We start from the raw sequence: 226,606 nt of genomic DNA, 5'->3' as shown, positions 1-226,606 counted from the left end.
GGCCGGGCGGGTCCTCCTCGTCACCAAGGCACTCCTCGACGACGGGTCGACACGCTGGGCGCAGGGGGGCATCGCCGCGGCCCTGCACCCCGGTGACTCTCCCGAGGACCATCTGAACGACACGCTCACCGCCGGGGTCGGCATCTGCGACCCCGAGGCCGTACGCGTGCTCGTCACCGAGGGCCCGGACGCCGTACGCGGCCTGATCGCGCTCGGCACCGACTTCGACCGCGACGGCGACGGTCACCTGGCGCTCACCCGCGAGGGCGGCCATCTGCGCCGCCGCATCGCCCACGCGGGCGGCGACGCCACCGGCGCCGAGATCAGCCGGGCGCTGCTCGCCGCGACCAAGGACGCCGGCATCGAGGTCATCGAGCACGCGCTCGCGCTCGACCTGGTGGTCGCCGGCGGCCGGGCCGCCGGGGTGACGCTGCACGTCATGGGCGAGGGCCAGCGCGACGGAGTCGGCGCCGTACGCGCACGCGCGGTGATCCTCGCCACCGGCGGGCTCGGCCAGGTCTTCGAGGCCACCACGAACCCGGAGGTCTCCACCGGCGATGGACTGGCGCTCGCGCTGCGTGCCGGCGCCGAGATCGCGGACGTGGAGTTCGTGCAGTTCCATCCCACGGTCATGTGGCTCGGCGCGGACGCGCGTGGCCGCCAGCCGCTGATCTCCGAGGCGGTACGCGGCGAGGGCGCGTTCCTCGTCGACGGCGCGGGCGAGCGGTTCATGACCGGCCGGCATCCTCTCGCCGATCTCGCCCCGCGCGACGTCGTCGCCAAGGAGATCATGAAGCGGATGCGGGAGACCGGCGAGCCGTGCGTCTACCTCGACGGACGTAACCTCGGACCGCGCATCTGGGCGCAGCGGTTCCCCACGATCCTGGCCGCCTGCGAGCGGCACGGCATCGACCCGGTCAACGAGCCGATCCCGGTCTTGCCGGCCGCGCACTACGCGAGCGGCGGCGTCCGCACCGATCTGTGGGGGCGCACGTCCCTGCCGGGCCTGTACGCCTGCGGCGAGGCCGCCTGTACGGGCGTGCACGGCGCCAACCGCCTCGCCTCCAACTCCCTGCTCGAAGGGCTCGTGTTCGCCGAGCGAATCGGGCGGGTGCTGACCGCCGACCTCGACGCGGGGGTCCCGGCGCCATCGGGGGCCGCCGGGGCGCCCGCGTCGGCCCTGCTGGACCCGGACGTACGCACCGAGGTGCAGCGGATCATGACCGCCGACTCCGGCGTGCTGCGAAGCGGCCCTGGCCTCGACCGTGCCGCCGCCGCGCTCGCCGCGCTGGCGGACCGCAGGTCGGACCGGCCGTGCACCGAGGCGTGGGAGGCCACGAACCTGCACGGCGTCGCTTCGCTGATCGTGGCGGCGGCGCGGCGGCGCGAGGAGACGCGCGGCAGCCACTGGCGGTCGGACTTCCCCGACGCGTCCGAGGGCTGGCGCGGGCACCTGGTCTCGGTGCAGGACGGCGAGAGTCTCACCACGACGTTCCGCCATGATGATCGGAGAGACGCATGAGAGCCGAATCGGCGACCTGGCTGACCGAGTCCGGGCTCGATCCACAGGCTGTGGAGAACCTCGTCCGTGTCGCGCTCGCCGAGGACGGGGACAGGGACGTCACCAGCGAACCCATCTTCGACGCGGACGCGTGGGCCGGCGCGGACGTGGTGACGCGGCGGCCGGGTGTGGTCGCCGGACTGCCGGTCGCCGCGCTCGTGTTCGAGACGCTGGGGCTCTCGGTGAAGTCCCTCGCCGCCGACGGTGACCGCGTCGCCCCCGGCGACATCCTGCTGTCGGTGGAGGGCCCTCTCCTCGGGCTGCTGCGCGCCGAACGCACCGCCCTGAACTTCCTCACCCACCTGTCCGGCGTCGCCACGCTCACCCGCCGGTGGGCGGACGCGATCGAGGGCACCGGGGCGAAGGTCCGCGACACGCGCAAGACCCTGCCCGGCCTGCGGGCCCTGCAGAAGTACGCGGTCCGCTGCGGCGGCGGCGTCAACCACCGCCTGTCCCTCCAGGACGCGGCGCTGATCAAGGACAACCATGTCGCGGCGGCGGGTTCGGTGACCGCGGCCTTCACCGCCGTACGCGCTCCTGACCTGCACGTTCAGGTCGAGTGCGACACGCTGGAGCAGGTACGCGAGGCGCTGGCGGCCGGGGCCGTCTCGATCCTGCTGGACAACATGAGCATCGCCGAGCTGACCGAGGCCGTACGCCTGACCGAGGGCCGGGCCACGCTGGAGGCCAGCGGTGGCCTGTCGTTGGACGGGGCCCGAGATGTGGCCGAGACCGGAGTCGACTACCTTGCGGTGGGAGCGCTGACGCATTCCGCGGCGGCGCTCGACATCGGCCTTGACCTCTTGGAGCGGCGAGCCGACGAGCGAGCGTAGTGGGCGGTGAGGAACGAGCCGCCCGCGAAGCGAGTGAGGAGGTGAGCGCGACCAAAAATTGGAGCGGCGAGCCGACGAGCGAGCGTAGTGGACGGTGAGCCGCCGCTACGCCAGTGAGACGGCGAGCGCGACCATCAATCCAGCGGGGACCGGATGCTGCTCACGATCGACGTCGGTAATACCCACACCGTGCTCGGCCTGTTCGAAGGCGAAGAGGTCATCGAGCACTGGCGGATCAACACCGACGCCCGGCGTACCGCGGACGAGATCGCCGTGGTGCTCCAGGGGCTCGTGCAGCAGAGCCCGCTCCTCGCCGAGACCGACATCAGCGGTATCGCGCTCTGCTCGACCGTGCCCTCGGTGCTGCACGAGATGCGAGAGATGTGCCGCCGCTACTACGGCGACGTCTCCGCGGTGATCGTCGAACCCGGCGTCAAGACCGGCGTGCCGGTGCGGATGGACAACCCCAAAGAGGTCGGCTCCGACCGCATCATCAACACGCTGGCCACCACGCACATCTACGGCGGCCCGGCGGTCGTGGTCGACTTCGGCACCGCCACGACGTTCGACGCGATCTCCGCGAAGGGTGAGTACGTCGGTGGCGCGATCGCTCCCGGCATCGAGATCGCCGTCGACGCGCTGTCCAAGCGCGGCGCGCAGCTGCACAAGGTGGAGCTCGTGCGCCCCCGCAACGTCATCGGCAAGAGCACGGTCGAGGCCCTGCAGTCGGGCATCATCTTCGGCTTCGCCGGCCAGGTGGACGGCGTCGTCGAGCGGATGTCGGAGGAGCTGGCCGACAACCCCGAAGAGGTCACCGTCGTGGCCACCGGGGGCCTCGCGCCGCTGGTCCTGGACGAGGCCCGCACCATCGACGCGTACGAGCCGTGGCTCACGCTCATCGGCCTGCGGCTGGTCTACGAACGCAACGTCGGCGTCTCGGGTCCCTAACCAGGCGAATCGGTTCGCACGGTGCGTGGGGTGGTCGGTAGCCTTCGGATCGTGAACGAGTCGCATGAAGATCTTCCGGAGCAGCTGCGGATCCGCCGGGAAAAGGTCGACCGCCTGCGTGAGAGCGGAGTGGATCCGTACCCGCTGGGATTCCCGCGTACGACCACGATCGCGCAGGTCCGCGCGGACCACCCCGACCTGGAGCCGGGCACCTCGACCGGCACGAAGGTCGGCGTCACCGGCCGCGTCATGCTGGCTCGCAACACCGGCAAGCTCTGCTTCGCGACGATCCGTGACGGCAGCGGCGACATCCAGATCATGCTGTCCCTCGCCAACGTCGGTGAGGAAGCGCTGGAGTCGTGGAAGCGCGACATCGACCTGGGCGACCAGGTCGGCGTCGAGGGTGAGGTCATCACCTCCAAGCGCGGCGAGCTGTCGGTCATGGCGGACCGGTTCGCGCTCACCTCGAAGTGCCTCCGTCCCCTCCCGGAGAAGCACGCCGGGCTGACCGACCCCGAGCAGCGCGTACGCCTGCGGTACGTCGACCTGATCGTCAACGACGAGGCCCGGCGCATGGCCCACCTGCGCAGCGACACCATCCGGGCGATCCGGGAGTACATGAACGCCCGGCACTACCTCGAGGTCGAGACCCCGATGCTGCAGCCCATCCACGGTGGGGCCGCGGCACGTCCGTTCGTGACGCACATCAACGCGTACGACATGGACATGTATCTGCGGATCGCGATCGAGCTGTACCTCAAGCGGCTCGTCGTCGGCGGCATCGAGAAGGTCTACGAGATCAACCGCAACTTCCGCAACGAGGGCGCCGACTCCTCCCACAACCCCGAGTTCACCATGCTCGAGGCGTACGAGGCGTACGGCGACTACGACACGATCGCCACGCTGACCCGGGAGATCTACCAGGCCGCGGTCACCGCGGCCCTCGGCTCGACGGTCGTCGTGCACGACGGCCAGGAGATCGACCTGGGCGGCTCGGACTGGCCGAAGGTCACGCTGTACGACGCGGTGTCCGCCGCGGTCGGCGAGGAGCTGACCACCGAGACGCCGATCGAGCAGGTCCGCAAGCTGTTCGACCTGCGCGGCCTGGAGCACAACCCGGCATGGGGGCAGGGCCGCCTCGTGCAGGAACTGTTCGAGGAGCTGGTCGAACACACCCTGGTCCAGCCGACGTTCGTGCGCGACTATCCGCTGGAGACCTCACCACTCGCCCGTACGCATCGCGACAACCCGCTGTTGACCGAAAAGTGGGACCTCATCGGCTTCGGCACCGAGCTCGGCACCGGCTACTCCGAGCTGATCGACCCGATCGAGCAGCGCCGGCGCCTGACCGAGCAGTCCCTGCTGGCGGCAGGCGGCGACCCCGAGGCGATGCAGCTGGACGAGGACTTCCTGCGGGCGCTGGAGTACGCCATGCCCCCGACGGGCGGCGTCGGCATCGGCATCGACCGTATGATCATGGCTTTCACCGGCAAGAACATCCGCGAGACGATCCTGTTCCCGCTGGTCAAGCCTGAGTAAGCGGTCATCGAGCGGGTTCCTCCGGGGGGAGGGAGAAGCCGAGGGCCCTCGCGGCGGCGGAGGGCCTCGGCTGGTTCCACCGCTCGATCACGTGCTCGCTGGTGGACAGGGAGCGCAGCTCGGCGCGGTCGAGGTAGATGGTTCCGTTGAGGTGGTCGGTCTCGTGCTGGACGATCCTGGCCGGCCAACCGGCGAACTCCTCGCTGAGCTCCCGGCCGGTCTCGTCCTGTCCCCACAGCCGTACGCGCTCGGGCCGGGCGACCACGGCATGCCAGCCGGGGACGCTCAGGCATCCCTCGTAGAAGCCGACGCGGGTGCCGTCGACGGGCTCGTAGCGAGGGTTGAGCAGCACCCGGAACGGCTGCGGGACCCGGCCCATGGCCTCGCGTGCCTCTTCCGAGCCCGTGGCGGGGTCCTCGATCACGGCGATGCGCAGCGGGACGCCGACCTGCGGGCCGGCCAGGCCCACGCCGGGCGCCGCGTGCATGGTCTCCTTCATCGCCTCGATCAGGGCTTTCAGCTGGTCTTCGCTCAACTGCCCGTCGTAGGGCTCGGCGGGACGCCGCAAGACGGGATCGCCGGCGGAGACGATCGGCAACGGGTGAGGCCCGGACAGTAGTGAGTCGACGAGGTCCGGAATGGTCGTGATCGGCATAAGCCCACCTTGTCGGGACGGTCACCGCATTTTCAACCCCGCCGGCTGTGCCGCCGAGAAGCGGGCATCGTGTGACGCGTGTCACGCAACAGGTATGCGCGAACGGACAGGTACGCACGTGGAGCAATCATTGCGTGCGAGAGTGCGGGCCGGGGATCGGGCTGCCTTCGAGCAGATCTTCGTTGAGTACTCCAAGGTCGTCTATCGGTATGCCGTTCGATTGACCGGAGACTGGTCCGAAGCCGAGGACGTGGTGTCGCTGACCTTTTTGGAGGCGTGGCGCCTACGGAAGAAAGTCCATCCCGAGGGTGAAAGCCTCCAGCCGTGGCTGCTGGGCATCGCCACGAACGTGTTACGCAACAGGCGGCGGAAGGCCCGTCGGCACCGGGACGCGCTGACGCGCTTGCCGCGTACGGAGTCCGTGCCGGACTTCGCCGACGAGCTTCTGGCCCGGATCGTCGATACCGAGCGGCTGTCCACCACTCGAGCCGCGCTGTTGCGGCTCAGCCCGGCCGAACGCGAGGTGTTCGTCCTGTACGTGTGGGAGGGGCTCTCCCATGCGGCGGTGGCGGAGGCGCTGGGCGTGCGGCCCGGGACGGTACGGGCGCGGCTGTCACGGGCCCGCGGCCGGCTGCGGAAGCTCACCGAAGACGAACGGCAACACGAATCGGGCAGCGGACAGGTACCCGGTAACCGCGGATTCGCGGCCCGGTCGATCGAGGAGAAGAAAAGGTGAACGCCATCCCTTCGCATGAGTCAGACCGCGCGGAGCTTGCCGGGCTGCTGCCGGCACCGGCGTATCCAGACCTTCCCGCCGACCGGCAACTGCTAATGAAGGACGACCTGATGAGCCATCTGCAGGACCGCTCCCCGCTCCTCACCCGCAAGCGCGTCGCCATCGGACTGGCCGCCCCGCTCGCGCTGGCCGCCACCGTGGCCGTCGTCGTATCCGGGACGTCGAACGGATCCCCGGCAGCGCCGCCCGTGGCGTCATCCGGCCGAGCGACGCCCCCTTCACGAATCGTCAACGCGGCCTACACACTCGACGTCCAGTGGGGCGACAAAATCAGGGTCACCATCCATCGAGCCGGAGGCGCCAGAGTCGACGACGCACAGCTCAAGAAGGATCTGACCCGGCTGGGCGTCAACGCACACGTGACCCGGACCCTGCCCCGCTGCAAGGCGAAGGCGAGCACCCTCATGATGGAAACCGCCACTACCGACGGTCACGGCAATTTCGTGCACACGTTCGTGCGTAGCTCTCTCAAGGTCGTATCCCAGACCATCTTCTTCCCCACGACCACCCACGTGATCAAGGAGCACGGCAGGACCGTCATCGTCAACAGCACGAAGGGCGACTACCTCACCGTCTACCTGGGTTCCAGGACCCCGCCCACCTGCCTCATCCACATCCCCGCCAAATAGCGGACCACGGTCTGGGGAGGGTCCCTGCCAGGTCTTCCCCAGACCGCCTGGGCGCCGGTAAATCCGTGGAGGTTCTGCGTGGCGCGGGCCATGATTCTGGCATGAGCGGTGCGGGCAGACGAGCGGACATGTTCCTGGGCTACGAGGACGACCCCCGCGAGGGCGGGCCGTCGCTCGGAGACGAGCGGGCCACGCTCGCGGAGTTCCTCCGCTGCCAGCGGCTCACGCTGGAGCTGAAGTGCTCCGGTCTCGACGCCGAGGCGATGGCCCGGCGGTCCGTGGAACCCTCGACGATGTCGCTGCTGGGGCTGGTACGCCACATGGCCGAGGTGGAGCGCGACTGGTTCCGACGGACCATGGCCGGGCAGGACGTGCCGAGCCTCTACCGTTCCGAGTCCGCACCCGACGGCGACTTCGACGGCGCCGTGCCCGACCCGAAGGCCGTCGCGGAGGCGTGGGAGACGTGGCGGGCCGAGTGCGCGTTCGCGGATCGGTTCGCGGCCGAGGCCCTCGACCTCGACATCACCGGTAACCACCAGGACGAGGCGGAGGTCTCACTCCGCGAGCTGCTGGTGCACATGATCGAGGAGTACGCCCGCCACAACGGCCACGCCGACCTCCTACGCGAACGAATCGACGGCCGAATCGGTCAGTAGCTCACCGGCCCGGCCGGCTGCCTCGGATCGGCCGCTCGAACGCTCACGCCAGGCGTACGGGCAGCTCCGCCAGGCCCCGGAGGATCAGGTTGTCCTTGTACCGGAGTTCTCCGGGTGCCGGGGAGATCCCGCGTCGCACGAGTGCGCTGAGCGCGACCTGGCCCTCGATGCGGGCGAGCGGCGCGCCAAGGCAGAAGTGAATGCCTTGGCCGAACGCCAGATGCCGGGGCGCCTCGGTCACCCAGCGGGTCAGGTCGAGGCGCTCGGGGTCGGTGAAGACGTCGGGGTCCCGGTTCGCCGCGCCGAGCAGCAACATCACTCCTTCGCCCTTACGGATCGACTGCCCGGCGAGCTCGGCGTCCTCCAGCGCGACGCGAGCGCTGAGCTGGACCGGCGGGTCGTACCGCAGGAGCTCCTCCACGGCGGCGGTCGCCGAGTCGAGGTTGCCGCGGAACCACGCGAGCTGGTCCGGGGACCGCAGCAGCGCGAGGGTGCCGTTCGCGATCAGGTTGACGGTCGTCTCGTGGCCGGCGACGAGCAGCAGGATGCAGGTGGCGATCAGGTCGCCCTCGGAGAGTTCGTCGATGGCGACCAGCCCGCTGAGCAGGTCGTCGCCCGGTGACGAGCGGCGCCGGTCGGCCAGCTCACGGAAGTAGGCGCCGAACTCCTCCCGCGCACGGTCGCGCCGAGCGAGCTCCTCGGCCGGGACCAGGAAGTCCGGGTCGAGGCCGCGGGCGAGCGCCTCGGACCACCCCTTGAAGCGCTCCTCGTCCTCCGGGGGCACCCCGAGCAGCTCGCTGATGACGATGACGGGCAGCGGATGGGCCAGCGAGGAGATCAGGTCGACCTCGCCGTGCGTCTGCCCGAGGAGTTCGTCCACGATGGCCGCCACGCGGGGGCGCAGGCGTTCGATCAGGCGTGCGGTGAAGGCGCGGCTGACCAGCCGGCGCAGCCGTGTGTGCTCGGGCGGGTCGAGGACGAGGAAGGACCGTACGCGGCGGGGGAGCCTGCGTGGCCCCGCGTCCTCGCCCAGCGTGCTGTCGCCGTGGCCGAACCTCGGGTCGCGCAGGATCCGCGCGCACATCTCGAAGGACGGCGAGAGCCAGAGGCCGGCCGGCGTACGTTGCAACGGGCCGCCGGACCGCAGCTCGCGGTAGTGGGCGTAAGGGTCGGTATGGAACTCCGGGGCGAAAGGGTCGAAGCCGAGAATGCCGCGTACGTCCACCTGCGAATCAGCCATAGACCCGTCATACCCGCATCAATGCAGCAAATGGTGTGCGGAGTACTCGATCCGCTCGCGTGCCCGCATCAGCAGCGCCGGGATTTCCCGCTCGGAGGATCCGGTCAGCCGCGTGACCGGGATCGACACGCTGAGAGCGTCGCGAGCCGGGCGCTGCAACCGCAACACCACGCCGAAGCAGCAGATGCCGGAACTGTTCTCCTCACGGTCGACGGCGTAGCCGCGTTCGCGCACACCGCGCAGCTCCTCGGCGAGCGAGGCGTGGTCGGTGATGGTGTGCTCGGTCTGCCGCTCGAGCTCGGCGGGCAGCACCGGGTCACTACGGTCGGCCAGGAGCGCCTTGCCCAGGGCGGTGCTGTACACGGGCATCCGGCGCCCGACGCGTACGACCGGCCGCAGATCGTGCCGTGACGGCCGGGAGGACAGGTCGACCACGTCGAAGTCGTCGAGCCGGCCGAAGTGCACGGTCTCGCCGGTGGCCTCGGCGAGCCATTCGAGCGTCTCGTGGGCCATGCCGACGACCGGGTCGCCGTCGATGTAGGAGGCGCCGACGAGCAGAGCCCGCATCCCGATGCGGTAAAGAGTGCCGGTCGGGTCGGTCTCCACCCAGCCGAGCTGCACGAGCGTGCGCAGCAGGGCGTACAAACTGCTCTTGGGGTAGCCCAGCTCCTGCTGGATCGCCGTGAGGCTGTACATGCCGCCTTGGCGGGCGAAGAAATCGAGCAGCGCGACGGTGCGCATCGCGGACTTCACGCCCGGCCCGGTCGTGTCGGATGGATCCATCCCAGCCCTTCTCAAGCATCGGCTCATCGCCGTTGCCCACAGGAGATCCGGCGACCATGCCGGAGCCGGACCACAGCCTAGTCCGATTCAGATCTGTTCAGATATGCGAACAGTGGCTATGGTTGTGGACACTTTGTGGCAACACCCATCGGAGGAACCCCCATGGCCCAGATCTTTCTTGATCAGGTCGACAAGGCGTACGGGAACGACGTCAAGGCGGTGAACAACCTGAGTCTGGAGATCGCGGACGGGGAGTTCATGGTGCTGGTCGGCCCGTCCGGCTGCGGAAAGTCCACCGCCCTGCGCATGATCGCGGGCCTTGAGGACATCACCGGCGGAGAGATCTCCATCGGCGACCGGGTCGTCAACGACCTCGCGCCGAAGGACCGCGACATCGCGATGGTCTTCCAGAACTACGCGCTCTACCCGCACATGACGGTCGAGCAGAACCTCGCCTTCGGCCTCCAGCTCCGCGGCACCTCCAAGGCCGAGATCAAGAAGCGCGTCGGCGACGCCGCCAAGATGCTGGGCCTGGAGCAGTACCTCAAGCGCAAGCCCGCCGCCCTCTCCGGTGGCCAGCGGCAGCGTGTCGCGATGGGCCGCGCGATCGTCCGCGAGCCGCAGGCGTTCCTGATGGACGAGCCGCTGTCGAACCTGGACGCCAAGCTCCGCGTCTCCATGCGCGCCTCGCTCAACCAGCTGCACGAGCGCCTCGGCGTCACGACCGTCTACGTCACGCACGACCAGGTCGAGGCCATGACCCTCGGCGACCGCGTCTGCGTGCTCCGCGAAGGCATCCTGCAGCAGGTCGACACCCCGACGAACCTGTTCGACAACCCGGTGAACCTCTTCGTCGCCGGCTTCATCGGTTCGCCCGCGATGAACTTCGTCAACGCCGAGCTCGTACGCGACGGTGCCGCGACGCGTGTGACGTTCGCGGGCTATGACCTGACGGTGCCCGCCGAGGTGTTCCAGAACAAGCCCGGCCTGGACGACTACGTCGGCCGCCCGGTCATCCTCGGCGTCCGCCCCTCCGACTTCGAGGACGCCGGCCACGGCGGCAAGGACTGGCCGGTCATCTCGGTCAACGCCGATGTCACCGAGCAGCTCGGCAGCGAGATCAACGTCATCTTCGCGATCGACGCGCCGCCGGTGGAGCACAAGGACACCGCCGACCTCGCCCAGGACGCGGACGAGGACGACGCCGCGATCCCGCTGGCCGACAACAAGGCCCTGTGGACCGCCCGCGTCAACGCGCGTTCGGGCGTACGGCCGGGCCAGGCACTGGAGCTCGCCGTCGACACCAGCCGTCTGCACTTCTTCGACCCCGAGAGCGGCCTGGCCATCGGCCACCCCGAGGCCGCCGTGGTCGAGTCCGTCGACGCCTGATCGTTTTTCAACGAGGGGCGGCCCATCGGGCCGCCCCTCAGCCATGTCCGCCCCCCATCGGCTCCGTCACACCTTCGCCACCCGCCCGCACCGGGTCAACTGAGTCCTCGTCGCCGGTACCTCCTGGCAGGGGGGTACGCGACGCGATTCGAGTTGTTCAGGCCGACTCGCGGACGACCAGGGACGGGGTGAGGACGAGCCGTCGATGCTCGTGCTGGGCGCCCGCACCGGCCTCGGCGACCGCCAGCTCGGCGGCGGTCCAGCCGAGCTCGTGCCGCGGCTGACGCACGGTCGTGAGGGGCACCACCGACGTGCCGGCGAGCTCGATGTCGTCGTAGCCGACCACGCGGATCTCGCCGGGCACCTTGACGCCGGCCCGCAACAGCTCGTTGACCAGGCCGATGGCGAGCAGGTCGTTGGTGCAGAAGACGCCCGTCGGCAGCGGGTCGAGCTCGAGCAGCCGCCGCGCCGCCTCCTTGCCCTCGGTGGGCGTCGAGTCGGAGCGGATGAGCGTCGGCATCTCCTGCTCGGACAGTCCCGCACGGCGTCCGGCGGCCATGGCACCCGTGTAGCGGTCCTTGATGGGTTCTTGCAGCAGCGGTCCGGTGACGATCGCGATCCGGGGGTGGTGCCGGTCGAGGAGATGCTGGAGTGCGATCTCACCACCGGTGACGTGGTCCACACGGGTGGAGCAGGCCCCGGCGTATTCGCGCCGGTCGAGCACCACCACGGACAGGCCGCGATCCTGCATTTCCGCGATACGTTCGGAATTGAGGTCGACCGGCGTGATGACCACGCCGGTGACGCGTTGTTCCTCCAGAAAATCGAGGCAACGGCGTTCTTTGGCCGCCGAGCCGTCGCTGGTGCACCACAGCGCGTCGAACCCATCGGTGTTCATCGCCGCCTCGGCACCGCGGGCGAGGTCGGTGAAGTACGGGTTGGCGAGGTTCTCGAGGACGACTCCGAGCGTGCGGCTGCGGCCCTGACGGAGCTGCCGGGCGCTCTCGTTGCGCACGAAACCTAGCTCGCCGATGACCGCGCGTACGCGCTCACGGGTAGCTTCGGCCACCAGGTTTGGCCGGTTTAGGACATTCGAAACTGTCCCAACGGAGACACCTGCACGGTTCGCCACATCGCGGATGCTGATGGGCGGCACGCTGTCTCCCTCTCCGGTGACGCGGTTTTCGCAGGTTAATGGCGGCGAAGAACTGTTTCCGATGTGTTATGTAGCGGCGAGTTCTGACGCGGCTACTCGTCGTAACATTTGAACGCTTGACGGTCCGGATCCGGCCGCCTAGCGTTCCGGATCGAAGCGTAGCTTGAAACGATTCACGATCTCTGCCGGGATCGTTATTCGAAGGGATGGGGGCGTGAGGCGCACCGATGACCCCTCCCGAGTTCGCTGATTCCGGCCCCGGTCGTAGAACCGGGACGTTTCCTCGCGCACTCGGGGTGACGTCCCTCCTCGCATCCTCAACGTACGAATCGTTACTGGAGTTCCCGCGCCGCGCAGCCGAATCAGCACAGGCGGCCACCTCCGGTCAAGCGCGCAAGGCCTACCCGTGCCCATGCGGCTCCCCGCCGCATCCCCGTAGTCATCACCAGGGACGAGGGAGGACGGAGTGGAACAGGCCACACTGACACGCCGTGGCACCGACGATCCGCGACTGAGCGAGGACGAACTCCGGTTGCTCGCGCAGATCGCCACCGGTGTCACCGCAGATGTGGCAGCGCGGAAACTCGAACTCAGCGCGCGGACGCTACGGAGGCGACTGCGATCGATATGTGACCGACTCAACGTGAACACCCCCATCGAGGCCGTCGTGTGGGCGGCACGACGCCAGTTGATCTGACGACGCGGGACCACGGCCGCCCGCGACCCCCTACCAAGCGGGCGGCGGCTAGGGTCACCTGTTTGTGGAGACAGAGATCCGGCGCGCCCGCGCAACGGACGTCAGAGCGATCCGCCGGTTGGTCGACCTGTACGCCGGCCCGGGCCGGCTGCTGGCGAAGCCGACCGTGACCCTGTTCGAGGACGTCCAGGAGTTCTGGGTCGCGGAGGATCGCGAGACCGGTGTCGTGGTGGGGTGTGGCGCGCTGCACGTGATGTGGGAGGACCTGGCCGAGGTCCGTACGGTCGCCGTCGACACCGAGTGCCGTGGCCACGGCGTCGGGCACCACATCGTCACGCGTCTCCTGGACACGGCGCGCGAGCTCGGCGTACGACGCGTCTTCTGCCTCACCTTCGAGGTGACCTTCTTCTCCCGGCACGGCTTCCGTCGTCTGCAGGGCAGCCCGGTGGCCCCCGAGGTGTACGAGGAGCTGCTGCGCTCCTATGACGACGGTGTGGCGGAGTTCCTGGACCTGGACCGGGTGAAGCCGAACACCCTGGGGAACACCCGGATGCTGCTCCATCTGGAAGGTGACCGATGAGTCACGACGACGAGCCGGTCGCCTTTCGCGTCCCCGCCCTGTCCGGAATGCGGGCGGCGGTCCCCGTCCTTCGCGGTGGTGGTGTGGAGTCACCCGACCCGGGCCGGGCGTCACTGCGCGCGGGAGGCGGACGATGAGCCACTACGACGAGCCGGTCGCGGAGCTGCCCCTCGCCTCGATCTCCCGCCGGGCCGGCGCCCGCGTCATCGACGCCGGCCTGCTCGGCATCGTGGGCTTCGCCCTCATCCTGCCCTTCATGATCGCCGCGGTCGGTCTCCCCGAGCCGGGCAGCCACGGCAAGGACACCTCGGTCTGGTCGGGCCCGGCGGTGTTCGGCTGGATCCTGGTGGTGGCGATCCTGCCGTTCGCGTACGAGGCGGTGCAGCTCGCGACGTGGGGGCAGACGCTGGGCAAGCGCATCGTGGGCCTGCGGGTCCTCTCCGAGAGCGGCGCACCGATGACCCCCGTTCAGGCCGTCGGGCGTGCGGCCGTGAACAACGTGCTCTACCTTTTCGGTTGCGGTGTCGGCACGGTCATGGCCTATCTGTGGGCGATCTGGGACGAACCGCTGCACCAGGCCCTCCACGACCGGCTGGCGAGTACGGTCGTGGTCGACGACCGGGAGTATGAGGACCAATGACGGACGAGGCCGTGACCGCACTCGCGGAGCCATCGCAGCGTCTCGTGGCCCGCCTGGTGGACACGCTCATCGTCGGGGTCCCACTGGCGACGGCCGCCACCGCGATCTTCTCCCGTGAGACCGCCCAGACCGTGGTCGCGCCCGTCGCCTTCGCCGCGGTGTACCTGGTGTACGAAGCGGTGCAGCTGGCGATCTGGGGGCGTACGGTCGGCAAGCGCCTGACCGGTCTCCGCGTGGTCTCCGCGGACGGCGGACCGCTGCGTGTCCCACAGGCACTCGTACGCTCGGCGATCTACGCCGTGCCGCCGGCCGCACGGCCGATACCCGTACTGAACGTGCTGGCCGGCATCTTCTGGCTCGCCGAGATCGGCCTGATCTTCGAGGGAGACCTCCACCAGGCCCTGCACGACCGCGCCGCGGGGACCCTGGTGATCGACGTACGCTCCCGCCCGGAGCCGGTCGCCGAGCCGGAGGACATCCCGCTGTCCGACGTATAGGGCCTGTTCATAGGGCGGCCACGGCTCATCCGATCTGGTCATGCGGGCCGAAGGCCATGCCCTTACCGTTCCGGGTCACCGGCCTCCCCGCACGTGACGATCACGACCCCGGAGTTCATGCGGAACGATCCGGTGGGCCGGAGCCACATCGGCCGGGTCAGAGGAGGCGGAGCTGGTGGTCGCGGGGACGGCGGCGGGTGGTGGGTTCGGAGCGGGTGACGTACTTGCCGGGAATGGTGCGCAGGAACGGTGACGGCTCGCGGCGCTTCGACCCGGATAGGTAGAGCGACGACTGGGCCCGTGTCATGCCGACGAAGAAGAGGCGACGTTCCTCGGCCTCGTCGGTGTCCGGGAGACGCAGCGGCAGGAGGCCGTCCTCGCAGCCGACGATGAACACCACGGGGAACTCCAGGCCCTTCGAGGCATGCATCGTCAGCAGGGCGATGCGGTCGGCCCGTGGGTCGAAGGCATCGACCTCCGCGCCCAGCGCGAGTTCGCCGAGGAAGGCTTCCAGGTCCTCATCGCACTGGACGGCCAGCGGGGTCAGGAGCTCGGCCGCCGTACGGAGAACGGTCTCGTCGTGGATCTCGGTGAGCGAGCCGACGGCTGCCTTGAGCCGTACGGTGAGGGGCCCGCCGTGGTGCCGGAGCTCGGCCGCGACCTCACGGACGCCGGGACGTTTCATGAGCCGGTCGTGAGAGCGCTTCTGGTACGGCATGCCGGCGCGGGTCAGGGCGTCCATGACGGGCTCGGCCTGGGCGGAGGAGCGGTAGAGCACGGCGATGTCGGAGAAGTCGAGATGCTCGTCGTGGTGACCGTCGGCCCGCCCGGAGTCCAGCGAATGGAACGACGAACCGCCCAGGAGCCGGTCGATGGTCGAGGTGACGAACTCCGCCTCGGCCTGCGCGTCGACACTCTCGTGCACGCGGATGAGCCGTTCGCCGGACCGCTGCGGGTCGAGGACACGGTCCGGCACGAGACTGGTCGCCTTGATCGCCCCGGCGGCTCCACGCACGATCGCCGGCGCCGACCGGTAGTTGCGGGTGAGGAGCACGGTCGTCGCCGCGCTGAAGTCGTCCTCGAAACGCAGGAAGAACCCGACGTCGGCGCCACGGAACGCGTAGATCGCCTGGTCGGGGTCGCCGATCGCGGTGAGGTTGCCGTCGGTGTCGGCCAGCAGCCTCAGGAGCGCGTACTGGGTCTCGTCGACGTCCTGGTACTCGTCGACGCTGATCCACGGCCAGCGCTCGCGGTAGTGGGCGGTCAGGGCGGCGTCCTGGGCGAGCAACTGGACCGGCAGCCGCAGCAGGTCGGTGAAGTCGGCCAGCCCGCGTTCCCGCAGCCGCTTCTCGAATGAGCCCCGCGCCTCGAGGTCGTACTGACCGACCGCCGCGTCACCGGCATTCGCCGAGCCGGCCGGCGTCGCCGAGACGGTCGACCCTGTGGGGTCGCTCAGCTCGGACGGGTCGGAGAACCCTGCTGGGCCTGCCGACCCGTGCGAGCCCGCCGGGCCGTTCGAGCCATCGCTGTCGTTTTCGCCGGAACGGCCAGCGGGGTAGGCCCCGCCGTTTTCCCCTGCCTTGGGTGTGGTCGATGGGAGGCCGGGGCCTCGCCGGGGTCTGTTCGGGCGGTCGAAGTCGGCGAGGAGTTTCTTTGCCTCCTTGTCGGAGCCGGTCATCTCCCGCGCGATCTCCAGGCGTTCCGTCTCATCCGCGATGCGGAAGTCGGCGGGGAGCCCGGCGAGCTCGTACTGTTCGCGCAGGATCAGCGCGCCGAGGCTGTGGAACGTCGCGACGGTGAGCCGGTCCGCCTTCCCGGGCAGCAGCGCCTGCAGACGCTCGCGCATCTCCTCGGCCGCGCGCCGGGTGAAGGTGATCGCCAGGCAGTGTTCGGGCTCGACGTCACGCTCGGCGACGAGGTGGGCGATCCGATGGGTCAGAGTGCGGGTCTTCCCGGTACCCGGACCGGCGATGATCAGTAGCGGACCGCCCGGATGCGCGGCCGCGGCCCGCTGGTCCGGGTCCAGGCCGCCGAGCACGGAACCCGCCCCCGCCCCGCCCGGGCCCCCGGTTCCGCGATTCTCGGTTCCGCGATTCTCGGTTCCGAGGTCCCCGGTTTCGAGGCCCCCGGCTCCGGCGTCCGCGGAGCGGACACCATCCGGCCCGGCATTTCCAGGCACGGAGACGACACCGTCGCCCGCCGACCGCCCGTCCTGGGCACTTCCCGTTCCAGCGTGGTCGCTTCCGGCGCTGTGGCTTCCATTTCCGGCATTTCCGCGGCGAGAGCCCCGTGTTCCGGCACTTTCCGTCCCGGCACTTGCAGTTCCAGAGGCTTCCGCCCCGGCGCCATTCGCTCCGGTCCCAGGCGTGCCGCCGACATTTCCGGCCACGTCCGCCCCGGCGGCGGCCAAGGCCTCCACCGCCTCCGCCGCCTCGAGAATGTCCTGCTGCCCCTCGATCGGCGGTTCGGCATATCCCGCCGCCTCGGATCCGCCCGAATCGCGCTCGGTTACAGGCGCCGTCACCGCCGCGTGCCCCTCTACGGCCCCGTAGGCGCCCTCTGAGGCCCCGGCAGCCCTCGCCCCCGTACGAGTGGTGGCTCCGGGCAGATCGAACAGACCGGCGTCGTCCGGCGCGCCCGTCAGGCCGACGGCGCGTTTGCCCTCCCGCCGTAGCTCACCGGGCTCGAACAGCCGGATCTCTCCGTACTCCCCGTCGTATCCCGCGTCCCGGATCACCGTGCCGCGCCGCAGGCGGCCCAGGGCCTCCGCCAAGAGTTCGCCGCCCGCGTCGCGTACGTCGTCCAGCGGTACGTCGTCGAGGATCGACAGCTCCGGCCCCAGCGAGGAGACGAGTTCGGCGATATGACCGAGCACCGACTTGGACCGGGGCCCGACCCCGCGGATCTCGCTGACGATCTCCGGCAGCGGGATCAGGTTGCGAAAGTTCGCCGCCCCCTCCGGCCGCCGCCCCTCGGGATGCGCGGCGAGTTCGTCCACCCGGCTGAGCACACCGACCGTCAGCGGGCGTCCGCAGGACGGACAACGCCCGCCATGCGCTTTTGTCTCCGCAGGATCGAGACGTACGCCGCATTTGCGATGTCCGTCGAGATGGTATTTCCCTTCCTCGGGAAAGAACTCGACGCTGCCGCCGTACCCCTGTCCGGTTTCCAGAGCGGCGCGCAGCGCGTAGTAGTCCATCTCCGTCGAGAACATGGACGCTTCACGTGCAAGTGCGGGTGGTGAGTGTGCGTCGGAGTTGCTGACGAGCCGGTAGCCGTCCAGGGAGGGGACCCGCCAGTTCATCAGGGGGTCCGAGGACAGACCGGTCTCGACCGCGAAAATGTGGCCGGCCAGATCGTCGTAGCAGTCGGCGACGGCGTCGAAACCCGACTTCGAACCGAGAACCGAGAACCATGGCGTCCACACGTGTGCGGGAATCAGGTACGAACCCGGGTCGCTCTGCAAGGTGATCTCGAGCAGATGGCGCGAGTCGAGACCGAGTATCGGCCGTCCGTCGGAAGCCAGATTGCCGATCTTCGCAAGGGCCGCCGTGATGCGTTCCGCGGCCTCGAACGACGGCGCATAAAGGAGGTGGTGCACCTTCCGCGTGCGTTCACCCTTTTTGTAGATGGTCGAGATCTCTACGGAGAGGAGAAAACGAACCGGTTGACGGCAGGCGGGCGGTAGTGTTCGGCTCACGCGGCGTTCGAGCTCGGGGCGCAGGCGGAACAGCCCGGGTTCTGCGGGCACGAGGTTCTCGCGTAGCTCGTCCATCCAAGCGGGGTGTGTGAAATCACCGGTGCCCACGACTGAGACGCCTTTGCGCCCTGCCCACCACGCCAGGTGTTCTAGGTCACAGTCCTTGCTGCAGGCGCGGGAGTACTTCGAATGGATATGAAGGTCCGCGTAGAACGTCACGTCGTCGCCCGTCGTCTCTCGGATCACCCAGCCTGCCGCATTGGATCCTGTCATGCTCGGAGTCTTAAGATCGCCGGATCGCGACGAACGATGGAATCCATGGTGCATGTTCGCTGCTCATGATCCCGGGCATCCTCGAAGCCCCCGCCCGGTCGCGCATTCCGTCGTCGTCGCTGACTGTTAAGTGGCGGTACGTGAGGGTTATTCGAGCGATACGTGGGTGTTGGTGGTGAGGTGACCCACCCCGACTTTTCGGACAGCCTCGCGGCCGTCGGACCGTCACGTCCGGGTCCGTCATAGAGATCGTCGTGCGAACTCGCCGCAGCGTATCGATGCCGTCGCCGGCGCCCGCCGGATGGGGGCCGCAACGGCCGTATGGACCGGATGTCGGGAGGCGACCGGCCCGGAAAGCCGGGCCGACGCGAACGCCGTGAGCCCATGCGAGACAATTCAAGTGCAGGGGGCCGTGACCGCCCAGCCGACTTGGGTGACGAGGTCCGATAACGCGAGAACGGAAGGCATGAGCCGATGTGGAACGACCTTGCGGCGCTCGTCCCCCCTCTCACGGTGGCGGCCGTGTTCTTCGCGGGCGTGTTCTGGGTGGTGCGGAGAGAGATGGGCGGTAAGCGTCGGCGTCAAGACGCTCAGGAGAAGCACAGGGCAGGTCAGTAAGCTCTGCACCGCCCGATCGATTGCCGGTGATTACGCACCGTAACGCACGTGCTAAACTTCCAGTGTTTGAATTGTCATCGGGAGCCATGGAGGTATATCTTTGGCAACCGAATGCAGTTTGCTCCGGTGAAAGGTCAGTCTCCATGGCAGAGCAGATCATTAAGCGCCTCATCGACGACATCGATGGGGGGGAGGCAGAGGAGACGGTTCAGTTCTCTCTCGACGGCGTCCCCTATGAGATCGATCTGAGCAGCACCAACGCTAAGAAGGTGCGGGATTCTCTGGCGCCGTTCGTGGAGCACGCGCGGAAGGCCGGCGGGGGGGCCGCAGGCGGCCGCCGGCGTCGCAGTCGTGCAGCGTCGAGTCGCGAGCGCAGCGCGGATATCCGTGCGTGGGCGAAGGCGCGTGGGATCAAGGTCAACGAGCGCGGGCGCATCCCGGCGACTGTCGTCGAGGAGTACGAGCGCGCACACTGATCGAATACAGCTCCGGTGAACGGCCCGTCGCCCGGCCTTAGGGGGCGCCGGGCCGTTCGCTTGCGGCGTAGGGGGAACATCGCGGCCCCGCGCGGTAGTTGGATGAGGATGAACGGCCTTGGCCCGGGGAACGTCTTCCGATGGGACTACCGAGTGGCGGCGGACGCCGGGCGGGCTAGCATGCGGAAGGACAGGGTCGGACATGCCGACCTCTGCCCTACCGCTCTGTGAGGAGCGACGAGATGTTCGAGAGGTTTACGGACCGCGCGCGGCGGGTTGTTGTCCTGGCTCAGGAAGAGGCCAGGATGCTCAACCACAACTACATCGGCACCGAGCACATCCTCTTGGGCCTCATCCACGAGGGCGAGGGGGTTGCCGCCAAGGCTCTGGAGAGCCTGGGCATCAGCCTCGAAGCCGTACGCCAGCAGGTCGAGGAGATCATCGGCCAGGGGCAGCAGGCACCTTCGGGACACATCCCGTTCACTCCGCGGGCGAAGAAGGTCCTTGAGCTTTCGCTGCGCGAGGCGCTGCAGCTTGGTCACAACTACATCGGGACCGAGCACATTCTGCTCGGCCTCATCCGCGAGGGTGAAGGTGTGGCGGCCCAGGTTCTGGTGAAGTTGGGTGCCGATTTGAACCGCGTGCGTCAGCAGGTGATCCAGTTGCTGCACGGGTACCAGGGCAAGGAGCCCGCGTCCTCTGGCGGGCCGTCGGAGGCCGCGCCGTCGACGTCTCTTGTGCTGGACCAGTTCGGCCGCAACCTGACGCAGGCCGCGCGTGAAGGCAAGCTCGACCCGGTCATCGGGCGCGAGAAAGAGATCGAGCGGGTCATGCAGGTGCTGTCCCGCCGTACCAAGAACAACCCGGTCCTGATCGGTGAGCCCGGCGTCGGTAAGACGGCCGTGGTCGAGGGGCTGTCCCAGAAGATCGTCAAGGGCGAGGTGCCCGAGACGCTCAAGGACAAGCAGCTCTACACCCTTGACCTGGGCGCGCTGGTGGCCGGATCCCGTTACCGCGGTGACTTCGAAGAGCGCCTGAAGAAGGTGCTGAAGGAGATTCGCACGCGCGGCGACATCATCCTGTTCATCGACGAGCTGCACACCCTGGTCGGCGCGGGTGCCGCCGAGGGTGCCATCGACGCCGCCAGCATCCTCAAGCCGATGCTGGCCCGCGGCGAGCTGCAGACGATCGGTGCCACCACCCTGGACGAATACCGCAAGTACCTGGAGAAGGACGCCGCCCTCGAGCGCCGCTTCCAGCCGATCCAGGTCGCCGAGCCGTCGCTCAGCCACACGATCGAGATCCTCAAGGGCCTGCGCGACCGGTACGAGGCGCACCACCGGGTGTCGATCACCGATGGCGCGCTCGTGGCCGCGGCCCAGCTGGCCGACCGCTACATCAGCGACCGGTTCCTGCCGGACAAGGCGATCGACCTCATCGACGAGGCCGGATCGCGCATGCGCATCCGCCGCATGACCGCGCCGCCGGACCTGCGTGAGTACGACGAGAAGATCGCCGATGTGCGCCGGGACAAGGAGTCCGCGATAGACGCACAGGACTTCGAGAAGGCCGCCGCGCTGCGTGACCGGGAAAAGCAGCTTCTTCAGGCCAAGGCACAGCGGGAAAAGGAATGGAAGGCCGGCGACATGGACGTCGTCGCCGAGGTCACCGAGGAGCTGATCGCGGAGGTTCTCGCGACGGCGACCGGCATTCCGGTCTTCAAGCTCACCGAGGAGGAGAGCGCCCGCCTGCTCCGCATGGAGGACGAGCTCCACAAGCGGGTCATCGGCCAGGAAGACGCCATCAAGGCGCTGTCCCAGTCGATCCGGCGTACGCGCGCCGGGCTGAAGGACCCCAAGCGTCCCGGTGGTTCGTTCATCTTCGCCGGCCCGTCCGGTGTCGGTAAGACCGAGCTGTCCAAGACGCTGGCCGAGTTCCTGTTCGGCGACGAGGACGCGCTGATCCAGCTCGACATGTCCGAGTTCATGGAAAAGCACACGGTCTCGCGGCTGTTCGGGTCCCCGCCCGGCTACGTCGGCTACGAAGAGGGCGGCCAGCTGACCGAGAAGGTCCGCCGCAAGCCGTTCTCCGTGGTCCTGTTCGACGAGATCGAAAAGGCCCACCCGGACATCTTCAACTCGCTGCTGCAGATTCTCGAGGACGGGCGTCTCACCGACGCCCAGGGCCGCGTGGTCGACTTCAAGAACACGGTCGTGATCATGACGACCAACCTCGGCACACGCGACATCTCCAAGGGCCTGTCGGTCGGCTTCGCACGCGAGAACGACCTGCAGGGCTCGTACGACCGGATGAAGTCGAAGGTCAACGAGGAGCTCAAGCAGCACTTCCGGCCGGAGTTCCTCAACCGTGTCGACGACACCGTGGTCTTCCACCAGCTCACGCCGGCGGAGATCATCACGATCGTCGACCTGATGATCGCCAAGGTCGACGACCGCCTCAAGGACCGCGACATGGGCATCGAGCTGCGCCAGGACGCGAAGGACCTGCTGGCCGAGCGCGGGTACGACCCGGTGCTGGGTGCGCGGCCGCTGCGCCGCACCATCCAGCGCGAGATCGAGGACAGCCTGTCCGAGAAGATCCTCTACGGCGAGCTCAACGCCGGCGAGATCGTCATGGTCGGGGTCGAGGGCACGGGCGAGACGGCGAAGTTCACCTTCGTCGGCGAGCCGAAGCCCGAGGCCGTCCCCACTCCGGCGACCGCCGCGAGTGAGCCGGTCAACCACCCGTAACAGACGAACGGCTCCGAAGGCCCCGTGCTCCACCTGGAGCACGGGGCCTTCCGATGTCCCGGCTCGAGAAGCAGGGGCCTCCGCCACCTCTTGCGGCGATCAAGAACCGGAGATGACGGCGGCCACCTCACGGACCGCACGTTCGTACTGGCCGCGCCGGAACGTGAAGGGACCGAAGCTCCCGTAGTCGCCGGGGCGGTCGGGCCGAGCGAAGCCCCGCCACGTCACGAGGTCGTCATCGATGAGCACGCGGGCTTCGAGCGACCGGCAGCCGACCTCGCCGCAGGTGCAGCCGAGCAGGGCGATCACGCCGCGCTTCGCCCAGTGGGTGGAGTCCGGCCGTCCGGTGAGGTAGGCGGTCAGGTCGCCGAAGGCGAAATGATCGAGCACGATGCCGGCGTACGCGCCCGGTACGCCATGGCCGGCGGCGTGCTCGAAGCCGGAGACGAGGTCCACCAGGCTGACCTTGTCGATGTAGGGCACCAGCTCGCGGGCGGGGTCCGGTCCATCGCCCCACGGGCGAACGTCGAAACGGACCTTGCGAATTAGCGGCGGGGCTGACACGGGTCAAGTCTGCCGCAGTGGCCATGCGGAGCTCAGGGGGACCGTTGCCCCGCGAATCCGCCCGTCCTCGTTGAGATGGATCGTCAGACCTTCCCGGCCCATCAGCGGAGAGTGATCGAACAGGGTGCTTCCGTAAAGCTCGAGTCGTTCGAGCCGCTTCAGGTCCTGAAGCGGCGTGAGGTCGATGGGTTCGACGGCGCCCAGGGTGAGGCGCCGCAGCGCAGGCATCTCCCGCAGGGGAGCCAGGGATCCCCGCACGTCGATACAGAACAGGTCCTGGAGTTCCGGCAGCGGCGGAAGGGATCCGATATCGGAGACGGCGGCGGGCCAGATGGCCAGCTCCCTGAGCGTCCCGGCCCAGCGGCTCAGTTCATGGAGGGATCGCGGCCCGCACCCGATCATCTCCAGCACCTCGAGGTCGCGCAGCTGTTCGGCCTCCAGCGCCGGCAGGAGTCGCGTCAGCCAGTCGCAGTTGATGATCTTCAGCTTCGTCAGCGAATGGCGGGGGAGGTTCTCGTCCAGGTCGAGTTCCTCCGGCACGCTGGTCAGATTGAGGGCCCTCAGGACGGTCACATGCCTGAGAGCACGGATCTGATCCATCCTGTTTCCGCCGATCGTGAGCTCCGCGGCGTGGGGAGAGTGGGCCAGCACCTTCTGTGCGAACCGGTCGGCGTCGAACCGATCCCAGGCCGCGTTCAGCTCGAGCTCCGCCAGCGGCTCGACGAAACGCGCACACCGGGCGATCACCTCCAGAGCGGTGTCACCACCGATCGCGGCGGCCAGCCGGATCGTCGGCGCCGCGTGCTGGTTGGTCGTGACCGGGCGCTCGGCCAGGAGATCGAGCACGAACTCGCCCGCCCTGGCGAGGGCGTCCGCGTCGCTCCTGCTCCGCGGAGGCAGGAGCTCGCCGGCCACCTGCTGGATCCGGGCGTACGTGTCCGGGGCGAGCTGGGGTGAGGTCTCCAGGCAGGCGACCGCCAGGACGTGCAGGGCCTGCCAGCCGTCGCCGTCGTTGTCACCGCGGTCCAGGAGCATCCGCAGCAGCTCCTCGCGCTGGCGCGGCTGTGCGTGGCCGGCCGCCATCACGACGACCTCCCGCCACTGGTCGTGATGGGCGTTCTTCACCAGCGCGCCGACGTCGTCGGCCTCGATCGCGGCACGCGCGGCGAGGTATTCCTGGAAGGTCCGGTGTACGAAGTCCACCCGGCCGGCGACCGGTTCGCGGAGCAGGCCGCTGCGGACCAGCAGGTGCCCGAAGACGGTCGACGCGTCGGCGGACAGCCGGTACATCGAGGAGAGCCGATGGGCGATCCGTTCGACGGCCCGGTCGACGGGCGCGTCGCTCATCCCGTTGCGGATCAGCCAGTAGGCGAGGTCCTGCAGCAGGAGGAGCTTGTCCGTGTACGACAGGTCGGGTCCGTTGCCGCGAATGCGGCGTTCGACGTCACGGCGTTCGAGCAGCATCTCCAGCGCGATGCCGTACAGCTCCATCCGGTCGCGCGGCAGCTGGGTCCGCCGGTCGAGGTGGAGCGCGCACAGCAGTGCGCAGAGCAGGGGAGTGACGGCGAGCGCCCGCAGGTGACGACGGGAGCGGAGCGCGCCGAGCAGCGCCTCCTCGTAGGAGCGCAACCGTGTCAGCTCGTCCTCGTCCACCCGCGAGCCGCCGACCGCCGAATGCCAGTGCCGGACGAACTCCTCGATGTCCGGCCATGACATCGGCCGCAGCTCGGCCGAGTCGAAGTCCTCGGCGCTGAGCCAGTCCTCGCCGGCCGCGGTGGGGCGTGACGTCACCACGTAACGGGCGGCCGGGTAGGCCGCCGTCAGCTCGCCCAGCCAGGCCCGCGCCGGGGCGCGTTCGGCCTCGGGGAGTTCGTCGATCCCGTCGACCAGGACCAGCGCCCGGCCGCCGGCGAGCCGTCGCCGTACCCAGCCTTCGGGCATCTCGTCCGCGATGTGGCGCCCGGCCTGGCTCAGGAAGTCCTCCGGCGCCGGAAGGGCACGGCCCACGTAGCGGCGGAGCGGGATGAGGAACGGCACCGAGTCGTTCCACGAGGTGAGTGGCCCGGACAGGTCGCCCGTCGCGGCGCGTACGGCGAGCCACTGGAGCAGTGTGGTCTTTCCGGACCCCGCGTCGCCGCGAAGGAAGAGCCGCGAGCCGCGGGCCAGGGCGTCGTCGACCGTGACGGGGCCGGTCATGCGGTCGGGGACCGGGCTCGACACTCTGAGGCGGATGTAGGCGAGGCTCAGCGGATAACGGCGTACGGAGTCCGCGGCCGTGACCCCGAACAACTCCAGGCGGTCGAGGATGTTCGCGACCTGATAGCGATACCGGCCGGTGAAGGCCTCGTCCGGGCTCGTCGCGCCGAGGCCGGGCACGCGGTCCAGGAGCTCCCTGACGCCACCGAGGATCTGCGACTGGCGCCGGAGGATCTCGGTGAACGCGCCCGCGTCGAACGCCGGCAGGTCGCGAGCCACCTCGATGATGTACGCGCAGCACTCGCCCAGCACCCGGTCGTACAGGGCCGCCGCGGGCGGGGCGAGGTCGCGTACGGCGTCGGGCCACTCCGCGCGGACGTTCCGCTCCAGGAAGAGCGGGTCCAGGTCGGCGGCGAAGATGTCGTCCTCGACCAGCCGTGCGCCGTCGAACGTGTCGGTGACGGCGAGGACGGCGGCGTTCCGCTCGTTGACGGGCAGGCCGCCGAACTCGTGCTTCAGTGTCGACTGAAGCTTGTCGGCGACCGTCTCCTCGAGGTCCTCGAACAGCCGCTGGACGCGCCTGCGCTCACGCGTGCCGGACACCCTCGCGTTGATGACGTCGATCACCGCGGCGGACGTGTCGGCGGCGAACGCGTGGTCCTTCAACCACACCTTGCACGCCGCCTTCACCACGGCGGCACCGAGGCCGAGCACGATGTCGGTCATCCGGAGTCCTCAGCCCGGCAGGGCATAGCGGCCGTCGTCCAGGGGGTCGACCAGGCCGTCCTCGATCAGTGTCGCCAGGGAGCGTTCGCGCTGGAGCGTGTCGTCCCAGACGTCGTCCAGCGCGGCCTTCTCCACGGGACCGCTGGAGTGCCGGAGGACGGCCAGCAGGCGGCCGCGGCACTGGCGGTCGGTACCCGCGTAGGTCTGTCCCTTGCGCGCCGGGCCGTCGTACGCGGGCTTGCCCGCCAGCCGCCACGTGCAGTCGCCGGACAGCGGGCAGTCGGCGCAGCGGGGCGCGCGGGCCGTGCACACGAGTGCGCCCAGCTCCATGACCGCCACCGACCAGAGAGCGGCCACCGGCGGATCCGGAGGCAGGAGTTCTTCCGCGAGGCGTACCTCGGCGGTCGTCTGGGCCTTGGGCGGGTACTGGACGCCGGTCACGACGCGGGCCAGCACGCGCCGCACGTTGGTGTCGAGCACCGCGTGCCGCCGCCGGTAAGCGAAGCTCGCGACCGCCGCGGCGGTGTACGCCCCCACACCCGGCAGGGCTCGCAGCTCGTCGTAGTCGGCCGGGACCACCCCGCCGTGCCGGTCCACGATCGCCCGCGCACTCGCGTGGAGGTTGAGGGCGCGCCGTGGGTAGCCGAGGCGGCCCCAGGCGCGTACGGCCTCGCCCGGGGGCTCCGCGGCGAGCGCGGCGGGCACCGGCCAGCGGGCCAGCCAGGCCTCATAGCTGGGCAGCACGCGTACGACCGGGGTCTGCTGCAACATGATCTCGCTGACCAGTACGGCCCAGGGGGAGGCGTCGGGACGCCGCCATGGGAGATCGCGGGCATTCGCGGCGTACCAGCTCAGGACGGGTTCGGTGTATCTGGACTCATGCATGACGCAATCGATCCTGGCACGGCGGGTCGCGACAACTCGCCATGATCGAAAAAGCATACTGAGTGTATGGACTCAGACACCGACCGTAGCGAACGTCTGGACCACGAAATCGAGCTGGAGCACGGCGACGTGGAGGCGTACTGGCGCCGGCGCGTGTACGTCCTGGCCGGCGGGATCACCCTGATCGGCCTGCTGGCATGGGCCTGTTCGGGGTCGGGTCACAAGAAGTCGACGGCGCAGGTGCGCAACGCGGCCGCCACGGTGAGCCCCGCGGCGGCGACCCCGGCACCCGTGGCGACTCCCAGTCCCACCGCGACCGTGACGGTCACCGCGACGCCGAAGGCGCTGCTGGCCGAGAAGAAGCACGCGGGCGACCAGTGCGAGGCCGGCGACGTCGTCGTCGGCGTCCGGCCGACCGGGACCGTCTTCAAGGGCAAGCAGCACCCGAGGTTCGGGCTGAGCGTAGTGAACACCGGCCGCCGGGCCTGCACGTTCGACGTGGGCCCGAAGGCCCTGCTGATCCGCATCTCCTCCGGCACCGACCCGGTCTGGTCGTCCGCGCGATGCGGGGGCGGGGCCCCCGCCAACCTTCAGATGCTCCAGCGGGGCGTCCCGTACCTCGCGACCCTCGACTGGGACCGCAGGCGCTGCAACAGCGACACTCACGCGGCTCCGGGCACCTATGTCATCGCGGTGGGCGCGCCTGGCATCAAGACCCACCGTGAGGTCTTCCGGCTCCGCTGAGGCCCTCTCCGCGCCTTACAGGGCCCGGCTCCGCCGCCGGGACTTCGGGGCGCCGGCGCCAGGCGGCACGGACCCGGCTCGACGGCGTCGAGGCCTTGCCGGATCCTTCCTGCAAGCCGGGCTGCGTCGGGCCGCGCCGAGCCATGACAACGCCGCGCGGCCGTCAGTGCCGAGTCGGCGTGATCGTGGAGGCCAGATCGCCGCTCGGCCGGGCCCGATCCTGCCCATGCGGGCTCCCGGTCCAGTGGCGCATGGGGAAGGAGGTGCGCCAGGTGTTCGATGGATCAACACGCTGACGCCGAAGGTGGGGGACAAGTAGTGAACCGCCGCCTTCGCCGTACGGCAATCCGGTTCCACGCGTGGGCGGTCCGTGCCGGTTGAACCGCCACCTTCGCCCTACGGCATCCCGATTCGCGCCTGGGCGGCGTCCGTGCCGACGGCGGGAACGGTCACGTTGACCGGGATGCGCGTCCGCGGCGGCTCGGGTCGGCCCTCGTCGGCCGCCTCGTACGCGGCGGCCGGCCAGCGGGCGCATTCGGCCGGGCGGTCGGGGAGCGGGCAGAACTCCCCCGCCCGGCCGGGCCACGCAGGAGCCGGGATCCCGCGCTCATCGAAGGCTCGGGCCGTTGGTCAGACGTAGCGTTCGAGGATCGAGGACTCGGCCAGGCGGGACAGGCCCTCGCGTACGCTGCGGGCGCGGGCCTCGTCGACGCCGCCGACGATCTGCAGGTCGTCGATGCCGGCGGCGAGGAGCTTTTGCAGGCCGCCGAAGTGCTCCACGAGCCGCTCGACCACCAGGCTCGGCATGCGCGGGACCTTGGCCAGCAGGCGGTAGCCCTTGGGGCTCACCGGGATGTCGAGCGGGTCGTTGCCCGAGAACGCCAGGACGTCGGCGACCGTGGGCAGGTCGAGCAGCTCCGTGGCGGACAGGCGGTTGAGGGAGGCCAGGACGCCGGACACCGGGCGTGGGTCGCGGTCCTGGGGCTCGTAGTCGCGGACGATCAGCTCGCGGTCGGCGTCGACGCCCGAGACCAGCTCGTCCAGCTGGAGGGACAGCAGGCGGCCGTCGGTGCCCAGCTCGACGACGTAGCCGTTGATCTCGTCGGCGATGCGGCGGACCATCTCCAGGCGCTGCATGACCGCGCTCACGTCACGTACGGTGACGAGGTCCTCGATCTCCAGGGCGGACAGCGTGCCCGCGACCTCGTCGAGCCGTAGCTTGTAGCGCTCCAGGGTGGCGAGCGCCTGGTTGGCGCGCGACAGGATCGCGGCGGAGTCCTCCAGGACATAGCGCTGGCCGTCGAGATAAAGCGCGATTATGCGCATCGACTGGCTGACCGAAAGCACCGGAAAACCGGTCTGCCGGGCCACTCGCTCGGCGGTGCGGTGCCGGGTGCCGGACTCCTCGGTCGGGATCGTGGGGTCGGGCATGAGGTGAACACCGGCACGGACGATGCGCGTGCAGGTGCTGTCGATCACGATCGCGCCGTCCATCTTCGCAAGCTCGCGCAGGCGCGTCGAAGAGAACTCGACGTCGAGCTGGAACCCGCCCGTACACAGGCCCGCGACGACCTTGTCGTACCCCAGAACGATCAGGCCACCGGTGTGGCCGCGCAGGATGCGCTCGAGCCCGTCGCGAAGCTGCGTACCAGGAGCGACGGCGGCAAGGGTGGCGCGCCGACGCTCGTCTTTACCCTTGTCATGTGCTGGCACGTGACCCCCGGAGGTCGCTTGGACGGCGGTCAGTTTATCGGTGAACCCACTAGGCCAGCCTCCTCCCCTCGACCCAAAGTGAACAGCTCTTAGTCATGCTCCAGGACCACGCGAGGCAAACGCGATGTCTAGTGCGGACCAGACGGCGTCCGTTTCCATCACTTGCATACCCTCATCCGTCACTATCGTGCCGGTCGCCCTCTTGGCGGGATCCAGCGACCCCGCCGGCACGATCGCACGGCGGTATCCGAGCCTCGATGCCTCCGACATCCGCCGCTTCGCCGCCTGCACCCCGCGCACCTCACCGGCCAGCCCGACCTCACCGAACGCCACCATGTCCGGGGGTAGCGCGAGGTCGTTCGCCGCACCGGTGACCGCGAGCGCCACGGCGAGGTCGACGGACGGCTCGCTGAGGCGTACGCCTCCGACCGTCGCGGTGTACACGTCACGGTCGTGCAGCTTGATCCCGCAACGCCGCTGGAGCACCGCGAGCATCATCGCCACGCGTGACGAGTCGAGTCCGGAGGTCATGCGGCGCGGGTTGGCGAGCGGCGAGGGAGCCACCAGGGACTGCACCTCGGCGACGAGGGGCCGGCGGCCCTCCAGCGTCACGGTCACGCAGGTGCCGGGCGCCGGCTTTTCCTGGCGGGTCAGGAACAGGCCGCTGGGGTCGGGCAGCCCGACGATGCCGCTTTCCGACAGGTCGAAGCAGCCCAGCTCGTCGGTGGGCCCGTAGCGGTTTTTCACCGCGCGGATCATGCGCAGCCGGCTGTGCCGGTCGCCGTCGAAGTAGAGCACCACGTCCACCAGGTGCTCCAGCACGCGCGGGCCGGCGATCGAGCCGTCCTTGGTCACATGGCCGACGACGACCGTGGTGATGCCGCGTGCCTTGGCCACCCGGATGAGGTTGGCCGCGACCTCGCGGACCTGGCTCACGCCACCCGGCGCGCCATCGATCTCGGCCGAGCCGATCGTCTGGATCGAGTCGACCACGAGCAGCTCGGGCGCGACGGAATCGACCTGGCCCAGCACCGCCGCCAGGTCGGTCTCGGCGGCGATGTAGAGCTTGGGTGCGATGGCATCGACACGGTCGGCGCGCAGGCGCACCTGCTCGGCGGACTCCTCACCGGTGACGTAGAGGACGGGGCCGCGCGCGGCGTGGAGGGCCGCGACCTCGAGGAGCAGGGTCGACTTGCCGATGCCGGGCTCGCCGGCGAGCAGCATCACCGCACCCGGCACCAGGCCACCGCCGAGCACCCGGTCGAGCTCGTCCAGGCCGGTCGCGGTCGTCTGCGCGGCCTTCACGTCGACCTCGCCGATCGGCCGCGCCGGGGCGGTGACCGGGCCCGCCGTGACGACGCGCGCCGGCTTTGGCGCGCCCGCGACGTCGACGGTGCCCCACGCCTGGCACTCGCCGCAGCGCCCGACCCACTTGGAGGTCTGCCAGCCGCATTCGGCACAGCGGTACGCCTGTTTCACGGTCTTCGCCATGGGGGTGACTGTACGCAGGCGCACTGACAGGTCAGGGCGGCATCAGAGTGGCGACGGTTGCGCTGGGTAAAAATGTGACTACGAGCGGCTCTCGGACGGCCCGCTCGGCCACCGCCGTCGCCTGCTCGCCGGTGGGTGGGTTCACGGGGGAGGGCTTTGAATGCGCAGGTGGATCGCGCTCGCGGCGGTAGTTCCGACGATCATCACGGGAACCCCCGCGCAAGCGGCCCCGGCATCCGGCCCCGCCAGGCTCGTACGGACGTGGCCCGAGACGGCGAGCCCGGAGGGGCGTGGTGAGGCGGGGGAGCGTGGGGTGGCGCGGGCGCTGGAGCGGGTGGCCGGCGGGAGGTATGTCGCGCTCGGTGACTCGTTCACCGCCGGGCCGTTGATCCCTCGCCAGCACGGCAAGCCGTTCGCCTGTCTGCGGTCCGACCACAACTATCCCTCGCTGGTGGCGCACGCGTTGCGGGCCGGGGAGTTCGCCGACGTGAGCTGTAGTGCCGCCACCACGGCGGACCTGTTCAAGCCACAGCACGTCCTGCTCGGGAACAACCCCGCGCAGCTGGCCGCGGTCACGCCCGACACCGCGCTGGTGACCGTCGGGATCGGCGGGAACGACGTCGGGTTCAGCAAGACCCTCTACTCCTGTGCCGGGCTGAGCCTCACCGCACCGGCCGGCGCGCCCTGCATGAAGCACTTCGGCGCCACGCTCACCGACCGGGTCACCGCGACCGCGCCACGGATAACGGCGGTGCTGCGGACCATCCACGAGCGCGCGCCGCACGCGCTCGTCGTCGTGGTCGGTTACCTGCGGATCCTGCCCTCGGCCACCGGGTGCTGGCCGTCAGTGCCCGCCGCCGCGGGTGACGTGCCCTACCTCGACCGGGTGGAGCGATCGCTCAACCGGATGCTCGCCGACGAGGCGCGGCGGGGTGGGGCGATCTTCGTGGACAACTACCGTGGCAGCACCGGTCACGACATGTGCTCGGCGCACCGCTGGGTCGAGCCGATCCTGATCACCCACGCGGCCATGCCCGTACACCCGAACGCGCTCGGCATGCGGGTCGTGGCCGGGCGGGTGGTGGCCACACTCGCCGCCGCCCGTTCCGCCGCGGCCCGTGGTCAGTAACACCGTGGTCAGTAACACCGCGGCAAGGTCAGTAGCGCCGCCACCACAGGTTGACGGCGTAGTCGACCTCGCACCCGGAGACCTCGCCGAGGAACTCCTCGGCCAGCCGCGCCGGGAACTCGATCCGCAGCACCGCCTCCAGGTCGGCGCGGTCCTCGAACCGCCAGTCCATGTCGACCTGCGTACGCGAGAAACCGTGCCGTGCCCAGAACCGCTCGACGGCGTTCGCGTCATAGCCCGGCAGCCAGCGCCGGAACCACGAGCCGAACGTCGACCTCGTCGCGTCGTTGTCGATGACGAACGCCGCGCCACCCCGCCGCATGACGCGGGAGAGCTCGGCCAGACCCGGCTCGCAGCCGGGACCGAAGAAGTACGCCCAGCGCGCGTGGGCCACGTCCACCGTCGCGTCCCGCAGCGGCAGTGACTGCGCCGCGCCCACGCGTACCGCCACGCCCGGAGTCCCCGCGATCCGCCGGCGAGCCGCCGAGGCCAGCTCCTCGTGTGGCTCCACGCCCAGGACCTTCGACGCCGTACGTGCGAAGCGCGGGAGATGGAAACCGGTGCCGCAGCCGATGTCGAGGACGTCGGCGCCATCCCAGGTGCGGACGGCGCGCATGGCCTCCTCGATGCGGCCGTCCGGATCGGCCGCGAGGTTCTCCAGCTCGTACACGCGCGGGGCGTTCCAGATGTTCGGACTGGGTACGGCTCCGGCGGCGATCACTATTACACGGTAAACGGGTGGGGGATCCCACAACGCGCGGGGCTGTGGAGCGCATAGGCTTGCCGATTGTGGAAGAAGTCCTCCAGGTACCCGACGCGCCGATCGTCCTCTCGACGGCGTCCACCTACCCGGAGAAGACGCCTGCCGCCTTCGAGATGGCCGCCCAGCTCGGATACGACGGTATCGAGATCATGGTGACGACCGATCCGGCGAGCCAGGACATCGACGTACTCCGGAGACTGTCGGACTACCACCAGGTGCCGATTCTGTCGGTGCACGCGCCGTGCCTCCTGCTGACCCAGCGGGTCTGGGGCCGTGAGCCGTGGGGCAAACTGCAACGCTCCAAAGACGCCGCCGAAAAGCTCGGGGCGAAGGTCGTCGTGGTGCACCCGCCGTTCCGCTGGCAGCGGGACTACGCGCGGGAGTTCGAGCAGGGCCTCGCGCGCATGCAGGAGGAGACCGACGTCGTCTTCTCGGTCGAGAACATGTTCCCCGTCCGCGCGCGTACGGCCGAGGTCGGCATGTACGCCCCGCACTGGAACCCGGTCGACCAGCCGTACCCCAACGTCACCATCGACCTGTCCCACACGGCCGTGTCCGGTTCGGACCCGCTCGCCATGGCCGAGGCGCTGGGCGACCGGCTCGCCCACCTGCACCTGGCCGACGGCATCGGCGTGGTCAACCGCGACGAGCACCTGGTGCCCGGGCGCGGCAACCAGCCGGCCGGCGAGATGCTGGAGCGCCTCGCCGCGCAGCGCTACTCCGGCCAGGTGGTCGTCGAGATCAACACGCGCCGCGCGACAGGGCGCGACCAGCGGATCGACGACCTGGCCGAGTCCCTGGCCTTCACCCGGCTGCACCTCGCGGCGGCCCGGCCGCACGGCGCCTGGCGGGTGAGTTCCGAGGGCGAGGTTTCGCCCTCTTGACCGGCCCGCGGGAGCGCGGCAGGTGACGGCGCCCACACGCCGTCCCGGACGCCGGCCCGGCCAGTCGTCGTCGCGCGCCGACATCCTCGCGGCGGCACGTGTCCTGTTCGGTGACCGCGGCTACGACAAGGCCTCCATCCGGGCGATCGCCGGCGAGGCGGGTGTGGACCCGGCCCTGGTGCACCACTTCTTCGGCACCAAGGACGAGCTGTTCGCCGCCGCGATGGAGTTCCCGATCGACCCCGCGACGATCCTGCCGCTCATCCTCACCGGGCCGCGCGAGGAGATCGGCGAGCGCCTCGTACGCACCTTCCTGCGGATCTGGCAGGACCCGCGGCTGAGTCCGCAGTTCGTCGGCATCATCCGGTCCGCCACCACCAGCAAGACGGGCGCCACCCTGCTGCGGGAGTTCATCTCCTCCAGGCTCCTGGCGCGGGTCGCCGAGGCCCTCGACGTGCCCCGGATGAACCTCAACGCGGCGGCGTCGCAGATGGTCGGCGTCGTGATGTTCCGCTACGTGCTCGAACTGGAGCCGCTGGCCTCCGCCTCGGAGGAGGAGCTCGTGGCTCTCTTCGCGCCGACGATCCAGCGCTACCTGGGCGCCTGAGCACCCCGGCCTGAGCAACCCCGGCCTGAGCGCTGGCGCCTGGAGTCCAACGGACCCGTTGACGAGCGTCCTGCCGCGGGCATAAATTCAACACATGATGAGTTACGCCATCGAGGCCGATGGCCTCCGGGTCGTACGCGGAGGCCGCGAGGTCGTACACGGCCTGACCTTCAAGGTCCCCCGCGGTTCGGTCGTCGGGTTGCTCGGCCCGAGCGGCTGCGGCAAGACAACGGTGATGCGGGCCGTCGTCGGCGTACAGATCGTCGCGGGCGGCACCGTCACCGTGCTGGGTCACCCGGCGGGCGGCCGCGAGCTGCGCCGGCGTGTGGGGTACGCGACGCAGAACCCGGCCGTCTACGCCGACCTGACCGTCCGGGAGAACCTCCGATACTTCGCGAACGTGCTGGGTGTGCCGCGCGGCGACCCGGACCGCGTCATCGAGGAGGTCGGGCTCGTGGACGCGCGGAACCAGACGGCGTCCAGCCTGTCCGGCGGGCAGCTGCACCGGGCGAGCCTGGCCATCGCGCTGCTGGGCGAGCCGGAGCTGCTCGTGCTGGACGAGCCCACGGTCGGGCTCGACCCGGTGCTGCGCGGTGAGCTGTGGGAGCTGTTCCACGAGCTTGCCGACGGCGGCGCGACGCTCCTGATCTCCAGCCACGTGATGGACGAGGCCGCACGCTGCGAACGGCTGCTGCTGATGCGTGACGGCCTGCTGCTCGCGGACGACACTCCCGAAGCCCTGCGCGCCACCACCGGGACGCAGGACCTCGAAGACGCCTTCCTGCGCGTCATCCAGGGACAGGAGACGGTGGCATGAGCCTCACGATCACGCTGGCGACGATGCGCCGCATCCTGGCGCAGCTCCGGCACGACCGCCGTACGCTCGGGCTCCTCATCGGGGTGCCCAGCCTGCTGATGATCCTGCTGAGGTACGTCCTGAACCAGCCCGGCGTCTTCGACCGCTTCGGGCCGATCCTGCTCGGCGTCTTCCCGTTCATCGTGATGTTCATCGTCACGAGCGTCGGGACGTTGCGCGAGCGGACCAGCGGCACGCTCGAACGCCTGATGACCACGCCGCTCGGCAAGCTCGACCTCCTGCTGGGGTACGCCCTGGCCTTCGGCGTCACCGCGCTGGTCCAGGCCGCGGTCGTCGGCACCATCGCCCTCACCTGGCTCGGCCTGAACCTGCAAGGGCCCATCTGGACGCTGTTCCTCGTCACGCTGCTCGACGCGTGGCTGGGCATGGCGCTGGGCCTGTTCGCGAGCGCGTTCGCGCGTACGGAGTTCCAGGCGGTCCAGTTCATGCCGGCGTTCGCGCTGCCGCAGCTGCTGCTCGCCGGGCTGTTCGTCCCGCGCGGGCAGATGTCGACCGTGCTGCAGTGGATCGCCGACGTGATGCCGCTGTCGTACGCGGTCGAGGCGATGCAGGAACTCACCCGCCACAGCGAGCTGACGGGCGTCCTCGTACGCGACGTGATCGTCGTCGCGGGCTGCGCGCTGCTGGCGCTGGTACTCGGTGCCGCGACCCTGCGGCGCCGGACCGGCTGAAGGGTGCCTTAACCTGGGGAGCGATCGGGACAGTGTGGTCCCAGGGAGAGGGGGAAAGGTTGCTCCGCCAGGTCCTTTTGGCCGCCTCGCGCAGCGGCGGCGTACGCAGGCTCGTTGAGACCGCGCCCTACACCAGAAATGTCGTCAGAAGGTTCGTCGCGGGCGAGTCCGTGGCCGGAGCCCTTGCCGTCACCGAACAACTCATCTCCGACGGCCTGCTCATCACCCTCGACCATCTCGGCGAGGACACCGTCGAGGCGTCACAGGCCGAGACCATCACCGGCCGGTACGAAGAGCTGCTCGGCCGGCTCGCCCAGAACGGCTCCGGTTCCCGCGCCGAGGTCTCGGTCAAGCTCACCGCGCTCGGCCAGCTCCTCGACGACGGAGAGAAGATCGCGCTGGAGAACGCCCGGCGCGTCTGCGCGGCCGCGCGCGACGCGAACACGACGGTGACCCTCGACATGGAGGATCACACGACGGTCGACTCGACCCTTCGCGTCCTGCGGAAGCTGCGCGAGGAGTTCCCCTCCACCGGCGCGGTCATCCAGGCCTACCTCCGGCGCGCCGAGGAGTACTGCGCGGCGCTCGCCGACGAGGGCTCGCGCGTACGGCTGTGCAAGGGCGCCTACAGCGCGCCCGAGTCGGTGGCCTTCACCGGGCGGGACGAGATCGACAGGTCCTATGTCCGCTGCATGAAGGTGCTGATGGGCGGGCGCGGGTACCCGATGCTCGCCACACACGACCCGCGCCTGATCGAGATCGGCGGCTCGCTGGCCGGCCTGCACGGCCGTGAGCCGGACAGCTTCGAGTACCAGATGCTGTACGGCATCCGCCCGAACGAGCAGCGGCGGCTGGCACGGCTGGGCGCCCAGGTGCGCGTCTACGTGCCGTACGGCGAGCAGTGGTACGGCTACCTCATGCGGCGGCTCGCCGAGCGCCCCGCCAACCTGGGCTTCTTCCTCAGGTCGCTGGCGACCAAGTCCTGAACGACGGAGGACCGCCCCGGAGCCGGGGCGGTCCTCCGCGTCAGGGGTCAGGCGCCGAAGTAGGCGCGGAGGATGGCCTGGTCGATCTTGCTTCCGCCGGAGTCGGTGGCCTGGACGCGCAGGGAGACGGCCTGGCCCTTGCCGGCGTGCGGCAGCGTGGCGGAGTACTTCCCGCCCGTGCCCGACACGTCGGCGGCCTGCCAGGTCGTGCCGTCGTCCAGCGAGGTCCACAGCTTCAGGCCGGTGGCCTTGGCCGAGGCCGCGCCCGCGACGCGGGAGACGGTGAACGTCGCGGTGTCGCCGTTGGGCCGGTTGAGCAGGTCCAGCGGCAGCCGGTAGTCCACCAGCAGCAGCGGGAGCCGCTCCTCGACCGGGTTCGAGTGGAACGTCCACTCGGTCGAGGTCTTCGTGGAGATCGGCAGTGCACGCGACGCGTCCAGGTCGTAGTCCAGGCGGTACGTTCCGGCCGTGGCCGGCACGGTGAAGTCGCCGTAGGACCGGTCGACGGTGCCTTCGAGGGTGTCGCCCGCGTACAGCTTCATGGATCGGGTGCTGACGGCGTCCCATTCCGGCATGTCGGTCAGGCAGTCGAAGCCGTCAGTAAGGTCCTGCAGGTCGACCAGCTCGACGTGGATGTTCCCGCGGCTGCGGGTGCTCGCGCCCGGAGCGCATTCACTCGGTGTCGCGCCCGTCGCGGAGTAGGGGCCCGGCCGGAACGGCTGGCGTACCCACTCACTGGTCTGCGTGCTGCCCGCCGCGTACCGCCGCACGGGCAGCTCGGTGACCCACAACCCCCGGCCGAGGTTCGGCGGGGCGGCCTCGTCCGCCCACTGGATGCCGGGCTCGGTGGTGACGTAGTCGGTACGGGTCGAGCCGGCCGGCGCCTGGCTGTCGCCCTCGGACACCAGGAACCCGGCAGGGTCGATGCCGTACCGGATCTCGCCGACCGGGTCCTTGACGTCCCCGTTGATCGCGCCGAACCGCTGGTCGATGCGGGCCAGGCTCTTCGGGTCGGGCCGGTAGTCCACCGACGCCGGGACGCTGCCGTCGAGGTCGTGCAGCACGTCCTCGACGGTCTTGCCGCCGTCGGTCAGCCGGGTGAATACGTACGCCCGTAGGACGCCGGTACGTACGGCGGCGATCGGGACCGTGTAGACGGCCGGCGAGCCGCCGAAGCTGTACACGGAGGCGACCCAGGTGTCGTCGCCGACGCTCCGCTCGATCTGCAGGCCCTGCGCCGCGTCGGGATCGGGTGTCATGCCCGGCGCCGAGATGCGGAGCGGCTCGGCGCGTGAGGCGTCGAGTGGCAGCGTCAGGTCGCCGTCCACGGTCAGCTCGGCGGTCCCGGCGAGGACCGCGCGCTCCTTGCCCGCGGTCGTGTCGTCGATCTCGCCGAGGACGATGTACCGCCCGGAGGGCACGGTGATCTTCGCGGTGCCGTCCGCGTCGAACGCGACCGATTGCGAGAACAGCGTGTAATCGTCCAGGTCGGACACACCGACCCATCCGCTCATGGCGCCGTCCGGCGTGTCCGGGAGCGCCGTGGCCTTCACCGTCAGCGTGTGGGTCTCGGGCTCGGCGAACGCGCCGACCGGCGTGCGCAGTGAGACGCCCGCCGCCTTCGCGGTCACGACACCGCCGTACTCACCGGCACTCGTGAGCCGTTTCGGGTCGAGCGACAACGTGACGCCGGCGGATCCGCCGGCCGGAACGCTCACCGCCGATGGCAGGGAGAGCGCCGTCGCGGCCTTTCCGTGGGCGTCGGACAGCGTGGCGGACAGCCGCAGGGTCACGGCCGTCGTTCCGGTGTTCGTCCAGGTGAGCTGCTTCGTGAGAGCCGCGGTCGAGCCGTGCGGGACCGATCCGAACGCCGCGGTCGCCTGGTCACCGGTGACCGTCGCGGTGGCCGCCGTACCGATGTCGAGGCGTCCGGCACCGGTCTGGTAGACGGTGCCGCTCGTCGCGTCCGCAGTGGAGACGAGCGCGGCCTTCAGATGGGCGGCGTCCCACGACGGGTGTTTCTGCAGCAGGTCCGCGGCGGCCCCGGCGACGTGCGGGGTGGCCATCGAGGTGCCGTCGGCGGAGGTGTAGTTCGCGTCGACGGCGTGGCCCATCGTGGTGCCCGCGGCGCGGGCGGCGACGACGCCGACGCCCGGTGCCGCGATCTCCGGCTTCAGGACGGTGCGGCCGCCACGGCTGGAGAAGCCGGCGACCTGGTCCTGGCCGTCCACGGCGCCGACCGTGAGCGCCGAACCCGCGATGCCGGGGGCCTCGATGGTGTCCCGTTCTCCGTCGTTGCCGGCGGCCACGACGAACAGGGTGCCGTCCTTGGCGGTCAGGTCGTCGAGGGCCTTGGTCATCGGCTCGTTCGCCGGGTCGTCGGAGTATCCGCCGAGGCTCATGCTGACGATCGGCGCGTTGGCCGCCGCCCACTCCATGCCCGCGATGATCGCGGACTCGTCGCCGTAGCCGTCGTCGCCGAGGACCTTGCCGATCATCAGGTCGGCGTCGGGGGCCACGCCGCGGCGCTCGCCGTTCGCCGCGGCTCCGGTGCCCGCGATCGTCGCGGCCACGTGGGTGCCGTGCCCGTAGCGGTCGACCGTGTCCGGGGACTCGCTGAAGTTCTTCTGCTCCGCGATCCGGCCCTTCAGGTCGGGGTGGGTCGCGTCGACGCCGGTGTCCAGGACGGCGACCTTGACGCCCTTCCCGGTGGCGGACGCCTTCCAGGCCGCGGGCGCGCCGATCTGGTCGAGGTTGTGGTCCAGCGCCGTGGCGCGCACCTTACGGTCGAGCCAGATGTGGCGTACGCCGGCCGCGCTCGTGGCCTTCGGCGTGAGGGCCTGTTTCTTCGGCTGCCGCACCGCGGTCGCGCCCAGGCTCGAGAGCGTACGGCCCGCGGCCAGGGCGCGCATGCCCGAGCCGTGCTGCACGATCAGCGGCAGGTCGGACCGGTGCGCGTCGTCGTCACCGTCCTTGATCAGCGCGGTGACGTCGAACAGCGCCGGGTCATAGACGCTGCCGATCTTGGCCGCGACGTCGAGCGGGATGACCCGCACGGTCCCGTCGGGGAGGATGTCCCGGCGGAAGAGCACGGAACGCCGTCCCGGCCCCGGGTCCACCGACACGAGCGGTGGCCCGCCCGCCCGGGTGCGCAGGTGCACGACGTCCCCGGTCAGCAGGGTCACCGTGTACGAACGGCCCGGGGGAGAGGACGCGGGCGGGGAGGCGGGGTGGGTGTCGGCACGGGCGGCGGCCGGTGCTCCGGCGATCACCAGGCCTGTGAGAGCAAGGGTGAGACCTGCTCTGAGTCTTCTCATGCGACGTCCATCTCATCGACGACAGCGGTCATGGGGTATTTGTCGCGAAGAGGGATTTCTTTCCTGCCGAATCCGGCCAACTCGGTCCGCTCGCGCAGGGACGCAGGTGAGGGCCGGGGCCCATTCGCGGCGTCCGAGATCGATACGCTTCGTGAGGTGAGCGGAAGAGGACGCAAATGATCGCGATTCTGGGTGCCGGCAAGATGGGCGAGGCGCTCCTGTCCGGCGTGCTGCGCGCCGGCCGGCGCCCCTCCGACCTGATCGTCACGGCACGGCGAGAGGAACGCGGCGCGCTGCTGCGCGAGCGGTACGGCGTCGAGGTCGCCACCAACGCCGACGCCGCGCGCACCGCCGGCACTCTGGTCCTGGCGGTCAAGCCGCAGGACATGGGGGCGCTGCTGGACGAGCTGAAGGGCCATGTCACGCCCGGACGACTCGTGATCTCGATGGCGGCGGGCATCCCGACGGCGTTCATCGAGGCGCGGCTGCCGGACGACGTGCCGGTCGTCCGCGTCATGTCCAACACGCCGGTGCACGTCGACGAGGCGATGAGCGTCATCTCGGCCGGCACGCACGCCTCCGAGGAGCACCTGAAGCTCACCGAGGAGCTGCTGACCCCGGTCGGCAAGGTGCTGCGCATCCCCGAGTCGCTGCAGGACGCCGCGACCGCGCTGTCCGGCAGCGGTCCCGCGTACTTCTACTACCTGGTCGAGGCGATGGTCGACGCCGGCATCCTGCTCGGCATGCCGCGGGCGGCCGCGCTGGAGATGGTGATCCAGTCGGCGGTCGGCGCGGCGGTCATGCTGCGCGACTCCGGCGACCACCCGGTCATGCTGCGCGAGGCGGTCACCTCACCGGCCGGCACGACCATCTCGGCCATCCGCGAACTCGAGCGCCACGGCGTGCGCGCCGCCGTCATCGAGGCGATCGAGGCCGCACGCGACCGCGGGCGCGAGCTCGGCAGCGGCTGAGCTCTACGTTTTTGCCCGTTGACTTGAACCGATCGAGGTGCCGAGACGTAACGGAAGTATGGGCCTTCTCCTTCGACTGGCCGTCTTCGCCGGACTCGGCGTGGACGCATACATCCACATCCACCTGGCCCCCGACGCGGGCCACACCGGGACGATCACCGCCACCACGCTGTTCTGGGTTCAGGGCGTGCTGGCCGCGGTCGTGGCCATCCTCGTTCTCGTCAGGCCTCGCCCCGTGCCGTACCTCATCGCGTTCCTGGTCGCGGCCAGCGCGCTCGGCGCGGTGCTCCTCTACCGATACGTCGACGTCGGTACCCTCGGCCCGCTGCCGGAGATGTACGAACCGGTCTGGTACGCGGACAAGGTCACGGCGGCCGTGGCCGAGGCCGTCGCCACCGTGGCCGCCGCGATCGGCTTCATGTACACGCGGACCGGGTCGACGGCCGCCCATCGCGGCAGCCCGGCCAGGGTGTAGACCTCGGCCGGACGCCGTGCGAGGGCACCGGCGTCCGGCCGAGCCGGCCTTCAAGCCGCCAGCAGTCCCATCGCCTCCTTCGCCGCGGTGACGGTGCTCGCGGCGCGCTCGCGAGCCCGCTCCGCGCCCGTACGCAGGACCGTCTCCAGCGTCGCGGGGTCGGCGGAAAGCGTGGCGTAGTGCCGCTGCAGGGGTTCGAGCAGGGCGATGACCGCGTCGGCGGTTTCCTTCTTCAGCGCCCCGTACGAGCCGGGCGACAGCTCCGCGACCGGGGTCCCGGTGGTGGCGGACAGGATCGCGAGGAGATTCGAGACGCCGGGCTTGGCCTCGGAGTCGTACGCCACGGAGGTGCCCGAGTCGGTGACCGCTCGCATGATCTTGCGCCGGACCACGTCGACCGGGTCGAGCAGGAAGATCGTCCCCGGAGAGTCGACCGACTTGCTCATCTTGGCGCCCGGGTCGGACAGGTCCATGACCCGGGCGGCCATCGGCGGATGGACGGCGCGGGGGAGGGTGAACACCGGCCCGTACCGCCGGTTGAAACGCGCCGCGAGGTCGCGGGTCAGCTCGACGTGCTGCGCCTGGTCGGCGCCGACCGGTACGTCCGTCGCCTGGTAGAGCAGGATGTCGGCGGCCATCAGCGCCGGGTAGGTGAGCAACGACAGCCGTACGGCGGACTGCCGTTCCGACTTTTCCCTGAACTGGATCATCCGTTGCATCTCGCCGTAGTGCGCGGTGCTCTCCAGCAGGTAGGACAGCTCGGCATGGGCGGGCACATTGCTCTGCAGGAACAGGACGCAGCGTGCCGGGTCGATGCCGGCCGCGATGGCCAGCCCGGCCAGTTCGAGTGAGCGCTCGCGCAGTCGCGCGGGGTCGTGTTCGCTGGTGAGGGCGTGCAGGTCCGAGATCCCGAACACACAGTCCGCCGTCGGCAGCAGCCGCGCGGACGGGAGCAGCGCCCCCAGCAGGTTGCCGAGGGTGGGGCGGCCGGACGGTGTGAAGAGGCTGAGCACCCGCGAGGGCGGGCCCTCCTCCGTCGGCGAGGCGGCGAGGGGACCGCGCTTGCCGGTTCTTTCGCGCGGCTCGGTCATGGCGACTCCTTTGGGCAGGGCCGCTCGGCGGGCGCACGCAGAACGGCCGCCGAGGCGGCGGCCGTTGTGGGCAACGAGGAAGGGGCGACCGCCGTCAGGCGGCACGCCAGCCGAATCGCGGTCCTCGCATGCGCTCAGAATATCAGGGGAGGGTCAGGCGGCCTCGGTCACCGAGTCGTCGCCGACGACCTTGCGGATGAAGCGGCCCGCCTCGCGCATCGCCTCGTCCGCTTCGGGGAGCATCCGGTTGAAGATCTGGAAGACGTGCATCTGTCCCGGCCAGATCTGCAGGTCGAAGGGGCTGCCCGCCTGCTCGAGCACCGCGGCGAGAGCCTCCGCCTCGGCCCGCAGCACCTCGATGCCGCCCACCTGGATGAGAAAGGGGGGCAGCTCCTCACTCGGACAGGTCAGCAGGGAAAGCCGTGGATCGCTCCAATCGCCGGCGCCGACATAGAGCCGCCCGAACCTCGTCGCCACCGCCGGGTCGATGTACGGGTCGCGACGGCGCATCGTCGAGGCCATGGCCAGCTCGCCGGTGAGGTCGACCCAGGGGGAGAAGAGCACGACGCCGCCGGGTGCCGGCAGGCCCGTACGGCAGGCCTCGACGGTCAGGGCGGTAGCGAGATGGCCACCGGACGAGTCGCCGGCGATGATGATCCGCTCCGGGGGGACACCGCGCGCGATCAGCAGCCGGTACGCGTCGAGCGTGTCCTCGAACGCCGCGGGGAACGGGTGTTCGGGCGCGAGCCGGTAGTCGGGGACGAGCACCGGCAGCCCGGTCTCCGCCGCCAGCCGGGCGGTGATCACGCGATGCGTACGCGGGGAACAGATGGCGTAGCCGCCACCGTGGAGGTAGAGGATCGCGCCCTCCCGGTTCGAGCTGCCCGGGGGGCGCAGCCACTCGCCGCGTACGGGGCGCTTGACGTCCGGGTCCTCGATGCAGGGGTCGATGATCGGCTCCACGCTCACGCGGGAGTCCGGCCGCAGACATCGCGAACCGGCTCCCAGCAGGGTGCGCCAGAACCGGATGGTGGCCGACCGGCCCTTGATCCGCCCGGCGAACGGCCTGACCCCAAGGCGCACGGCCGTGGTCAGCACTCGGCTTTGCGAGCTCGGGGTCCGTACGAACGGGGGGATGTTCACTTCTTTCGCAGAATCCACCGCAACCGCCTCCTGGGCCAGGAGTCACCTACCTTGTTAGATGCCCCGACCTTCCGGGTCGTCACGTCACAACTCGGTTGAGTTATCAGATGTCAGACGTTTAACATGCCTGACATCTGGCATGATCACAAGGTGTGACCACACTTGAACCGGTTCCGCGGTCTTCGGCCGTAGAGGCGGTGATCGACCAGATGCAGGGGCAGCTCACCTCGGGAACCTGGTCGGTGGGGGACCGGATCCCCGGCGAGTACGACCTCTCCGCCCGGCTGCAGGTCAGCCGGTCCGCCGTGCGGGAGGCGATCCGGGCGCTGAGCCACATCGGCGTCCTGGAGGTCCGCCGTGGAGACGGCACGTACGTCCGCAGCGCGGTCGATCCCCGGCCTCTGCTGCGGCGCGTGGAGCGGGCCACGCTCCGTGACGTGTTCGAGCTGCAGCAGGCCTACGACGTGCAGGCGGCGCGGCTCGCGGCGCGGCGCCGTACGCGCGATGACCTGGTGCGCCTGGGCGCCCTCCTGGAGGACCGCGACGCCGCGTGCGACCCGGAGGAGTTCGGTGAGGCGGACGTGCGCTTCCACGCCGGGGTCGCCGAGGCCGCGCACAACTCGCTGCTCCTGGAGGCGTTCCGCTACTTCCAGAGCCGGTTGCGCGAGTCGCTGAGCGCCGTTCGGCTGGACCGCGAACTGCCCGACGCCGGGCCGGCCGCGCACCGTGCGGTGGTGGACGCGATCGCCGCGCGCGACCCGGAGGCGGCAGGGCACGCCGCCGAGTGTGTCGTGGTGCCCACACTTCAAGCGCTGGAGGCGCTGCTTTGAGGCGACATGCCGGTGTCATCCTGATCGTTCTGGTCGCGCTCAATCTGCGGCCCGCTGTCGTGGCGGTCGGGCCGCTGCTCCGGCAGATCCAAAACGATCTCGGTATGTCGGACCTCGCCGCCGGCGCGCTGACGACCCTGCCGGTGCTGTTCTTCGGGGCATTCGGCCTGGTGGCGCCGCTCTTCCGACGCAGCCTGCGTGGCGAGGTCCTCCTCGTCACGAGCATGGGACTGCTCGTCGTCGCGCTGCTCCTTCGGGTGATCCCGGCGCAGGCGGCGCTGTTCGGCGGAGCCCTCCTGGCCGGTATAGCGATCAGTATCGGCAACATCGCCGTTCCCTCGATCATCAAGCGCGACCATCCGCAGGCCATCACCACGGTCACGGCCATCTACACCGTCGCGATCACCGCCGGGGCCGCCGTCTCGTCCAGCGTCGTGGTGCCGCTGGAGCACGTGATGTCCTCGGACTGGTCGGTGCCGCTCGTCCTGCTCGCGATCCCCGCAGCGGTGGCCGGCGCCGCCTGGCTGCCCCGGCTGCGCAGCGGCACCGCGGCCACTCCCGCGCCGGAGGGCGCCTCGCCGCAGGTGTGGCGGTCGCCTCTCGCCTGGCAGGTCACCGGGTTCATGGGCCTGCAGTCGATGCTCGCCTACATCACGTCGGGCTGGCTGCCCACCATCTGCCAGGACCGTGGGCTGAGCGAGGCCGCGGGCGGCTACGCGTTCGGGGTGAGCAGCCTGTTCCAGGCCGCCGGAGCCCTCCTCCTCCCGGTGATCGTCCGCCGGCTGCGCGACCAGCGGCCGATCGTCGTGCTGGTCACCGTGCTGTGCCTGGCCGGCTTCGCGGGCGTCGTCTGGGCCCCGGTCGGCGCGATCTGGGCATCGGCCGTCGTGCTCGGCCTGGGCCAGGGCGTCGGGTTCGCGCTGGCGTTGTCGTTCATCGGCCTGCGTGCCTCCGACGCCCACGTGACGGCGCAGCTGTCGGGGATGGCTCAGGGGCTCGGGTACGTCATCGCCGCCCTCGGACCGCTGGCGGTCGGGGCGGTCCACGACGCGACCGATGGCTGGAGCGCGCCCGCCGTGCTCATGCTCGTCGTCTCCGTCGTGCTGCTGGTGCCCGGCCTGGGAGCCGGCCGCGACCGTACGATCGGCGAGGAGCCCGCCCGGGACGCGGAACACGCCGCGGCGTAGGCGCGATGTCCTGGCTCCGGCGGCGGCGATCGCGGTGACACCTACCGGCGGCCGGACCGGTACTGCATGATCGCGATATGGGTACAGACCTCACATTGCGCCCAGTCCGGGAGGCCGACCTCGCGGTCCTGGAGCGGCTGACGCAGGATCCGGACTCGACCGGGGAGTTCGCCTGGTTCGGGTGGCACGACCCGTACCGGTACCGCCGTGGCTGGGCCGAGAACGGCCTGCTCGGCGACGACGGCGGCACGCTGATCGTGGCGCGCGGCGAGGAGCGGCTCGGGTTCGTGTCCTGGACCAGCCGGCGGACGGGCCGGCGGTCGTACTGCTTCGTCATGGGCATCGCGATGCTGCCGGAGACGCGCGGTCACGGGTACGGCACGGAGGCGCACCGGCTGCTGAGCCGCTACCTGTTCGCGCACACGACGGTGCACCGGATCGAGGCCGACACCGAGGTGGGCAACGTCGCGGAATGCCGGGCGCTGGAGAAGGCCGGGTTCAGCCGCGAGGGCGTCATGCGCGGGTTCGGCTGGCGGGACGGCGCCTGGCGCGACGGCGTGACGTACGGCATCCTGCGCACGGACCCGGGGGCCGTGTAGCCCGAGCTCCCGTGCGACGCTCGCCCGGAGAACCGCCGAGCCGGACCGTCAGACGCGTGTCGGGCGGCGGGCCAGCTCGCCGTCGCAGTTGGGGCACTTGTGGGACAGCTGCCGGGTGCACGACGCGCAGAACGTGCATTCGTAACTGCAGATGTACGCCAGGCCATTGGCGAACAGCGGCGTGTCGCAGCGCTCGCAGGTGGTACGCATCTCCAGCCCCATGGCCGCGGAGCCTACCGGTACCGTGACCAACATGGACGAACGGAGCGAGCAGATCGATCCGGCCGGCACGACAGCCTCGCTCCAGGTCTTCTGGGACGAGCGCCTGACGTCGTACGACTTCGGCCTCGAGCACCCGATGAACCCCGTACGCGTCGACCTCACGATGGCGCTCGCCCGCGACCTCGGGGTCTTCGACACTCCCGGGGTGTCACTCGAGGAGTTCGAGCCGGCCGACGACGCCCTGCTGCGGCTCGTCCACGACCCCGCCTACATCGACGCCGTACGCGCCGAGCGGGCCGACCCGGCACGGGGCATCGGCCTGGCCGACAATCCGGTCTTCCCGGGCATGCACGACGCGTCGGCGCTGGTCGCGGGCGCGACGGTGGCCGCCGCGCGCGCGGTTTGGAGCGGTACAACGGCACACGCCGCCAACATCGCCGGCGGACTGCACCACGCCATGCGGGACGCCGCGTCGGGGTTCTGCGTCTACAACGACCCGGCCATCGCGATCGCCTGGCTGCTCGAACAGGGCGCGCGCAAGGTCGCGTACGTCGACGTGGACGTCCACCACGGCGACGGCGTCCAGGCGGCCTTCTACGACGACCCACGGGTGCTCACGATCAGCCTGCACGAGACGCCGCGGACGCTGTTTCCCGGCACCGGCCTGCCGCAGGAGACCGGAGCGGGTTCCGCTCTGGGTACGTCGGTCAACGTGGCGCTGCCGCCGGGTACCGACGACAGGCACTGGCTGCGTGCCTTCGACGCGGTCGTCCCGCCGCTGCTGCGGGCGTTCGCGCCGGAGGTGCTGGTGACGCAGCAGGGCTGTGACAGCCACGAGCTGGACCCCCTCGCCCACCTGAGGCTGAGCGTGGACGGGCAGCGCGCCGCGTACCAGGCGCTGCACCGGCTGGCCCACGAGACGGCCGGCGGCCGCTGGGTCCTCGTCGGCGGCGGTGGGTACGAGCTGGTCCAGGTGGTGCCACGAGCGTGGACCCATCTGCTGGCCGAGGCGTCGGAGCGGCCGATCGCACCGGAGACGCTCACTCCACAGACCTGGCGTGACTACGTGCGCGAACGTACCGGAGCGCGGGCGCCGGAGCGCATGAGCGACCTTTCGGGTGACGGAGCGAGCGTGGAGGTATGGACGTGGGCGAGCGGGTACGACCCGGCGAATCCGGTGGATCGGGCGGTTCTGGCGACGCGCAAGGCGGTGTTCCCGGAGCACGGCCTGGACCCGATGCAATGACCCCGGTACCCACGCGAACGGAGCTGCGCGACCAGCTCGTACGCACGCTCATCGCCGGCGAGGTGGCGACGCCGCGGCAGGTCAACCTCCTGCACTTCCGGCGGATGGCGGCGGGCCGTCCGTACTACCAGTTCGGCCTGGAGCTGGAGCGTGAGTGGACCTTCGAGGACATCTTCGCGCTGATGGTCAAGAAGTGCGGGATCGACCCGGACACGTCCCACGTCTACGGCGACGACACGATCGACCCGGACCTGACGATCGACGCGCTGGACGCGATGGGCGAGCGGATCGGCGAGGCGGCGGCGGGCCGGGAGACCGTGCTGCTCGCGACCGGGCACCCCTCGGGCCTGCTGCCGGTCTACCTGGCGGTCGCCCGCGAACTGCGCGAACGCGGCTGCCGGGTGATCACACCGGCGGCAGGATGGTCGTACGAGGTCGACACGCCGCAGGGATCGCGGACCCGGCAGATTCGCTACATCGACGATGTGGCCGTGCTTTCTGGGGATGGAGCGCTGCACCATACACACGACCCACACCCGATGCGAGCGATACTGGAAGAAGTCAGAGTAAACTCAGGTGTATGGCCGGATCTGGCCATAGCGGACCATGGTTGGGCGGGCGCCGCCGGACAGGCGGGGGTCGCAACGGTCGGGTTCGCCGACTGCAATGATCCGGCGCTGTTCGCGGGGGAGGCAGAGGGCAAGGTCCATGTCGTCGTACCACTGGACGACAACGTGCCGCCGCACTACTACACGCCGCTTACTGTGTATCTTTTGGCACGTTCGGGCCTGATTGATTGAACTCCCCTCTTGCGACTACAGATTCACGATTTACGCTGGAGAAAGTACACGGCCGTGATCAAAGTCACCGCAAAGGTCTGACGCGCGGCGTGTGGAAGAGGGCGTCCGATGAGCTCAGGCGAGCGACCTCTCAGCGAGGTCAGGTTCCTGACTGTGGCCGAGGTGGCTGCGGTGATGCGGGTGTCCAAGATGACCGTATACCGCCTCGTTCACTCAGGAGAACTACCGGCAATACGCGTGGGACGTTCGTTCCGCGTACCGGAGCAGGCTGTCCACGACTATCTGCGAGACGCGTTCATCGAAGCGGGTTGACCTCCAACCGCAACGGGGGTTGCCGAGCCCGCGAACGACGGGCGTTCTGGCGGCGGTACCCTTGGGCTTCGGGCTGTGCCCGCCAAGGGTGCTGATCGCCTGTCTCCTGCCGATCACCTAGTGAGGGTTTCGTGGGCTCTGTCATCAAGAAGCGTCGTAAGCGCATGGCCAAGAAGAAGCACCGCAAGCTGCTGAAGAAGACCCGGGTGCAGCGCCGTAACAAGAAGTAACGTCGAGTTGAGGTAGCCGTAAGGGCTGTGGGGCATTGTGTCAACCATGCGTCCCTCGGCGAGCGGATCACGCACCTCAGGTACGGCCCGGGTGGTCCTGGTCACCGGCGTTTCGCGTTTTCTAGGGGCACGGGTCGCGGACACTCTCCAGGCCGATCCCAGCATCGAACGGGTCATCGGCGTGGATACCGTCGCGCCAACGATGCCGCTTGGGCGTACGGAGTTCGTTCGTATCGACATCCGCACGCCGAGTATCGCCAAGATCATTAACGCGGCCGAGGTCGACACGGTCGTGCACCTCAACCTCGTGACGATGACGTCCGCAGCGCGGATGAAGACGAAAGAACTCAACGTCATCGGCACGATGCAGCTGCTTGCCGCCTGCCAGCGGTCGGCGGCGATGCGCAAGGTCGTGGTCCGCTCGTCCGCGGCGGTCTACGGCTCGTCGGGGCACGATCCGGCCGTCTTCAGCGAGACCGACGAGCCGGTGCTGCCGCCGTCGTCCGGCTACGCCAAGGACGCGGTCGAGGTCGAGGGGTACGTCCGCGGCCTCGCCCGGCGGCGCTCCGACCTGACCGTTTCCGTGCTGCGCTTCGCGAACTTCCTCGGACCGCACGTCGACTCACCGCTCAGCCGGTACTTCCACATGCCGGTGGCGGCGACGGTGCTCGGGTTCGACCCGAGGCTTCAGTTCATCCACGAGGACGACGGGGTCGAGGTGCTGCGCCGCATGGCGACCGAGGACCACCCCGGCACGTTCAACGTGGCCGGCGACGGCGTCGTGCTCCTTTCGCAGGCACTGCGACGCGCCGGCCGGCCGATCCTCCGTCTCCCGGCGCCCGCCGTGCAGACGCTGGGCGACTTCGGCCGCAGGTTCGGTGGGCTGAAGGGTTTCTCACCCGAGTTGCTCCGCTGGCTGACGTACGGCCGGGTGCTCGACACCGAGCAGTTGGCCGGGGAGCTCTCCTGGCGTCCGAAATACAGCTCGGACGAAGCCTTTGCCGATTTCGTCGATTCGCAAGGTCTCGGTCAGGGTCTGCCCATCAGCCTTTTTGATCGATTGACCAGTGCCATAGGGGGCAAGAGGTGAACCACGACCCCGCGGAGGAGGCGAGACCGGAAATGCGGCCAGAAGCGCAGGTAATCCCCCTTAACACCGACGCCGCGGATCGTCTCGCCCAAGAACAGAGCGGTTTCGACGACAAGGTCGCATCCGTCCTGCGGTTCCTCCGCCGCCGGCTGAGCGGGGAGTACGAGGTCGACGAGTTCGGTTTCGACCCCGAGCTCAACGAGGGTGTTCTGCTGCCGGCACTGCGGCCGCTCTACGAGCGCTGGTTCCGCGCCGAGATGATCGGGCTGGACCACGTACCGGACACCGGACCCGCGCTGATCGTCGGCAACCATTCGGGCACACTGCCGATCGACGGCGTGATGCTGCAGGTCGGTCTGCACGACCACCACCCCGCGCACCGCAACCTGCGGCTGCTCGGCGCCGACCTCGTCTACCAGATCCCGGTGCTGGCCCACCTGGCCCGCAAGAGCGGGCACACGCTCGCCTGCCAGGCCGACGCCTCGCGGCTGCTGGCCAAGGACCAGCTGGTCGGGGTCTTCCCCGAGGGGTTCAAGGGCGTGGGCAAGCCGTTCAGCGAGCGCTACAAGCTCCAGCGGTTCGGCCGCGGCGGGTTCGTGGCGACCGCGCTGCGCGCCCAGGTGCCGATCATCCCGTGCGCGATCGTCGGGGCCGAGGAGATCTATCCGAAGATCGCCGACCTCAAGCCGCTGGCCCGGCTGCTCGGCCTGCCGTACTTCCCGGTGACCCCCACCTGGCCGCACTTGGGGCTGCTCGGCCTGTTGCCGCTGCCGTCCAAGTGGCTCATCGCCTTCGGGGAGCCGATCCGCACCGATGAGTACGACCCGGCGCAGGCCGAGGACCACATGACCGTCTTCAACCTGACCGACCAGGTACGCGAGACGATCCAGAACATGCTCTACGACGTGCTCCGCCGGCGCGGTCCGGCCTTCTTCCGCGCCTGATCCGAAGCGCGCTCGGAGACGCCGCGCGCGGGTGAGCGCATCCCGATGCTCAGGGCCGGCAAAAAATCTGGGAACAAGGGACCTCTGTTCGGGCAACCAGAAGAGGACGCACCCCTCCTCGCAGAAGAGCTCCATGACGAACACGAGTCAGTGGTGATCACCGAGGCGTTCCCCGACGCCGAGGTCATCACCGCCTCCCTTACCGACCCCGAGCGGTTCACGACGCTGTACCAGCGGTACGCCGGCGAGATCCACCGCTACGTCGCCGGTCGTCTCGGCCCGGACATGGCCGACGACCTGATGGCCGAGACCTTTCTGCAGGCGTTCCGGTACCGCGGGCGATACGACCCCGAGCGCGCCGGCGTACGACCCTGGCTCTACGGGATCGCCACCAACCTCATCGGCCGCCAGCGCCGCTCCGAGATCCGTTTCTACCGCGCCATCGTGCGGACCGGCATGGACCCGTCGATCGAGCCGATGGAGCCGGTGATCGACCGGCTCTCCGCCGAGAGCATGCGTGGCGACCTCGCGGCCGGAATGGCCCGCCTCAACCAGGGGGAGCGCGACGTGCTCGTCCTGGTCGCGGGGAGCGGTTTCGCCTACGAGGAGGTCGCGCAGGCACTGGGGATATCCGTCGGAACCGTCTCGTCACGCCTGTTCCGTGCCCGGAAGAAGATGCGCGCGACGCTGGAGGTGCGCGGTGGACGAGCTTGAGCTGATCGAGCGCAGGTACGAGCGCATCGCGGCGCCCCGGCCGGGCGTGCTCGACTCCGGTCAGGAGCGGCTGCTCGCTGCCATGAACGCGACGGGGCGCGCGCCGGGCGGTCGCCGGGTCGTGTTGCGCCTCGCGGCGGTCGCGACCGCCGCCGTGGCGCTCGTGGCCGGACTCTCGGCGGTGCCGGACCGGGACCGGGACCGCGGCACCGCACCGGCCGGCAGCCCGGCGCTCCGGCTCGCCCAGCGTGCCGAGACGGTGGCGCGAAGCGAACCGCTGGTGACGATGGGCCCGCATCAGTGGATCTACGTACGGACCATGCGGCGCGACACCGGGAGCAGGCCCGAACGGCGCGTCGTCGAGTCCTGGATCCGCATGGACGGCAGGCGATCGCCGGCGAGCCGGCTGCCCCTCGCGGTACACGGCACCGTGCTGGCCGGCATGCCCGAAGACCCGGCTGCGGCGCTCGCCCGGATCTACGCGGAGGTGGACCGCATCCGGGCGAAGCCCGAGCCGAAGGGCCGCGTGACGGAGTACGCCGCCGGGATCCTCGGCGTGCCACGTGACACGGCGGTGTTCGATTTCGTCACCGGGCTCCTCGACTCCTACCCCGTCACACCACGCGTGCAGGCCGCGCTCTACGGTGCGCTGTCCCGGCTGCCCGGCGTCGGGGTGCTACCGGACGCGCAGGACGCCGCAGGCCGCCACGGCGTCGTCCTGTACATCGCCACGAGCGACGACTCGCGGCTCGAGCTGATCCTCGATCCCCGGACCTACCGCTACCTGGGACTCCGCGACGTCCTCACCCGCGGACACGGCCGGCCCGAAGAGGTCATCTACTGGGTGGCGCGACTGTCCGCCCAGCCCGTCGCACGACCTGGAGAACGTCCTTGAAGATCAGATATCCGGCCGTGGCCGTCGTGTTCGCCCTGGTGGCGGGCTGCTCAAATGGTCAGGCCGTTTCACGAGCCGGCACCGGCGCGGTGGACGCGACCGTGCGGATCAGCGCGTCCGGGCAGAAGGTGCGTCCCGACCAGGGCGTCACGGTGACCGCGTCGGGCGGGACGCTGCAGGCCGTCACGGGCGCCATCGGCAGGTTCAGCGCCGACCGTACGTCCTGGAAGACGACCTGGGCCCTGAAACCCGGCAGCGCGTACAAGGTGACGGCCACCGCGAAGAACGCCAAAGGCAAGGTCAGCACGGTCAGCAGCACGTTCCGTACGGAGAGGGCACCACGAACGGTCGGCATCGCGAGCGTGACGCCGGCCGCGGGAGAGAAGGTCGGCGTCGGAATGCCGGTCATCGTCGACTTCACCGGGCCGGTGGCCGACCGGGCGAACGTCGAGAAGGCGCTGGAGGTCACGTCGGGCAAGGGGGACGAGGGCGCCTGGAGCTGGATCTCCGACCGCCGGGTGGTGTACCGCACCAGGAAGTACTGGCACCCGCACCAGAAGATCGCCTTCACCGCGCACCTGACCGGCGTGCGAGCGGCCAAGGACACCTACGGCGTGCGCGACGTCACCCGGTCCTTCACCATCGGCGCCTCGAACGTCACGGTGGCGAACGCCAGGACCCACTACATGACGGTCGATCACGACGGCACCGTGAAGAGGTTCAAGATCAGTACGGGTGCGGGCACGACGGCCGACACCATCACGACCAACGGCATCCACCTGACCCGGGAGAAACGGCCCGTGGTGACCATGACGGCGACCTGCAAGAAGGGCTCGCCGGGCTGCGACTACTACGAGGGGGAGCGGGTCGAGCTGGCGGTGCGGATCACCGTCGGTGGCGAGTACGTGCACAAGAGCGTCGGCGAGTACTACTACCTGGGCCGGCAGAACGCCAGCCATGGCTGCGTCCGCACGTCTCCGGCGGGCGCCCGCTACTTCTACGACATCTCCCAGCGTGGTGACATCGTGGACGTGACGCACACGACGCGGAGGTTCGCCGACGAGCCGTACGCCGACGACTGGAAGTTCTGGACCCGGTCGTGGGCGCAGTGGCTGGCCGGCAGCGCGCTCCACGGGAGCTCGCCCGCTTGACCTAGAGCGCACTCGAAGGTGCAGCCTGGTGTCCATGGAGAAGAGAGCACTAGGACAGCAGGGACTGCGCACCTCGGCACTCGGCCTGGGCTGCATGGGCATGTCCTGGGCGTACGGCACGCCCGACGACGACGAGTCCGTCGCCACCATCCACCGGGCGATCGAGCTGGGATGTGACTTCCTCGACACCGCCGAGTCGTACGGTCCGTGGGCCAACGAGAGGCTGCTCGGCCGGGCGCTGAAGGGCCGTCGCGACGAGGTGGTCATCGCCACCAAGTTCGGCTGGGAGTACACCCCGGAGGGCGAGCGGATCGGCCCGAACAGCCGCCCGGACCACATCCGTGAGGTGATCGACCAGCAGTTGACGCGACTCGGCACCGACCACGTGGACCTGCTGTACCAGCACCGGGTCGACCCGCAGGTGCCGATCGAGGACGTCGCCGGCACGGTCGGCGAGCTGGTCGCGGCCGGCAAGGTGGGCTACTTCGGCCTGTCCGAGGCGTCGGCCGACTCCATCAGGCGGGCGCACGCCACGTTCCCGGTGTCGGCGCTGCAGACGGAGTACTCCCTGTGGGAGCGCGGGCTGGAGCAGGAGATCCTGCCGACCCTGCGCGAGCTGGGCATCGGCCTGGTGCCGTACTCGCCGCTGGGGCGCGGGTTCCTGACCGGCGACGTCCGCCGTGCGGAGGACTACTCCGAGGATGACTACCGGCGCAACGACCCGCGTTTCCAGGGCGCCAACTTCGAGGTCAACGTGAAGGCGGCCGAGAAGGTAGGTGAGATGGCCTCGCGTAAGGGCGCGACGGTGGCGCAGGTGGCCCTGGCGTGGCTTCTTCACCAGGGCGACGACCTGGTGCCGATCCCTGGGACCAAGAGCCGGACGCGGCTGGAGGAGAACCTCGCGGCGGTCGACGTCGAGCTGACCGAGGCGGAGCGGGCCGAACTGGAGCTGCCGGTCTCCGGCGAGCGTTATCCGGAGGGGATGCTGCGGCTCATCGCGCAGGGCTGACCGCGGCGTCGCGAGGGCGTCCCCTCACCTCGGTGAGGAACGCTCTCAGCGGCCGCGGTGGTGGCGGCGGAGGGCGACTCCGGCGGCGACGCCGCCGACGAGGGCGCCGGTGCCGGCGGCGGCGGGGAGGGCGACCATCGTCACCTTGCGGCCGGTGCGGAAGTCGTGGATCGGCCAGTCGTGTTCGCGAGCGTGGTCGCGCAGGTCGCCGTCGGGGTTCACGGCGTGCGGGTGGCCGACCGTCGTGAGCATCGGCAGGTCGTTGAAGGAGTCGCTGTAGGCGGCGCAGCGGGACAGGTCGAGTCCCTCGTTCCTCGCCAGGGCGCGGACCGCGCCCGCCTTGGCCGGGCCGTGCAGGAGATGGCCGACCAGCCGTCCGGTGTACACACCGTCCTCCGTCTCGGCGACCGTGCCGAGCGCGCCGGTCAGGCCGAGGCGGTGGGAGATGATGCGGGCCAGTTCGACCGGGGTCGCGGTGACCAGCCACACCTGCTGGCCGGCGTCCAGGTGCTTGAGGGCGAGCGCGCGGGTGCCGTGCCAGATGCGGTCCGCCATCTTGTCGTCGTAGATCTCCTCGCAGAGGCTGACCAGCTCCTCGACGCGGCGCCCCGCCACGAATGCCAGGGCGGCCTCGCGCGCGGTGCTGATGTGCTCGGCGTTCTCCGCGCCGCGCAGCCGGAAGGCGACCTGGCCCAGGGCGAACATCCCCAGGTCGCGGAAGGTGAACAGCTTGCGTGCGGCCAGGCCGCGGGCGAAATGGTAGATCGAGGCGCCGCGGATCAGGGTGTTGTCGACGTCGAAGAACGCCGCGGCGTTCGGGTCCAGGACGATCGGCACCACGTCCTCGGCGGCGGCCGCGGCGGCGGCGGCCTCTCCCGCGAGTTCGTTGGCAACCTCGTCGTCATCGCTCCATGGCCACAGTCGACGCATGCTGACGAGACTAACCAGCAATCGCCCGCCGCGATCGGGCAGGTCCGTACGCGGCGCGTCGCGGGTCCGGTCCGGTGCGTGATGCCGCTCGGCGACCAGGCGTTGTGGTGCCGTGAGCCGTGGCGGGAGGTTTCCGGAGAGTCGCCTCAGCGGATCTCGGCGGGGAAGATGCGGGCCAGCGACCTGGTCGCGCGGTACTGAAGTGCCTTGATCGCGCCGGTGTTCTTGCCCATGACCTCGGCGGTCTCGGCCACGGACAGACCGTGCAGGAAGCGCAGCACCACGCATTCCCTCTGCTCGGAGCCGAGCTGGCGTACGGCCGAGAACAGGGCCCGGTGGGTGAAGGAGTCGAGCACGGCTCCCTCGGGGCCCTCCTCCCATCGGTCGGTCTCCAGCATCTCCGCGGTGCAGATCTCCAGGCGGTAGCGGCTGGACTTGAAGTGGTCGAGGACGATGTTGCGCGCGATGGTGACCAGCCAGGCGCCGAAGTCCTTGCCCTGCCAGGTGAACAGGCTCATCCGCCGCAGCGCCCGCAGGAACGTCTCGCTGGTCAGGTCCTCGGCCAGCGCGTGCGTCCCGACCCGGTAGTAGACGAACCTGTAGATCAGGTCGACGTACCGGTCATAGAGGACACCGAAGGCGTCGGACTCGCCGTCGCGGGCGCGCAGGACGACGTCGCGCAGCTCATCTCTGGCGGGGTCGGCCTGTGCCGGTACGGACTGCGCCTCGGCGGGCGAGGACCTGGTCCGCACCACAGCGGGCTGGGAGGTCTGGGGCCGCGCGCCCTGCGCCGGGGCGGTCTGGGGGGCCGGCCGGTGTCGCGTGGTCGCGTTGCCCATGAGGGCAGGGGGATCGAGGGTAAGGCTGCGCATGCAGTCCTCCTCGGGAACGACGCGGTCACAGGGCGTGTCGGAACATGCTAGATACTGGTGAGTAAGCTGGCAATGGTGATGTCAGGGTAAACAGACCCCTTTATCTGCTCTTTGCGGTTATGCCATGGCTCTTCGTTACCCGTCCGGGCGAACGATCGGGCACCATGGGGGACGATGGTCAACGTCGCTCTGGCGCTTCTGGCAGCCCTCGCGGCCCTCGGAGGCGCCGGGTTGCTGCTGTCGCGCACCCTTCCGGACCGGCGTATGTACCTGCTGGCCTGGTGCGGCACCCTTCTCGCTCTGGGGATCACGCTCGTCTCGATGACGATCGGCTTCGCGGCGGGCTTCGGGCCGGCGTTGTTGCGTTCCATGGAGCTGTTCGGCTCGCTGATCGCACCGCTGACCCTGGCTCTGGGCGTCGTCGAACTCATCGCCCGTACGGTGCAGGCGCGTTTCGCCGCGCGGCTCATCGCCGTGTCGTACGTGATCGTGGCCGTCGTCATCATCCTGCTCGACCCGATCATCGGCACCTTCGGCAAGAGCCTGCCGAAGGTGACCGGCCACTACTCGTCGCTGCCCGGCCTGGTGCTCGACGGGGCGCACATCTTCGCCGTCGTCTCGCTCGTCTCGTGTGTCGCCGTCACCGCGGTGCGCGGCAACAGGCGTGACCGGCAGGCGTCCGATGCCATGGTGACTCTCGCCATGGTCGCGCTCGCCGGAGTGCTCACGGTCGCCGCGATGCGCAGTCTTCTCCCCGGCCCTCTGGCGCCACTGGTGCTGGGCGGGGCCGCCACCCTTGTGTGGTTCGGTGCCACCCGGCTCCTGTCGGGCCGGCCGCACGACCATGACGACGAAGAACCGGAGCCGTACGAGGACATGTCGCGCTTTCGCAAGCAGCAATATGACGAGGACGGGCGGTACAACCCCGGCCCGCAATCCCGGCGGCCGAACCCCGGTCCCCAGCAGCCGGGTCCTCAGCAGACGGGTCCCCAGCACACCGGCCCGCAGAACCCCCAGCAGACGGGCGGCTACGACCGGCCGGCGTACGGGCGCGAAGGGCAGCCGTTCGCGCCGCCCCCGGCCCAGCCGCCGATGGGACAGTTTCCGGCGTTCATGGGCCAGTACGGCCGCATCATGATCTACACGTTGTTCGACGGGCACGGGGACGCCTTCGACCGGCTGGCGGCCGAGGTCGCGCACGCCGTACGCCAGGCCGAGCCCGGCACGCTCGTCTACGCCTGCCACACCGTGGACAACGCGCCCGACCAGCGGTTGTTCTACCAGCTGTTCCGTGACGCGAACTCCGTCGAGGCGCACACCCGGCAGCCGCACGTCCAGCGGTTCGCCCGCGAGGCACGGGCGCACGTCAGCGGCACCAACGTCATCGAGCTGACGGTCAGTGCGGGGAACATCGCACAGCCTGAGGCCCCCCGGGCGGACGGACCGGCGCAGGCGCAGGGGCACGGACCGGGGCCTGGACACGGTCAAGGACCGGGACCGGGACCGGGACCGGGGCACGGGCCGGGACCGGGGCCTGGCCACGGACCAGGGCCAGGGCCAGGACAGCCCGTACGCTGGCCGCATGCCTGACGAAACGGCGCGCGTCCTGCTGCTCGGCAAGCCGGGCTGCCACCTGTGCGACGACGCACGCGAAGTGGTCACCAGAGTGGCCGGTGAGCTCGGAGTGACGTGGGAGGAGCGCGACATCACCGCGTCCGAGGAGGACACCCGCCTCTACTGGGACCAGATTCCCGTCACGTTCGTCGACGGTGTCCAGCACGACTTCTGGAGAGTCGACGAGAAACGCCTGCGTGCCGCCCTCACCGCCTGACCAGGACGCCCGAGGAGGCCGTTTCGCAACGTCCAGGTGCCCGCGGAACGGCCCGTCGATGTCTGTTCGGTCACATCGCGGTCCGGATGAGAACGACTTGAAAGAAATGTGCGCGTCTGCGGAGGCCCGCATGAGCAGGGGAATCCGGGCTCCAAGAGGCCGGTGATGGTCACGCGGCCGGGGTTCCCGACTTTGTGCGTGTGTTCACAAGGGCTTAACCTGGATTGAGTCCAGGCGGTTGGTTCGCCGTGTGGCCCAGGGACCATACGTTACCGGCCGCGTGTCGAAACCCCTGAAAAGCAGGCCCGTGACACGTCGATCGACGCTCGGTGACCGGAACCGCGGCATCCCAGAGGCGACCGTGGCCCGGCTGCCGGTCTACCTCCGTGCCCTGCACGTTCTGGCCGAACGCGGCGTCGCCACCGTCTCCTCCGAAGAGCTCGCCACCGCCGCCGGAGTCAACTCCGCCAAGCTCCGCAAGGACCTGTCACATCTGGGCTCCTACGGCACACGCGGGGTCGGGTACGAGGTGGAGTATCTCGTCTACCAGATCTCCCGCGAGCTCGGCCTGACCCAGGACTGGGCGGTCGCCATCGTCGGCATCGGTAACCTCGGACGCGCGCTGTCGGGATACGGCGGCTTCGCCTCGCGTGGATTCCGCATGGCGGCGCTCCTGGACGCCGAGCCCGGCATCGTCGGTGAGCCGATCTCCGGTCTCACGGTCGAGCACATCGACGATCTCGAAACGGTCATCAAGGATAATGGGATATCAATAGCCGTTCTGGCCGTACCCGCGGCCGCGGCACAGGCAGTGTGCGACCGAGTGGTGGCGTCGGGAGTGACGAGCATTCTCAACTTCGCCCCAGTCGTACTCTCCGTGCCGGACGGTGTCGACGTGCGTAAGGTCGACCTGTCGATCGAGCTACAGATCCTCGCGTTCCACGAGCAGCGCAAGGCCGGTGGCCCGAGCGGCGTGGAGCAGGAGTACCTCGAGGCGGTAGAAGGCCCATGAGCCGAACGAGCACGTCAGCAGCCAAGAGAGCACGGCCCCCCGAAGGCTGCTCAGTGTCTCTGGGCGAGGTGGTGGCGGCATGAGTGAGCGCAGCGAGCGAAACCGTGCGCTGATCACTCCTCCGGCGGAGGAGAGCTCATGAGCATCCTTGTCGTCGGGCTGAGTCACCGCAGCGCCCCGGTCACGCTGCTCGAGCGCACCGCGGTCACCGCGGACGAGCTCGCCAAGCTGCTGCACGACGTGCACCAGACCTCCAGTGTCACCGGCGCCCTCGTCGTCGCCACGTGCAACCGGCTGGAGGTCTACGCCGACGTCGAGAAGTTCCACGCCGGGGTGTCCTCGATCTCCGAGCTGCTGTCGCGGCATTCGGGGGTGCCGCTGGACGAGCTGTCACGGCACCTCTACGTCCACTACGAAGAACGCGCCGTCCAGCACGTCTTCTCGGTGGCGTGCGGCCTCGACTCGATGGTCATCGGCGAAGGTCAGATCGCCGGCCAGCTCCGTACCGCACTCAAGATCGGCCAGGCGAACGGCACCGTCGACCGCGCACTCAACGAGGTCGTCCAGCACGCGCTGCGGGTCGGCAAGCGCGCCCGCAACGAGACCGGCATCGACCGCGCGGGCGCGTCGCTGGTCAGCGTCGGGCTGGGCCGGGCCGGCTCCCTGGAGGGCCGGCGGGCGCTGGTCGTCGGCGCCGGATCGATGAGCGCCCTGGCCGTCGCCACACTCGCCCGCGAAGGCATCGGCGAGGTCGTCATCGCCAACCGCACCCACGAGCGCGGCCTGCACCTGGCACGCTCGGCGGAGGTGCCGGCCCGGGCGATCGAACTCTCAGAACTGCCGTCCGCGCTGGCCGAGGCCGACATCGTCGTCTCCTGCACCGGCGCCATCGGGCTGGTGATCACCCCCGACATGATCGAGGGCCCGGTCTTCCTGCTGGATCTGGCGCTGCCGCACGACGTCGACCCCGCCGTACGCGAACTGCCGGGCGTCACCCTGGTCGCCCTGGACGACCTGCGCGACGCCGATGACGCGCCTGCCGCGTCCGACACCGAGGCCGTACGCCGGATCGTCTGCGAGGAGGTCCAGGCGTTCCAGCTCGGGCTGATCGCGGCCACGGTCGCGCCGACCGTCGTGGCGCTGCGCAGCAAGGCGGCCGAGGTGGTCGACTCCGAGCTGGGCCGCCTCGGCGGCCGGCTGCCCGGACTGGACGACAAGGCGCGCGAGGAGGTCGCTCAGACGGTGCGCCGCGTGGTGGACAAGCTGCTGCACGCTCCGACCGTACGCGTCAAGGAGCTGGCGGCCTCGCCGGACGGCGACACCTACACCGAGGCGCTGCGGGAGCTGTTCGACCTCGACCCCAAGGCACCCGAGGCCGTCATCCGGGCGGAGGACGTCCTGTGAGACCGGGAGCGAACCCGACGCAGCGAGCGGAGTGGCGGCTGAGGAACGATGCCGCCGCGGAGCGAGTGAGGAGCGGTGAGCGACCCATGAAACTCCGCCTGGGTACGCGGCGGAGCCTGATGGCCATGACGCAGTCGGGGCTCGTCGCCGACGCGCTCACCGCCCGTACCGGCCACGAGGTCGAACTCGTGGGCGTGACCACCGAAGGCGACGTCTCCAAGGCCGACCTCGCCCAGATCGGCGGCACCGGCGTCTTCGTCAGCGCGCTGCGCGAGAAGGTCCTCAGCGGCGAGGTGGACTTCGCCGTGCATTCGCTGAAGGACCTGCCGACGCTGCCGGCCGAGGGCATCACGCTCGCGGCCGTGCCCCTGCGCGACGACCCGCGCGACGCCTTGTGCGGGACGGCCAAGCTGGCCGACCTGCCGCGCGGCGCCCGCATCGGCACCGGCTCGCCACGGCGGATGGCCCTGCTACGCGGACTCCGGCACGACGTGGACGTGGTGCCGATCCGCGGTAACGCCGACACCCGTCTGCGCAAGATGACCGATGGGGAGTTCGACGCGATCGTGCTTGCCTTCTCGGGTCTGGTGAGAATTGACCGAGTAGAGGCGGTTTCGGAGGTTTTCGACCCGGCGCAGATGCTGCCGGCGCCCGGTCAGGGTGCCCTGGCGGTCGAATGCCGGGCCGACCGTACCGACCTGACAGAGATTCTCGCGACGCTTGACGACCCCGCCAGCCGGGCCGCCGTCACGGCCGAGCGTGCCCTGCTCGCCGGGCTTGAGGCGGGTTGTTCGGCTCCGGTCGGCGCATACGCTGCGTTGGAAGACCGAACACTGCATCTGATCGGCGTCGTTGCCGGGTACGACGGTGAACGACAGGTCCGATTGTCCAAAAGCGGCCACCCGGAAACGGCCGAGCGCCTGGGACGCGATCTCGCGGCCCAGATGATCGCCGAGGGGGCCGACCAGTTGATGGGGGAGCGCACATCTTGAGCCCCGCGAGCAAGAGCCCTGCCGCCGCGAGCGGCACGGCCAGGCCGGCCAAGAAGCCGTCCGGCCGGCCGGGCAGAGTGGCGTTTGTCGGTGTCGGCCCGGGAGATCCGGAGCTGCTTACGCTGAGGGCCATACGACTGCTCGGCGCGGCCGATGTCATCGTGGTGCAGGAGGCGACGGCCTCGCTGTTCTACCCGTACTTCAACCCGGACGCGGAGGTCCTCGCGCCCGGCACGGTCAACCCGGTGACACTGGCCCGTTCGGGCAAACTCGTGGCCCGCGTGTTCCTCGGTGACCCCGGAATCGGGTCGCCGTTGGCCGATGAGGCCAAGGCCTGCGCCAAGGGACGGGTGCAGTTCGAGATCGTCCCCGGCATCTCGGCCGTCACCGGAGTGCCCGCCTACACCGGCATTCCGCTGACCGACGGCAAGCACCGCGACGTCATGGTGGTCGACGCGCAGGAGGGCGGCGTCGACTGGAGCGCCTACACCGGCGCGGCCACTCTCGTGATCATCGGCGCCGAGAACACCATCGGCGAGGTGGCCAAGGGCCTGGTCGCCTCCGGCCGCCCCGACGCCACCCCGGTCGCGGTCACCTCCATGGGCACCACGACCGAGCAGTACACCGTCTCGTCCACCCTGGGCCGCGTGGGCCCGGACACCAAGCATCTCGACGCGCCCTTCGTGATCGTGGTCGGCGACGTCGTGAACTGGCGAGACAAGCTGTCCTGGTTCGAGACCAAGCCCCTGTTCGGCTGGCGGGTGCTCGTGCCGCGGACCAAGGAGCAGGCCGCTTCGCTGTCCGAACAGCTCCGCTCGTACGGCGCGGTGCCCGAGGAGGTGCCGACCATCTCGGTCGAGCCCCCTCGCACTCCGCAGCAAATGGAACGTGCCGTCAAGGGCCTGGTCACCGGGCGTTACGAATGGGTCGTCTTCACCTCCACCAACGCCGTGCGCGCGGTACGGGAGCGGTTCGAGCAGTACGGCCTGGACGCCCGGGCCTTCGCCGGGCTGAAGGTCGCCGCCGTCGGCGACCAGACCGCGGCGTCACTGGTGGAGTTCGGCGTACGGCCCGACCTGATGCCGGCCGACCAGCAGTCCTCCGAGGGGCTGCTGGAGGTCTGGCCGCCCTACGACAAGGACCTGGACCCGATCAACCGGGTGCTGCTGCCCCGCGCCGACATCGCCACCGAGACGCTGGTGGCCGGCCTGACCGACCTGGGCTGGGAGTGCGACGACGTCACGGCCTACCGGACCGTACGCGCCGCGCCGCCGCCGCAGCCGATCCGCGAGGCGATCAAGGGCGGCGGCTTCGACGCCGTGCTCTTCACGTCGTCCTCGACGGTGCGCAACCTCATCGGCATCGCCGGCAAGCCGCACAACGTGACGGTCATCGCGGTGATCGGCCCGCAGACCGCCGAGACGGCGAAGGAGTACGGCCTGCGCGTGGACGTCATGGCGGACAAACCGTCGGCCAGTGCCCTCGCCGAGGCGCTTTCGGAGTACGGTGCCAACCGCCGGGCGGCTCAGGTCGAGGCCGGTGATCCGCTTCGCAAGCCCAGCGAGATGCGCCGCGGTGCCCGGCGCCGCAAATAGCCGAAAAAGAGAGTCTTTGCCGTGACCGAGCGGGGCGAGGGAATCAGACAGCACAGTCCCCTGGTCACTTCCCCCGACGCAGGAGGCCACATGACCGCGAAGTTCCCCGTCGTACGTCCTCGGCGGCTCCGGCGCACTCCCGCGATGCGCCGCCTGGTCGCCGAGAGCCAGGTGCGGCCGGCGGACCTCGTCCAGCCCCTCTTCGTCAAGGAGGGCATCTCCGAGGCGCAGCCGATCACGTCCATGCCGGGCGTGGTGCAGCACACGAGGGACACGCTGCGGAAGGCCGCGTACGATGCCGCGGAGGCCGGGGTCGGCGGGCTGATCCTGTTCGGCATCCCGGCCGTCAAGGACGGCCGCGGCTCGGGCGCCGACGATCCCGCCGGGATCGTGCAGAAGGCTCTGCGCGACCTGTCGTCGGAGGTCGGCGACGCCACGGTGCTCATGGCCGACCTGTGCCTCGACGAGTACACCGACCACGGGCACTGCGGCATCCTCACCTCCTCCGGCGAGGTGGACAACGACGCGACGCTGGACCGGTACGCCTCGATCGCGGCGGCACAGGCCGCGGCGGGCGCCGAGGTCGTCGCGCCGAGCGGCATGATGGACGGGCAGGTGGCGGCGATCCGCTCCGCCCTCGACGGCGCCGGCTACTCCGGTGTGTCGATCATGGCCTACGCCGTGAAGTACGCCTCGGCCTTCTACGGGCCGTTCCGCGAGGCCGCCGAGTGCGCACCGCAGTTCGGTGACCGGGCGGCGTACCAGCAGGACCCCGCCAACGCCGAGGAGGCCATGCGCGAGGCCGCCCTGGACATCGACGAGGGCGCCGACATGGTGATGGTCAAGCCGGCGATGACCTACCTCGACATCGTCCGGCGGGTCCGCGACTCGGTGCAGGTGCCGGTGGCGGCCTACCAGGTCAGCGGCGAGTACGCCATGGTCGAGGCGGCGGCGGCCCAGGGCTGGGTGGACCGGCGGCGCATGATCGACGAGACCCTGACCTCGATCCGCCGCGCGGGTGCGGACATCATCCTGACTTACTGGGCCACGGAGGTCGCGCGCTCGCTCGCGCACTGACGGAGAGCGCGAACGACCGCTGAGAGGCCGGGCCGGCCTCCGTGCGACCCGAACTCATAGCGTTGTGTCCATCCTGTCCCACGCCTCTATCACGTCACTCTCAAGCCGCTATGAAACACACGTCTCCGCGGCGACGGCGTGTGGACCGGGGACACGCCTAGGTCACGTGTTCGCCGCTATCCCGGGGTTGTTGCGATCCGCCGCCCACCGGCGCGCCATCATCGGTGGTAAGAGGTGGAGGGGGAGCGGACACTTTGGGAACATCCGTCACAAAGCGTCAAAAAGTGCAAATGGGGGCCGCGGCTCAGGAGTACGCGGCCCTCGGCTGGCCCTGTTGTCCTGGCGCGCACTCGACCACCGACGGCACGCGAGCCTGCTCGTGTGACCGCGTCGGCTGCCCGTCTCCGGGTGCGCACCCGTCGTCACAGGTGTGGCAGTTGCAGGCCACGATCGACGCGGACCGCGTCGGCCAGTGGTGGGCCGGCGATCCGGACGCCAACATCATCCTGCCGACCGGCCGGGTCTTCGACGTCTTCGACGTGCCGGCGTCCGCGGGACGGCTCGCGCTGGCCCGCATGGAGCGCGATCGTGTGCCCGTCGGCCCGGTGGCCGCGATGGGTGACGAGCGCTACCTGTTCTTCGTCGCCACCCGCGGCGCGCCGGTCGACGAGGACGAGTGGTGGTCCTGCCACCTGGACACCGTGCCCGAGAGCGTCGTGGAGACCCCTGGGATGCGCTGGCACTGCCGTGACAGCTATGTGGTCGCCCCGCCGTCGGTGCTGCCCCTCGGCCGCGCCGTGACCTGGGTCAACTTGCCCGAAAACGCGACGCTGCCCGACCCCGTGCGCATCCTGGAGATCCTCGCGGACGTCTGCGTATGACTTCTGAAAGACTCGAAGGCGTGACTTCGGACCAGATCTCCCAAGCGTTGTTCGAGCGGGCCGGCGCGGTCATACCCGGCGGAGTGAACTCCCCCGTGCGCGCCTTCGGTGCCGTCGGTGGCACCCCCCGGTTCATCGCCTCCGCCCGTGGCCCGTACCTCACCGACGCCGACGGCAACGAGTACGTCGACCTGATCTGCTCGTGGGGGCCGATGATCCTCGGCCACGCGCACCCGGCCGTGGTCGAGGCCGTGCAGCGCGCCGCCGCGCTCGGCACCTCCTACGGCACCCCGACCGAGGGTGAGGTCACGCTCGCCGAGGAGATCGTCGCGCGTACCCCGGTGGAGCAGGTACGCCTCGTCAGCTCGGGCACCGAGGCGACCATGTCCGCGATCAGGTTGGCCCGCGGCTTCACCGGCCGACCCAAGATCGTGAAGTTCTCCGGCTGCTACCACGGCCACTCCGACGGGCTGCTCGCCGCGGCCGGGTCGGGCGTCGCGACGTTCGGCCTGCCGGACTCGCCCGGCGTCACCGGCGCGGCCACCGCCGACACCCTCGTGCTCGGCTACAACGACCTCGCCGCCGTCGAGGAGGTATTCGCCGAGCAGGGCGACCAGATCGCCTGCGTCATCACCGAGGCGTGCCCGGCCAACATGGGCATCGTGCCGCCGCTCGACGACTTCAACCTCCGGCTCAAGGCGATCTGCGCGCAGTACGGCGCACTGCTGATCATGGACGAGGTGCTCACGGGCTTCCGTGTGTCCCGCTCCGGCTGGTACGGCATCGACGGTGTGGCCGGTGACCTGTGCACGTTCGGAAAGGTCATGGGCGGCGGGCTGCCCGCCGCGGCCTTCGGCGGCCGGGCCGAGATCATGTCCAGGCTCGCCCCGGCGGGTCCGGTGTACCAGGCCGGCACGCTCTCGGGGAACCCCCTGGCCACCGCCGCCGGCCTCGCCACCCTGCGGGGCGCGACCGACGAGGTCTACGCAAGGATCGACGGCGCCGCGGCCACGGTGGCCGAGCTCGCCTCCGACGCCCTCACCAAGGAGGGCGTGGAGCACCGGTTGCAGGTCGCCGGCAACCTGTTCTCGATCTTCTTCGCACCGGGGAAGGTCCGCGACTTCGACGGCGCGCAGCAGCAGGACACCCGCCGCTACGCGGCGTTCTTCCACGCCGCGCTCGACCGAGGGGTGTACCTCCCGCCGTCCGCGTACGAGGCGTGGTTCCTCTCGGCGGCCCACGACGACGCGGCACTGGGCCGCATCGCCGAGGCGCTCCCGCACGCGGCGCGAGCCGCCGCCGAGGCGGAGTAAGAGCCCTCGGTCAGGGCGCGAGCGCCTCGAGGATCTCCTTGGCGCGCTCGGTCGCCGACTCGGTCGTGACGTCGGGGGAGCCGACGAGCGGGTCCCAGTTGAGGTCGTAGTACAGCTCGGTGACGCCCAGCTCGCCGAGCCAGGCCGCGTCCTCGCGGATCTGCTCGTACGATCCGGACAGCCGCTTGCGCTCGCCCGAGTCGTCCCGTGCCTCCTGGCCGGCGCGTACGACCCCGCGTACGACGACGCGGACGGCGTCCGGATCCTTGCCGGCCTCCTCGGCGGCGTCGCGCACGATCCCGATCTGCTCGTGGATCTTGGTCAGGTCGGTGGCGCTGCGGCTCATCCAGCCGGCGGCGAGACGGCCCGCGCGCTTCAGCGCGGCGTCGACCGCGCCGCCCAGGAGGACGGGTGGGCCCGGTTTCCGTACCGGTTTGGGCGCCATTCGGCTCGGCGGGACCGTGTAGAACTCACCGTCGTACGAGCTGACCTCGTCCGCCCACAACGTGTGCAGCGCGGCGAGAAAGTCCTCCGCGCGTGCCCCGCGGCGCTCCATCGAGACTCCGCTGGCCACAAACTCCTCGCTCTGCCAGCCGGTGCCCAGCCCGAGGTCGAAGCGACCGCCGGACAGGACGTCCAGTGTGGCCGCCTGCTTGGCGAGGTAGGCCGGGGAGACGAACGGCAGGTTGACCAGGGCGACGCCGAGCCGGATACGTGACGTACGCGCGGCGGCGAAGGTCAGCGCGCCGATCGGGTCGAGGACGCTGTGGTAGACCGGGGCCATCTTGGACTTGTCGGCCGGGATCAGCAGGCGGTGGAAGGCCCACAGGGAGTCGTATCCCAGCTCCTCGGCGCGGCCGGCGAAGTAACCGAGGTTTTCCGGGCTTGCCCATGCGCCCGCCACAGGGGCGCCGAATCCGATCTTCATGCCGCCAATCCTTTCAGTGCGTCCATGGCCGCGCCGAGCGAGGCCGGAGCGGGTGCCCGCAGCGGCGCGCGTACGCCGGGGTGCTCGATCAGCCCGGTTTCGGCCAGCACCGCCTTGATGACGCCCGGCGACGGCTCGGCGAACAGGGCGCGCGTCAGCGGCAGAAGAGCGTTGTGCAGGTTCCCGGCACGTCCGGCGTCACCCGCAGCTGCGGCCTCGGCCATCGCGGCGAACGCGGCCGGGGCGACATTGGCGGACGCCGCGATGCCACCGGCCGCGCCGAGCGTCAGCATCGGGAACAGGAACGCGTCGTCGCCTCCGAGCACGCCGTCGGCGTGCGCGAGCAGGGTGAGGGTGTCGGCGTCGATCGCTCCGGCGCAGTGCTTGACGCCCGCGACGTGGTCGGCGGCCAGCAGCCTGAGCAGCGTCTCCACGCGCAGCGTCTTCCCGGTGCGGTAGGGAACGTTGTAGACGATCAGCGGCACCCCGGCCGCCGCGCCCACGGCCGCGAAGTGCTCGACCACGCCCTCGTCGGAGGGGCGCAGGTAGTACGGCACGAGCACGAGCAGGAGGTCGGCCGCCTCGGCACGCATCTCGGCCTGGCGTACCGACTCGTCGGTGCCGATGGTGCCGGCGCCGATCGTGAGCGGTGTGCGGTGGGCGTCGCTGACCTTCCGGCAGGTCGCGATGACCGTGAGGCGCTCGTCCTCGGTCAGCATCGGTGCCTCTCCGGTGGTGCCGAGCGCGACCAGGCCGGCGGCGCCCTGGTCGAGGACGTGGTGGGCGAGGCGTTCCAGCGTGGCGGTGTCCACCGCGCCGTTCGCGGCGAACGGGGTCACCAGCGGGACGTGGATGCCGCCGATCATCGCGTACCTGCCAGTTGCGGAAGGGGCGCGGGCGCGGCGGCCCGGCGGCGGATGCTGCCCAGGGCGACTCCGCCCACGATGAGCAGGGCCGCGATCGTGTCCGTCATGGTGATCGGCTCGCCGAGCAGGAGCGCCGCCGAGGAGATGCCGAACGGGGGGACGAGCAGGGAGTACATGCCGACCTGGCCGGCCTCGTAACGGCGCAGCAGCCAGCCCCACGTCCCGAAGCCGACCAGTGTCGAGACGTAGGCGACGTAGAAGAGCGCGCCCAGGCCACCGGCCGAGATGTGCGCGAGCGCGTGCAGATCGGCCCGCGGGCCTTCGAACACCATCGACAACGTCAGCAGCGGGATCGGCGGCACGAGGCTGACCCAGACCATGAACGCGAACGCGTCCGGCGGCCGCGCCTTCCGCAGGCCGATGTTCGCCAGCCCCCACATGCCCGCGGCGGCGATGCACAGCGTGAAGGCGAGCAGCGGGCTGCCCTGGCCGAGCGACAGTCCGATCAGCGCGATCCCGGCGAACGCCACGACCATCCCGGCCAGCTGGGTCCGCCGCGCCCGCTCGCGCAGCATCACGGCCGCGAACATCGCGGTGAACAGCGCCTGTGTCTGCAACACCAGCGAGGACAGACCGGCCGGCATGCCGATGTGCATGCCGATGAACAGCAGCCCGAACTGGCCGACGCCGAGCGGCAGCCCGACGAGCAGGAACCAGCGCCACGGGATCGCGGGGCGACGTACGAACAGGACCGCGGGGAAGGCGGCGGCGACGAAGCGCAGCCCGGCGAAGAACAGCGGAGGCAGCGAGGCGAGGCCGACGTCGATCACGACGAAGTTGACGCCCCAGATCGCGGCGATCATCACCGCGATGGCGACGTGGCGAGGTTTCATATGGCCGATGCTGGCCTGGTCCACTGTTAAGAACAAGCGACTATCTTTTAATGGGTATATGTAGCATTACTTCATGCTTGATCTGGATCGACTCCGCGCCCTCAGTGCGGTGGCGACGTACGGCTCAGTGAGCGCCGCCGCCGACGTGCTGCACGTGACCACATCCGCCGTCTCGCAGCAGGTGGCCAAGCTCGAACGCGAGACCGGGCAGAAGCTCCTCGAACGCAACGGCCGTGGGGTACGCCTCACCGACGCGGCCGCGCTGCTCGCGACGCACGCCGAGCGCATCCTGGCGATGGTCGAGGAGGCCGAGTCCGACCTGGAGGCCCAGCGCGGCGAGGTCGTCGGCGAGCTCGCGATGGCGGCGTTCCCGACCGCGGCGCGCGGCCTCGTACCCCCGGCCCTGGCCGCCCTCGCCCGGCAGCATCCGCGGCTGCGGGTGTGCCTGCGCGAACAGGAGCCGCACGCCGCCGTGCCCCTGGCCGTACGCGGTGAGATCGACCTCGGCATCGTGCAGGACTGGTTCAACGTCCCCCTGGCCATCCCGGACGGCCTGGTCAAGGCGTCGCTGGTCGACGACATCGCGGACGTGGCGCTGCCGGCCGGGCACCCGCTCGCCGGGCGGTCCGTGATCGACCTCGGCGAGCTGCACGGCGAGTCCTGGATCGCCCAGTCACCGGGCGCGATCTGCCGCGACTGGCTGGTCCACACGCTGCGCTCGGCCGATCTGGAGCCGCTGATCGCGCACACCGCCGACGAGTACGCCACGCAGCTCGCGCTCGTCGCCGTGGGGCTGGGCGTCTCGATCGTTCCCCGGCTGGGGCGCTGCGACATCCCGGAGGGTGTCCGCGTCATCCCGGTACGGCCGGCGCTCACGCGTCACGTGTACGCGATCTGGCGCGCCGAGGCGGCCCGCCGCCCGGCCATCCGCGCCGCGGTCGCCGCTCTCCGTGCCGCGGCTCCGATGCTGATCGAGCCCCTCGCCGAGGCCGGCTGACCGCCGGCCTCTCTCGGCGATCGGATGTCCCAAAATGGGGCTATTGCGCGAACTGACGGGCCGGTTTACCATCCGTAAAGTCCGAGCTTGACCCCTGTCGGCGACCGCGGGCGGAGGACTGGCCTTGTCGGCGTTACGTCATTCGTCCATGCCTCAGCCGCGGCGGCGGGAACCCTCCTCGAAGGACGACCCCACGCCCTTCTTCCAGGTCGTGGCCGCGCACCTGCGGTCCGGCTGGCGGATCGACCGGGCCGGAACCTGGACCCGCGTCGCCCCGTCCGGCTCCGGGCTGCGGGCCCAGGGCTGGAAGATCCACCTGTCGGCCGTGCCGTCCTCCGCGCAGCAGGTCTTGGAACGTGCCACGCCCGTGCTCGTGGCGGCCGGCTGCCCGTTCAAGTTCGCCGCGTCGCCGGGGGAGGTCGCCCGGCTGAACGGACGGCACTTCGACCGGGGCGCGGCCGGCAAGTTCCTCACCGTCTACCCGCCGGACGACGACGGCCTGCCGGAGCTGGCCGGCGCCCTGGACGAGGCGACCGAGGGCCTGCCGGGACCGCGCATCCTGTCCGACCGCCCCTTTCGCACCGGGAGCCTGGTGCACTTTCGCTTCGGCGGCTTCGTACGCAGGCTGCGGCTGGCCGCCAACGGCGTCTACGAGCCGGTGGTGACGGCGCCCGACGGCACGTGTGTCGCCGACCGCCGCGCGGCCTGGTTCGATCCGCCGTCCTGGGCGCCCGCCAACCCCTTCCCCGAGCCCCCGCAGGGCGCGCCGGGCGCTCCGCGCGGCGTGCTGGTCGGTGACCGGTTCCTGCTGCGCGGCGCGATCCGGCACGCGAACAAGGGCGGCGTCTACCGCGCCACGGACCAGCGGACCGGTGAGGAGGTCGTGGTCAAGCAGGGCCGGCGGTACGTCGAGGTACGCCCCGACGGCGGGGACGTACGTGACCTCCTGCGCAACGAGGCCCGCGTTCTGGATCGGCTCGCCCCGACCGGCGTCGTGCCCCGCGTCCACGCCCTGCTCGAACTCCCCGAGCACACCTTCCTCGTGGTGGAGGCCATCGAGGGCGTGTCGCTCGCCGTCCACCTGCAGCGGCTCCACCGGGGACGGGCCGGACGGCCCGATCCCGAGGAGGTACGGCGGACCGCGGTACGGCTCGCCGACCTCGTGGCCGCCGTCCACCGCGAGGGCGTCGTCATCCGCGACCTGACCCCCGCCAACGTCCTGGTGCTCCCGGACGGCGGCCTGCGCCTGATCGACCTGGAGCTGGCGGGCGTACCGGGCCAGGACGCCGTCCCCGGTGGTTCGCCCGGCTACGCCGCGCCGGAGCAGTGGACCGGACGCCGTACGAGTCCGGCCGCCGACCTTCACAGCCTCGGCGCGATCCTGTTCGCCCTGGCGACGGGGGCCGAACCCCTGCTCGCCGCCGACGACGAGCGTGACGCGCGGTCCCGCGTCGCCGGCTGGCTGGAGCGCGCCGCACGCGACAACCCCACGGCGGCCGAGCTCGGGCCGCTGATCCTCGGGCTGGTCCACGAAGATCCCGGCCGTCGTCCGCCTCTCGACGCGGTACGGGAGGCGCTCCACGGGGGGACGAGCCTTCCGGCGAGGACGCACGACGACACCGGGCGCCTGCTCGACGACGGCCTCACCCACCTGATCGCCTCCGGTGGCCTCGGCACGGATCCGGACCGCGAGGCGGAGCCCGGGACCGAGCGCTGGTGGCCCGCCGACCTGTTCGGCGCCACCACCGACCCGTGCAACGTCTACTACGGCGCGGCCGGCATCCTCGGTGTGCTGGCGGCGGCACACGGATATCGGCCCGGCCCCGAACTGAGCGCCGCCACCATCCGCGCCGCAGGCTGGCTCGAGCGCCATGCCGCGCGGGAGCCCGAGGTCCTGCCCGGCCTGCACTTCGGACGGTCGGGTACGTACTGGGCGCTGCTGGAGGCGGGCATCGCGCTCGGCGACGAGGACCTCGTCGCCCGGACGGCCGACGCCGCCGAGCGCCTTCCGGTGGCCGGTCCGGTGCCGGACGTCAGCCACGGGATCGCCGGGTCGGGCCTGACCGCCCTGCGGTTCTGGCGGCACACGGGGCGCGAGTCGTTCCTGCGGCAGGCGGGCGAATGCGCCGACGCGCTGCTCGGCGCGGCCGTCCGCGGGGACGAGGGCGTCGCCTGGCCGGTACCCCCGTACCCTCCGCATCTGCCCGACGGCGCCACCCATCACGGGTTCGCGCACGGAACCGCGGGCATCGCCGCCTTCCTGCTCGACGCCGCGATCGTCACCGGGCGGGCGGACTGCCTGGCGGCCGCGCGTCTCGCGGGCCGCACGCTCCACGCCGCCACGCTGTGGGGTGACGGCGGCACCGCCCGGTGGAGCGCCGGTCCGGCCGACCAGGTCCCGCTGACCGGCTGGTGCAGCGGAGCCGCCGGCGTCGGAGGGTTCCTGCTGCGGCTGTGGCGGGTGACCGGTGAGGCGGACCTCCTCGCCGCGGCCAGAGGTGCGGCCGCCGCCGTACGCCACGACGTCTGGCAGTCGCGGCCGGTCCACTGTCATGGCACGGCAGGCTCCATCGAGTACCTGATGGACGTCGCCGAGGCGACCGGGGAGGAACGCCACGCGACCTGGGCCCGCGAGGCCGTCTCGGCCATGGCCGCCCGCGCGGTCGTCCGCGACGGGCTGCTCCTCACCCCGGACCACAGCGGCGTCGAGGTGTTCCCCGGCTGGGGCGTCGGCACGGCGGGTGCCGTCGCCGCCCTGCTGCGGCTGAACGGCGTACCGCTCCGGCTGTTCATGCCCCCGCTCCCCGGCGCGGTCGCCGGGCCGCCAGAACGTGCGGCGCCGTGCCGCACTGATCGAGTCCATCCCCCCGAAAGGAAGTCCCCATGATCACCAGCAACCTGGACGAACTGCAGCGGCTGCCCGAGGAGAGCGTGGCCGAGGACCGGACGCCGTGCATCCCCGCCGCGGCGGACCGCGTCCCCACCTGGACGACCGTCTGCTGACACCCCTGACAGGTCGGGGCCTTCGCACGCGAGGGCCCCGATCACGTCCTCGCTGCCGAATCTTCACCGACGGTCTCCACCCGCCTGGCTTCGCGGTGCCGGCCGCCCGGTAGTCTGAGGCGGCCATGAAGACCATCGTTCATCTCCTCCGCCACGGCGAGGTGCACAATCCGCAGGGTGTCCTCTACGGGCGCCTGCCGGGCTACCACCTCAGCGATGACGGGCGGCTGATGGCCGACGCTGCGGCCAAGTGGTTCGCCGGGCGTGACATCACCGTGCTGTACTCCTCCCCGATGGAACGCGCCCAGGAGACGGCGGCGCCGATCGCCGCGACGCTCGGGCTGCCGATCGGGACCGACGAGCGGCTGATCGAGGCCGCCAACCACTTCGAGGGCCATACTTTCGGCGTCGGTGACGGATCGCTGCGCCGCCCCGAGCACTGGCCCTTCCTCTGGAACCCCTTCCGTCCCTCGTGGGGTGAGCCCTACGAGGAGATCGCCCGCCGGATGCTGGCCGCCATGGCCGACATACGCGAAGCCGCCGCCGGGCACGAAGCGGTGTGCGTCAGCCACCAGCTGCCCATCTGGGTGACCCGCCGCAAGATCGAGGGACGCAGGCTGTGGCACAACCCGGCACGGCGTCAGTGCGGCCTGGCCAGCGTCACGAGCATCACCTACGACGACGGCCGGGTGGTCAAGGTCGACTACGCCGAGCCGGCCGGGGAGCTGTCGCGCCGCCCCAGTGTTCCTGGCGCCTGACCCCTCGGGCACAATAGGACCAAGTACTACGCCCTGTAGTAGTAGGAGCTTCCCCGTGATCCGTCGTGTTCTGACCGTGCCGGCCGTGATCCTTCTCGCCGGCGCCCTCGCGGGCTGTGCGGGCGCGTCGGCAGTGCAGAGCGGTGGCCCGGGCGACTCGCGGTACGTCGCGGGCGACGGCGCCAGTGAGCTGATCAAGGACCGCAAGCCCGCGCCCGCCGTCAAGGGCACCGCGCTCGACGGCACGCCGCTCGGCCTGGCCGACTTCAAGGGCAAGGTCACGGTGGTCAACTTCTGGGCGTCCTGGTGTGCGCCCTGCCGCGCCGAGGCGCCGACGATGCAGAAGGTCTACGACGAGACCAAGGCCTCCGGCGTGCAGTTCGTGGGCGTCGACATCAAAGATGGCAAGGACAACGCGCAGGCGTTCCTCCGCACCTTCAAGATCACCTACCCGAGCCTGTTCGACCAGGCGGGGCAGATCGCGCTGTCGTTCCGCGACATTCCGCCCAACGCCGTGCCGTCCACGCTCGTCATCGACCGCCGGGGCACCGTCGCGGCACGCACCATCGGCAGCGTGTCGTACACGTCCCTGAAGGACATCGTCACCCGGCTCGTGGCCGAGAAGTGATCCGGACAGGCGAGGAGCACACGAGGTGAGCACGGTTACCGACGGCTCCCTGGTGCTGGCGTTCCCGGTCGCGGCGGCGGCCGGCCTCGTCTCCTTCCTGTCCCCGTGCGTACTCCCGCTGGTGCCCGGCTACCTGTCCTACGTCACCGGCATGAGCGGCGCCGACCTGGCCGCGCAGCGACGGGGACGGCTGCTGCTGGGCGTCGCGCTGTTCGTCCTCGGCTTCACGGTCGTGTTCGTCAGCGCCGGGCTGGCCTTCGGCGGCTTCGGCGCGCTGCTGCAGCGGCACGCCACCGTGCTCACCCGGGTGCTGGGCGCGATCACCATCGTGCTGGGCCTGGCGTTCATGGGATTCGTCCCCGGCCTGCAGCGCACGGTCAAGTCCAGCCGCCTCCCGGCCGCGGGCGTGGCCGGCGCGCCACTGCTCGGCATGCTGTTCGGGCTCGGCTGGACGCCGTGCATCGGGCCGACGCTCGCCGCCGTACAGGCGATGGCCTACAGCGAGGCGAGCGCGACCCGCGGGGCGCTGCTGTCGTTCGCGTACTGCCTCGGCCTGGGACTGCCGTTCCTGATCACCGCGCTGGCCTACCGCAGGGCGCTGGGCGCGTTCGGCTTCGTCAAGCGGCACTACCAGGCGGTGATGCGCGTCGGCGGCGGGTTGCTCGTCACGATCGGGGTGCTCCTGGTCACCGGTGCCTGGACCGACCTCACGATCAAGATGCAAGGCTGGGTATCCGGCTTCAAGACGGTGATCTGATGACTGCCAGCACGGACGCCCCAGAGGCGCAGACCTCACCTCAGGCCCCGAAGGAGCGGCCGGAGGGCATCGGCCTGGTCGGCTGGCTCCGTTGGGGCTGGCGGCAGCTCACCTCGATGCGCACGGCACTCGTCCTGCTGTTCATGCTCGCGCTGGGCACCGTGCCGGGGTCGTTTCTGCCGCAGCGCCCGATCGCGCCGGAGAAGGTCAGCACGTTCTTCGACGCCCACAAGACCATCGCGCCCTGGCTCGACCGGATGTCGCTGTTCAACGTGTTCGCGGCGCCCTGGTTCGCGGCCATCTACATCCTGTTGTTCATCTCCCTCGCCGGCTGCGTGCTGCCGCGGTCCTGGCAGCACTTCGAGCACATCAGGTCGAGGCCGCCGCAGGCCCCGCGCCACCTTGGCCGGCTGCCGCAGACCGCGTCCTACGAGACCGACGCCGCGCCCGGCGAGGTGCTGGCCGAGGCCGCGAAGGTATTGGGCGACCGGCGGTTCCGCACCGACGTGCACGACGACCACGTCGCCGCCGAAAAGGGATACCTGCGGGAGACCGGAAACCTGGTCTTCCACCTGGCGCTGCTCGTCCTGCTGTTCGCGGTCGGCTCCGGCGCGGCCTTCGGCTACAAGGGCAACGTCCTGGTGACCGAGGGCGAGGGTTTCTCGAACTCGCTGACCTCCTACGACGCCTTCAAGGGCGGCCGGAGTTTCTCCTCCTCGGGGCTGCCGCCGTTCACCGTCTGGCTCGACTCGTTCAAGGCGGCCTACCTCTCCACCGGTGCCAACCGGGGCCAGCCCACGGAGTTCGCCGCCAAGATCCGCTACCAGAAGAACCTCAAGGCGCCGGTACGCCCGTACGACCTGCAGGTCAACCACCCGCTCAACATCGACGGCGCGCGGGTCTACCTGCTCGGTCACGGATACTCGCCGCGGTTCACCGTCCGCGACGGCAAGGGGCAGATCGCCTTCGAGGGCGCGGTGCCGTTCCTGCCGACGAACGAGGCGACGTACGCCTCCGAGGGCGTCATCAAGGTCCCCGACGCCCAGCCGGACCAGCTCGGCTTCATCGGGCTGTTCTGGCCGACCGCCGTCCCGGACGCCCAGGGAAAGGTCACCTCGGCGTTCCCCTCCCCGTGGAACCCCCAGGTGGCGCTGTTCGCGTTCAAAGGCGACCTCGGCCTGGCCAACGGCGAGCCGCAGTCGGTCTACCGGCTCGACACCGCCAAGCTGAAGCCGCTCATCATGGGGCCTGCGGTCAAGCCGCTCGCCGTCGGCCAGACCGAGACGCTGCCGGGCGGCGCCGGATCGGTCACCTTCGACGGCTATCGGCAGTACATCACCATCCAGGTCAACCACGATCCCGGCCGCGTCCCCGCGCTCGCCGCGGGCATCGTCGCGATTCTTGGCATCGTCACCTCGTTCCTCGTACGTCGCCGCAGGATGTGGGTCCGTGCACGGGCCACAGACGGCGGGCGTACGGTGGTCGAGATCGGCGGGCTGACTCTAGGCGGCACGACACCGGAGTTCGACGCGATCGCCGAGCGGCTCTCGGGGGCCGCTCCCACAACCCCTGACGAGGAGTGACGACCATGGTCGACACCCATCTGGCGAACCTGAGCAACCAGTTGATGCTCGGAGCCGTGCTGGTCTACGTCGTGGCCATGGTCGCGTACGCCGCGGAGGTCGCCTTCGCCCGTCGTGCCGAGGCCGACGTACCGGAGCAGGCCAAGGTGCTGGTCGGCGCGGGCGGTCCGGAGACCGGTGAGGTCGAGGCCGACGACGTGCCTGAGGCGGACGACGTGCCTGAGGCGGAGGAGCGCCGCAAGGTCGACTGGGGCCGTTTCGCCATCCTCATGAACGTCATCGCGTGGGGCCTGCACGGCGCGGAGATCGTCACCCGCGGCATCGCCGCGGACCGCGTGCCGTGGGGCAACATGTACGAGTTCGTGTGCGCGATCACGTTCGCCGCGGTCACCGTCTACCTCGTGATGCTCTGGCGCCACCGGATCAGCTGGCTCGGCCCGTACCTCATGGTGGCGGTCCTGATCGCGCTCGGCGTCGCCACCATCTGGCTCTACGACGACCCGGGTCCGCTCCGCCCGGCGCTGCACTCGTACTGGATCGCCATCCACGTGACCGCCGCGGTGACCGCCACGGGAACGTTCGCGGTGGCCGGCCTCGCGACTGTCCTTTATCTGGTCAAGTTGTATGTTCCGGCCAAGCCGGGCGGGATGCTCGACCGCGTCCCCCGCCCCGCGGTGCTGGACTCCCTGGCACACCGGACGATCATGTTCGCGTTCCCGATCTGGACCTTCGCGATCATCGCCGGAGCGATCTGGGCGGACTCCGCGTGGGGCCGCTACTGGGGCTGGGACCCCAAGGAGACCTGGTCTTTCATCACCTGGGTTGGCTACGCCGGCTACCTGCACGCCCGCGCCACCGCGGGCTGGCGAGGGAAGAAGGCGGCGATCGTCTCGCTGATCGCGTTCGGGTGCCTGCTGTTCAACTTTTTTGGAATCAACTATCTGGTTTCAGGGTTGCACTCGTACGCCGGGTGATTTTCTAACCCCAACTGGCAAACATTTTGCGCACCTAGTGCGTCTCATCCGCTGTGGGCAAAGCTGGGAGGACTCGGGTGAGTAATAGGCGGTCGGCCGTCGCGTTGATCATGGCGGCACTGCTGGCGGGCGCGTGCGCATGCACGAGCAGCGAGGCGGGCACGAACGGTAAGAACGGCACGAAAGCGCCCGACGCGCAGGTACGGATCACGCCGGTGGACGGTACCGCCAAGGCACGCCCGGACCAGGGGATCACGGTCGCGGCGGAGGGTGGCAAGCTCGACCAGGTCAGCGTCGTGTCGGGCAACAAGCCCGTACCCGGCGCCTTCAACGCGGACCACACGCAGTGGAAGACCACCTGGACGCTCAAGCCGGGCGCGGCTTACGCCGTCAACGCCTCTGGCAAAAGCCCCGAGGGCAAGGCCGTCAGCGCGACGAGCAAGTTCACCGCGCAGAAGGCGACTCAGACGTTCTCGATCAGCGACGTCACGCCGATGCCGGGCGAGAAGGTCGGCGTGGGCATGCCGATCATCGTGACCTTCGACAAGGCGATCGCCAACCGGGCGTACGTCGAGAAGGCCCTGGAGGTCAAGTCCGACAAGAACGACGTCGGCGCGTGGCACTGGATCTCGGACCAGCAGGTCGTCTACCGCACCCAGAAGTACTGGCAGCCGCACCAGAACATCACCTTCACCGCCCACATGGCCGGCGTACGCGGGCTGAAGGGCGTCTACGGCACGCAGGACGTCACCAAGTCCTTCAAGATCGGCGCGTCGAACATCACCGTCGCGAACAGCAAGACGCACTACATGAAGGTCAACCACGACGGCACGGTGAAGAAGTTCCCGATCAGCACGGGCATGGGGACGACGCGGGAGTACACCACCGCCAGCGGCATCCATCTCACCAAGGAAAAGGCGACGATGGTGCACATGGTGTCGCCCGGGCGTAAGAAGGGCGACCCCGGCTACTACTCCGAGGACATCCCGCTGGCGGTGCGGATCAGCGACCGCGGCGAGTACATCCACGAGAGCCCCGGCCAGTTCTACGCGCTGGGCCACAGCAACATCAGCCACGGCTGCGTTCGTACGTCGCCGACCGGTGCCCGCTGGTTCTACAACATCGCCCAGCGCGGCGACCCCGTGAACGTCACCGGCACCGACCGCAAGCTGGAGCCGGGCAACGGCTGGACCTTCTGGAACCAGTCCTGGACCAGCTGGGTCAAGGGCAGCGCGCTGCACTAGGCCGACCCGGCCACCCGGCCTACGCCGACAACGCCCCGATGGTGCCCCGAGCACCACCGGGGCGTTCTCACGTACGCGGGCAGCAGCGGCCGACCAAAGCCGGCATCCCGGCCCGAGACCGGCCCGGCCTCTCGGCGGAAAGCCACCTTCCGCCACCCGCCCCGACTGCAGGTCACGGGCCACTCGCCACCGGGTCCGCCCCGGGTTATGGGCCACCGGCCACCCGCTACCGCTCACCGGGCCTCCGGCCGTCGACCATGCGCGCCCCGCCGCCGGTTACCCACGACACGCCTTCCCGGCTACGGGTCACCGGCCGCCCGCCACGGGCTATAGGTCACCGGTCATGGCCTCCCGGCCACTGACCCCGGGCCATGGGCCATGGGCCATGGGCCATGGGCCATGGGTTCCCGGCCCCCTGGCCTCGGCCACCCGTTACCGCTTACCGGCCAACCGTCGCCGACCATGGCGTCTCGCCGCCGGTTACCTACGACGTGCCGTCCCCGCTACGGGTCACCGCCCGCCCGCTACCGGCCCCGGCCCCCGGCCCCCGGCCCCCGGCCATGGGCCACGGGCCACGGGCCACGGGCTACTCGTTAACGCTCATCGGCCCTCCGCCGTCGACCATGGGGCCCCGCCGCCGGTTACCCACGACAGGCCGTCCCGGCTACGGGTCACCGCCCGCCCGCCACCGGCCATGGCCATGGGCCCACCCACGGGCCCATAGGCCCGTGGGCCACCCGCCACCCGCTACCGTTCACCGGTCAACCGCCGCCCGCTACCCACGACGGGCCACCCCGCCACCGGCCACCAACCGCCACCCGGCACCGGAGACCTCCGGGGATGGCGGTGGACGGAGGCCGTCCCGGGGTAGCCGTCAGGACCCTGTCGATGGCCGATGCGGTTCCTTCATGCCTCTACCTACGTGGTTGACACCCACCTACGTGGTTCTCGCCCTCTGCGGAGCGGAGCGAGATGCGGGTGGGTGTCAGGTGCCGAGGCCGATGGCCGGGCGCGCCCGGTTTGGCTCGTCAGGGCGTTCGTGATCTGGCGCAGGTGCGTGTTCCTGGTGGCGGTCGTGGTCACGGAGGAAGGCGCCGCCATGAGTCGGCGCCGCGCGGTGGGGACGCGAGCGCCCGACCGGATGTGGTGGGCGCATGCCTGGTCCGGCAGGGCTTCCTGAGGCGGCGATGCCGCTGGAAGCCCCGTGTCGGTCGACCGGGGGCCGGTGCCGGTCGACCGGGGCCGGTTGCCCCACGCGGGGTCGCGGCCGCCGTACGGCGTGGTGGCGGCGTGGCGAGGCTGGCGCTTCGACCGGGGAGGAGGGCCGCGGCCCTCCTCCCCGGTCGTTGCAAAGCGGTTCAGGTCAGCCCTGGTCGTCGCCTCGCAGGCGGCGGTCGAGCTGACGGAGGAACTCCGGATCGTCGTCGGGTCCCACGGGAAGCGGTGCGTCCGGCTCCTGTGGGCCGCCGTCTCCGGACATGAGGAAGTCCGGGGGCCAGGCGGAGACGTCGGCGGTGACGTACCCGCGACGGCGTCCGAAGACGAGCCAGGCGATCGCGCCGAGATCGAAGAGAAGCAGCACGATCATGAACCAGGCGAATTTTGGCAGATGACGGGCATCGCCCTCAGTGATGGACAGCACCTCGAAGAGGCAGAAAAGCCAGACGCCGAGTGCGACCAGGATGAGCACGGCGGCAAGGACGAGCATGCTTCGCAGCGTAGCTCGGGCCTGCAAGCGCCGACGTCGCATGGCCAGTGCGGGCCGTTCGTACGCGGGGGCGGTGGGTGACGGAGTCCGAGAATCCGGCTTACGCTACGGCCTAGGTCCGTCTCATAAGCCTCGCCCGCAGCGCAGTAGGGCACCGGCGTATGAAACAGACACCAGCCCCGGGCAGGCGTGCGCGGGGCACGGAGGTGCTGAGGGGGCGTTCGATGCGCTACCGGGGGAACCGCCGTCAGGTCGAGGTCTCGGCCACCGACAGCCGCGGGCGGCATCGGCGGTCCAAGGACTCGGTCGGCGAGCACGATCGTCCGGCCACGGTCGAGCGGGCCGCCGGCCGGCCGCGCCGCCTCCAGCCCAGGGACGCGCGCGGACGGTTCCGCAAGATCGAGCCCGCGGACCGGCTGAGCGGTGCGCGCGACGGGGACGCCGTTCCCGAGGATCGGGCCAAGCCTCGTTACACGTGGCGCGACTTCGAGCTCGACGAGGACCTCCCGCGCGCGGCGCCGCATCCGGCCGACGCGGTCGACCTCAGGGACGGCCGGCGCCACTGTGGCGCCCTCGAAGGCATCCTGTACCGCCAGTGGGCCGCGGACGGCCGCTCGGCCCCTCCGGACGCCGTACGCGCCGTGGACAGCCTCGCGGAGCTCCCCGAGGCGCTCAAGGACAAGCTCGCCGAGGGCCTCGACGGAATCTATGTCGGATCCGGCGGTGTCCCCGACCTTGACGACATGCAGTACCTGCGCGGGGCACCGTTGCCGTCCGGCAAGGCAACGTGGGACATCTGCGCCGGTGCGTACGGGGATCGGACCATCGTCGTCGGTGATCGCCCTTCCCCGACTCCCGACGTGATGTTGCATGAGATCGGCCATGCGCTCGATGACATCGATGGCCGGATCGTCGAAGACGGGCCACGACAATGGCAGTCCGACAGTGCCGAGTTCCGTGCACTGTACGAGCAATGCCTTCCGCATTTTGCGAGTGATTTTCACATTGGCACCGACGATCTCGGGCGCCATGAGTTCTTCGCCGATGCCTTCGCGGCGATCGCGTCTCGACAACGGCCTGCACTTGTCGACATGCTCGGCGGCAACACTCGCGCCGCGCTCAATGTGATGCTTTTCTTCAACCGCAAATACGGAATTTAGGGGAGGGGCGATGTACGTCATCAGACTCCCCGACGGGACCCTTCGGGTGCCCGTGGGGGCGGTGGGACCCGGGCGTGAGGGGAGGAGGGCGCAGGGCGATACCGGGCGCGTGATCGGGCAGGCCTATGTCGAGATCGGGCCCGATGACCCTGACTATCAGCGCCTTCTCGATCAGTCCATCACGGAGGAGGAGCTGGCGGACAAGCACCGCCGATGGCGCGCCGAAGACGAGGCGCTACGCCGTGAGTTCGAGGAATTCAAAGCCGAGCAGGCCGAAGAGTGACGGGACACCGGGGGCAGGTGCCGGTCGCGAGGACTCCGAGAGACGATCGCCTAGCGGCTGAGATCGTGGGAGTCGACGGCCTCCTCGCCGCGTAGTAGCGCGTGCACCTCTGACTCTCTGAAACGGCGATGTCCACCGGGAGTCCGGATGCTACTGATCCGGCCGGCGGCGGCCCAGCGTGTCACAGTTTTCGGATCGACCCGGAACAGGGCAGCGACCTCGCCTGGGGTCAGCAGGCGCTCGCTCGTGCTCTCCACGTTTTCTTCCCCCTTTGTCCCGCTCTCGTGGCGGAAGGACTGTTTCTAAGTGTGCCGGTTGAAGCATGGTTTCTCCCTTGTTTTCGGAAAACATCACGCTACGTAGTTTTGTGACATGCAGTAATGACCAGATGTGATCGGCCGGTTGCAGTTTGGGTCGTCCGATCGGGCCGCTCCGCTCGTGGGTGCCCGGTTCTCACGAGGTCTTTGCGGCCCCTTAGGGTTCGGGTATGTCCGATCTTGTTACGTTGGAGGAGATCGAGGATGCCGCTCGCGAGCTTGACGGCATCATCCTCCGTACGCCGCTGGTCACATTCTCCGCGAAATCGCCCTCGGCTCCCTCCCTCCAACTGAAGCCGGAATCACTTCAACCGGTCGGCTCGTTCAAACTGCGCGGTGCCTACACCGCGATCAGTAACATTCCCGAGACCGACCGTAAGAACGGCGTCATCGCGCACTCGAGCGGCAACCACGCCCAGGCGGTCGCGTACGCGGCGAAGGTGCTCGGCGTCCCGGCGGTGCTCGTGGTGCCGAACACGATTCCGGCGATCAAGGCCGACGCGTGCCGTCTGCTGGGCGCCGAGATCGTCTTCGTGGAGCCGACCATCGAGGCCCGTGTCGAGACGGCCGAACGGCTGGCCGTCGCGCACGACTACGCCCTCGTCTCTCCGTTCGACGACCGTCACGTCATCGCGGGCCAGGGCACGATCGGGCTTGAGATCCTCGAGGACGCGCCGGACGTGAGCACGGTGCTCGTACCGATCAGCGGTGGCGGGCTGGTCTCCGGAATCGCCGCCGCGATCAAGGCGAAGCGGTCCGACGTCCGGGTGATCGGCGTCGAGCCCGAGTTCGCCGCCGACGCGCGCGCCTCCTTCCGCGCCGGCCGCCGGATCGCCTGGCCCAGCGCCGACACGCACCGTACGATCGCCGACTCCCTCCGCGTCGAGTGCGTCGGGGAGCTGCCGTTCGAGCATCTGCGCGCCTACGTCGACGACATCGTGACCGTGAGCGAAGAGGAGATCGCCGACGCGATGCGGCAGCTCGCCCAGCGCGCCCGGCTCGTCGCCGAACCCGGCGGCGCCGTCGCGACCGCGGCCTATCTGTCAAGGGTCGACGCGGGTGGCCGCGGGCGCTTCGTCGCGGTGGTGTCCGGCGGCAACGCCGATCCCGCGATGTACGCGGAAATCCTGCGCCAGGGCGCGTAACACGAGGGGGATGGTGAGGTACGCGGCCGAGGGGGATAGCCTCAGAAGGCCATGCGTTCCGTACTCATCTACAGCCTCTCGCGGCTCGCGCTGTTCGCCGCCACCGCCGGCGTGCTCTTCCTGGTCGGGGCACGCGGATTTCTGCTGCTCGGGCTGGCCATTCTGATCAGCGGCGTCATCAGCTTCGTCCTGCTGTCACGCCAGCGTGACGCGGTCTCCAACTCGGTGACCGAGCGGGCAGGCCGCATCCGCGACAACATGGCCGAGGGCGCCGCCCGCGAGGACGCCGACTAGCCAGGCCCTGTCTCAAAGTCGTGCTGCTGCCTGGTGGTGCCGCCTGGGTGGCGCCACCGCCAGGGTTATCCACAGAACCCCGCTCTACTTTCGCCTGCCGCTGTTCCCGCTGGACAATGTGAGTGGGATGGTTCCCCCTGGATGCTCTTATGTGGTGTCAAGCGGCGGCTGGTAGGTCGCTGGGTGTGGTGTTTGTGCTGGTGAGGGCTTTGAAGAGTTCGCGTGCGAGGTAGCGTTTGAGGCAGCGGATGATCTCGGGTTTGGGTTTGCCTTGGCTGGTGCGGCGTTGGACGTAGGTTCGGGTTCGGGCGCAGTGGCTCATGCGGGTGATGGTGATCAGGTAGAGGGCGCGGTTGGCTTGGCGGTCTCCGCCGCGTGAGAGCCGGTGCCGGGTGGTCTTGCCACTGGAAGCAGGGATCGGGGCCACCCCGCACAGAGCGGCGAAGGCGGCTGGGGTGGTGAGGCGGTCGGGGTTGTCGCCGCAGGTGATCAGCAGCTGTGCGGCGGTCTCGACCCCGACGCCGTAAATGGCGAGCAGGTCGGGGCGGGTCTGGGTGATCAAGGCTTTCAGGTGCAGGTTGAGACCATCGATTTCGGTGGTCAGGTGCTGGTGGCGGTGGGCCAGCGCGCGGAGGGCGTGTTTGGTGGCGTGGAGCGGGTCGGTCAGGTCGGTGCCTGGGCGCAGCCGTGCGCATGCGCTGATCAGTGCCGGGGTGGGTTTGCCGGTGAGGTGTTCGCGAAGTTGTGCCGGTGCGGTGACCAGCACGGCTCGTAGTTCGTTGATGGCTGCGGTGCGGGCCTTGATGGCTCCGGTCCGGGTCAGGTGCAGCACCCGGATCGATTCGGCGATCCCGTCGTTGCCTTTGGGCAGTGCGCGGGCGCGGCCGGCCAGCACCGCATCAGCGGCGGCATAAGCATCCAACGGATCGGACTTACCGACACTGCGGCGCTGACGGCGGTCGGGCCGGTTCACCTCCACCACGGTGACACCTTGACCGCGCAGGTACCGGGTCAGGCCCGCTCCGTAGGAGCCGGTGCCCTCCACCCCGACCGCGTGGATCCGGCCGAAGCCTTCCATCCAGGCCAGCAACCGCGCATAGCCCTCAACCGTGGCGGGAAACTGCGCGTCCGCGATCCGGCCGCCGTTCATCAACTCCACCGCGGCGTGATGGGTGTCGTGGTGGGTGTCGACCCCACCCACGACCCGCCGCTTGTCCGGTCGCCTGCTCCTGCGTGCCATCCTGAACCTGCCAATCCTCGTGAGGGAAACGAGACGTGGCACGCGCTGGGCCGGTGCATCGGACAGACCAGTGATGAGGCTCCTAGGCCGAGCTCTTATCAAGTCACGGCACCGGCCCAGCGCACACCCCGCAGACACACCAGCACGGCCGACAGATCCGGGGAAAGACACTCACTCACGAGGTCGGGCGGGCAAAGAGCCAAACCACACCAGCATCGCCTGCCCCACCATTCTCACTGGCGGGTGGGCTTCACGGCGGGTGGGCTTCACGGCGGGTGGGCTTCACGGCGGGTGGGCTTCACGGCGGGTGGGCTCCACGACGGGTGCGGGTCCCGGCCGACGACTTCGAGACAGGCCGTGGGGCCGCCCGTCTACTCGGTCGGCCGCCAGGCGTGGTGTAGTGCGACCACGCCGAACGTCAGGTTGCGGTAGCGGACCGACTCCCAGCCCGCCTGTCGCAGCAGGCCGGCCAAGGCCTCCTGGTCATGCCACGCGGCGGTCGACTCGGCCAGGTAGTGGTACGAGTCCGGGTTGGAGCTGACCCTCGCCATGAGCGGCAGGCCGACCTTGAGGTGCAGGCCGTGCATCCGCCGCAGTACGGGGTTCGGCGGATGGCTGACCTCGCAGATCACCAGTCGGCCGCCTGGCTTGGTCACCCGGAGCATCTCCGTCAGCGCGGCGGGCGTGTCGCTGACGTTGCGGATGCCGAAGGAGATCGTGACCGCGTCGAAGGACGCGTCGCCGAACGGCAGCCGGAGCGCGTCGCCGGCCGTGAAGGCGAGGCCGCGTTTCCCGGCCTGACGGCGTACGCCCTGCTCTAGCATGCCGAGGGAGAAGTCGCACGCTACGGTCAGCGCGCCTGCCTCGGCGAACGGCACCGAAGAGGTGCCCGTACCGGCGGCCACGTCGAGTACCAGCTCACCCGGCCGTGCGGCCACCGCGCGGACGACCTCACGACGCCAGGAGCGGGCCAGCCCGCCGGTCATCAGGTCGTTGAGCAGGTCATAGCGCGCGGCCGTGCGGTCGAACATGGCCGCGACCTCGGCCGGCTGCTTGTCCAGGGATGCGCGCGTCATGGTCGTCGAGCCTACGCAAGTCGCGGGGTGTCCGGGCATGGGCCTCGCCCGAACGATCCGCACGGCCGCACGGTTCCCGACCAACCCCCGAGAAGGTTTAGACTCAGCGTGTGGCACGCTTGTGAAGCGCTTCACAAATGAACAAGACCCGAAGATGGCACCCCGGGTCGCACCGAGCCTCCTCCAGGGCCGTACGATCCGGCACGGCATCGAGCCCGCCCTCCCCAGGCGACACCACCGACCAGCCCACAGAGGATTCCCGTGACCGAGCGCAGCAAGGGAACCAGCGAACACAGCACCGCCGGTCGCGAGACCAGCGGAGGAGGGCTCGTGACCGAGCGCAGCGAGGGAACCGACGAACACAGCACCGCCGGTCGTAAGGCCGACGGAGGAGGGCCCGTGATCGAGACACGCGCCGAGATTAGGCAGGACCTCTCCGCGACGGAGGCCGACGTGATCGTCGTCGGTGCCGGTCCGTCGGGCTCGACCGCCGCTTACCACCTGGCCCAGGCCGGTCTCGACGTCCTGTTGCTCGAAAAGACGGTGTTCCCGCGCGAGAAGGTCTGCGGTGACGGCCTCACCCCCCGCGCCACCAAGCAGCTGATCAAGATGGGCGTCGACCTCGACGCTCCGGGCTGGATCCGCAACAAGGGCCTGCGCATCATCGGCGGCGGCGTCCGCATGGAACTGCCCTGGCCCGATCTGGCGAGCTACCCCGACTACGGCCTGGTCCGCACGCGGATGGACTTCGACCAGATCCTCGCCGAGCGCGCGGTCGCGGTCGGTGCGAAACTGCGGCTGAACACCTCGGTGACCGAGCCGATCGTGGACGACACCGGGCGGATCACCGGCGTGATCGCCAAGACCCCCGACGGCGAGGCCCGGTTCACGGCGCCGCTCGTCGTGGCCGCGGACGGCAACTCCACCCGGCTCTCGCTGGCGATGGGCCTGCGCAAGCGCGACGACCGCCCGATGGGCGTGGCCGTGCGGCGCTACTACACGAGCCCGCGCCACGACGACGACTACCTCGAGTCCTGGCTGGAGCTGTGGGACGGCGAACGCCTGCTGCCCGGCTACGGCTGGGTCTTCGGCGTCGGCGACGGCACCTCCAACGTCGGCCTGGGCCTGCTCAACACGAGCGACGCGTTCAAGAACGTCGACTACCGGGGCCTGCTCAAGAGCTGGCTGGCCGGCATGCCCGAAGAGTGGGGCTACCAGGAGGACAACGCCACCGGGCCGGTACGCGGCGCCGCGCTCCCGATGGGCTTCAACCGCACGCCGCACTACACCCGCGGTCTGCTGCTCGTCGGCGACGCCGGCGGGATGATCAACCCGTTCAACGGCGAGGGCATCGCGTACGCGATGGAGTCCGCCGAGATGGCGGCGGAGGTCATCGTGCAGGCCCTCGGACGGCCGACCGCCGCCCAGCGTGAGCGCGCGCTGCACGACTACCCGCGCGTGCTCAAGGAGGCCTACGGCGGCTACTACACGCTCGGCCGGGTCTTCGTGAAGGCGATCGGGGATCCCCGCCTGATGAAGTTCGCCACGCGCCACGGGCTCCCGCACCCCACACTGATGAGGTTCACGCTCAAGCTCCTCGCCAATCTCACGGATCCGCGGGGTGGCGACGCGATGGACCGCGTCATCAACGCGATGTCCAAACTCGCACCCGCAGCGTGACACCCCGAGAGAAGAAGTGATGATCGCCGTGCCTAGGATGGAAATCCCGGTCGTGCCCGACGACCGTGCCGCGCCGGACGCGCGCCCCAATGGCATTCACCGAGAGGGGGGTGTAGAGATTTGAGCCTCTACGTTCCGATTGTCGTGCTTGGCGTACTAGCGCTGGGTTTCGCGGGCTTCTCGGTGGTCATGGGGTCGCTGACCGGCCCAAAGCGCTGGAACCGCGCCCGGCTCGAAGCGTACGAATGCGGCATCGAACCCACCCCGCAGCCGGTCGGCGGCGGGCGGTTCCCGGTGAAGTACTACCTGACGGCGATGCTTTTCATCGTTTTCGACATCGAGATCATTTTCCTCTATCCGTGGGCGGTCGCCTTCGACCACCTGGGACTGTTCGGCCTCGTCGAAATGGTGCTGTTCATCGTCACCGTCCTCATCGCGTACGCCTATGTCTGGCGTCGCGGTGGTCTGGAGTGGGACTGAGATGGGTCTAGAAGAGAAGCTCCCCAGCGGTGTCATGCTCACCACGGTCGAGCAGGTCATCGGCCTGGCGCGCAGGAGTTCGGTCTGGCCGGCGACGTTCGGCCTCGCCTGCTGCGCCATCGAGATGATGGCGACGGGCGATCCGCGTCACGACTTCTCCCGCTGGGGCATGGAACGCGCCTCAGGCTCGCCGCGGCAGGCGGACCTGATGATCGTCGCGGGCCGGGTGAGCCAGAAGATGGCGCCCGTGCTGCGGCAGATCTATGACCAGATGGCCTCGCCGAAGTGGGTCATCGCCATGGGCGTGTGCGCCTCCTCGGGCGGCATGTTCAACAACTACGCGATCGTCCAGGGCGTCGACCACATCGTGCCGGTCGACGTCTACCTGCCCGGCTGCCCGCCGCGGCCGGAGATGCTCCTGGACGCGATCCTCAAGCTGCACGACAAGATCCAGAACACCAAGATGGGCCCGCACCGCAAGAAGGAGATCGAGGAGCTGGAGCGCGCACGCCTCCGGCAGCTTCCCCTTCTTGACCAGCCGCGGCAGGTGACCACCTCATGAGCTCTCAGCACCCTGAGCAGAAGGCCGAGCAGGCCGCCGACCAGCTTCCCGCGCAGCGCGAGGAAGAACGCGCGGAGCAGCCGATCGCGCGCCGCGGCATGTTCGGCGCGGGGACGACCGGCGACACCTCCGGCTTCGGCGGCCTCGTCGTCCGCCAGTCGCCCAAGGTCGGCAGCGACCGGCCGTACGGCGGGCCGCGCACGACCGGCGCCGAGGGGGAGTTCGACGAGGTCGCGAACCTCCTCGAACGGGCCTACCCCGGCTTCGGCGACGGGATCGAGCGCGTCGTCGTCGACCGCGGCGAGCTGACCTTCGTCGTACGCCGCGAGAACCTCCTGGAGGTCATGCAGGTCCTGCGCGACGACCCCGCCCTGCGCTTCGAGCTGTGCACCGGCGTCTCCGGCGTCCACTACCCGGCGGACGCGGGCGCCGAGCTGCACGCGGTCTACCCGCTGCTGTCGATGACGCACAACCGGCGCGTACGGGTCGAGGTGACCTGCCCGGACGAGGACCCGCACATCCCCTCGATCGTGTCGGTCTACCCGACCAACGACTGGCACGAGCGCGAGACGTACGACTTCTTCGGTCTGATCTTCGACGGGCACCCGGCGCTGACCCGGATCATGATGCCGGACGACTGGATGGGCCACCCGCAGCGCAAGGACTACCCCCTCGGCGGCATCCCCGTCGAGTACCGCGGGGCCACGGTGCCACCGCCGGACGAGCGGAGGTCGTACGTATGAGCACCACTTATGACGCGTACGGGACGGATGAGGCGACCGAAGGCACCGTCTTCAACGTCTCCGGGCAGGACTGGGACGAGGTCGTCCAGGGCGCCCAGGAGTCCGAGGACGACCGCCTCGTCGTGAACATGGGCCCGCAGCACCCGTCCACGCACGGTGTGCTCCGGCTGGTCCTCACCCTCGACGGCGAGACCGTGGACGAGGCCCGCGTCGGGATCGGCTACCTCCACACCGGCATCGAGAAGAACATGGAGTACCGGACGTGGACCCAGGGGACCACGTTCGTCACTCGCATGGACTACCTCGCGCCGATCTTCAACGAGACGGCGTACTGCCTGGCCGTGGAGAAGCTGCTCGGCATCACCGATGACATCCCCGAGCGCGCGCAGGTCATCCGGGTCATGATGATGGAGGTCAACCGGATCTCCTCCCACCTGGTCGCGATCGCGACGTTCGGCCTCGAACTCGGCGCGACCACGGTCATGCTGAACGGCTTCCTTGAGCGTGAGTACGCCCTCGACATCTTCGAGATGATCGCCGGGCTGCGCATGAACATGGCCTACATCCGGCCGGGCGGCGTCGCGCAGGACCTGCCCCCGGGCGCCATCGACAAGATCGGCGACTTCGTCAAGCGCGAGCGGCACCGCTTCGGTCAGCTGCGCAAGCTGCTCGACGCCAACCCCGTCTACCTCGCGCGCACCAAGAACATCGCCTACCTCGACCTGACCGCCTGCATGGCGCTGGGCGTGACCGGGCCGGTTCTCCGCAGCACGGGGCTGCCCTGGGACCTGCGAAAGTCCCAGCCGTACAGCGGTTACGAGACCTACGACTTCGACGTCGCCACCCAGGACACCTGCGATGTCTATGGCCGCTATCTCGTGCGCATGCAGGAGATGGAAGAATCGCTGAAAATCATCGAGCAGTGCCTCGACCGGCTGAGCTCCGGCTCGGCCAAGTCGGGCCCGGTGATGATCCAGGACAAGAAGATCGGCTGGCCTGCCCAGCTCGCGCTGGGCCCGGACGGCATGGGCAACTCGCCCAACCACATCGCGCACATCATGGGCCAGTCCATGGAGGCCCTCATCCACCACTTCAAGCTGGTCACCGAAGGATTCCGCGTGCCGGCCGGGCAGGTCTACGCCCCGGTCGAGTCGCCGCGCGGCGAGCTCGGCTGCCACCTGGTGAGTGACGGCGGCACCCGGCCGTACCGCGCGCACTTCCGCGACCCGTCCTTCACGAACCTGCAGGCCATCCCGGCCGCTTCGGAAGGGGCGATGGTGGCCGACATCATCGCCGCAGTCGCGAGCATCGACCCGGTGATGGGGGGAGTGGACCGGTGACTGAGTTCGAGCCCGAGATCCTGGAGCGTCTCGAAAGGGACGCTAAGGAGATCATCGCGAAGTACCCCAAGCCGCGGTCGGCGCTGTTGCCGCTGCTGCACCTGGTGCAGTCCGAGGAGGGGTACATCTCCGAGGCCGGCATCCAGTTCTGCGCGGACGCGCTCGGCATCACACCGGCGCAGGTGACCGGTGTGGTGACCTTCTACACCCAGTACAAACAGCACCCGGTCGGCGACTTCCACGTCGGCGTCTGCATCAACAGCCTGTGCGCGATCATGGGCGGCGACCAGATCTGGCGCGAGCTGAGCGAGTACGTCGGTGTCGGTCACGACGAGGCGACCGACGACGGCAAGGTCAGCCTCGAGCGCATCGAGTGCAACGCGGCCTGCGACTATGCCCCGGTGATGATGGTCAACTGGGAGTTCTTCGACGACATGACTCCGGCCAAGGCCAAGCAGCTCGTCGATGACCTGCGGGCCGGCAAGCAGGTCGCCCCGACCCGCGGCGCGGACTCGGTGTGCACCTGGAAGCAGGCGTCCCGGGTGCTGGCCGGCTTCAACGACGGCCGTGCGGGCGAGGGCACGCAGGCCGGCTACGCGTCACTGCGCGGTCTCCAGCTCGCCAAGGACTCCGGCTGGGCGGCGCCCGAGCCTGAAAGAGGTGCCGAGTGACCACCCTCACGCCGATCCTGACCAAGATCTGGGACCGGCCCGACTCCTTCACCTTCGCGGCGTACGAGGACGACGGCGGCTACCAGGCGCTGCGCACCGCACTGGAGATGCCGCAGGACGACATCGTCCAGGCGGTGAAGGACTCCGGCCTGCGCGGCCGTGGCGGCGCGGGCTTCCCCACCGGCATGAAGTGGGGCTTCATCCCGCAGGGTGACGGCAGGCCGCACTACCTGGTCGTCAACGCGGACGAGTCCGAGCCGGGCACGTGCAAGGACATCCCGCTGATGATGGCCAACCCGCACGCGCTGGTCGAGGGCGTGATCATCAGCGCCTTCGCCATCCGCGCGAACATCGCCTTCATCTACGTGCGTGGCGAGGTGCTGCACGTCATCCGCCGCCTCCAGCAGGCCGTCGCGGACGCGTACGCGGCCGGCTACATCGGCACCGACATCCTCGGCTCCGGGTTCGACCTGGAGCTCGTCGTGCACAGCGGCGCGGGCGCCTACATCTGCGGTGAGGAGACGGCGCTGCTGGACTCCCTCGAGGGCTTCCGCGGCCAGCCTCGGCTCAAGCCGCCGTTCCCGGCGGTGGCGGGCCTCTACGGCGGCCCCACCGTCATCAACAACGTCGAGTCGATCGCCAGCGTCCCCTCGATCATCACCAACGGCGCCGACTGGTTCGCCTCGATGGGCACCGAGAAGTCCAAGGGCTTCGGCATCTTCAGCCTGTCCGGCCACGTCACCCGGCCCGGCCAGTACGAGGCGCCGCTCGGCATCACGCTGCGCGAGCTGCTCGACATGGCGGGCGGCGTACGCGCCGGCCACCAGCTGAAGTTCTGGACCCCGGGCGGCTCGTCCACCCCGCTCTTCACCGACGAGCACCTCGATGTTCCGCTGGACTTCGAGTCCGTGGGCGCCGCGGGGTCGATGCTGGGTACCCGTGCGCTGCAGATCTTCGACGAGACGACCTGTGTCGTACGCGCGGTGCTCCGCTGGAGCGAGTTCTACGCGCACGAGTCCTGCGGCAAGTGCACACCGTGCCGCGAGGGCACGTACTGGTACAAGCAGATGCTGAAGCGTCTGGAGAACGGCCAGGGCAGCGAAGAGGACCTCGACACGCTGCTCGACCTGTCCGACAACATCCTCGGCCGCTCGTTCTGCGCGCTGGGCGACGGTGCCACCAGTCCGGTCACCTCCAGCATCCAGTACTTCCGCGACGAGTACATCCGGCACTTCGAGACGGGCGCCTGCCCGTTCGACCAGGCCGCCTCCACTGTGTGGGCAGGTGCCACGGGGGCGGCGGGCGTAGTTACCGGGGGTGGAGCACAGTGACCGTCACCGACAGCACCCAGGTCGAGAAGCGCGAGGACCTGATCTCCGTCACGATCGACGGGTTCGAGATCAGCGTGCCCAAGGGCACGCTGATCATCCGGGCCGCCGAGCTGCTGGGCGTCCAGATCCCTCGCTTCTGCGAGCACCCGCTGCTCGACCCGGTGGCCGCCTGCCGCCAGTGCCTGGTGGAGATCCCGGACGCCGGCAACGGGCGCGGCATGCCCAAGCCGCAGCCGGCTTGCGCCGTCACCGTCATGCCGGGCATGGTCATCAAGACCCAGCTCACCTCCGAGGTGGCCGACAAGGCCCAGCACGGCGTGATGGAGCTGCTGCTCATCAACCACCCGCTGGACTGCCCGATCTGCGACAAGGGCGGCGAGTGCCCGCTGCAGAACCAGGCGATGTCCAACGGCCGTGGCGAGACGCGGTTCGTCGAGAAGAAGCGCACGTTCCCCAAGCCGATCGCCCTGTCGAGCCAGGTGCTGCTGGACCGCGAGCGGTGCATCCAGTGCACCCGCTGCACCCGGTTCTCCGACGAGATCGCCGGTGACGCCTTCATCGACCTGTTCGACCGCGGCGCCAAGGAGCAGGTCGGCATCGCGCCCGGCCATGAGTTCCAGTCCTACTTCTCCGGCAACACGGTGCAGATCTGCCCGGTCGGCGCGCTGACCGGATCGGCGTACCGCTTCCGTTCCCGGCCGTTCGACCTCGTCTCCACGCCGAGCGTCTGCGAGCACTGCGCCTCCGGCTGCGCCCAGCGCACCGACCACCGGCGCGGCAAGGTCACCCGGCGCCTCGCCGGTGACGACCCGCAGGTCAACGAGGAGTGGAACTGCGACAAGGGCCGGTGGGCGTTCACCCACACCACCGCACCCGACCGGCTGACCCACCCGCTGGTACGCAACGAGGACGGCGTGCTGGAGCCGGCGTCCTGGCCGGAGGCCCTGAGCATCGCGGCCGAGGGCCTGAGCAGGGCCCGCGGTAAAGCGGGCGTCCTGACCGGCGGCCGGGTCACGCTCGAGGACGCCTACGCGTACGCCAAGTTCGCCCGGCTCGCGCTCCGCACCAACGACATCGACTTCCGCGCCCGCGCGCACTCCCGCGAGGAGGCCGACTTCATCGCGGCGTCCGTCGCGGGCAGCCCGATCACCGTCACCTACGACGAGCTGGAGAAGGCCCCCGCGGTGCTGCTGGCCGGCTTCGAGCCGGAGGAGGAGTCGCCGATCGTCTTCCTGCGGCTCCGCAAGGCGGTGCGCAAGCACGGCCTCAAGGTCCACTCGATCGCGCCCTTCGCGACCCGTGGCCTGGCCAAGGTCGGCGGCACGCTCGTCTCGACGGCGCCCGGCGGAGAGGCCGAGGCTCTCGGCAACCTCATCACCGGCGTCGGACTCGACGACGCGGGCAAGGCCGCCGTCGAGCTGCTGAAGACCGAAGGTGCCGTCATCCTCATCGGTGAGCGTCTCGCCGCCGTACCGGGCGCGCTGTCGGCCGCCGCCCGCCTCGTCGCGGCCACCGGCGCACGGATCGCCTGGATACCGCGCCGTGCCGGTGAGCGCGGCGCCATCGAGGCGGGCGCCCTGCCCGGCCTGCTGCCGATCGGCCGCCCGGTGGTCGACGCGGCCGCGCGTGCCGAGGTGGCACGCGCCTGGGGCGTCGCGGCCCTGCCCGAGACGCCCGGCCGCGACACCGCCGGCATCCTCGCCGCCGCCCGCGCGGAGGAGATCGACGCCCTGCTCATCGGCGGCGTCGACCCGTACGACCTGCCGAACCCCGACGAGGTGCTGGCCGCACTGGAGGCCACGCCGTTCATCGTGAGCCTCGAGCAGCACGTCAGCGCCGTCACGGACCGCGCCGACGTCGTGCTCCCGGTCGCGGTGATCACGGAGAAGGCCGGCACCTTCGTCAACTGGGAGGGCCGCGGCCGTCCGTTCGAGGCCGTGCTCAAGGTCCCGCAGGTGATGTCGGACCTGAAGGTGCTGCGCGCGATCGCCGACCTGATGGACGTCCACCTCGCCCTGCCCGACTCCGCCTCGGTGCGCCGCGAGCTCGCCACACTCGGCGGGTTCAAGGGCACCCGGCCGGGCCATCCGAGCATCACCGCCGCGGTGCCGGGCGAGCCCGGCGTCGGCGAGGCGATCCTGGGCACCTGGCGGATGCTGCTCGACGCGGGCACGCTGCAGGCCGGTGAGCCGTTCCTCGCCGGCACCGCGAAGACCGCGGTCGCCCGGCTGAGCGCGGCGACCGCCGAGGAGATCGGAGCGGACGGGAAGGTCACCGTGGCCACGGCTCACGGCGAGATCACTCTGCCGCTGGAGATCACCGACATGCCGGACCGCGTGGTCTGGCTGCCCGCCAACTCACCGGGGTCGGCGGTCTACCGCGACCTCGGCGTCCAGGCCGGAGACGTCGTGAAGATCCAGAACGGGAGCGTCGCATGAACGTCCCCACCACCCACCTGCTCGCGGATGCGCTGGCCGCCACACCGCGGACCGAGCAGTGCACCGGCAAGCCGTACGGCCTGGGGTCGTTCGGTTGCGACCCCTGGTGGCTGGTCGGCGCCAAGGCGCTGGTCATCTTCGTGTTCCTGCTGCTGACGGTGCTGCTGTCCGTCTGGTTCGAGCGCCGGGTCATCGGCCGCATGCAGCTGCGCCCCGGCCCGAACCGCGCCGGCCCGTTCGGCCTGCTGCAGTCGCTGCTCGACGGCATCAAGGGCGCGACCAAGGAGGACATCGTCCCCCGCGGCGTGGACAAGGTCGTCTTCTTCCTCGCCCCGGTGATGGCCGCCGCGCCCGCGCTCGTGTCGTTCTCGATCATCCCGTTCGGCGGGATCGTGTCGATCGGCGGCCACAAGACGCCCCTGCAGCTCACCGACCTTCCGGTCGCGGTGCTGCTGGTCCTGGCGATGTCCTCGATGGGCGTGTACGGCTTCGTGCTCGCCGGCTGGTCGTCGATGTCGCCGTACTCCCTGCTCGGCGGCATGCGTTCCAGCGCCCAGGTGATCTCCTATGAGATCGCGATGGGCCTGTCGTTCGTGGCGGTGTTCCTGTTCGCCGGGTCGCTGTCCACCTCCGAGATCGTGAACGCCCAGGCGCACGGCGGCACGTACCACTTCCTCGGCATGACGGGACACCTTCCGTCCTGGTACGTCGTGCTGCTGTTCCCGTCATTCGTGATCTACCTGTTCACGATGATGGGGGAGTCCGGCCGCATCCCGTTCGACCTGCCCGAGGGCGAGGGCGAGCTGGTGGCCGGCTACCACACCGAGTACTCCTCGCTGAAGTTCCTGATGTTCTACCTCGCCGAGTACATCAACATGGCGACGCTGTCGGCGCTGTGCACCACGCTGTTCCTCGGTGGCTACCGCGCGCCGTGGCCGATCACCGGGATCTGGTCCGGAGCCAACTCCGGCTGGTGGCCGATCCTGTGGTTCCTGATCAAGCTGTGGATGTTCATCTTCTTCTTCGTCTGGGTCCGCGCCTCGCTGCCGCGTGTCCGGTACGACCAGCTGATGCGGCTGGGCTGGAAGGTCCTGATCCCGGTGTCGCTGGGCTGGATCCTCTTCGTGTCCGCGGTGCGTGCGCTGCGCAACGAGAAGCACGACATGCGCCCGGTGATGCTGGGCGCGGCCGTGCTGATCGTGATCCTGCTGGTGGTGTCGGCGATCTGGGAGCGAGCGTCCGGGAGCGGCAAGGCGGGAGCGGCCGAGGAGGCCGCCGAGCCCGAGCCGGATCCGATGGCGGGCGGGTTCCCGGTGCCCCCGCTCGACGCACCGCACTACCACGGTGCCGGAGATGCCCGCGCCGACAAGTCCGCGGAGGCCACCCGTGCTTGATTTCCTGAACCCGGTCAAGGGGTTCGGCGTCACCTTCCACCAGCTGTTCATGAAGGTGGAGACGGTCGAATACCCCGAGGTCAAGAAGCCGACCGCGCCGCGTTTCCACGGCCGTCACCAGCTCAACCGCTGGCCCGACGGCCTGGAAAAGTGCATCGGCTGTGAGCTGTGCGCGTGGGCCTGCCCCGCGGACGCGATCTACGTCGAGGGCGCCGACAACAGCGAGGACGCGCGCTACTCGCCGGGCGAGCGCTACGGCCGGACCTACCAGATCAACTATCTGCGCTGCATCCTCTGCGGCCTGTGCATCGAGGCGTGCCCGACGCGGGCGCTCACGATGACGAACGAATACGAGCTGGCCAACGACAGCAGGGAGAGCCTCATCTACACCAAGGAGATGCTGCTCGCCCCGCTGATCGAGGGCATGGAGACGCCGCCGCACGAGATGCGGCTCGGGGAGACCGAAGAGGACTACTACCTCCTCGGCGCCGCGAGCGAACACGACGAGGGCGCCAAATGAGCGAGCGAATCGGAAAGCACGGCTCTCTGGTCGCCCCGCCGACGAAGGAGGGCTCATGAACCCCGTCATGGCGGCCGGCGCCCATCAGACCGGTGAGTCGGGGATCTTCTGGTTCCTGGCCATCGTGTCCGTCGCCGCCGCCCTTGGCATGATCTTCATGCGGAAGGTCGTCTACTCCGCACTGCTGCTCGCCGTGGTGATGCTGTCCCTGGCGGTGTTCTACGCGGTGAACGAGGCGCCCTTCCTGGCGTTCGTACAGGTGATCGTCTACACCGGCGCGGTGCTGATGCTCTTCCTGTTCGTCATCATGGTCGTCGGCGTCAGCTCCACCGAGTCCATGGTCGAGACGATCAAGGGCCAGCGTGTCGCCGCGGCGATCGCGGGTATCGGGTTCGCCGTGCTGCTGATGCTCGGCATCGGTAACGCCGCGCTGCCGTCGTCCAAGGGCCTGAGCACCGCCAACGCCGACGGCGGCAACGTGATGGGCCTGGCGCGGCTGCTGTTCGGCAGCAACACCCGGCCGGGCAACACGATGGGGAGCTACATCTTCGCCTTCGAGGTGACCAGCGCCCTGCTGATCACCGCGGCGCTGGGTGCGATGGTGCTCGCCCACCGCGAGCGCCTGACGCCCAAGCCCACGCAACGCCAGCTGTCCGAGGCGCGGATCAGGAGTGACCAGGTCACGCCGCTGCCGCCGCCCGGCACGTACGCCCGCCACAACGCCGTCGACATGCCGGCCCTGCTTCCGGACGGCACCGTGTCCGAGCTGTCGGTCAGCTCGGTCATCGCCCGCCGGCGTGGTGGCTCGCACGACGACCTGCACGGCGAGGGCCCCGAGGCCGCCGTCCGGCGCGAGGCCGCCACACTCAAGGCGGTGCTCAAGGGTCAGACCGAAGGACAGGTCGAGCTCGGCGACGAGGATGAGGGGAAGAAGGAATGACCGGCCACTACCTGGCTCTCTCCGCCATCCTGTTCACGATCGGGGCGATCGGCGTGCTGATTCGCCGGAACGCCATCGTGATCTTCATGTGCGTCGAGCTCATGCTGAACGCCACCAACCTGGCGTTCGTCGCCTTCTCCCGCATGCACGGCACTCTCGACGGTCAGATCATCGCCTTCTTCGTGATGGTCGTGGCCGCCGCCGAGGTCGTCGTGGGACTGGCGATCATCATGGCGATCTTCCGAAGCCGCAAGTCCTCGTCCGTCGACGACGCGAACCTGCTGAAGTACTGAGGACATCTCGATGACGAACCTCCTAGCCGATCCGCAGCTGCATGCGCAGGCGGCCCACGGCATGCAGTCCGCCACATGGCTGCTGATCGCCTTCCCGCTCGCGGGCGCCGCGATCCTGCTGCTCGGCGGCCGCCGTACCGACAAATGGGGACACCTGCTCGGCGTCGCGATGTCGCTGGCGTCCTTCGTCGTCGGCGTCGCCGTGTTCGTGCAGATGCTGGGCCAGCCCGGAGACGGGCGGACCCGTCTGGTCCACCTGTACCAGTGGGTCTCGGTCGGGTCGTTCAAGGCGGACGTCAACCTCCTGATCGACCCGCTGTCCATCAGCTTCGTGCTGCTGATCACCGGTGTGGGCTCGCTGATCCACATCTACTCGATCGGCTACATGGCGCACGACCCGGAGCGGCGCAGGTTCTTCGCGTACCTCAACCTGTTCGTCGCGGCGATGCTGCTGCTGGTGCTCGCCGACAACTTCCTCACCCTGTACGTCGGCTGGGAGGGCGTGGGTCTCGCCTCGTACCTGCTGATCGGGTTCTGGCAGCACAAGCCGAGCGCGGCCACCGCGGCCAAGAAGGCGTTCATCGTCAACCGGGTCGGTGACTTCGGCCTGTCCGTGGCGATCATGCTGATGTTCCTGACGTTCGGCTCGATCAACTTCCAGGACGTCTTCGGGCACGCCTCACAGGCGTCGCACGGCACCATCACCGCGATCGGCCTGCTGCTCCTGCTCGGCGCCTGCGGCAAGTCCGCACAGCTCCCGCTTCAGTCCTGGCTCCTGGACGCGATGGAGGGCCCGACCCCCGTGTCGGCGCTCATCCACGCCGCGACGATGGTGACCGCGGGCGTCTATCTGATCGTCCGTTCTCACGTGATCTTCGAGCTGTCGGCGCAGGCGCGGCTCCTGGTGATGATCGTCGGAGCGGCCACGCTGATCTTCGGCGCGATCATCGGTTGCGCCAAGGACGACATCAAGAAGGCCCTGGCGGGCTCGACGATGTCGCAGATCGGCTACATGATGCTGGCCGCCGGGATCGGCAAGGCCGGGTACGTCTTCGCGATCGCGCACCTGATCGTGCACGGTTTCTTCAAGGCCGGGCTTTTCCTCGGCGCCGGCTCGGTCATGCACGGCATGAACGACGACGTCGACATGCGCAAGTACGGCGCGCTGCGGACGGTCATGCCGATCACCTTCGCGACGTTCGGCCTCGGCTACCTGGCCATCATCGGCTTCCCCGGCCTGTCCGGCTGGTGGACCAAGGACGGCATCATCGACTCGGCCTTCGACAAGGGCGGCACGTCCGGCCAGATCCTCGGCTGGGTGGCGCTGATCGGCGCGGGCATCACGGCGTACTACATGTCGCGCGTGATGTTCATGACCTTCTTCGGCGAGAAGCGCTGGGACGACGACGCCGACCCGCACGAGTCGCCCTGGGTGATGACGATCCCGCTGATCCTGCTGGCCGTCGGCTCCATCGCGGGCGGCGCCTTCCTGATCGCGGGGGACCGGTTCGCGAACTTCCTCGCCCCGGTCGTCGGCGGCCCCGAGGAGTCCCACAAGGTCATCACGCCGTACACCTACGTCGTGTTCGCGCTGATGGCCGCCGGTATGGGCCTCGCGTACCTCCAGTACCTGCGCCGTCCGGTCCCGCGTACGGCTCCGGCGGGGCGCTTCCCCGTCGTCGCGGCCCGCAAGGACCTGTACGGCGACGCGCTCAACGAGTCGCTGTTCATGCGGCCCGGCCAGTGGCTGACCCGCCTGACGGTCTACTTCGACGGACGTGGCGTCGACGGCATCGTCAACGGCGTCGCCGCCTTCGTGGGCGGCACATCGGGACGGCTGCGGCGGGTGCAGACGGGCTTCGTCCGCTCGTACGCACTGTCCATGTTCTTCGGCGCCGCGCTCGTGGTCGGCGCCCTGCTCCTGGTGAGGCTCTAACATGCTGACAGCGCTCATCGCCATCCCCGCACTCGGCGCGCTGCTGGTCGGGCTCCTGCCGAAGGACAAGGACGCGCTGGCCAAGTACACCGCGCTCGGCGTGACGCTGGTCGTCGCGGTCCTCACCGTGGTGATGGCGATCCGGTTCGACAACGGCGGGCCACGCTTCCAGTTCGTCGAGAAGTACTGGTGGATCCGCCAGTTCAACGTGCACTACGCGGTCGGCGTGGACGGCGTCGCGCTGGTGCTGATCCTGCTGTCGGCGATCCTGGTGCCGGTGGTCGTGCTCGCGTCCTGGAACGACGCGGAACGCTCCGGTGGAGTCGAAGAGCCTCCCAAGCGGTCGGTGAAGGCCTACTTCGCGCTGCTGCTGAGCCTCGAGGCGATGATGATCGGCGTCTTCGCGGCGACCGACATCTTCCTGTTCTACGTGTTCTTCGAGGCCATGCTGATCCCGATGTACTTCATCATCGGGTCCTACGGCGGCCCGCAGCGCTCGTACGCCGCGGTGAAGTTCCTGCTGTACTCCCTGTTCGGCGGCCTGCTCATGCTCGCCGCGGTGATCGGCCTGTACGTCGTGTCGGCGAACGCCGGGCACGGCACGTTCCTGTTCGACGAGCTCACCCAGCTGCACATCCAGCCGACGACCGCCAAGTGGCTCTTCCTCGGCTTCTTCATCGCCTTCGCGATCAAGGCGCCGCTGGTGCCCTTCCACACCTGGCTGCCGGACGCCGCGGGCCAGTCGCCCGCCGGCGCGGCGGTGCTGCTCGTGGGCGTGCTCGACAAGGTCGGCACCTACGGCATGCTGCGCTTCTGCATCGAGCTGTTCCCCGGCGCCGCCAAGTGGTTCACCCCGGTGGTGCTGACGCTGTCGGTGATCGGCATCGTGTACGGCGCGGTGCTGGCGATCGGTCAGGTCGACCTCAAGCGTCTGATCGCCTACACGTCGATCTCCCACTTCGGCTTCATCACGCTGGGCATCTTCGCGATGACCACGCAGGGCCAGACCGGCGCGACGCTCTACATGGTCAACCACGGCTTCTCGACCGGCGCGCTGTTCCTCGTCGCGGGCTTCCTCATCGCCCGGCGTGGCTCGTCCCGTATCGACGCGTTCGGTGGGGTGAAGAACGTCGCGCCGCTGCTGGCCGGCACCTTCCTCGTCGCCGGCCTGTCCGGCCTGTCGCTGCCGGGGTTGTCCACGTTCGTGTCGGAGTTCCTGGTGCTGGTGGGCACGTTCACGCGCTACAAGGTGCCGGCGATCATCGCGACCAGCGGCATCATCCTGGCCGCCGTCTACATCCTGTGGATGTACCAGCGCACGATGACCGGCCCGACGACCGAGAAGGTCGCGGGCATGCGGGACCTGTCCAAGCGTGAGCTGGTCGTGATCGCGCCGGTGCTGGCGCTCCTCGTGGTGCTGGGCTTCTACCCCAAGCCCGCGCTGGACATGATCAACCCGTCCGTGAAGCAGACGATGGTCCGGGTCGACCAACATGATCCGAAGCCGACCGTCGCCGAGAAGGGAACCCGCCCGTGAGTTACGTCAACATCGCGGCAGGGAACATCTCCCCCCCAACGATCGAGTACGGGAAGCTCGCGCCGATCCTGATCGTGCTCGGCGCGGCGGCGGTGGGTGTGCTCATCGAGGCGTTCCTCGGCCGCGAGCAGCGCTACTGGGCGCAGGTGCAAGTGTCGCTGCTCGGCCTGGTGGGGGCGTTCGCCTGGACGGTCGCGCTGGGCGTGTCCAGCACGCCGCACCACGTCGCGGCGATGGGCGCCATCGGCGTCGACGGGCCGACCCTCTTCATCCAGGGCACCATCCTCGCGCTCGCGCTGATGTCCCTGCTGCTGATCGCCGAGCGCCGGCACGAGCCGAGCCCGTTCACCGCGCAGGCGTCGTCGGTGCCGGGCAGCCCGGAGGAGCGCGAGAGCCTGGTCGCGGGGATCACGCAGACCGAGGTCTTCCCGCTGATGCTGTTCGCGGTCGGCGGCATGCTGATCTTCCCGGCCGCCAACGACCTGCTGACCATGTTCGTGGCGCTCGAGGTCCTGTCGCTGCCGCTGTACCTCCTGTGCGGTCTGGCCCGCCGGCGCCGGCTCCTCTCGCAGGAGGCGGCGGTCAAGTACTTCCTGCTGGGCGCGTTCTCCTCGGCGTTCTTCCTGTACGGCACCGCGCTGCTGTACGGCTACGCCGGCTCGGTGCGGCTGTCCGACATCGCCACCGCCATCAGCAGCAAGGCCGGTACCGAGCCGCTGCTGCTCGCGGGCGTCGCGCTGCTGAGCGTCGGGCTGCTGTTCAAGATGGGCGCGGTGCCGTTCCAGGTGTGGAAGCCCGACGTGTACCAGGGCGCTCCCACCGCGATCACGGCGCTGATGGCCTCGTGCACGCTCGTCTCGGCCGTCGGCGGGATCCTGCGCGTGTTCTACGTCGGGTTCGAGACGCTGCGCTGGGACTGGCGGCCGATGATGTGGGCCGTCGCCATCCTCACCATGCTCCTCGGCGCGATCGTCGCGATCACGCAGACGGACGTGAAGCGGATGCTCGCCTACTCCTCGATCGCGCACGGCGGCTTCCTGCTGACGGGCGTCATCGCGACGAACCAGGCCGGCCTGTCGAGCACGCTGTTCTACCTGGCCGCGTACGGCTTCACGACGGTCGGCGCGTTCGCGATCATCACGATGGTCCGTGACGCGGGAGGCGAGGCGTGGCACCTGTCGCGCTGGGCCGGGCTCGGAAAACATCATCCGCTTCTCGCCGGGACGTTCGCGCTGTTCCTGCTGGCCTTTGCCGGTATCCCGCTGACCAGCGGATTCACCGGAAAGTTCGCGGTCTTCCAGGCCGCGGTCGCGGGCGGTGCGACTCCTCTGGTCATCGTCGGTGTGCTCTCCTCGGCGATCGCCGCGTTCTTCTACGTCCGCGTGATCGTGCTGATGTTCTTCAACGACCCCGCTGTCGACGGTCCCCTCGTGGTGTCCAGTCCGACCAGCACGGCGGCGGTGGCGGTCGGGGCGTTGGCTACTGTTGTACTCGGCGTGGTGCCGGGGCCTGCGCTTCACCTGGCCCAGTCAGCCGCCAGCCAGTTCTTCGTTCGCTGACCCCTCGGGAGAGTCTGTGAGTAGTGGCCTTCTGGGCCTTCCGGCCGTCGATGACACACTCGCAGCGGACATCTCCGAGCGACTGACCTCGGTCGAGGACATGCTGCGGGTAGCGGTGAAGAGCGAGCACTCGCTCCTCGCCGACAGCTCCCGGCACCTCGCCGAGGCCGGTGGCAAGCGTTTCCGCCCCATGCTGGTACTCCTCGCCTCGGAGTTCGGCGACCCCGCCGCGCCGGGCGTGATCCCGGCCGCGGTGGTGGTCGAGCTGACCCACCTGGCCACGCTGTACCACGACGACGTCATGGACGAGGCCGTGATGCGCCGCGGCGAGGCCTCGGCCAACTCGCGCTGGGACAACACGGTCGCCATCCTCACCGGCGACTATCTCTTCGCCCGTGCGTCCGACATCCTGGCCGACCTCGGCCCCGAGGCGGTGCGCATCCAGGCCCGCACCTTCGCCCGGCTGGTCCAGGGCCAGATCGAGGAGACCACAGGGCCGGCCGAGGGCGCTGATCCGCTGGAGCACTACCTCGGCGTCCTCGCGGGCAAGACGGGGTCGCTCATCGCCGCCTCGGGGCACCTGGGCGCGCTTCTCGCGGGCGCCGAGCCGGAGGTCGTGAGCACGCTGACGTCGGTGTGCGAGAAAGTCGGCATCGCCTTCCAGCTGTCCGACGACATCCTCGACGTCTCCTCGGAGTCGGACGAGTCGGGGAAGACCCCCGGCACCGACCTTCGGGAGGGCGTCCACACCCTGCCGGTGCTGCACGTCCTGCGCTCCACCGACCCGGATGACGCGCACCTGCGCGAGCTCCTCGTCTCGGACCTGTCCGACGACGCGCGGCACGCGGAGGCGCTCGCGCTGCTGCGTGCCCACCCGGCCATGGACCGCGCCCGCGCCGACCTGCGGCAGTGGGTCGACGAGGCCCGTGCGGAGCTGGCGACACTGCCGGACCTGCGGGCGCGTACGGCGTTCATGGCACTCTGCGACTACGTTCTCACCCGTACGAGCTGACCCCTTCCGGACCCATCTCGTACGGCCGGCTCAGTAGCGGGTGGCGCTCTCCAGCAGGGGCGGGTACGCGAACGTCCGCTGTCCGTCGACCGTGGCGCCCGCGTACTTGAGCATGGGCCCGACCTGGTGGTTGAGGTCGGCGGGGAAGTTCAGACTGGGTGCCGACACGTCGTCCAGGAGGGCCCTCTGCTCCTGCGTCAGCCGCACCTCCAGCCCGGCGAGGTTCGCTTCGAGATGGTCGACGCGGCGGGGGCCGATGAGCGTGGAGCTGACGCCGGGACGGCTCTGGACCCAGGCGAGGGCGACCGCGGCGGAGCTCGCGCCGGCCTCTTCGGCGACGGCGGCGAGCGCTTCGATCACCTTGTACTGGGCCTCGCTGGGGGCGCCGAGCACCGCCGAGCGCCTGGTGTCCGCCGGAATCTCGTTGTCACGGGTGTACTTCCCGGACAAGTACCCGCTCTTGAGCGGACTCCAGGGCAGAACACCCATACCGGCGTCCTGTGCGAGCGGGATCAGCTCTCCCTCGATCGTGCGCTCCAGGAGGGAGTACTCCATCTGCAGAGCCGTGACGGGTGCCCAGCCGCGCAGCAGGGCCGTGGTGTGCGCCTTCGCGGTGAACCAGGCGGGGGTGTCGGAGAAGCCGACGTAGCGGATCCTGCCCGCGCTGACGAGGTCGTCCAGCGTCCGCAGGGTCTCCTCCACGGGCGTGGACCAGTCGTAGTTGTGCAGCCAGTACAGGTCGACGTAGTCGGTCCGCAGGCGGCGTAGCGAGTCCTCCAGCTGCCCGAGGATGGCCTTGCGGCCGGCACCGCCGCCGTTGGGATCGCCCAGGTGCAGGTTGCCGAAGAACTTGGTCGCGAGGACGACGCGGTCGCGCAGCCCCGGGTGCTGGGCGAAGAAGTCGCCGAGGATCTTCTCCGAGTGGCCGTTCGTGTAGAAGTTGGCGGTGTCGATGAAGTTGCCGCCGCGGTCGAGGTAGGTCCGCAGGATCTTCTGCGACTCTTCGACGCCGCAGCCCAGCCCGCCGTCCTCGCCGAAGTTCATCGCGCCCAGGCAGAAGGGGCTCACCTTGAGGCCGGAGCGGCCGAGGCTGACGTAGGAATCGAGTGCCATGCTTGTGCTCCCGCGATCGGGGATGGAAAACCGACTCCTCGAGTAAAACGCCACGACCTGCGGGAACGTTAGACCGATACTGCCGGCCCCTTGCACGATCCTGTCGACTTCAACGCCGTGCCCATCGCCGGCCACTTCTCGCGGAGCCGGCCGGACACGCCCTCAAGCCTTCCTGCGGCCGGGCGATCCGGTGGGTCGTCACGCTCGTCCGCGCCTGCGCAGCAGGACGGCGCCCGCGATGGCGGCCAGGATGACGGCCGCCGACGCGATCAGCCAGTAGTCCGCGGTCCGCCGATTTTGCTCATGGCCCGCCGAGGGGCCGCTGGCCGTTACGGCGATCTGTCCCTGCACGGTGTGGTTAGCCCCGCAGTGTGCGGTGATGGGATACGTGCCGGGCCTCAGCTCTTGCCTGATCGTGGGGTCGGCGTCCCCGCTGTCGGCCTTGCCGAAGAGCATGACGTCGCCGGTGAAGGCCGTGGAGATCGCGATGTGCGGCGTCGGGCCGGTACCGCATCCGGGGACGCTGATGTGCACCCGCTGTCCGGGATGCGGCGCGGTCGGCGTGACGACGATGTTCTGCGCGCCCCCGGACCAGGCGCCACAGACCAGCACGGCCGCGCAGGCGAGGATCGCGCGCATTCCATCCCCCTTTGGAATCCCCCGGTGGAAAGCACTCTCGTCCGCACGTTAGTTCAGGCCGGTACGGGTTCCGCGGCGTAAGAGCGACGCTAGGGCGGGTGTTTACCAAACCACGGTGAAGCGGCCGCATCAGTGATCGCGACACGCGGCCGACCTGCGGGAATCCGATCTGTCTTTGAACGACGATGTAACTCGTCGTAACGTCACGCACACGCGGAGGCTCGGTGATAGGCAGACGGCTGCTCTGTGGTGTCCTCGCGACCGCGCCGTTGCTGCCGGCCGGGCCGGTGGCCCTGGCGGCCCGCGGCAGCAGCCAGGTGGTGGCCTCCGGCGAGCTCACCGGCGTGGCGTACTGGACCTCGGCCCGTATGGCGGCAGCGACCCCGCTCGGCCGCCGGGTGGCCGAGGACGTACCGGAGGTGGGCATTCCGTCGGCTCGGGGCGTGGCGGGCAGCAAGGTGATCGGCGCGCTGTTCTTCAACAACGGGACGGGGGGCCACTACTGCACCGCCAGCGTGATCCGTACGCCCAAGAGGAACATGCTGCTCACCGCGGCGCACTGCCTCTACAACCAGGCCACCCACGACTGGCACCGGCACATCGTGTTCGTCCCGCGCTACAGCGCGGGCAGGCGCCCGTACGGCACCTGGCCGGTCTGGCTGATGGTGGCGGACAAGCGCTGGATCGACCAGGGAGATCCGGACCTGGACTACGCGTTCGCCGCGGTGCAGGTCATGCGTGGCCGGCGGATCGCCGACGTCGTCGGGGCGAACGCCCTGCAGGTCAACCGGGGGTACACGAACCGGATCCTGGTGGCCGGCTACCCGGCGAAGGAGAACAACCCGGCCGACCGCCCGGTCGGCTGCGCGGGGCAGACGCACCGGCAGGCGCGGTTTCAGCTGAGGTTCGACTGCCACGGCTTCTACGGGGGCACCAGCGGCAGCCCGTGGCTCAGCGACTACGACAACCGCACGCAGAGCGGTCACGTGATCGGCGTGATCGGCGGATACCAGGAGGGCGGCAGCGAGGAGTGGCGGTCCTACAGCCCGCTGTTCACCGCCGGGGTGGCCACCTTGATGGCCACCGCGAACAACCAGGCCTGATCCCTACGCGGCGACGGGTTCCGGCTCCCGTGCACGGCGCCGGGTCGACGTGGCGGAGCGTACGGCGTCGACGCTGAGGATGACCAGCGCGGCCCAGACGAGCAGGAAGCCGATCCAGCGGCTGGCCGGCATCGCCTCGTGCTGGACCAGCAGGCCGATGGCGAACTGCAGGATCGGCGCGAGGTACTGGAGCATCCCGATCACCGTGAGCGGCACGCGGGTCGCGGAGGAGTTGAAGAACATCAGCGGCACCGCGGTGACCAGCCCGGCGCCGACCAGCAGCGCGATGTGGCTTCCACCGTGCCCGGTGAACGTCGGACGCGGCTGGAGAAGGACGAAGGCTAGCGCCGGCAGGAAGAGCACGGCCGTCTCGACCGCGAGACTCTCCGCCGAGGGTGTGCTGGCGAACTTCTTGAGCAGGCCGTAAGTGCCGAAGCTGCACGCGAGGGTGAGTGCGATCCAGGGCGGCCGGCCGTAGTCGATCGCCAGGACCACGACCGCGGCCGTACCGATGCCGACCGCGACCCACTGCCAGGGACGCAGGCGTTCTCGCAGGACGACCACGCCGAGCAGGACGCTGACCAGGGGGTTGATGAAGTAGCCGAGGGCGGCCTCGATCGTGTGACCGCTGTTCACGGCGTAGATGTAGGTGCCCCAGTTGACCGTGATGACGAGCGCCGCGATGGCGAGAAGGGCGACGCGCTTCGCTCGCAGATCCTTGATCCAGCCCCAGTGCCGGCGCACCCCGAGGATGACGCCGACGGCGACGAGCGACCAGATGATCCGGTGAGCGAGGATCTCGACCGATCCGGCGGGCTTCAGGAGAGGCCAGTAGAGGGGGAACAGCCCCCACAGGACGTAGGCCGCGACCCCGCTGAGGACCCCACGCCGCATCTCGGACACGTCGGACACTCTAGCAAGCCGTAATGAGTCACCTTGCGTGTCGGTGGTGTCTCTCCGGCGACGTCGGACGTGAGTACGCCGCAGCGCCTGAAGGCGGGTAACTCGAGCGTTCGTGCCGCACGAAAGCATGCCGAAATCTTCGTGCGCCTATGCTCGCGTTGTCGTTCAAGAATGGGCATTCGGCACCGCGGTCACCGTCTGGCCCCCTGCCTCGTTAAAGCCGTACTGTGAAGCCTTATGGGCTACCCACCTCCGCCGCCGGGGATGACACCACCTCCCGGGAATGATCCCGTGCTGCTGTCGATCGGCGACATTTCTGTTACCCAGACCCAGGTCCATGTTCCGCAGGGGCGGTTTCCCGTTCAAGGGACCACCTGGGCGGTGCAGGACTCGACACAGGTGACGGAGAGCATTCCGGCCGTGGCAATCATCCTGACCATTGTCTTCGTCTGGTTCTGCCTCATCGGACTGCTGTTCCTGCTCATGAAAGAGAGGCGCTACACCGGCTTCGTCACGATCACGGTGACGGGCATGGGGCTCTACCACTCGGTGCAGTTTCCGTCGGCTCAGCACACCGGGGCGTGGGCGGCCGACATGGTGGGCCGGGCGCGGGCCATCGCCGCGTCGCCGTACGCCATGTGACGGGCGCGCCGGGGAACCTCAGCCCAGACCGGACAGCTTGTCGGGGTTGGTCACGCCGTAGATGCCGCGCACCCGGTCGTCTTCGGGATCCAGGTCGAGGACCATCACGGCGAACGGAGAGTCGTCCGCGAACACCACCGCGGACGGATCGCCGTTGACGTGCTGGTAGCGGACCGCGAGGTCCCTCGGCAGGCGGGCCGTGACGCCCGAGATGAGCCGGGCGACCTTCTCGCGGCCACGAATCGGATGGAGCGCGCTCGACCTGCCTCTGCCCCCGCCGTCCGTCCACAGGGTCACGTCCGGCGCCAGGATCTCCATCAGGGCCGTGATGTCCCCGCCGAACGCCGCCTCCACGAACCTCTTCGTCACCTGCCGCTGTACGCGCCGGTCCGCCTGGTGGCGCGGCCGGCGTGCGTGCACGTGGGCGCGGGCGCGGTGGGCCAGCTGCCGTACGGCCGACGGTGAGCGGTCCAGGATGTCGGCGATCTCGGTGTGGGCGTAGCCGAAGACCTCATGGAGCACGAAGACGGCCCGTTCCAGGGGAGTGAGCGTCTCCAGCACCACGAGCAGCGCCATCGAGACCGATTCGGTGCGTACGGCCGGGTCCACCGCCTCGTCGGTGGGCAGGGGCTCGGGCAGCCACGGCCCGACATAGCTCTCCCGGCGCCGGCTGATGGTCGCCTGCCGGGCCAGAGCCTGGTTGACGGCGATCCGCACGAGGTACGCGCGGGGGTTCTCGATCGGCATCGGCTGCGAACTGCGGCCCGCCCATGACAGCCAGGTCTCCTGGAGTACGTCGTCGGTGTCCGCGACGCTGCCGAGCAGGTTGTAGACGACGGAGAACAGCAATTCCCTGTGGTCGACGAACACCTGTGTCGCCTCGTCGGTAACGCGGTCGGACATGGTCGGCCTCCTCGTGACGCGCTCTCCCCCAAGAGGGCCGTCACCGCTCGCAGTGTGACATCCGGGAACGAGATGTGACCCATCCCACGTCGTGTCACATCTGACCGCGTGCCTCCTCTCTCAACTGCGAAGTCACGAGAAAGAGGAATCATGAACAAATGGCGTGGGAATCCCTGGGCGATCCTGGCGGTCCTTTCGCTCGGGTTCTTCATGACGCTGCTGGACCTGACCATCGTCAACATCGCGATCCCCGACATGGTCGGCAGGCTGGACGCGTCGCTGGACCAGATCCTGTGGGTGGTCAACGCGTACGCCCTGGCGCTGGCCGTTCTGCTGATCACCGCGGGACGGCTCGGTGACCTGCGCGGAAAGAAGACCCTTTACCTGTCGGGCGTGGGTCTGTTCACCCTGGCCAGCCTGGCCTGCGGTCTCGCACAGGGGCCGGGACAGCTGATCGCGTTCCGCGCGATCCAGGGGATCGGGGCGGCGATGCTCATCCCGCAGACCCTGTCGATGATCATCGAGGTGTTCCCGGCCGAGAAGCGCGGCGCGGCGCTCGGTGTCTGGGGCGCGACCGCGGGCCTGTCCGGCGCCGTAGGGCCGAGCTTCGGCGGACTGCTGGTCAGCCGGCTCGACTGGCGGTGGATCTTCTTCGTCAACGTGCCGATCGGCGTGCTCGTGATCGCCGCCGGCCTGGTGGTCATGCCGGCGGCGAAGCGTACCGTCCGGCACCGGTTCGACGTCCCCGGTGTGGTCCTCGCCTCGATCTCGCTCTTCTGCCTGGCCTTCGGGCTGATCGAGGGGGAGAAGTACGACTGGAACGGCTTGATCCAGGCGATGATCGCGGTCGCCGTCGTCACCATGGCGATCTTCCTGGTCTACCAGCGCGGTCAGCAGGACAATGAGCCGCTGGTGCCGTTCGAGCTGTTCAGGGAGCGCGGGTTCACCCTCATCAACTTCGTCGGTGTCGCGGTGTCGTTCGGCATCGTCGGGCTGTCCCTGCCGCTGACGATCTACCTGCAGTCGGTCCTCGGGTTCAGCGCGGTCAAGGCCGGGCTCCTGATGCTGCCCCTGGCAGCCGGAGCGGTCATCAGCGCCGGACCCGCCGGCGTACTGTCCCAGCGGCTCGGCGGCAAGTACATCCTGATGGCCGGCCTCACGGCGTTCGGCGGCGGAATGGTCTGGGTCGCGGCGGCGGCCGGAGCCGGCAGTGGCGGAGGCGTCGTCATCGCCCCCCTGTTCGTCACGGGCCTCGGCGCCGGCTGCACGTTCACCCCGATGGCGTCCGAGGTCATGCGCAACGTCCCGGCGCGGCTGTCCGGGGCGGCCTCCGGGGTCAACAACGCCCTGCGGCAGGTCGGGTCGGTGCTCGCGGCGGCCGTGGTCGGCGCCGTACTCCAGGCCCGTCTCGCCTCCTCACTCCGGGAGCAGGCGCAGCAGCGGGCCGGTGAGATCCCCGCGGCCTACCGCGACCGGTTCGTCCAGGGCTTCGACCAGACCGGGGGGCACCTGGAGATCGGTGGCGGCAGCCGGCCCGCGAACCTCCCGGCCGACGTCGCCCACCGCGTCGAGGTCGTGGCCGCCCAGGTGTTCGGGCACGGGTTCGTCGACGCGATGCGGCCCACGATCTTCGTCTCGGCCGGGGTGCTCCTCGCCGGCCTGATCGCGTGCCTCTTCGTCAGGAGCGTCCGCGGTCCGTCCGCCAACCCGCACGGCCTTCCGGTCTCCGACGAGGAACTCGCCGCCCAGCGCGGCTGAGGAAGAGGAACGATGACAGACAGGATCGACTTCACCGAGATGTACGTCACCCACGACGCGTTCCGCCGCGACCTCGAACGCCTGGAGGCCGCCGCCCGCGCGGGTGAGGCCGCCGGCCCGGAGGTACGCGCGGGCTGGGAGAACTTCAAGGCCCAGCTCCTCGTCCACCACAGCGTCGAGGACGCCTGGCTGTGGCCCCGCCTCACCGAGCTCGTGCAGGACCCCGCCGAGCTCGCCCTGCTGGCGGACATGGAGGCCGAGCACGCGCTGCTCGATCCGCTGATCGAGTCCTACGACGAGGCGCTGGCGGAAGGCACGCCCGACCTCGCCGTACGGGCCAAGGAGCTCGGCGCGGTGCTCGGCCGGCATCTCGAACACGAAGAGGAAGAGGCACTGCCCCTCATCCAGTCCGTGATGACACCACGGGACTGGCGCGACTTCGGCCGCGCCATGGCCCGCAGACAGGGGGTACGGGGCGTGGCCAACTGGATTCCGTGGATCACCGACGGGATGCCGCCGTCCGAACGGCGTGGGTTCCTGGCGAGGTTCCCCGCCCCGCTCCGGTCGCTCAACCGGCTGCTGTGGAGCCCGCGCTACCGCGGCCGGCACCTCTGGGGGATCTGAGCGACGTCATGCGCGCGCCTCATCGGCGAGGACCGCTGCGAAGCCGTCGACGTCGGCCTCGGTCGTGTCGAACGAGCACACCCAGCGGACCTCGCCGGTCTCCCCGTCCCACGTCTCGAAGCGGAACCGCTTCGCCAGCCGTTCGGCGACGCCTTTGTCGATCCGCGCGAACACCGCGTTGGCCTGAGGGACGCGCCGCACCGAGACGCCCGGCAGCCCCTGTACCGCCGCGTGGAGACGCGTCGCCATCGCATTGGAGTGGCGGGCGTTGCGGAGCCAGAGGTCACCCTCGAGAAGCGCGATGAACTGGGCGGACACGAACCGCATCTTGGAGGAGAGCTGCATCGCGGACTTGCGGAGGTAGGTCAGGCCCCCTGCGGCCTCCGGGGTCAGCACCACGATGGCCTCGCCGTACAGCAGGCCGTTCTTGGTGCCGCCGAACGACAGCACGTCGACACCGACGTCGGTGGTGAAGGCGCGGAAGGGGAGGTCGAGCGCTGCCGCGGCGTTCGCCAGCCGCGTGCCGTCCACGTGCACCGTCATGCCGAGGTCGTGGGCGTGCGCGCAGATCGCGGCGATCTCCCCGGGCGTGTAGACCGTGCCCAGCTCGGTGCTCTGGGTGATCGAGACGACCCGCGGCTGTGCGTGGTGCTCGTCGCCCCAGCCGTGTGCCTGCCGGTCGATCAGCGCGGGCGTCAGCTTGCCGTCCGTGGCCGGTACGGGCAGAAGCTTCAGCCCGGCGACCCGTTCGGGAGCGCCGCCCTCGTCGATGTTGATGTGGGCGCTCTCCGCACAGATCACTCCCGACCAGCGTTCGGTCATCGCCTGCAGGCCGGTCACGTTGGCGCCGGTGCCGTTGAAGACCGGGTACGCCTCGGCCCGCTCGCCGAAATGCGCCCGGAAGACCTCTGTCAGACGCGCCGTGTAGACGTCGCCGCCGTACGAGGGTTGGTGGCCGCCATTGGCCACTTCGATCGCGGCGAGGATCTCCGGATGGACTCCGGCGCAGTTGTCGCTGTTGAAGCCCCGCGTGGAGGGATCATGAAGTGGGTCCATGGCGGACCGAGTATCCCATGTGGGCCCATGACAGGTTGATTGTGGGGTTAGATGGCGGTTCGTCCACCTCCGCTTCCGGCCCACCCACCGGTCGCCCAGACGTCGCAGGTCAGCGAGGCAGATGTGGGGAGTTGCTCCGTATAAGGGGCGACGACGGCGACGTGACCGTATGGTAAAGGCTTGTTACTAAAGAGGCATTAGAGTCTTCTGACCGCTAGTGTGCTCGATGCGTCGATGATGTTTCAGTCTCACGACGTGCCACCGACCACTCCTTAGCTGGAGGATCTCCATGCGCCTGAAGAAGGCGAGTCTTACCTTTGCCGGTGCGGCAGCTGCCGTCGCCGTAACCACCATGGCCGCGTCCCCCGCGTGGGCATGCAACGACCGTGACCCCGCCCTGAAGCTCGACTCGCTCTGCGGCAAGGTGGGTCCGAACTGGACGCTGAGCAACCCCAACTCCTTCGGGGTGCCCGCCACCTGGATCGACAACAAGGGTGGCAAGAGCGCCGAGAAGATCAACGTGCCGGCCCGCAGTTCCGTCCCGCTGCCGACGCACGCCACCAAGGTGCTCGTCACCGCCTACCGGATCGACCAGCAGAACCTGCCGGTCTGGCAGCGGCACGGTGCGGCCGGCGCCCTGCTGAGCTGCAAGGGCGACACTCCGTCGACCAAGCCGACGGAGAAGCCGAAGCCGACGGTGGAGCCGACCAAGAAGAGCGAGGCCCCCAAGCCCGTCACCCCGCCGAGTGGCGAGGCCGGTCCCGCGACCCCGGTGCACGCACAGCCTGAGTTCACCGGCTGACGAAGATCGAAAAGGCCGGCCCGGGAACGATCGTGTTCCCGGGCCGTCCGCATCAACGACGCCTTCGAGGAGCAGTACCGATGTCAATCAGCCTGGGAACGCGAGCGGCCGTCGTGACGACCGGTGCCGTGCTGGGCCTCACGCTGGCCGGCTGCGGCGGCTCCAGCGACAAAGCCGCGAGCACCCAGCCTGCCGGGAGTGCCCCGGCGGCCAAGCCGAAGGCCGCGTCGTATGACTTCGGGAGCGGCCCGAGCACGATCGCCACCGCGCGTAACGCGAAGGTCAACATCTACAAGAACGCCGGCGACGCGTCGCCGAGCATCACGCTGGCCAGCCCGAACCCCGACGGAGCACCCCGGGTGTTCCTCGTGATGGAGCGCAAGGCCGGCTGGCTGCACGTCTTCCTGCCCGTACAGCCGAACGGCAGCACGGGCTGGATCGCCTCCCGCGAGGTCCGCACCGCCAAGACCAACTACTGGGTCCAGGTCCTCCAGTCGGGTCACCGCCTGAAGCTCTACAAGGGCAAGCAGGTGCTGATCAGCACCCCGGCGGCGATCGGGAAGAGCGACACCCCGACGCCCGGCGGCGCCTACTACCTCACCGAGCTGCTCCAGCCGCCGAACCCGAACGGCGACTACGGCCCGTACGCGTACGGGCTGTCGGGGCAGTCGACGGCGCTCACCGACTTCAACGGCCACGACCCGGTCATCGGCATCCACGGCACCGACGAGCCGAAGCTGCTGGGCACCTCGGTCAGCCACGGATGCATCCGCATCAGCAACCCGATGATCACGAAGCTGGCGAAGATGCTGCCGCTGGGAACACCGGTCCAGATCTCGGCCTGAGTACGGCGTCGCCGGCCAGCACGAGCACGAGAAGAAGCAGCGCACCGGGTACCACGTACGGAAGTGGCCCGGTGCGCAGCCATGAGTCGCCGAACCGGACGGCGAGTCCGGGCAGGCAGCCGATCGTCGCCACGAGCGTGCGGGCGAGCTGCACCCATTCCAGCCGCGCCACCGGGAACCGGCACAGGCCCACCAGCACCATCAGCGACACGCTGACGGCGATCCCGGCGAGCGCGGCGTACGGCAGTGCCCTCCTCATCGGCCGGTCATGCCGCCTGTACCGCGTCCGTGCCGTGCAGGACGGCCTCGTAGTGGCCGATCAGCTGGTCGCAGATGGCGGCCCAGTCGCGACCGTGCACGGACAGGCGCGCGTGCGCGCCCATGCGGGTCCGCAGCGAGGCGTCCGCCGCCAGGGTGGCGACGGCGGCTCGCATCGCGGCCGGGTCGTCGGGCGGGTAGAGCAGGCCGTTGTGGCCCGGGCGTACGAGGTCCAGCGGACCGCCGGAGGCGGGCGCGACGACCGGCAACCCGGCGGCGAGCCCTTCCTGTACGGCCTGGCCGAACGTCTCGTCCGCACCGGTGTGGACGAAGACGTCCATCGACGCGACCAGCGCCGACAGCTCGGCGCCGGTACGGAAGCCGGTGAAGGCGGCCCCGGGCAGCAGGCGCTCGAGCCGCCGCTTGGCCGGCCCGTCCCCGACGACCACGAGGCGTACGCCGGGCAGATCGCTGAGGTGGGAGAGCATCCACGGGCGCTTCTCCGGCGCGAGCCGCCCGACGTAACCCACCAGCACCTCGCCGCCGGGTGCCAGCCGCGCGCGCAGCTCCGCCGAGCGGTGCCGGGGATGAAAGCGCTGGTCGTCCACTCCACGGGCCCAGAGCGCGAGCCGCGGGAAGCCACGGCGCCGCAGTTCGTTCAGGGTGGGCCGGGATGGCACCAGCGTGCGGTCTGTCCGCTCGTGGATGTGGCGGAGCCACGCCCACACGATCGAGTCGGCACCGCGCAGGCCGTACCGGCGGGCGAACCCGGCGAGATCGGTCTGGAACACCGCGACCGTGGGGACGTCGAGCCGGCGCGCTGCCGCGATGCCGGAGGTGCCGAGCATCAGGGGCGAGGCGAGATGGACGACGTCGGGCCGGAACGCGCGCAGGGTCGCCGTCACCTGACGCGTGGGCAGCCCCACGACGAACGACCGGTAGAAGGGAAGGGGAACGCCGGGTGTCAGCCGCAGCCGGTCGTCGTGGTCGGCGGGGCCGGGCCCCGGCGCGACGACGAGCACCTCGTGCCCGTGGCGGGCCAGGTACTCCAGGACACGGCAGACGGAGTTGGTCACCCCGTTGACATGGGGGAGAAAGGACTCAGTGACAATCGCGATCCTCACGGCCGTGAGCGTGACCGCGCTGCGCGACAGGGCGACCGCGTTGTGGCACCGCGCCGGGAAACATTGAGGAAACGTCGTCCCTAGGGATCGATGCGCAGGGCCAGGCCGTCGAGTATCAGCTTGAGGCCGGTCTCGAAGAGCTCGTCGAGGTCCAGGTCATCGCGGTCCCGCCCGCCGGCGGCGAACACCGGGTGTTCCAGGCCGGCCGCGATGCCCCGGACATAGCCGCAGGCCGCCAGGTGCACGTCGAGGATGGTCGCCGGGTCCAGACCGTGGCCGTCCAGCGCGCTCAGCGCCCACTCCGCGTGGACCGGGGGCGGCGGCCGGGTCGGCGAGCCGATCCGCGCGAGCCAGGGATGCCTGCGGTGCAGGGTCCACAGGACGCGGGCGCCCAGTTCCATACGGGCGCGCCAGCCCTCCGGCAGCTCGGCGGGAAAGGCCCCCTCGCCGTACGCCGCGTCCGCCATCAGGATCACGAGGTCGTCCTTGCCGTCGACGTAGCGGTACGGCGACATGGCGGCGACACCCAGCCGGGACGCGACGCCCCGCATGGATAGCGCGGCGAGGCCCTCGGTGTCGGCGATCTCGATGGCGGCACGGACGACGCGTTCGCGGTTCAGCTCCTGGTCGGTACCGCGGTGCCGCCGTGCCGGGCCGGGCCCGTGCCCTGACACCACATGGCCGGCGCGGGGCTTGGCCAGCACGAACCCGTCCCTGCGCAACGTGGCCAGGGCCTTGGTGGCGGTGGCGAGGGCGACGCCCCACTCGCGCGTGATCTGCCGGGTCGAGGGCACCCGGTCGCCGGGCGCCAGCTCGCCGTCGGCGATGCGCCGGCGGAGCTCGGCGGCGATTCGCAGATACGGCGGATCGGCTTTCGCGGCCACCGGGGCCTCCCGTCTTTTGTACTAGTACAGGGGTTAGCGGGATCGAGAGCAAAATATGCTGGTCTGACCTAGTACAGGATCCTACAAATACCCAGTTGGCGGACATATGTATACGCCGTACATTCACATGCGTACACCGTACTGGGGGCTCCAATGAAGGCCGTGCTCGTCTCTGGCGACACCGCGCATGAGGGTGTTCGGCGCGGAAAGCCGGCGCATTCACCCTTTCGGCACCTAACTCGCGATCTTCAGCGTGCCGGAAGGGGGTCCTGGGGCGGTGCGCACCTCCTGGTGGCGGACGGCGGCTCACGGCTGCCCTATGGCTACTTGAGTAATTTGTCACGATTTGGCAACCATCCAGACCGCCGTCTTCTGCCCCTCATTCGGCGCCGCGACAATCTCCCCTGGTTCACACCATTTGCCGGGCGAATCCCCGCCCGGCCTCTAAGGGGGTTTCGTGAAGAAGCTTCTTGCCGTGGCCGCGGCAGCAGGCCTGGGCCTATCTGGGCTCGGTCTGGGCGCCACAAGCGCGTCGGCGACCGCGGGCACGTCCGGCGCCTTCCGGCCGGCGAGCCTCACCTGGCACGCCTGCCAGCCGGACATCGTGACAGGGGCGCAGGCCTACGACGGCCTCGGCCCGGTCAAGGTTTCGACGATCATCCAGTGCGCTGAGCTGAAGGTGCCGCTGGACCACGCCCGGCCGAACGGTCAGCAGATCACTCTGGAGCTGACCAAGACCCCGCATCAGGGCACGGGTGCCGCCAAGGGCGACATCGTGGTCAACCCGGGTGGCCCGGGCGGCGAGGGCGCTCTGTTCGGCCCCCGCGTCTACGCCCAGAACTCCGCCTCGATGCAGGCGGCGTACAACGTCATCGGCTTCGACCCGCGTGGCATCGGCTTCAGCACGCCCAAGCTGACCTGCGACGTCAACTACAGCAACGCCCCGCGGCCGGATTACGGCACGGGCGGCCGCCGGGACGACGCGGAGTGGCTGAAGAAGTCCAAGGACTACGCCGACGCGTGCTACAAGAACTTCGGCGCCCACGCCAAGGTCGACCTGCTCGACCACATCAAGACCATCGACTCGGTCCAGGACATGGACTCGATCCGCCAGGCGCTGGGCGACAAGAAGCTCGACTACTACGGCGCCTCCTACGGCACGTACCTCGGCCAGACCTACGCCACGGTGTTCCCCAAGAACGTCGGGCGCATGGTCCTGGACGGGAACGTCGGCCCCAAGGGCGTCTGGTACGACGCGCAGCTCAACCAGGACGTGGCCTTCAACAAGGACATGGACTACTACTTCGGCTGGATCGCGAAGTACGACTCGACCTACCACCTGGGCGCCACCCAGAGCGCCGTCCGCAGCTTCTACTACAAGCTGCAGGACAAGCTGGCCGAGCACCCGCTGACCTACACCGGCGGCGGCCAGACCGTCGCGGTCGGCGAGGACGAGCTGGTGGACAACATCCAGAACGCGGCGTACCGCCGCAGCCAGGCCGTGTGGAACTCCTACGCCGCCGCGCTGTCGGCCTACAAGGCCGGCGACGTCGCGACGTTCGCGGGCACCTTCGGCGCCGCGACCACCGGTGGCAGCGATGACAACTCCTTCGCCGTCTACCTCGCCGTCCAGTGCACCGACACCCAGTGGCCGCTCAGCTGGGCGAAGTGGCACGCCGACGCGGTGCGCACCAACAAGACCAGCCCCTTCCTGACCTGGGGCAACGTCTGGTTCAACGCGCCCTGCCTGTACTGGCACGCCAAGGCCGGCACGCCGGTCGACGTCGGCCACACCAAGGACCTGCCGAGCAACATCCTGATGTTCCAGGCCACCGAGGACGCGGCCACGCCGTACGCCGGAGCGCTCGAGCTGCACAAGATCCTTCGCGGCTCGCACCTCGTGGTCCAGGACGGCGACCGCACGCACTGCATCGTGCACCGCGGTGACCTCCGTCCCGGCGGCGTCGACTCCTACTTCGACGCCTACTTCCTGAACGGCGCCCTGCCCAAGACCGACACCGTGCACGTCTCGCAGCTCGGTGACCCGGTCCCGCCGGCCGCCTCCGCCAAGAGCAAGGCGGAGCCGAGCCACGCCCTCCAGTAATCCCGCTCGCGCGATGGGCTCCCGGCGAACCCGGGGGCCTTTTCGTGTTCCGCCGCCTATTGAGGACGGAAACCGACCGCAGTCGTCCCTAACGTCGGTCAGGAGGAAAGCGAAAGGGGACGACATATGACCATCACCGCCGAGTCCGCGAACACCGAGCCCGCCGTACTCCTGCAGACCCTGGCCAGGCAGCGGTCCTTCCTGCGCCAGACGGTCCGCGACCTGACCGACGAACAGGCCGGTCTGCGCACCACGGCGAGCGCGCTGTGCCTGGGCGGCCTGATCAAGCACGTCACCGAGGTCGAGCGCGGGTGGATCGACTTCATCGTCCACGGTGCTCCGTCGATGGAGGGCGCCGAGGAGGGCTGGGACGCCCTGTTCCGCATGCGGGAGGGCGAGACGCTGGCCGGAGTGCTCAAGGGGTATGAGGAAGTCGCCGTCGTGACGGAGAGGATCGTGACGAGCCTGCCCGACCTGGAGGTGTCGCATCCACTGCCCGAGGCGCCCTGGTTCGAGCCGGGCGCGAGCTGGACGGCCCGCCGGGTGCTCCTGCACGTTCTGGCCGAGACCGCCCAGCACTCCGGGCACGCCGACATCATCCGCGAGTCCCTCGACGGGGCCAAGACCATGGGCTAGGACGCTTCCGGGTGCCCGGTCACGCCGCCGTCCGCGGTGTGCTCGGTGGCGAGACGCGCGAGCTCGACCCGCGACGCGATACCGAGCTTGCGGAACACCTGCCGCAGGTGAAACTTCACGGTGTGCGGCGAGACGAACATCTGCGTGGCGACCTGCGGGTTCGTCAGGCCCTGTGCGGCGAGCGCGGCCACGTTGCGCTCGGTGTCGGTGAGGCTGGACCATCCCGACACCGGGCGCTCCGACTGGGTCCAGTGGCGGCGCCGCACGCCGAGCCGGCGCAGCCGGGCGCGGATACGGGCCGCGTCCCGGCCCGCGCCGATCCGCTGGTAGCCGTCGAGCGCCTCGTCCAGGGCCTCGATCGCCGCCTCGTGATCACAGCCGTGGCGACCGGAACCGTGGTGATCGCAGCCCTGCTGAGCGGAGTCGAGCCGGCCGGAGTCGCCGGCCGGTGCCGCGAGCAGGACCCCGAGGTCCTCCGCGGCCGAGGCGCGGCTCCAGGGACCCAGATGGGTGGTGGCCGCGCGGGAGAGCTCCATCCGGTCGCCCCGCAGGATGCCCTGGGCGTGCGCGGCAGCGGCGGCGAGACTGGGGAAGTCCGGGTTGTCGCCGGCGAGCCGTCCGGCCGTGGCGGCGACGGTCTCGGCGCCGGCCCGGTCGCCGGCTTCGAGCGCGGTCCGGGTCAGCCAGGCGGCGGCGTCGGGTTCGCTCATGAGCAGGTAGCGCTGCTCGGCAGGATCGGTGTACGCGGCGTGGAGCAGATCCAGGGCCTTGCGCGGGCCGTCCTGTGCGTCGGCGAGCAGCGCCAGGGCCCAGGTGCCCCAGGTGATCCCGAACCTCGCGCCCGCCTGGCGCCGGTCCTCATAACGCTGGGCGTGGGCGGTCGCGGTGTCCATGTCCCCGCGGTGCACCGCGACGATCATGAGCACCGCGAGACCCACGAGGACGAACGCGTCCATGCTCATCTCGTCCGCGATGGCCAGGCCGGCCTGCGCCTCGGCGGTCGCGTCGTCGAGCCGGCCCTCGGCGAGCCGAAGTCGCGCGCGAAAGATCGCGGGGCAGGAGGCGTACGCGGTGTGCCCGAGCGCCGTGATCTCCTCGGACGCGCTCTGGAGCTGGGCCTCGGCCTCCTCCAGCATCCGCATGTCGGTGAGGATGAAGGCCAGGTGGAGGCGGGGATGGGCGCGCCGTGCCTGTACCTGGTCGCGGGGCGCGATGCGCACGGCCTCGCGGATGTGATCGATCCCGCCGGCGGAACGGCCGTCCGCCCACGCGCTGTAGGAGAGCAGCATGTGCGCGCCGACCTGCGCGGCGTGACTGTGGTCGCGCTTGGCCGCCACGATCACCTCTGCCCGCTCGCGGCCCCGCCGGTAGTCGTGGCAGGCGTACAGGGCACGGAACAGCACCTGCTCGGCCAGTCCACGTAGTTCGTCGGGCAGGTCCGGCTGGCCCAGTGCCGTCTCGGCCTCGGTCACCGCCTCCAGCGGACGGCCGGCCAGCAGCAGGGCGTACGCGAGCTCGTACCGCAGGCGTGCGGCCTGACCGGGCTGCGACGCCTGGCTCATCGCGGTGCGGGCGAACTCCGCGGCCTCGGGCAGCCGTCCGGAGGTCGTCAGGGCATAGACGGCGGTGACCGTACGGTCGAACCGGCCAGGATCACTGGAGGCGGTGAGTTCGAGGGCGCGTACCGCGAGGTCGGCGGCGCTCTGCGGCGAGGACGGCAGCACCTCGCCGACGGCATGGTCGAGGCCTTCGAGCGCATGGGCGTCGCCGGGTCGCGCGTAGTGCATCAGGTGCGCGGCCGCGGGAATGGCCGAACCACCGCGTTTCAGCAGCATCTCGGCCGCCTGCCGGTGCAGCGCGTGGCGTACCGGCATCGTGACGGTCTCGGTCACGGCCTGCCACAGCAGATCGTGCCGGAACATCAGCTGATCGCCGGACGGAACCACCACCCCGGCCGTCTCCGCCTCCTCCAGCGCGGGCAGGAGCCGGCTCGGCGGCTCGGCGAACATGTCGGCCAGGTCGTCGACGCGGAACGAACGGCCCAGGATCGCCGCGACCTGGAGCAGATGGCGGGTGTGCGGCGACAGCCGGCCCAGCCGGGTGCGGGCGATCTCCTGCACCCGCCGCGGCAGCCGCCGCGAGACGAGCTGTACCTGGCCGTCAGCGATCGCGGCCGCACCCTCGTCCCTGAGACCGCGGAGCAGCTCGACCAGCATGAACGGGTTGCCCCCCGTCGCTCCTGTGAGCGCGAGCAGCTCGGGGGAGGGCGCCGCTCCGAGTACGTCCGCGACGATCTCGGCGACCGCGCGTTCGCCCAGCGGCTCCAGGACGACGCGGCCGGCGCCGTCGCGCTGCAGGACCTCGTACAGCCGGTCCACGCCGCAGGCGGTGTGGCCGGTCGTACAGGAAAGGATCCATACCAGCGGGTACGAGGCCAGCTCGGGGATCAGCGACCGCAGGGCCAGCAAGGTGGTCGGGTCGGCCCACTGCAGGTCATCGAGGGCGATCAGGAGCGGGCCGTGTGACACCCGCTCCTCCAGCCGCGCCTGCAACTGCTCTATCAGCCACAACCGCAGGTCGACCGTGTCAGAAGGCGGTCCCTTGACCTCGCGCAGCGTCTGCGGCGACTCTCCGAGCGCCATCATCAGCGGAACCAGCGGTGCCAGCTGACTGGGCTCGTCCGCCGCGCCGTGGGCGAGCATGAAGCCGCGGCCGGCCGCGGCCTCGATCGCGTCGGCGAGCAACCGGCTCTTGCCCATGCCGGACTGGCCTTCGATCAGCAGGACGCCGCCACGGCTCTCCTCCGCGGCACGCAAGAGGGCGGTGACGATCTTCCACTCCCGGCTTCGGCCACGCCAGCCACGCCGCGATGAGCGCCCGAGGTCGACTCCTCCGGCCGCGGTATCCGAGGCTGACGGCGGTGCGCCCACCGTAGGTCCGTGTGACACCAGATTTACAACTTACCTGGTCAATGCGTATGCCATCCTGCCCGAACGGGTGGTGCGCGGGTAGCTGGTACGTGAGCGACCATGGGGTGTGGCGGGTACGGGCGGGGCGGACCCGGTCATGCGGCGAACCGTTCGTAGCGGTCGGCTGGGCCTCAGCGCGCCCCCCCGGAACCGATGCCGAGGCCCAGCCGATCCGTATGTCGCCCGCGAGCCAAGGCGGCGGCGCCGGCCACCGGGTCGGTATCCCCCGACGCTGCTGAGCCGCCGCCCCCAGATCGGGCTCAGTTGGCCGAACACCCTCACCTCCGGCTCGAGGTGGCGACCACTTCATGTTCTGCTAACGCCGCGCTCTCCGTATCGCCCATGTGGGCAGGTTCCGTATTTCGTATACAGCAGCGGACGGCTCTCCTCTCCGACGGGTGTTGCCGAAGGTGGGGACGTGTCGGCTGGGACCGGCGGCCGGCCCCGGCCGCCTCACGGACGCTGTTCCGGCAAGGTGAGAACCTCGGCTCCGTCGCTGGTGATGGCGATCGTGTGTTCACTGTGTGCGGTCCGGCAGCCCGTCGCGCTCCGGAGTGTCCAGCCATCGGTGTCCGTGACGAGCTCGGCGGTGTCCGCCATGATCCACGGCTCCAGTGCCAGCAGAAGCCCGGGGCGCAGCCTGTATCCACGACCGGGGCGCCCCATGTTCGGGACGTGCGGGTCCTGGTGCATCGTCGAGCCGATGCCGTGACCGCCGAACTCGGTGCTGATCCGATATCCGGCTTCGCCGAGGACCGTGCCGATGGCGTGGGAGATGTCTCCGATGCGAGCTCCGGGGCGAGCCGCGGCGATCCCCGCGCTCAGCGCGCGCTCGGTCGCGCTGATCATGGCAACGCTCTCCGGGGACTTCTCGCCCACGATGAAGCTGATGGCGGAGTCCGCGACGACTCCGCCTTTGGCGACGGCGAGGTCGAGCGTCAGCAGGTCGCCGTCGGTAAGCGCATAGTCGTAGGGCCGCCCGTGGAGCACGGCGTCGTTGACCGACGTGCAGATGTAGTGACCGAACGGCCCGCGTCCGAAGGACGGCTCGTAGTCGACGTAGCAGGACTGCGCTCCGGCCTCTGCGATCATGGTCTGGGTCCACCGGTCGATGTCCCGGAGGTTCGTGCCCACCTCGCAGCGGCTCTTCAGCGTCCGCAGGATGCCGGCGACCAGGGCACCTGCCGCCCTGGCCCGTGGCAGTTCCGCCGGGTTCAAGATTTCGATCATCTGGCACCTTCTCCGTACAACCAATAACTATCCCGGTAATAGTATCCCGGTACTATAATCGGTGTCATGGTCAGACTGCCGCTCACTCCCGCAGAGGTCGAACGCGGGCAGCGCCTCGGCGCCCTCCTGCGACGTGCGCGGGGGCAGAGCTCGATGCTCAACACCGCGCTGGACGCCGGCGTCTCACCGGAGACTCTTCGGAAGATCGAGTCCGGTCGTGTGGCCACCCCTGCCTTCCCGACCATCGCTGCGATCGCCGACGTCCTCGGCCTTTCTCTCGATGCGCTGTGGGCGGAGGTCAACCGGCCGGACGGCGCGGCCGCGGGATCAGGTCGCGGCGAGGGTGAGCGGCTGGTCTCGTAGGTCTCGACGCCGGCCGCGTCCCTACGCCAGGCTCTCAAGGATGGTCGCGTTGGCGAGGCCGCCGGCCTCGCACATGGTCTGCAGCGCGTACCGTGCGCCGCGTCGGCGCATGGCGCCGACGAGTGTGGTCATCAGCCGGGTGCCGCTCGCGCCGAGTGGGTGGCCGAGGGCGATCGCGCCGCCGTTCACGTTCACCTTCTCCGCGCCGGCGCCGGTCTCCTGGAGCCACGCCAGGACCACGCTGGCGAAGGCCTCGTTGACCTCGAACAGGTCGATGTCCGCCAGGCGCAGCCCGGCCCTGCGCAGCACCTTCTCGGTGGCCGGGATGACTCCGGTCAGCATCAGGAGCGGATCCGAGCCGGTCACCGCGAAGCTGTGCAGGCGTGCGACGGGCCGCAGGCCGAGCCGTGCCGCGGTCTCGCTGGAGGTGATGAGGATCGCCGAGGCACCGTCGTTGATCGGGCTGCTGTTGCCCGCGGTCACCGACCACTCGATCTGGGGGAAACGCTCGGCGTAGGCGGGGTCGGCGAAGGCCGGGCGCAGGCTCGCGAGCACCTCGGGCGAAGTGCCCGGCCGTACGGACTCATCGCCCGTGACCAGGCCCGCGTCCGTCCTGACCGGGGCCAGCTCGGCGGCGAACAGGCCCTCGGCGTGCGCCGCGGCCGCGCGCTGGTGCGAGCGGCCGGCGAACTCGTCCATCTGCTCGCGGCTGATCGACCACTTGGCGGCGATCAGCTCGGCGCTGATGCCCTGGGGGACCAGGCCGCCGGGGAAACGTGCCGCGACGCCGGGGCCGAACGGATCGGTGCCCGCCGGCACGTTCGACCACATCGGAACACGGCTCATCGACTCGACCCCGCAGGCGACGACCACGTCGTACGCCCCGGAGATCACTCCCTGGGCGGCGAAGTGGACGGCCTGCTGGGAGGAGCCGCACTGCCGGTCGATCGTGGTCGCCGGCACGGAGTCGGGCAGGCCGGCCGACAGCCAGGCGTTGCGGGTGGTGTTCATGGCCTGCTCGCCGACCTGGTCCACGCAGCCGCCGATGACGTCGTCGACGAGCTCGGGATCGATGCCGCTGCGTCCGACCAGGCTGCGCAGGGTGTGGGCGAGCAGTTCGACCGGATGGACACTCGCGAGCGTGCCGGTGGGCCTGCCCTTGCCGATCGGCGTACGCACTGCCTCCACGATGACGGCGTCACGCATGCTGCTCATCTCCCCGCGTACAGAGTTTGGAAAACCAACCCACTGTAGGATCCGGTGGGTTGGAAAAGCAAACGCACACATCTACGGTGGAGTCATGACCACGCCGCGCCCCTGTTCGATCGCCGACACGCTCAGCGTGGTCGGAGAGAAGTACTCCCTGCTCGTCCTGCGCGAGGTCTTCTTCGGAGTCCGGCGCTTCAACGACATGGCCCGCAACATCGGCGCCCCCCGTGACGTCCTGACGGCACGCCTGAACCACCTGGTCGAGGCCGGTGTGCTGGAGAAGGCGCCGTACAGCACGCGTCCGCTCCGCTATGAGTACCGTCCGACGGAGGCCGGCCGGGAGCTGCGGGGCGTGCTGCTCACGCTTCTGCGCTGGGGCGACCGTTATCTCGCCGACCGGCCGCCACTGGTCTTCGAGCACAGCTGCGGCGCCGACTTCGAGGCGAAGGTCGTCTGCCGTGCCTGTGGGGGCGACGTGCCCTCCGACTCCATGACGCCGCGGTTCGAGGTCGAGGGCTGGGGCGCGGCCGGCCAGGTGAGCGGCTGAGGCGCCCGCGTTAGGGCGCGGTCGCGAAGCGCCGAAGTGCCGCGGCGAGCCTGACGAGGTCGATCTCGCCGAGGTGGTCCATGACGTGCCGCCGGACGCTGGCCAGATGGGTGGGGTAGGCCTCTTCGAGGCGGGCCAGCCCGAGGTCGGTGAGCACGGCGTTGGACCCGCGTGCGTCCTCGGCACACTGAACGCGTTCGACCAGGCGGTCGGCCTCCAGCCGGCCGACGATGCGGGTCATGCCGCTCAGCGAGACGTCGCACTCCGCCGCGAGCTCGCTCATCCGTAGGTGGCGGTCGGGCGCCTCGGAGAGGTGCATCAGCGCGGCGTACTCATTGAGCGTCAGCCGCTGCTCCCGCATCAGATCGGCGTCGATCGCGCGGGGCACGACGATGATCGCCCGCCCGATCGCCCGTGCGACCGCCTCCTCGTCGGGGCTCAGTGGCTTCTGCGGAGACGCCGTTTCCTGCGTGCTGCGCTCCTGGGCTGCGGGCATGTCCTCAGGGTACTTGTTTGACAAAGCAACGGACAAGCGTATTTGCTTCACACAGCAAGTACTTCACGCGGCAAGTAAACGTGCCGGGCCGTCCCGCATGGCCCGGGCGAGGAGAGATGACAATGACGACCAAGATCGGGATCATCATCGGCAGCACCCGGCCAGGGCGCGTCGGCGAGTCCGTGGCCCGCTGGGTGTACGACAACGCCGTACGGCGTGGCGACGCGGAGTACGAGCTGGTCGACCTGCTCGACTACAACCTCCCGCACCTCGACGAGGCGGTGCCCCCGTCGATGGGGCAGTACTCCCAGCCGCACACCCAGGCGTGGGCCGCCAAGATCGCCTCCTTCGACGGCTTCGTCTTCGTCACGCCGGAGTACAACCACTCCACGTCCGGCGCGCTGAAGAACGCCATCGACTTCCTGTACGCCGAGTGGAACAACAAGGCCTGCGGTTTCGTCAGCTACGGCTCGGTCGGCGGCGCTCGCGCCGTGGAGCACCTGCGGCTCATCGCCGGCGAGCTCCAGCTGGCCGACGTACGCGCCCAGGTGGCGCTCTCGCTGGCCACGGAGTTCGAGAACTACAGCGTCTTCAAGCCCGGCGACTACCAGCTGCCGGCCCTCGAGGCGACGCTGGACCAGGTCGTCGCGTGGAGCGAGGCGCTCAAGCCGCTGCGCACCGCCGCCTGACAGGCGAGGCGAACGTCAGGTCGCGGGCCGCCTTAGTCGCGACGAGCGATGCCCGCGACCTGCCAGCGCAGCTCCTGCGCGGAGTCGGGCGTGTGGTGCAGCGGCACCGCGGCCGACGCCGGCGGACGCCACTGCGGAAGGACCGTCACGCCCGGGTCGACCAGCTCGAACCCGTCGAAGAAGCCGGTGATCTCCGAACGGGACCGTGGGTACCACGGAGGCGCGCCCGAGGCGGTCAGGATCTTTCCGATGGCATGCGTACGCGGATCGTCCAGGATGTGGGAGATGGCCAGGTAGCTACCCGGCGCCATGGCCTCGTGCAGGCGGTGCAGAATGCCGGTGGGGTCGTCCTCGTCGGAGACGAAGTGCAGGATGGCGACGATCAGGATCGCCACGGGCCGGTCGAAGTCGATCAGGGCCCGCACCTTCGGATCGTTGAGGATCTCCTCCGGCCTCAGCAGGTCGCCGTGTGTGAACAAGGTGTTCTTGCCGGTGGCCAGCAGCGCCCGGCCGTGGACGACGGCGTGGGGATCGTGGTCCACGTACACGACCCTGCTGTCCGGGTCGACGGCCTGCGCGACCTCGTGAACGTTCTGCTGGGTCGGCAGGCCGGATCCGATGTCGAGAAACTGGCGGATTCCCATCTCCGCGGCCAGATGGTGCACCGCACGTGCGAGGAACGCGCGGTTGGCCGCGACCATCTCCCTCGACTCCGGCACCGCCGACATCATCTGGTCCGCCGCGGCCCGGTCGACGACGTAGTTGTCCTTGCCGCCGAGGTAGTAGTCGTACATGCGGGCGACGCTCGGTCTGCCGGTGTCGATCTGGGTGGCGAGCGGCCTGTCGTCATCTGCCATGGGGTGTCCGCCAAAAGCTGTGTGGTGCCGTCGCGTTGCAACGTTCCCATGTCGGGCTCCGCGGCTCCCGCGTTGTGCAGAGCTTGTTCTAGCAGACTCCGTACGCACCACGCGCGATGGTGTCACGCCGTAGTGTTCTGGTGACAATGCGAACACCACCGACAGATCCGTCAGCGGGGTGAGAGGGAGTGACGGTACGCACCGGTGCCTTGATCGCGGGTCGTTACCGGGTCGAACGCCAGATCGGCTCGGGGGGGATGGGCGCCGTATGGCTGGCCACAGACGAGGACCTTGACCGTCCGGTGGCGCTCAAGCGCGCTCATCCCGCGGCCGACGAACGCCGGCTGCGCCAGCTCTCCCGCGAGGCGCGCATCGCGGGTGGCATCGACCATCCACGGGTCGTGGCGCTGTACGACCTGGTCACCGACGATGCCGCTACCTGGCTGGTCATGGAGTACGTCCCCGCCCGCGATCTGGCCGACCTTATCGGCGCGGGCGGCGTCCTGCCCCCCGAAGACGTCGCCCGTATCGGACGCCAGCTCGCCGAGGCACTGGCCGCCGTGCACGCCCTGGGCATCGTCCACGGCGACGTGAAACCGGGGAACGTCCTGATCACCGAGGCCGGCGATGCCAAGCTCACCGACTTCGGCGTCGCGCGGGCCCTCTGGGGCGATGAGACCATCAGCGACAGTGGCCTGTTCCGCGGCACCCCGGCCTACGTCGCCCCGGAAGTGGCCCGCGGGGCGAAGCCGCTTCCGCCCGCCGACGTCTTCTCCCTCGGCGCGACCCTGTTCGCCGCGGCGGAGGGAGTCTCGCCGCTCGGCTCGGGCGACAACCCCCTGACCGTGGTCTGGCGTGCCGCCTCCGGGCACGTCGCCGCCCCCAGCTCCCCGGGGCCGCTCGGCGCCGCCCTGTCGGCGATGCTGGCCCTGGAGCCGGCCGACCGGCCCGACGCCGCCGAGGCCGAGCGCCTCCTCGGGCTCCGTGCCGTCCCCGAACCGGCGCCACCTCGCCGATTAGGACTCGTCGCGCTCGCGGCCGGTGCCGCGATGGTGCTGGCCGGCGCGTCGCTGGTATCCCGGTCGGCGGGTTCCGCGCCGGCGGGCGGGCCGGCCACGCCGGCGGCCACCCCGGTCTCGGCCATCGGCGACCCGCGTACGGCCGATCCGTGCGCCCTGATGGATCCTGCCGGATTCGAGCGGTTCGGGCAGGCGGAGCTGTCCACCGACTACGGCAACTTCAACCGCTGCGACGTCCTCATCCGGCGCGGCGATGACGACCTGGCGGACGTGAAGGTCGAACTCGCGAACGGCCCGGCGCCCGAGCCGGGCTCACAGGACCAGGTCGAGCGGCGGGGATCGATCGAGATCGTGGCCGAGCCGGCGAGCGGCGGCGAGTGCGATCGGACGCTGGTCCTGGCCGACGGGAACCTCGTGGAGGTCACGGCGCAGCGTACGGGCCACGGCACGGTGGACCTCTGCGCCGCCGCCACGCTCGCCACCGACCGTGCGGCGACGGTGCTCGGCCGCGGCCGGATCCCACGGCGTGCCCACGCGCTGCCGGCACGGTCGCTGGGCAACCTGGACGCCTGCGGGCTCCTCGACCCCGCCGCGCTCTCGCGGGTACGCGGCATCGACGGCGCGCATCCCGAGGCGGGGTTCGGCCGGTGGGACTGCCACTGGCACAGCGGCACCGGCGACACCACGATCCAGCTCCGCTTCGACCGCGACGGTCCGCTGACCGCGCCGGACGGCCATCCGAGGCGGCTCGGCGGCCACCCGGCGTACATCACGCCCGGTGGGGACGGGCGCGGCACCTGCCTGGTCCAGGTGGTCCACCGCTCCTACCGGGACACGAGCGGGAACACCACCGCCGAGCTCGTCTTCCTCGTGGTCTCCGGCGGAGAGGCCGGCGGGCGGCTGTGCGACAGCGCCGAGACCCTCGCGTCGGCCGCCGCGGCCAGGCTGCCGGCCGGCTGACGCGGACCGTACGCCGGGGACACCTGTCGGGACGAGCCTTCTCGGGAGGGCCAGGTGAGCGAGATCCGTCGGATGACGGCCGGCCGGATCCTGCCGGAGAGCCATGGCAGCCTGGCGCGCGGCGTCCCCTCGTCGGCGCCGGGGACGATCTTCACGCTGACCCTGGCCGGCGGCGTCGCGCTGGGCCCGGGGGAGGGCCGTACGGTCGTGTTCGGCCGTAACCGGCCCGAGGTGCATGTCTGCCTCGGCGAGGACGACCTGCGGGTGAGCCGCAGGCAGGGCGCGCTCGTGCACCTCGGGAAGAAGTGGTGGGTGCACAACCACGGACGGGTGCCGATCCGGCTGCCCGGCTCCCGCCTGCTGTTCGAGAACGAAGAGCCGGTGCCGCTGGAGGAGGGCTACACGCCGCTGTTCGTCCGCGGGTCCAACCACCGCGAGCATCTGCTCGAGATCTACGTGACCGGTGCCGACGGCCGGCGGCCCGCGCCGAGGCACCGCGACATCACGCAGCCGCCCAGGATCTGGACGCTCGACGAGGACGAACGCCTCGCGCTGATCGTCCTCGGCCAGCGCTACCTGCTGCACGAGCCACGGCCACAGCCGCTGCCCTGGCACGTGGCCGCCGCCCAGCTTGCCGAGCTGGCGCCCGAAGCGGGCTGGACCAGGAAACGGGTCGAGCACCTCGTCGTCGGCGTACGCAACCGCCTGTCCGCGGACGGCGTCGCCGGCCTGACCCGCGCCGAGATCGGCGAGCCGGTCGGCAACGCCCTCAACCACAACCTCCTACGGGAGCTGCTGCTCTCGACCACTCTGGTCCCGCCCGACCTGGCCGTGCTCGACCTGGCCGCGCTCGACGGCGACGAACGCCCCCAGGAGTGACGCGCCGCCCGGCCTGTCTAGCCTGGTGCGGTCCTTCATCCCCAGACAGGATCATGGTGTGGATCTTCCACTGACGGAGTTCGACCCGAACTTCACGGCTCTGATCACTCCGACTCCGCCGGCCCTGACCGAGCCGCTGCCGGAGCGGGTCGTGATGTGCTTCTTCCCCGAGGTGGTCGACGACCTGGTGGCCACCCACGCAGGGCGGCGGATCGGTGAGTTCTCCCGTGAGATCGGGGGCCACCGGATCTATCGGCTGGTCCACGACGGGATCCCGGTGGCCGTCTTCCACCCGGGCGTCGGTGCGCCGCTGGCCGTCCAGCACCTCGAACGGGCGATCGCCGCAGGCGGACGGTCCTTCGTCGCCTGCGGTGGCGCGGGGGCCATCCAGCCCGGACTCGCACTCGGCCATGTGGTCGTCCCGGACGCCGCCGTACGCGACGAGGGCACCTCCTACCACTACGCTCCGCCCGCGCGGGTCATCCGGGTGGACCCGTCCCTGGTGGACAGGGCGGTGGCGACCCTCGTCGCCCGCGGCGTCCCGTACACCATTGGCATGACCTGGACCACGGACGGCGTCTTCAGGGAGACCCCGGCACGGGTACGCGCCCGGCGGGACGAAGGCTGCGTGACCGTCGAGATGGAGACCGCGGCCTTCCTCGCCGTCGCCGCGTTCCGTGACGTGCGTTTCGTGCAGTACCTCTATGCCGGAGACGACCTCAGCGGTGAGGCCTGGGACCACCGCGGCTGGACCACGGCGGACGTACGCGCCGACCTGTTCCAGCTCGCCGTCGAGACCGCCGCGGTGATCTAGGCCGCAGGGCCTGTCTCGAAGTCCTCGGTTTGGGGCCGCTCGGTCTGGGCCCCGTCCGGTCTGGGCCCCGTCCGGTCTGGGCCCCGTCCGGGCTGGAGCTCACTCACCTGGAGCCCTCCCGTCTGGGCCCCGTCCGGGATGGAGCCCACCCACCTGGAGCCCACCCGCCCGGGGGTGCCATCCCACTCTCATTGTCCAGCCAGAACAGCGGCGGGCGGAAGTAGAGCGGGGTTCTGTGGATAACCCCGCCCAGGCACAGCCAAGGCGGCGCCACCCGGCAACAGCATGGCTATGAGCCAGACCTTAGGGGCGCAGGACCGCCTTGATGACGCCGTCGGCCCGCCGGTCGAACGATCGGTACAGCACCGGTGCGTCATCGAGTCCGCCGTGATGGCTGACGACCGTGCTCGGCCGGGCGCGGCCGGACAGGACGAGGTCGCGGAGCAGGACGGTGTACCGGCGGTCGTGCGTACGGCCGAAGCGGACCGAGACCCCCTTGGCGAAGAAGGTGGCCCAGGGCACCGTGAGACGCCCGTCGGCGTACCCCTGGGGAGCCGGATGCAGATCCTTCTCGGTGTGGACGCCGATGATCCCAATGTGGCCGGCCGGGTTCACCAGGCGGGCGAGGTCCGCGATGACCTGGGCGGGGTTCTCCTCCCCGGGCACCGAACGGTCACATGCCTGGAACCCGACCGCGTCGATTGCCGCCTCCACGCCGCCCATCGCCTCCTCGCCGATCGGCAGCCCGCCCTTCCTGCGCAGTTCGCGGATCCGCTCGACCGGGTCGCCCTGCCGGTAGTCGACCGGGACGGCGCCCAGCTCACCCGCCTTGTCCAGCCGGTCGGGCACCGCGTCCACGACGTAGACCTCGGCGGCGCCCTTCAGCAGCGAGCCGTACGCGGCCAGCAGGCCGATCGTCCCGGCGCCGAACACCGCGACGGTCGAACCCGCCCGGATCTCCGCCAGCTCGGTCGCGTGCCAGCCGGTCACGAACGCGTCGGCCAGCAGGACCAGATCGTCCTCGAGGTCGTCCCCGGGCTCACCGGGCACCGGGACGCAGTTGGCGTCGGCGTAGGGCACCCGCAGGAGTTCGGCCTGCGCGCCGCGGTACGCGCCCATGCCGGCGTAGCCGTACGCCGCCCCGAACCCTCCCGGGCGCACCCGCAGGCAGGCGGCCGAGAGCCCGCGCGCGCAGTTGACGCACACGCCGCAGTACAGGTGGGTCGGGATCACCACGCGGTCCCCGCGCTCGACCATCTCCACCGCGGAACCGGCCCGCTCGACCACGCCCAGCGGTTCGTGCCCGAAGACCAGGCCCGGCTCGGCCCCGGTCCGGCCGTCGTACATGTGCAGATCGGTCCCGCAGATCGCACTCGAGGTGACCCGCACGACGACGTCGGTGGGTTCTTCCAGCTCCGCGTCCGGCACGTCCTGGACCATGACCGAGCGGGTGCCGGTGAAGACGACGGCTCTCATCCCGGCTGCCCTGGCGAACTACCCATACGGGTAGATGTACCCACAGAACGGGCTTACGGCGCAGCGAGCCGCGCGGTAGCGGTGCTCGGGGCCGCTCGTCGTACGGGCGGCGGCCGCGCGATAAGTCTCGACGGCACCCCGCCGGTCGCCCGTCATCTCCAGAAGGTGGGCCCGTGCTTCATGGCCACCGCGACGCGTTCAGGGTCACGAAGGTGGCGGATAGCCGAGGGTGACCGCCCCGGACACGGCCGTCAGGGTTATGGCGCGGCTCGATCCGGCGTCGACGAGGGCCGGATCGACGTGGCGAGAGCCGCTCGCCGTCGTGCCATCGACCCGGTAACGGAAGCCTGGCGGAACACCGATCGACACGGTGCCGGAGGTGGTGGCAGCGGTGACCTGCTCAGGTGGGCCGGTGAATCCGAGCCGGATCTGTCCCGAGGTCACCTCGGCGTCGACCTTCGGCGCGGTGAGTGCCGTCCCGGCGACCGTGCCCGAGCGCGACCTGGCCCATATTCCGCCCGACACATCGGTCATCCGCACGATCCCCGTCGTCGTCCGCAGATGGAGACCGCCGGCGATGTTCCTTACGTCGATCCTCCCGGAGGTCACCGACGCGCGCACCGACACGTCGGCCGGCACCCGCAGGTCGAGGTCGGCTCCACATTCCAGACTGCTGTACAGCTCCGCCCGCCTGCACGTGACGTCGATCCGCAGGGTGTCGCCGTCCCACGTCTGCCGGACGTTCGGCCTGCTCAGCGCCCAGGTCAGCGTGCGGCGTACGCTCACCTGGCCCGACGGCCCCGCGCCGACCGTCACGGCACCGTCCGGAGAGTCGATCTCCAGCGCCCTGATCGGGTGGCGGTACGAGACGGTGTCGGTACGCGTCTGGCGGATGAGCCGTCCCCAGATCTGCACGCCGAGGGGCACGACGATCACGAACGCGGTCACCACGGCGACGGCGATCCAGATTCCCCGCCGCCGGGGTCGCTCAGGCCCGGTCATGCCCTCACCCCACGCTCAGGAACCGCAGTACGGCGAGCACGCGGCGGTGGTCGGCGTCGGCGGCGGACAGGTCGAGCTTGGCGAAGATGTTGTTGATGTGTTTGGCGACGGCGCTGTCCCCGACCACGAGTTTCTCGGCGATGCCGGCGTTGGAACGCCCCTCGGCCATGAGCGCCAGCACGTCGCGTTCGCGCGGTGTCAGCCGGTCGAGAGGGTCGCTTCGCCGGCGGAGCAGCAGCTGTGAGACGACCTCCGGGTCCAGGGCGGTCCCTCCCGCGATGACCCGGCGTAGCGCGTCGAGGAACGCCGAGACGTCGGCGACCCGGTCCTTCAGCAGGTAGCCGACCCCGCTCGTGTTCGCCGACAGCAGTTCGGCCGCGTACCGCTCCTCGACGTACTGGGAGAGCACCAGCACCGCGATCTCGGGCCACTGCCGTCTGATCACCAGGGCCGCGCGTACGCCCTCGTCGGTGAAGGCGGGCGGCATCCGTACGTCCACGATCACCGCGTCCGGCCGGTGCTCCTCCACCGCCGTCAGCAGGCCGGCCGCGTCGCCGACCGCCGCGGCCACCTCATAGCCCGCGGTCTCGACCAGCTTGATCAGGCCGACACGCAGCAGGACGGAGTCCTCCGCGATCACGATTCGCACGGCAACTCCGCGGTGATGATGGTCGGTCCCCCCGGGGGGCTGGTGATCCGGAACGTACCGTCCACCGAACGGACCCGCCGCGCGAGACCGGCCAATCCGGTTCCCCCGGACGGGTCCGCGCCGCCCACCCCGTCGTCGGACAGGACCATCCGCAGCACGCCGTCGAGCCGCTCCACCGTGATCTCCATGTGAGACGCACGGGCGTGCCTGCTGACGTTGGTGAGCGCCTCGGAGGCGACGAAGTACGCGACGGCCTCCACCGTCGGCGAGGCTCGTTCGGGAACGTCGACCCGCAGGCGTACCGGCAACGGTGCTCGCGCCGCGATGCCCGACAGCGCGGCGTCCAGGCCGCGTGCGTCCAGCACGGCCGGATGCAGGCCGCGCACGAGGTCGCGCAGTTCGGTGAGGGCCTCCTTCGCCTCCTCGTGCGCCTCCACGATGACCCGCATGGCGTCATCCGGCACATCGGTGAGGGTCTCCCGCGCGAGCCCGAGGTTCAGGGCCAGAGACACCAGTCGCTGCTGGGCGCCGTCGTGCAGGTCCCGCTCGATCCGGCGCCGCTCGGTGTCCGCCGCGTCCACGACGCCCGCGCGGCTCTCGGTGAGGTCCTCGACCCTGCGCTGGAGCTCTTTGGCCCGGCTCGGCCCCAGGAGGGACGCCGCCAGGCGGGAGTCGAGCCGGGTGACGCCGGCCGCCACCCAGGGGGCGGCCAGGAGGAGCAGCAAGCCGGCCAGGGTGAGGTAGGCATCCCTGCCGGTCCAGCCGCCCGGGCGAAGCGAGCGCGGAAACGCCCATCCGTAGCCGAAGACGGTCGCCAGCGCGAACCCCGCCGCCCAGGTGAGGACGGTCAGCACTCCGCCCGCGGCGAGGACCGGCCCCGCCACCAGGTGGTAGCCGACCTGCCGCCAGGTGGCCTCCGAGCGCACCGACGCCGTCACCCCGCGCCAGCTGAGGCTTTCCGCGGTCGCCGGCACGTCCATGCCCAAGAGGGCCCAGAACCGTCGTCGCTGCGCCGCCGTCAGCGCATGGGCGCCGACCAGGATCAGCGCGAGCGGGACGACGAGCGCGAGCAGGATCTCGGTCGTCGTGACCGGCACCCACACCGTCCACGGCGACATGAGGACCACGAACGCGGCGAGCTGCACCGGCACACCGGCCGCGACGAACGTGGTGTCCCGCCACGCACGGGCCGACCACGGAGCGTGCGTGAGCGCACCGGTCGATGTCATGAGGTAACCGTAGTTTCCCCAGGTGGGGTGTTTCCATGAACCTCGCTTCACGGTTGAAGGTGGTGCTAACGCCACCACAAGGTCGGATATCCGCGTTACTGGAATCGATCCGCCGGACCGCGACGCTGGTGGCCGTGCCCGACAAGCCGGGCGCGGGAGGAGATCGACCTCATGGCTACCAGTGCGGATCCGAGTGATCGGTGCCTGACCGGCACACCGTGGTCGGTCCGGCTCGGCCGGGCCTCGGAGGGGCGAACCGCCCTCGAGGTGTACGACGCGGAGTCCCTCATCGATGTCGTCGTCGCGACACGAGTGGCGCCGGAGATCCTGCGGGGCGCCCGCCGCGGACACCGGTCCGCCTTCGCGTGGGGTCGCCTCCCCCTGGAAGCCGGCGCCCTCACAGTGCTTTTCGGCCGGGGCCGGCGGCACCGTGACGTGCACGCCGCCGGAGTGATCGCGGTCGGCGGGTTCTGCTGGCTGGCCGTCGCGCACGGAACCTTCAACAACGTCACCGTCAGTCATCGCGGTGCCCGCCGCGGGCGCCTGCGGATGCGGAAGGTCCGCTGATGGTGACGATCGACGCTCGACGCGGCCGGGTCAGGGCGCCCATCGGCCTCGCGGAACACGAGAGTGCCGCCACCTCGCGGTCACCGTGGCTCGCACGCGCGCTGATCGCGGCCGGCCTCGCGATGATCCCCTGGCTGGTCGCGCTCGCCGTTCGGCTTCCCCCCAGCGTGCGGGCCCAGCACTGGGCCACGGCCTGGGTGGGCCTGGACACGATGGAGGCCCTCGGCCTGGTCACGACCGGCGTACTGGTGCGCCTCCGTGACGAGCGGCGCTGCCTCGCGGCGGCCGCCACCGCGACGTTGCTGCTGGTCGACGCCTGGTTCGACGTGACCACCTCGGCCCCGGGAGCCGACCACCTGATGGCGCTGCTCCTGGCGGTCCTCCTCGAGGTGCCGATCGCGTCCGCGTGCGCCGTGCTGGCCCTCCGGACCTTCCCCCGGCGCGAATCCTGATCCGCGCCACCTCGATGAAAGGCAACAGCAGGTGACAAGGCACATCACGATCGTGTCGGCCAGTGTGGGCGCCGGACATGACGGCGCGGCGGCGGAGCTGGCCCGGCGGCTGCGCGAGAGCGGATTCTCCGTCGACTGCCACGACTTCCTCGACATGCTCCCCGCCTCGCTCGGACGGCTGCTGCGGCAGGCGTACGCGATGCAGCTGCGGGCCGCGCCGGAGAGCTGGGGACGGTTGTTCACCGCCCTCGAACGGCGTCCGGGACTCGCCGCGGCGGCATGCGGCCTCGCCGCGCGCGGCGTCGCACGTACGGTCGCGCCGGGCTCCGCCGCCGTCGTCTCGACGTATCCGCTCGCCGGTCAGGTGCTGGGCGGACTGCGGCGACGCGGTCTGCTGGAGGTCCCCGTGATCACTTACCTCACCGACATGTCCGTGCATCCGCTGTGGGTCGCCGAGGGGGTGGACGCCCATCTGGCGCTGCATCCGACGGCGGCGGCTCAGGCGCGGCGGCTGGGCGCCGCCGACGTACGGGTCTCCGGACCCGCCGTACGGCCCGGGTTCCGGCCCCCGGAGTCCGCGCTCGAACGGAACGCCTCGCGCCTGCGGTTCGGCCTGCGCACCGGACGGCCCCTGGCCCTGGTGGTCGCGGGTGCGTGGGGGACCGGCGACGTCGCGGCGACGGCACGCGACGTGGCCGCGTCCGGGCTGGCGACACCGGTCGTCGCCTGCGGGCGCAACGCGGTGCTGCGGGAGGCGCTCGCCCGGTCCGGCGCGGGGATCACGCTGGGCTGGGTCGACGACATGCCCACCCTGATGCGTGCCTGCGACGTCGTGATCCAGAACGCGGGCGGCCTGAGCTCTCTTGAGGCACTGGCGTCCGGGCTGCCGGTGATCAGCTATCGCTGCCTTCCTGGGCACGGGAGTACGAACGCCGCCGCTCTCGACCAGGCCGGCTGGGCGCCATGGGCGCGCCGGCCGGAAGACCTGCCCGGCATGCTGGCCATGGCGCTGGCCCGGCCACCACAGACGCCGCACGCTTCCGCGGTGGACCCGGCCGAGATCGTCGCCGGGCTCGCGCGCTGTGACACCGCGGGGCCGGCCGCCGTCCTGCCCGCGACGCGGGAACCGGCCCTCGCCGGGGAGGCGCCGTGATCGAGACGTCCCGGCAGGTCCGTGCCGTCGTGCTCGGCGCGGCCGGCGTGCTGGCCGCCGCGCACGCCGCGCCCGCGGTCACCTCGCTCGGGCCGCTGCGCAGGCGGCTCTTCCCCGGCCTGGCCGGTATGGGGGATCCCGGCCACGTCGCCCTGACCTTCGACGACGGGCCGGACCCGCGCTCGACCCCGGCTTTCCTCGATGTGCTGGCCGAACACCAGGTCAGCGCCACGTTCTTCCTGCTGGGCCGGATGCTGCGGGCCGCGCCGGACCTGGGCAGGGAGCTGACGGACGCCGGGCACGAGGTCGCCGTGCACGGCTGGGAACACCGCTGCATGCTGCTGCGCGGACCGGCCGCGACGTACGACGAACTCGCCAGGGCGATGGACGCCGTCGTCCGGACGACCGGCACTGTGCCGCGCTGGTACCGGCCGCCGTACGGTGTGCTGAGCCTGCCGGCGCTGGTCGCGGCGCGCCGCCTCGGCCTCACACCGGTGCTGTGGACGAACTGGGGCCGCGACTGGACCCGTTCCGCCACTTCGGCGTCCGTCCGCGCCACGGTCACCCGCGATCTGCGCGGGGGAGGAACGGTGCTCCTGCACGACTCCGACTGCACCTCGGCGCCTGACTCGTGGCGGAGGACGCTCGGCGCGCTCCCATCTCTCTTGGCGGATGTGCGCGGGCGCGGCCTGACCGCAGGGCCGCTGCGCGACCACGCGCTCTCACGTACAGGGAGGAAGATGCTCCCCGCGAGACGTGGAGAATCCAGGGACCGCTGCCGCCCGAATCGATCCGGCCACCGGCCGTTCGTGTAGAGAGTGAGAGGCCGGCATCGAAGAGGAGCATCCGATGAAGCAGTACCTGCTCAGTGAGGTGGCCACGCTGCCGAGCGGGGTACGGCCTTGCCGAGGCGCCGGGTGACGGCCGGCTCGGCGGGTGCGGCCGATGTCACGGCGGCGCGGATAGAGCGCGTGTTCCGTGCCGAGTACGGTCGCGCGGTCGCCGTTCTCGTCCGCGTCTTCGGTGACATCGACATCGCCGAGGAGGCCGTCCAGGAGGCGTTCACCGAGGCGGTACGGCGCTGGCCGTCCTCCGGCCTGCCGCCGAGTCCGGCCGGATGGATCATCACCACGGCTCGCAACCGGGCCATCGACCGCCTCCGCAGGGAGGCGTCGCGCGACGACCGGCACGCACAGGCGGCCCTGCTCAACGCCCAGGACGAACCCGCCGAGCAGGGCGCCGTGCGCGATGAGCGGCTGCGCCTGATCTTCACCTGCTGCCACCCCGCCCTGGGTACCGGCGTCCGGGTCGCGCTGACGCTCCGGTTGCTGGGCGGCCTCACGACCGCCGAGATCGCGCGCGCCTTCCTGGTGCCCGAGCCGACGATGGCCCAGCGGCTGGTCCGCGCCAAAGGCAAGATCCGTGACGCGGGCATCCCCTACCGGGTGCCGGGCGAGGCCGACCTGCCCAGTCGCCTCCGTGCCGTGCTGGCCGTCGTGTATCTGATCTTCAACGAGGGGTACGCCGCCAGCTCCGGAGACCGGCTGGTCCGCACGGACCTCTGTGCGGAGGCCATCCGTCTCGGCCGGCTGCTGGACGCCCTCATGCCCGACGAGCCGGAGACCATGGGCCTGCTCGCGCTGATGCTGCTCCTGGAGTCGCGCCGCACCGCGCGTACGACCTCGGACGGTGACCTCATCCTGCTGGCCGACCAGAACCGTGGTCTGTGGGACCGCGATCTCATCGCCGAGGGCCAGGCCATCGTACGGCGGTGCCTCCAGCGCGACCGGCCGGGCCCGTACCAGATCCAGGCGGCGATCAACGCGGTCCACAGCGACGCGGCGGCCGTGTCCGGCACCGACTGGCGGCAGATCGTGCGGCTGTACGACCAGCTCCTGTCCTTCACCCCGACGCCGGTCGTCGCCCTCAACCGTGCGGTCGCGGTGGCCGAGGTCGAGGGACCGTCCGCCGCCCTGGCCCTCGTCGACGGGCTCGACCTGGACGGTTACCACCTGTTCCACGCCATCCGCGCCGACCTGCTCCGGCGCCTGGGTCGCGACGCGGAGGCGGCCCAGGCCTACGAGAGGGCGATCGACCGTACGGGCAACACCGCGGAACGCGACTTCCTGGAGCGCGAACGCCGTTCGCTCGCCTGACGAAAAGCCCCGCCGTCCAGGGCGAATGTCGCCCTTATCCGGACGCACTTCACTTTCCGTTCATCACCGGAATTTAGCCTGGTCGCAGTTGCCGCCACCGTCGTCGAGGAGGCAAAGACCTGATGAGTCACTGGTCGTTCCTGGTCGTGGTCGTCGTGATCACGGCACTGGCATTCGATTTCACCAACGGCTTCCACGACACCGCGAACGCGATGGCGACCTCGGTCGCGACGGGAGCCCTGCCTCCTCGGGTCGCCGTCGGGATCTCTGGAGTCCTCAACCTGGTCGGGGCGTTCCTGTCCACGGAGGTCGCCAAGACGATCTCGGGCGGGATCGTGAACGATGCCCTGGTCACCCCAGCGATGATCTTCGCCGGGCTGGTGGGTGCCATCGTGTGGAACCTGCTGACCTGGCTGTTCGGACTCCCGTCCAGCTCGTCCCACGCCCTGTTCGGCGGGCTGATCGGGGCGGTCTGGGTGGGCGCCGGTGTGCACGGCGTCCACTTCGACACGGTCACCGAGAAGATCCTCATTCCCGCCATCGCCTCCCCGCTGGTCGCCGGTCTGGTCGCGATGGTGGCGACCTACCTCGCGTACGTGATCACGCGGCGCGGCCGCGAGCGTGAGGTCTCACGCGGCTTCCGGTACGGGCAGGTGGCCTCCGCGTCGCTGGTCTCCCTGGCGCACGGCACCAACGACGCGCAGAAGACGATGGGCGTCATCACGCTCACGCTGATCTCGGCCGGCGTCCTGACCCACGGCTCGGGCCCGCCCTGGTGGGTCGTTCTGATGGCGGGCCTGGCGATCGCGCTCGGAACCTACGTCGGCGGCTGGCGGATCATCCGGACCATGGGCAAGGGCCTGACCGACATCCAGTCACCGCAGGGCTTCGCCGCCGAGACCGCGTCGACCACGGTGATCCTCGCCTCGTCCCACCTGGGCTTCGCGCTCTCCACGACCCAGGTGTGCTCCGGCGGGATCCTCGGCGCGGGCATCGGCCGTCGGCTCGCCGAGGTGCGCTGGAGCGTGGCCGGCCGGATGGCACTGGCCTGGCTGTTCACCCTTCCCGCCGCGGCGGCGGTGGGCGGCGTGGCCGCGGCAGTGGCCAAGCGTGGTACGGCCGGAGTCGTCATCATCTGTGTGGCCGCCCTGGCGGTCGCCGCCGGTATCTACGTCATCTCGCGGCGCAACCCGATCGACTCCAAGAACGTCAACGACGAGCCGATGGCGCCCGCCATGTCGGCGACCGCGGCGTAAGGGGGCAGCGAAGATGGACATCAAATGGAGCGCGCTCGGCGAGGTGGCCCTGGTCAGCTTCGCCGTCGGCGTGGCGATCGTCGTGATCTTCTCGGTCGGCATCCTCGCCTCGGCACAGGGCAGCGACGACGGTGCCCCGTCGCGAGGCGGAACACTCGGCAACGCCGCAGCGGGCCTGTGCTTCCTCGCCTGCGCGCTCATCGCGGCGTACGGGATCTACCTGATCGTCCCGCAGTTCCACTAACGGACGCTCAACGCCTCACCCGCCCGCCCCCGGCGGGTGAGGCGTTCGCCGGTCGGCCAGCCCAGGGACGGCATCGTCGGCGAGCTCTGACCGGCCGGTACTCCGGCTGCCAAGATGCCGCGGCCGGCCGCAGCGGGCGGTCTCCCCGGCGCCGCCTGAGGGCATGGCCGGGGAGGTCTAAGGTTTGGCCGTCGTCAGCCGATGTGCGGGCCGAGTAGGGACAGGTCGGCCGGCGAGAGGCGGTCGCTCGCGGTACGGGCCTGGTGCCAGTAGGGGTAGTTCAGCGGCACCGCGCTGACCTTGTCCAGCCGCGCGCGTTCGTCCTCGTCCAGGGTCAGGTCGGCGGCGGCGAGGTTGTCGGCAAGCTGCTCGCTCGTACGCGCGCCGATGACGAGCGAGGTCACGGCCGGCTTGGTGAGCAGGTACGCCAGGGCCACCCGTGCGGCCGAGACTCCACGGGCGTCGGCGATCTCCACGAGGACGTCGACGGTGTCGTACAGCTTGTCCTCGTCATAGACCGGGGGCTCGTCCCAGTCGGTGAGCTGCCGGGACCCCTCCGGCGCCGTCACCCCGCGGCGGTACTTGCCCGACAGCAGGCCGCCGGCGAGCGGGCTCCAGACCAGGATGCCCAGCCCCTGGTCGATCGCCGCCGGGACGAGCTCGTACTCGGCCTCGCGCGCCTGCAGCGAGTAGTAGATCTGCTGGCTGACGAAGCGGGGGAGACCGAGCCGGTCGGCCGTGCCGAGCGCCTTCATCAGCTGCCAGCCGGCGTAGTTCGACGCCCCGACGTAGCGGACCTTGCCGGAGGTGACCAGGGAGTCCAGCGCCTCCAGGGTCTCTTCCAGCGGAGTGACGCCGTCCCACTCGTGGACCTGGTACAGGTCGACGTGGTCCGTGCCGAGCCGGCGGAGACTGGCCTCACATCCGGAGATGATGTGGTGGCGGGACAGGCCGGCGTCGTTGGGGCCCGGGCCCATCGGCATACGGACCTTGGTGGCGAGCAGGACGTCGTCCCGACGGCCCTTGATGGCCGCTCCGACGATCTCTTCCGAGCGGCCCGCCGAGTAGACGTCGGCCGTGTCGATCAGGTTGATGCCCGCGTCGAGACACATGTCGACCTGCCGGCGTGCCTCGTCGGTCTCGGTGCTGCCCACGTTGGCGAAGTCGCCTTGGCCGCCGAAGGTCATGGTGCCCATCGTCAGCGCCGACACCCTCAGTCCCGACCGCCCCAGCTGTCGATATTCCATGCTTTGATCCTAGACAGCAGGTACTTCGGCGGTCCGTAGGTGGCCCTGTGAGCCGTCGCCGTCGCGAGCGAGGGAGAGCGTCATGATCTTCATCACCGCCAAGTTCCGAGTCCGGCCGCAGGACGCCGACCGGTGGCCGGAGATCGCCCGTGACTTCACCGAGGCGACCCGCGCGGAGCCGGGATGCCTGTGGTTCGAGTGGTCCCGCGGCCTGGACGACCCGACCGAGTACGTACTCGTCGAGGCGTTCCGCGACGACGACGCGGGCGCCGCGCACGTACAGTCGGAGCACTTCAGGACGGCACAGCGCACGCTTCCGCCGCACCTGGCCGCGACACCGCTGATCGTGAACATGAAGCTGCCGCAGGACGACTGGTCAGAGCTGGGAGAGATGGCGGTCTAGTCCGGGTCTCAACCGAAGAGGCGCCGGTCCAGGAAGTCGTTGGTGAACGTCCCGCGCGGGTCGTAGTGCCGCACGAGCGCGTGGAAGTCCTCCAGCCGCGGGTAGCGGTCCCGCAGTCCCTCGGGCACGGTGGTGAAGAGCTTCCCCCAGTGCGGCCTGGCTCCGTACGGCGCGAGGCTCTCTTCGAGGAGCCCGAGTACCGGCAGGACGCCGTCCATGTCCTTGACCCAGGTGAAGTGCAGGGCCATGCTGTCCTGCTCGTACGCGGTGCTCATCCACAGGTCGTCGGCCGCGATGGTGCGGATCTCGGAGATCTGCAGGACCGGCGCGACCTTGTCACGGATCGCGTCCACCGCGTTCAGGGCGGCGACCCCGTGCCGTCGGGGCACGAAGTACTCGGACTGGAGCTCGACGCCGCTGCTGGGGGTGAACTCCGGCCGGAAGTGCGGCAGCCGTTCGAACCAGGGGCCGGGCACACCGAGCTGCTGGGTACACGGGGCGGCGTCGATGCCGGGTACGGGGTGCCGCGGGCCGTCGGCCGGGTGAGCCGTGAACCAGTCCTCCGCCGACCGGTCGCCCTTGGTCTTGACCCAGACCTGGTCGATCTTCGGGCCGCTCCAGCTCGTGAACAGGCTGACGCTGTACGCGCCGCCGAAGACGTCGTCGAAGTGATCGTCGAGGGCCTCCAGGGGCAGCCCTTCGTAGACGTACTGCCGCAGGTCGTAGGCGGGCATGATGTCGAGCGTCAGGTTGACGACGATGCCGAGCGCGCCGAGCCCGACGACGGCGCCGCCGAAGTCGACGTCCTCACGGTCCAGCGAGACGAGGTCGCCGTCGGCGGTGACCATCTCCAGCGCCCTGACCGCCGTGGCGAGGTTCTTGTTGGCGTCCCCCGAGCCGTGCGTCGCCGTGGCGACGGAACCGGCCACCGAGATGTGCGGGAGCGAGGCCAGGTTGTGCAGGGCGTGACCTTGCTCATGGAGCCTCCGGCCCACCTCGGCGTACCGCAGACTGGCGCCGACCTTGACCGCGGCGGCGGCGGTGTCGACCTCGAAGAGCTCCGGCATCTCCGCGAGCGAGACCAGTGTGTGTGGTGTGTCCGCTATGTCGTTGAACGAATGTCCGCTGCCGAGCGCACGCACCTTGGTGCTGTCGGCGACCAGGCGTCGCAGTTGCTCCAGCGAAGCCGGCCGCCGCACCTCATCCGCCTGGAACGTGACGCTCCCCGCCCAGTTCGTCAATCTGCCGGTCATTGGCATCCCCCCTTTTTAGGCCTTCAAGGCAACATATCGGGCGCAGAGGGAGAGAGGAATGCCTGGTGAAGCCGCTTTATGGGAGGCCGCGGGCGCGAGGCGTCGCGGGGCCTGAGACGGCGGAACGGCCGTGTACGGCGAGGGTTCGGCCGCTCGTATATGTGGTTGAAGGACGTCTCACGCGACGAATTGCCCTAGAAATGCCACCACCTGCATGCAGGGTGCGCAAAAATATGACCAGTATCTACGTTCCCCTGGCGTCGCGTCCTTTCACAGGGGTAACTTCTCCACGTCTGTTGTCGTCGGCACCCCGTACGCGATGCGTTGTCTGCTCCGTCGAGTCGGCTTCGATTCGGGCCGTCATAAATCTCGATTTCACACGGATGTAGGTCTCGTGGTCGTTACGGGGAGGCGAGGTCGATGACCCATTCCCCCACGGTCTCCGCCATTGAGCCGGCCCCTTACCGCGAGACCCTCTGGCAGCGTGACTTCAAGCTTCTCTGGGGTGGTTCGGCGGTCTCGCTGCTCGGCAGCATGAGCGCCACCGTGGCCTGCCCCCTGCTCGCGCTCGCCTTGACCGGATCGCCGATCGATGCCGGCCGGTTGGCCGCCGCGGCGACACTGCCCGGTCTGCTGTTGCTGCTGCCGGCAGGGGTCGTGGTCGATCGCCTGGACCGACGGCGAATCATGCTGGTAAGTCAGTCCCTCCGCGGCACGGTCGGGATAGTGCTGGCCATATCCGTGGCCGCCGGCGCGCCTTCGATCCTGCTGCTGACGATCGCCGCCGCGGTCGGCGGCATCTGCATGACGTTCTACAACGTGGCCGAGGTCAGTGCCATACCGAAGATCGTCCTCCCCGAGGACCTGGCTGACGCGGTGGCCAAGAACGAGGCCCGCAGCCACGTCGCCCTCCTGCTGGGACGCCCGCTCGGTGGCCTCCTCTACAGTTTCGGCCGCTTCCTGCCCTTCGCCGTCGACGCGGTCTCCTGCTTCGTCTCCGTGGGAGCGCTCAAGCACATGCGGGCCGAGCCCTTCCGGCCTGATCCGGACACCCGACGCCGGGGAGTCACGGCACTCGCCGGGGAGCTCAAGGAAGGCCTGGCCCGGCTCTGGACGGACCGGCTCCTCCGAACGGCGCTCACGGTCTGTACGGTCACGAACTTCTTCTTCCAGGCCGTCGTCGTGCTCCTGGTCGTGCTGGGAAGGCAGCAGCAACTGTCCACGATCCTGATCGGCACCCTGCTCGCGGCCCCAGGCCTCGGCGGCGTGATCGGCACTGTGTACGCCCAGGCGGAACTGAAAGAGAAGAGCCTGATGGCGGTGACCATCAGGTGCGCCTGGAGCTGGGCCTTACTGATCGGGCTCGTCGCGGTGTCCTCGAACCCGCTGATCTGGCTTTTCGGCTGGGGCGGCGTCGGCTACATGGGGGCGCGCATGAACATCGCGCTGGACACCTACCAGGCTCGTGCGGTCCCGTACGAGCTGCTCGGACGCGTCGCCGGCGCGAACCGCTTCCTGTCGCTCGGCGCCGTCCCGTTCGGCACGTTCTGCGGCGGCTATGCGATCGCCGCGTTCGGGGCCAGGCGGACCGCGATCGCGATCGCCGGTCTGATCGGCGTGCTCGCCGTGATCGTCACGTCCTTCACACTGATCGGACGGCCTCGCTCACCTCGCGGAGCGCGGAGCGGATGAGCGTCTCGACCTGGTCGGGGTCGCCCTGTTCACTGCTCGCCGACCGTACGTGGGAAAAGGCCTCCGCGACGACGGAGATAAGCGCTTCGATCGCCGTCAGAGCCTGCTCGCCGCCGTTGGCGAGTGCCCGGAGGGCCTCGATCTCCACGTTCGCCTCGTAGTAGCAGTCCCGGGCGCGGCCCAGCATCTCCACCAGGTCCTGGTCGTTGAGACGAGCGTGCTGGTCCCGCCGGATGTCCATGCAGATGCGTACGGTCACCGCGAGCAGGAGCACGGCGGACCGGGTACGTGCGAGCTCTCGCCGGAGCCGGCTTTCGTGGGCCTCTTGGCGTTCGGCCTCTCGTGCTTCATTCTGCCGTTGCCGCTCGTGCCGCGAGCGGAGGCTCTCCCCGAGCACCTGCCAGCCGGCGCCGAGCGCGGCGGCGACCGCCGTCGAGCCACCGGTGAAGAGCGCGACCAGCGCGGTGTCCTGCATGACGTAATGATGCGGGAGATTGACTGTCGGTATAGCGTCGCACGTCACATTTGGCGTGATATCCGGGTGGCCTCGACACGTTGGTGTGGCGGGAGAGGCGGGTTCTCGGCGGCGAGTGCGCGGGCCGCCAGCTCGGCGGCGGCGTGGATGTCGCCGATGAGCCGCTGAACCTGGGCCACGCGGAAGAGGACTGGGCCACTGTGGGCGGCCTTGGTCACGGTGTCGTCGAGTTCGAGTCTGGCCGCGTCCACACGGGCCAGGGTCGCCAGCGCCAGGGCTCGTGCCGCGCGGGCCGAAGGTCGGCTCCTGCGGTCGATACGGTCCAGGTCGCGTAAGGCCGACTCCGCGTCACCCAGGTCAGCGAGAATCTCGCCGCGCGTGCTCAGCGCTTCGGGGGTGTCTCCGTCACGCCGCAGTACGCCGTCGAGCACCGCGAGTGCGGCCTTCGGCTGCCCGGCGTCCCACAGCGCCTGTCCCAGCCCAGTCTGGACCGTCGGGTCGTTCGGCATCCGGCCCACCGCGGCCTCCAACTGCCCGACCGCCTCGGCGCGTTGCCCCTGAGCGAGTTGCAGGCGCCCCACGGCGGAGAGCAGGCGGCCGACGGCCGCCGTGTCCTGTAGCGCCTCGAACAGGCTCGTCGCCGTGCGGTAATGGTCGGTGGCGCCCTTCAGGTCGCGTTCTTCGTGCGCGATATTGCCCAGTACGGACTCGGCCTCCGCCCGGACTCGTATTTCCCCGGGGCCGCAGGCCTCCACCGCTTCCTTGGCGTGCCGGCGGGCGAGTGCCGTGTCGCCTTGGGCCAGCGCGGTCTCCGCGGCGCGTAGTTGTGACGCGGCGTCCGATGTACGGATGGGCCAGCGTGCTCCCTCCAGCCGCGCGATGGGACCGCTCAGCTGTGGGCGCTGCAGCTCGTACCATCGGGACCCGTCCCGCCACCGGGCCCTGATCAGATGCTGGTCCTCCATGGCGTGCACCACGGAGTTGGCCATTCTTCTCGTGTCGTCCGGTCCCTCGCGCACCGCCGCCGCTCGGGCGGGCGTGGTGAGGAAGGCGCCGCGCAGCCAGGAGAGGAGGTCGCCCGGCCGTCTGTCGTGATCGGCCGCCACCGTCGCGAGGACCTCCGAACAGAAGGCGCTGAGGGTGTCCCCGACATCGGGGACCATGCCGTGGGAGATGGTCCGGACACCGTCGGGGAGTTCGTCCCACATCCGGCGGCACATCACCTGAAGGAGCACGGGTTCGATGGTGTCGGCGGCGTCGTCCCCGCCAGGGCCCACGGCCCCACGCAGGTCGCCGATGATCTTGGCGGCGACTCCTGGGGCGAAGGAGCGATCAGTGTCGTCCAGAGGCCGTTCGATGGCCTCGAGTGCCCCTTGCTGATCGAGGGGTGGCAACGCGAACTGGGCGTACGGTTCGTCCTTGAGCGCCTTGACGCTCTGGAGCGCGTCGAGGTGATCCTCGCGGAGGGCGAGAAGCAGGTGGGTGTCCGGCCGCCGTCCGAGGGCCTCGATCAGTTCGTCGAAGAACTGCGTACAGGGGTCCGGGTCGGTGTCACGGAAGAGTCGTTCGGCCTGGTCGATCGCGACCAACGTGGGCAGCCGGGCGCCGTACCGGTCGGGGCGCTCCTGACGTCGCAGAAAGGTGCCGATCGCCATGCCGGAAACTCGTGTCGGGGACTCGCTCGGTGACCAGGACGACAGGAGAGCGAGCGTGTAGGGATTCTGTTCGGGAAGCGCCGCCGTAGGGAAGGCGGACGCGCGTGACACGCGACCCACCGGTAGGACGTTGGCCGTGGCCGGTGCTATTGCCGGCACCACGCCGGCGCGCATCAGGGAGGTCTTGCCCACTCCGGAGTCGCCGTACAGCACGGTGATCCGATTTCGGCGCCAGAGCCCCGCGACTTCCCGGGCCGCGTCGTCCCGCCCGAAGAACCGGCGTTGGTCGTTCTCCGTGAAAGGACGAATGCCTGGATAGGGTCCGGATATTTCGGCCGTGCTCATAAGGCTTCCTTCGAAGACCGGAAACTAGAGCAAGGCGGGTGAGGCCGGTTATTCATCCGGGAGGGGGGTCCGGCTTTCGTCGGGTGTCCGGTCGCCCATTTCGGTTGGTGATTGAAAAGGTAGACGGTCGACCGAAATCGCAGCAGAGAGGACGGAGGTCTCACAATGCCGTCCCTTCCGTGACGCACTTCGAGTCGCGGGTGCCTCAGATTTTAGACTGGAATCCGGCGGTGAGCCCGTGGCCGCTCCCGGCTCCGATGAGCAGTTCACGCAACTCCAGAGCCAGTGGGGAATCGTCGAGATCGCCCACTTCCCGCAGCGAGAGTCCGCTGAGTTCGATCAGTTCGCCGCCGAAGTGGATCTCGCCGTGCATGCGCCCTCCTAGTGCCGGCTGTCGAGCGCTCGCGAATGAGTGGATTCCCATTCCCGGCACTCGCGAAGCTGACCAAACCGTGCGAACTACCTGCCCGTCGTGCGGTACATAGTCCGTGGACAAGTTTTACCATGCTGATCAGGCCTTGCGTAGCCTGGAAACGTGGACAGTTGGTTTCCGTCAATGACGGACTAATTACGGCCTACTGGAGGTCGACTTCTGGTAGGCCGAATCCATCATGATCCAAAAATTGAGCATAGTATGTCGGCACGATAGATCGGTTGATAGGGACGCGGAGGCGGGGCCGTGGCGACTTCGGCGTACAGAGGAAGTCCTGGGGGTCGCACGCCCGATGTCTGGGGAAGAATCCCGCCACGCAATATGAATTTCACCGGCCGTGAGGACCTGTTGGCCAAGCTCAGGCAGAGCATCGCCGGCGATGTCACAGCGGTAGTGCCGCCGAAACCGCCAGAACCTCAGGCGTCGAAGACGTCGCAGGCACCGCATGCGTTCCAGGGCCAGGGGGGCGTGGGTAAGACACAGGCCGCGGCGGAATACGCCCATCGATACCGGGGCGATTACGACCTGATCTGGTGGATCCCCTCCGACCAGACGATTCTCGTGCGTTCGACGCTGGCGAGTCTGGCTCCGCACCTTGGCCTGCCACCGGCCACGGCCACGGGCATCGAGGACGCGGCGAGTGCGGTGATCAACAAATTGCGGCTGGGCGATCCTTACGACAAGTGGCTGCTCATTTTCGACAACGCCGACCAGCCGGAGGACCTCAGTGAGTTCATCCCGCACGGCCCCGGGCATGTCCTGATCACCTCGCGCAACAACCGCTGGATCGGCGTCGTCGACACCGTGCAGATCGATGTGTTCTCGCGCCAGGAGAGCACTGAGTTCTTGGACAAGCGGGTTCCGGGCACCATGAGCCCCGCCGACGCCGACGATTTGGCCGACGCGCTCGGAGACCTTCCCCTTGCCCTCGAGCAGGCGGGCGCACTGCAGGCCGAGACCGGTATGACGGTGGAGGAGTATCTCCGGCTGCTGCGCGAGCAGACCAGCCAACTACTGGCCCAGGGAAAGCCGAGCGAGTATCCGGTTTCGATGACGGCCGCATGGGGACTCTCGGTGACCAAGCTGAGTGAGAAGTTCCCCGAGGCGATAGCGCTGCTTCACTGTTGTGCCTTCTTTGGTCCGGAGCCCATTCCTCGTGCCGTGTTCGGCCAGCCCGCACCGGGGCTGAGCGAGGAGATGACGAGCCTGATCGGTGATCCGATCAGGCTCAGCCGGACCATCGGGGAGCTGGGGCGCTACGCGCTCGCGAAGATCAATACGCAGGGACGCACCATCCAGGTGCACCGGCTGATTCAGGCGCTGCTGAAGGACGGCCTGTCCTCGAAGGAGCAGCTGCGCATGCGCGACGACGTCCATGTTCTGCTCCTCGGTGCCACGCCCGAGGGGCCGGATGACACGACGCACTGGACCAGATACTCCGAGCTTCTTGCCCATATCGAGCCGTCAGAGGTGGCGAAGAGCCAAGATCGCGACATACGCCGTCTTGCTCTCGGCTTCGTGAGATACCTGTACGTATCCGGTGACTACCGCTCGGCCGAGAGGTTCATCGGGATCTTCGAGGACCAGTGGAAGGCTCAGTCGGGGGAGCTTGATCCAGACGTCCTGGAGGCGCGCCGTAACCGCGGCATCATCATTCGCGAACTCGGCCGCTACGCGGAGGCCTACAAGCTCAACCAGGAATTGCTCGCCCAGATGCGGCAGGTCGAGAGCCCCGAACCCGCCTATCGAGCCGAGTTGCTCGAGCTCGTCAACAGCATCGGTGCGGACCTGCGGGCGACCGGTGATTTCGTCGCGGCGCGCGAGCACGACGAGGATTCCTTCCGCCGGCACGAGGACGAGTTCGGCGCACACGACGCCCGCACACTACGGGCGATGAACAACCTGGCCGTCGACCTCGGCCTGGTCAGCGACTACGTTGCCGCGCGTGACCTGCACGAGAAGTGCTACAGGAACATGTGGCCAGGTGGCGGTGGTGTCGGTAAGGCGAACATCCTGAGCTCCTGGAGTGGTCTGGCCCGAGCCGTCCGCCTGTGCGGCGACTATCGGGAGTCATGCGACGTGGGAGAGGACGCGTACTCCTTCGGAGTGGACGAGCTGGGAGCCGAGCATCCCTGGACGCTGCGAACGGCCAAGGACCTGGCGATAGCCCTCCGCCGCTTCGGGAAACACGAGGAGTCGCTGCAGATCGCCGAGGACGTCCACGGACGCTACATCCGGATGTTCGGCTTGGAGCACCCCGACTCGCTTGCGTCCGCGATGTGCCTGGCCAACATCCGGCGCAGCATGGGAGACGGCGGGAAAGCTCTCGACCTGGCGGCAGAGGCGCTCGACCTCTACGAGAAGGTCTACGGGGGCGACCACCCTTACTACCACGGCTGCGCCTGCAATCTCGCCCTCCTGCTGCGGGTCACCGGAGAGGCGAGCCGTGCCCGTGGCCTCAACGAGACCGCACTCGCGGGACTTGAGGCCAGACTCGGCCGCGACCACCTCTACTCCCTGACCGTGGCCACCAACCTGGCCAGTGACCTGGCCGCCCTCGGGGACCTGGAGTCCGCGCGGCGTCTGGGGCAGGGCACGCTCCGCCGGCTGCGCAAGCTGCTCGGCGACGAGCACCCGATGGCCCTGGCGTGTGCCGCCAACCTGTCCGCGGACATGCGGGCGGATGGTGAGGAGGAAGAGGGGACGCGGCTCTTCGAGAGCACCCTCGACTCCTATGCCAGGGTGCTGAGCCTCAACCACCCCGACGCGGTCGTCGCCCTCGACGGGCGTCATCTCGACTTCGACTTCGACCCGCCGCCGATCTGAGCTTCAGCGCCGCGCCCAGCGTTCCCGGTGGCGTTCGGCCGTGGTGCGGGCCTGGTTCAGGGCGGACGCGGGCACCGGCTCGCGGCACCAGCCCTGGAGCGTACGGGTCATGTCGGCGACGAACAGCTCGCCTTCGGTGGTGAGCCGGCCGCTCGCCGACAGCGTGTGAGCCGCGAGCACGGACGCGTCACGCCAGCGGGCGAACTCCGTGTGTGCGCGCAGCGCGGCGTCGCCTCGCTCGTGGACTCGCTGGCGACGCCAGTAGCCGGCCACCCCGAGGTGGGCGTAGACGCCATGGAGCAGGCCCGTGACCGGCCGGGGATCGTCTCTCCACGGCGCGTAGTACAGGCTCCCGTCGTCCGGCCTCGTCAGTGACACGACGTCGGCCAGGGCGCCCAGCTTCGCGTGCTGGGCCTCGTGCGCCAGGCTGACCGCCAGCGCGTGCTCGTCCGGTGGGGTGGACATGCCGATGGCGCCGAACGTCTCGGTCGAGGTGGCGCTTCTCAGTCCCTGCTCCGGTGGGGTCAGCGGCGTCAGGACCGTGATGGCGGCCGCGACCTCCTCGGCCGTCGTCCAGTGCCAGCGGACCAGAAGCCGCCAGGCGCGGCGCAGCATCGACCGCCACGCCTCGAGCTCCTCCTCACGCGGGCGCGAGGCCGCGGTCTCGGCGCCGGGCAGCCGGTACGGGTCGACGTCGTCCAGCAGCACCCGCAGTGCCATGCCGTGATACTCGGCCTCCAGCCGCCGCAGTCCCTCCCAGTCGGGTGCGTCACGATGCGGGTCGGCGGGGATCCGCACTCGCACACCGGAGGCGGTCACCTCGCCACCGCCCGGCCCCGACCGTACGGTGGCGGTGCCCGGCGCGTCGGCCGCGGGGACCAGGGCGCGGCCGAGGGACGGCAGGACGACCCCGCCACCGCGTACCGCGACCTCCACGGGGCGCGGGAAGCCGGCCCGCACCACCGCCGCGGCGGCGAGTGAGGTGAGCCCGTCGGTGTCCCCGGAACCCCGCAGGGTCTCCTGTGCCCACGCGCCCACCGCCGGGTGTCGCAGGACGGCCTCGACCGCGTCCGGGGCCTCGTTCTGGATCTCCGCCAGGAGCGCGAACGCCTGCCGCGCCCTCCTGGCACGTACCGGCCCCTCCTCCCTGGCCGCGTCGCGTACGCCGCGCAGAAGGAGCAGACGCTTGCTGTACTGGGCCGCCTGGAGGTGGCCGATCGCGTGCGCGCCGCCGCTTCCCGCGGCCAGGGCGGAAAAGACCTTTCCGGGTATCCAGTGCCGTCTCATCGAGCTCCTCTCCCGTTCAGCCGATCGCCCAGGTCGCGCGCGACGACGGTGCGGATATGGGTGATGAGGCGGATCAGGTCGTCGCAGTAGACCGACGGGTTCGCGAAGCCGCTGCCGGACCTGTACCGATGGGCGTAGAGACCACCACCGCAGATCCGTCGTATCTCGCAGGAGCCGCACCGTGCCGACAGCGCCCGCCCGCCGATCTGCCGCGCGGCCGTCGACGGCAGCAGCAGCACCGCGTCGAACGCGTCACGGGTGACGTGCAGTCCGGTGGCGGCGGCACCCTCGTAGGCGGACTTGAGCGTGTCGACCTGCTCGATGCTTCCGTCGGTCTCCACGACGGCCATCGCGACCGGGGACAGGCCGACCGACTCGGTACGGGAGTCCGCGCCCAGCAGCAGCCGGATGATCTCGCCGAACAGCCGTACGCGGGTCTCCCGCACCGGGACGCCGTACCAGCGGTCGAACACGGCGACGAGCCAGTCCCCGTACGGGGTCGCCGGATCGTGGGGGAGCAGACCGGGCGGCGGTTCGTCCCAGTTGCCGTGCGGCAGCAGGAAGTCGATCGCCGGCGGCTCGAAGTCCAGCAGCGCCTCGTAGGTCGCGACCGGGTCGTTGCGCAGGTCGATCGTGCTCAGCAACCCGCCGAACAGGCGCCGGTACGCGGTCAATCGGCGCAGGCCCGCTCGCACCTCCGTGTGGCTGCCCCGCCCGTCGGCATGGCGCCGGTGCAGGTCGTGTCCGCGCTCGTCCCCGTCCAGGCTGACGCCGACTCGTATGTCCAGCTCGTCGAACAGCCGGAGGAACTCCGGGTCGAGGAGCACCCCGTTGGTCTGGACGTGGGTGTTCACCGTCACCCCGGCGCCGGCCGCGGAGCGAACCGCGGTCACCGCGTGGCGGATGAGGTCCGGGCCGGCGAGCAGCGGCTCGCCGCCGTGCAGGATCAGATCGATCTCCGCCAGGCCGTGAGTATGGGCGTGTTCGGCGATGCGCCGCGCGATCCGGTCGATGGTCTCCGGCGCCATGTACCGCGGTTGGAGACGCCATCCCTGATCGGCCATTTCGTACATGTAGCAGTAGTCGCAGGCCAGGTTGCAGCGACTGTGGATCTTCAGGATGAACTGCCGGAACGGTGTCGGCCGCCACCCTTCCTCGAGCAGTCCTTCGACGTCGAGATCCATCGGCCATTCGCGCTCGTTCGTCCAGCCTGCCACGCCGATCAGCCCCCAAGCACGGTTTGAGCGCGGCGCTGCGCATATGGCAAGTTTGTACGTTTATCTACGCGTAAGACAAGATCGTCAAACCCGTAGTCGATGGTCCGCCGTAGACGGAGAAAAGTTACTCGAATATCGGTCGCCCTTAATGCGCGCCGACCGACCATAAAGGGGAAACGAATGGCAATAAAAGGAATGTACGCCACGCGGCGGATGCACCCGTCGCGGCGATGCCGAGGGATGGAACGTGAGCTCGGGGGTAGCGTCGAGGGCGCGAACTCCGAAGGGAGAGAACATGCGGATCGGGATCGGTGTCCCGAACACCGTGCCGGGGACGAACGGCCCGCTGGTTCTGGAGTGGGCGCGGCGGGCCGAGCAACGCGGCTTCGCGTTCGTCTCCACGATCGGCCGGATCGGCTACCCCTCCTATGACTCGCTGACCGCCCTGGCCGCCGTCGCCGGCGCGACCACGCGGATCGGGCTGATGACCAACGCCGTGCTCGGGCCGACGTACGCCGACGCGGTCCTGGCGAAGACCGCGATGACCGTCGCGCAACTGTCCGGCGGCCGGCTGACCCTCGGCCTGGGCGTCGGCGCCCGTGAGTCGGACTACGCCGCCGCCGAGCGTGACTTCAAGGGGCGAGGCGCGGCGTTCGACCGGCAGCTGGAGTATCTGCACCGCGCCTGCCGCGGTGAGCCGGTCGGCGACTTCGACGGCGAACGACGGCCGGTCGGCCCGCCGGGTGAGGACATCCCCCTGCTGATCGGCGGCCACAGCGAGCGCGCCGTACGCCGGAGCGTGCGCTGGGCGGCCGGCTGGACCGGAGCAGGCGGCGGGCCCGCTCGGGCCGAGCCCATGGTGGGCAGGATCGCCAAGGCGTGGCAGGAGGCGGGCCGGGCCGGAGAGCCGCGGCTGGCCGGACTGGCGTACTTCGGCACGGACGACCGGCTCGCCGCCGAGTCCGATGAGTACCTGCGGAGCTACTACGCCTTCGCCGGCGACCACGCCGCGACGATCGCGGACGGCGCCGTGCGTACACCGCAGCGGATCCGCGGCATCGTCCGGGAGTTCGCCGGCATCGGGATGAACGAGCTCGTCTTCACCCCGACCCTGGCGCGGCTCGACGAGGTCGACCGCCTGGCCGACATCGTCCTCTGAGCGGTCAGCCGCCCGGCTCCCAGGTGATCCGCCAGCCGGGCGGACGCGGGCGCTTGGCCGGGGGCTTGGGGTCGGGCATCGCGCACCAGCCGCCGCAGCTCATCCAGATGGTGCCGCGGCGCGAGCGCTGCTGGCTCTGCGGCCGGGACGTGGTCTTCGGCGCGGGCGGAGGGGCGGGAGGCGCGCCCTGGAGCGACATCGCGGCCGTGTTGGACTTGGGCGCCGGTTTCTTGGGCGGGGAGCTCGGGGCATGTGCCGTGGGCGGCGGCGCGGGGGAGTGCTCGGTGGCGGTGGGGACCGCGATCAGAGCCCCGACGAGCGCCGCGAGCACCGGCACGGCGGCGCGCGTCCTGATCCTGCGGCGGCGTACGGGGGGAACGGCATGCGGCTCCTCGGTGTCATCCACCGGGGGCGGCTCGGCGAGCCGGCTCGCGAGCTCGGTCGCGCTGGGGCGGCCCGCGGGGTCCTCTCCCACCGCCGCGTCGACCATGCGGCGTAGGTGCCCGGCTAAGGCGCCGGTATCGAGGGCCGTACAGCCGGAGCCGGTCCCGCCGAACGGGGTGTGCCCGGTGGCGGCGTAGGTGACGAGGCAGCCCCAGCCGAAGATGTCGCAGGAGGTCTCCGGGGGTCCGCCGGTGAGCAACTCGGGCGCCAGCCAGCCGGGGTTGTCGGCGACCGCCCCGATCTCGGCGGGCTCGTCAGAGGTGGAGATCTCCTGCGCGACACCGAAGTCGATCACACGCAGGCCGTCCTTGGTGAGGAGGACGTTGGCCGGCGTGAGGTTGCCATGCACGATCTTCTCGTCGTGGATGGTCTCGAGCGCCTGGGCGAGGTCGGTCGCCAGCGCCGTCACCATCGCACCGGGGAGTGGTCCCTTGACGTCGATGACCCGCTCGAGCGATGGCCCCTCCAGGTGTTCGCTGACGAGAAAGGGCGGCGTCTCGGCCGTGCCGTCATGGAGCAGCCGGGTCGTACAGGAGGAGGGCAGCCGCCGCGAACATGCGGCCTCCGCGCGCAGGCGGGCGCGTACGGGCCCCGGCTCGGTGGTCCCCGCGTGTGTGGTCTTGATCGCCACAAGGCCGGCGCCACGGCCGCGTGCGAGGTAGACGTCACCCGTGCCACTGGATCTGAGTCTGCCGGTGAGCCGATGGCCACCGATCTCGACGGGGTCGTCCGCCTGCAGCAACTGCGCGTCCGCGGGGAGAAGGTCGTTCTTGAAAGCCTGCAGTATCGCCGGTGTCTTCACACGCGCCTCTTTCGACCGGGCCGATCTCGGAGGTCTGGGGAACTCAGATACTGCTACGCAATGAAGTCGGTCGCAAGCGGAACGTCGTCAAAGCTACGAACGACTCACGGGGACGCGACCGTCGCGCACTCACGGGCCGGCTCGTTCCCGCGCACTACTCCGACGGCCGCCGGGCATCCTCCAGCCGGCACCGGAGACACTGGACGGTGGCAGGTCGGCCAGGAGCGGCGGCCGGGTTCGCCGGCCCGCGAGGAGACCGTCAACGAAGGCCCCGGCGGTGCCGGCGGGTCAACCGGTCGTAGGTGATCGCGGTGACGGCACCGTAGGCCAGATGCGGCACGAGGTCGGCGAGCAGGTCCCCGGCCGTCCACGTGCGCGGGTCGGTGAGACCGGCGACGGTCGCCGGGGCGTCGCTGGCGAGCGACGCGGCGACGGTCAGCGCGATGGTCCCGGCCGCGGCCCTGCGCGGTGTGTGCGCGCCGCCGGCCAGGCCGTACGCGACGCCGACGCCCAGGCCGGTCGCGATGCCGAGGAGACCGGCGAGTCCCTGGCGGCGGCCTGGTGTGGTCCCCTCGTCGCCCGGCTCGATCCCGGCCCGCTCGGTGATCGCCTCGACCAGGTGCTCGGGCATCTCGCTCGCGGGCCGACCGCGCAACGCCATGTCGGCGTAGGTGACGGCGTTCAACGCCGTCGTGCCGGCCCCGCCCGCCAGCAGTCCGGCGATGATCCTGTTCTTCATCCGGCCTCCCCGCCGTCCTTCGCTTCCCTCCCCACGACGCCGGGGTGCTACCCGGCCTGGAGACATCGTTCTCGCCGGTCCGCGGACCGGCGAGAACGTGGCGGACGTCGCGCGCCAGGGCCGCGATCCGTCAGACACGCCCCAGCGGGATGGCGGGAGGCATGCGGAACCGCGGCGGCTTCGCGGCGACCTTGGCGCGCAGGTGTTCGGTGACGAGGTTCTCCAGGAGCTCCGGCGTCACCTTGATGTTGAGATGCTCGGCGCAGGCGACCGCGAGGGTGATCTGGCGGGTCACCTCCGCGGCGTCGTCCGGGAAGAGTGCGCACAGCCGCTCGCGTACGGCATCGACGGTCTCGTTGCTCTGACTGCGGATTGCGATCGCTACCACCCCTTGGCCACGTACGCCGTCGGTGGACACCGACCGGCGAGGTCCGCAATCGGCGCTACCCCCGCCTTCGGGCCCTATTCACGGTTAACAGGAGATTCACCGACGGGCCGTCTCGGCGAGAGCCGCCGTGCGCTTCGGCTTCGCGTACGGCCGCCGTTGACCTGGTCTGTTCCGGATACGGGTGCTTTGTTTGTCGCCACTGAGCCCGGGTAGCGCGACCTATGTACCCGAACACGATGAGTGGAGGTACGCGATGAGTAGCGTTACCGAGAGCGTGGACGTCAACGTACCGATCCATACCGCCTACAACCAGTGGACTCAGTTCGCGGAGTTTCCGGAGTTCATGGAGGGCGTCGAAGAGGTCAGCCAGGTCACTGAGACCATGACGCACTGGCGGGTGAAAGTGGCCGGTGTGACGCGTGAGTTCGACGCGCGGATCACCGAGCAGATCCCCGACGAACGCGTCGCCTGGCACTCGACCGAGGGGCCCGATCACGCCGGCGTGGTCACGTTCCACCGTACGGGTGAGGACACCACGCGGGTCACCACGCAGATGGACGTCGACCCCGAGGGGTTCGTCGAGAACGTCGCCGACAAGTCGGGCCTGCTCAAGCGCCAGGCCAAGACGAACCTCAAGCGGTTCAAGGAGTTCATCGAGCGACGTGGTCGTGAGACGGGCGAATGGCGGGGGAACGTCGACCGGCCGAATCCGTGATCTCGGCGATGCCGTCCCCCGAGGGGGACGGCCTTCCCGCCTGACCGCGCCGCACTGAGGCGCCGTACCGGGCTCAGGCGCGCACGCCCGCGAGGTTCGCACCGCGGTTCCGACCTACGCCTGGGCCCGGCCCATCACTCACACGCGGGTACGCCCGCGATCTTCCCTTTGAGATGGAGTCATGACCACCAGCCTTGCCGACACGGCACACGAGACCTGGATGACCGAGGGCGCGTGCCATGACGAAGATCCCGACCTGTTCTTCCCGATCAGCGAGAGCGACGCCGGTGGCGACCAGATCAGGCAGGCGAGGTCGGTCTGCGACCGCTGCCGCGTCGAGTCGGACTGCCTGCTGTACGCGCTGAACCACCGCATCAAGCACGGCATCTGGGGAGGGCTCACCGAACAGCAGCGCCAGTCCCTGATCCGATCCCGGCGGCGCCGCCTCAAGCCGGCCGCCGGCCGCTCCGCGAATGCGTCGAGCGGGCGCGGGTAGCGCCGCGTGAGCAACGTCCGTACGAAGGAGGCGACCGGATGACGGCCATCGGATACACGATGATGTGTGAGCAGGCGCCGCCCGACCAGCTCGTACGCGATGTGCGGGCCGCCGAGCGGGCCGGGTTCGACTTCTCCGTCATCAGCGACCACTACGCGCCCTGGCTGACGTCGCAGGGGCACTCCGGATACGCGTGGTCGATCCTTGGCGCCGCCGCCCAGGCCACCGAGCGGATACCGCTGATGACGTTCGTGACCTGCCCGATCATGCGCTATCACCCGGCCGTGGTGGCGCAGAAGGCGGCGACGGTCCAGATCCTGTCCGGTGGGCGTTTCCGGCTCGGGCTGGGCGCGGGGGAGAACCTCAACGAGCACGTCGTCGGCGAGCGGTGGCCCATGGCCGGCGTGCGCCACGCGATGCTGTCGGAGGCGGTCGACGTGATCTCCGCGCTCTTCGACGGCGGCAACGTCACGTACCGGGGTGAGCACTTCGACGTCGAGCAGGCGAGACTGTGGGACCTGCCGGAGACGCGTGTGCCGATCGGTCTCGCGGTGTCCGGCAAGAAGTCGTGCGGCGTCGCCGGGGAGAAGGCGGATCTGATGATCGCCACCGAGCCGAAGCGGGAGCTGGGGGAGATGTTCGACGCCGCGGGCGGCAAGGGCAAGCCGCGGGTCGGGCAGATCGCGATCGCCTACGACACCGACAGGGACGCCGCGGTGAAGCGGGCCCACGAGCAGTTCCGGTGGTTCGGCCTGGGCTGGAAGGTGAACGCCGACCTGACCGGTCCGCCCGCGTTCGAGTCCGCGACGCGGTTCGTGACGCCCGACCAGGTCGCCGAGCAGCTTCCCTGCGGCCCGGACGTCGATGAGCACGTGCGGAAGATCAAGCCGTTCTTCGACGCCGGATTCGATGAGATCGCGCTGGTCCAGATCGGCGGCGAGCAGCAGGACGACTTCATCGCCTGGGCCGAGCGCGAGCTCCTCCCGGCACTGCGTTCTCTGTGAGGATCGCCGGCAATGGGCCCACCCTGAGACCGGTGGCCGCCCTGACACGCCAGGTCAAGATCATTAGTCCGCGGCCGAGTGACCCTGAGTCACATTTCGGCGATGACGGCCCGGTCACCAGGCTTGATGTCCTGGCGGCCGGGTCTTCTGCCGTCCCGGTGCAGAGTGTCCCGCTCCACTACGGTCTGACAGAAATGGTAGATCATGATGAAACATTAGTGGAATTTAGTACTTCAGCCAGAGTGGGTTATATGTGAGGATTCGCTTCGTCGTACCCCCGCCGCTCCTAGGAGAGCACCATGCGACGACGCGTAACCGGGACCATATTGGGCGGACTGATACTCGCCCTGGTCCCCTTCCTGTCCACCGCGGCCACGGCCGCGCCCCAGGCGGCTCCGGCCGCCGCCTCCCACCCGTTCCACCATTCTTGCGCCACCTCGAAGGCCGGCCGGGCGAGCTGCACCGCGCTCGTACGCAATGACATCGCCGACAGCGCGCACACCCTGCGTGCCGAGGCGAACGCCCCGTCCGGCCTCTCGCCCGCCAACCTGCAGAGTGCCTACAAGCTGCCGTCCTCCACCGCGGGATCGGGGCAGACCGTCGCGATCGTCGACGCCTACAACGCCCCGAACGCCGAGGCCGACCTCGGCGTGTTCCGCAGCCAGTACGGACTCAGCGCCTGCACGACCGCCAACGGCTGCTTCAAGAAGGTCGACCAGAACGGCGGCACGTCCTACCCCAAGACCGACGCGGGCTGGGCCCAGGAGATCTCCCTCGACGTCGACATGGTCTCCGCGGTGTGCCCCAACTGCAAGATCGTGCTCGTCGAGGCCAAGACCAACAACTTCAGCGACCTGGGCGCCGCGGTGAACACCGCCGCGGGCCTGGCCAACGTCATCAGCAACAGCTACGGCGGCTCGGACGCCTCCGACTCGACCTACGGCGCCTTCTACAACCACCCCGGCAAGGCCATCACGGTCAGCACCGGTGACGCCGGCTACGGCGTGGAGTACCCGGCGTCCTCCCGCTACGTGACCGCAGTCGGCGGCACGTCGCTCCGCAGCTCGACCAGCACCCGAGGCTGGACGGAGACCGCGTGGAGCGGCGCGGGCAGCGGCTGCTCGCAGTACAACACGGCCCTGTCCGGGCAGTCCGGCCTCACCGGCTGCTCCCGGCGCGCCGTCGCCGACGTCTCCGCCGTGGCCGACCCGGCCACCGGCGTCGCCGTCTACGACAGCACGTCGTACCAGGGCCAGAGCGGCTGGCTGGTCTTCGGCGGCACCAGCGTCTCCGCCCCGGTGGTCGCCGGTGTGTACGGTCTGGCCGCCAACGCCGCGAGCGTCACCAACAACTACCCGTACGCCCACACCGGCTCGCTGTTCGACGTCACGTCGGGCAGCAACGGCACCTGCACCACTGCGAAGTGGTGCAAGGCCGGCACCGGCTGGGACGGCCCGACCGGCCTCGGCACGCCGAACGGCGTCGGAGCCTTCTGATCCGGATCGCACGACGGGCCCGCCACGCTCCCTGTGGCGGGCCCGTCCGCGTCACGCGGCTAGTGTTCTCACCGGGCCGTGACTGGCGCTGAGGTGGAGCACCACCGGGAAGCGGTTCCGCGACTCCGTACGTGCCGCGCGCCTGGGCCGATCCGCAGCGAACGCCCAGGAGCAGCCCGTGTCCCCAGCACCCACCGCCCGTCTGATGGACGGCGCCGGCCTCGCCCGCCGGATCGTCGAACGCACCGCCGAGCGTGCCGCGGCCCTCACCCGGCGGACCGGCACGCAGCCGTGCCTCGCCACCGTTCTCGTCGGGGACGACCCCGCCTCGGTCACCTACGTCCGCATGAAGCGAGCCCGGTGCGAGAAGGCCGGCATCCGCTCGCGCCACATCGCGCTGCCGGCCGCGACCACGACGGCGGAGCTGGTCGCGGCCGTCGACGCCCTGTCCCAGGACCCGCAGGTGCACGGCATCCTCCTTCAGCACCCGGTCGGGCCCCACATCGACGAGCGCGCCGCGTTCGAGGCCATCGCGCCCGAAAAGGACGTCGACGGGGTCACGACGGCCTCCTTCGCCGCGATGAGCTTCGGGCTGCCCGGCTTCGTGTCCTGCACGCCGGGCGGGATCATGCGGCTGCTGGACCACTACGACGTCGACCTGGCCGGCAGGCACGCCGTCGTGGTGGGCCGTAGCGCGATCCTCGGCAGGCCAGTCGGCATGCTGCTGCTCGGCCGGGACGCGACGGTCACATACTGCCACTCGCGTACGCGGGACGTGACGGCCGTCGTGCGGCAGGCGGACGTCGTGGTCGCCGCCGTCGGGCGGCCGAGGTTCATTCGCGGTGAGGACGTCAAGCCCGGGGCGGTCGTGGTCGACGCCGGCTACAACCCCGGCAACATCGGTGACGTCGACTTCGAGGCCGCCCGTACGCGCGCGAGCCTCATCACCCCCGTCCCCGGCGGCGTGGGGCCCATGACCATCGCGGTCCTGCTGGACCAGACCGTCGAGGCGGCCGCTCGGGGAATACACCCCCCGGGGGTGTAGTTATGGGGGTGAAAATCATTCTCACCGGGAGGCGAGATCATGGCCCGCAGCACACTTCGCCCGATCGTCAAGCTCCGCTCCACCGCGAGCACCGGCTACACGTACGTGACACGGAAGAGCCGCCGAAACGACCCCAACCGCCTTGAACTGCGCAAGTACGACCCGGTGGCCCGGCGGCACGTCACGTTCCGCGAGGAACGCTGACCGGCCGGTCGCCGCCGCGAGTACGGGCGGCGGCGACCGTGACGAGGAAGAGGCCTCCGCACACGACCGCGACGGTCGCGGAGGCCGCGAGACGAAAGTGCAGTGACAGCTCCAGACCGGTGACGGCCGCGAACGCGCCGAGCAGGCCGCCGAGGACCGTGGCCGGTACGGCCCGGCGCGTCCACAGCAGGGCGGTGGCGGCCGGGCCGACGAGCAGAGCCAGTGGCAACGTCGCGCCGACCGCCGGGGCGGCCGTGACGACCGTGATCGCCAGCATCGCCGGCAGGCCAAGGTAGACCAGCCAGGCCGGATAGCCGAGCGCCCGCACCCCCACCGGATCGAACGCGGCGAGGAGCAGTTCCTTGTGACCGTGGCGGCCACGATGCCGAGGAACACCACGTGGCCGAGCGTCTCGGTGAAGAACGCCAGACGCCGCAGGACGACCTGAACGCCGAGGGCGCCGCACGCCGTACCGACCAGGATCAGCTCCATCGCGGCCCGCCCGCCGAACCCGCCCATCAGGCGGCCCGGCGCAGCGTGCGCCACGTCGTCGTGGCGGCGAGGGAGAGCGCGAACACCACGCCGATCGCCACCGTGATGGCACCGCCCGCGGCGACGTTGTAGTCATTGGAGACCAGGACGCCGGCCAGGCCGCTGCCCGCCCCGGTGAGCACGGCGATGCCGGTCATGAGCGGGATGCGCTGGGTCCACAGCCGGGCGACGGCGGCGGGTGCCACGAGGATCGCGACGGCGAGGATGGCGCCGACGGCCGGTACGGCGACCACGATGACGGCCTCCACGGTGAGAAGGAGCGCGGCGTCCACGGCAACCGGCCGGTACCCCGCGGCGGCGTACCCGCCGGGGTCGAAGGCCCGGAAGGTCAGCTGCCGCCCCGCGACACCGAGCAGGGCGACGACGACGAGACCGGCCAGCGCCACCGCGACCAGGTCGCCGTCGCCGACGGTCAGGATCTGGCCGACGGTGTACGCGGTGAGGTCCTTGGAGAACCCCTCCTGCGCGGACAGCAGTACGACGCCGAGCGCGAACCCGGCCGAGAGCACGATGCCGATCGCGGTCGTCGTGTCCTCCCGCCGCCGCGACAGAGCCAGGACGCCGGCCACGACGAGCACGCCGAACAGGCCGCCGCCGGCGTACAGGTCGACCCCGGCGACGGCCGCCAGGACCACGCCGGGGAACGTCGCGTGGGTCATGGCGAGCGTGAAGAACGGCAGCCGCCGCAGCACGATCTGCACGCTGACCAGCCCGCCGACCGCGCCGAGCAGAACGGCCTCGGTGAGGGCACGCTCGATGACGGTCACGTCGCCCTCCGTACGGTACGCAGCCGGCGTACGGTCGCGGCGGCGGCGAGAGCGGCCAGGTAGAGGGCGATGAGGACGAGGACGACCGTGCCGCCGGAGGCCAGCCGCAGTCCGTGATGGAGCGAGGCGTCGTAGCTGATCGCCAGGCCTGCCCAGCCTCCCAGCGCACCGAGAGCGGCGGCCACCGGCACGATCACGACGAGCCGGTCGGAGACCGCACGCGCCGCCGCGGCCGGCACGATGAGCAGCGCGATCACCAGTACGGTGCCCACGGCCCGTACCGAGGCGACCACGACCAGGGCGACGATGGCGTTCGTGGCCAGGTCCAGCAGGCCGATCCGGTAGCCGGCCGCCTCGGCGCCCCGCGGGTCGAAGGTGCGCGACATCAGTGGCCGCCGCAGGAGCACCAGCGCGGCGATGACCAGGACGGTCACCGCGAATGTCTGCGTCAGCTGCGTCCCGGTGACGGTCAGGATCCGGCCGAACAGGAAGGCCGTCAGGTCGGTGGTGTAGCCGGACTCGCGCGAGACGAGGACGACGCCGATCGCGAAGAACGTCGTGAGCAGCACCGCGAGCGCGGTGTCCTCGGTGACCGAGCGATGCCGGGTGAGCAGGGTCAGGAGTACGGCGGTCAGTATCCCGGCCGCGAGCGCACCCCAGAAGATGCCGCCCTCGCCGGTCAGCAGGTACCCGACGACGACCCCGGGGAAGACCGTGTGGGTCAGAGCGTCGGTCATGAACGCCAGCCGGCGCAGCAGGATCAGCACCCCGACCGTCCCGGCCAGCGCGCCGAGCACGAGCAGTTCGACCAGCGCGCGGGCCATGAACGGGAAGGTGAACGGTTCGACGAAGATCTGGTACATGGGCTCTGGTACGCAGCCTTAGGAGTGGGCGACGATGACGCGGTCGCCCCGCAGCTCGAGGGCGTGCCCGCCGTAGGTGGCGCGTAGCCGCTCCGGCGTGAGCGTGGTCCCGGCGGGCCCGAAGCCGTACTGCCGGCGGTTGAGCAGGCACACCTCCTCGCAGGCGAGGTGGGCCAGGGCGAGGTCGTGCGTGGCGACCACGACCGCAGCGCCCTCCTTCTTGAGCGCCGCGATCGCGGCCAGCAGAGCCTGCTCGCTGACGGCGTCGACTCCGTTGAACGGCTCGTCCAGCAGCAGGAGCCGTGGCTCGGCCGCGATGGCGCGGGCCAGCAGCACCCGCTGGCGCTGCCCGCCGGACAGCGTGCCGAACCGGTGCTTCGCCCGGTCCCCGAGGCCGACCTGCTCCAGCGCTCGCGCCGCCGCCGCGCGGTCGGCGGCACGCGGGCGGCGCAGCCAGCCGATCCGCCGGTACCGGCCCATCAGCACCACCTGGCCGACCGAGATCGGGAACTCCGGGTCGAGCGTGTCGGCCTGCGGTACGTACGCGACCTCGCGCCGGGCCGCCGCGGGGGTGTGCCCGAGCACGGTGATCCGGCCCTCGGCGAGGGGTAGCAGACCGAGGATCGCCTTGATGAGGGTGGACTTGCCGGCACCGTTAGGGCCGATCAGGGCGACGGCCTCGCCGGGGGCGACCATGCCGTTGATGTTCTCCAGCGCGAGCGCCGGGCCGTACGCGACGCCGACCTCGTCCAGGTCGAGCGCGGGCTCGTTCTCCACGTTCAGTCCTTCAGTGCGTCGACGATGGTGGTCGTGTTGTGACGCTCCATGTCGAGGTAGGTCGCGCCGGCCGAGCCCGCGGGGCCGAGCGTGTCGCCGTACAGGGAGTTCTCTCCGGCCTCGACCTTGACGCCGGCCTCCTTGCCGATCGCCTCGGCGGTCTTGGGCGGCAGCGAGGACTCGGAGAAGATCGCCTTGACGCCGGTCTCCTTGATCTTCGCGACGAGAGTGGACAGCTGCTTGCCGGACAGCTCGGCGGAGGTGTCGAAGCTCGGGATGATCGAGCCGACGAACGTCAGGTGGTAGCGGTCGACGTAGTAGCCGAACGCGTCGTGGTTGGTGACGAGCTTGCGCTGCGCGGCGGGCAGCGTGTCGATCCGCTGGGTGATCCAGGTGTCGAGCTGGTCGAGCTTGCCGGTGTAGGCGGTGAGGTTCGCGTCGAAGGTGGACTTGTCGGTCGCGTCCTTGGCATCGAGGGCGGCGGCGATGTTGCGGCTCATGATCTCGGCGTTCTTGGGGTTGTGCCAGATGTGGGGGTCGCCGGCGGCCTCCTCGTCGGTGCCGTTGCCCTGGCGTACGGCCACGCCCTTGCTGGAGTCGACCAGGGTGCCGTGGAAGCCGGAGGAGCTGATCGTCTGGTCCAGCCACTTCTCCAGGTGAACGCCGCTCTCCACCACCACGTCGGCCTGGGCGATGGCCTGGACGTCGGCGGGGGAGGGCTCGTAGTCGTGCGGGTCGACGTTCGGCTTGAGAATCTGGGTGACCTGGACCCTGTCGCCCCCGATATTGCGGGCGAAGTCGGCGACCTGCGTGGTGGTCGCCACGATCTTCAGCTGTTCACCGCTCGTGTCGCTCGCCGAGCTGGAATCGCCACAGGCGGTCACGGTCGCCAGCAGGCCGGCGAACGCTGGGGCGGCCAGCCGCGCGGTTCGGATGCGCAACGTATCTCCTCGATCACCTTGATGGACAATGAAAACCGTTCCCATAATCACTGTTACTGGTAATGGTTGTCAATGTCGGGCTTGGTCCTGAGCGGGTGGTTCGTTCGAGACCGGCGTCGCCTGGCTGCGGCTTGCGGCGTGCCTGGCTCGGTGGAGGGCTCGGCGGCCGGTATGGGCAGCGCCCTCGGGGGAGGCTGCCGACGTCGCCGTACCGGGGGCGGCATTTCGCCCCAGACGGGTGCCGCGATCGCTGCCGGCTCGCGTTCTGCGTCTGTCGGCGTGGGTCGCGGCTGGGAGCGCGCGGACGTCAGGTCTCAGGCCTGCGTTCGCGCGGGCACGCGAGACTTACGCCCGGCGTGCGGCCATGGCCTGGACGCCGCGCGGTCTCGGAGAGGCTTCGTGGTGCGGGCCGTCAGGCGGCCGGGGCCGACGCGACGGTGATGTGCGTGTCGGCGGTGCGTATCGCCTCGTCCGTCGCGAACGAGCGGACGTGGGCGAGCATGCCGTTGAGTACGGCCACCAGTGGGGCGACGTCGCGCTTGGTCTGTGTCATCAGCATGCCGCCCTGCAGCGCCGTCAGCAGACCGAGGGCGAGCTCGTCCGGGTCCGCGTCCGCGCGTAGGTCGCCGCGGTCGCGCATCGTGTGGAGTCCGTGCCGGAACAGTTCCTCCCAGCGCTCGAAACCCCTGGCCAGGTCGGTGCGGGTGTCGCCGTCGTGCTCGGCCAGCTCGCCTGCCAGCGACCCGAACCTGCAGCCGCCCGCGCAGTGCGCCTCGAGCTGTCTCTGGACGTTGATCTCGGCCCACAGGTACAGCGCGTCGAAGGTGGCCAGCTCGTCCAGCGCGGGCTGCCGGTGCAGCTCCACCACGGTGTCCGCCTGCCAGGCGATCACGGCCCGGATCAGGCTCCGCTTGTCCGTGAAGTAGTGCGTCATCTGGGAGCCGCTCACCCCGGCGGCCTTGCGTACGTCCTCGATGCTCGTCCGCGCGACGCCGCGCTCGAAGATCAGGTCGGCGGCGGCCTCGATGATCCGCTGCCTTGTCGCGCGGCCCTTCGGCGTCAGGCGCACCTCGTCGCTCATGGGCTCACCTTACTCCATAAAATGGGATTGACAGCCCATAATGCGCCTGCATAGCTTATGGGACGTACATCCCATAAAGAGGAGCCGTCATGACCAGTCCCGTTGTTCTCATCACCGGAGCCCTGACCGGCGTAGGCCGCGCGACCGCCGTCGCCTTCGCGAAGGAGGGGGCCAAGGTCGTGGTCTCCGGACGGCGCCAGGAGGCCGGTGAGTCCCTGGCGGCCGAGCTGAAGTCACTGGGCACCGAGGCGGAGTTCGTCCGCGCCGACGTGCGTTACGAGGAGGAGCTGAAGAACCTGGTCGACCGTACGGTGGAGCGCTTCGGCCGCGTTGACGTCGCCGTCAACAACGCCGGCACCGAGGGGGAGCTCAAGCCGATCGTGGAGGTGACGAAGGAGGACTTCGATCTCGCCTTCGAGACCAACGTCCTCGGAACGCTGATGGGCATCAAGTACCAGCTCCGGGCGATGGCGGCCCAGGGGAGCGGCAGCATCATCAACGTCAGCTCGATCTACGGTCTGATGGGCGCCCCGATCGGACCGCTCTACGTGGCCAGCAAGCATGCGGTCGTCGGCCTGACCAGGTCGGCGGCGCTGGAGGCGGCACGTGCGGGCGTACGCGTCAACGCGGTGACCCTCGGCGCGATCGAGACCGCGATGCACGACCGCGTCATGGGGAGTGAGGAGAACAAGGCCGCGTTCGCGGCCACGATCCCGCAGGGTCGGCCGGGCACTCCTGAGGAGGCGGCCGACCTCATCGTCTTCCTCGGCTCCGGCCGGTCGGGATACATCACGGGCCAGACGATCACGATCGACGGCGGCAAGATGGCGGGCAACTGACGGTCCGTGCCGTCACCCGCACGGCTCCGCCGGCGAGGTGTCGCGGCGCCGGGCGGCGTCTGCCAGGGCTTTTCTCAGCGTCGCGCGGCAGGGACTTTGAGACGGGCCCAGGGCCTGTCTCAAAGTCATGCTGCTGCCGTGTGGCGCCGCCCAGGCGGCGACTGGGCGGTGACACCCCGGGGTTATCCACAGAACCCCGCTCTACTTTCGCCCGTCGCTGTTCCCGCTGGACAATGAGAGTGGGATGGCACCCCCGGGCGGGTGGGCTCCAGGTGGGTGGGCTCCAGGTGGGTGGGCTCCAGACGGCGGGGGGCCCAAACGGCGCGGGGCCCAAACGGCGCGGGGGCCCAAACGGCGCGGGGGCCCAAACGGCGCGGGGGCCAAACGGCGCCTCGCCGCGTTGTCGTCGGTCGCCGCCCCACACCAGGTCGACTCCCTCCTCCGCCTTGCGACGCGCCGCTTGGACGCCGCTCGCTAACGGACGGAGACTTCGGATGAGGCCCTAGATGAGGTGCTCCCGTGCAGGCGACCCGGCCGACCCGGCCGATGCGGCCGACCCGGCTGCGTGAAGGGCGCCGCGGCCGTCGGCGCGGGCGACGATCCGGCCCGCGTGGACGCGTACGGCGGTCTCGGTTCCGTCATGGACCGCGGGCACACCGCACGCCGCGGCGATGGTGCCCGACTCGTCGTGTACCACCCGCAGGCGCGGCCATGCCTCCGTCGGGAACGCCTGGCGCAGGCAGCCGCACAGCTCGGCGACGGCCAGTCGCGCGAGCGGCGCGAGTTCGCCGGGGTCGCCGCTGACCAGCACCACCGTGGCCGTCTCGCCGGGTGACACTCCCCGTGCGGCCTCCTCCGCGGCCTCGAACCGGTGCGGCCCCAGGACCGCCACCACTCCATCGCCGTCGAGCCGCACAGGCTCACCGCGTACCGCGTCCACCGCGTCCGCCGGGGACCACGGCTCGTCCACCTGCCGCGCCGGCGCGACGTACGCGAGATGCGGCGGCGGCCATCCGTCGTCCAGCTCGAGATCCGCGAGCCGCCCGCAGGCGCTGACGACGTTGAACGGTTCGACGAAGCCGGGCGCGGCGGCGGCCAGGGCGCTCGCGCCCTGCAGCGTCGTGAGCACGGTCTCCGCGACGCGCACCATGCGCCCGCGTGTGGCGTCCAGTCGTTCGAGGGCGAGCCCGAGCAGCGTCGCCTCCAGCTTCATGAGCTGGTCGAACGCCTGCCGGGTCCGCTCGTCGGCGGCGACCTCGGGCATCAGGTCCATGCCGAGCCGGGCGGAGTCAGGCCGCTCGGCGGTGGCGAGGGGCAGCCGGGCCAGCCACGCACGGGCGAGTGCCCCGAGAGCCTCACGGGGGGAACGGCCCGGGTACGCGGGCCCGGAAAGGTGTTCGGCGTCCTCGGCCAGCACGGCGAAGTAGAGGGCGCGCTTACCGGGGAAGTTGGAGTACACCGCGCCGCGGGTGAGCTCGGCGCGGTCCGCGATGCCGTCGATCTTCGCCTCGCGGAAGCCGCGCTCGATGAACTCCTCCCTGGCCGCGGCCAGCACCTTGGCGCGGTTGCGCGCCTGTGCCTCCGTCCTCGTGAGTCGCCCCATCCGTCCTCCCCGGTTGCCGCCCAGCCGGAGCCAAGATATCTTCACCATTCAGATGATGAGATCATATGATGCGAACATCTGGAGACTGCTCATGACCGCTGCGAGGCAGAGCGTGCCCGAGATCGACCTCGCCGACATCGAGGTGGTGCGCGATCCCGTCACCGCGTACGGACAGGCCAGGGAGCGCGGGCCACTGGCGCGGATGCCGGTGCCCGGGCTCGGCACGATGTGGGTGCTCACTCGGTACGAAGGGGCGCGGGCGATGCTCGGCGACCCGCGGTTCGCGCTCAGCGCCGCCAGTTACATGCGGCCCGACGTCCCGGCCGGCTGCGTGCCGTACATGCGGACGATGCAGGAGATGGACGGGCCGGAGCACGCACGGCTTCGCGGGCTGGTGTCACCGGCGTTCACCGCCCGCCGCGCCGGGGAGTTCCGGCCCCGGATCGAGCCGATCGTCGAGAAGCTGCTGGACGCCCTGCCCGGCGGCGAGGTCGATCTGGTCCGTGACTTCGCCCGGCCGCTGACGATCGAGGTGATCTGTGAGCTGGTCGGCATCCCCGAGCAGGACCGGCCGCGCTGGCGGAAGTACGGCGCCGCGATCGCGGCGGGCTCCGGTGAGGCGTTCGCCGCTGCCATCCCGGAAATCATGGAAGGCGCCAAGGAGGCGGTCGCGCGCCGCAGGGCCGAGCCCGGCGACGACCTGATTTCCGACCTCGTACGCGTCGAAGGCGGCGACCGGCTCAGCGACACCGAGCTGGTCACCCTGGTCTGGCACCTCGTCCTGGCCGGGCAGACACCGGCGAACCTCATCGCCAACGCCGTGGCGGCCCTGTTCGCCCATCCCGGCCAGCTCGCCGCGCTCCGCGCCGAGCCGGAGCTGATGCCGGGCGCTGTCGAGGAACTGACGCGATGGTGCGGCCCGCAACTGCTGTCCATACCCCGGTACGCCCGCGAGGACGTCGAGCTGTACGGCACGCTGATCCGCGAGGGCGACCCCGTCACCGCCGCACTCGCCGGAGCCAATCGCGACCCACGTGTCTTCACCGATCCCGACCGGCTCGACCTCCGGCGCGTCCCCGCCGCCCACCTCGGCTTCGCCCACGGCCCGCACTTCTGCCTGGGCGCCGCACCCGCACGCGTGCAGACCGAGCTCGCGCTCACCGCTCTCCTGCGCCGCTTTCCCGGCCTGACGCCGGCCGCCGCACCGCGGCGTGCGCTAGATCCGGGCACCTGGCGCCTGGAGTCACTACCCGTGACCCTCCATGCAGACCGGTGAGCGGCGGTCGCGCCGTCAGTTGTTCCCGCCGCTTCCACCGCCGTCATCTCCGGCTCCTCCGTCATCGCCGTCCCCGGCCAGATCGGGGATGCCGATTTCGGGGGCGCCGGACTCGAGTTCGAGGAGCCCCAGCCCGAGACCGCCCCCGCCGGGACGGGCGACGGCGATGTTGTTGTTCCGGTTGTTGATGTGGAGCCGGACCCTTTTAAGGCTGGAGTTCTCACTCCCGTTCCAGTCGCGGCTCTGGTGCCGTGAGAAGTTGTGGGACGAACTGTGGAAGCCACAACAGCCACCACCGCCCCACGCGGGGACCTGGGCGAACGCCGGTGAGCCGGTGGCCAGAGCCCCTGTGGTGGCGAGAAGCAGACTTGCGAAATGACGCGCTCGGCGCTCTATCGTGCCAATAAGTCCACAATGCCGAAAGGGCCCCTCGTGGGGCTAACTGAGCGAGCTTTCGACGGCCTGATAGCCGGAGCTCACGATGGATCGCGTGATGGCGACGGCCAGTGGCGCGTCGCGGTCGGCATAGGCGTTCAGCAGGCGTTCGTGGTCGTTCAGGGAGCGGGTGAGGCGGCCCGGAGCGGACAGGCTCAGGTGGTGCAGCTGGAGGATGCGCAGGCTCAGCGAGCCCAGCAGCCGGGCCAGCTGGCGGTTGCCGGCCAGGTCCGCCTCGGCCTGGTGGTAGCCGACGTTGTGCCAGAAGTACGCGTCGACGTCACCGCACTCGGCGTCCGCGCGCAGCCGGGCCAGCCAGTCGCCCAGCGTGGTCAGGCCGTCCTCGTCGCAGCTTCGTACGATCAGTTCGCTGACCAGGCCGCGCAGGGCGGCTCGCACCTGGTACACGTCGCGTACCTGGTCGAGGGTCATCAGCGCGACGCGGGGCCGGCGGCGGGCCGGGATCTCCACCAGGCCCTCACGCTGGAGCGTCAGCAGTGCCTCGCGTACCGGAGTGCGGCTGCTGCCGTAGTGGCGGGCGAGCTCCACGGAGTTGAGGTCGGCGCCCGGCCGCAGGCCGCCGAGGATGATCTGCTGAGCGATGTCCTCGACCATGTGATCGACCAGAGAGGTGTTCGGCTGACCGTCGCGTAGCAACCCGGCGAGCATGCCCGATCCGGGTCCGTCGTCGAGGACGATCACCCCGGTCCTCCCACGGTGATGCCGTCCCGCAGCACGTCGAGCAGCTGCCCGGCGGCCTTCGGGTGACCGGCATGGGGCGACCGGAGCGCGGCGATGCGCCGATGGGGCGCCGGTGCGGCCAGCGGCACCGGCACCACGCCGGGATGGCGGGAGACCAGCGACATGCGGGGTACCACGCTGATCCCGATGCCCGCGGCGACCAGTCCCTGCGCGCCCTGGTAGTCGTCGGTGACGAAGCCGATGTCGGGCTCGAACCCCGAAAGCCGGCACATGGTCGAGAACGCCTCGTCGTACGGCGGGCGGTGGGAGCGCACGACCCAGCTCTCCCCGGCCAGGTCGGACAGCCTGACCCGTCGCTCTCCGGCCAGCGGATGATCGGCGGAGAACAGGACGTACAGCGGGTCGTCGGCGAGGGGGATCCGCTCGATGTCGGTCGCGAACGCCCGCGGGGCGAAGTCGTAGTCCCACACCAGGCCGAGATGGACGCCGCCCTCCCGCAGGCGCGCCGCCATGTCGGCGGCATGCACCGACCGCAGCTCGACCCGTACGCCGGGAAAGCGCTCCTGGCAGGCACGCATCACGCGCGGGATCAGGTCGGCGCCCGCCGTCGGGAACGCGGCCAGCCGCACACGCGTCGAGGCGGCGTCCAGGTCACGCATCTCGTGTTCGAGGTCGGCGACGTTCGCCAGCAGGGCGACGCTGCGTTCGGCCAGGACCCGCCCGGCCTCGGTGGGCCGTACTCCCCGCGGGCCGCGGACCATCAGGGCCAGCCCCAGCTGGCGTTCGAGCAGGGCCAGCTGCTGCGACACCGCCGACGGCGTCATGAACAACGTCTTGGCGGCGGCCGCGAACGAGCCATGCTCGGCCACGGCCGAGAAGATCTGCAGACGCCGTACGTCCAGCAACCGGACGCTCCCATCCCTCGGTAGTCACATTGGGACTACTTACTCAAGCAGGCATGTTACTCGACGGTGTATCGGCTACCGGGCCGCGTAACGGGCGGCGGGCTCCGGGGTGCCGGCCGTACGCACCTCTGCCAGACGCGTCACCGCCTCCGGTTCGGTCAGCCCCGGCACGCAGACGACCTCACCGCGTTCGAGGCCCGCCAGCGACGCGGTCACGACGTCCTCCGCGCTCATCCCCCTTGCAATGTCGCCGCCACAGCGTACGCACGACGATCTCGTCGGTTCATGTCCCCTTCCTCGGACACGCCCTAGGGTTGACGCCGTGGGCAGGTCTGGGGTTCCGGCGTTGTCGCTCGCCGAGTGGCTGGTGCTGTGCCTGGTCGGCGAGGGGCCGACGCACGGATTCGCGATCGCGACGCTGGCCGGTCCGGAGGGTGAGCTCGGGCGCGTGTGGTGGCTGCGCCGCGCGGTCGTGTACCGCGGGCTGCAACGCCTCCGCGAACTCGGGCTGGTGGCGGAGGCGGGCGTCGAGTCCACCACGCACGGCCCGGCACGTACGGTGATGCGGGTGACGCCGGACGGTACGGCCGCGGTGCGCTGGTGGTTGTCGCAGCCGGTCGGTCACGTACGCGACGTGCGATCGGACCTCATGGTCAAGCTGGCCATGCTCGACCGGGCCGGCGCGGACGCCTCGGCGCTGCTGAACGCGCAACGTTCCGTCATCGAGCCGATCGCCCGTGCGCTGCGGGCCGACCGCGACCGGGCGGTCGGGTTCGACCGCACCCTGGCCGGATGGCGCTACGAGACGGCGGTCGCCACGCTGGCCTTCCTCGACGAGGTGCTCGCGATGGCCCGGTGAGCGGGGGGCGGCGCCGTGACGCCGCCCCGCCGTGGCTACAACTGGGCCGTCACCGCCTTGACCTCGGTGTAGTTGTTGAGGACCTCGTGACCCATCTCCCGACCCCACCCGGACTGCTTGTAGCCGCCGAACGGCAGCGCCGAGTCGAAGACGTTGTAGCAGTTGATCCAGACGGTGCCCGCCCGGATCTTCTTGGCCAGGGCGTGCGCCTTGGAGATGTCCTTGGTCCAGATGCCGGCGCCGAGCCCGTAGTCGGTGTCGTTGGCCTGGGCGGCGATCTCGTCCAGGTCGCTGAAAGGCTGGGCGACGACGACCGGCCCGAAGATCTCCTCGCGGACGACCTTCATGTCGCTGCGAGTGCCGGTGAGCACGGTCGGCTCGACGAAGTAGCCGCGGTCGCCGTACCGGCCGCCGCCGACGACGGTCGTCGCGCCTTCGTCGCGTCCGGCGTCGAGGTAGCCGGTGACCCGGCTCAGCTGCTCCTCGGAGACCAGCGGGCCCATCTGGGTGGCCGAGTCCATGCCCGGCCCGAGCTTGATGGACTTGGCGATGTCGGCGACGCCCTCGATGACCTCGTCGAACCGGCTCTGGTGCACGAAGAGCCGTGATCCGGCCACGCAGCACTGGCCGTGGTTGAAGAAGATCGCGTTCGCGGCGCCCTCCACCGCCGAGGAGTCGGCGTCGTCGAAGACGATGTTGGGACTCTTGCCGCCGAGCTCCAGCGAGACCTTCTTCAGGTTGCCTGCGGCGGCCTGCACGATCAGCCGGCCGACCTCGGTGGAGCCGGTGAAGGCCACCTTGTCGACGTCCGGGTGGGCGGCCAGCCGCGCGCCCGCGGTCTCGCCGTACCCGGGGACGACGTTGACCACGCCGTCCGGTACGCCGGCCTCCTGGATCAGCTCGGCGAGCCGCAGGGCGGTCAGCGGAGTCTGCTCCGCCGGCTTCAGGATCAGGGTGTTTCCGGTGGTGAGCGCGGGGCCGATCTTCCAGGCCGCCATCAGCAGCGGGAAGTTCCACGGGATGATCTGGCCGACCACTCCCACCGGCTCCCGCAGCGTGTACGAGTGGAAGTTCGCGCCCGGTGCGATGGGCACCGAGATGTTGATCGTGTTGCCCTCGATCTTCGTCGCCCAGCCGGCCATGTAGTGGAACAGGTCGGCGGCCAGCGGGATGTCGGCGGCTCGCGCGACCGTGTACGGCTTGCCGTTGTCCATCGACTCGAGCTGCGCCAGCTCGTCCGCGTGCTCGAGGATCAGGTCACCGATCCTCCAGATCAGCCGGCCGCGATCCGAGGGGGTCATCCGTGACCAGGGGCCGTCGTCGAACGCCGCGCGCGCCGCGCGTATCGCCCGGTCGATGTCCTCCGCGTCACCCTCGGCGACGTTGGCGAGCGTCTCGCCGGTGGCGGGGTCCGGTGTGGCGAACGTCTTGCCCGACGCCGCCTCCGTCCACTGCCCGCCGATGAACATCTGCCGTGGGCTCGATACGAAGCCGCTGACCCTCTCGTCCGCCGTTGTGATCGACATCTGCGTCCATCTCCCATGCGTCCGTCCGGCATCGAGCCGGACGTCTCGGTAGTCCCAATGAGACGACCGGGCGCGGCCGGAATGCAAGGGCCGGATACGAAAAATCCGGACGAGGCCGTACGGCAGGTTTGAACCGGGTGGAGGATGCGGAATCGCTTACACGGACGGCCGGTGCGAAAAGGTTCCGCGACGGGATCGCCGCCCGTCGGGAGGCTCCATGACCGACGCCATCTCCGAACGTAATCCCGTCCCGGCACCCCGATCGCCCCCCGCGTACGTCCGGCTGGCGGGCGACGTGGAACGCCCTCGATCGTTTCCGGTCACCGCACTGCGCGACCTGCCGCAGTACACGATCGAGGCGGAGTACGTCTGCGCACGCGAGGGACCGCGCCGTCACACCTTCACCGGGCCGCTGCTGGCCGATCTGGCCCTGGCGGCGGGCCCGCGGTTCGACCCGCTGATCACGAAGGACCGGCTGCGCTTCCTGCTCGCGGTGACCGGGGCGGACGGGCACACGACGGTGTTCTCGTGGGGCGAGATCGACGCTCACTACGGACACAACGACGTGGTGATCGCCGCGTCGATGGACGGCAGGTCGCTGGAGACCGACGGGCCGCACCTGGCCGTTCCCGGGGACCTGGCGGGCGGCCGGTACGTCTCACGGATCACACGCATCTGGGTCGGCCCCGCCGAACGGGCCATCCCGCTCTGATCGGAGGTTCGGCGGGTGGCGCGCCGCCCCCGTAGAGTTCTCGCATGGGCATGGTGAACACTCTCGGGCTCGTGCTGCATCCGCAGCGCGATTCGAAGGTCGCGATCGACGCGATCATCGAGTGGGCCGGGGGCAGGGCCGGGACGGTCCTCGGCCTGCCGGACGAGATCGGCCGGATCGACTGCAGCGCCGTGCCGGTGCCGCCGGAGGAGCTGATCGAGCGCGCCGACCTGCTCGTGAGCCTGGGCGGAGACGGCACGATGCTGCGCACCATGCGGCTCGCGGCCGGGCCGTCCACGCCGGTGCTGGGCGTGAACCTCGGCCGGCTGGGGTTTCTCGCCGAGATCAACGTCGATGATCTGGCACGCGCGCTGACCGCGATCGACGGACACCGGTTCACGGTCGAGCCGCGTATGGCGGTGTGCGCCGAGCTGCCCGACGGAAACCTCGCGACCGCCTTCAACGACATCGCCCTGGTCAGGATCCCGGGCGATGGCATGGCGGCGCTGGAGGTCTCGGTGGAGAACCAGCGCTTCGTCCGCTACTCCGCGGACGCCGTCATCGTGGCGACCTCCACCGGGTCGACCGCGTACAGCTTCTCCGCGGGCGGCCCGATCGTCTCGCCCACGGTCGAGGGTTTCCTCGTGATCCCCGCGGCGGCGCACTCGGCGTTCAACCGCGCGATCATGCTCTCCGCCGATGAGGGGGTCGAGCTGGACGTGCTGCCGGTCTCCGGCGAGCTCGCCGTGGAGGTGGACGGTGAGGTCGTCGCGCACCTGTCACCCGGCGACCGGCTGGCCGTCACCGCACTACGCGCCGCCGCCCAGGTCGTACGCCTCGGCGGCACCACGTTCTACGAACGGGCCCGCCGCAAGCTTCGCGTCAGCGGCAGCGCCGAGGTCGACTAGGTCCTGTCTCGTAGTCATCCTGTTGCCGTGTGGCGCCGCTTGGGCGGGTGCCTGGGCGGGGTTATCCACAGAACCCCGCTCTACTTTCGCCCGTCGCTGTTCCGGCTGGACAATGAGAGTGGGATGGCACCCCCGGGCGGGTGGGCTCCAGGCGGGTGGGCTCCAGGCGGGTGGGCTCCAGGCGGGTGGGCTCCAGGCGGGTGGGCTCCAGGCGGGTGGGCTCCAGGCGGGTGGGCTCCAGGCGGGTGGGCTCCAGGCGGGTGGGCTCCAGGCGGGTGGGCTCCAGGCGGGTGGGCTCCAGGCGGGTGGGCTCCAGGCGGGTGGGCTCCAGGCGGGTGGGCTCCAGGCGGGTGGGCTCCAGGCGGGTGGGCTCCAGGCGGGTGGGCTCCAGGCGGGTGGGCTCCAGGTGGGTGGGCTCCAGGTGGGTGGGCTCCAGGTGGGTGGGCTCCAGGTGGGTGGGCTCCAGGTGGGTGGGCTCCAGGTGGGTGGGCTCCAGGTGGGTGGGCTCCAGGTGGGTGGGCTCCAGGTGGGTGGGCTCCAGGTGGGTGGGCTCCAGGTGGGTGGGCTCCAGGTGGGTGGGCTCCAGGTGGGTGGGCTCCAGGTGGGTGGGACCCAGACCGGGCGGGCTCCAGACCGGGCGGGGCCCAGACCGGGCGGGGCCCAGACCGGGCGGGGCCCAGACCGGGCGGGGCCCAGACCGAGGACTTTGAGACAGGACCTAAGGCCTAATCGGCGTTTGTCATCCGGCGGTCCGTGGTAGAGGGTGGGAAGAGTACCGCTCGGGTTAACCGCCGGGTGGGCGGGTCCTGCAGCGCGGCCCTCACGGTCGACCGGTCGGGAGCCCGCGCTTTGTCTACCCGCACTGATTACGACGACGGCCACGCCGAGGCCCTGCTGGACGAGCTCGGCTCACTGCAGGACAAAGACCCGCGGCGTGAGCGGATCCGTACCGAACTCGTGCGAATGCACCTGCCGATAGCCCGCGGCATCGCGCGCCGTTACGCGCAGTACGGCGAGCCCATCGAAGACGTGCAGCAGGCCGCCATGCTGGGCCTGGTCAAGGCCATCAACCGCTTCGACGTGTCCCGCGGCGAGAGGTTTCTCGCGTACGCCGCGCCGACCATGACCGGCGAGGTGAAACGGCACTTCCGCGACCGTACCTGGCTGCTCCGCATGCCCCGCCGCCTGCAGGAGCTCCGGCTGGAGATGCGCGAGGCCCGGCAGGACTTCTTCCACGAGCACGACCGGGTACCCACCGTGCCGGAGCTGGCCGAGATCCTCCACATCAGCCAGGAGGAGGCCATCGAGGTGGTCGGTACGTTCGACGCCTACCGCCCGATATCACTCGACACGCCGGTCGGTGACGGTGAGGACGCCGAGACCTTCGGTGAACTCCTCGGCGAGTACGACACGGCGATCGAGGAGGCCGCCGACCATATCGCCCTTCGTCCGCTGCTGGACAAGCTGCCGGAACGGCAGCGCATGATTCTGCTGCACCGCTTCTATGGCAACAAGACGCAGACCGAGATAGCCGAACTCATGAACCTGTCCCAGATGCACGTCTCCCGGCTCATCAGTCGCAGCCTCGCCGCTCTTCAGGCCGAACTCCTCAAAGACGCGTGAGTCCCCGTCAACGATTCGTTCGGTGAAATCTCGCGCGGGGGAACCCGAATGCGCATTGACGCAACGCGGCCGCGTGTTCTCAGACGCGCAGGGCGGAGATCTCACCGGTGTCGATGACATGGCGCGCCAGCTCGCGCAGTTTGATGTTGTTGTCCTGGGATGCCTTTGACAGCATCGCGAACGCCTGGTCCTCGGCGACCTTGTGGCGTTCCATGACGATGCCGGTGGCCTGGCCGATGTCGGTGCGCGAGGCGATCGAGGCGTGCAGATCCTCACCGGAGCGCGCGCTCGCGAAGGCGACCGCGGCGTGCGAGGCCAGCAGCCATCCGACCTGCTCGGACCGCTCGGTGAGGGCACCTGGACTCCGCGAGTACATGTTCAGCGACCCGAGGTTCTGCTCGCTGGTGAACAGCATGAACCCGATCATGCTGCCGATACCCAGCTCGCGCGCGCGAGGGGTGAAAAGCGGCCAGCGCTCGGCCTGGTCACTCATGTCGGCGATCCGCAGCACCTCCCGGCGGTCGCGGGTGGCGTCGAAGCAGGGGCCTTCGCCGACCTCTTCCTGCAACTGGTCCGAGGCTTCGACGAGGTCGTCGGTGCAGGCCAGGGTCCGCACGGTGTGACGGTAGCCGCCACGGCCCGACGCCCGGCGCCGTACCGTCAAGATGCCCGCCGCCTCGCATCCGTCGACGAGCTCGACCGCATGCTCGGAGATCCGGTCCAGAGTGGACTGCAACGTCTCCTGCGCCAGCAGGTCCCGGGCCATCTCCGCCAGTGCGACCGCCAGTTCTTCGAAGTCCTGTCCTGGCATGCCTCCCCCTCCGACGTCGTTCCCGCATAATTCGCCGCCATCCGGTGCTCGGAGACTATCCCGTCAGGTGCGGATATCGGCCGTGGTGACCCGTCGGGTCCGGCGAGCTCCAGGCGGCCGGCTTCTGCCCGGTTCGGGTGCCGCGTCGTTGGCGGGCGACGGCGGGCGGGGGATCGCCGCACCCCGAGAGCGTTGAGCGACCGGGCCCCAGCGGAGTTTACGCGCGCCGATGGGGTGTCGTTCAGCCCCGGCATCTGACGAAATCCCTAACAACAGGTTAAGTGGCCCGATTCGGCGCGACAGGGGCAACGGCTTGCCCCGTAGCGGAGACATATCGCGTGTATTGACCTTTTTGTCCTCTGCCGTTCATCTGGCCGAACCGCGCCCGCCCTTCCCGCGAGTCAGTGTCCATCGTGCTTCGCATCCCCCTGCCAGACGGGAGCGCCAGATGCCCGACCTGACCCGCCGACGCCTTTTCGGCGCGGCCGGCGCCGTGGCCGCCGCCACGTTCGCCGCCGAATTCCTCCCCTCCAATGTCCGCCGTGCACTCGCCGAAACGCCGGAACGGCTGGCTGCCCCCTCGCTCAATGACATCAAGCACGTCGTCATCTTGATGCAGGAGAACCGTTCATTCGACCATTACTTCGGCACGCTGCCCGGAGTTCGCGGCTTCTCCGACCCGAACGCCATCAAGCTGAGCACCGGAAAGTCGGTGTTCTACCAGCCCGACACCGTCAACGCGGCCGGGTACCTGCTCCCGTTCCACCTGGACACGCACAAGACCAGCGCCCAGGCGATCCCGTCGACGAACCACGGCTGGAGCGTCCAGCACCAGGCGTGGAACAACGGGAAGATGGACAAGTGGCTGCCCGCGCACCGCTCCGCCGACGGCGCCAACGGCCCGTACGTGATGGGCTACCACACGCGGGCCGACATCCCCTTCCAGTTCGCGCTGGCCGAGTCGTTCACCATCTGCGACAACTACTTCTGCTCGGTCATGGGCCCCACCTGGCCGAACCGTCTGTACCTCATGAGCGCGAGCATCGACCCGGGTGGCACCAAGGGCGGCCCGGTGATCAGCAACGCCGACCCGACGCCGTACGGCTGGAAGACCTATCCGGAGGCACTGACCACCGCCGGTGTCCCGTGGAAGGTCTACCAGGAGACCGACGACTACGGCTGCAACGTCCTGGAGTACTTCGGGGCCTTCCAGAAGGCCTCGACGACCTCGACGCTCTACAAGAGCGGCATGAAGGTCTCCTCGGCGGGCCAGTTCGAGTACGACGCCGCCCACGACCAGCTGCCCACGGTCTCCTGGATCATCCCCACCAGCACGCAGTCCGAGCACCCGGACTACATGCCGGCGGCCGGCGCCGACTACGTGGCCAGCAAGATCGACGCCATCGCGTCCAACCCCGACGTGTGGAAGAAGACGCTCTTCATCCTCAACTACGACGAGAACGACGGCCTGTTCGACCACGTGCCACCGCCGGTGCCCAAGGCGGGCACCGCGGGTGAGTTCGTGAACAGCCTGCCGATCGGCGGCGGGTTCCGCGTGCCCTGCATCCTCGTCTCGCCGTGGACCATGGGCGGCTGGGTGGCGAGAGACAAATTCGACCACACCTCCACGCTGCGCCTGCTCGAGCTGCTGACCGGTGTGGCGATCCCCAACCTCAGTGCCTGGCGGCGTTCGACCTTCGGCGACCTGACCTCCGCCCTCGGAGTCGCGTCGGCCGCGAGCCCGCCGCAGCTGCCGGACACCAAGAGCCAGCTCGCGGAGGCCGAGAAAGAGGTCGAGACGCTGCCCAAGCCGACGTTCCCCGGCAGGACCCAGACGCCGCCCAAGCAGGAGACCGGCTCGATCCCGCGCCCGCGCGGCTGACACCTGACCGTGAGAACGGCCTGGCGGCACAGGCCGTTCTCACCTCTCGTACGGGGTCTCCGCGTCCTCTGGCGGCAGGGGCTGCTGGGGGAGGGCCGATCGGGTGGGGAGCGCGGTCGGCGCGGTGGGGGTGGGCCGCGGCCCGGGGACGAGATCCGGAGCGCCGCTGAGAGCGGGCGTCGGCGTGGACCGCGGTGTCCGTACGGGTGTCGCGCTCGCCGAGGGCGTCGCACGAACGTCCGGGGTGGCCTCGCCGGAGACCTGCGGGCCGGGGGCCGGGCGTACGCGGCCGATCTCGGGATGGACCGACGTGCCATGGCCCTTCCTGCCCTGCACGGTATTGGAAAGCGGCTTGCCGGTGAACAGCTCGAAGGCGGTCACGAGTCCCATCACCGCGAGGAAGATCCCGGCCGCGGCACCGCACAGGACGTACCACTTCGGCCATGGCCGGCCGCCCGTGCCCGTGGGGACGGGGTCCGCCACCTCGCCGCCTCGCCCGGCGCCGACACGTGCCGGGATCTTCGCGACGATCCGTTGCTTGCCGCGATCCAGGAAATGCTGGTAGATCGTGGCTCCGACGGTGGACAGCACGCTCACCGCGCCGGCACCGATGAGGGTGCCGCCGACCCCGAAGTAGGAGGCCGCGACCGTCGCCGTCACCGTGGCACCGGCGCCGGCGATGAGTTGTGTGATGTTCAGCTCGGGTTTGCGCTGGCCCGGCATGCTCCCCCTCGTCCGGCCTGGCATGTGAACCAGTCCAGCCAACACCGGTACGACCCCTGGTGAACCGGGGTTTGGCGCAGGCTTTGACGTCGGGCGGTCGGCGAATCGGTGCTTAGCGCGCCATATCGGCATTCCAAAGTCGGCGGAGCAGATCGGCGGGGACGGGGTTCAGATAGGTCTGCTCGGCCGCCCAGTGCAGTCCCTCACCCGCCGCGTGGCGGGTCAGCGTCACGATCGGAGCGCTGAAGGGCAGCTCGCCGCGTTCGTAGGCACGGATCTGGCCGAGAACGTCCTGTCTCAGCGAATCGTCGAGGCGCCTGCCGACATGCCGGAACGCCCGGTGCATCGCGTTGGCGTTCCGGCCGCGCGTGGCGTTGCTCGCCAGCGCGCGGCCGAAGATCTGACGGTACTCCGCCTCGGTCTCGCGGCACGGCCGGCTGCCCGCCTCGGCCACGAGGCGGCCGGCCTGCCGGTAGCGCGCCGGATCGTGGGCGAGGATCTGCAGCTTGTGCCGGGTGTGGAAGGCGACGAGGTCGCGGGGGCGCCAGGGTCGCGAGAACAGCTCGCGGAGCCGGGCGCCCGCGAAGACCCGCTCGGCGAAGCGCTCACGCGACGCCGCGACACCGAGAACGCGGTCGTCGCTGACGGGAAGGAAGGGGAACGCCGTGGTCAGCCGCCGGGAGAAGACGCGGTGGCCGTCGTCGTAGGACGGGATGCCCCCGACGCCGGGCCGATCCGCCCTTGTGACGTAGCCGTCGAGGCCGGCAGGCGTGGGCGGCGTGGCCCCGGCGGACAGGAATTCGACCAGCCGGCTCTGGCCGGTCAGGCGCCAGGTCTCCCACAGGGCGCCCATCCCTGTCTCCAGCTCTGCGGTGTAAGGCACCCAGTCGACGTACGCGCCCAGCTCCTCGGCGAGAAACCGGTTATGCGGGTGGCCGCCGTCGAACCGGGCCTCGTCGGCCATTAAGCAGCTGGAGATTCCGATACGCGGCCTCATCGCCCTCTCCCAAATGCCTGTGTGGCGAAAATCGTACCGATCGTCAGGCGACCACGTCGGCGAGGCGGTCGACCTGGTCGGGGTCACGTGCCCAGCAGTAGAGCATCACCTCATCGGCGCCGAGGCCGGCGCGGAACAGCCCGTCGGCCATGGCGGGCGGGGCCGCGCACAGGAAACCGTCACCCCAGCGGGCGACGCGTTCGAGGGCCGCCGGCCTGAAGGCTCCGATCAGCACCTCCGGGCCACCGTCACGGACGGGCGCAGGACCGATCGGGCCGGCGCCGAAGGGCGCACCGGACCAGACGCGCCGCATGGTCGCGAGTTGCTCGTCGAACCGGTGACCGCGGGTACGGAAGTCCGTGCCCGCGGCGCGATGGTCGTCCTCGCGTCCGCCGACTCCGATGCCGAGGGTGAAGCGACCGCCGGACATCACGTCCAGGGTCGCGGTCTGCTTGGCGAGCAGGGCGGACTCGCGCAGCGGCCCGAGCAGAACCTCGGTCTGCACCCGGATCCGCGAGGTGGCACCGGCGAGGGCCGCCAGCGTGACCAGCGGCTCGGGGTTGGTGTAGACGAGGCGGTCGAGCAGGCCGAGAGTGGTGAAGGGACCGGCGTCGGCGCGCCGGGCCCAGGACAGGAGCGAAAAGGGGTCGGCGACGGGCAGACCGAGACCTACGTTCATGGGGGATCGGACCTCCGGAAGGGCATGCGGGCAATGGCTGCCGCCCCTCCTGCACCGCGCTCATCGCGGCGTGCTCCCGTCATGCGACGTCATTCCGGGGAGCCGATCTCGGATGGCGGTAACCGTACCCCGGCCGGCCACCGGGGGTGAACCGGGTTTTCCGCGGACATGCCCGTGAGTGGACGCTCAGGGTTTCTGGCCGACGCCGACGATGCTCCAGCCCGTCGCCGCGTCGACGCCGGACTCGCCGGGGGCGGAGCGCCACTCGGGTACTGGGGTGATGCCCGGAGCCGCGACCTTCAGACCCTCGAAGTAGGGCTCGACCTCGGCACGGGTGCGGACGTTGGCGCGGCGGCGCGACCCCTTGATGATCTCCCGGTCCTGGAAGAGAGCGGCGAGCGCTCCGGTGGCTTCGGCGCGGTCGTCGGAGACGGGGTGGGAGATCACCATCCAGCTGCCCGGGACGATGGCGTCGCGCAGGTGGTCGACGATGTACTGCGCCGTCTCGTCCTCGGGAATGGCTTGGAGCGCCGAGAGCAGCAGGATCGCGACGGGCCGGTCGAGGTCGATGAGGCGGCGCAGGTCGGGGTGGGCGAGGATCTTGCCGGGCTCGCGCATGTCGGCCTGGATGACGCCGGTATGCATGTCGCCGGCGAGGATGGCGCGGGCGTGGCTGACGACGACCGGGTCGATGTCGACGTACATCACGTGTGAGTCGGGCGCCACCGCCTGGGCGACCTCGTGGGCGTTGTTCTGGGTCGGCAGGCCGCAGCCGATGTCGATGAACTGCCGGATGCCCTCCTCGGCGAGGAAACGCACGGCCCGGCCCAGGAACTTGCGGCTCTCCTGGGCCATCACGGGCAGGTCCGGGGCCACCGCGATGGCCTGCTCGGCGGCCTCACGGTCGGCGGCGAAGTTGTCCTTGCCACCCAGCAGGTAGTCGACGATGCGTGCTTCGTTCGGCATCTGGGGATGGAAGGCGTCAGAGGCGCGGGTATCCGCCACCGTACCGCCACCTCCTAAAAAATCACCGTGGAGAGGAAGGGTATCCGGAGGAGCACCGGCGTTTTGCGTAGATCTACATATGCGTCCTCATCGGAGCCCGGCCGGTGGCCTCGCGTGGACGATCGGGATCAGCCTCTGCACCGCGCACCCGAACAAGGCGGCCGTGACAGGCATCAAAGCACTGGAAGCCGACCCCGCTCCGGCCGATTTACCAGGCTCTGACAGGAAGTTGCGGGAACGGGTCTGGCTTTGTCTAAAGAACCGGGAAGATGGAGCCATTCGTCCTTGCCGAGCGGAGGAGAAGGGATGGCGTCAGGGCGCGCGCGCCTCGAGCCGTTGTCGCGCAACGATCCCCAGCGGATCGGTGGCTACGTGTTGCTGGGACGGCTGGGCAGCGGGGCGATGGGCCGGGTCTACCTGGGCAGATCCGCGTCGAGCCGGCTGTTCGCGGTGAAGACGATCAGGAGCGAGTTCGCCGACGAGGCCGACTTCCGCACCCGCTTCGCCCACGAGGTCGCGGCGGCGGGGCGGGTGAGCGGTGTCTTCACCGCCGGGGTGGTCGAGGCCGATCCGGACGCCGAGGTTCCCTGGCTGGCCACGGCCTACATTCCGGCGCCCTCTCTGGACCAGCTCGTACACGCCTGCGGGCCGTTACCGGTCCCGGCCCTGCGCTGGCTGGCGGCGGGCTGCGCCGAGGCGCTGGCCTCGATCCACGCCGCGGGGCTGGTGCACCGGGATCTGAAGCCCTCCAACGTCCTGGTGTCGGCGGACGGGCCACGGGTCATCGACTTCGGGGTGGCGCGAGCGACCGAGCGCAGCAGCTTCACCGCGACGCACCAGGCGGTGGGCACGCCCGCGTACATGGCGCCCGAGCAGGCCCGCGACAGCCGTCAGACGGTGTCGGCCAGCGATGTGTTCTCCCTCGGTTCCACCCTGCTGTTCGCCGCCACCGGGCATCCGCCGTACATGGGGGAGGCGGTGACCGACGTCCTGCTCCGGGTGGCGACCGAGCCACCGGACCTGGCCGGGCTGCCCAAGGAAGTCGCCGAGCTGATAACCGACTGCCTGGAGCGCGACGCGGCCGCGCGTCCCACGGCCAGCGCCCTGCTGGCCCGGCTGGCACCGGAGCTGGAGGGGGCGGGGGAGTACGGCTTCGACGCTGCACCGCTGCCCGATGACGCGCTCGCGCTGATCGAGGAGTACCGCCAGGAGATGCGGCCCTCCGCGCACGTGAGCTCCCAGCCCGCCGCGGACTTCACGCTGGACTCTCCCACGTCCTCGGGGGAGGCCGATGAGCCCCAGGGGTCCGGCCGGCCGGCCGGCTCCGTGTCCTCGCCTCCCGGCGGCACCGAGGATCGGGCCCGCGAATCGACCAAACCAGAGAAGGTCCGCGCGTCCGCCCCGGAGGGCAGGGTCACGCGCATCGTCGTGATCTCGGCGGTGGCGGCCGGTGTGGCCGCCCTGCTCCTGGTGCTCGGCGTCGTCCTGGGCCGGGCGGTCGGCGGGCCCGGTTCGAACAACGGCCGCCAGGGAGGACCGCAGGGCGGCGGCCCGCCGCCCGGCCCGCCCCCGGGTGGCGGCTCGTCGCAGTCGTCGGGCAAACCACAGATCACGATGAACCAGAGCATGGGCGACGGCAACAGCACGTTCGTCGTCCACGGCAGCGGCCTGAAGCACGGACGCAAGGTCTCCATCCAGGTGGACAGCAGCGGGGTGTCGCCGCAGATGCCGGTGGTCGACTTCGGCGGCACCTTCAACTACGTGATCAACCAGGGCCATGAGTTCTACTCGGGGAAGATCCCGGTGGGCTCCCACCACGTCACGGTGAGCGTGTCCGGTGTCCGCAAGATGACCGCGGACTTCACCGTCAACAACCTGTGAGCCGTCCGCGGTCAGCGCGAACGGTCCCACCAGAGGTCCTCCTGGCGGGAGCACCATGAGGGATCGCTGAGCCGGCTCAGGTCGGTGAACGTGATGATCGCGTGCTCGATCAGCACCCCGACGACCACCTCGTCGGAGAGCCGGGTGCCGCTCTTGACGAGCTCACGGCAGTTGATCTTGCGTCGCAGGACCTTCACGTGTTCGCCGACGCGTGCCGCGAGCCGGTCGCGGAAGACCGGGTCGTTGTCGAACTGCTCCAGCTGGTGGTGGGCGTCGGTCACCTCCAGCGCGGCACGGGCGATCTCCGGGGTCCGTGGCAGCGGCGTCGTACGGCTCGAGTCGACCAGCCACGGCCGGCACCACAGAAGCGCGACGAGGAAGAGCTTGGTGTTGGGATCCAGGTACATCGGAAGCAGCGTCGAGTCCTCGTCCGGCCGGCCCACCGTCGGGTCGCCCCGGCCCCCGGGCAGGACGCCCGTGGCGCCCAGCACCGTCACGCGCATCGCGTGACCCTCGTCGAGCATGGCCCGCGAGCCCACCAGCGTGGTCCCCGTCCGCATGAACCAGCCGCCGGCCGGGTCGCCCGGCGCCTCCATCGGTGGCAGCCGGATCTGGTAACCGTCGCTCTCGGCGTACAGCGCGTGCGTCTGACTGAGGTTGGCCACCCAGGCACCGCCGCGTACCGTGCCGATCATCCCGGCGCGGCGGGAGAGTCCACGGTCGGTCGAGATCACCAGGTCGGCGTCGGGTCCCCGGCCGAACACCAGCTGCTCGTGTTCGGGGATCTCCATGACGTCCCCGGAAGGTGCCGTGACGCGTGTCATGGCGGGAGTCGCGCCGTCCGATGTCATGGCCGTCTCATTCGTCTCGATCGGGTAGCCCGGTGGTTCCGATGTTCGCCGAGTTTAAGTCCGGGGGATCCATCGCCGATATCCCGGAATCCGGGGATGGCCTGACGTGTGTATTCGCGCTTGGCTGTGAACACCTCATAAAGGCAGGAAGGAGACTTCTCGCCTGCCATGTCGTGTTCACCGAGCGTACCGGCTCCTTTACCGGACCTACCGGGGCTGTCCGGAGGGAGGCGGTGTGGTCCGGGTCGGTCCGAGGCGTTGGGGCGCCACGGATCGACCCGGGCATATCGGGTCGGGGCCGGCCTGAACCCCGCGTCAGAGATCCCTTTCGGTTAACGCGGAAAAGTTATGAATGAGCTCACGTGCCAGATGTTCTCCACCAACGACGACCAGCTCGCCCTGACTCTGATGACCGTCTGGGCGCTCGGCACCGGCCGGTCCATGCCCGGCGGGTCACCCGTATGCCTTACCGAAGAGCAGTTGATCGACTTTTGGGCGGAGTGAACATTGCCCTGCCCTACCGCATTCCCCGGTGTCTGCTGAACTGGATATGCCCGATATGGGCGCCGGGAAGGGGTCTGGGGAATGCCTGTATCCGATCACGACCACGTCGGCGAGCCCGGCCCGGATCCCGAGCTCATCGCCACGTCGAAGGACTTCTCCCACGCACTGGTCCGGTTACGCAGGCGGGCGGGCCTGTCGATCAGGGACGTGGCCCGTGACCTGCGGCAGCGGCCGGCAGGGCAGGTGTCGGTCGCGACACTGGGCGGCTGGTTCGGCGGGCGTCACCTGCCGACGCCGAAGCTGGATCCGGTCCTGTTCGAGCTGCTCGCCCTGTGCGGCGTCACGAGCCCGGAGGAGACGCGGCAATGGCGGGCCGCGCTCGACCGGGTGCGGTCGATGCCGGGCCGGCGTCCCAGGAGCAGCCCGTCACCGTTTCGCGGCCTGGCCGCGTACGAGCCCGAGGACGCCGAGTCCTTCTGCGGACGCGAGGCCCTGACCGGCGAGTTACTCGAGCTGGCCGGGCGGAGCAGGCGGCTCGGCCGTCCGATGATCGTCGTCGGCCCTTCCGGGTCGGGGAAGTCCTCCCTGCTGCGAGCCGGGTTGATCCCCGCTCTGGGCCGCCCGGACTCCCCGCTGTACGGCACGTGGGCACACGTCAGTCTCACGCCGGGCGAGAGACCCGTACGAGAGCTCGCGCGCCGGCTCGCCGACCTCCTCGGCCGGGCACCCGATGCGCTGGACCAAGAGCTCATGGAGCATCCGGCCTGGTGCGGAGACCTGATCCGGTCGGGCGCGTGGGACGGCGACGGCGTCCTGATCGTGGCCGACCAGTTCGAGGAGCTGTTCACCTCGTGCAAGGACGACGGTGAGCGAGCGGCGTTCATCGAGGCGCTCTGCTCCGCGGCCGCCGCACCGCCCGCGGTCGTGGCGTTCGGGATGCGCGCCGACTTCTACCTTCAGGCGCTGCGCGTTCCGCGGCTGGTGCCGATCCTTCAGGACTCCCAGCTCGTGGTGGGGGCCATGTCGGAGACCGAGCTCCGCCAGGCGATCACCGAGCCGGCCCGGCGCTACAGGATCACGGTCGAGCCGGCTCTGGTCGAGGTGCTGCTGCACGACCTTTCGCCGTCCTACACGGGCGCGATGAGTGAGGCCGGGGCGCTCCCACTGCTGTCCCACGCGCTGCTGGCGACGTGGGACCAGGCCACCGGGCGCACCCTGACCCTCGATCACTACCGGGCGACGGGCGGCATCCGCGACGCGGTGACCAGGACCGCCGAGAACGCCTTTGCCGAGCTGTCGGTCGCCGGGCAGAAGGACATCGCCCGCCGGCTGTTCCTGAGTCTGGTGCGCACCGGCCACGACGCCGCGGACACCCGGCGCCGGGTCTCGCGTGCCGAGCTCCTGGCGGCCTGCGACGCCGAGCCCGCCGCCGTCCTGGAGGTGCTGGACCGGTTCGTCAACTCGCGTCTGATCACGGTGGACGGCGACAGCATCGAGATCACGCACGAGGCACTGCTCACGACCTGGCCACGGCTGACCGGCTGGCTCGACGCCGACCGTACGTGGCGCCGCCTGCACCACGGGCTCACGGTCGCGGCGCACAACTGGCAGCGGTCCGGCTACGACCCGGACGGCCTGTACCGGGGCGGCATGCTCCAGGTGGTACGGGAGAACGCCGAGAGCCGTGCCCACCGGGGGCGGCTCAGCCTTCTGGAGCGCGACTTCCTCGACGCCTCGGTCGCGCGGGACACCGCCGAGACACGGGCCGTACGGCGCCGGCTCCAGCGCCGCCACCAGCTCTCCGCGCTGCTCACCGTGCTGGCGCTGCTCGCGGTGGGCGTGACCGTCTACGCGCGGCAGTTGCGGGCCTCCGGGCAGCGGGACCGGGCGCTGGCGCTGTCCCGCACGGTCGCGGACGAGGCGGACCGGCTGCTCGGCAAGGACGTCCCGCTGGCCGCGCAGCTGGCGCTCGCCGCGTACCGGATCTCCCCGACCCCCGAAGCGCGTTCGAGCCTGCTCAACTCCACCGCCGTCCCGGCCGCCTGGCGCCTGGGCGCGCCCTCGGGGCCGGTCCGGTCGATGGCGGTGAGCGGAGACGGCCGGCTGCTGGCGGGCCGTACGGACCCGGGAGCGGTATGGCTGTGGAGGATCGGCGGGGACGGCCGTGCGGTCCTGGCCGGCATGCTGCCGGCGGAGCCGGACTCCTCCGTGGCGCTCAGTTACGACGGACGGACCCTCGCCGCCACCGACGGCGACCGGGTACGCCTGTGGAGCACCGCCGACCCGTACCACCCCGTCCGTACCGGCACGCTGTCCGGCCCCGACCAGCCGGTCGCCTCGCTCACGATCAGCGCCTCGGGACGCGACCTGGCCGCGGCGGCCGGGAGGACGGTCTACCTCTGGGATCTCGACGCGCGTGCCCGGACGACGTCCACGGCCGAGCTGTCCGGGCCGCGGCAGGCGGTCAGGGCCGTGGCGTTCACGCCCGGCGGCCGTACGCTCGCCGCCGGGAGCAACGACGCGACGGTGCGTCTCTGGAGGATCTCCGGGTCCGGCCGCGCGACCCCCGCGGGTACGCTCCGCGGCCCTGCCAGTCAGGTCTTCTCCATCGCCATCAGCCCCGACGGCCGCCGCCTGGCGGCCGGCACGGGTGCCGAGCACCGCGTGTACCTGTGGAACATCGGCGACCCGGCACACCCCTCGGCGGACGGCCCGGCGCTTACCGGCCCGGCCAGCTGGATCAACACGGTGACGTTCGGCCCGGACGGCACGACTCTGGCGGCGGGGAGCTCGGACAACCTGCTGTGGGTGTACGACCTGCGCACGCGGCGTTCGACGGAGCAACTGCCGCATCCGAACCCGGTCATGGGCGCCTCGTACCCCTCGGCCGGTTCGCTGGTGACGCTCGGCGACGACGGGACGATCCGCGGCTGGAGCCTGCCCGGCCCGATCATCACCGGGGCGCGGGACTCGGTGTTCGCCCTGGACTTCGACGGCGACGGGCACAAGCTCGCCGTCGGCCCCGGAGCCGGGGACAACACCCTCACCGTGTGGAATCCCGCCGATCTCCAGCACCCGGTGCGGATCGGCCGCCCTCTGGTCAACTCACCCCACGCCGGGACGTTCTCCGGATCCGGCGCGCTGACCCCCGACGGGCGTACGTTCGCGGTCGGCGACGTGGACGGGAGCGTCCAGCTCTGGAACATCCACGACCCCGGCCGTCCGGGCCGGATCGGCGCGCCGATCCGTGCGGCGAGCGAGCTGATCGAGTCGGTGACCATCAGCGACGACGGGCACCTCCTCGCCGCCTCCTCCGACGACGGCGCGGTCCATCTGATCGACATCACGCGGCCGGACCGGCCCGTCGCGCTGGGAGAACTCCGGCCACCGGATCCCGGCACGGTGTACCAGGCGGCCTTCAGCCATGACGGCACCCTCATCGGCGCGGCCAGTGGCAGCCATCGGGCGTACCTGTGGGACATCCGGCGCCCGGCCGCCCCGAAACCGCTCTCGGTGGTGGGAGGCTTCGCCACCGAGGCGTACTCGGTGGCGCTCAGCCATGATGGGCGCATCCTGGCCGTGAGCGGCGCGGACGGCACGGTCCGGCTCTGGGACATCGCCGATCCCCGGCATCCGGACAGCCTCGGTCCGCCGCTCCTCGGGCCTGTCGGCTATGTCTACTCCGTCGCCTTCTCCCCGCAGCAGAACGTGCTGGCTGCCGGGAGCACGGATGACACCGTCTGGCTGTGGGACCTGACGCGACCGCGCGACCCCGCCCCTCTGGCGACGCTGACCGGCCCGGCGAAGGGCGTGCTGGCCGTGGCCTTCAGCCCGGACGGGCACACACTCGCCGCAGGCGGCCACGACCGCACCGTACGCCTGTGGGAGACCGCCCCCGAAACAGCCGCCGCGCGCGTCTGCGCCACCACCGGACAGCCCATCACCCGGCAGGAATGGCACCGTTACGTCCCCGGCCGCGCGTACGAACCCCCCTGCCCGTAGGGCTGAGGCGGGCCCCCTGTTCGGCTCAGGCCTTCGCCGCGTACTCGGGCTCCAGGGCGGGCGCCGCCGTACGCGTGCGCAGGAGCAGGGCGCCGACGACCGAGGTCCCGACGCCCAGCGCGGCACCCAGGGCCCAGGCCAGGCGGAAGTCGTCGACCGATCCGGCGCCGACCCGGGTGCCGAGGATGGTGACCAGCACCGCGACGCCGACGGTGGCGGAGATCTGGCGGAACGAGTTGACCAGCGCGGATCCGGTCGCGGCGCGGTCGGCGGGCAGCGACTGGACCCCGGCGGCGATCAGCGTGCCGATGGTCAGGCCGACTCCCGCCCCGGTGAGGATCATGCTGGGAAGCAGGTCGCGTGCGTAGTCCGGCGTGCTGGAGACCAGAACGGTGCGCCAGAGCATGCCCGCGGCGAACAGGAGGCCGCCCACCAGGATCAGCGGGCCGTGGCCGAAGCGGCGTACGGCACGGGAGGTCAGCGCGGTCACGATCGGCACCAGGGCGGGACCGGGCACCAGGGCCACGCCGGTGCGCAGCGCGCTCCAGTGCCAGACCTCCTGGCACCACAGCACGTTCGACAGCAGCATGATCGCGAAAGCGACACCGAAGACGAACGTGCCGAGGCCGGCCATGCCGAAGCGGGGCAGGCGCAGAAGGTGCAGCTCCAGCAGGGGACTCGGGTGGCGCGCGGACCGCAGCCCGAACCACGCGCCGACCGCGAGGGCCGCCGCGAGCAGGCCGAGCGTACGGCCGGAGGTCCATCCCCAGCCGGGCGCCTCGACGAGGGCACCGGTCAGCGCGCCGACCGCCGCGGTGACGAGCACGGCACCCCAGACGTCGGGCAGCGGGCCGGTCTCCCGCGCGGCGGGCGCGGGCAGGGCGGCCAGGCCCGCGATGACGGTGAGTACGCCGATCGGCAGGTTCACGACGAAGACCCACCGCCAGTCGATCTGCACCAGCAGGCCGCCCAGTACGGGGCCCGCGGCGGCGGCCAGGCCGCCGACCGCGGCCCAGGAACGGGTGGCCCCGGTGCGCCGGTCGGCCGGTACGGCGGCGAGCAGCAACGCCAGCGACGTCGGCAGCTGGGCGGCGGCACCGGCCGCCTGGACCACGCGGGCCAGGACCAGTACCCACAGGCTGGGCGCCAGCGCGCAGGCCGCCGACGCGATGGTGAACACCACGACCCCGGCGATGAACACCGGCCGCTGCCCGATGCGGTCGCCGACCCGCCCGATCACGACGAGCAGCGCGGCCAGGGTGATGGCGTAGGCGTTGAGCACCCACGACAGGTCGCTCAACGACGCGGGACGGTCGCCGTGGGCGAAGCCCGATCCCATCGCGGGCAGCGCCACGTTGACGATCCACAGGTCGAGGTTGGTCATGAACACGGCCAGGACCACGACGAAGGCGGCCATGCGTGATCGGTTTGAATATCCAACCGAAGGGGTCATGGGTGGACCGTAACCGCAAGACGGTTTGAAAATCAAACTTTGGGACCGCCGGGTACGGCGAGGGCCACACGCGGATGGCCGCCGCGGTCCCCGTGCCGACCGCGGACACGGTCGGCACGGGGCCGGCCTCCCCACCCGGCAGCCGGGTCCGCCGGACCTGACGTCTCCGCCCCCGCGCCAGACGCCCGCGGTCCGTGTGCCGTCTTCCCCGTACGGCGCCGATCGTCCGTCCGGCGCCCGGACGACATGCGAAAACGCTAGGCGAGGAAACGCGTGCCCGCGTCCTCCAGGCGGTCGATCTTTACCGCGACAACGCGTACAACTTAGATGTACTTAAGCGGTTGTCGCCGTCCGGGAAGGGCCGCGATGATTTTGGTTCGCCGCGCTTTCGGGAGGCTTTCTCGATCATGCCCAGCAAAGGACATCCGTTCACGCCGGACATCGCGGTGATACTCCGCGACGCGGACCGAAAGCTGAGAGCACGCAGCGGCAGAGGCCGTCATGCACTGTACGACTACTGGCGGGTCACGATGGGCAAGATCTGCCGCGTGGACGCCTTTTACGTCGGCTTCTATCGGAGCGATCGCACCATCGTCTACCCGTACAACTATGACGACAACAAATACGTCTATCCGGAGGTTCACACCTACGGCGATGATGGAATGGCCGCCTGGATCCTCGCGAACAGGCGCCCGTACACGATCGCCGAGGACGAGGGCCGGCTCCTCCGCCAGGGGATGTCGTTCGGGGAGGAGACGCTGGACTCCGCCGACGCGGTGGTGGTGCCGATCCTGGGCGAGGACTCCCCGATCGGCCTGGCCTCGATCCAGTCGTATGAAACGGACTCCTACACCGACGAGCACGTACGGGCGTTCGAGTGGACCGCCCGATCGGTGGCGACGACCCTGGCACGCGAGCAGGAGGACGAGCTCAACCGCCGGGCCCTGGGCGTGGGCGCCGATCCGCGCGATGCCAAGCCGACGTCGATCGCCGAGATCGTCTCCGACATCTCGACCAGGCTCAGCTCTCTTCAGCTGACGATCGATGCCCTGGTGGAGAAGATCCCGCCGGGCGAGGTCCGGTCCCAGGGCGATGTCGTGAAGGATGCCTGCGAGCGGCTCCAGACGGAGCTCATGGACATCCTCAGCCGTCCCGTCGTCGAGGGCGACGAGCTCTACGAGAAGCTGACGCCACGGGAGAGGCAGATCGCCTACCTGATCGCGGACGGCCTCGACAATGAGGAGATCGCGGCCCGGCTGAGCATCGCCGCGACGACGGTGAAGACCCATGTCTCGCGGATTCTCGCCAAGTACGGGGTCAGGCAGCGCGCCGCCGTCGCAGCCAAGGTCCGGCCGCTGCGTTGACGGCGGTCCCGGTCACGGACCATCGCCGTGTCCGGCGAAAGCCGATAACGGATGGGCCTCTGTCGCATATCGGGCAATTCCGGCGAAGTATCGTGCCTCGACATCACCGAGTCGAGGGGGGCCCGTGGGCGGTGGACCGGCTGACGACCAAGAACCACGGCCCGGGTCCGGCGATGGTGGGGGACCCAGAGATCTTGCCGGTCCCGCCGTGCTGGAGGGGCCGCCGCCCGCGCCGTCGTACGACATCGGTGCTCCGTCATCGAAGAGGCGGGCCGTCGCCCTCGTCCTGGCCCTCGCCGCCCTCGTCGCGGTGGTGATCGCCGTGGCCGGCGTCACGGGAGACGATCCACCTTCCGTCAAGACGGCGCACGAGGCCGGCCGGAACCTCACCAAGACGGCGGCCCTGGCCCTCAACGGCACCTACGCCGGAGGCCATGCGATGTTCACCGTCACCAGGGCCGGCACCGCACGGGGCTCGTATACGGCCGGTGCCGGACAGGTGGCCCGGATCGACGTCGGTGGCAGGACCTACCTCAAGGCCGATTCGCGCTTCTGGAAGGCGAGCGGCCGGTCCTCCGCCGTGGCCGCCCGTGCCGATGGCGCCTGGACCACGGCGCCGTACGACGCCGTGGAGCTGAGCCTCGGGGACCTGTCCCCGAGCCGGCTCGGACAGAACCTGCGGGAGGCGGCAGACGACCTGCCCGTGCGGCGGACCACGCTGAACGGCGTCAAGGCGATCAGGCTGACCACCGCCGGGTCGACGTACTTCCTGTCGAGGAGCGAATCGCCGCGCGTCCTGCGCGTCCAGGGCGACGGGTTCTCCTTCGACGTCACACCGCTGCCCTCCTCGGCCACGGACATCTTCTTCTCGACGCTGCGGAAGGAGGCCGGAGACCTCGAGGGCGCCTACGACCCCGACGTGAGCTTTCCGCGGACGGCGGGGAGGACCCACTTCGGCACTTGCCGCATGTCGGGCTGTACGGCCGAAGGCAGGGTCGAGCCGGATGCCAGGGGCGGCCGGGGGCCGATCCAGGTCGTCACGACCGTGGACTTCAGGGCACCCACGGGAGCCGTCATCTCGCGATGCTCCGACTCCGCCACGTCCACCAAGCCCCGGATCGCCTTCTCCTGCCGGACCGGCGGGACCAGGTGGGCGTCGTGGTATCGCTCACACCACGGACGGTCCGGCGTCCGGGCGTACCCGAGGTTCGGCGCCACGGTGAACTCCGCCGAGGACGTCTCCCACCTGCTCACCCTGCTGGCGCGAGAGCAGCAGACCGGCTGAAGGGCGTTCAGGCGGTACGCCGGAGCACATGGCGCAGGGCACGGGCGGAGGCGGTGCCCGGGTCGGCGGTGATGAAGACGACCTGCTGGTCGTCGTCCGGGACGGCGAGGACGTCGCAGTTGAGACGCAGCCGGCCGAGCTCCGGGTGGGCCGCCGTCTTCACCCGGTGGCCGGGTGTGTGCACCGGGTCGGTGTTCCAGACCTCGGTGAACTCCTCACTGCCGGCATGCAGCTCCGCCAGCAGGCCGGCGAGTCGCTCGTCGCGGGGATAGCGGTCGGCGGCGCTCCGCAGCCGGGCCACCGCGATGCGGGCGAACTCCTCGGCGCCCGAGATCTCATAGGGGCTGAGGCGCAGAAACCGCCGGCGGGCCAGGTTGGGCACCTCCCTCAGGTCGCCCAGCAGGGCCTCCGCCAGCGGGTTCCAGGCGATCACGTCGTACGTGGCGTCGGTGACGACGGCTCCAGCCTCGGGCATCCGGCGCAGCAGTCCGGCGATGTACGGGCGGACCTGACGAGACGGGCCGGCGGGCGGCGTCGGGTTCGCGCCGGCCAGCCGGAAGAGGTGCGTCCGCTCGGCCGGGTCGAGCCGGAGCGCGCGGGTGATCGAGTCGAGGATCCGCGGTGACGGGTGCGGGCCCCTCGCCTGCTCGAGCCGTACGTAGTAGTCCACGGACATGTTGGCCAGGTCGGCGACCTCCTCACGGCGCAGGCCGGGCGTTCGCCGGCGTGGGCCGGTGGGCAGGCCGACGTCGGCGGGGCGCAGATCCTCCCGCCGGTCGCGCAGGAAACGGGCCAGCTCCTGTCTCGCCATCCGCCACCTCCTCGAGTCCCAGGTATCGGTTGTACCTGGATCGGCCACTCTGCCGACGTCATCGTCGACACCATGAACAATTCCACGGCACTCGTCACCGGCGCCAACAAGGGCATCGGTAAGGAGATCGCACGGCAGCTCGCGGCCGCCGGGCTCACCGTCCATATGGGTTCGCGCGACGCCGGACGGGGGCGACGGGCCGCCGACGAGATCGACGGCGACACCCGGCCGCTGGTTCTCGACGTCACCGATGACACGAGCATCGCCGACGCCGCGCGGCAGGTCCCGCACCTGGACATCCTGGTCAACAACGCCGGCATCTCCGTCGACGGCCGGCCGGCCACCGAGGCGGACGTCGACAGCTTCCGCCGTACCTATGAGACGAACCTGTTCGGGGTCCTCGCGGTCACCAACGCGTTCCTGCCGGCACTGCGCCGGTCCGCGAGCCCCCGGATCGTGAACATCTCCAGCGGGACCGGATCACTGTCCTGGAGTACGGGCCCTGAGCCGCGTTTCCCGCCGGAGGGCTCGTCCGCCGCCTACCGGTCCTCGAAGACGGCACTCAACGCGCTGACGCTCTTCTACGCGCAGGCGCTCGCCGGCGAGAACTTCAAGGTGAACGCGCTCGCGCCTGGTCTGCGGGCCACCGACCTCAACGCGCGCGCCGCCGCCAGCGACGGGGATCCGGCCGAGTCCGCGGAGGGTGCCGTCCGGCTGGCACTGCTGGCGGATGACGGTCCGACCGGCGAGTTCTTCTCCTGGGACGGAACCGCCATGCCCTGGTGACCGGCCCGACCCCGGGGGTTCTTGTGAACTTGTCACAGTCAAGTCTTTAAGTCGGTTAATTATTGACTTAGCGTCAGAGGGGAGCAAAAGCCAGAGAGGGGTTCAACGTGGCCTGGATCGGACGAAGCGGGCTGGTGATCGCCGCGAGTGCGGGCGCGATCATGCTCGGCGCCTCAGCGGCGAGCGCGGCGACCGGCACGGTCAACACCAGCGGAACGGCCCTGGCCGTACGCTCCGGTGCGGGCACGGGGTACGGCTCGGTCGGGAGCGTCGCGGACGGAGGCGGCGTCACGATCAGCTGCCAGACGCGTGGTACGACGATCACCGGCACGTACGGCACCAGCAGCGTCTGGGACAAGATCACAAGTCCGGCCGGTTACGTGTCGGACTCCTACGTCTACACCGGTTCGGACGGCACCGTCGCGCCGCCGTGCGTCCAGACGCTCACCGATGACTATCCGTACAAGGCCGACTCGTCGAGCCAGGCGGACCCGTGGAACTTCTACAAACGGGAATGTGTCTCGTTCGCGGCCTGGCGGGTCCGCCAGCGGCTGGGCGTCGACCTCACCAACGCCTACCGCGGCGTGCACTGGGGCAACGCCATCAACTGGGACAACGCCGCGCTCTCCGCGGGAGTCAAGGTCGACCACACGGCGAAGGTCGGCGCGATCGCCCAGTACAACACTGGAACGTACGGTCACGTCGCCTATGTCGCACGGGTGAACGGCGACGGCACCATCCTCCTTGAGGAGTACAACTACCTCAGCGCGCACAACTACGACACCCGTACGGTCACCGCGAGCAGCGTCGGAAACTACCTCCACTTCTGACCGGTCTCTCGAGCGCGGCCGGGGCCGGGATGTCAGGCGACGGTGATGACGAGCCGTCCGGCGACGTGGCCGGCGGCGCTCGCCTCCTGGGCGTCGGCCGTCTCGCCGAGCGGATAGGTCTTCGCGACCGGGATGCGGAAAACGCCCTCCTCGTACAGGCGGGCGGCCTCGGTGAACGCCGCCGCCTGGTTCGCGGAGGCGAAGGAGACCTGCGCGCCGTGTTCGGGGGCGGTGAAGTCGGCGATGGACACGACCTTGGCCGGGTCGCCGGTGATTTCGACGAGCTCCGGGATGACACCCGACCCGGCGATGTCGAGTGCGGCGTCGACACCGTCCGGCGCCAGGGCGCGGACGCGGTCGGCGAGGCCGTCACCGTACGTCGTGGCGGTCGCGCCCAGCTCGCGCAGATAGTCCTGGTTACGGGCGCTTGCGGTGCCGATGACCGTGATGCCGCGCTGCCGGGCGATCTGTACGGTGGCGGAGCCGACGCCGCCCGCCGCGCCGCTGACCAGCAGGGTCTGACCCGGCTGGACGCCGACCTGGTCGATGATCCGGATCGCGGTCTCCACCGGGACCGGGTAGCCCGCGGCCTCCTCGAAGGAGAGGGCGGCGGGTTTGGCCGCCCAGTGCGACAGCACGGCGTACTCGGCGGTCGTGGCGGTGCCGTTGCCGAAGACCGCGTCGCCCACGGCCGTACCCTCGACGCCCTCACCGACCTCGTCCACGACGCCGGCCGCGTCGACGCCGGTGCCGGCGGGCAGCGGTATCGGCCGCTGGTCGCGCATGTACCCGGCACGGATCTTCCAGTCGATCCCGTTCACACCGGCCGCCCGTACGGCGATCCGGATCTGACCTGGGCCCGGGTGTGGTGGCTCCACGTCGACGAGCTCGAGTACGTCAGGGCCTCCATACGTGGCGTACCGCACGGCTTTCATTGGATCTTCCCCTCGTCCCGCCGACCACCGATCGCGGCCGGATCCGCGTCCTGTCCCGCCGCCAACTCCGTGATGAACGCGGCTATTCCCCGGGGGTGAAGCCGGGAAGGCACGGGCGGTGTGACGCCGCGGTCATTTCAGGAACGCGGCGGTGGTCGTGGTGAATCGGGTGGGGTCGTCGAGCCAGGGAAAGTGGCCGGCCCCCGGCTGGACGACGAGCGTGGCGTACGGGAACAGGCCGGCGAAGCCGGTCATGACGCGTGGAGGGGCCGCGATGTCGAACTCCCCGGCGAGGAGCAGGACCGGCGCGCCGAAGGCGGCCAGGGCCGCGCGGGTAGCCTCGGGGTCGTAGGCGCCCTCGGAGCCGAAGACGGTGGCGGCCTCCTCGTTGCGCTGCCGCTCACCGGCCGCGTAATGGTCACGCGCCGCGTCGTCCCACCGGCCATAGGTGAAGGGTGCGATGGCCGCCCAGTCGCCGTCCGTGGCCTGCCCCGCCGCGATCGTCTCGAAGGCCGCCGACGCCGGCCCGAACCACGGCTCGCCCGCGCGCAGCCGGATCGGCTCGCGCCGGTCATCGCCGGTGACGGTGATGCCGACGGCGTAGGTGCTCGGCGCGATCAGGGCGAGCCTGCCGATCCGCTCGGGGTGCCGGGCCGCGTAGAGCACGGCGAGGTTCGCGCCGGCGGAGTGCGCGAGCAGGTTCATCCGGTCGAGGCCGAGGTGCTCGCGCAGCGCCTCGACGTCGTCGACGAGGCGGTCGCACCGGTAGGAGGAGGTCTCCGCGGGTGTCTCGGACCGCCCGGTGCCCCGATGGTCCGGCAGGATCAGCCGCAGCCGCCCGGACAGGCCGCCGAGGTCGCCCAGGTAGGCCGAGTCCTGCATCGGGCCGCCTGGTAGGCACACCACCGGGGTGCCGTCTCCGGACACGCGGTAGGCGAGCCGTGTTCCGTCGTACGCGGAGAGAGTAGGCACGGACGGGATGGTCCCAGCGCCACTCCCCGCGGGCAATCGAATAAACCCGCCGGTGACCGGCCCGTGGCACCCACGGACAGGGCTGCGCGTGTTCCGGCACAATGTGGCGACGCCATGACACTGAGCAGGAGGCCGGGTGCGTTCGGAGCGCTCTGCGAAAGTCGTGCTCGCCGAGGACGGAGTGCTGCTGCGCGAGGGCCTCAGCGGGCTCCTCGAACGCTTCGGCTACCAGGTCATGGCGTCCGTGGGGGACGTCGACGCCCTGATGGCGGCCGTCGAGGAGCACGGGCCGGACCTCGTCATCACCGATATCCGGATGCCGCCGACCTTCAGCGACGAGGGGCTGCGGGCGGCCGTGACGCTGCGGTCCCGCCATCCCGACCTGGCCGTGGTGGCGTTGAGCCAGTACGTGGAGCGGACCTACGCCGGTGAGCTGCTCGATCCGGAGGGCGCCGCCGGCGTCGGCTATCTCCTCAAGGACCGGATCGGCGACGTGGCGGAGTTCCTGGACGCACTGCGGCGCGTCCTCGACGGGGACACGGTCATCGATCCCGAGGTGGTTCATCAGCTGCTGCGTGATCGGACGGACCCGATCCGGCGGTTGACGGCGCGGGAGCGTGAGGTACTCGGGCTCATGGCGGAGGGGCAGTCGAACACCGCGATCGGCCGGAACCTTGTGATCACGGAGGCCGCGGTCAGCAAGCACATCGCCAACATCCTGGCCAAGCTGGACCTGCCGCCGACGCAGGATCACCATCGCCGTGTCATGGCGATTCTGGCCTATCTTCGCGACTCGCCGTAGCGCCGGGACCACACGGGACGGTGAGCCGGAGCACGGTCGGTCCGCCGCAAGGGCTGACCAGGGTCAGCGTGCCGTCCACGACGGCGGCGCGGTCGTCAAGGCCCTCCAGCCCGCCGCCGGTGCGGACGCTCGCGCCGCCGACACCGTCGTCCTCGATCTCGACGGTGAGCAGGTCCGCGGCGAGGCGGCCACGGACCGTCACGCGGTCGGCGCAGGCGTGTTTGACGACATTGGTGAGGGCCTCGCTGACGACGAAGTACGCCGTCGCCTCCACCGCCGGCGGCAGTCGCCCCGGGAGGCATACGTCGACGTGAGCGGGGGCCGCCGACCGGCGGGCCAGCTCGGTGAGCGCGGGCGGCAGGCCCCGGTCGGTCAGGAGCTGGGGATGGACGCCCTGCACGATTTCGCGTAGCTCGGCGAGTGCCTGCCTGGCGTCCTCGTGCGCGGCGGCCACCAGGGTCGCGGCCTCGCCGGTGGTGCCGAGCTCGATGCGGGCGATGCCGAGCTTCATGGTGAGGGAGACCAGGCGTTGCTGGGCGCCGTCGTGCAGGTCGCGCTCGATCCGGCGTCGTTCCGCCTCGAAGGCGTCCACCAGCCGACGGCGCGAGAGTGAGATCTGGGCGACCTGCGCGGCCAGCTGTTCCTCGCGGCAGCCGAGCAGCAGGCGGGCGAGCGTGGCGTGCCCCGCCGCGACGAACGTCATCAGATACGCCCCCATGACGGCGACCAGTGCCGCGAGGAGCACGCCGGCCACCGTCGCACCCGGGCCGGACAGCGAGAACACCACCAGGGCGACGGTGGTGTGGGGGTAGACCAGCGAGCCGATCGCGGCGAACAGCAGGGCGCCGGTCAGCAGCGGGATGCCGCAGGCCACGAGAAGGTCGACGGGCCCCAGACCGATCGCCAGCAGCACCGTGTAGGCGAACTCCCGCCAGGTCGCCCCCTCGCCCATTCTGGTGCGTACCCAGGCGGAGGGGCCGGGTGCCGCCGGGGCGCGATGCCCTCCGGTCACGGGAAGCGGATCGACCAGCCGCAGCCGGAGGCGTTCGACCTCGGCGACCGGAACGCCGAGCAGGACCACGCCCGGCAGCAGCAACAGCCCGACCAGGACCAGCGCGAGCACGGCCCCGCTCAAGGTCAGCAGGACCAGCGTGACCATGCACGCCAGTCCGACGACCGCGCCACTGAGCAGATAGGCGAAGGACCGCCACGGCCGGCTCGATGACAGGAAACGGACCGGGCCGCCCGCCATGGCCTGCCACGAAGTGCGCGCGACGGATGCCACAGCACCCGAAGCTACCGTGGCCACCGGCCACCGGCACTAGTCCCTGCACTAGTCCTGGGACTGGAGCCCGCGCCAGTGACCGCGCCCTCCCTTTCGCGGTCCCCTGGCGTCATGGGAAATCGGTCGTTTCTTGGGAAGAACCCCGCCGTCCGGAAAGGAAGGCGCCGGGGGCTCGCGGTGGCCGGCGCCGGGCTGGCCATGGCGCTGGCCGGTGCCGCTCCCGCCGGCGCCGGCGACATGCCGGCGAGGCCGGATGGATGCGGCGGACACGCAGGTCTCCAGCGGGAACTGGACGCACTGACCGGCCAGTACGGCATGGCGGGAGCGGCCGCGCAGGTGGACGACCCGGCCTGCGGGCGGTGGACCGGCACCAGTGGACTGGCCGACGTGCGGACCGGCCGGCCGATGCGCGGCGGCGAACGGATCCGGATCGGCAGCACGACCAAGTCCTTCACCGCGACGGTGGTGCTGCAGCTCGCCGCCGAACGACGTGTCGCGCTGGACGCCTCGGTGGAGCACTACCTGCCCGGTCTGATCCGCTCGAACGGCTACGACGGCAGAAAGATCACCGTACGGGAGCTCCTCCAGCACACCAGCGGCCTTCCCGATCACGTCGCCGCACTCGACTGGGATCACGTCCAGCAGTGGCGCTTCCAGCACTTCGAGCCGCGCGAGGAGGTCGCGACGGCGCTCGCCCAGCCGCATCCCACGGAGAGCTGGACCTACTCGACGACCAACTTCGTCATCGCCGGAATGATCATCCAGAAGGTCACCGGCCACGACCCGACCACCGAGATCACCCGGCGGATCATCTCGCCACTGGGGTTGCGGGACACCTACTGGCCCGGTGACTCGCGTCGCATCAGAGGACCGCATCCGCGCGGCTACCAGGCCGCCGACACCGGACGGGTCGATGTCAGCGACTTCAACATGTCGTACGGGGGCGTCGGCGGTGCGCTGGTGTCCAGTCTCGCCGACGAGAACCGGTTCTTCGCCGCGCTGCTCGGCGGCCGGCTGTTGCCCAAAGCCCTGCTCGCACAGATGACCACCACGGTGCCCGCCGACCCGGACCGTACATGGAAGGACGCCAGGTACGGCCTCGGACTGATCTCCACCCCGCTCAGGTGCGGCGGTCTGTACTGGGGCCACGGAGGCAGCGTGCCCGGCTACGACACGGCCGGCGGGATCGCCCCCGGCGGCCGGCGCGTGCAACTCGTCCTCAACCAGAGCGTCGACTCCGAGCAGGCGTACCTGACCATGCACGACGCCGTTCAGACCGCCTTGTGCGAAGACCGCTGACACTCGTCACCGCGAAAGGACATTCATGATCACGATCCGATCTGTTCCGAAGAAGACGCTGGCCGGCCTGGCCGTCGCCGGACTGGCCGCGGGCGGCCTCGTCGCCACCTCGGGAGCCTCGGCCTCCAGCGCTCTTTCCCGGTACTACGCCCAGAACATCGCCTGGCAGAAATGTCAGCAGAGCTCAACCGACGACCTGGGCAAGGGACTCGACCAGGCCGGGGTCCGGTGCGCCGAGCTGCGGGTGCCGCTCGACTACGCCGACCCGGGCGGTCGCTCCATCTCGGTGACGATCTCACGGCTCAAGGCCACCGACACGGCTCACCGGATCGGCGCGATGCTGCTCAACGGGGGAGGCCCCGGCGGTGGGTCGATCGACCTGCCGCCCGACTTCCGTACGCTCATGAAGGACGCCGGGCCACGCTATGACCTGATCGGCATGGACCCGCGGTCCAGCGGGCGCAGCACTCCGCTGGACTGCGGCTGGCCGACCGGCACCTTCACCCGCTCGGCCGGGCTCGACCGCGCCGGGTTCGAGCGGACGGTCGGGTTCGAGCGCGACCTGGCCACCCGATGCGCCAAGGCCTCCCCCGGCATGCTGGCTTACATCAGCACCCGCAACACTGCACGTGACATGGACGTCGTCCGTGCCGCTCTGGGGGAGCGGAAGATCTCGTACTGGGGAGGGTCGTACGGCACCTACCTCGGCGCGGTCTACACCCAGCTGTTCCCCCGCAACGCCGACCGCGTCGTGCTCGACAGCGCCGTGGACCCGCGCCGGTACGGCGCCGAGGAAATGCTGGCGGACGCCGCCCCGGCGAACGAGGCCGCACTGCACGACTGGGCGGCATGGGCCGCCCGCCACGACGGCGAATACCACCTGGGCGACGCTCCGGGCGCGGTGCTGGCCACCGTGGACCGCATCGACCGCGCCGCGGCGAAACGGCCGCTGGAGGTCGGCCGCTACCGAGTGGACGAGCACTTGGTGCCCTTCGTGCTGTTCAACGGCCTGGACGACGACCGCGACGAGGCCAGTGCCGGCCTGGCCGCCGCCGTAGGCGTGCTCAAGGACGCCGCCGGCGGTGCCAAGGTCCAGCCCACCCCCAACCTCGAGGACACCCTGAACTTCATGCTGACCGACGCGGCCTCGGCGACCGGCAGCTCACAGGCGGCCGTCTTCTGCGGCGACCGCACGGTCGACCGGGACCCGGAGGTCTACTGGCGGAAGATCGAACGCAGCCGCGTGCACGAGCCCTTCCTCGGCCCGTTCCTCACCGACATCAGTCCCTGTGCCTTCTGGCCCGTGTCACCGCGTGAGCGTCCCACCCAGGTGCACAACGGTGTTCCAGCGCTGATCGTGGCCTCGACCGGCGACACGCGCACCATCTACCAGGGCGGGCAGGCTCTGCATCGCCTGATGACCGGCTCCCGGCTGCTGACGCTGAGCGGCGCGCGCATTCACGCCGTCTATCCGCGATACGGCGACGACTGCGTCAACGACGCCGTGAACGCCTACTTGAGCACGGGCGACCTTCCCGCCGCCGACTCGGTGTGCGTCAAGAACGGCACTCCGGCCGCCCGGTGAGACAGGCGGCCGAAATGACGCTCTCAGCACCTCCAGCGCACCGGCCACTGGGTCGAAGTCTGCTTATCGCCGTCCCAGACCCAGTCGCTTCCGTAGACGACGTCCGCGTCGGTCAACGCGAAGACCGAGCCGCCACTCATGTTGGGATCGTCGACGGGCAGCGGCCGCTCGACGCCCTGCTGCAGCAGCACCATGTCGCCGTATCCCGGGTTCAGCGCGACCGAGCCGCCGCTGTTGATCGCGACGGGCCGGCCTCGCGCCGGCAGTTCGGTCGCCTCACCAGAGCGAGCGTCCCAGGCCACAGCGTGATCGCGGCCCTGCTCCGTCCCGGCGACCCGCCCGTTCCGTATCGTCAGCGCCTGAGTGTGCGCGTCCGGCACCAGCCCGGGGAGGAATCGCCACGACCCGTCGGCCGACCAGGCCACGGCGCGCTCATTGAGAACCTCGGCCTTCGCATAATCCCATTGCGTGACGTAGCCCACGACGGTGCCGTCATCGTCGATGTCGGATACCCGGGCCTCGTTGAAACCGTCCGGCCTGGGGAGTTTCCGTACCGCGTTGTCCGCCGACCAGACGACCGCGTAGCCGTCCCACGCGTTGGCGGCGTAGAAGGCAGTGCCGGCGATCTCGCCGCCGCTGTTGATCACGGTCGGTTCGGTGGACCGCGCCGACTCCGGTGAGGGCAGGCCGGTGACCTGACCGTTTTTGTACCGCCAGCCTTGGACGTCGTCGCCTTCGCTGGTGAGGGCGACGATCTCACCGCTCCGGTTGACATCTTGGGGACTCGCATCGCCGTGACCGGTGGGGATGCGGAGTTCCCGCGCCGTACCGTCCTGCCACAGGACATTGTGGTCATTCTCGTCTGTGTCCCGCGATGTTCCGATTTGATAGCGCCCGCCCGGGTCGCCGCTCAGCACGTTCGTGCTGGTCGAATCGGGCAGCACCGGCATGATCTCCCGGGCGCACGGTTCGGCCGCGGCCGATGCGGATGCCGGGTGCGCCGCCGCGGCCGACAGCACGACGGCGAGCACGGCCGCCGCCGACCCCCAGATGTTCATTTTTAATTTCATGACTGTTCCTCTCGGAAATCGCACAGCCGTAACGTTGGGAATCAAATGAAGGTGAATCCCGCATAGGCCGATTGAGAAATATCTTGGTGAGCTCCGAGGAACGACACAATCATTTCCATATTCTTTCAACTGACCACATGGCGCGTCTCCGCGCCGTTAGCTTTGGCCGACACATCCGATGGTGGTGCAAGGGCGAGGTGCGTTGTGGTAAGTCAGGTCCGGCGTTTTGTCTGTGCGATGGTGACGTTGTCGCTGGTAGGCGCCGGATCGGTCGTCTGGGTTCGTCCCAGTGAGGCGGCCGGCCGGGTGCCGGCGCAGTTCGTCGCGAAACTGTACAGCGAGGCACTGGGCAGGATTCCGGATGCCGGCGGCTGGACCTCCCACCTCAACGCTGTGACCGACAGAGGCTGCAATGCCCCCGTGATTCGGGACCTGATACGCGAGTTCTACACCTCCGGAGAATTCCTGAGCCTGGACTACGACAATCAGGCGCGGGTGCTCGCCCTCTACAGAGGCGCGCTCAATCGTGAACCGGAACAGAGCGGCCTTGACCATCACACCGCCCAGCTCGATACGGGTGAGTTGACCTGGCCACAGCTCGTGGACGGCTTCGTCACCACTCCCGAGCTGAGCGATCTGGCCTCGACGATCTGCGGTGCCGGAACCAGTTACCACTTCGGCACCCAGCCGGCACCGAACCTGACGCCGTCAGGATCCGGCTTCGGCGGTGGCACCGGAGCGCAGTTGCAGGCCCTGCTGGACGCCGCGCCGGCCGGCGGCACCGTCTACCTCGCGCAGAAGGCGGTGGTGCGGCTGACCGCCACGCTGGACATCCCCAAGGGCAAGACGCTGGCGACCCGCGGGCTGCCGGCGCCCAGCCGTTATGCGATGCAGGGCCGGCTGGTCCGCTCCGGGATGTTCGCCGCGCCGATGGTGCAGTTGGAGGGCGGTGCGCAACTGCGCAGCGTCTGGACCGACGGCCAGCGCGGCAGCTCCGCCAACTTCACCGCCGAGGCCATCAACATCCAGGCCATGGGCGGTGACGGGACCGCGGTGGTCGACTCCAAGATCTCCAATAGCCAGGGCTGGAGCAGCCTGCTGGCCTTCGGCAGCGCCGAGGGCTGGCCGTGCGCGAACATGACCATCAAGGGCAACCTCATCACCGCCTACTCCTCCGAGCATTTCCCCGTCGACGGCAACGGGCGGTGGACCGACGGTGCCTCCATCGCCTGCGAACACGCGACGGTGGAGGACAACGCCGTCATCGACGCGACCGATGTGGGCATCGTCTTGTTCCGTGCCGCCCCGGCGGTCCAGAGCTCGGCGGTCCACGGCAACCAGGTGCTCAACGCGGGCAACTCGGCCTACGGCGCGCTGGCCGTCGACGGCCTCTACGACAAGGGCGCCACCCAGGACTTCACCGGTGCGACGGTGAACGACAACGCCTTCTGGACCGGCCCTGAGACGCACGTCGACTTCGGCATCGCGGTCGGTACCCGGCCCTGGTTCGGTAGCCGGTCCGACGCCGGCACCGGTGTGACCGTCCGCGGCAACACCACCAACGGGCTGACCGCGGTGGTCGGCACCGGTATCGCGATCAGCGGCATGTACCGTGCCACGGTTCAGGGCAATGACCTGCGGCTGTCGGTCCAGTCCATCAGCTCCTGCCCGCACGTCGCCCTCGCGGTCGACGCCGACGGCTACGCCGCCGACAGCGATGTCCAGGCCGGGAGCACGCCGGTCAGGTTCACGAGCCCTGCCGGGGGCGGCTGCATCGGCCACTGACCCGGCGAAGGCCCGCGTCATCCTGGGCCGATGTCACGGAGAGCGGGGATCGCCCCGGCGAGCGTGGCCAGCGTGTCGGTGTTCCAGGGGCGCGGGGTGATGACCACCACGTGCTCGATCCCGAGCGCCGCCGTGGCCCGGCAACGCTCGACGAACGCGGCACTGGAGTCCCCGGCCTCGAGGCGGGTGCTCAGTGTCTTCTGGATGTCCTCGTACGGCCGGCCGACGTCCTGGCAGTGCCGGCCGAGCGTGGCGAGGTCCTCCCGCACCGTACGGCCCCCGTCGGGGATGTCGAACAGGTTGCACGCGTCGGCGTACCGCGCCACCAGACGCAGCGTCCGCCGCCGGCCGGCGCCGCCGATCAGGATCGGCGGGTGGGGACGGCGTACGGGCGCGGGGATCCCGCGCGGACGTGCGAGCCGGTAGTGCTTCCCGTCGAAGGGCGTGTGGTCCCCGGCCCACATCCGGCCGGCGATCCGCAGCGTCTCCTCCAGCCGTTCGAACCGTTCGGCCACAGGCGGCAGGGGCAGGCCCATGTCCTCGGCCTCGGCGCCATGGTGGCCGGCGCCGATCCCGAGCCAGGCCCGTCCGCCCGTGAGCACGTCCAGGGTGGTGACGGCCTTCACCAGCAGCGCCGGAGCCCGCAGCATCACGTTGCTCACCATGGCGCCGATGTGGATGCGTTCGGTGTGCGCGGCGACGAACCCGAGAGCCGTGTAGGCCTCCAGCATGTCGTCCGCGCCGGACGGGGCGGTGGGGTCGACCTGGAGGAGGTGGTCGGCGATCCAGAGCGTGTCGACGCCGGCCTCCTCGGCGGCGACGGCGAGCCACGCGAGCTCGGCGCCCAGCCGCGCCGGGCCGCTCGGCCAGCTGTAGTTCGTCACATTGATGCTGACGCGCATTCTCAGCACCTGCCCTTCTGCTGGACTGGATATAAACTTAGACTAGGTCTAAAGTTAGGCATAGTCCACAGTCCGGGAAGGAGGGGTGATGGGACTTCGGGAGCTCAAGAGGAAGCAGACCCGGCAGCTGATCGTCGACACGGCGTGGCGGCTGTTCGCCGACCGGGGCTTCGACGACGTGACGGTCACCGAGATCGCGAGCGAGGCACAGGTCGCCAAGGCGACCGTGTTCAACTACTTCCCGACCAAGGAAGACCTGTTCTTCCCCCGACTGGAGGACTTCGGGGCCCGGCTGGTCGAGGCGGTCGCCACCCGGGATGCCGGTGAGACGGCGCTGGCCGCCTTCCGCCGTCACCTGCTCGGCTCCGGCGGCCTGCTCGACCAGGTCGAGGCCGGTGACGCCGAAGCCCTCCACCGGTTGCGTACGGTCAACCGCGTGATCGCCGCCAGCCCGGCCCTGAGGGCGCGCGAGCGGGAGGCCTTCGCCGCCGCCGCCGCATCACTCGCCGCGCTACTCGCCTCCGAGGCCCGCGGACCGGCCGGCGACGTCGGCGCGGACGTGGCGGCGAACGCGCTGTTCGGCGTCCACTGCGCGCTGGTCGACTACGTACGCCGCCGCGTGCTGGCCGACGACCAGGTCGCTTTCCTGGCCGCCGGCTTCCGTGAGCAGGCCATCCGCGCCTTCACGCTGCTTGAAGGCGGCCTGGGGGACCGGTTCACCGCACCCTCCGGCGACCGACCCCGATGAGGCCCGTACGCGAGGCGGCGGGCCGTGAGGACAAGAAGGCGAGGCCGGATCATGGCACGGACCTACAGATCGACGTTCTTCTGGCGCCTGCGCGACCGCATCATCACATTCATGCTGACCAGGGAGATGGGGCCGCCCGGCCTCTATCTGCTCACCGTCCCGGGTCGCAGGACCGGGATTCTGAGGACGACGCCGGTCGCTCCGCTCGAGGACGACGACGGCCGCTGGCTGGTCGCGCCGTACGGTCCGGACGGCTGGGCGCGGAACGCGCGGGCGGCAGGGCGGGTGACACTGCGCCGGGGCAGCACGACCGAGTCGCTGGTCGTCACCGAGCTGCCGGCCGTGGAGGCCGCGCCGATCCTCAAACGGTACCTGGCCGAGCACCCGCGCACCGTCGGCGCCTACTTCGACGTGGACAAGGACGCCTCGCTGGAGGAGTTCGCCGCCGAGGCCGCCCGGCACCCGGTCTTCCGGCTCCAGGCGTCGTGACCGTCCGGCGCGGCGGGGCTCGCCAGGAAGGCGATCGCCGCGGCGATCTCATCGGGATGTCCCATGCGCGCTTGACGGCGACGGCCCGCGCCTGCCGGCGGTCGAACCCGGCCCGCTGTTCGCGATGCACCGCGCCACCCCGGACCAGGGGTGCGTGGTGGGCTACGGCATCCAGCCGACGCTCAAGGCCGTACCTGCCCGCGAGCACCTAAAATGTCCCCATGCCGACCCGTGCCGTGCTCTGGGACGTCGACGACACCCTGTTCGACTACACCGGAGCCGACCGTGCCGGCATGCGGAACCACCTGGCGGCCGAAGGGCTCGACGGTATGTTCCCCTCCGTCGACGAAGCCCTTCACCGCTGGCGGGTCCAGACGGACCTGCACTGGGCGAGGTTCGCCGCGCGGGACATCGACTTCCTGGGACAGCGCCGTGCGCGCGTCCGCGGCTTCCTCGGCGCGGACCTGGACGACTCCGAGGCGGATTCGTGGTTCGGGCGCTACGTGGTCCACTTCGAAGCCGGCTGGTCGCTCTTCCCCGACAGCCTCGCGGCGCTGGAGGAGCTCGCCGCCGGCTACCGGCAGGCCGTTCTGTCGAACTCCAGCCTGGACTACCAGAATCGCAAGCTGCGCATTCTCGGTGTGCGGGACCATTTCGAGGCCGTGCTGTGCGCGGCCGAGCTCGGCGCCTCCAAACCCGAAGCCGCCGCCTTCCACGCGGCGTGCGACGCGCTGAGCCTGGACCCGGGCGAGGTGCTGTACGTCGGCAACGAGCCCGACATCGACGCCGGCGGCGCGGTGGCCGCGGGGCTCACCGGAGTCTGGCTGGACCGGGACCGCGTCGGCGGGCGTCCCGAGCTGGTGCGGATCACCGATCTCGGCCAGCTTGCCGAGCTGCTGCGTCGCGATGGTCGTTCTGGAGCGCTGTCCGGCATCGAGTGACACCGTGCGCTCCCGCCGGCCGGTCCGGGCCCGCGGGACCGCCGGATGAGCAGGTGGCAGGCCGCCGCCCCGAGAGCCCCTCCCAGGACCGGCGCGACCAGATAGATCCACAGATCGGCGGTCCGCCCAGAGAGCGCGGCAGGGCCGAACTGGCGGGCGGGGTTGATGGACCCTCCGCTGCGCGGACCGAGGAGAGCGATCACCAGCCCGACGGACAGTCCGATGGCGTACGGCAGCAGGCGTGCACGGCCGGGATGAGCCAGGAGCAACCCGACGACGAGCATCAGGACGATCATGCTGCCCGCCTCGGCGAGAAAGACGGACGCGGGTCGCCAGGCGGGGGCGGGTCTGATCGCGGCGTAGTCGACCGATGAGAGGGAGACCGCACGCCCCCACACCAGGCGCGCGAGGCCCGTCCCCGCCGCGGACCCCGCGAGCTGGGCGAGCACGTACGGCAGGACGCTGCGACCAGGGAAGACGCCCATCAGCCACAGGGCGACCGTCACGGCGGGATTCATGTGCCCCCCGCTGCGTCTGCCGGGCCGCGTGAAGATGAGCCCGGTGAGGATGGTCCCGCTGAGAGCACCGATGACGGCGAGCGCGACGTCCAGGTCGGCGATGTGAAGGGGGGAGTCCGGATCACGCAGCCACCGGACGACGGTCACCGCGAGGAAGAGCAGGACGGTGGTGAGCGCGAACTCGTCGGCGGCACGCGACGGCGGCAGCCGGCGCGGAAGAGAGGAAACGGTGCTCACCATGGTCTCCGAGTGCCGGCCTGCCGGGAGCAGGGTCGATGCCGGGCCATCCGCCGTACGGCAGGGCCGGTCGCGTCGTCCGCCGGGCTCGCCCTCAGGCGCGCAGCTTCGCCGCGAGGTCGCCGGTCGCCCCCATCGCGTACCGCTGCATCCCCGGACCGAAGGTGATGCGCGTCGCGCCCAGCCGTGCCAGTGCGGCCACGGACTCCTTGTCCGGTGCGGCGGCCATGTTGAGCGGACCCTCGATGCCCTCCCGCAGCACCGGGAAGACCTCGTGCGGCGCTATGAGCGGGTACACGCAGTCGGCGCCGGCGGCCACGTACAGCCGGGCGCGTGCCACGGCGTCGGCCGGATCACCCGTCCCGAACAAGAAGGTGTCGACGCGCGCGTTGATGAAGAGAGCGTCACCCGCCTCCGCCCGTACTCCGGCCAGCCAATCCGCGTGCCGCTCGGGGTCCTTGAGCGTGGCGTGCTCCTCGGAGTCCTCCAGGTTGCAGCCGACGGCGCCCGTCTCCAGGAGCCGCCCGACCAGCTCCTTGGGCGCCAGGCCGTAACCGCCCTCGATGTCGGCGGATACGGGCACGGGGACGGCCCGGACGATCCTCGCCACCGCGGCGAACATCTCGCCGGGCGGGGTCGAGCCGTCCTCGTAACCGAGCGAGGCGGCGATCCCGGCACTCGGAGTGGCGAGCGCGGGGAAGCCGGCGTCGGTGAAGACCCGGGCGCTGGCCGCGTCCCACGGTCCCGGCAGGACGAGCGGGTCGCCGGCGGTACGGCCGTGGTGCAGGGTGCGGAAGGTGGAGGCGGTCATCGTTTTCCCATGTCCTGAGGGGTGTGGAGGGCGGGCGCGCGGCGTCAGGGCGTGTAGTGCCCGGGGACCAGCCGGGTGGAGACGCCGAAGCGGTTCCACGCGTTGATCGTCGTGATCGCGACGATGAGGCCGGCCAGCTCGGTCTCGTCGAACTCGCTCGCGGCCCTCGCGTACACCTCGTCCGGGACGAATCCGTCCGTGAGCACGGTGATCGCCTCGGTCAGCTCGATCGCCGCGACCTCCCTCGCCGTGTAGAAGTGCCTGGACTCCGTCCATGCGTTGAGCTGGATGATCCGCTCGGACGACTCTCCGGCCGCCAGCGCGTCCTTGCTGTGCATGTCGAGGCAGAAGGCGCAGTGGTTGATCTGGGACGCGCGAATCTTGATCAGGTTGAGCAGGGCCGGTTCGATGCCCTGCCTCGCGGCCGCGTCGAGACGGACCATGGCCTTGTACGCCTCGGGGGCGAGCTTCGCCAGGTCCAGGCGCGGTGCGTGCTCCGGGAGGCGTTCCTTGCCTTCCTGTGCTTCGTTCGTCATACCTGCCACGCTACGCGCCAAGTGGTACTGAGGTATGGTCCATTTACATGAAGAAATCCCGGGCCAATTCGGCGGATCCTCCGCCGTCCGCGTTCGGTGCCGACCTCCATCTCGAGCTGAGCGGACACGGGCTGCGCGCCGGGCTCACGGACGCCCTACGGGAGGCCGTGCGCACGGGACGTCTGGTGCCCGGCACCCGGTTGCCGCCGTCCCGCTCGCTCGCCGCCGATCTCGGCGTCGCCCGTAACACCGTGGCCGACTCCTACGCCGAGCTGGTCGCCGAGGGCTGGCTCACCGCCCAGCAGGGCTCCGGGACACGGGTGGCCAGGCGGGCCGAGCCGCGCCGGGCCGCGCCCGCCGCTCCCCGTACGAGACCGGCCCGGCACCGTCCTGCGTACGTCCTGCTGCCGGGTTCGCCGGACCTCGCGGAGTTCCCCCGCACGCAGTGGCTCAAGGCGGCACGCCGCGCTCTGACCGCGGCGCCGCACGACGCTTTCGGCTACGGCGACGCCCCCGGCAGAGTGGAGTTGCGGACGGCCCTCGCGGACTATCTGGCGCGGGCGCGTGGCGTGTACGCCGACCCGGACCGGGTCGTCATCTGCGCCGGTTTCCACCACGGTCTGATGCTCATGGCCCAGGCGCTCAGGGCGCGGAAGGTACGGGCGGTGGCCGTCGAGTCGTACGGCCTCGACGTCTACCGTGACCTGCTGTCCGGCGCCGGCCTGGACATCCCGCCGCTCTACGTCGACGAACACGGGGCGCGCACCGGCGACCTGGCGCGAGCGCGCGGAGTGGGCGCGGTGCTGATGACACCGGCGCATCAGTACCCGACGGGAGTCGCGCTGCACCCGGACCGGCGCGCGGCGGCCGTCGACTGGGCGCGCGCCACCGGCGGGCTGATCCTGGAGGACGACTACGACGGGGAGTTCCGATACGACCGTCAGCCGGTGGGTGCCCTGCAGGGGCTCGACCCGGAGCGGGTCGTGTACTTCGGCACGGCGAGCAAGTCGCTGGCGCCGGGGCTGCGGCTCGCCTGGATGGTGCTGCCCGAGGAAATGGTCCCGGAGATCGTGGCGGTCAAGGGGCACGCCGACTACATGTCGAGCTCGCTGGAGCAGCTGACACTCGCGGAGTTCATCGCCTCGGGCGCGTACGACCGCCATGTGCGCTCGATGCGGTTGCGCTACCGGCGCCGCCGCGACGAACTGGTCGCCGCCCTGGCACAGAGGGCCCCCGGCATCCGCGTGACCGGCATGGCCGCCGGGCTGCAGGCGGTCCTCGGACTCCCACGCGGGACCGAGCGCTCGGTCGTCCAGGCGGCGGCCCGGCAGGACCTGGCGGTCAGCGGGATGGCGGAGTTCCGCTACGAAGTGCCGGACTCCGGCGGGCGGCTGCCCGAACAGGACGCACTGGTGGTCAACTACGCGGCGCCCTCGGACAGCGCGTGGGCGGGCGCACTGGACGCCCTGTGCAGGGTGATGCCGTAGCCCGTAGCCCGTCGCGCGAAAAGCGTCATAGGTCCAGGTGATCGTCCGGCAAGATCTTCTGTCATGCGCGCTGATGGGCTGCTGGCCGAGATCGAGTCGTTGACCTACCGTGCGCGATGTGCGCGTCTGGCCGCGCTACACACACGGATGGACCCCGCGGATCTGTCCCACCTGATCGGCGAGTTGGACGGGCGCGGGGCCTACGAGCGTTCCGTCGGCCTTTTCATCGCGGCGGCGGCGCGTGATGAGGCTTCACTCGCCCACATCGCCGCCGCGATCGGGGACGCCGATGCCGGCATCGCCGCTTCGGCGATCGGCGCGGCCGTACGGCTCGGTGCGGCCGGCGCCCCGGCTTTGAAGGCGTTCCTCGGGGACGCTCCGGCCGAGTCGCGGGCGCTGCTGTACCGGGCCGTTCGCCGCCACCGCCGTACCGATCTCGCGGAGGACCTGGTCGCGCCGGTCGGCGAACGATGGGGAGACCGGGAGGCCGCGGCGTTGCTTCCCGCCTGCGGCGCCGAGGTGGTGGAGCGCCTGCTGCCGGGGCTCGCCTACGCCGTACCCAACTGGAGCACGCTGGGACACGTCCACCCCGGGCCGGTGCTCGACCATGCCGAACGGGAGCTCGCCGACCTGCCCAGGCAGCTCCGCGCGGCCTGGTGGATCTCGCGCGGCCCCGGTCTGGCCGAGGCCGTACGGCACGATCCGCTGCGGGTGATCGGCCTGCTGGAGGCGTACTGGGATCGACCGGGACTGAGCAGTGCGCTCGTGCCCAAGCTGGGGGCGCTGGTCGCCGCCGCTCCCGAACGGATGGCCGACCTGCTGCTGCGTCCGGTCACCCGCCCGTCGCTGGGCCGGTTGCTCCAGGCCAGGAGTGTGCGCGAGGGGCTGGTCCGGCTGCTGCCGGAGCCCCGGCTGGCCGAACTGCTGAGGGCCGTCAGGGAGGACGACGCCACGCTGGTGCTCGTACTCAGGACGTTCCCGCCGTCCCGTAGGGAGCCGGTGTTCGACACGGCCCTGGAGGGGGTCGATCTTTCCGCCAGGGAGCTCGCTCCCGCGGTGCTCGAGGTGCTGCCTCTCGCCCGGCGCGCCCGCGAGGCCCGCAGGATGCTGGGGTTGCGGAAGGTCGCCGACGACCCGGAGCGGGTCCTCGAGGTCACCGCCTTCCTGCCCTACGACCAGGCGACCGAGACACTACGGGAGGCGACGCGGCGGTCCGACGCCGAGGAGCGCGGGCACGGCTACACGCTTCTGATCGGCTGCGCGGGGCGCAGCCGTGACCCGGAGATCTTCACCGACGCGCTCGAGTCACTGGCAAGGCTGCGCAACGAACAGGACCCGGTGCGCCTGAAGGCGCTGACCGCGCTCACGGCCGTGCCGCCGGGGCTGCTGCGGGCGGGGCACACCCCCGCACTCGGCCGGTTCGTCGAGGACGCCCTCAGCGCACGTGACCTGTCCTACCAGACCGGGCGCGCGATCTCCCGGCTCGTCGCGCTGGCCTTCCGGCAGGGGGCCTCCCGCGACGACCCCGACCTGACGGCCTTCGCGCTGGACGCGATGGGCACGCTCGCCGATCGCGGCAGCGCGGTGAACACGGGCCGCCTCGACGACTGCCTGCGCCGCGGCCAGGAGCACGAACTGGTGCGCGGCCTCGTACCCCGGCTGGAGCGAGACGCCGCCAGAGAGGAGTTCCGGCTCACCTTCGTCCTGGCGACCGCGCTCCGCCGCCGCGGCGAGGACGTGCCCGAGCTGCAGGCGGCCCTCGAAAGAGCACTGCACGCCAAGCGCGACAGCGTCATCACCCAGGCGATCGCGCACTGGCTCCGCCCACCCCGTACACGTGCGGAACGGGTCGAGCACGTCATCCAGGTGGACCGTTCGTCGATGGTGCTGCCGGCGGTGTTCCACGTCCTCGCGACGGAACGGACGGACCTCCTCCAGCCCGTGCTGTCAGGCGACGTCCCGGGCGGCCGGTTCTGGCGGCGCTCGGTCACGTTCGTCCCTCACGTGCGGCGGCCGTGGCCGCGGCGGTGGACCGCCGCGCAACGGGCGGCCTACCTGAGACTGCTGCACAGGGCCGCCACCGACCGCTCCGCGCCCGAGAGCGAACGCGCACGTGCGGTACGCCTGATCGGCGATGTACCGTCCAGCTCGGCCGAAGACCTCCGCGGCTACCTGCGCGCGAAGGAGCCCCTCGTCCGGCGGATGGCGCTGACCGCGGCCCCCTGGACCGCGACGCCGCAGCTCATGCTCGGCGACCTGCTGGACCGCGCCACCGGTGACGACGCGCACGTCGCCGTCTACGCGGCCGCGCGGGCCGCGCGGTTCACCCCGCCGAGCGCGCTGCCGGCGGTGCTCGAACCCGTCCTCGCAGGCGGGAAGATCACCGCACGCAAGGAGGCGGTGCGGCTGCTCGCCCATCACCGTGCGCCCGGCGCCGGGGACGTCCTCGCGCAGGCGTGGGACCAGCCGGGACAGCACCGTGACGTGCGTGCCGCCCTCGCCTCGGCGGCCCGTCGGCTTCTCGACCTGCCGGTGAGCGAACGCATCCTGACCGAGGCCGTCGACGGTTCCCGCGACCTGGCCCGGCAGGTCCTCGGAGCCGAGCCGCTCACCGTCGAGCCACGCCACCGCACCCGGTACGCGGACCTGGTCGTACGCGCCGCGCGCTCCACCGACCCGGTGGTACGGCGCGAAGCGCTCGGCGGGCTACCCCACTGGGCGCCCTGGTCGCCGGACGCCATCCCCGCACTCGCCGCCGAACTCCGCGACCTCACCAGGACCTTCACCTGGCGGACCGCCCTCGACGCGCTCGTCACCTGTGCGATCACCGATGACGCCCGGATCGGGCTGCGGGACGCCGTCGCGGCACTCGCCGCCACCGGCGAACCCGCCGACGCCGAACAGGAACGCGACCTGCCCGTCGCGCAGCGCCTCGCCGCCGTCGTCACCGCGCTCGCCCAGGCGGCGCTGGCCGACCGTGACCACGCCGATCCCGTCCTGGCCGCGGTGGACGAGGTCCTGCCCGAACCGCTCGGGGCCCTGCTGGCGGCCGCCACCCTCCGCTGGGACCGGCCGGGGACCCTCGCCGCGCTGCTCGACCGGCCGATCGGCTCGGCCTTCGCCGCCGCCGAGGTGGCCGGGGCACTGGCGCGACCGCTCGGCGACGGCGGGCCCTTCGCCGGCAGGCCCGCCCCGTACGCTCCGTTCGCTCCGTTCGCCGGCGCGGCCGACCCCGCCGACGTGCTCTCCCAGGCCACCGCCGTGGCCGAACGCGACGACCTCGCCGCAGGAGTCGCCGCCGTGGCCCTCGCCCAGGCCTGCGGGCCTCGCACCGGATGGTCGGAGCCGTGGCGTGGGTTGCTGCGCGGCCTCCGTGCCCACCCCCACCCGGACGTCTCCTACCTCGCCCACCGCGTCCACACGACCACCGAATAGCTCTACGGGTTCAGCACGATCTTTCCGGCGACGGTGCCGGATTCGGCCAGCCGCAGAGCGTCGGCGACGCGGGAAAGCGGCAGCCGGGCGGCGATCTGGGCGGTGACGTCACCGCTCTGGAGGGCTGCGAAGACCTGGGTGAGGTCGGCGCGCAACCGGGCACGGAACCGGTTCTTCGCCAGGGCACGCCCGGCCCAGACGTTGAAGAAGTAGGCACGGCGGCGGTTGGGCAGCGCGTTCCACAGCCACAGCCGGCCGAGCAGCTTGAGCACGGGCCACTGCTTGGAGCCCTCGGCGTCACGGGTGGAGGCGCTGCCGTACGAGACGAGCGTGCCGCCGGGTGCGAGGAGGTGCCAGGAGTCGACGATGCTGCGCCCGCCGACGTGGTCGAACACGGCGTCCACCCCGCCGGGGGCGAGTTCGCGGACGCGCTCGGCGACGTTCTCGGTGCGGTAGTCGACCGGGAGGACGCCACGCTCCCGCAGGGCGTCGTGGTGACGCGCGGACGCCGTGCCGATCACCTTCACGCCGGCGACGTGGGCGAGCTGGACCAGGACCGAGCCGACGCCGCCGTTGGCGCCGTGCACCAGGATGGTCTGGCCCGCACGTACCCGTGCCTTGCGGTGCAGCATCTGCCACGCGGTGATGCCGTTGACCACCACGGTCTCCGCCTCCGCCGCGCCGACGCCGTCGGGTACCGGCACCACGTCCATCGCGTCGACGAGCACGTGGCTGGCCCAGCCGCCGACCTTGACCAGCGCGGCCACCCGGGTGCCGGCCAGCCCCGGCTCGACACCCTCACCCGTCGCCAGCACCGTGCCGACCAGGTCGTAGCCGGGCACGAACGGGAACGCCGGCTGGTCGTAGTAGCGGCCGCGGCGCATCTGCTGCTCGGCGAAGGAGACCCCGGTCGCCTCCATGCGGATGACGACCTGGCCCGGACCTGGGGAGGGGACGGCTCCGTGCCGGATCTCCAGCCCTTCCGGCTCCACCTTGCCCGGCAGTACGACCTCGACGAGTCCCTCTGCGTTCATGACGACCTCCGAAGGTTATGCACCCTTGCTTTCGTTATAAGTTGTAACGCGACCAACAGGGGAGAGTCAATAGATTCTGCGATAGGGTCTAACTAAATCTTGATGATGTAGCTTGTCCGGGGTGGAAAGGTGGCAGGCCATGGTGGCGACGGACACGAACACCCCACGCGAGCGTTACCGCGCTCAGGTGCGTACGGAGATCAAGGACCGCGCGTGGGAGCAGATCGCCACGGCCGGGGCCTCCGCGCTCTCCCTCAACGCGATCGCCAAGCAGATGGGGATGAGCGGACCCGCGCTCTACCGATACTTCGCCGGCCGCGACGAGCTGATCACCGAGCTCATCAGGGACGCGTACCGCAGCCTCGCCGACACCTGCCGGGCGGCCTCCGAGTCAGGCGCCGACGTGGCCGCGCTGGCGCATGTCCTGCGCCGATGGGCCCTGGACGACCCCCACCGGTACTTCCTCATCTACGGCACACCCGTCCCCGGCTACCACGCGCCCGACGACATCACCGCGATCGCGGCCGAGATCATGACGACCCTGCTCGACGCCTGGACGACGCTGCCCTCAGACGCCCCCCCGACGACGTTCGAGACGTACCTCGAAGGCCACCGGCCGTGGGCGGACGATCACCCCGCCCCGCCCGCGGCCCTCCGCCGGGCCCTGGCCTTCTGGACTCGGCTGCACGGCGTCCTGTCCCTGGAACTCGCCGGTCATTTCACCGGGATGGGATTCGACCCCGCCCTGCTGTTCGAGGCCGAGCTCGACGATCTGCCGGCACGCTGACCGCGCCGCCCCTTCCGGCCCGCTCGATCCTCGAAGGAGCCGTCACGCGACGCTGAATGCCTCGCGACCTGCGGTGCTGCGTCGACCGCCGGGAGACGACGGCCGCGCCGGACGGGAATGTACGGGGCGCGGGCCGCCTTGAGACCGCTATGTGAACACCCTCACCACGACCGGCCAGCCGGCGACCCCGACCCGGTCGGAGGGCCCCGCGTCCCGCCGCGCCGTCCTCGCCATCGCGGCACTCGCCCTCGGGAGCTTCGCGATCGGCACGAATGAGTTCGTGTCCATGGGGCTGCTGCCCGAGATCACCCGTGGCGTCGGTGTGGACATCCCGACCGGCGGCCACCTTATCTCCGCCTATGCCGTAGGCGTCGTGATCGGGGCGCCGGTCATCGCCGCGCTGGGTGCCCGGCTGCCGCGGCGCCGGCTCGCGCTCGGCCTCATGGTCGCGTTCCTGCTCGGCAACGCGCTGACCGCGCTGGCGCCGAATTACGGCATGCTGCTGCCGGCGCGGCTGGTCGCCGGCCTGCCGCACGGCGCCTACTTCGGGGTGGCCTCCCTCATCGCCGCCTCCCTGGTACGCGCCGAGGTCCGCGGGCGTGCGGTGAGCTCGGTGATGCTCGGGCTCGCCGTCGCGAACGTCGCCGGGGTGCCCGCCGCGACCTGGCTCGGCCAGCACCTGGGCTGGCGCGCGGCCTACTGGTCGGTGGCCGTGATCGCGGGGCTCACCGTGCTGTCCGTCCTGCTTCTCGTACCGTCGTCGCCGGTGTCCCCGGGTGCCGGGATGCGTACGGAGCTGGGGGCGCTGCGCCGGCCCCAGGTGCTGCTGACCCTGCTCACCGGTGTCGTGGGCTTCGGCGGCATGTTCGCCATGTACAGCTACATCGCGCCCACCGTCACCGACGTGGCCGGCGCGAGCCCCGCGTTCGTACCGATCGTGCTGCTCGCCTTCGGCGTCGGCGGCGTGGCGGGGACGGCGCTCGGCGGCCGGCTGGCGGACCGGGCCCTGTTCCCCTCTCTGGCCGGCGCCGGGGTCGCGATGGGAGCCGTGCTGGCACTGATGCTGCTGGCCGCGCACTCCGCGGCGTACCTGGCACTCGCCGTCCTCGGGGTCGCCGCGGCGGGGTCGGTGATGGTGGTGTGCCTGCAGATGCGGCTCATGGAGGTGGCCGGCGAAGCCCAGATGCTCGGTGCGGCGCTCAACCACTCGGCGCTCAACCTGGCCAACGCGCTGGGAGCCTGGCTCGGCGGCCTGGTCATCGCTGCCGGGGAGGGCTACACGGCGCCGAGCCTGGTCGGCGCCGGGCTGTCCGTGCTGGGGCTCGCCGCGCTGGGCGCCAGCGCGGTGGTCGGCCGGCGGGAGCGGCGCGCGGCGGCCGCCTGAGCCGCCGCCGCTCCCGCCGACCCACGTCGCTACCCGAGGGTGTCGATCGCCGCGACGTCCTCGGCCGTGAGGTCGAAGCCCTCCAGGTCGAAGTTGGCGGCGATGCGCTCGGGGCGCGAGGACCTGGGCAGGATCACGATGTCGCGTTCCAGATGCCAGCGGAGGACGACCTGGGCGGACGTGACCCCGTGCCTCTGGGCGATCTCGGTGAGGACCGGGTTGTTCAGGTCGGTGTTGTTGAGGCCGCTGTATCCCTCGACGACGATCCCCCGGTCGCGGTGTTCCTCCAGCAGGGCCGGGTCGTGCTCGGCCGGGCTCCACGGGATCTGGTTGACCGCCGGCTGCTGTCCGGTGGCCTTGGTCAGCAGGTCGATCAGTGCCGGGCTGTAGTTGCTGACCCCGACGTTGCGGACGAGCCCCGCGTCCTTGGCGGACAAGAGCTCCTCCCAGGTCGAGACGAGCTCGTCCTGGCCGGTCGGCCAGTGGATCAGCCACAGATCCACGTAGCCGGTGTCGAGCATCCGAAGACTCGACTCCAGCGTACGGCGGGCATGCCGCGCGTCCTGGGGGCGGAGCTTGGTGGTGACGAAGACCTGCTCCCGGTCCACGCCGCTGTCCTTCACGGCTCTGCCGACGTCCGACTCGTTCTTGTACAAGGTGGCGGTGTCGACGTGCCGGTAACCGATCTCCAGCGCCGCGCGCACCGACTCGTACGCCGTCTTGGGCCGTAGCTGCCAGGTTCCAAAACCGATCAGCGGTAGGGGAGTACCCCCAGGCAGGTTCAGTGTCTTGGTCATGCGTAGGATTCTGCTCCTCAGGCAGGACGGCACCGCGCGAGGTGTCTCAGGGATCGAGCTCCGACAGCAGGCGGTAGTACTCGAACCGTTTTCCGGCGACAGCACTTTGGCCGGGCAGTGTGGCCGTGACGAGCCAGGACCCGGCACTGTCGGAGCCCTGGCCGAGCAGCCGCGGTACGGGAGTGAAGGCCACCGCCCACGACAGCCGTACCGCCTCCTCGGCCAGGTCGACTCCACTGCCGGCAGGAGCCCATTTCACAAAGCACCGGTCAGGGGCCGTGCCCACTTCGAAGGTGAGCCCGCCCAGCTGGTTCTCCCACACCGCACACACCGGCCGGCCCGCGGCGATGGCCTCAACGCGTGCGGGCACCGCCACCCGCGAGCGCGGAGGTCCGGCGACCATCGGTCGATCGTGCCATGGCGACCGGGTATCCCGCGCTTCGTTCAGGCCTCGGCGACCTCGTCAAGGTCACCGGCGAGTGTGTCCGGCGCGCGCATCCGCCATGCGTCGGTCACGAGCTCCCTCAGGCGGTCGACCGTCACCTCCGCCAGGCGGACCATCACCAGGGGAAAGCCGTCGTAACCGGACGTGGTGAAGAAGACGTCGGGCTCGCCGAGGAGGAGAGCCTGCTTCTCGGCCTCGTCGCCGACGAAAAGCACCGCGATATCGATCCGGATCAGACGCGGCTTCCCCGGCGTGCGCTCGGGATAGGACCAGACGAACCCCTTGTCGGCCACCCGGAAGTCAAAACCGTCACTGTCGATCTCCGCCACATGAGGCAGAGCCAGCGCCAACCGGCGTACATCGTCGGCGTCAGCCACCGAACCCCTCCCAGCGCACGATCCGCATGTGCAGAGGCTACGCGCCGGCGGCCGAACCGGGGCGTCGGCCACCAACGGGACATCACTCTGCGAACTGGTCGGCACCCAGCACCATGAGCAGGGCGAGTTTCTCGTGGCTTTCCGTGCCCGGGGTGGCGGTGAAGATGAGCAGCGACTGTCCCTGGTCCGGCTCGAGCAGGAGCTGGCAGTAGAGGTCCAGCCGTCCGACCTGGGGATGAACGAACCGTTTGGTGTCGCTCCACCGAAGGCCGACCTCGTGGCGCTCCCACAGGCGGGCGAATTCGTCGCTGGTGTTCCGCAGGATGCCGGCGAGGTCCGCCGCGCGGGAGCCGGGCCCGTCCCGGGTGACGGCGTCGCGGAGCTGCGCGACGTTGACCCGGCTGTTCTCGCCGTGATCCTCGGGGTGGTACCGCTCGCGGGCGGCCGGATCGGTGAACCAGCGATACGGTGCGCTGCGCGCGTTGCCGGCGCACCGCGTCTGGTCGCCGAGCAGCGCCACCGCCGCCGGTGTCTGCACCAACGTCTCGCCCAGTGGGCCCATGACCTGCGCGGTGGTGCCGGCCAGGCCGTCCATGACGCGCATCAGTCCAGGGCTCACGTGCTGAGCCCGCAGATCGCGGTGGGCGGTGCGGTAGCCGGCGAGCAGGAACAGGTGATCGCGCTCGTCCGGAGTCAGCCGCAGGCCGCGGGCGATGGCCGCGACCATGTGCTCCGACGGTTGTGGCCCGTCGCCTCGCTCCAGCCGGGCGAAGTAGTCCGCGGACATGCTGCACAGCTCCGCCACCTCCTCGCGCCGCAGGCCTGGAGCGCGACGGCGCTGCCCTCTGCGCAGCCCGACGTCCTCCGGTTGCAGCGCCGCACGCCGAGTGCGCAGGAAGGCGCCGAGGGACGAGCGGTCGAAGGTACGGTCCATGGTCCTCATGGTTGGTCATTCGGCGTGATTCAGCCACGACCTGTCATTCAGTGGCTAAGCGTGTCCTTCCTCCACCGTTGCCCGGCCCGTTGACTGGCGAGGCGATCACCGGTCGCCTCGAACCACGACAACGGAGCCAAGTCGCATGACCAGATGGACAGGGAAAGACCTTCCGGACCTGAACGGCCGTACGGTGGTGATCACTGGCGCCGGCCGTGGCCTCGGCCTGATCACGGCGCGCGAGCTCGCACGCGCCGGAGCCCACGTCGTGCTGGGTGTACGCGACGCCGGCAAGGCTCGCCGCGCCGTCGCCGGCCTGCCCGGCGCGTTCGACATCCGGTCGCTCGACGTGGCAGACCTCACCTCGGTGCGAGCCTTCGCCGACTCCTGGCGGGGCGACCTCGATATCTTGATCAACAACGCCGGTGTGATGGACATCCCCGGCACACGTACCGCGGACGGTCTCGATCTGCAGACGACCACCAACTACACCGGTCCGTTCGTGCTGACCAACCTGCTGCTCGAGCGCGTCACCGATCGCGTGGTGCACGTCACCAGCCAGCTGCACCGCCAGGGCAAGATCGACGTGGCCGACCTCGACTGGCGCACCCGCGAGTACAACGGGATGAGCGCCTACCAGGCGTCGAAACTGGCCGTCGTCCTGTTCTCCCTGGAACTACAGCGCCGCCTGACCGCCGCCGGCAGTCCGGTCCGCTCGGTGCTCGCCAGCCCGGGCATCGCCCGGACCTCTCTGGCCGCCCATTCGCG

General features: G+C 70.2%; 211 protein-coding genes, 3 pseudogenes and 1 riboswitch (2 of these 215 running past the window's edge). Of the genes and pseudogenes, 130 read left to right on the top strand and 84 right to left on the bottom strand.

Annotation, left to right across the window (positions count from 1 at the left end):
- From FB559_RS12020 to lysX, 3 genes and pseudogenes are all read left to right on the top strand, one after another.
- A pseudogene (locus FB559_RS12020) lies at positions 1–2,394 on the top strand (L-aspartate oxidase); it begins 110 nt to the left of the window's first position.
- A 153-nt stretch (positions 2,395–2,547) separates the two neighbouring features.
- Positions 2,548–3,342 (top strand): type III pantothenate kinase, encoded by a 795-nt coding sequence (locus tag FB559_RS12010; protein ID WP_141955690.1) that lies wholly within the window; start codon positions 2,548–2,550, stop codon positions 3,340–3,342.
- A gap of 51 nt (positions 3,343–3,393) precedes the next feature.
- Positions 3,394–4,881 (top strand): bifunctional lysylphosphatidylglycerol synthetase/lysine--tRNA ligase LysX, encoded by a 1,488-nt coding sequence (lysX, locus tag FB559_RS12005; RefSeq protein WP_141955689.1) that lies wholly within the window; start codon positions 3,394–3,396, stop codon positions 4,879–4,881.
- Positions 4,882–4,885: 4 nt separating this feature from the next.
- On the opposite strand, the gene FB559_RS12000 is transcribed toward lysX, so the two are convergent.
- Positions 4,886–5,536: a peptide deformylase gene (locus FB559_RS12000; protein ID WP_141955688.1), complete on the bottom strand. Its 651-nt coding sequence runs from the start codon at positions 5,534–5,536 to the stop codon at positions 4,886–4,888.
- Here FB559_RS12000 and FB559_RS11995 point away from each other — a divergent pair.
- The 3 genes from FB559_RS11995 to FB559_RS11985 all read left to right on the top strand — a co-directional run bounded on the left by FB559_RS11995 (position 5,520) and on the right by FB559_RS11985 (position 7,617).
- Positions 5,520–6,272, top strand: coding sequence for an RNA polymerase sigma factor (locus FB559_RS11995; RefSeq protein WP_246121534.1), 753 nt, complete (start codon positions 5,520–5,522; stop codon positions 6,270–6,272). The genes FB559_RS12000 and FB559_RS11995 overlap by 17 nt on opposite strands.
- A 110-nt stretch (positions 6,273–6,382) precedes the next feature.
- On the top strand, positions 6,383–6,961 hold the full coding sequence (locus FB559_RS11990) for a hypothetical protein (protein WP_141955687.1): 579 nt from the start codon (positions 6,383–6,385) through the stop codon (positions 6,959–6,961).
- A 101-nt stretch (positions 6,962–7,062) separates the two neighbouring features.
- Positions 7,063–7,617, top strand: coding sequence for a DinB family protein (locus tag FB559_RS11985; RefSeq protein ID WP_141955686.1), 555 nt, complete (start codon positions 7,063–7,065; stop codon positions 7,615–7,617).
- A 43-nt stretch (positions 7,618–7,660) separates the two neighbouring features.
- Here the strand turns inward: FB559_RS11985 and FB559_RS11980 are convergent, their stop codons facing one another.
- The gene (locus tag FB559_RS11980; protein WP_141955685.1) at positions 7,661–8,857 is read right to left on the bottom strand and encodes a cytochrome P450; all 1,197 of its coding nucleotides are present in this window, start codon (positions 8,855–8,857) and stop codon (positions 7,661–7,663) included.
- A gap of 18 nt (positions 8,858–8,875) precedes the next feature.
- On the bottom strand, positions 8,876–9,640 hold the full coding sequence (locus FB559_RS11975; RefSeq protein WP_141955684.1) for an IclR family transcriptional regulator: 765 nt from the start codon (positions 9,638–9,640) through the stop codon (positions 8,876–8,878).
- Positions 9,641–9,802: 162 nt separating this feature from the next.
- On the opposite strand from FB559_RS11975, the gene FB559_RS11970 reads away from it, so the two are divergent.
- On the top strand, positions 9,803–11,029 hold the full coding sequence (locus tag FB559_RS11970) for an ABC transporter ATP-binding protein (RefSeq protein WP_141955683.1): 1,227 nt from the start codon (positions 9,803–9,805) through the stop codon (positions 11,027–11,029).
- A 157-nt stretch (positions 11,030–11,186) separates the two neighbouring features.
- On the opposite strand, the gene FB559_RS11965 is transcribed toward FB559_RS11970, so the two are convergent.
- A complete protein-coding gene (locus FB559_RS11965) occupies positions 11,187–12,161 on the bottom strand; it encodes a LacI family DNA-binding transcriptional regulator (protein WP_221639985.1) in 975 nt (324 codons plus the stop codon).
- Between the two features lie 490 nt (positions 12,162–12,651).
- On the opposite strand from FB559_RS11965, the gene FB559_RS11960 reads away from it, so the two are divergent.
- From FB559_RS11960 to FB559_RS11945, 5 genes are all read left to right on the top strand, one after another.
- The gene (locus FB559_RS11960) at positions 12,652–12,882 is read left to right on the top strand and encodes a LuxR C-terminal-related transcriptional regulator (protein ID WP_141955682.1); all 231 of its coding nucleotides are present in this window, start codon (positions 12,652–12,654) and stop codon (positions 12,880–12,882) included.
- Positions 12,883–12,946: 64 nt separating this feature from the next.
- Positions 12,947–13,462: an amino-acid N-acetyltransferase gene (locus FB559_RS11955; RefSeq protein WP_141955681.1), complete on the top strand. Its 516-nt coding sequence runs from the start codon at positions 12,947–12,949 to the stop codon at positions 13,460–13,462.
- Positions 13,459–13,599: a hypothetical protein gene (locus FB559_RS43795; RefSeq protein ID WP_185792158.1), complete on the top strand. Its 141-nt coding sequence runs from the start codon at positions 13,459–13,461 to the stop codon at positions 13,597–13,599. Before FB559_RS11955 ends, FB559_RS43795 begins: the two co-directional genes overlap by 4 nt.
- Positions 13,596–14,102 (top strand): RDD family protein, encoded by a 507-nt coding sequence (locus FB559_RS11950; RefSeq protein ID WP_141955680.1) that lies wholly within the window; start codon positions 13,596–13,598, stop codon positions 14,100–14,102. The genes FB559_RS43795 and FB559_RS11950 overlap by 4 nt, the downstream gene beginning before the upstream one ends.
- Positions 14,099–14,599 carry an RDD family protein gene (locus FB559_RS11945; protein ID WP_141955679.1) on the top strand — a complete coding sequence of 167 codons (501 nt, stop codon included), beginning with the start codon at positions 14,099–14,101 and terminating at the stop codon, positions 14,597–14,599. The genes FB559_RS11950 and FB559_RS11945 overlap by 4 nt, the downstream gene beginning before the upstream one ends.
- Positions 14,600–14,756: 157 nt before the next feature.
- Here FB559_RS11945 and FB559_RS11940 read toward each other — a convergent pair whose 3' ends face one another.
- Positions 14,757–18,518 (bottom strand): UvrD-helicase domain-containing protein, encoded by a 3,762-nt coding sequence (locus FB559_RS11940; RefSeq protein ID WP_246122436.1) that lies wholly within the window; start codon positions 18,516–18,518, stop codon positions 14,757–14,759.
- A gap of 815 nt (positions 18,519–19,333) precedes the next feature.
- Between FB559_RS11940 and FB559_RS11935 the strand changes: the two genes are divergently transcribed.
- Both FB559_RS11935 and FB559_RS11930 read left to right on the top strand, forming a co-directional pair.
- Complete coding sequence (locus FB559_RS11935; RefSeq protein WP_141955677.1) at positions 19,334–19,666, top strand: histone-like nucleoid-structuring protein Lsr2; 333 nt, start codon at positions 19,334–19,336, stop codon at positions 19,664–19,666.
- A gap of 242 nt (positions 19,667–19,908) precedes the next feature.
- Complete coding sequence (locus tag FB559_RS11930) at positions 19,909–22,416, top strand: ATP-dependent Clp protease ATP-binding subunit (protein WP_141955676.1); 2,508 nt, start codon at positions 19,909–19,911, stop codon at positions 22,414–22,416.
- A gap of 99 nt (positions 22,417–22,515) precedes the next feature.
- Here FB559_RS11930 and FB559_RS11925 read toward each other — a convergent pair whose 3' ends face one another.
- Genes FB559_RS11925 through FB559_RS11915 form a run of 3 tightly spaced genes read right to left on the bottom strand, consistent with a single transcriptional unit; the run spans position 22,516 to position 26,787 of the window.
- The gene (locus FB559_RS11925; RefSeq protein WP_221639983.1) at positions 22,516–22,980 is read right to left on the bottom strand and encodes a hypothetical protein; all 465 of its coding nucleotides are present in this window, start codon (positions 22,978–22,980) and stop codon (positions 22,516–22,518) included.
- A 3-nt stretch (positions 22,981–22,983) separates the two neighbouring features.
- A complete protein-coding gene (locus FB559_RS11920) occupies positions 22,984–25,902 on the bottom strand; it encodes an NACHT domain-containing protein (protein ID WP_141955675.1) in 2,919 nt (972 codons plus the stop codon).
- Positions 25,903–25,911: 9 nt separating this feature from the next.
- A complete protein-coding gene (locus tag FB559_RS11915; protein WP_141955674.1) occupies positions 25,912–26,787 on the bottom strand; it encodes an HhH-GPD family protein in 876 nt (291 codons plus the stop codon).
- A gap of 66 nt (positions 26,788–26,853) precedes the next feature.
- On the opposite strand from FB559_RS11915, the gene FB559_RS11910 reads away from it, so the two are divergent.
- Positions 26,854–27,531: a hypothetical protein gene (locus tag FB559_RS11910; protein WP_141955673.1), complete on the top strand. Its 678-nt coding sequence runs from the start codon at positions 26,854–26,856 to the stop codon at positions 27,529–27,531.
- A gap of 630 nt (positions 27,532–28,161) precedes the next feature.
- On the opposite strand, the gene disA is transcribed toward FB559_RS11910, so the two are convergent.
- Both disA and radA read right to left on the bottom strand, forming a co-directional pair.
- The gene (disA, locus tag FB559_RS11900) at positions 28,162–29,244 is read right to left on the bottom strand and encodes a DNA integrity scanning diadenylate cyclase DisA (RefSeq protein WP_185792156.1); all 1,083 of its coding nucleotides are present in this window, start codon (positions 29,242–29,244) and stop codon (positions 28,162–28,164) included.
- Positions 29,245–29,337: 93 nt separating this feature from the next.
- The gene (gene radA, locus FB559_RS11895; RefSeq protein ID WP_141955671.1) at positions 29,338–30,735 is read right to left on the bottom strand and encodes a DNA repair protein RadA; all 1,398 of its coding nucleotides are present in this window, start codon (positions 30,733–30,735) and stop codon (positions 29,338–29,340) included.
- 160 nt (positions 30,736–30,895) lie between these two features.
- Between radA and FB559_RS11890 the strand changes: the two genes are divergently transcribed.
- Positions 30,896–31,864, top strand: coding sequence for an SGNH/GDSL hydrolase family protein (locus tag FB559_RS11890; RefSeq protein WP_141955670.1), 969 nt, complete (start codon positions 30,896–30,898; stop codon positions 31,862–31,864).
- 28 nt (positions 31,865–31,892) lie between these two features.
- On the opposite strand, the gene FB559_RS11885 is transcribed toward FB559_RS11890, so the two are convergent.
- A complete protein-coding gene (locus FB559_RS11885) occupies positions 31,893–32,480 on the bottom strand; it encodes a class I SAM-dependent methyltransferase (RefSeq protein WP_246122434.1) in 588 nt (195 codons plus the stop codon).
- 173 nt (positions 32,481–32,653) lie between these two features.
- Here FB559_RS11885 and FB559_RS11880 point away from each other — a divergent pair, with 173 nt between their 5' ends.
- The 5 genes from FB559_RS11880 (at position 32,654) to FB559_RS11860 (ending at position 36,652) form a co-directional block, all read left to right on the top strand.
- The gene (locus FB559_RS11880; RefSeq protein ID WP_246121532.1) at positions 32,654–33,511 is read left to right on the top strand and encodes a sugar phosphate isomerase/epimerase family protein; all 858 of its coding nucleotides are present in this window, start codon (positions 32,654–32,656) and stop codon (positions 33,509–33,511) included.
- Between the two features lie 22 nt (positions 33,512–33,533).
- A complete protein-coding gene (locus FB559_RS11875) occupies positions 33,534–34,118 on the top strand; it encodes a TetR/AcrR family transcriptional regulator (protein ID WP_141955669.1) in 585 nt (194 codons plus the stop codon).
- Between the two features lie 94 nt (positions 34,119–34,212).
- The gene (locus FB559_RS11870; protein WP_141955668.1) at positions 34,213–34,935 is read left to right on the top strand and encodes an ABC transporter ATP-binding protein; all 723 of its coding nucleotides are present in this window, start codon (positions 34,213–34,215) and stop codon (positions 34,933–34,935) included.
- On the top strand, positions 34,932–35,666 hold the full coding sequence (locus FB559_RS11865; RefSeq protein WP_141955667.1) for an ABC transporter permease: 735 nt from the start codon (positions 34,932–34,934) through the stop codon (positions 35,664–35,666). The genes FB559_RS11870 and FB559_RS11865 overlap by 4 nt, the downstream gene beginning before the upstream one ends.
- 59 nt (positions 35,667–35,725) lie before the next feature.
- On the top strand, positions 35,726–36,652 hold the full coding sequence (locus FB559_RS11860) for a proline dehydrogenase family protein (protein WP_141955666.1): 927 nt from the start codon (positions 35,726–35,728) through the stop codon (positions 36,650–36,652).
- A gap of 47 nt (positions 36,653–36,699) precedes the next feature.
- Here FB559_RS11860 and FB559_RS11855 read toward each other — a convergent pair whose 3' ends face one another.
- Positions 36,700–39,969: a S8 family peptidase gene (locus FB559_RS11855; protein WP_141955665.1), complete on the bottom strand. Its 3,270-nt coding sequence runs from the start codon at positions 39,967–39,969 to the stop codon at positions 36,700–36,702.
- A 176-nt stretch (positions 39,970–40,145) separates the two neighbouring features.
- Between FB559_RS11855 and proC the strand changes: the two genes are divergently transcribed.
- Together proC and FB559_RS11845 are read left to right on the top strand one after the other, a co-directional pair.
- The gene (proC, locus tag FB559_RS11850; protein ID WP_141955664.1) at positions 40,146–40,940 is read left to right on the top strand and encodes a pyrroline-5-carboxylate reductase; all 795 of its coding nucleotides are present in this window, start codon (positions 40,146–40,148) and stop codon (positions 40,938–40,940) included.
- Between the two features lie 58 nt (positions 40,941–40,998).
- Positions 40,999–41,415 carry a hypothetical protein gene (locus tag FB559_RS11845; protein WP_141955663.1) on the top strand — a complete coding sequence of 139 codons (417 nt, stop codon included), beginning with the start codon at positions 40,999–41,001 and terminating at the stop codon, positions 41,413–41,415.
- A 50-nt stretch (positions 41,416–41,465) separates the two neighbouring features.
- Here the strand turns inward: FB559_RS11845 and trpS are convergent, their stop codons facing one another.
- Both trpS and FB559_RS11835 read right to left on the bottom strand, forming a co-directional pair.
- Positions 41,466–42,506 carry a tryptophan--tRNA ligase gene (trpS, locus tag FB559_RS11840; RefSeq protein ID WP_141955662.1) on the bottom strand — a complete coding sequence of 347 codons (1,041 nt, stop codon included), beginning with the start codon at positions 42,504–42,506 and terminating at the stop codon, positions 41,466–41,468.
- Between the two features lie 153 nt (positions 42,507–42,659).
- On the bottom strand, positions 42,660–43,604 hold the full coding sequence (locus FB559_RS11835; RefSeq protein WP_185792155.1) for an alpha/beta hydrolase: 945 nt from the start codon (positions 43,602–43,604) through the stop codon (positions 42,660–42,662).
- Between the two features lie 197 nt (positions 43,605–43,801).
- On the opposite strand from FB559_RS11835, the gene FB559_RS11830 reads away from it, so the two are divergent.
- From FB559_RS11830 to FB559_RS11820, 3 genes are all read left to right on the top strand, one after another.
- A complete protein-coding gene (locus tag FB559_RS11830; RefSeq protein ID WP_221639981.1) occupies positions 43,802–44,479 on the top strand; it encodes a FadR/GntR family transcriptional regulator in 678 nt (225 codons plus the stop codon).
- Positions 44,476–45,666, top strand: coding sequence for a CynX/NimT family MFS transporter (locus FB559_RS11825; protein WP_141955660.1), 1,191 nt, complete (start codon positions 44,476–44,478; stop codon positions 45,664–45,666). The genes FB559_RS11830 and FB559_RS11825 overlap by 4 nt, the downstream gene beginning before the upstream one ends.
- A 77-nt stretch (positions 45,667–45,743) precedes the next feature.
- A complete protein-coding gene (locus FB559_RS11820) occupies positions 45,744–46,265 on the top strand; it encodes a GNAT family N-acetyltransferase (protein ID WP_141955659.1) in 522 nt (173 codons plus the stop codon).
- A 48-nt stretch (positions 46,266–46,313) separates the two neighbouring features.
- Here FB559_RS11820 and FB559_RS11815 read toward each other — a convergent pair whose 3' ends face one another.
- Positions 46,314–46,487: a DUF1272 domain-containing protein gene (locus FB559_RS11815; protein ID WP_141955658.1), complete on the bottom strand. Its 174-nt coding sequence runs from the start codon at positions 46,485–46,487 to the stop codon at positions 46,314–46,316.
- Between the two features lie 31 nt (positions 46,488–46,518).
- On the opposite strand from FB559_RS11815, the gene FB559_RS11810 reads away from it, so the two are divergent.
- The 10 genes from FB559_RS11810 to FB559_RS11765 all read left to right on the top strand — a co-directional run bounded on the left by FB559_RS11810 (position 46,519) and on the right by FB559_RS11765 (position 54,878).
- Entirely contained in the window at positions 46,519–47,733 is a 1,215-nt protein-coding gene (locus FB559_RS11810; RefSeq protein WP_141955657.1) for an acetoin utilization protein AcuC, read from the top strand.
- Positions 47,730–48,533 carry a phosphatase gene (locus FB559_RS11805; protein ID WP_141955656.1) on the top strand — a complete coding sequence of 268 codons (804 nt, stop codon included), beginning with the start codon at positions 47,730–47,732 and terminating at the stop codon, positions 48,531–48,533. The genes FB559_RS11810 and FB559_RS11805 overlap by 4 nt, the downstream gene beginning before the upstream one ends.
- A gap of 108 nt (positions 48,534–48,641) precedes the next feature.
- A complete protein-coding gene (locus FB559_RS11800) occupies positions 48,642–48,845 on the top strand; it encodes a helix-turn-helix domain-containing protein (RefSeq protein ID WP_026414196.1) in 204 nt (67 codons plus the stop codon).
- A gap of 131 nt (positions 48,846–48,976) precedes the next feature.
- Positions 48,977–49,075, top strand: coding sequence for a 30S ribosomal protein bS22 (locus FB559_RS11795; protein WP_012854759.1), 99 nt, complete (start codon positions 48,977–48,979; stop codon positions 49,073–49,075).
- A 46-nt stretch (positions 49,076–49,121) separates the two neighbouring features.
- Positions 49,122–50,165 (top strand): NAD-dependent epimerase/dehydratase family protein, encoded by a 1,044-nt coding sequence (locus FB559_RS11790; protein ID WP_141955655.1) that lies wholly within the window; start codon positions 49,122–49,124, stop codon positions 50,163–50,165.
- Between the two features lie 32 nt (positions 50,166–50,197).
- The gene (locus FB559_RS11785; protein WP_141955654.1) at positions 50,198–51,109 is read left to right on the top strand and encodes a lysophospholipid acyltransferase family protein; all 912 of its coding nucleotides are present in this window, start codon (positions 50,198–50,200) and stop codon (positions 51,107–51,109) included.
- Between the two features lie 150 nt (positions 51,110–51,259).
- Positions 51,260–51,823, top strand: coding sequence for an RNA polymerase sigma factor (locus FB559_RS11780; RefSeq protein ID WP_246121530.1), 564 nt, complete (start codon positions 51,260–51,262; stop codon positions 51,821–51,823).
- Entirely contained in the window at positions 51,810–52,718 is a 909-nt protein-coding gene (locus FB559_RS11775) for a CU044_5270 family protein (protein WP_141955652.1), read from the top strand. The genes FB559_RS11780 and FB559_RS11775 overlap by 14 nt, the downstream gene beginning before the upstream one ends.
- A complete protein-coding gene (locus FB559_RS11770; protein ID WP_141955651.1) occupies positions 52,715–53,869 on the top strand; it encodes a L,D-transpeptidase in 1,155 nt (384 codons plus the stop codon). Before FB559_RS11775 ends, FB559_RS11770 begins: the two co-directional genes overlap by 4 nt.
- Positions 53,870–53,903: 34 nt before the next feature.
- Complete coding sequence (locus tag FB559_RS11765) at positions 53,904–54,878, top strand: aldo/keto reductase (RefSeq protein WP_141955650.1); 975 nt, start codon at positions 53,904–53,906, stop codon at positions 54,876–54,878.
- A gap of 45 nt (positions 54,879–54,923) precedes the next feature.
- Here the strand turns inward: FB559_RS11765 and FB559_RS11760 are convergent, their stop codons facing one another.
- Both FB559_RS11760 and FB559_RS11755 read right to left on the bottom strand, forming a co-directional pair.
- Positions 54,924–55,808, bottom strand: coding sequence for an HAD family hydrolase (locus tag FB559_RS11760; RefSeq protein WP_141955649.1), 885 nt, complete (start codon positions 55,806–55,808; stop codon positions 54,924–54,926).
- A gap of 146 nt (positions 55,809–55,954) precedes the next feature.
- Positions 55,955–56,680 carry a sigma-70 family RNA polymerase sigma factor gene (locus tag FB559_RS11755; RefSeq protein WP_141955648.1) on the bottom strand — a complete coding sequence of 242 codons (726 nt, stop codon included), beginning with the start codon at positions 56,678–56,680 and terminating at the stop codon, positions 55,955–55,957.
- 174 nt (positions 56,681–56,854) lie between these two features.
- Between FB559_RS11755 and FB559_RS11750 the strand changes: the two genes are divergently transcribed.
- The 9 genes from FB559_RS11750 to hemL all read left to right on the top strand — a co-directional run bounded on the left by FB559_RS11750 (position 56,855) and on the right by hemL (position 66,785).
- Positions 56,855–58,270, top strand: coding sequence for a putative quinol monooxygenase (locus tag FB559_RS11750; RefSeq protein WP_141955647.1), 1,416 nt, complete (start codon positions 56,855–56,857; stop codon positions 58,268–58,270).
- Positions 58,263–58,511, top strand: coding sequence for a glutaredoxin family protein (locus FB559_RS11745; RefSeq protein WP_141955646.1), 249 nt, complete (start codon positions 58,263–58,265; stop codon positions 58,509–58,511). Before FB559_RS11750 ends, FB559_RS11745 begins: the two co-directional genes overlap by 8 nt.
- A gap of 307 nt (positions 58,512–58,818) precedes the next feature.
- Positions 58,819–59,523 carry a redox-sensing transcriptional repressor Rex gene (locus tag FB559_RS11740; protein ID WP_141955645.1) on the top strand — a complete coding sequence of 235 codons (705 nt, stop codon included), beginning with the start codon at positions 58,819–58,821 and terminating at the stop codon, positions 59,521–59,523.
- 138 nt (positions 59,524–59,661) lie between these two features.
- Positions 59,662–60,927 (top strand): glutamyl-tRNA reductase, encoded by a 1,266-nt coding sequence (locus tag FB559_RS11735; RefSeq protein ID WP_141955644.1) that lies wholly within the window; start codon positions 59,662–59,664, stop codon positions 60,925–60,927.
- A gap of 86 nt (positions 60,928–61,013) precedes the next feature.
- Positions 61,014–61,919, top strand: coding sequence for a hydroxymethylbilane synthase (hemC, locus tag FB559_RS11730; protein WP_141955643.1), 906 nt, complete (start codon positions 61,014–61,016; stop codon positions 61,917–61,919).
- Positions 61,916–63,514, top strand: a complete 1,599-nt coding sequence (locus tag FB559_RS11725; RefSeq protein ID WP_141955642.1) for a bifunctional uroporphyrinogen-III C-methyltransferase/uroporphyrinogen-III synthase — start codon at positions 61,916–61,918, stop codon at positions 63,512–63,514. The genes hemC and FB559_RS11725 overlap by 4 nt, the downstream gene beginning before the upstream one ends.
- Positions 63,515–63,604: 90 nt before the next feature.
- A complete protein-coding gene (gene hemB, locus FB559_RS11720) occupies positions 63,605–64,591 on the top strand; it encodes a porphobilinogen synthase (RefSeq protein ID WP_141955641.1) in 987 nt (328 codons plus the stop codon).
- A 290-nt stretch (positions 64,592–64,881) separates the two neighbouring features.
- On the top strand, positions 64,882–65,472 hold the full coding sequence (locus tag FB559_RS11715) for a bifunctional DNA primase/polymerase (protein ID WP_141955640.1): 591 nt from the start codon (positions 64,882–64,884) through the stop codon (positions 65,470–65,472).
- Positions 65,469–66,785: a glutamate-1-semialdehyde 2,1-aminomutase gene (hemL, locus tag FB559_RS11710; protein WP_141955639.1), complete on the top strand. Its 1,317-nt coding sequence runs from the start codon at positions 65,469–65,471 to the stop codon at positions 66,783–66,785. Before FB559_RS11715 ends, hemL begins: the two co-directional genes overlap by 4 nt.
- A 10-nt stretch (positions 66,786–66,795) precedes the next feature.
- On the opposite strand, the gene FB559_RS11705 is transcribed toward hemL, so the two are convergent.
- Genes FB559_RS11705 through FB559_RS11695 form a run of 3 tightly spaced genes read right to left on the bottom strand, consistent with a single transcriptional unit; the run spans position 66,796 to position 69,472 of the window.
- Positions 66,796–67,713: a TIGR03619 family F420-dependent LLM class oxidoreductase gene (locus tag FB559_RS11705; RefSeq protein WP_141955638.1), complete on the bottom strand. Its 918-nt coding sequence runs from the start codon at positions 67,711–67,713 to the stop codon at positions 66,796–66,798.
- Positions 67,710–68,579 (bottom strand): 4-hydroxy-tetrahydrodipicolinate synthase, encoded by an 870-nt coding sequence (dapA, locus tag FB559_RS11700; RefSeq protein ID WP_141955637.1) that lies wholly within the window; start codon positions 68,577–68,579, stop codon positions 67,710–67,712. The genes FB559_RS11705 and dapA overlap by 4 nt, the downstream gene beginning before the upstream one ends.
- Positions 68,576–69,472 carry an EamA family transporter gene (locus FB559_RS11695; RefSeq protein WP_141955636.1) on the bottom strand — a complete coding sequence of 299 codons (897 nt, stop codon included), beginning with the start codon at positions 69,470–69,472 and terminating at the stop codon, positions 68,576–68,578. Before FB559_RS11695 ends, dapA begins: the two co-directional genes overlap by 4 nt.
- Before the next feature lie 73 nt (positions 69,473–69,545).
- On the opposite strand from FB559_RS11695, the gene FB559_RS11690 reads away from it, so the two are divergent.
- From FB559_RS11690 to FB559_RS11655, 8 genes are all read left to right on the top strand, one after another.
- The gene (locus FB559_RS11690; RefSeq protein WP_141955635.1) at positions 69,546–70,469 is read left to right on the top strand and encodes a LysR family transcriptional regulator; all 924 of its coding nucleotides are present in this window, start codon (positions 69,546–69,548) and stop codon (positions 70,467–70,469) included.
- A 148-nt stretch (positions 70,470–70,617) separates the two neighbouring features.
- Positions 70,618–73,356 (top strand): class IV lanthionine synthetase LanL, encoded by a 2,739-nt coding sequence (gene lanL / locus FB559_RS11685; protein WP_141955634.1) that lies wholly within the window; start codon positions 70,618–70,620, stop codon positions 73,354–73,356.
- Positions 73,357–73,597: 241 nt separating this feature from the next.
- Entirely contained in the window at positions 73,598–74,230 is a 633-nt protein-coding gene (locus tag FB559_RS11680) for a histidine phosphatase family protein (protein ID WP_141955633.1), read from the top strand.
- Positions 74,231–74,285: 55 nt separating this feature from the next.
- Positions 74,286–74,858, top strand: coding sequence for a TlpA family protein disulfide reductase (locus FB559_RS11675; protein WP_246121528.1), 573 nt, complete (start codon positions 74,286–74,288; stop codon positions 74,856–74,858).
- 25 nt (positions 74,859–74,883) lie between these two features.
- Positions 74,884–75,615, top strand: coding sequence for a cytochrome c biogenesis CcdA family protein (locus FB559_RS11670; protein WP_141955632.1), 732 nt, complete (start codon positions 74,884–74,886; stop codon positions 75,613–75,615).
- A complete protein-coding gene (gene resB, locus FB559_RS11665; protein ID WP_141955631.1) occupies positions 75,615–77,198 on the top strand; it encodes a cytochrome c biogenesis protein ResB in 1,584 nt (527 codons plus the stop codon). Before FB559_RS11670 ends, resB begins: the two co-directional genes overlap by 1 nt.
- Before the next feature lie 5 nt (positions 77,199–77,203).
- Positions 77,204–78,172, top strand: coding sequence for a c-type cytochrome biogenesis protein CcsB (gene ccsB, locus FB559_RS11660; protein ID WP_141955630.1), 969 nt, complete (start codon positions 77,204–77,206; stop codon positions 78,170–78,172).
- Positions 78,173–78,249: 77 nt separating this feature from the next.
- Positions 78,250–79,416, top strand: coding sequence for a L,D-transpeptidase (locus FB559_RS11655; RefSeq protein ID WP_141955629.1), 1,167 nt, complete (start codon positions 78,250–78,252; stop codon positions 79,414–79,416).
- A gap of 1,363 nt (positions 79,417–80,779) precedes the next feature.
- Here the strand turns inward: FB559_RS11655 and FB559_RS11650 are convergent.
- Positions 80,780–81,124, bottom strand: coding sequence for a PLD nuclease N-terminal domain-containing protein (locus FB559_RS11650; RefSeq protein ID WP_141955628.1), 345 nt, complete (start codon positions 81,122–81,124; stop codon positions 80,780–80,782).
- 224 nt (positions 81,125–81,348) lie between these two features.
- Here FB559_RS11650 and FB559_RS11645 point away from each other — a divergent pair, with 224 nt between their 5' ends.
- A complete protein-coding gene (locus FB559_RS11645; RefSeq protein WP_246121526.1) occupies positions 81,349–82,284 on the top strand; it encodes a hypothetical protein in 936 nt (311 codons plus the stop codon).
- A gap of 10 nt (positions 82,285–82,294) precedes the next feature.
- Positions 82,295–82,567 (top strand): hypothetical protein, encoded by a 273-nt coding sequence (locus FB559_RS11640; protein WP_141955627.1) that lies wholly within the window; start codon positions 82,295–82,297, stop codon positions 82,565–82,567.
- 50 nt (positions 82,568–82,617) lie between these two features.
- Here FB559_RS11640 and FB559_RS11635 read toward each other — a convergent pair whose 3' ends face one another.
- On the bottom strand, positions 82,618–82,824 hold the full coding sequence (locus FB559_RS11635; protein WP_141955626.1) for a BldC family transcriptional regulator: 207 nt from the start codon (positions 82,822–82,824) through the stop codon (positions 82,618–82,620).
- Between the two features lie 230 nt (positions 82,825–83,054).
- On the opposite strand from FB559_RS11635, the gene FB559_RS11630 reads away from it, so the two are divergent.
- Entirely contained in the window at positions 83,055–84,029 is a 975-nt protein-coding gene (locus tag FB559_RS11630) for a threonine ammonia-lyase (RefSeq protein ID WP_141955625.1), read from the top strand.
- 51 nt (positions 84,030–84,080) lie between these two features.
- A complete protein-coding gene (locus tag FB559_RS11625; RefSeq protein WP_141955624.1) occupies positions 84,081–84,323 on the top strand; it encodes a DUF4229 domain-containing protein in 243 nt (80 codons plus the stop codon).
- Positions 84,324–84,480: 157 nt separating this feature from the next.
- On the opposite strand, the gene FB559_RS11620 is transcribed toward FB559_RS11625, so the two are convergent.
- Both FB559_RS11620 and FB559_RS11615 read right to left on the bottom strand, forming a co-directional pair.
- Positions 84,481–85,524: an IS110 family RNA-guided transposase gene (locus tag FB559_RS11620; protein WP_246121524.1), complete on the bottom strand. Its 1,044-nt coding sequence runs from the start codon at positions 85,522–85,524 to the stop codon at positions 84,481–84,483.
- A 410-nt stretch (positions 85,525–85,934) separates the two neighbouring features.
- The gene (locus FB559_RS11615) at positions 85,935–86,639 is read right to left on the bottom strand and encodes a class I SAM-dependent methyltransferase (protein ID WP_141955622.1); all 705 of its coding nucleotides are present in this window, start codon (positions 86,637–86,639) and stop codon (positions 85,935–85,937) included.
- A 399-nt stretch (positions 86,640–87,038) separates the two neighbouring features.
- On the opposite strand from FB559_RS11615, the gene FB559_RS11610 reads away from it, so the two are divergent.
- The 16 genes from FB559_RS11610 (at position 87,039) to FB559_RS11535 (ending at position 105,075) form a co-directional block, all read left to right on the top strand.
- Positions 87,039–88,319 (top strand): geranylgeranyl reductase family protein, encoded by a 1,281-nt coding sequence (locus FB559_RS11610; RefSeq protein WP_141961633.1) that lies wholly within the window; start codon positions 87,039–87,041, stop codon positions 88,317–88,319.
- Positions 88,320–88,439: 120 nt separating this feature from the next.
- On the top strand, positions 88,440–88,799 hold the full coding sequence (locus tag FB559_RS11605) for an NADH-quinone oxidoreductase subunit A (RefSeq protein WP_141955621.1): 360 nt from the start codon (positions 88,440–88,442) through the stop codon (positions 88,797–88,799).
- A 1-nt stretch (position 88,800) separates the two neighbouring features.
- A complete protein-coding gene (locus tag FB559_RS11600; protein WP_141955620.1) occupies positions 88,801–89,361 on the top strand; it encodes a NuoB/complex I 20 kDa subunit family protein in 561 nt (186 codons plus the stop codon).
- On the top strand, positions 89,358–90,104 hold the full coding sequence (locus FB559_RS11595; protein ID WP_141955619.1) for an NADH-quinone oxidoreductase subunit C: 747 nt from the start codon (positions 89,358–89,360) through the stop codon (positions 90,102–90,104). The genes FB559_RS11600 and FB559_RS11595 overlap by 4 nt, the downstream gene beginning before the upstream one ends.
- Positions 90,101–91,444: an NADH-quinone oxidoreductase subunit D gene (locus tag FB559_RS11590; RefSeq protein ID WP_141955618.1), complete on the top strand. Its 1,344-nt coding sequence runs from the start codon at positions 90,101–90,103 to the stop codon at positions 91,442–91,444. Before FB559_RS11595 ends, FB559_RS11590 begins: the two co-directional genes overlap by 4 nt.
- Entirely contained in the window at positions 91,441–92,115 is a 675-nt protein-coding gene (nuoE, locus tag FB559_RS11585) for an NADH-quinone oxidoreductase subunit NuoE (protein WP_141955617.1), read from the top strand. The genes FB559_RS11590 and nuoE overlap by 4 nt, the downstream gene beginning before the upstream one ends.
- Positions 92,112–93,446, top strand: a complete 1,335-nt coding sequence (gene nuoF, locus FB559_RS11580) for an NADH-quinone oxidoreductase subunit NuoF (RefSeq protein ID WP_141955616.1) — start codon at positions 92,112–92,114, stop codon at positions 93,444–93,446. The genes nuoE and nuoF overlap by 4 nt, the downstream gene beginning before the upstream one ends.
- Entirely contained in the window at positions 93,443–95,884 is a 2,442-nt protein-coding gene (locus FB559_RS11575; protein WP_141955615.1) for an NADH-quinone oxidoreductase subunit G, read from the top strand. Before nuoF ends, FB559_RS11575 begins: the two co-directional genes overlap by 4 nt.
- On the top strand, positions 95,881–97,278 hold the full coding sequence (gene nuoH, locus FB559_RS11570; RefSeq protein ID WP_141955614.1) for an NADH-quinone oxidoreductase subunit NuoH: 1,398 nt from the start codon (positions 95,881–95,883) through the stop codon (positions 97,276–97,278). Before FB559_RS11575 ends, nuoH begins: the two co-directional genes overlap by 4 nt.
- A complete protein-coding gene (nuoI, locus tag FB559_RS11565) occupies positions 97,271–97,798 on the top strand; it encodes an NADH-quinone oxidoreductase subunit NuoI (protein WP_141955613.1) in 528 nt (175 codons plus the stop codon). The genes nuoH and nuoI overlap by 8 nt, the downstream gene beginning before the upstream one ends.
- Positions 97,799–97,853: 55 nt before the next feature.
- On the top strand, positions 97,854–98,738 hold the full coding sequence (locus FB559_RS11560) for an NADH-quinone oxidoreductase subunit J (protein ID WP_141955612.1): 885 nt from the start codon (positions 97,854–97,856) through the stop codon (positions 98,736–98,738).
- On the top strand, positions 98,735–99,031 hold the full coding sequence (gene nuoK / locus FB559_RS11555) for an NADH-quinone oxidoreductase subunit NuoK (protein ID WP_141955611.1): 297 nt from the start codon (positions 98,735–98,737) through the stop codon (positions 99,029–99,031). The genes FB559_RS11560 and nuoK overlap by 4 nt, the downstream gene beginning before the upstream one ends.
- Before the next feature lie 10 nt (positions 99,032–99,041).
- A complete protein-coding gene (gene nuoL / locus FB559_RS11550; RefSeq protein ID WP_221639979.1) occupies positions 99,042–100,967 on the top strand; it encodes an NADH-quinone oxidoreductase subunit L in 1,926 nt (641 codons plus the stop codon).
- 1 nt (position 100,968) lies between these two features.
- Positions 100,969–102,504: an NADH-quinone oxidoreductase subunit M gene (locus FB559_RS11545; RefSeq protein ID WP_141955610.1), complete on the top strand. Its 1,536-nt coding sequence runs from the start codon at positions 100,969–100,971 to the stop codon at positions 102,502–102,504.
- Entirely contained in the window at positions 102,501–104,063 is a 1,563-nt protein-coding gene (gene nuoN, locus FB559_RS11540; RefSeq protein ID WP_141955609.1) for an NADH-quinone oxidoreductase subunit NuoN, read from the top strand. Before FB559_RS11545 ends, nuoN begins: the two co-directional genes overlap by 4 nt.
- A gap of 16 nt (positions 104,064–104,079) precedes the next feature.
- Positions 104,080–105,075: a polyprenyl synthetase family protein gene (locus tag FB559_RS11535; RefSeq protein WP_246121522.1), complete on the top strand. Its 996-nt coding sequence runs from the start codon at positions 104,080–104,082 to the stop codon at positions 105,073–105,075.
- 30 nt (positions 105,076–105,105) lie between these two features.
- On the opposite strand, the gene FB559_RS11530 is transcribed toward FB559_RS11535, so the two are convergent.
- Both FB559_RS11530 and FB559_RS11525 read right to left on the bottom strand, forming a co-directional pair.
- Positions 105,106–106,188, bottom strand: a complete 1,083-nt coding sequence (locus FB559_RS11530) for an aldo/keto reductase (protein WP_141955608.1) — start codon at positions 106,186–106,188, stop codon at positions 105,106–105,108.
- A gap of 198 nt (positions 106,189–106,386) precedes the next feature.
- Positions 106,387–106,827 carry a hypothetical protein gene (locus tag FB559_RS11525; RefSeq protein WP_141955607.1) on the bottom strand — a complete coding sequence of 147 codons (441 nt, stop codon included), beginning with the start codon at positions 106,825–106,827 and terminating at the stop codon, positions 106,387–106,389.
- Between the two features lie 224 nt (positions 106,828–107,051).
- Between FB559_RS11525 and FB559_RS11520 the strand changes: the two genes are divergently transcribed.
- A complete protein-coding gene (locus FB559_RS11520) occupies positions 107,052–107,930 on the top strand; it encodes a trypsin-like serine peptidase (protein ID WP_141955606.1) in 879 nt (292 codons plus the stop codon).
- Positions 107,931–107,933: 3 nt separating this feature from the next.
- Here FB559_RS11520 and rarD read toward each other — a convergent pair whose 3' ends face one another.
- Positions 107,934–108,824 (bottom strand): EamA family transporter RarD, encoded by an 891-nt coding sequence (gene rarD, locus FB559_RS11515; RefSeq protein WP_141961630.1) that lies wholly within the window; start codon positions 108,822–108,824, stop codon positions 107,934–107,936.
- Positions 108,825–109,124: 300 nt separating this feature from the next.
- On the opposite strand from rarD, the gene FB559_RS11510 reads away from it, so the two are divergent.
- Positions 109,125–109,475, top strand: coding sequence for a hypothetical protein (locus FB559_RS11510; protein ID WP_141955605.1), 351 nt, complete (start codon positions 109,125–109,127; stop codon positions 109,473–109,475).
- Between the two features lie 18 nt (positions 109,476–109,493).
- Here the strand turns inward: FB559_RS11510 and sigJ are convergent, their stop codons facing one another.
- Positions 109,494–110,378, bottom strand: coding sequence for an RNA polymerase sigma factor SigJ (gene sigJ / locus FB559_RS11505; protein WP_141955604.1), 885 nt, complete (start codon positions 110,376–110,378; stop codon positions 109,494–109,496).
- 150 nt (positions 110,379–110,528) lie between these two features.
- On the opposite strand from sigJ, the gene FB559_RS11500 reads away from it, so the two are divergent.
- A complete protein-coding gene (locus FB559_RS11500; protein ID WP_221639978.1) occupies positions 110,529–112,136 on the top strand; it encodes a DHA2 family efflux MFS transporter permease subunit in 1,608 nt (535 codons plus the stop codon).
- Positions 112,137–112,148: 12 nt separating this feature from the next.
- The gene (locus tag FB559_RS11495) at positions 112,149–112,760 is read left to right on the top strand and encodes a hemerythrin domain-containing protein (RefSeq protein WP_141955603.1); all 612 of its coding nucleotides are present in this window, start codon (positions 112,149–112,151) and stop codon (positions 112,758–112,760) included.
- Positions 112,761–112,766: 6 nt separating this feature from the next.
- On the opposite strand, the gene FB559_RS11490 is transcribed toward FB559_RS11495, so the two are convergent.
- Positions 112,767–113,816, bottom strand: a complete 1,050-nt coding sequence (locus tag FB559_RS11490) for a threonine aldolase family protein (RefSeq protein WP_141955602.1) — start codon at positions 113,814–113,816, stop codon at positions 112,767–112,769.
- 352 nt (positions 113,817–114,168) lie between these two features.
- Here FB559_RS11490 and FB559_RS11485 point away from each other — a divergent pair, with 352 nt between their 5' ends.
- Both FB559_RS11485 and FB559_RS11480 read left to right on the top strand, forming a co-directional pair.
- Positions 114,169–114,618 (top strand): hypothetical protein, encoded by a 450-nt coding sequence (locus FB559_RS11485; RefSeq protein ID WP_141955601.1) that lies wholly within the window; start codon positions 114,169–114,171, stop codon positions 114,616–114,618.
- A gap of 80 nt (positions 114,619–114,698) precedes the next feature.
- The gene (locus FB559_RS11480) at positions 114,699–115,463 is read left to right on the top strand and encodes a L,D-transpeptidase (RefSeq protein ID WP_141955600.1); all 765 of its coding nucleotides are present in this window, start codon (positions 114,699–114,701) and stop codon (positions 115,461–115,463) included.
- Here FB559_RS11480 and FB559_RS11475 read toward each other — a convergent pair.
- The 3 genes from FB559_RS11475 to FB559_RS11465 all read right to left on the bottom strand — a co-directional run bounded on the left by FB559_RS11475 (position 115,408) and on the right by FB559_RS11465 (position 117,729).
- On the bottom strand, positions 115,408–115,722 hold the full coding sequence (locus tag FB559_RS11475) for a hypothetical protein (protein WP_141955599.1): 315 nt from the start codon (positions 115,720–115,722) through the stop codon (positions 115,408–115,410). The two genes, FB559_RS11480 and FB559_RS11475, sit on opposite strands and share 56 nt — an antisense overlap.
- A 7-nt stretch (positions 115,723–115,729) precedes the next feature.
- Positions 115,730–116,845 (bottom strand): glycosyltransferase family 4 protein, encoded by a 1,116-nt coding sequence (locus FB559_RS11470; RefSeq protein WP_221639977.1) that lies wholly within the window; start codon positions 116,843–116,845, stop codon positions 115,730–115,732.
- 80 nt (positions 116,846–116,925) lie between these two features.
- Positions 116,926–117,729 carry a GntR family transcriptional regulator gene (locus FB559_RS11465; RefSeq protein ID WP_141955597.1) on the bottom strand — a complete coding sequence of 268 codons (804 nt, stop codon included), beginning with the start codon at positions 117,727–117,729 and terminating at the stop codon, positions 116,926–116,928.
- A 457-nt stretch (positions 117,730–118,186) separates the two neighbouring features.
- On the opposite strand from FB559_RS11465, the gene FB559_RS11460 reads away from it, so the two are divergent.
- Positions 118,187–119,833 carry an alpha/beta fold hydrolase gene (locus FB559_RS11460; RefSeq protein WP_141955596.1) on the top strand — a complete coding sequence of 549 codons (1,647 nt, stop codon included), beginning with the start codon at positions 118,187–118,189 and terminating at the stop codon, positions 119,831–119,833.
- 126 nt (positions 119,834–119,959) lie between these two features.
- The gene (locus FB559_RS11455; protein ID WP_141955595.1) at positions 119,960–120,469 is read left to right on the top strand and encodes a DinB family protein; all 510 of its coding nucleotides are present in this window, start codon (positions 119,960–119,962) and stop codon (positions 120,467–120,469) included.
- Here the strand turns inward: FB559_RS11455 and FB559_RS46170 are convergent.
- Together FB559_RS46170 and map are read right to left on the bottom strand one after the other, a co-directional pair.
- Positions 120,466–123,399, bottom strand: a complete 2,934-nt coding sequence (locus FB559_RS46170) for a helix-turn-helix transcriptional regulator (protein WP_185792153.1) — start codon at positions 123,397–123,399, stop codon at positions 120,466–120,468. The two genes, FB559_RS11455 and FB559_RS46170, sit on opposite strands and share 4 nt — an antisense overlap.
- A gap of 492 nt (positions 123,400–123,891) precedes the next feature.
- A complete protein-coding gene (gene map, locus FB559_RS11445) occupies positions 123,892–124,668 on the bottom strand; it encodes a type I methionyl aminopeptidase (RefSeq protein WP_141955593.1) in 777 nt (258 codons plus the stop codon).
- 66 nt (positions 124,669–124,734) lie between these two features.
- Here map and FB559_RS11440 point away from each other — a divergent pair, with 66 nt between their 5' ends.
- On the top strand, positions 124,735–125,031 hold the full coding sequence (locus FB559_RS11440) for a helix-turn-helix domain-containing protein (RefSeq protein ID WP_141955592.1): 297 nt from the start codon (positions 124,735–124,737) through the stop codon (positions 125,029–125,031).
- A 21-nt stretch (positions 125,032–125,052) separates the two neighbouring features.
- Here the strand turns inward: FB559_RS11440 and FB559_RS11435 are convergent, their stop codons facing one another.
- Complete coding sequence (locus FB559_RS11435) at positions 125,053–126,237, bottom strand: thiolase family protein (protein ID WP_141955591.1); 1,185 nt, start codon at positions 126,235–126,237, stop codon at positions 125,053–125,055.
- A gap of 94 nt (positions 126,238–126,331) precedes the next feature.
- Here FB559_RS11435 and FB559_RS11430 point away from each other — a divergent pair, with 94 nt between their 5' ends.
- Positions 126,332–126,787 (top strand): winged helix-turn-helix transcriptional regulator, encoded by a 456-nt coding sequence (locus tag FB559_RS11430; protein ID WP_141955590.1) that lies wholly within the window; start codon positions 126,332–126,334, stop codon positions 126,785–126,787.
- Between the two features lie 10 nt (positions 126,788–126,797).
- Here FB559_RS11430 and FB559_RS11425 read toward each other — a convergent pair whose 3' ends face one another.
- The gene (locus FB559_RS11425) at positions 126,798–127,283 is read right to left on the bottom strand and encodes a MarR family winged helix-turn-helix transcriptional regulator (RefSeq protein ID WP_141955589.1); all 486 of its coding nucleotides are present in this window, start codon (positions 127,281–127,283) and stop codon (positions 126,798–126,800) included.
- A gap of 122 nt (positions 127,284–127,405) precedes the next feature.
- Between FB559_RS11425 and FB559_RS11420 the strand changes: the two genes are divergently transcribed.
- Positions 127,406–127,972, top strand: coding sequence for an NADPH-dependent FMN reductase (locus tag FB559_RS11420; RefSeq protein WP_141955588.1), 567 nt, complete (start codon positions 127,406–127,408; stop codon positions 127,970–127,972).
- A 32-nt stretch (positions 127,973–128,004) separates the two neighbouring features.
- Here the strand turns inward: FB559_RS11420 and FB559_RS11415 are convergent, their stop codons facing one another.
- Positions 128,005–128,829 (bottom strand): SAM-dependent methyltransferase, encoded by an 825-nt coding sequence (locus tag FB559_RS11415; RefSeq protein ID WP_141955587.1) that lies wholly within the window; start codon positions 128,827–128,829, stop codon positions 128,005–128,007.
- Between the two features lie 188 nt (positions 128,830–129,017).
- On the opposite strand from FB559_RS11415, the gene FB559_RS11410 reads away from it, so the two are divergent.
- The 3 genes from FB559_RS11410 to FB559_RS11400 are packed head-to-tail and all read left to right on the top strand — an operon-like array spanning position 129,018 to position 132,501.
- A complete protein-coding gene (locus FB559_RS11410) occupies positions 129,018–130,808 on the top strand; it encodes a serine/threonine-protein kinase (protein WP_141955586.1) in 1,791 nt (596 codons plus the stop codon).
- Between the two features lie 54 nt (positions 130,809–130,862).
- A complete protein-coding gene (locus FB559_RS11405) occupies positions 130,863–131,687 on the top strand; it encodes a hypothetical protein (protein WP_221639976.1) in 825 nt (274 codons plus the stop codon).
- A gap of 58 nt (positions 131,688–131,745) precedes the next feature.
- Positions 131,746–132,501: a nucleoside phosphorylase gene (locus FB559_RS11400; RefSeq protein WP_221639974.1), complete on the top strand. Its 756-nt coding sequence runs from the start codon at positions 131,746–131,748 to the stop codon at positions 132,499–132,501.
- Between the two features lie 303 nt (positions 132,502–132,804).
- Here the strand turns inward: FB559_RS11400 and FB559_RS11395 are convergent, their stop codons facing one another.
- The 4 genes from FB559_RS11395 to FB559_RS11380 all read right to left on the bottom strand — a co-directional run bounded on the left by FB559_RS11395 (position 132,805) and on the right by FB559_RS11380 (position 136,857).
- The gene (locus FB559_RS11395; RefSeq protein WP_141955585.1) at positions 132,805–133,977 is read right to left on the bottom strand and encodes a glutathione-independent formaldehyde dehydrogenase; all 1,173 of its coding nucleotides are present in this window, start codon (positions 133,975–133,977) and stop codon (positions 132,805–132,807) included.
- 204 nt (positions 133,978–134,181) lie between these two features.
- On the bottom strand, positions 134,182–134,979 hold the full coding sequence (locus FB559_RS11390) for a DUF4097 family beta strand repeat-containing protein (protein WP_141955584.1): 798 nt from the start codon (positions 134,977–134,979) through the stop codon (positions 134,182–134,184).
- Between the two features lie 4 nt (positions 134,980–134,983).
- The gene (locus FB559_RS11385) at positions 134,984–135,628 is read right to left on the bottom strand and encodes a response regulator transcription factor (protein WP_141955583.1); all 645 of its coding nucleotides are present in this window, start codon (positions 135,626–135,628) and stop codon (positions 134,984–134,986) included.
- On the bottom strand, positions 135,616–136,857 hold the full coding sequence (locus tag FB559_RS11380; RefSeq protein ID WP_141955582.1) for a sensor histidine kinase: 1,242 nt from the start codon (positions 136,855–136,857) through the stop codon (positions 135,616–135,618). Before FB559_RS11380 ends, FB559_RS11385 begins: the two co-directional genes overlap by 13 nt.
- A 171-nt stretch (positions 136,858–137,028) precedes the next feature.
- Here FB559_RS11380 and FB559_RS11375 point away from each other — a divergent pair, with 171 nt between their 5' ends.
- The 7 genes from FB559_RS11375 to FB559_RS11345 all read left to right on the top strand — a co-directional run bounded on the left by FB559_RS11375 (position 137,029) and on the right by FB559_RS11345 (position 142,685).
- Positions 137,029–137,424, top strand: coding sequence for a hypothetical protein (locus FB559_RS11375; protein ID WP_141955581.1), 396 nt, complete (start codon positions 137,029–137,031; stop codon positions 137,422–137,424).
- Positions 137,424–137,876 carry a hypothetical protein gene (locus tag FB559_RS11370; RefSeq protein WP_141955580.1) on the top strand — a complete coding sequence of 151 codons (453 nt, stop codon included), beginning with the start codon at positions 137,424–137,426 and terminating at the stop codon, positions 137,874–137,876. Before FB559_RS11375 ends, FB559_RS11370 begins: the two co-directional genes overlap by 1 nt.
- 31 nt (positions 137,877–137,907) lie before the next feature.
- A complete protein-coding gene (locus FB559_RS11365; protein ID WP_141955579.1) occupies positions 137,908–139,029 on the top strand; it encodes an MGDG synthase family glycosyltransferase in 1,122 nt (373 codons plus the stop codon).
- The gene (locus tag FB559_RS11360) at positions 139,026–139,844 is read left to right on the top strand and encodes a polysaccharide deacetylase family protein (RefSeq protein ID WP_281286253.1); all 819 of its coding nucleotides are present in this window, start codon (positions 139,026–139,028) and stop codon (positions 139,842–139,844) included. The genes FB559_RS11365 and FB559_RS11360 overlap by 4 nt, the downstream gene beginning before the upstream one ends.
- Before the next feature lie 156 nt (positions 139,845–140,000).
- Complete coding sequence (locus FB559_RS11355) at positions 140,001–141,185, top strand: RNA polymerase sigma factor (RefSeq protein ID WP_185792152.1); 1,185 nt, start codon at positions 140,001–140,003, stop codon at positions 141,183–141,185.
- A gap of 122 nt (positions 141,186–141,307) precedes the next feature.
- Positions 141,308–142,441, top strand: coding sequence for an inorganic phosphate transporter (locus tag FB559_RS11350; RefSeq protein WP_141955578.1), 1,134 nt, complete (start codon positions 141,308–141,310; stop codon positions 142,439–142,441).
- Positions 142,442–142,454: 13 nt separating this feature from the next.
- Positions 142,455–142,685: a hypothetical protein gene (locus FB559_RS11345; protein WP_141955577.1), complete on the top strand. Its 231-nt coding sequence runs from the start codon at positions 142,455–142,457 to the stop codon at positions 142,683–142,685.
- Between the two features lie 194 nt (positions 142,686–142,879).
- On the opposite strand, the gene FB559_RS11340 is transcribed toward FB559_RS11345, so the two are convergent.
- A complete protein-coding gene (locus FB559_RS11340; RefSeq protein WP_141955576.1) occupies positions 142,880–143,932 on the bottom strand; it encodes an aldo/keto reductase in 1,053 nt (350 codons plus the stop codon).
- Positions 143,933–144,014: 82 nt separating this feature from the next.
- On the opposite strand from FB559_RS11340, the gene FB559_RS11335 reads away from it, so the two are divergent.
- Positions 144,015–144,335 carry a putative quinol monooxygenase gene (locus FB559_RS11335; protein WP_141955575.1) on the top strand — a complete coding sequence of 107 codons (321 nt, stop codon included), beginning with the start codon at positions 144,015–144,017 and terminating at the stop codon, positions 144,333–144,335.
- Positions 144,336–144,343: 8 nt separating this feature from the next.
- On the opposite strand, the gene FB559_RS11330 is transcribed toward FB559_RS11335, so the two are convergent.
- Positions 144,344–145,588, bottom strand: coding sequence for a D-arabinono-1,4-lactone oxidase (locus FB559_RS11330; protein WP_185792151.1), 1,245 nt, complete (start codon positions 145,586–145,588; stop codon positions 144,344–144,346).
- 420 nt (positions 145,589–146,008) lie between these two features.
- On the opposite strand from FB559_RS11330, the gene FB559_RS11325 reads away from it, so the two are divergent.
- Positions 146,009–147,280: an MFS transporter gene (locus FB559_RS11325; protein ID WP_141955573.1), complete on the top strand. Its 1,272-nt coding sequence runs from the start codon at positions 146,009–146,011 to the stop codon at positions 147,278–147,280.
- On the opposite strand, the gene FB559_RS11320 is transcribed toward FB559_RS11325, so the two are convergent.
- The 3 genes from FB559_RS11320 to FB559_RS43790 form a co-directional block, all read right to left on the bottom strand.
- Entirely contained in the window at positions 147,231–147,755 is a 525-nt protein-coding gene (locus tag FB559_RS11320) for a hypothetical protein (protein WP_141955572.1), read from the bottom strand. The genes FB559_RS11325 and FB559_RS11320 overlap by 50 nt on opposite strands.
- Before the next feature lie 44 nt (positions 147,756–147,799).
- Complete coding sequence (locus FB559_RS11315; RefSeq protein ID WP_141955571.1) at positions 147,800–149,755, bottom strand: nSTAND1 domain-containing NTPase; 1,956 nt, start codon at positions 149,753–149,755, stop codon at positions 147,800–147,802.
- A gap of 205 nt (positions 149,756–149,960) precedes the next feature.
- The gene (locus FB559_RS43790) at positions 149,961–150,128 is read right to left on the bottom strand and encodes a hypothetical protein (protein WP_185792150.1); all 168 of its coding nucleotides are present in this window, start codon (positions 150,126–150,128) and stop codon (positions 149,961–149,963) included.
- A gap of 306 nt (positions 150,129–150,434) precedes the next feature.
- Between FB559_RS43790 and fxsT the strand changes: the two genes are divergently transcribed.
- A complete protein-coding gene (gene fxsT, locus FB559_RS11310; RefSeq protein WP_281286251.1) occupies positions 150,435–153,014 on the top strand; it encodes an FxSxx-COOH system tetratricopeptide repeat protein in 2,580 nt (859 codons plus the stop codon).
- A 3-nt stretch (positions 153,015–153,017) separates the two neighbouring features.
- Here the strand turns inward: fxsT and FB559_RS11305 are convergent, their stop codons facing one another.
- Entirely contained in the window at positions 153,018–154,301 is a 1,284-nt protein-coding gene (locus tag FB559_RS11305) for an HEXXH motif domain-containing protein (RefSeq protein ID WP_141955569.1), read from the bottom strand.
- Positions 154,298–155,518, bottom strand: a complete 1,221-nt coding sequence (locus FB559_RS11300) for an FxsB family cyclophane-forming radical SAM/SPASM peptide maturase (RefSeq protein WP_342780926.1) — start codon at positions 155,516–155,518, stop codon at positions 154,298–154,300. Before FB559_RS11300 ends, FB559_RS11305 begins: the two co-directional genes overlap by 4 nt.
- A gap of 295 nt (positions 155,519–155,813) precedes the next feature.
- Here FB559_RS11300 and FB559_RS11295 point away from each other — a divergent pair, with 295 nt between their 5' ends.
- Positions 155,814–156,677 carry an LLM class flavin-dependent oxidoreductase gene (locus FB559_RS11295; RefSeq protein WP_141955568.1) on the top strand — a complete coding sequence of 288 codons (864 nt, stop codon included), beginning with the start codon at positions 155,814–155,816 and terminating at the stop codon, positions 156,675–156,677.
- A 4-nt stretch (positions 156,678–156,681) separates the two neighbouring features.
- Here the strand turns inward: FB559_RS11295 and FB559_RS11290 are convergent, their stop codons facing one another.
- The 3 genes from FB559_RS11290 to FB559_RS11280 all read right to left on the bottom strand — a co-directional run bounded on the left by FB559_RS11290 (position 156,682) and on the right by FB559_RS11280 (position 159,050).
- Entirely contained in the window at positions 156,682–157,923 is a 1,242-nt protein-coding gene (locus FB559_RS11290) for a serine/threonine-protein kinase (protein ID WP_141955567.1), read from the bottom strand.
- Positions 157,924–158,182: 259 nt separating this feature from the next.
- A complete protein-coding gene (locus FB559_RS11285) occupies positions 158,183–158,662 on the bottom strand; it encodes a hypothetical protein (RefSeq protein ID WP_141955566.1) in 480 nt (159 codons plus the stop codon).
- 130 nt (positions 158,663–158,792) lie between these two features.
- Positions 158,793–159,050 carry a hypothetical protein gene (locus tag FB559_RS11280; protein WP_141955565.1) on the bottom strand — a complete coding sequence of 86 codons (258 nt, stop codon included), beginning with the start codon at positions 159,048–159,050 and terminating at the stop codon, positions 158,793–158,795.
- Between the two features lie 253 nt (positions 159,051–159,303).
- Between FB559_RS11280 and FB559_RS11275 the strand changes: the two genes are divergently transcribed.
- From FB559_RS11275 to rpmG, 6 genes are all read left to right on the top strand, one after another.
- Positions 159,304–159,765, top strand: a complete 462-nt coding sequence (locus FB559_RS11275) for an SRPBCC family protein (RefSeq protein WP_141955564.1) — start codon at positions 159,304–159,306, stop codon at positions 159,763–159,765.
- Positions 159,766–159,946: 181 nt separating this feature from the next.
- Positions 159,947–160,261 carry a WhiB family transcriptional regulator gene (locus tag FB559_RS11270; RefSeq protein ID WP_246121520.1) on the top strand — a complete coding sequence of 105 codons (315 nt, stop codon included), beginning with the start codon at positions 159,947–159,949 and terminating at the stop codon, positions 160,259–160,261.
- 38 nt (positions 160,262–160,299) lie between these two features.
- The gene (locus FB559_RS11265; protein WP_141955563.1) at positions 160,300–161,265 is read left to right on the top strand and encodes a TIGR03557 family F420-dependent LLM class oxidoreductase; all 966 of its coding nucleotides are present in this window, start codon (positions 160,300–160,302) and stop codon (positions 161,263–161,265) included.
- Between the two features lie 299 nt (positions 161,266–161,564).
- Complete coding sequence (locus tag FB559_RS11260; protein WP_141955562.1) at positions 161,565–162,761, top strand: S53 family peptidase; 1,197 nt, start codon at positions 161,565–161,567, stop codon at positions 162,759–162,761.
- Between the two features lie 68 nt (positions 162,762–162,829).
- Positions 162,830–162,916: riboswitch (ZMP/ZTP riboswitch) on the top strand.
- 23 nt (positions 162,917–162,939) lie between these two features.
- Positions 162,940–163,806, top strand: coding sequence for a bifunctional 5,10-methylenetetrahydrofolate dehydrogenase/5,10-methenyltetrahydrofolate cyclohydrolase (locus tag FB559_RS11255; protein WP_281286250.1), 867 nt, complete (start codon positions 162,940–162,942; stop codon positions 163,804–163,806).
- Between the two features lie 39 nt (positions 163,807–163,845).
- On the top strand, positions 163,846–164,010 hold the full coding sequence (rpmG, locus tag FB559_RS11250; RefSeq protein ID WP_141955561.1) for a 50S ribosomal protein L33: 165 nt from the start codon (positions 163,846–163,848) through the stop codon (positions 164,008–164,010).
- Here rpmG and FB559_RS46665 read toward each other — a convergent pair.
- The 7 genes and pseudogenes from FB559_RS46665 to FB559_RS11215 all read right to left on the bottom strand — a co-directional run bounded on the left by FB559_RS46665 (position 163,988) and on the right by FB559_RS11215 (position 168,991).
- On the bottom strand, positions 163,988–164,368 hold the full coding sequence (locus FB559_RS46665) for a metal ABC transporter permease (RefSeq protein ID WP_425455111.1): 381 nt from the start codon (positions 164,366–164,368) through the stop codon (positions 163,988–163,990). The two genes, rpmG and FB559_RS46665, sit on opposite strands and share 23 nt — an antisense overlap.
- 23 nt (positions 164,369–164,391) lie before the next feature.
- Positions 164,392–164,502, bottom strand: a pseudogene (locus FB559_RS46660) (metal ABC transporter permease); the annotation flags it as partial.
- Between the two features lie 26 nt (positions 164,503–164,528).
- A complete protein-coding gene (locus FB559_RS11235; RefSeq protein ID WP_141955559.1) occupies positions 164,529–165,329 on the bottom strand; it encodes a metal ABC transporter permease in 801 nt (266 codons plus the stop codon).
- A complete protein-coding gene (locus FB559_RS11230; protein WP_141955558.1) occupies positions 165,326–166,192 on the bottom strand; it encodes a metal ABC transporter permease in 867 nt (288 codons plus the stop codon). Before FB559_RS11230 ends, FB559_RS11235 begins: the two co-directional genes overlap by 4 nt.
- A gap of 18 nt (positions 166,193–166,210) precedes the next feature.
- On the bottom strand, positions 166,211–166,969 hold the full coding sequence (locus FB559_RS11225) for a metal ABC transporter ATP-binding protein (RefSeq protein ID WP_246121518.1): 759 nt from the start codon (positions 166,967–166,969) through the stop codon (positions 166,211–166,213).
- 2 nt (positions 166,970–166,971) lie between these two features.
- On the bottom strand, positions 166,972–167,910 hold the full coding sequence (locus FB559_RS11220; RefSeq protein WP_246121516.1) for a metal ABC transporter substrate-binding protein: 939 nt from the start codon (positions 167,908–167,910) through the stop codon (positions 166,972–166,974).
- Between the two features lie 412 nt (positions 167,911–168,322).
- Positions 168,323–168,991: a TetR/AcrR family transcriptional regulator gene (locus FB559_RS11215; protein WP_141955556.1), complete on the bottom strand. Its 669-nt coding sequence runs from the start codon at positions 168,989–168,991 to the stop codon at positions 168,323–168,325.
- An 89-nt stretch (positions 168,992–169,080) separates the two neighbouring features.
- Between FB559_RS11215 and FB559_RS11210 the strand changes: the two genes are divergently transcribed.
- Positions 169,081–169,830, top strand: coding sequence for an SDR family NAD(P)-dependent oxidoreductase (locus tag FB559_RS11210; protein WP_141955555.1), 750 nt, complete (start codon positions 169,081–169,083; stop codon positions 169,828–169,830).
- Positions 169,831–170,332: 502 nt separating this feature from the next.
- On the opposite strand, the gene FB559_RS11205 is transcribed toward FB559_RS11210, so the two are convergent.
- Positions 170,333–171,433 carry a TetR/AcrR family transcriptional regulator gene (locus FB559_RS11205; RefSeq protein WP_141955554.1) on the bottom strand — a complete coding sequence of 367 codons (1,101 nt, stop codon included), beginning with the start codon at positions 171,431–171,433 and terminating at the stop codon, positions 170,333–170,335.
- 91 nt (positions 171,434–171,524) lie between these two features.
- Between FB559_RS11205 and FB559_RS11200 the strand changes: the two genes are divergently transcribed.
- A complete protein-coding gene (locus FB559_RS11200) occupies positions 171,525–172,709 on the top strand; it encodes a cytochrome P450 family protein (protein ID WP_141955553.1) in 1,185 nt (394 codons plus the stop codon).
- 438 nt (positions 172,710–173,147) lie between these two features.
- On the opposite strand, the gene FB559_RS11195 is transcribed toward FB559_RS11200, so the two are convergent.
- The 3 genes from FB559_RS11195 to FB559_RS11185 form a co-directional block, all read right to left on the bottom strand.
- Positions 173,148–173,846, bottom strand: a complete 699-nt coding sequence (locus FB559_RS11195; RefSeq protein ID WP_221639973.1) for a GntR family transcriptional regulator — start codon at positions 173,844–173,846, stop codon at positions 173,148–173,150.
- Positions 173,843–174,751, bottom strand: a complete 909-nt coding sequence (locus FB559_RS11190; RefSeq protein ID WP_141955552.1) for a LysR family transcriptional regulator — start codon at positions 174,749–174,751, stop codon at positions 173,843–173,845. Before FB559_RS11190 ends, FB559_RS11195 begins: the two co-directional genes overlap by 4 nt.
- A 75-nt stretch (positions 174,752–174,826) precedes the next feature.
- Positions 174,827–174,985, bottom strand: a complete 159-nt coding sequence (locus tag FB559_RS11185) for a hypothetical protein (protein ID WP_221639971.1) — start codon at positions 174,983–174,985, stop codon at positions 174,827–174,829.
- An 88-nt stretch (positions 174,986–175,073) separates the two neighbouring features.
- On the opposite strand from FB559_RS11185, the gene FB559_RS11180 reads away from it, so the two are divergent.
- On the top strand, positions 175,074–175,610 hold the full coding sequence (locus FB559_RS11180; RefSeq protein WP_185792148.1) for a PadR family transcriptional regulator: 537 nt from the start codon (positions 175,074–175,076) through the stop codon (positions 175,608–175,610).
- Positions 175,611–175,645: 35 nt separating this feature from the next.
- Here the strand turns inward: FB559_RS11180 and FB559_RS11175 are convergent, their stop codons facing one another.
- Positions 175,646–177,136: an aldehyde dehydrogenase family protein gene (locus FB559_RS11175; RefSeq protein WP_141955550.1), complete on the bottom strand. Its 1,491-nt coding sequence runs from the start codon at positions 177,134–177,136 to the stop codon at positions 175,646–175,648.
- Between the two features lie 217 nt (positions 177,137–177,353).
- Here FB559_RS11175 and FB559_RS11170 point away from each other — a divergent pair, with 217 nt between their 5' ends.
- From FB559_RS11170 to FB559_RS11155, 3 genes are all read left to right on the top strand, one after another.
- Positions 177,354–177,848: a molybdopterin-dependent oxidoreductase gene (locus tag FB559_RS11170; RefSeq protein WP_141955549.1), complete on the top strand. Its 495-nt coding sequence runs from the start codon at positions 177,354–177,356 to the stop codon at positions 177,846–177,848.
- A gap of 44 nt (positions 177,849–177,892) precedes the next feature.
- A complete protein-coding gene (locus FB559_RS11165) occupies positions 177,893–178,756 on the top strand; it encodes an NAD(+)/NADH kinase (RefSeq protein WP_141955548.1) in 864 nt (287 codons plus the stop codon).
- 849 nt (positions 178,757–179,605) lie between these two features.
- Positions 179,606–180,379: a SigB/SigF/SigG family RNA polymerase sigma factor gene (locus tag FB559_RS11155; RefSeq protein ID WP_246121514.1), complete on the top strand. Its 774-nt coding sequence runs from the start codon at positions 179,606–179,608 to the stop codon at positions 180,377–180,379.
- 79 nt (positions 180,380–180,458) lie between these two features.
- Here FB559_RS11155 and FB559_RS11150 read toward each other — a convergent pair whose 3' ends face one another.
- Entirely contained in the window at positions 180,459–181,190 is a 732-nt protein-coding gene (locus FB559_RS11150) for a GAF and ANTAR domain-containing protein (protein ID WP_141955547.1), read from the bottom strand.
- Positions 181,191–181,638: 448 nt separating this feature from the next.
- Here FB559_RS11150 and FB559_RS11145 point away from each other — a divergent pair, with 448 nt between their 5' ends.
- Positions 181,639–183,072, top strand: a complete 1,434-nt coding sequence (locus tag FB559_RS11145) for an alkaline phosphatase family protein (protein ID WP_141955546.1) — start codon at positions 181,639–181,641, stop codon at positions 183,070–183,072.
- Between the two features lie 39 nt (positions 183,073–183,111).
- On the opposite strand, the gene FB559_RS11140 is transcribed toward FB559_RS11145, so the two are convergent.
- From FB559_RS11140 to FB559_RS11125, 4 genes are all read right to left on the bottom strand, one after another.
- Positions 183,112–183,795: a hypothetical protein gene (locus FB559_RS11140; RefSeq protein ID WP_141955545.1), complete on the bottom strand. Its 684-nt coding sequence runs from the start codon at positions 183,793–183,795 to the stop codon at positions 183,112–183,114.
- Positions 183,796–183,907: 112 nt separating this feature from the next.
- On the bottom strand, positions 183,908–184,759 hold the full coding sequence (locus FB559_RS46160; protein ID WP_185792147.1) for a YbgA family protein: 852 nt from the start codon (positions 184,757–184,759) through the stop codon (positions 183,908–183,910).
- 76 nt (positions 184,760–184,835) lie between these two features.
- Positions 184,836–185,471: an LLM class flavin-dependent oxidoreductase gene (locus FB559_RS11130; protein ID WP_141955543.1), complete on the bottom strand. Its 636-nt coding sequence runs from the start codon at positions 185,469–185,471 to the stop codon at positions 184,836–184,838.
- Between the two features lie 186 nt (positions 185,472–185,657).
- The gene (locus tag FB559_RS11125; RefSeq protein ID WP_281286248.1) at positions 185,658–186,476 is read right to left on the bottom strand and encodes an SAM-dependent methyltransferase; all 819 of its coding nucleotides are present in this window, start codon (positions 186,474–186,476) and stop codon (positions 185,658–185,660) included.
- Between the two features lie 306 nt (positions 186,477–186,782).
- Here FB559_RS11125 and FB559_RS11120 point away from each other — a divergent pair, with 306 nt between their 5' ends.
- The gene (locus tag FB559_RS11120; protein ID WP_141955541.1) at positions 186,783–188,357 is read left to right on the top strand and encodes a serine/threonine protein kinase; all 1,575 of its coding nucleotides are present in this window, start codon (positions 186,783–186,785) and stop codon (positions 188,355–188,357) included.
- 11 nt (positions 188,358–188,368) lie between these two features.
- Here the strand turns inward: FB559_RS11120 and FB559_RS11115 are convergent, their stop codons facing one another.
- Entirely contained in the window at positions 188,369–189,208 is an 840-nt protein-coding gene (locus tag FB559_RS11115) for an FHA domain-containing protein (protein ID WP_141955540.1), read from the bottom strand.
- A gap of 348 nt (positions 189,209–189,556) precedes the next feature.
- Between FB559_RS11115 and FB559_RS43785 the strand changes: the two genes are divergently transcribed.
- Complete coding sequence (locus FB559_RS43785; protein ID WP_185792146.1) at positions 189,557–189,712, top strand: hypothetical protein; 156 nt, start codon at positions 189,557–189,559, stop codon at positions 189,710–189,712.
- 81 nt (positions 189,713–189,793) lie between these two features.
- Positions 189,794–193,714 (top strand): nSTAND1 domain-containing NTPase, encoded by a 3,921-nt coding sequence (locus FB559_RS11110; RefSeq protein WP_141955539.1) that lies wholly within the window; start codon positions 189,794–189,796, stop codon positions 193,712–193,714.
- A 25-nt stretch (positions 193,715–193,739) separates the two neighbouring features.
- On the opposite strand, the gene FB559_RS11105 is transcribed toward FB559_RS11110, so the two are convergent.
- A complete protein-coding gene (locus FB559_RS11105; protein WP_141955538.1) occupies positions 193,740–195,167 on the bottom strand; it encodes an MFS transporter in 1,428 nt (475 codons plus the stop codon).
- A 407-nt stretch (positions 195,168–195,574) separates the two neighbouring features.
- Here FB559_RS11105 and FB559_RS11100 point away from each other — a divergent pair, with 407 nt between their 5' ends.
- A complete protein-coding gene (locus FB559_RS11100; protein ID WP_246121513.1) occupies positions 195,575–196,531 on the top strand; it encodes a LuxR C-terminal-related transcriptional regulator in 957 nt (318 codons plus the stop codon).
- A 208-nt stretch (positions 196,532–196,739) separates the two neighbouring features.
- Complete coding sequence (locus FB559_RS11095; protein ID WP_141955537.1) at positions 196,740–197,816, top strand: hypothetical protein; 1,077 nt, start codon at positions 196,740–196,742, stop codon at positions 197,814–197,816.
- A gap of 7 nt (positions 197,817–197,823) precedes the next feature.
- Here the strand turns inward: FB559_RS11095 and FB559_RS11090 are convergent, their stop codons facing one another.
- The gene (locus tag FB559_RS11090) at positions 197,824–198,627 is read right to left on the bottom strand and encodes a helix-turn-helix transcriptional regulator (RefSeq protein ID WP_141955536.1); all 804 of its coding nucleotides are present in this window, start codon (positions 198,625–198,627) and stop codon (positions 197,824–197,826) included.
- A gap of 72 nt (positions 198,628–198,699) precedes the next feature.
- Between FB559_RS11090 and FB559_RS11085 the strand changes: the two genes are divergently transcribed.
- Both FB559_RS11085 and FB559_RS11080 read left to right on the top strand, forming a co-directional pair.
- On the top strand, positions 198,700–199,413 hold the full coding sequence (locus FB559_RS11085; protein ID WP_141955535.1) for an SDR family oxidoreductase: 714 nt from the start codon (positions 198,700–198,702) through the stop codon (positions 199,411–199,413).
- A gap of 107 nt (positions 199,414–199,520) precedes the next feature.
- Positions 199,521–200,243 carry a CHAP domain-containing protein gene (locus tag FB559_RS11080; protein ID WP_141955534.1) on the top strand — a complete coding sequence of 241 codons (723 nt, stop codon included), beginning with the start codon at positions 199,521–199,523 and terminating at the stop codon, positions 200,241–200,243.
- Positions 200,244–200,275: 32 nt separating this feature from the next.
- On the opposite strand, the gene FB559_RS11075 is transcribed toward FB559_RS11080, so the two are convergent.
- A complete protein-coding gene (locus FB559_RS11075; RefSeq protein WP_141955533.1) occupies positions 200,276–201,178 on the bottom strand; it encodes an NADP-dependent oxidoreductase in 903 nt (300 codons plus the stop codon).
- A 132-nt stretch (positions 201,179–201,310) separates the two neighbouring features.
- Entirely contained in the window at positions 201,311–202,150 is an 840-nt protein-coding gene (locus FB559_RS11070) for an alpha/beta fold hydrolase (protein ID WP_141955532.1), read from the bottom strand.
- 136 nt (positions 202,151–202,286) lie between these two features.
- Here FB559_RS11070 and FB559_RS11065 point away from each other — a divergent pair, with 136 nt between their 5' ends.
- Positions 202,287–202,952 (top strand): response regulator, encoded by a 666-nt coding sequence (locus tag FB559_RS11065; protein ID WP_141955531.1) that lies wholly within the window; start codon positions 202,287–202,289, stop codon positions 202,950–202,952.
- On the opposite strand, the gene FB559_RS11060 is transcribed toward FB559_RS11065, so the two are convergent.
- Positions 202,915–204,237 carry a sensor histidine kinase gene (locus tag FB559_RS11060; RefSeq protein WP_246121511.1) on the bottom strand — a complete coding sequence of 441 codons (1,323 nt, stop codon included), beginning with the start codon at positions 204,235–204,237 and terminating at the stop codon, positions 202,915–202,917. The genes FB559_RS11065 and FB559_RS11060 overlap by 38 nt on opposite strands.
- A 177-nt stretch (positions 204,238–204,414) precedes the next feature.
- Here FB559_RS11060 and FB559_RS11055 point away from each other — a divergent pair, with 177 nt between their 5' ends.
- Both FB559_RS11055 and FB559_RS11050 read left to right on the top strand, forming a co-directional pair.
- On the top strand, positions 204,415–205,536 hold the full coding sequence (locus tag FB559_RS11055) for a serine hydrolase domain-containing protein (protein ID WP_221639970.1): 1,122 nt from the start codon (positions 204,415–204,417) through the stop codon (positions 205,534–205,536).
- A gap of 25 nt (positions 205,537–205,561) precedes the next feature.
- Positions 205,562–207,121 (top strand): alpha/beta hydrolase, encoded by a 1,560-nt coding sequence (locus tag FB559_RS11050; protein WP_141955530.1) that lies wholly within the window; start codon positions 205,562–205,564, stop codon positions 207,119–207,121.
- A 23-nt stretch (positions 207,122–207,144) separates the two neighbouring features.
- Here FB559_RS11050 and FB559_RS11045 read toward each other — a convergent pair whose 3' ends face one another.
- Positions 207,145–208,215 (bottom strand): hypothetical protein, encoded by a 1,071-nt coding sequence (locus FB559_RS11045; RefSeq protein WP_141955529.1) that lies wholly within the window; start codon positions 208,213–208,215, stop codon positions 207,145–207,147.
- A gap of 396 nt (positions 208,216–208,611) precedes the next feature.
- Between FB559_RS11045 and FB559_RS11040 the strand changes: the two genes are divergently transcribed.
- Positions 208,612–209,976: a DUF4214 domain-containing protein gene (locus FB559_RS11040; RefSeq protein WP_185792145.1), complete on the top strand. Its 1,365-nt coding sequence runs from the start codon at positions 208,612–208,614 to the stop codon at positions 209,974–209,976.
- Positions 209,977–209,993: 17 nt separating this feature from the next.
- Here the strand turns inward: FB559_RS11040 and FB559_RS11035 are convergent, their stop codons facing one another.
- Entirely contained in the window at positions 209,994–210,878 is an 885-nt protein-coding gene (locus FB559_RS11035) for a TIGR03560 family F420-dependent LLM class oxidoreductase (RefSeq protein ID WP_141955527.1), read from the bottom strand.
- 88 nt (positions 210,879–210,966) lie between these two features.
- Here FB559_RS11035 and FB559_RS11030 point away from each other — a divergent pair, with 88 nt between their 5' ends.
- From FB559_RS11030 to FB559_RS45430, 3 genes are all read left to right on the top strand, one after another.
- On the top strand, positions 210,967–211,626 hold the full coding sequence (locus FB559_RS11030; RefSeq protein WP_141955526.1) for a TetR/AcrR family transcriptional regulator: 660 nt from the start codon (positions 210,967–210,969) through the stop codon (positions 211,624–211,626).
- 51 nt (positions 211,627–211,677) lie between these two features.
- A complete protein-coding gene (locus FB559_RS11025) occupies positions 211,678–212,115 on the top strand; it encodes a nitroreductase family deazaflavin-dependent oxidoreductase (protein ID WP_141955525.1) in 438 nt (145 codons plus the stop codon).
- Positions 212,116–212,336: 221 nt separating this feature from the next.
- The gene (locus tag FB559_RS45430) at positions 212,337–213,056 is read left to right on the top strand and encodes an HAD family hydrolase (protein WP_141955524.1); all 720 of its coding nucleotides are present in this window, start codon (positions 212,337–212,339) and stop codon (positions 213,054–213,056) included.
- 77 nt (positions 213,057–213,133) lie between these two features.
- On the opposite strand, the pseudogene FB559_RS46655 reads toward FB559_RS45430, so the two are convergent.
- The 3 genes and pseudogenes from FB559_RS46655 to FB559_RS11000 all read right to left on the bottom strand — a co-directional run.
- Positions 213,134–213,814: pseudogene (locus tag FB559_RS46655) on the bottom strand (MIP/aquaporin family protein); the annotation flags it as partial.
- A gap of 91 nt (positions 213,815–213,905) precedes the next feature.
- The gene (locus FB559_RS11005) at positions 213,906–214,622 is read right to left on the bottom strand and encodes an isocitrate lyase/PEP mutase family protein (protein ID WP_141955522.1); all 717 of its coding nucleotides are present in this window, start codon (positions 214,620–214,622) and stop codon (positions 213,906–213,908) included.
- Between the two features lie 44 nt (positions 214,623–214,666).
- Positions 214,667–215,158: a carboxymuconolactone decarboxylase family protein gene (locus FB559_RS11000; RefSeq protein ID WP_141955521.1), complete on the bottom strand. Its 492-nt coding sequence runs from the start codon at positions 215,156–215,158 to the stop codon at positions 214,667–214,669.
- 47 nt (positions 215,159–215,205) lie between these two features.
- Between FB559_RS11000 and pdxR the strand changes: the two genes are divergently transcribed.
- Together pdxR and FB559_RS10990 are read left to right on the top strand one after the other, a co-directional pair.
- Positions 215,206–216,645 carry a MocR-like pyridoxine biosynthesis transcription factor PdxR gene (gene pdxR, locus FB559_RS10995; RefSeq protein WP_141955520.1) on the top strand — a complete coding sequence of 480 codons (1,440 nt, stop codon included), beginning with the start codon at positions 215,206–215,208 and terminating at the stop codon, positions 216,643–216,645.
- 63 nt (positions 216,646–216,708) lie between these two features.
- Positions 216,709–220,080 carry a hypothetical protein gene (locus FB559_RS10990; protein ID WP_141955519.1) on the top strand — a complete coding sequence of 1,124 codons (3,372 nt, stop codon included), beginning with the start codon at positions 216,709–216,711 and terminating at the stop codon, positions 220,078–220,080.
- A 2-nt stretch (positions 220,081–220,082) separates the two neighbouring features.
- On the opposite strand, the gene FB559_RS10985 is transcribed toward FB559_RS10990, so the two are convergent.
- Positions 220,083–221,114, bottom strand: coding sequence for a medium chain dehydrogenase/reductase family protein (locus FB559_RS10985; protein WP_141955518.1), 1,032 nt, complete (start codon positions 221,112–221,114; stop codon positions 220,083–220,085).
- Positions 221,115–221,253: 139 nt separating this feature from the next.
- Here FB559_RS10985 and FB559_RS10980 point away from each other — a divergent pair, with 139 nt between their 5' ends.
- Together FB559_RS10980 and FB559_RS10975 are read left to right on the top strand one after the other, a co-directional pair.
- Positions 221,254–221,901, top strand: a complete 648-nt coding sequence (locus FB559_RS10980; RefSeq protein WP_141955517.1) for a TetR/AcrR family transcriptional regulator — start codon at positions 221,254–221,256, stop codon at positions 221,899–221,901.
- 151 nt (positions 221,902–222,052) lie between these two features.
- Positions 222,053–223,285, top strand: coding sequence for an MFS transporter (locus tag FB559_RS10975; RefSeq protein ID WP_141955516.1), 1,233 nt, complete (start codon positions 222,053–222,055; stop codon positions 223,283–223,285).
- A gap of 29 nt (positions 223,286–223,314) precedes the next feature.
- On the opposite strand, the gene FB559_RS10970 is transcribed toward FB559_RS10975, so the two are convergent.
- From FB559_RS10970 to FB559_RS10955, 4 genes are all read right to left on the bottom strand, one after another.
- A complete protein-coding gene (locus FB559_RS10970) occupies positions 223,315–224,082 on the bottom strand; it encodes an aldo/keto reductase (protein ID WP_141955515.1) in 768 nt (255 codons plus the stop codon).
- A gap of 46 nt (positions 224,083–224,128) precedes the next feature.
- Entirely contained in the window at positions 224,129–224,485 is a 357-nt protein-coding gene (locus tag FB559_RS10965; RefSeq protein ID WP_141955514.1) for a protein kinase family protein, read from the bottom strand.
- Between the two features lie 41 nt (positions 224,486–224,526).
- Complete coding sequence (locus tag FB559_RS10960) at positions 224,527–224,904, bottom strand: MmcQ/YjbR family DNA-binding protein (protein WP_141955513.1); 378 nt, start codon at positions 224,902–224,904, stop codon at positions 224,527–224,529.
- A gap of 82 nt (positions 224,905–224,986) precedes the next feature.
- Positions 224,987–225,838, bottom strand: a complete 852-nt coding sequence (locus tag FB559_RS10955) for a helix-turn-helix transcriptional regulator (RefSeq protein WP_141955512.1) — start codon at positions 225,836–225,838, stop codon at positions 224,987–224,989.
- 145 nt (positions 225,839–225,983) lie between these two features.
- On the opposite strand from FB559_RS10955, the gene FB559_RS10950 reads away from it, so the two are divergent.
- Positions 225,984–226,606: the 5' portion of an SDR family NAD(P)-dependent oxidoreductase gene (locus FB559_RS10950; protein WP_141955511.1), read on the top strand. Its footprint extends 307 nt past the window's final position; only the first 623 of its 930 coding nucleotides appear in the window; it begins with the start codon at positions 225,984–225,986; its stop codon lies beyond the right edge, outside the window.

This window comes from Actinoallomurus bryophytorum (assembly GCF_006716425.1).
In the GTDB taxonomy this organism is placed as follows: domain Bacteria; phylum Actinomycetota; class Actinomycetes; order Streptosporangiales; family Streptosporangiaceae; genus Actinoallomurus; species Actinoallomurus bryophytorum.
This window is presented reverse-complemented; position numbering and strand designations above follow the sequence as displayed.

What these genes read in the sequence shown, in the direction of transcription:
- FB559_RS12010 (WP_141955690.1), top strand. Translation starts at nt 2,548, where the DNA reads ATGCTGCTCACGATCGACGTCGGTAATACCCACACCGTGCTCGGCCTG.
- FB559_RS11995 (WP_246121534.1), top strand. Translation starts at nt 5,520, where the DNA reads ATGGTCGTGATCGGCATAAGCCCACCTTGTCGGGACGGTCACCGCATT.
- FB559_RS12000 (WP_141955688.1), bottom strand. Translation starts at nt 5,536, where the DNA reads ATGCCGATCACGACCATTCCGGACCTCGTCGACTCACTACTGTCCGGG.
- FB559_RS11990 (WP_141955687.1), top strand. Translation starts at nt 6,383, where the DNA reads ATGAGCCATCTGCAGGACCGCTCCCCGCTCCTCACCCGCAAGCGCGTC.
- FB559_RS11985 (WP_141955686.1), top strand. Translation starts at nt 7,063, where the DNA reads ATGAGCGGTGCGGGCAGACGAGCGGACATGTTCCTGGGCTACGAGGAC.
- FB559_RS11980 (WP_141955685.1), bottom strand. Translation starts at nt 8,857, where the DNA reads ATGGCTGATTCGCAGGTGGACGTACGCGGCATTCTCGGCTTCGACCCT.
- FB559_RS11975 (WP_141955684.1), bottom strand. Translation starts at nt 9,640, where the DNA reads ATGGATCCATCCGACACGACCGGGCCGGGCGTGAAGTCCGCGATGCGC.
- FB559_RS11970 (WP_141955683.1), top strand. Translation starts at nt 9,803, where the DNA reads ATGGCCCAGATCTTTCTTGATCAGGTCGACAAGGCGTACGGGAACGAC.
- FB559_RS43795 (WP_185792158.1), top strand. Translation starts at nt 13,459, where the DNA reads ATGAGTCACGACGACGAGCCGGTCGCCTTTCGCGTCCCCGCCCTGTCC.
- FB559_RS11950 (WP_141955680.1), top strand. Translation starts at nt 13,596, where the DNA reads ATGAGCCACTACGACGAGCCGGTCGCGGAGCTGCCCCTCGCCTCGATC.
- FB559_RS11945 (WP_141955679.1), top strand. Translation starts at nt 14,099, where the DNA reads ATGACGGACGAGGCCGTGACCGCACTCGCGGAGCCATCGCAGCGTCTC.
- FB559_RS11935 (WP_141955677.1), top strand. Translation starts at nt 19,334, where the DNA reads ATGGCAGAGCAGATCATTAAGCGCCTCATCGACGACATCGATGGGGGG.
- FB559_RS11930 (WP_141955676.1), top strand. Translation starts at nt 19,909, where the DNA reads ATGTTCGAGAGGTTTACGGACCGCGCGCGGCGGGTTGTTGTCCTGGCT.
- FB559_RS11920 (WP_141955675.1), bottom strand. Translation starts at nt 25,902, where the DNA reads ATGACCGACATCGTGCTCGGCCTCGGTGCCGCCGTGGTGAAGGCGGCG.
- FB559_RS11915 (WP_141955674.1), bottom strand. Translation starts at nt 26,787, where the DNA reads ATGCATGAGTCCAGATACACCGAACCCGTCCTGAGCTGGTACGCCGCG.
- FB559_RS11910 (WP_141955673.1), top strand. Translation starts at nt 26,854, where the DNA reads ATGGACTCAGACACCGACCGTAGCGAACGTCTGGACCACGAAATCGAG.
- radA (WP_141955671.1), bottom strand. Translation starts at nt 30,735, where the DNA reads ATGGCGAAGACCGTGAAACAGGCGTACCGCTGTGCCGAATGCGGCTGG.
- FB559_RS11890 (WP_141955670.1), top strand. Translation starts at nt 30,896, where the DNA reads ATGCGCAGGTGGATCGCGCTCGCGGCGGTAGTTCCGACGATCATCACG.
- FB559_RS11885 (WP_246122434.1), bottom strand. Translation starts at nt 32,480, where the DNA reads ATGCGCGCCGTCCGCACCTGGGATGGCGCCGACGTCCTCGACATCGGC.
- FB559_RS11870 (WP_141955668.1), top strand. Translation starts at nt 34,213, where the DNA reads ATGATGAGTTACGCCATCGAGGCCGATGGCCTCCGGGTCGTACGCGGA.
- FB559_RS11865 (WP_141955667.1), top strand. Translation starts at nt 34,932, where the DNA reads ATGAGCCTCACGATCACGCTGGCGACGATGCGCCGCATCCTGGCGCAG.
- FB559_RS11855 (WP_141955665.1), bottom strand. Translation starts at nt 39,969, where the DNA reads ATGAGAAGACTCAGAGCAGGTCTCACCCTTGCTCTCACAGGCCTGGTG.
- proC (WP_141955664.1), top strand. Translation starts at nt 40,146, where the DNA reads ATGATCGCGATTCTGGGTGCCGGCAAGATGGGCGAGGCGCTCCTGTCC.
- FB559_RS11845 (WP_141955663.1), top strand. Translation starts at nt 40,999, where the DNA reads ATGGGCCTTCTCCTTCGACTGGCCGTCTTCGCCGGACTCGGCGTGGAC.
- trpS (WP_141955662.1), bottom strand. Translation starts at nt 42,506, where the DNA reads ATGACCGAGCCGCGCGAAAGAACCGGCAAGCGCGGTCCCCTCGCCGCC.
- FB559_RS11820 (WP_141955659.1), top strand. Translation starts at nt 45,744, where the DNA reads ATGGGTACAGACCTCACATTGCGCCCAGTCCGGGAGGCCGACCTCGCG.
- FB559_RS11815 (WP_141955658.1), bottom strand. Translation starts at nt 46,487, where the DNA reads ATGGGGCTGGAGATGCGTACCACCTGCGAGCGCTGCGACACGCCGCTG.
- FB559_RS11810 (WP_141955657.1), top strand. Translation starts at nt 46,519, where the DNA reads ATGGACGAACGGAGCGAGCAGATCGATCCGGCCGGCACGACAGCCTCG.
- FB559_RS11805 (WP_141955656.1), top strand. Translation starts at nt 47,730, where the DNA reads ATGACCCCGGTACCCACGCGAACGGAGCTGCGCGACCAGCTCGTACGC.
- FB559_RS11800 (WP_026414196.1), top strand. Translation starts at nt 48,642, where the DNA reads ATGAGCTCAGGCGAGCGACCTCTCAGCGAGGTCAGGTTCCTGACTGTG.
- FB559_RS11790 (WP_141955655.1), top strand. Translation starts at nt 49,122, where the DNA reads ATGCGTCCCTCGGCGAGCGGATCACGCACCTCAGGTACGGCCCGGGTG.
- FB559_RS11785 (WP_141955654.1), top strand. Translation starts at nt 50,198, where the DNA reads ATGCGGCCAGAAGCGCAGGTAATCCCCCTTAACACCGACGCCGCGGAT.
- FB559_RS11765 (WP_141955650.1), top strand. Translation starts at nt 53,904, where the DNA reads ATGGAGAAGAGAGCACTAGGACAGCAGGGACTGCGCACCTCGGCACTC.
- FB559_RS11760 (WP_141955649.1), bottom strand. Translation starts at nt 55,808, where the DNA reads ATGCGTCGACTGTGGCCATGGAGCGATGACGACGAGGTTGCCAACGAA.
- FB559_RS11755 (WP_141955648.1), bottom strand. Translation starts at nt 56,680, where the DNA reads ATGCGCAGCCTTACCCTCGATCCCCCTGCCCTCATGGGCAACGCGACC.
- FB559_RS11750 (WP_141955647.1), top strand. Translation starts at nt 56,855, where the DNA reads ATGGTCAACGTCGCTCTGGCGCTTCTGGCAGCCCTCGCGGCCCTCGGA.
- FB559_RS11745 (WP_141955646.1), top strand. Translation starts at nt 58,263, where the DNA reads ATGCCTGACGAAACGGCGCGCGTCCTGCTGCTCGGCAAGCCGGGCTGC.
- FB559_RS11735 (WP_141955644.1), top strand. Translation starts at nt 59,662, where the DNA reads ATGAGCATCCTTGTCGTCGGGCTGAGTCACCGCAGCGCCCCGGTCACG.
- hemC (WP_141955643.1), top strand. Translation starts at nt 61,014, where the DNA reads ATGAAACTCCGCCTGGGTACGCGGCGGAGCCTGATGGCCATGACGCAG.
- hemB (WP_141955641.1), top strand. Translation starts at nt 63,605, where the DNA reads ATGACCGCGAAGTTCCCCGTCGTACGTCCTCGGCGGCTCCGGCGCACT.
- FB559_RS11715 (WP_141955640.1), top strand. Translation starts at nt 64,882, where the DNA reads ATGGGGGCCGCGGCTCAGGAGTACGCGGCCCTCGGCTGGCCCTGTTGT.
- hemL (WP_141955639.1), top strand. Translation starts at nt 65,469, where the DNA reads ATGACTTCTGAAAGACTCGAAGGCGTGACTTCGGACCAGATCTCCCAA.
- FB559_RS11705 (WP_141955638.1), bottom strand. Translation starts at nt 67,713, where the DNA reads ATGAAGATCGGATTCGGCGCCCCTGTGGCGGGCGCATGGGCAAGCCCG.
- dapA (WP_141955637.1), bottom strand. Translation starts at nt 68,579, where the DNA reads ATGATCGGCGGCATCCACGTCCCGCTGGTGACCCCGTTCGCCGCGAAC.
- FB559_RS11695 (WP_141955636.1), bottom strand. Translation starts at nt 69,472, where the DNA reads ATGAAACCTCGCCACGTCGCCATCGCGGTGATGATCGCCGCGATCTGG.
- FB559_RS11690 (WP_141955635.1), top strand. Translation starts at nt 69,546, where the DNA reads ATGCTTGATCTGGATCGACTCCGCGCCCTCAGTGCGGTGGCGACGTAC.
- lanL (WP_141955634.1), top strand. Translation starts at nt 70,618, where the DNA reads ATGCCTCAGCCGCGGCGGCGGGAACCCTCCTCGAAGGACGACCCCACG.
- FB559_RS11680 (WP_141955633.1), top strand. Translation starts at nt 73,598, where the DNA reads ATGAAGACCATCGTTCATCTCCTCCGCCACGGCGAGGTGCACAATCCG.
- resB (WP_141955631.1), top strand. Translation starts at nt 75,615, where the DNA reads ATGACTGCCAGCACGGACGCCCCAGAGGCGCAGACCTCACCTCAGGCC.
- ccsB (WP_141955630.1), top strand. Translation starts at nt 77,204, where the DNA reads ATGGTCGACACCCATCTGGCGAACCTGAGCAACCAGTTGATGCTCGGA.
- FB559_RS11650 (WP_141955628.1), bottom strand. Translation starts at nt 81,124, where the DNA reads ATGCTCGTCCTTGCCGCCGTGCTCATCCTGGTCGCACTCGGCGTCTGG.
- FB559_RS11645 (WP_246121526.1), top strand. Translation starts at nt 81,349, where the DNA reads ATGCGCTACCGGGGGAACCGCCGTCAGGTCGAGGTCTCGGCCACCGAC.
- FB559_RS11640 (WP_141955627.1), top strand. Translation starts at nt 82,295, where the DNA reads ATGTACGTCATCAGACTCCCCGACGGGACCCTTCGGGTGCCCGTGGGG.
- FB559_RS11630 (WP_141955625.1), top strand. Translation starts at nt 83,055, where the DNA reads ATGTCCGATCTTGTTACGTTGGAGGAGATCGAGGATGCCGCTCGCGAG.
- FB559_RS11625 (WP_141955624.1), top strand. Translation starts at nt 84,081, where the DNA reads ATGCGTTCCGTACTCATCTACAGCCTCTCGCGGCTCGCGCTGTTCGCC.
- FB559_RS11615 (WP_141955622.1), bottom strand. Translation starts at nt 86,639, where the DNA reads ATGACGCGCGCATCCCTGGACAAGCAGCCGGCCGAGGTCGCGGCCATG.
- FB559_RS11600 (WP_141955620.1), top strand. Translation starts at nt 88,801, where the DNA reads ATGGGTCTAGAAGAGAAGCTCCCCAGCGGTGTCATGCTCACCACGGTC.
- FB559_RS11595 (WP_141955619.1), top strand. Translation starts at nt 89,358, where the DNA reads ATGAGCTCTCAGCACCCTGAGCAGAAGGCCGAGCAGGCCGCCGACCAG.
- FB559_RS11590 (WP_141955618.1), top strand. Translation starts at nt 90,101, where the DNA reads ATGAGCACCACTTATGACGCGTACGGGACGGATGAGGCGACCGAAGGC.
- nuoH (WP_141955614.1), top strand. Translation starts at nt 95,881, where the DNA reads ATGAACGTCCCCACCACCCACCTGCTCGCGGATGCGCTGGCCGCCACA.
- FB559_RS11560 (WP_141955612.1), top strand. Translation starts at nt 97,854, where the DNA reads ATGAACCCCGTCATGGCGGCCGGCGCCCATCAGACCGGTGAGTCGGGG.
- nuoK (WP_141955611.1), top strand. Translation starts at nt 98,735, where the DNA reads ATGACCGGCCACTACCTGGCTCTCTCCGCCATCCTGTTCACGATCGGG.
- nuoL (WP_221639979.1), top strand. Translation starts at nt 99,042, where the DNA reads ATGACGAACCTCCTAGCCGATCCGCAGCTGCATGCGCAGGCGGCCCAC.
- FB559_RS11545 (WP_141955610.1), top strand. Translation starts at nt 100,969, where the DNA reads ATGCTGACAGCGCTCATCGCCATCCCCGCACTCGGCGCGCTGCTGGTC.
- FB559_RS11530 (WP_141955608.1), bottom strand. Translation starts at nt 106,188, where the DNA reads ATGGCACTCGATTCCTACGTCAGCCTCGGCCGCTCCGGCCTCAAGGTG.
- FB559_RS11525 (WP_141955607.1), bottom strand. Translation starts at nt 106,827, where the DNA reads ATGCGCGCGATCCTCGCCTGCGCGGCCGTGCTGGTCTGTGGCGCCTGG.
- rarD (WP_141961630.1), bottom strand. Translation starts at nt 108,824, where the DNA reads ATGCGGCGTGGGGTCCTCAGCGGGGTCGCGGCCTACGTCCTGTGGGGG.
- sigJ (WP_141955604.1), bottom strand. Translation starts at nt 110,378, where the DNA reads ATGTCCGACCGCGTTACCGACGAGGCGACACAGGTGTTCGTCGACCAC.
- FB559_RS11500 (WP_221639978.1), top strand. Translation starts at nt 110,529, where the DNA reads ATGAACAAATGGCGTGGGAATCCCTGGGCGATCCTGGCGGTCCTTTCG.
- FB559_RS11495 (WP_141955603.1), top strand. Translation starts at nt 112,149, where the DNA reads ATGACAGACAGGATCGACTTCACCGAGATGTACGTCACCCACGACGCG.
- FB559_RS11490 (WP_141955602.1), bottom strand. Translation starts at nt 113,816, where the DNA reads ATGGACCCACTTCATGATCCCTCCACGCGGGGCTTCAACAGCGACAAC.
- FB559_RS11485 (WP_141955601.1), top strand. Translation starts at nt 114,169, where the DNA reads ATGGCCGCGTCCCCCGCGTGGGCATGCAACGACCGTGACCCCGCCCTG.
- FB559_RS11480 (WP_141955600.1), top strand. Translation starts at nt 114,699, where the DNA reads ATGTCAATCAGCCTGGGAACGCGAGCGGCCGTCGTGACGACCGGTGCC.
- FB559_RS11475 (WP_141955599.1), bottom strand. Translation starts at nt 115,722, where the DNA reads ATGAGGAGGGCACTGCCGTACGCCGCGCTCGCCGGGATCGCCGTCAGC.
- FB559_RS11455 (WP_141955595.1), top strand. Translation starts at nt 119,960, where the DNA reads ATGACCATCACCGCCGAGTCCGCGAACACCGAGCCCGCCGTACTCCTG.
- map (WP_141955593.1), bottom strand. Translation starts at nt 124,668, where the DNA reads ATGATCGAAATCTTGAACCCGGCGGAACTGCCACGGGCCAGGGCGGCA.
- FB559_RS11440 (WP_141955592.1), top strand. Translation starts at nt 124,735, where the DNA reads ATGGTCAGACTGCCGCTCACTCCCGCAGAGGTCGAACGCGGGCAGCGC.
- FB559_RS11435 (WP_141955591.1), bottom strand. Translation starts at nt 126,237, where the DNA reads ATGCGTGACGCCGTCATCGTGGAGGCAGTGCGTACGCCGATCGGCAAG.
- FB559_RS11430 (WP_141955590.1), top strand. Translation starts at nt 126,332, where the DNA reads ATGACCACGCCGCGCCCCTGTTCGATCGCCGACACGCTCAGCGTGGTC.
- FB559_RS11425 (WP_141955589.1), bottom strand. Translation starts at nt 127,283, where the DNA reads ATGCCCGCAGCCCAGGAGCGCAGCACGCAGGAAACGGCGTCTCCGCAG.
- FB559_RS11420 (WP_141955588.1), top strand. Translation starts at nt 127,406, where the DNA reads ATGACGACCAAGATCGGGATCATCATCGGCAGCACCCGGCCAGGGCGC.
- FB559_RS11415 (WP_141955587.1), bottom strand. Translation starts at nt 128,829, where the DNA reads ATGGCAGATGACGACAGGCCGCTCGCCACCCAGATCGACACCGGCAGA.
- FB559_RS11395 (WP_141955585.1), bottom strand. Translation starts at nt 133,977, where the DNA reads ATGAGAGCCGTCGTCTTCACCGGCACCCGCTCGGTCATGGTCCAGGAC.
- FB559_RS11390 (WP_141955584.1), bottom strand. Translation starts at nt 134,979, where the DNA reads ATGACCGGGCCTGAGCGACCCCGGCGGCGGGGAATCTGGATCGCCGTC.
- FB559_RS11380 (WP_141955582.1), bottom strand. Translation starts at nt 136,857, where the DNA reads ATGACATCGACCGGTGCGCTCACGCACGCTCCGTGGTCGGCCCGTGCG.
- FB559_RS11375 (WP_141955581.1), top strand. Translation starts at nt 137,029, where the DNA reads ATGGCTACCAGTGCGGATCCGAGTGATCGGTGCCTGACCGGCACACCG.
- FB559_RS11370 (WP_141955580.1), top strand. Translation starts at nt 137,424, where the DNA reads ATGGTGACGATCGACGCTCGACGCGGCCGGGTCAGGGCGCCCATCGGC.
- FB559_RS11350 (WP_141955578.1), top strand. Translation starts at nt 141,308, where the DNA reads ATGAGTCACTGGTCGTTCCTGGTCGTGGTCGTCGTGATCACGGCACTG.
- FB559_RS11345 (WP_141955577.1), top strand. Translation starts at nt 142,455, where the DNA reads ATGGACATCAAATGGAGCGCGCTCGGCGAGGTGGCCCTGGTCAGCTTC.
- FB559_RS11340 (WP_141955576.1), bottom strand. Translation starts at nt 143,932, where the DNA reads ATGGAATATCGACAGCTGGGGCGGTCGGGACTGAGGGTGTCGGCGCTG.
- FB559_RS11335 (WP_141955575.1), top strand. Translation starts at nt 144,015, where the DNA reads ATGATCTTCATCACCGCCAAGTTCCGAGTCCGGCCGCAGGACGCCGAC.
- FB559_RS11330 (WP_185792151.1), bottom strand. Translation starts at nt 145,588, where the DNA reads ATGACCGGCAGATTGACGAACTGGGCGGGGAGCGTCACGTTCCAGGCG.
- FB559_RS11325 (WP_141955573.1), top strand. Translation starts at nt 146,009, where the DNA reads ATGACCCATTCCCCCACGGTCTCCGCCATTGAGCCGGCCCCTTACCGC.
- FB559_RS11320 (WP_141955572.1), bottom strand. Translation starts at nt 147,755, where the DNA reads ATGCAGGACACCGCGCTGGTCGCGCTCTTCACCGGTGGCTCGACGGCG.
- FB559_RS11315 (WP_141955571.1), bottom strand. Translation starts at nt 149,755, where the DNA reads ATGAGCACGGCCGAAATATCCGGACCCTATCCAGGCATTCGTCCTTTC.
- FB559_RS43790 (WP_185792150.1), bottom strand. Translation starts at nt 150,128, where the DNA reads ATGCACGGCGAGATCCACTTCGGCGGCGAACTGATCGAACTCAGCGGA.
- FB559_RS11305 (WP_141955569.1), bottom strand. Translation starts at nt 154,301, where the DNA reads ATGAGACGGCACTGGATACCCGGAAAGGTCTTTTCCGCCCTGGCCGCG.
- FB559_RS11295 (WP_141955568.1), top strand. Translation starts at nt 155,814, where the DNA reads ATGCGGATCGGGATCGGTGTCCCGAACACCGTGCCGGGGACGAACGGC.
- FB559_RS11285 (WP_141955566.1), bottom strand. Translation starts at nt 158,662, where the DNA reads ATGAAGAACAGGATCATCGCCGGACTGCTGGCGGGCGGGGCCGGCACG.
- FB559_RS11275 (WP_141955564.1), top strand. Translation starts at nt 159,304, where the DNA reads ATGAGTAGCGTTACCGAGAGCGTGGACGTCAACGTACCGATCCATACC.
- FB559_RS11270 (WP_246121520.1), top strand. Translation starts at nt 159,947, where the DNA reads ATGACCACCAGCCTTGCCGACACGGCACACGAGACCTGGATGACCGAG.
- FB559_RS11265 (WP_141955563.1), top strand. Translation starts at nt 160,300, where the DNA reads ATGACGGCCATCGGATACACGATGATGTGTGAGCAGGCGCCGCCCGAC.
- FB559_RS11260 (WP_141955562.1), top strand. Translation starts at nt 161,565, where the DNA reads ATGCGACGACGCGTAACCGGGACCATATTGGGCGGACTGATACTCGCC.
- rpmG (WP_141955561.1), top strand. Translation starts at nt 163,846, where the DNA reads ATGGCCCGCAGCACACTTCGCCCGATCGTCAAGCTCCGCTCCACCGCG.
- FB559_RS11230 (WP_141955558.1), bottom strand. Translation starts at nt 166,192, where the DNA reads ATGTACCAGATCTTCGTCGAACCGTTCACCTTCCCGTTCATGGCCCGC.
- FB559_RS11215 (WP_141955556.1), bottom strand. Translation starts at nt 168,991, where the DNA reads ATGAGCGACGAGGTGCGCCTGACGCCGAAGGGCCGCGCGACAAGGCAG.
- FB559_RS11210 (WP_141955555.1), top strand. Translation starts at nt 169,081, where the DNA reads ATGACCAGTCCCGTTGTTCTCATCACCGGAGCCCTGACCGGCGTAGGC.
- FB559_RS11205 (WP_141955554.1), bottom strand. Translation starts at nt 171,433, where the DNA reads ATGGGGCGACTCACGAGGACGGAGGCACAGGCGCGCAACCGCGCCAAG.
- FB559_RS11200 (WP_141955553.1), top strand. Translation starts at nt 171,525, where the DNA reads ATGACCGCTGCGAGGCAGAGCGTGCCCGAGATCGACCTCGCCGACATC.
- FB559_RS11185 (WP_221639971.1), bottom strand. Translation starts at nt 174,985, where the DNA reads ATGAGCGCGGAGGACGTCGTGACCGCGTCGCTGGCGGGCCTCGAACGC.
- FB559_RS11175 (WP_141955550.1), bottom strand. Translation starts at nt 177,136, where the DNA reads ATGTCGATCACAACGGCGGACGAGAGGGTCAGCGGCTTCGTATCGAGC.
- FB559_RS11170 (WP_141955549.1), top strand. Translation starts at nt 177,354, where the DNA reads ATGACCGACGCCATCTCCGAACGTAATCCCGTCCCGGCACCCCGATCG.
- FB559_RS11165 (WP_141955548.1), top strand. Translation starts at nt 177,893, where the DNA reads ATGGGCATGGTGAACACTCTCGGGCTCGTGCTGCATCCGCAGCGCGAT.
- FB559_RS11150 (WP_141955547.1), bottom strand. Translation starts at nt 181,190, where the DNA reads ATGCCAGGACAGGACTTCGAAGAACTGGCGGTCGCACTGGCGGAGATG.
- FB559_RS11145 (WP_141955546.1), top strand. Translation starts at nt 181,639, where the DNA reads ATGCCCGACCTGACCCGCCGACGCCTTTTCGGCGCGGCCGGCGCCGTG.
- FB559_RS11140 (WP_141955545.1), bottom strand. Translation starts at nt 183,795, where the DNA reads ATGCCGGGCCAGCGCAAACCCGAGCTGAACATCACACAACTCATCGCC.
- FB559_RS46160 (WP_185792147.1), bottom strand. Translation starts at nt 184,759, where the DNA reads ATGGCCGACGAGGCCCGGTTCGACGGCGGCCACCCGCATAACCGGTTT.
- FB559_RS11130 (WP_141955543.1), bottom strand. Translation starts at nt 185,471, where the DNA reads ATGAACGTAGGTCTCGGTCTGCCCGTCGCCGACCCCTTTTCGCTCCTG.
- FB559_RS11120 (WP_141955541.1), top strand. Translation starts at nt 186,783, where the DNA reads ATGGCGTCAGGGCGCGCGCGCCTCGAGCCGTTGTCGCGCAACGATCCC.
- FB559_RS11115 (WP_141955540.1), bottom strand. Translation starts at nt 189,208, where the DNA reads ATGACATCGGACGGCGCGACTCCCGCCATGACACGCGTCACGGCACCT.
- FB559_RS43785 (WP_185792146.1), top strand. Translation starts at nt 189,557, where the DNA reads ATGAATGAGCTCACGTGCCAGATGTTCTCCACCAACGACGACCAGCTC.
- FB559_RS11110 (WP_141955539.1), top strand. Translation starts at nt 189,794, where the DNA reads ATGCCTGTATCCGATCACGACCACGTCGGCGAGCCCGGCCCGGATCCC.
- FB559_RS11105 (WP_141955538.1), bottom strand. Translation starts at nt 195,167, where the DNA reads ATGACCCCTTCGGTTGGATATTCAAACCGATCACGCATGGCCGCCTTC.
- FB559_RS11100 (WP_246121513.1), top strand. Translation starts at nt 195,575, where the DNA reads ATGCCCAGCAAAGGACATCCGTTCACGCCGGACATCGCGGTGATACTC.
- FB559_RS11090 (WP_141955536.1), bottom strand. Translation starts at nt 198,627, where the DNA reads ATGGCGAGACAGGAGCTGGCCCGTTTCCTGCGCGACCGGCGGGAGGAT.
- FB559_RS11085 (WP_141955535.1), top strand. Translation starts at nt 198,700, where the DNA reads ATGAACAATTCCACGGCACTCGTCACCGGCGCCAACAAGGGCATCGGT.
- FB559_RS11075 (WP_141955533.1), bottom strand. Translation starts at nt 201,178, where the DNA reads ATGAAAGCCGTGCGGTACGCCACGTATGGAGGCCCTGACGTACTCGAG.
- FB559_RS11050 (WP_141955530.1), top strand. Translation starts at nt 205,562, where the DNA reads ATGATCACGATCCGATCTGTTCCGAAGAAGACGCTGGCCGGCCTGGCC.
- FB559_RS11035 (WP_141955527.1), bottom strand. Translation starts at nt 210,878, where the DNA reads ATGCGCGTCAGCATCAATGTGACGAACTACAGCTGGCCGAGCGGCCCG.
- FB559_RS11030 (WP_141955526.1), top strand. Translation starts at nt 210,967, where the DNA reads ATGGGACTTCGGGAGCTCAAGAGGAAGCAGACCCGGCAGCTGATCGTC.
- FB559_RS11025 (WP_141955525.1), top strand. Translation starts at nt 211,678, where the DNA reads ATGGCACGGACCTACAGATCGACGTTCTTCTGGCGCCTGCGCGACCGC.
- FB559_RS45430 (WP_141955524.1), top strand. Translation starts at nt 212,337, where the DNA reads ATGCCGACCCGTGCCGTGCTCTGGGACGTCGACGACACCCTGTTCGAC.
- FB559_RS11005 (WP_141955522.1), bottom strand. Translation starts at nt 214,622, where the DNA reads ATGACCGCCTCCACCTTCCGCACCCTGCACCACGGCCGTACCGCCGGC.
- FB559_RS11000 (WP_141955521.1), bottom strand. Translation starts at nt 215,158, where the DNA reads ATGACGAACGAAGCACAGGAAGGCAAGGAACGCCTCCCGGAGCACGCA.
- pdxR (WP_141955520.1), top strand. Translation starts at nt 215,206, where the DNA reads ATGAAGAAATCCCGGGCCAATTCGGCGGATCCTCCGCCGTCCGCGTTC.
- FB559_RS10990 (WP_141955519.1), top strand. Translation starts at nt 216,709, where the DNA reads ATGCGCGCTGATGGGCTGCTGGCCGAGATCGAGTCGTTGACCTACCGT.
- FB559_RS10985 (WP_141955518.1), bottom strand. Translation starts at nt 221,114, where the DNA reads ATGAACGCAGAGGGACTCGTCGAGGTCGTACTGCCGGGCAAGGTGGAG.
- FB559_RS10980 (WP_141955517.1), top strand. Translation starts at nt 221,254, where the DNA reads ATGGTGGCGACGGACACGAACACCCCACGCGAGCGTTACCGCGCTCAG.
- FB559_RS10970 (WP_141955515.1), bottom strand. Translation starts at nt 224,082, where the DNA reads ATGACCAAGACACTGAACCTGCCTGGGGGTACTCCCCTACCGCTGATC.
- FB559_RS10965 (WP_141955514.1), bottom strand. Translation starts at nt 224,485, where the DNA reads ATGGTCGCCGGACCTCCGCGCTCGCGGGTGGCGGTGCCCGCACGCGTT.
- FB559_RS10955 (WP_141955512.1), bottom strand. Translation starts at nt 225,838, where the DNA reads ATGGACCGTACCTTCGACCGCTCGTCCCTCGGCGCCTTCCTGCGCACT.